The organism is Pandoraea cepalis (assembly GCF_902459625.1).
Classification (GTDB): domain Bacteria; phylum Pseudomonadota; class Gammaproteobacteria; order Burkholderiales; family Burkholderiaceae; genus Pandoraea; species Pandoraea cepalis.
Genome location: NZ_CABPRY010000003.1, coordinates 1 through 230,686 on the forward strand (window position 1 = coordinate 1; position 230,686 = coordinate 230,686).

General features: G+C 63.9%; 198 protein-coding genes, 8 tRNA genes and 4 pseudogenes (1 of these 210 cut by a window edge). 125 read left to right on the plus strand and 85 right to left on the minus strand.

Going from position 1 to position 230,686, the window contains the following annotated elements; translation table 11 throughout:
* Window positions 1–260 (minus strand): hypothetical protein (locus PCE31107_RS23510; protein ID WP_150607687.1); only part of this gene is annotated, 260 nt, incomplete at its 3' end.
* Between the two features lie 499 nt (window positions 261–759).
* Here PCE31107_RS23510 and PCE31107_RS08140 point away from each other — a divergent pair.
* The gene (locus PCE31107_RS08140) at window positions 760–2,826 is read left to right on the plus strand and encodes an ATP-dependent nuclease (protein WP_174966591.1); all 2,067 of its coding nucleotides are present in this window, start codon (window positions 760–762) and stop codon (window positions 2,824–2,826) included.
* Window positions 2,827–3,077: 251 nt separating this feature from the next.
* On the opposite strand, the gene PCE31107_RS08145 is transcribed toward PCE31107_RS08140, so the two are convergent.
* The 3 genes from PCE31107_RS08145 to PCE31107_RS08155 all read right to left on the minus strand — a co-directional run bounded on the left by PCE31107_RS08145 (window position 3,078) and on the right by PCE31107_RS08155 (window position 6,209).
* On the minus strand, window positions 3,078–4,964 hold the full coding sequence (locus tag PCE31107_RS08145; protein WP_150607691.1) for a reverse transcriptase domain-containing protein: 1,887 nt from the start codon (window positions 4,962–4,964) through the stop codon (window positions 3,078–3,080).
* A 293-nt stretch (window positions 4,965–5,257) separates the two neighbouring features.
* The gene (locus PCE31107_RS08150) at window positions 5,258–5,956 is read right to left on the minus strand and encodes a GIY-YIG nuclease family protein (RefSeq protein WP_246181761.1); all 699 of its coding nucleotides are present in this window, start codon (window positions 5,954–5,956) and stop codon (window positions 5,258–5,260) included.
* Between the two features lie 163 nt (window positions 5,957–6,119).
* Window positions 6,120–6,209: transfer RNA gene (locus PCE31107_RS08155), tRNA-Ser, on the minus strand.
* A gap of 314 nt (window positions 6,210–6,523) precedes the next feature.
* Between PCE31107_RS08155 and PCE31107_RS08160 the strand changes: the two genes are divergently transcribed.
* Window positions 6,524–8,248, plus strand: a complete 1,725-nt coding sequence (locus tag PCE31107_RS08160) for an acyl-CoA synthetase (RefSeq protein WP_150607693.1) — start codon at window positions 6,524–6,526, stop codon at window positions 8,246–8,248.
* An 18-nt stretch (window positions 8,249–8,266) separates the two neighbouring features.
* Here PCE31107_RS08160 and hemW read toward each other — a convergent pair whose 3' ends face one another.
* From hemW to rph, 3 genes are read right to left on the minus strand one after another with little or no spacing between them, the layout of a single operon-like run.
* A complete protein-coding gene (gene hemW / locus PCE31107_RS08165) occupies window positions 8,267–9,487 on the minus strand; it encodes a radical SAM family heme chaperone HemW (RefSeq protein ID WP_150607694.1) in 1,221 nt (406 codons plus the stop codon).
* A 5-nt stretch (window positions 9,488–9,492) separates the two neighbouring features.
* Complete coding sequence (gene rdgB, locus PCE31107_RS08170) at window positions 9,493–10,110, minus strand: RdgB/HAM1 family non-canonical purine NTP pyrophosphatase (RefSeq protein ID WP_150607696.1); 618 nt, start codon at window positions 10,108–10,110, stop codon at window positions 9,493–9,495.
* Between the two features lie 2 nt (window positions 10,111–10,112).
* Entirely contained in the window at window positions 10,113–10,841 is a 729-nt protein-coding gene (rph, locus tag PCE31107_RS08175; RefSeq protein ID WP_150607698.1) for a ribonuclease PH, read from the minus strand.
* Between the two features lie 211 nt (window positions 10,842–11,052).
* On the opposite strand from rph, the gene PCE31107_RS08180 reads away from it, so the two are divergent.
* The 4 genes from PCE31107_RS08180 (at window position 11,053) to PCE31107_RS08195 (ending at window position 15,446) form a co-directional block, all read left to right on the plus strand.
* A complete protein-coding gene (locus PCE31107_RS08180; RefSeq protein ID WP_165385319.1) occupies window positions 11,053–11,982 on the plus strand; it encodes a YicC/YloC family endoribonuclease in 930 nt (309 codons plus the stop codon).
* 5 nt (window positions 11,983–11,987) lie between these two features.
* Complete coding sequence (gene gmk, locus PCE31107_RS08185; RefSeq protein WP_150607700.1) at window positions 11,988–12,665, plus strand: guanylate kinase; 678 nt, start codon at window positions 11,988–11,990, stop codon at window positions 12,663–12,665.
* Between the two features lie 90 nt (window positions 12,666–12,755).
* Window positions 12,756–12,962 carry a DNA-directed RNA polymerase subunit omega gene (gene rpoZ / locus PCE31107_RS08190; protein WP_017233499.1) on the plus strand — a complete coding sequence of 69 codons (207 nt, stop codon included), beginning with the start codon at window positions 12,756–12,758 and terminating at the stop codon, window positions 12,960–12,962.
* Between the two features lie 60 nt (window positions 12,963–13,022).
* Complete coding sequence (locus PCE31107_RS08195; protein ID WP_130026318.1) at window positions 13,023–15,446, plus strand: RelA/SpoT family protein; 2,424 nt, start codon at window positions 13,023–13,025, stop codon at window positions 15,444–15,446.
* A gap of 66 nt (window positions 15,447–15,512) precedes the next feature.
* Here the strand turns inward: PCE31107_RS08195 and greB are convergent, their stop codons facing one another.
* Window positions 15,513–16,076, minus strand: coding sequence for a transcription elongation factor GreB (gene greB, locus PCE31107_RS08200; protein ID WP_130026317.1), 564 nt, complete (start codon window positions 16,074–16,076; stop codon window positions 15,513–15,515).
* 199 nt (window positions 16,077–16,275) lie between these two features.
* Between greB and PCE31107_RS08205 the strand changes: the two genes are divergently transcribed.
* The gene (locus PCE31107_RS08205; protein ID WP_130026316.1) at window positions 16,276–17,175 is read left to right on the plus strand and encodes a pirin family protein; all 900 of its coding nucleotides are present in this window, start codon (window positions 16,276–16,278) and stop codon (window positions 17,173–17,175) included.
* Between the two features lie 100 nt (window positions 17,176–17,275).
* On the opposite strand, the gene PCE31107_RS08210 is transcribed toward PCE31107_RS08205, so the two are convergent.
* A complete protein-coding gene (locus PCE31107_RS08210) occupies window positions 17,276–19,798 on the minus strand; it encodes a cation:proton antiporter domain-containing protein (protein ID WP_150607702.1) in 2,523 nt (840 codons plus the stop codon).
* Between the two features lie 191 nt (window positions 19,799–19,989).
* On the opposite strand from PCE31107_RS08210, the gene trxA reads away from it, so the two are divergent.
* From trxA to PCE31107_RS08280, 14 genes are all read left to right on the plus strand, one after another.
* Window positions 19,990–20,841 carry a thioredoxin gene (gene trxA, locus PCE31107_RS08215; RefSeq protein WP_150608421.1) on the plus strand — a complete coding sequence of 284 codons (852 nt, stop codon included), beginning with the start codon at window positions 19,990–19,992 and terminating at the stop codon, window positions 20,839–20,841.
* Window positions 20,842–20,873: 32 nt separating this feature from the next.
* Window positions 20,874–21,251: a cupin domain-containing protein gene (locus PCE31107_RS08220; protein WP_130026313.1), complete on the plus strand. Its 378-nt coding sequence runs from the start codon at window positions 20,874–20,876 to the stop codon at window positions 21,249–21,251.
* Window positions 21,248–21,835 carry a P-loop nucleotide/nucleoside kinase family protein gene (locus PCE31107_RS08225; RefSeq protein WP_130026312.1) on the plus strand — a complete coding sequence of 196 codons (588 nt, stop codon included), beginning with the start codon at window positions 21,248–21,250 and terminating at the stop codon, window positions 21,833–21,835. The genes PCE31107_RS08220 and PCE31107_RS08225 overlap by 4 nt, the downstream gene beginning before the upstream one ends.
* 185 nt (window positions 21,836–22,020) lie before the next feature.
* On the plus strand, window positions 22,021–23,076 hold the full coding sequence (locus PCE31107_RS08230; protein WP_174966592.1) for an amino acid ABC transporter substrate-binding protein: 1,056 nt from the start codon (window positions 22,021–22,023) through the stop codon (window positions 23,074–23,076).
* 309 nt (window positions 23,077–23,385) lie between these two features.
* Window positions 23,386–23,478, plus strand: a complete 93-nt coding sequence (gene kdpF / locus PCE31107_RS08235) for a K(+)-transporting ATPase subunit F (protein ID WP_017231679.1) — start codon at window positions 23,386–23,388, stop codon at window positions 23,476–23,478.
* Window positions 23,475–25,280, plus strand: coding sequence for a potassium-transporting ATPase subunit KdpA (gene kdpA / locus PCE31107_RS08240; protein ID WP_150607706.1), 1,806 nt, complete (start codon window positions 23,475–23,477; stop codon window positions 25,278–25,280). The genes kdpF and kdpA overlap by 4 nt, the downstream gene beginning before the upstream one ends.
* A gap of 28 nt (window positions 25,281–25,308) precedes the next feature.
* Complete coding sequence (kdpB, locus tag PCE31107_RS08245; RefSeq protein WP_150607708.1) at window positions 25,309–27,435, plus strand: potassium-transporting ATPase subunit KdpB; 2,127 nt, start codon at window positions 25,309–25,311, stop codon at window positions 27,433–27,435.
* Window positions 27,436–27,512: 77 nt separating this feature from the next.
* Window positions 27,513–28,097 carry a potassium-transporting ATPase subunit KdpC gene (gene kdpC, locus PCE31107_RS08250; protein WP_150607710.1) on the plus strand — a complete coding sequence of 195 codons (585 nt, stop codon included), beginning with the start codon at window positions 27,513–27,515 and terminating at the stop codon, window positions 28,095–28,097.
* 183 nt (window positions 28,098–28,280) lie between these two features.
* Window positions 28,281–31,097, plus strand: coding sequence for a sensor histidine kinase (locus PCE31107_RS08255; RefSeq protein WP_150607712.1), 2,817 nt, complete (start codon window positions 28,281–28,283; stop codon window positions 31,095–31,097).
* Window positions 31,090–31,800, plus strand: a complete 711-nt coding sequence (kdpE, locus tag PCE31107_RS08260; protein WP_150607714.1) for a two-component system response regulator KdpE — start codon at window positions 31,090–31,092, stop codon at window positions 31,798–31,800. Before PCE31107_RS08255 ends, kdpE begins: the two co-directional genes overlap by 8 nt.
* Window positions 31,801–32,086: 286 nt before the next feature.
* The gene (gene sugE / locus PCE31107_RS08265) at window positions 32,087–32,404 is read left to right on the plus strand and encodes a quaternary ammonium compound efflux SMR transporter SugE (protein ID WP_017231395.1); all 318 of its coding nucleotides are present in this window, start codon (window positions 32,087–32,089) and stop codon (window positions 32,402–32,404) included.
* Window positions 32,405–32,683: 279 nt separating this feature from the next.
* Window positions 32,684–33,280, plus strand: a complete 597-nt coding sequence (locus PCE31107_RS08270; RefSeq protein ID WP_150607716.1) for a DUF4126 domain-containing protein — start codon at window positions 32,684–32,686, stop codon at window positions 33,278–33,280.
* The gene (locus PCE31107_RS08275; protein ID WP_246181763.1) at window positions 33,267–35,816 is read left to right on the plus strand and encodes an ABC transporter permease; all 2,550 of its coding nucleotides are present in this window, start codon (window positions 33,267–33,269) and stop codon (window positions 35,814–35,816) included. Before PCE31107_RS08270 ends, PCE31107_RS08275 begins: the two co-directional genes overlap by 14 nt.
* A gap of 79 nt (window positions 35,817–35,895) precedes the next feature.
* Window positions 35,896–36,339: a group II truncated hemoglobin gene (locus tag PCE31107_RS08280; RefSeq protein ID WP_130026305.1), complete on the plus strand. Its 444-nt coding sequence runs from the start codon at window positions 35,896–35,898 to the stop codon at window positions 36,337–36,339.
* A gap of 70 nt (window positions 36,340–36,409) precedes the next feature.
* On the opposite strand, the gene PCE31107_RS08285 is transcribed toward PCE31107_RS08280, so the two are convergent.
* The 4 genes from PCE31107_RS08285 to PCE31107_RS08300 form a co-directional block, all read right to left on the minus strand.
* Window positions 36,410–37,330 carry a hypothetical protein gene (locus tag PCE31107_RS08285; RefSeq protein ID WP_150607718.1) on the minus strand — a complete coding sequence of 307 codons (921 nt, stop codon included), beginning with the start codon at window positions 37,328–37,330 and terminating at the stop codon, window positions 36,410–36,412.
* A gap of 22 nt (window positions 37,331–37,352) precedes the next feature.
* On the minus strand, window positions 37,353–37,898 hold the full coding sequence (locus PCE31107_RS08290; protein WP_150607720.1) for a tol-pal system YbgF family protein: 546 nt from the start codon (window positions 37,896–37,898) through the stop codon (window positions 37,353–37,355).
* Window positions 37,899–38,057: 159 nt separating this feature from the next.
* Window positions 38,058–39,083, minus strand: coding sequence for a hypothetical protein (locus PCE31107_RS08295; RefSeq protein WP_130026302.1), 1,026 nt, complete (start codon window positions 39,081–39,083; stop codon window positions 38,058–38,060).
* Between the two features lie 26 nt (window positions 39,084–39,109).
* Entirely contained in the window at window positions 39,110–39,547 is a 438-nt protein-coding gene (locus PCE31107_RS08300; RefSeq protein WP_150607722.1) for a tetratricopeptide repeat protein, read from the minus strand.
* Between the two features lie 370 nt (window positions 39,548–39,917).
* On the opposite strand from PCE31107_RS08300, the gene PCE31107_RS08305 reads away from it, so the two are divergent.
* Together PCE31107_RS08305 and PCE31107_RS08310 are read left to right on the plus strand one after the other, a co-directional pair.
* Window positions 39,918–40,649: an alanyl-tRNA editing protein gene (locus PCE31107_RS08305; protein ID WP_150607724.1), complete on the plus strand. Its 732-nt coding sequence runs from the start codon at window positions 39,918–39,920 to the stop codon at window positions 40,647–40,649.
* A 151-nt stretch (window positions 40,650–40,800) separates the two neighbouring features.
* Entirely contained in the window at window positions 40,801–41,316 is a 516-nt protein-coding gene (locus PCE31107_RS08310) for a DUF924 family protein (protein ID WP_425494720.1), read from the plus strand.
* A gap of 20 nt (window positions 41,317–41,336) precedes the next feature.
* On the opposite strand, the gene PCE31107_RS08315 is transcribed toward PCE31107_RS08310, so the two are convergent.
* The 11 genes and pseudogenes from PCE31107_RS08315 to PCE31107_RS08365 all read right to left on the minus strand — a co-directional run bounded on the left by PCE31107_RS08315 (window position 41,337) and on the right by PCE31107_RS08365 (window position 49,954).
* A complete protein-coding gene (locus PCE31107_RS08315) occupies window positions 41,337–41,870 on the minus strand; it encodes a DUF2062 domain-containing protein (RefSeq protein WP_174966593.1) in 534 nt (177 codons plus the stop codon).
* A 267-nt stretch (window positions 41,871–42,137) separates the two neighbouring features.
* Window positions 42,138–42,734 (minus strand): LOG family protein, encoded by a 597-nt coding sequence (locus tag PCE31107_RS08320; protein WP_150607731.1) that lies wholly within the window; start codon window positions 42,732–42,734, stop codon window positions 42,138–42,140.
* Window positions 42,735–42,737: 3 nt separating this feature from the next.
* On the minus strand, window positions 42,738–43,406 hold the full coding sequence (locus PCE31107_RS08325) for a TetR/AcrR family transcriptional regulator (protein ID WP_130026298.1): 669 nt from the start codon (window positions 43,404–43,406) through the stop codon (window positions 42,738–42,740).
* Window positions 43,407–43,548: 142 nt separating this feature from the next.
* Window positions 43,549–43,944 (minus strand): annotated as a pseudogene (locus PCE31107_RS08330) (diacylglycerol kinase); the annotation flags it as partial.
* Between the two features lie 77 nt (window positions 43,945–44,021).
* Window positions 44,022–45,056: a glycosyltransferase family 4 protein gene (locus PCE31107_RS08335; protein ID WP_150607733.1), complete on the minus strand. Its 1,035-nt coding sequence runs from the start codon at window positions 45,054–45,056 to the stop codon at window positions 44,022–44,024.
* 205 nt (window positions 45,057–45,261) lie between these two features.
* A pseudogene (locus tag PCE31107_RS08340) lies at window positions 45,262–46,035 on the minus strand (UDP-2,3-diacylglucosamine diphosphatase); the annotation flags it as partial.
* 317 nt (window positions 46,036–46,352) lie between these two features.
* The gene (locus tag PCE31107_RS08345) at window positions 46,353–47,309 is read right to left on the minus strand and encodes an esterase/lipase family protein (RefSeq protein WP_150607735.1); all 957 of its coding nucleotides are present in this window, start codon (window positions 47,307–47,309) and stop codon (window positions 46,353–46,355) included.
* Entirely contained in the window at window positions 47,306–47,878 is a 573-nt protein-coding gene (locus PCE31107_RS08350; RefSeq protein WP_150607738.1) for an RDD family protein, read from the minus strand. The genes PCE31107_RS08345 and PCE31107_RS08350 overlap by 4 nt, the downstream gene beginning before the upstream one ends.
* Before the next feature lie 222 nt (window positions 47,879–48,100).
* Window positions 48,101–48,934 carry a DUF3106 domain-containing protein gene (locus tag PCE31107_RS08355; RefSeq protein WP_174966595.1) on the minus strand — a complete coding sequence of 278 codons (834 nt, stop codon included), beginning with the start codon at window positions 48,932–48,934 and terminating at the stop codon, window positions 48,101–48,103.
* 22 nt (window positions 48,935–48,956) lie between these two features.
* Window positions 48,957–49,385 carry a DUF3619 family protein gene (locus tag PCE31107_RS08360; protein WP_017233283.1) on the minus strand — a complete coding sequence of 143 codons (429 nt, stop codon included), beginning with the start codon at window positions 49,383–49,385 and terminating at the stop codon, window positions 48,957–48,959.
* Window positions 49,382–49,954 carry an RNA polymerase sigma factor gene (locus PCE31107_RS08365; protein ID WP_130026291.1) on the minus strand — a complete coding sequence of 191 codons (573 nt, stop codon included), beginning with the start codon at window positions 49,952–49,954 and terminating at the stop codon, window positions 49,382–49,384. Before PCE31107_RS08365 ends, PCE31107_RS08360 begins: the two co-directional genes overlap by 4 nt.
* Before the next feature lie 449 nt (window positions 49,955–50,403).
* On the opposite strand from PCE31107_RS08365, the gene PCE31107_RS08370 reads away from it, so the two are divergent.
* From PCE31107_RS08370 to PCE31107_RS08400, 7 genes are all read left to right on the plus strand, one after another.
* On the plus strand, window positions 50,404–52,173 hold the full coding sequence (locus tag PCE31107_RS08370; RefSeq protein ID WP_150607742.1) for an acetolactate synthase 3 catalytic subunit: 1,770 nt from the start codon (window positions 50,404–50,406) through the stop codon (window positions 52,171–52,173).
* Between the two features lie 82 nt (window positions 52,174–52,255).
* The gene (gene ilvN / locus PCE31107_RS08375) at window positions 52,256–52,747 is read left to right on the plus strand and encodes an acetolactate synthase small subunit (protein WP_130026289.1); all 492 of its coding nucleotides are present in this window, start codon (window positions 52,256–52,258) and stop codon (window positions 52,745–52,747) included.
* 78 nt (window positions 52,748–52,825) lie between these two features.
* Complete coding sequence (gene ilvC, locus PCE31107_RS08380) at window positions 52,826–53,842, plus strand: ketol-acid reductoisomerase (RefSeq protein WP_017233287.1); 1,017 nt, start codon at window positions 52,826–52,828, stop codon at window positions 53,840–53,842.
* 378 nt (window positions 53,843–54,220) lie between these two features.
* Window positions 54,221–54,856: a phosphatidylserine decarboxylase gene (locus PCE31107_RS08385; protein WP_026131823.1), complete on the plus strand. Its 636-nt coding sequence runs from the start codon at window positions 54,221–54,223 to the stop codon at window positions 54,854–54,856.
* Between the two features lie 157 nt (window positions 54,857–55,013).
* Window positions 55,014–55,892, plus strand: a complete 879-nt coding sequence (pssA, locus tag PCE31107_RS08390) for a CDP-diacylglycerol--serine O-phosphatidyltransferase (RefSeq protein WP_130026288.1) — start codon at window positions 55,014–55,016, stop codon at window positions 55,890–55,892.
* A 193-nt stretch (window positions 55,893–56,085) separates the two neighbouring features.
* Window positions 56,086–56,571, plus strand: a complete 486-nt coding sequence (gene lysM, locus PCE31107_RS08395; protein ID WP_150607744.1) for a peptidoglycan-binding protein LysM — start codon at window positions 56,086–56,088, stop codon at window positions 56,569–56,571.
* 424 nt (window positions 56,572–56,995) lie between these two features.
* A complete protein-coding gene (locus PCE31107_RS08400) occupies window positions 56,996–58,540 on the plus strand; it encodes a 2-isopropylmalate synthase (RefSeq protein WP_150607746.1) in 1,545 nt (514 codons plus the stop codon).
* Between the two features lie 109 nt (window positions 58,541–58,649).
* Here PCE31107_RS08400 and PCE31107_RS08405 read toward each other — a convergent pair whose 3' ends face one another.
* A complete protein-coding gene (locus tag PCE31107_RS08405; RefSeq protein ID WP_246181764.1) occupies window positions 58,650–59,231 on the minus strand; it encodes a hypothetical protein in 582 nt (193 codons plus the stop codon).
* 143 nt (window positions 59,232–59,374) lie between these two features.
* Between PCE31107_RS08405 and PCE31107_RS08410 the strand changes: the two genes are divergently transcribed.
* From PCE31107_RS08410 to PCE31107_RS08440, 7 genes are all read left to right on the plus strand, one after another.
* The gene (locus tag PCE31107_RS08410) at window positions 59,375–60,649 is read left to right on the plus strand and encodes a branched-chain amino acid ABC transporter substrate-binding protein (protein WP_150607748.1); all 1,275 of its coding nucleotides are present in this window, start codon (window positions 59,375–59,377) and stop codon (window positions 60,647–60,649) included.
* Between the two features lie 305 nt (window positions 60,650–60,954).
* Window positions 60,955–61,224 (plus strand): 30S ribosomal protein S15, encoded by a 270-nt coding sequence (gene rpsO / locus PCE31107_RS08415; protein ID WP_017233294.1) that lies wholly within the window; start codon window positions 60,955–60,957, stop codon window positions 61,222–61,224.
* A 341-nt stretch (window positions 61,225–61,565) separates the two neighbouring features.
* The gene (pnp, locus tag PCE31107_RS08420; RefSeq protein WP_026131825.1) at window positions 61,566–63,722 is read left to right on the plus strand and encodes a polyribonucleotide nucleotidyltransferase; all 2,157 of its coding nucleotides are present in this window, start codon (window positions 61,566–61,568) and stop codon (window positions 63,720–63,722) included.
* 183 nt (window positions 63,723–63,905) lie between these two features.
* Window positions 63,906–63,981, plus strand: a tRNA-Ala gene (locus PCE31107_RS08425).
* Between the two features lie 163 nt (window positions 63,982–64,144).
* Window positions 64,145–64,220: transfer RNA gene (locus PCE31107_RS08430), tRNA-Glu, on the plus strand.
* Window positions 64,221–64,318: 98 nt separating this feature from the next.
* Window positions 64,319–64,395: transfer RNA gene (locus PCE31107_RS08435), tRNA-Asp, on the plus strand.
* A gap of 99 nt (window positions 64,396–64,494) precedes the next feature.
* Window positions 64,495–64,571: transfer RNA gene (locus PCE31107_RS08440), tRNA-Asp, on the plus strand.
* 253 nt (window positions 64,572–64,824) lie between these two features.
* On the opposite strand, the gene PCE31107_RS08445 is transcribed toward PCE31107_RS08440, so the two are convergent.
* From PCE31107_RS08445 to wrbA, 9 genes are all read right to left on the minus strand, one after another.
* Window positions 64,825–66,174: an MATE family efflux transporter gene (locus PCE31107_RS08445; protein WP_150607750.1), complete on the minus strand. Its 1,350-nt coding sequence runs from the start codon at window positions 66,172–66,174 to the stop codon at window positions 64,825–64,827.
* Between the two features lie 39 nt (window positions 66,175–66,213).
* Entirely contained in the window at window positions 66,214–67,944 is a 1,731-nt protein-coding gene (locus PCE31107_RS08450; RefSeq protein ID WP_130026284.1) for an ArnT family glycosyltransferase, read from the minus strand.
* A gap of 306 nt (window positions 67,945–68,250) precedes the next feature.
* A complete protein-coding gene (locus PCE31107_RS08455; protein WP_017233299.1) occupies window positions 68,251–68,517 on the minus strand; it encodes a type B 50S ribosomal protein L31 in 267 nt (88 codons plus the stop codon).
* Between the two features lie 186 nt (window positions 68,518–68,703).
* Window positions 68,704–69,555 (minus strand): M90 family metallopeptidase, encoded by an 852-nt coding sequence (locus PCE31107_RS08460; protein WP_130026283.1) that lies wholly within the window; start codon window positions 69,553–69,555, stop codon window positions 68,704–68,706.
* 74 nt (window positions 69,556–69,629) lie between these two features.
* Window positions 69,630–71,192 carry an MFS transporter gene (locus PCE31107_RS08465; protein ID WP_150607752.1) on the minus strand — a complete coding sequence of 521 codons (1,563 nt, stop codon included), beginning with the start codon at window positions 71,190–71,192 and terminating at the stop codon, window positions 69,630–69,632.
* Window positions 71,193–71,230: 38 nt separating this feature from the next.
* Window positions 71,231–71,752 (minus strand): MerR family transcriptional regulator, encoded by a 522-nt coding sequence (locus tag PCE31107_RS08470; protein WP_150607754.1) that lies wholly within the window; start codon window positions 71,750–71,752, stop codon window positions 71,231–71,233.
* A 200-nt stretch (window positions 71,753–71,952) separates the two neighbouring features.
* Window positions 71,953–73,374: an FAD-binding oxidoreductase gene (locus tag PCE31107_RS08475; protein ID WP_150607756.1), complete on the minus strand. Its 1,422-nt coding sequence runs from the start codon at window positions 73,372–73,374 to the stop codon at window positions 71,953–71,955.
* A gap of 67 nt (window positions 73,375–73,441) precedes the next feature.
* Complete coding sequence (locus PCE31107_RS08480; protein WP_150608427.1) at window positions 73,442–73,825, minus strand: DUF2069 domain-containing protein; 384 nt, start codon at window positions 73,823–73,825, stop codon at window positions 73,442–73,444.
* A gap of 162 nt (window positions 73,826–73,987) precedes the next feature.
* Complete coding sequence (gene wrbA / locus PCE31107_RS08485; protein ID WP_130026278.1) at window positions 73,988–74,575, minus strand: NAD(P)H:quinone oxidoreductase; 588 nt, start codon at window positions 74,573–74,575, stop codon at window positions 73,988–73,990.
* Between the two features lie 371 nt (window positions 74,576–74,946).
* Here wrbA and PCE31107_RS08490 point away from each other — a divergent pair, with 371 nt between their 5' ends.
* A complete protein-coding gene (locus PCE31107_RS08490) occupies window positions 74,947–76,263 on the plus strand; it encodes a YihY family inner membrane protein (protein WP_130026277.1) in 1,317 nt (438 codons plus the stop codon).
* Here the strand turns inward: PCE31107_RS08490 and PCE31107_RS08495 are convergent.
* The 3 genes from PCE31107_RS08495 to PCE31107_RS08505 are packed head-to-tail and all read right to left on the minus strand — an operon-like array spanning window position 76,253 to window position 78,728.
* Window positions 76,253–76,576 (minus strand): Mpo1-like protein, encoded by a 324-nt coding sequence (locus PCE31107_RS08495; protein WP_130026276.1) that lies wholly within the window; start codon window positions 76,574–76,576, stop codon window positions 76,253–76,255. The genes PCE31107_RS08490 and PCE31107_RS08495 overlap by 11 nt on opposite strands.
* Window positions 76,577–76,614: 38 nt before the next feature.
* Window positions 76,615–77,424, minus strand: a complete 810-nt coding sequence (locus PCE31107_RS08500; protein ID WP_150607758.1) for an alpha/beta fold hydrolase — start codon at window positions 77,422–77,424, stop codon at window positions 76,615–76,617.
* A complete protein-coding gene (locus PCE31107_RS08505) occupies window positions 77,421–78,728 on the minus strand; it encodes an O-acetylhomoserine aminocarboxypropyltransferase (protein ID WP_150607760.1) in 1,308 nt (435 codons plus the stop codon). Before PCE31107_RS08505 ends, PCE31107_RS08500 begins: the two co-directional genes overlap by 4 nt.
* A gap of 411 nt (window positions 78,729–79,139) precedes the next feature.
* Here PCE31107_RS08505 and PCE31107_RS08510 point away from each other — a divergent pair, with 411 nt between their 5' ends.
* From PCE31107_RS08510 to aroC, 3 genes are all read left to right on the plus strand, one after another.
* Window positions 79,140–79,595 carry a CBS domain-containing protein gene (locus tag PCE31107_RS08510; protein WP_130026274.1) on the plus strand — a complete coding sequence of 152 codons (456 nt, stop codon included), beginning with the start codon at window positions 79,140–79,142 and terminating at the stop codon, window positions 79,593–79,595.
* A complete protein-coding gene (locus tag PCE31107_RS08515) occupies window positions 79,592–81,511 on the plus strand; it encodes an MFS transporter (protein WP_150607761.1) in 1,920 nt (639 codons plus the stop codon). Before PCE31107_RS08510 ends, PCE31107_RS08515 begins: the two co-directional genes overlap by 4 nt.
* A gap of 179 nt (window positions 81,512–81,690) precedes the next feature.
* On the plus strand, window positions 81,691–82,794 hold the full coding sequence (gene aroC, locus PCE31107_RS08520; protein ID WP_130026273.1) for a chorismate synthase: 1,104 nt from the start codon (window positions 81,691–81,693) through the stop codon (window positions 82,792–82,794).
* 89 nt (window positions 82,795–82,883) lie between these two features.
* On the opposite strand, the gene PCE31107_RS08525 is transcribed toward aroC, so the two are convergent.
* Window positions 82,884–84,554 carry an electron transfer flavoprotein-ubiquinone oxidoreductase gene (locus PCE31107_RS08525; RefSeq protein WP_017233310.1) on the minus strand — a complete coding sequence of 557 codons (1,671 nt, stop codon included), beginning with the start codon at window positions 84,552–84,554 and terminating at the stop codon, window positions 82,884–82,886.
* A gap of 178 nt (window positions 84,555–84,732) precedes the next feature.
* On the opposite strand from PCE31107_RS08525, the gene PCE31107_RS08530 reads away from it, so the two are divergent.
* The 3 genes from PCE31107_RS08530 to PCE31107_RS08540 all read left to right on the plus strand — a co-directional run bounded on the left by PCE31107_RS08530 (window position 84,733) and on the right by PCE31107_RS08540 (window position 87,349).
* Window positions 84,733–85,509, plus strand: a complete 777-nt coding sequence (locus PCE31107_RS08530; protein WP_130026272.1) for an SDR family oxidoreductase — start codon at window positions 84,733–84,735, stop codon at window positions 85,507–85,509.
* 179 nt (window positions 85,510–85,688) lie between these two features.
* Window positions 85,689–86,753: a TRAP transporter substrate-binding protein DctP gene (dctP, locus tag PCE31107_RS08535; RefSeq protein WP_130026271.1), complete on the plus strand. Its 1,065-nt coding sequence runs from the start codon at window positions 85,689–85,691 to the stop codon at window positions 86,751–86,753.
* 182 nt (window positions 86,754–86,935) lie between these two features.
* Window positions 86,936–87,349, plus strand: coding sequence for an acyl-CoA thioesterase (locus PCE31107_RS08540; RefSeq protein WP_281352562.1), 414 nt, complete (start codon window positions 86,936–86,938; stop codon window positions 87,347–87,349).
* A 52-nt stretch (window positions 87,350–87,401) separates the two neighbouring features.
* On the opposite strand, the gene PCE31107_RS08545 is transcribed toward PCE31107_RS08540, so the two are convergent.
* On the minus strand, window positions 87,402–87,947 hold the full coding sequence (locus tag PCE31107_RS08545) for a PAS and helix-turn-helix domain-containing protein (protein WP_130026269.1): 546 nt from the start codon (window positions 87,945–87,947) through the stop codon (window positions 87,402–87,404).
* 228 nt (window positions 87,948–88,175) lie between these two features.
* Between PCE31107_RS08545 and PCE31107_RS08550 the strand changes: the two genes are divergently transcribed.
* From PCE31107_RS08550 to PCE31107_RS08630, 17 genes are all read left to right on the plus strand, one after another.
* A complete protein-coding gene (locus tag PCE31107_RS08550) occupies window positions 88,176–88,874 on the plus strand; it encodes a CoA transferase subunit A (RefSeq protein ID WP_017233315.1) in 699 nt (232 codons plus the stop codon).
* A gap of 23 nt (window positions 88,875–88,897) precedes the next feature.
* A complete protein-coding gene (locus PCE31107_RS08555; RefSeq protein ID WP_017233316.1) occupies window positions 88,898–89,536 on the plus strand; it encodes a CoA transferase subunit B in 639 nt (212 codons plus the stop codon).
* Window positions 89,537–89,811: 275 nt separating this feature from the next.
* On the plus strand, window positions 89,812–90,690 hold the full coding sequence (locus PCE31107_RS08560; RefSeq protein ID WP_150607763.1) for an alpha/beta fold hydrolase: 879 nt from the start codon (window positions 89,812–89,814) through the stop codon (window positions 90,688–90,690).
* 66 nt (window positions 90,691–90,756) lie between these two features.
* Window positions 90,757–91,113, plus strand: a complete 357-nt coding sequence (locus PCE31107_RS08565; protein WP_017233318.1) for a RidA family protein — start codon at window positions 90,757–90,759, stop codon at window positions 91,111–91,113.
* A 48-nt stretch (window positions 91,114–91,161) separates the two neighbouring features.
* Complete coding sequence (locus PCE31107_RS08570; RefSeq protein WP_281352563.1) at window positions 91,162–93,459, plus strand: RelA/SpoT family protein; 2,298 nt, start codon at window positions 91,162–91,164, stop codon at window positions 93,457–93,459.
* Window positions 93,460–93,533: 74 nt separating this feature from the next.
* Window positions 93,534–93,610 (plus strand) — tRNA-Val (locus tag PCE31107_RS08575).
* A 237-nt stretch (window positions 93,611–93,847) separates the two neighbouring features.
* Window positions 93,848–95,755: a threonine--tRNA ligase gene (gene thrS / locus PCE31107_RS08580; protein ID WP_130026267.1), complete on the plus strand. Its 1,908-nt coding sequence runs from the start codon at window positions 93,848–93,850 to the stop codon at window positions 95,753–95,755.
* A 28-nt stretch (window positions 95,756–95,783) separates the two neighbouring features.
* Complete coding sequence (gene infC / locus PCE31107_RS08585; RefSeq protein WP_017233321.1) at window positions 95,784–96,326, plus strand: translation initiation factor IF-3; 543 nt, start codon at window positions 95,784–95,786, stop codon at window positions 96,324–96,326.
* Between the two features lie 176 nt (window positions 96,327–96,502).
* Window positions 96,503–96,700, plus strand: a complete 198-nt coding sequence (gene rpmI, locus PCE31107_RS08590) for a 50S ribosomal protein L35 (protein ID WP_010806049.1) — start codon at window positions 96,503–96,505, stop codon at window positions 96,698–96,700.
* Window positions 96,701–96,725: 25 nt separating this feature from the next.
* Window positions 96,726–97,085 (plus strand): 50S ribosomal protein L20, encoded by a 360-nt coding sequence (gene rplT / locus PCE31107_RS08595; RefSeq protein WP_010806048.1) that lies wholly within the window; start codon window positions 96,726–96,728, stop codon window positions 97,083–97,085.
* 151 nt (window positions 97,086–97,236) lie between these two features.
* A complete protein-coding gene (pheS, locus tag PCE31107_RS08600; protein WP_017233323.1) occupies window positions 97,237–98,250 on the plus strand; it encodes a phenylalanine--tRNA ligase subunit alpha in 1,014 nt (337 codons plus the stop codon).
* Window positions 98,251–98,336: 86 nt separating this feature from the next.
* Window positions 98,337–100,775: a phenylalanine--tRNA ligase subunit beta gene (pheT, locus tag PCE31107_RS08605; protein WP_150607764.1), complete on the plus strand. Its 2,439-nt coding sequence runs from the start codon at window positions 98,337–98,339 to the stop codon at window positions 100,773–100,775.
* A 62-nt stretch (window positions 100,776–100,837) separates the two neighbouring features.
* Complete coding sequence (locus PCE31107_RS08610; protein WP_017233325.1) at window positions 100,838–101,230, plus strand: integration host factor subunit alpha; 393 nt, start codon at window positions 100,838–100,840, stop codon at window positions 101,228–101,230.
* Between the two features lie 79 nt (window positions 101,231–101,309).
* On the plus strand, window positions 101,310–101,696 hold the full coding sequence (locus tag PCE31107_RS08615; RefSeq protein ID WP_130026266.1) for a MerR family transcriptional regulator: 387 nt from the start codon (window positions 101,310–101,312) through the stop codon (window positions 101,694–101,696).
* Between the two features lie 444 nt (window positions 101,697–102,140).
* Window positions 102,141–104,369 (plus strand): bifunctional diguanylate cyclase/phosphodiesterase, encoded by a 2,229-nt coding sequence (locus PCE31107_RS08620; RefSeq protein WP_150607765.1) that lies wholly within the window; start codon window positions 102,141–102,143, stop codon window positions 104,367–104,369.
* Window positions 104,370–104,838: 469 nt separating this feature from the next.
* Complete coding sequence (locus PCE31107_RS08625; protein WP_165385312.1) at window positions 104,839–106,422, plus strand: sensor domain-containing diguanylate cyclase; 1,584 nt, start codon at window positions 104,839–104,841, stop codon at window positions 106,420–106,422.
* Between the two features lie 224 nt (window positions 106,423–106,646).
* Window positions 106,647–106,889: a hypothetical protein gene (locus PCE31107_RS08630; protein WP_240755986.1), complete on the plus strand. Its 243-nt coding sequence runs from the start codon at window positions 106,647–106,649 to the stop codon at window positions 106,887–106,889.
* A 64-nt stretch (window positions 106,890–106,953) separates the two neighbouring features.
* On the opposite strand, the gene PCE31107_RS08635 is transcribed toward PCE31107_RS08630, so the two are convergent.
* The 4 genes from PCE31107_RS08635 to PCE31107_RS08650 all read right to left on the minus strand — a co-directional run bounded on the left by PCE31107_RS08635 (window position 106,954) and on the right by PCE31107_RS08650 (window position 108,967).
* Entirely contained in the window at window positions 106,954–107,148 is a 195-nt protein-coding gene (locus PCE31107_RS08635) for a rubredoxin (protein WP_130026263.1), read from the minus strand.
* A 190-nt stretch (window positions 107,149–107,338) separates the two neighbouring features.
* A complete protein-coding gene (locus PCE31107_RS08640) occupies window positions 107,339–107,650 on the minus strand; it encodes a hypothetical protein (RefSeq protein ID WP_017233331.1) in 312 nt (103 codons plus the stop codon).
* Between the two features lie 447 nt (window positions 107,651–108,097).
* Window positions 108,098–108,424, minus strand: coding sequence for a hypothetical protein (locus PCE31107_RS08645; RefSeq protein WP_150607768.1), 327 nt, complete (start codon window positions 108,422–108,424; stop codon window positions 108,098–108,100).
* 78 nt (window positions 108,425–108,502) lie between these two features.
* On the minus strand, window positions 108,503–108,967 hold the full coding sequence (locus PCE31107_RS08650) for a hypothetical protein (RefSeq protein ID WP_150607770.1): 465 nt from the start codon (window positions 108,965–108,967) through the stop codon (window positions 108,503–108,505).
* A gap of 327 nt (window positions 108,968–109,294) precedes the next feature.
* On the opposite strand from PCE31107_RS08650, the gene PCE31107_RS08655 reads away from it, so the two are divergent.
* On the plus strand, window positions 109,295–109,528 hold the full coding sequence (locus PCE31107_RS08655; RefSeq protein WP_150607771.1) for a DUF3717 domain-containing protein: 234 nt from the start codon (window positions 109,295–109,297) through the stop codon (window positions 109,526–109,528).
* An 11-nt stretch (window positions 109,529–109,539) separates the two neighbouring features.
* On the opposite strand, the gene PCE31107_RS08660 is transcribed toward PCE31107_RS08655, so the two are convergent.
* The 5 genes from PCE31107_RS08660 to PCE31107_RS08680 form a co-directional block, all read right to left on the minus strand.
* A complete protein-coding gene (locus PCE31107_RS08660; RefSeq protein ID WP_150607773.1) occupies window positions 109,540–112,170 on the minus strand; it encodes a sensor domain-containing protein in 2,631 nt (876 codons plus the stop codon).
* 120 nt (window positions 112,171–112,290) lie between these two features.
* Complete coding sequence (locus tag PCE31107_RS08665; protein ID WP_017233336.1) at window positions 112,291–112,509, minus strand: RNA-binding S4 domain-containing protein; 219 nt, start codon at window positions 112,507–112,509, stop codon at window positions 112,291–112,293.
* Between the two features lie 67 nt (window positions 112,510–112,576).
* On the minus strand, window positions 112,577–113,158 hold the full coding sequence (locus PCE31107_RS08670) for a TMEM175 family protein (RefSeq protein WP_150607775.1): 582 nt from the start codon (window positions 113,156–113,158) through the stop codon (window positions 112,577–112,579).
* A 34-nt stretch (window positions 113,159–113,192) separates the two neighbouring features.
* Entirely contained in the window at window positions 113,193–114,497 is a 1,305-nt protein-coding gene (locus PCE31107_RS08675) for a GGDEF domain-containing protein (RefSeq protein WP_343032339.1), read from the minus strand.
* The gene (locus PCE31107_RS08680) at window positions 114,494–115,060 is read right to left on the minus strand and encodes a flavin reductase family protein (RefSeq protein WP_150607777.1); all 567 of its coding nucleotides are present in this window, start codon (window positions 115,058–115,060) and stop codon (window positions 114,494–114,496) included. Before PCE31107_RS08680 ends, PCE31107_RS08675 begins: the two co-directional genes overlap by 4 nt.
* Window positions 115,061–115,362: 302 nt before the next feature.
* Here PCE31107_RS08680 and PCE31107_RS08685 point away from each other — a divergent pair, with 302 nt between their 5' ends.
* The 3 genes from PCE31107_RS08685 to PCE31107_RS08695 all read left to right on the plus strand — a co-directional run bounded on the left by PCE31107_RS08685 (window position 115,363) and on the right by PCE31107_RS08695 (window position 117,510).
* Window positions 115,363–116,403 carry a DUF72 domain-containing protein gene (locus PCE31107_RS08685; protein WP_150607779.1) on the plus strand — a complete coding sequence of 347 codons (1,041 nt, stop codon included), beginning with the start codon at window positions 115,363–115,365 and terminating at the stop codon, window positions 116,401–116,403.
* A 130-nt stretch (window positions 116,404–116,533) separates the two neighbouring features.
* The gene (locus PCE31107_RS08690; RefSeq protein WP_130026257.1) at window positions 116,534–116,839 is read left to right on the plus strand and encodes a panthothenate synthetase; all 306 of its coding nucleotides are present in this window, start codon (window positions 116,534–116,536) and stop codon (window positions 116,837–116,839) included.
* Between the two features lie 179 nt (window positions 116,840–117,018).
* Window positions 117,019–117,510: a cupin domain-containing protein gene (locus PCE31107_RS08695; RefSeq protein ID WP_150607781.1), complete on the plus strand. Its 492-nt coding sequence runs from the start codon at window positions 117,019–117,021 to the stop codon at window positions 117,508–117,510.
* Window positions 117,511–117,585: 75 nt separating this feature from the next.
* Here the strand turns inward: PCE31107_RS08695 and PCE31107_RS08700 are convergent, their stop codons facing one another.
* Window positions 117,586–118,713 carry an aminotransferase class V-fold PLP-dependent enzyme gene (locus tag PCE31107_RS08700; RefSeq protein WP_150607783.1) on the minus strand — a complete coding sequence of 376 codons (1,128 nt, stop codon included), beginning with the start codon at window positions 118,711–118,713 and terminating at the stop codon, window positions 117,586–117,588.
* Window positions 118,714–118,998: 285 nt separating this feature from the next.
* Here PCE31107_RS08700 and PCE31107_RS08705 point away from each other — a divergent pair, with 285 nt between their 5' ends.
* Window positions 118,999–119,637 carry a glutathione S-transferase family protein gene (locus tag PCE31107_RS08705; protein ID WP_150607785.1) on the plus strand — a complete coding sequence of 213 codons (639 nt, stop codon included), beginning with the start codon at window positions 118,999–119,001 and terminating at the stop codon, window positions 119,635–119,637.
* 64 nt (window positions 119,638–119,701) lie between these two features.
* Here PCE31107_RS08705 and PCE31107_RS08710 read toward each other — a convergent pair whose 3' ends face one another.
* Window positions 119,702–120,178 (minus strand): OsmC family protein, encoded by a 477-nt coding sequence (locus tag PCE31107_RS08710; RefSeq protein ID WP_150607787.1) that lies wholly within the window; start codon window positions 120,176–120,178, stop codon window positions 119,702–119,704.
* A gap of 29 nt (window positions 120,179–120,207) precedes the next feature.
* A complete protein-coding gene (locus tag PCE31107_RS08715) occupies window positions 120,208–121,077 on the minus strand; it encodes an IclR family transcriptional regulator (protein ID WP_150607789.1) in 870 nt (289 codons plus the stop codon).
* A gap of 297 nt (window positions 121,078–121,374) precedes the next feature.
* Here PCE31107_RS08715 and PCE31107_RS08720 point away from each other — a divergent pair, with 297 nt between their 5' ends.
* The 7 genes from PCE31107_RS08720 (at window position 121,375) to PCE31107_RS08750 (ending at window position 128,302) form a co-directional block, all read left to right on the plus strand.
* Window positions 121,375–122,475, plus strand: coding sequence for an ABC transporter ATP-binding protein (locus tag PCE31107_RS08720; RefSeq protein ID WP_130026252.1), 1,101 nt, complete (start codon window positions 121,375–121,377; stop codon window positions 122,473–122,475).
* On the plus strand, window positions 122,468–123,373 hold the full coding sequence (locus PCE31107_RS08725) for an ABC transporter permease (RefSeq protein WP_017233347.1): 906 nt from the start codon (window positions 122,468–122,470) through the stop codon (window positions 123,371–123,373). Before PCE31107_RS08720 ends, PCE31107_RS08725 begins: the two co-directional genes overlap by 8 nt.
* 43 nt (window positions 123,374–123,416) lie before the next feature.
* Window positions 123,417–124,211, plus strand: coding sequence for an ABC transporter permease (locus tag PCE31107_RS08730; protein WP_017233348.1), 795 nt, complete (start codon window positions 123,417–123,419; stop codon window positions 124,209–124,211).
* 23 nt (window positions 124,212–124,234) lie between these two features.
* A complete protein-coding gene (locus tag PCE31107_RS08735; protein WP_150607791.1) occupies window positions 124,235–124,630 on the plus strand; it encodes a (2Fe-2S)-binding protein in 396 nt (131 codons plus the stop codon).
* A complete protein-coding gene (locus PCE31107_RS08740; protein ID WP_150607793.1) occupies window positions 124,623–126,047 on the plus strand; it encodes an FAD/NAD(P)-dependent oxidoreductase in 1,425 nt (474 codons plus the stop codon). The genes PCE31107_RS08735 and PCE31107_RS08740 overlap by 8 nt, the downstream gene beginning before the upstream one ends.
* The gene (locus tag PCE31107_RS08745) at window positions 126,040–127,176 is read left to right on the plus strand and encodes an NAD(P)/FAD-dependent oxidoreductase (RefSeq protein ID WP_130026249.1); all 1,137 of its coding nucleotides are present in this window, start codon (window positions 126,040–126,042) and stop codon (window positions 127,174–127,176) included. The genes PCE31107_RS08740 and PCE31107_RS08745 overlap by 8 nt, the downstream gene beginning before the upstream one ends.
* Window positions 127,177–127,255: 79 nt before the next feature.
* Window positions 127,256–128,302, plus strand: coding sequence for an ABC transporter substrate-binding protein (locus PCE31107_RS08750; protein WP_026131833.1), 1,047 nt, complete (start codon window positions 127,256–127,258; stop codon window positions 128,300–128,302).
* A 157-nt stretch (window positions 128,303–128,459) separates the two neighbouring features.
* On the opposite strand, the gene PCE31107_RS08755 is transcribed toward PCE31107_RS08750, so the two are convergent.
* Complete coding sequence (locus tag PCE31107_RS08755) at window positions 128,460–128,855, minus strand: BLUF domain-containing protein (protein WP_150607795.1); 396 nt, start codon at window positions 128,853–128,855, stop codon at window positions 128,460–128,462.
* A 110-nt stretch (window positions 128,856–128,965) separates the two neighbouring features.
* On the opposite strand from PCE31107_RS08755, the gene PCE31107_RS08760 reads away from it, so the two are divergent.
* Window positions 128,966–129,715 carry a YoaK family protein gene (locus PCE31107_RS08760; RefSeq protein ID WP_130026247.1) on the plus strand — a complete coding sequence of 250 codons (750 nt, stop codon included), beginning with the start codon at window positions 128,966–128,968 and terminating at the stop codon, window positions 129,713–129,715.
* Between the two features lie 35 nt (window positions 129,716–129,750).
* On the opposite strand, the gene PCE31107_RS08765 is transcribed toward PCE31107_RS08760, so the two are convergent.
* Window positions 129,751–129,996 (minus strand): hypothetical protein, encoded by a 246-nt coding sequence (locus tag PCE31107_RS08765; RefSeq protein WP_017233355.1) that lies wholly within the window; start codon window positions 129,994–129,996, stop codon window positions 129,751–129,753.
* A 284-nt stretch (window positions 129,997–130,280) separates the two neighbouring features.
* Here PCE31107_RS08765 and PCE31107_RS08770 point away from each other — a divergent pair, with 284 nt between their 5' ends.
* A complete protein-coding gene (locus PCE31107_RS08770; protein WP_150607797.1) occupies window positions 130,281–132,287 on the plus strand; it encodes a DUF2849 domain-containing protein in 2,007 nt (668 codons plus the stop codon).
* On the plus strand, window positions 132,277–132,753 hold the full coding sequence (locus PCE31107_RS08775) for a DUF934 domain-containing protein (protein WP_130026245.1): 477 nt from the start codon (window positions 132,277–132,279) through the stop codon (window positions 132,751–132,753). The genes PCE31107_RS08770 and PCE31107_RS08775 overlap by 11 nt, the downstream gene beginning before the upstream one ends.
* 38 nt (window positions 132,754–132,791) lie before the next feature.
* On the opposite strand, the gene PCE31107_RS08780 is transcribed toward PCE31107_RS08775, so the two are convergent.
* On the minus strand, window positions 132,792–134,054 hold the full coding sequence (locus PCE31107_RS08780; protein ID WP_246181767.1) for a citrate synthase: 1,263 nt from the start codon (window positions 134,052–134,054) through the stop codon (window positions 132,792–132,794).
* A gap of 339 nt (window positions 134,055–134,393) precedes the next feature.
* Between PCE31107_RS08780 and PCE31107_RS23630 the strand changes: the two are divergent.
* A pseudogene (locus tag PCE31107_RS23630) lies at window positions 134,394–134,630 on the plus strand (cupin domain-containing protein); the annotation flags it as partial.
* Window positions 134,616–135,605 carry a PDR/VanB family oxidoreductase gene (locus PCE31107_RS08785; RefSeq protein ID WP_130027863.1) on the plus strand — a complete coding sequence of 330 codons (990 nt, stop codon included), beginning with the start codon at window positions 134,616–134,618 and terminating at the stop codon, window positions 135,603–135,605. The pseudogene PCE31107_RS23630 and the gene PCE31107_RS08785, both read left to right, overlap by 15 nt.
* A gap of 154 nt (window positions 135,606–135,759) precedes the next feature.
* On the opposite strand, the gene PCE31107_RS08790 is transcribed toward PCE31107_RS08785, so the two are convergent.
* A tRNA-Pro gene (locus PCE31107_RS08790) sits at window positions 135,760–135,836 on the minus strand.
* A 233-nt stretch (window positions 135,837–136,069) separates the two neighbouring features.
* Between PCE31107_RS08790 and PCE31107_RS08795 the strand changes: the two genes are divergently transcribed.
* The gene (locus PCE31107_RS08795) at window positions 136,070–137,758 is read left to right on the plus strand and encodes an AMP-binding protein (RefSeq protein ID WP_130026244.1); all 1,689 of its coding nucleotides are present in this window, start codon (window positions 136,070–136,072) and stop codon (window positions 137,756–137,758) included.
* A gap of 54 nt (window positions 137,759–137,812) precedes the next feature.
* Here the strand turns inward: PCE31107_RS08795 and PCE31107_RS08800 are convergent, their stop codons facing one another.
* Window positions 137,813–138,586 (minus strand): sulfite exporter TauE/SafE family protein, encoded by a 774-nt coding sequence (locus PCE31107_RS08800; RefSeq protein ID WP_150607801.1) that lies wholly within the window; start codon window positions 138,584–138,586, stop codon window positions 137,813–137,815.
* A 260-nt stretch (window positions 138,587–138,846) separates the two neighbouring features.
* Between PCE31107_RS08800 and gshA the strand changes: the two genes are divergently transcribed.
* On the plus strand, window positions 138,847–140,421 hold the full coding sequence (gene gshA, locus PCE31107_RS08805; protein WP_281352574.1) for a glutamate--cysteine ligase: 1,575 nt from the start codon (window positions 138,847–138,849) through the stop codon (window positions 140,419–140,421).
* Between the two features lie 84 nt (window positions 140,422–140,505).
* Here the strand turns inward: gshA and PCE31107_RS08810 are convergent, their stop codons facing one another.
* The 4 genes from PCE31107_RS08810 to PCE31107_RS08825 form a co-directional block, all read right to left on the minus strand.
* Window positions 140,506–140,829, minus strand: a complete 324-nt coding sequence (locus PCE31107_RS08810) for an AzlD domain-containing protein (RefSeq protein WP_150607805.1) — start codon at window positions 140,827–140,829, stop codon at window positions 140,506–140,508.
* Window positions 140,826–141,539: an AzlC family ABC transporter permease gene (locus PCE31107_RS08815; protein ID WP_150607807.1), complete on the minus strand. Its 714-nt coding sequence runs from the start codon at window positions 141,537–141,539 to the stop codon at window positions 140,826–140,828. Before PCE31107_RS08815 ends, PCE31107_RS08810 begins: the two co-directional genes overlap by 4 nt.
* A 211-nt stretch (window positions 141,540–141,750) precedes the next feature.
* Window positions 141,751–144,258: a penicillin-binding protein 1A gene (locus PCE31107_RS08820; protein ID WP_246181768.1), complete on the minus strand. Its 2,508-nt coding sequence runs from the start codon at window positions 144,256–144,258 to the stop codon at window positions 141,751–141,753.
* A 267-nt stretch (window positions 144,259–144,525) separates the two neighbouring features.
* On the minus strand, window positions 144,526–144,828 hold the full coding sequence (locus PCE31107_RS08825; protein WP_130026238.1) for a hypothetical protein: 303 nt from the start codon (window positions 144,826–144,828) through the stop codon (window positions 144,526–144,528).
* Window positions 144,829–145,041: 213 nt separating this feature from the next.
* Here PCE31107_RS08825 and PCE31107_RS23905 point away from each other — a divergent pair.
* From PCE31107_RS23905 to PCE31107_RS08835, 3 genes and pseudogenes are all read left to right on the plus strand, one after another.
* Window positions 145,042–145,575 (plus strand): annotated as a pseudogene (locus PCE31107_RS23905) (Tar ligand binding domain-containing protein); the annotation flags it as partial.
* Window positions 145,576–145,644: 69 nt separating this feature from the next.
* Window positions 145,645–146,664 (plus strand): methyl-accepting chemotaxis protein, encoded by a 1,020-nt coding sequence (locus PCE31107_RS23910; RefSeq protein WP_425494721.1) that lies wholly within the window; start codon window positions 145,645–145,647, stop codon window positions 146,662–146,664.
* 131 nt (window positions 146,665–146,795) lie between these two features.
* Window positions 146,796–147,203, plus strand: coding sequence for a hypothetical protein (locus PCE31107_RS08835; protein ID WP_130026236.1), 408 nt, complete (start codon window positions 146,796–146,798; stop codon window positions 147,201–147,203).
* 127 nt (window positions 147,204–147,330) lie between these two features.
* Here the strand turns inward: PCE31107_RS08835 and PCE31107_RS08840 are convergent, their stop codons facing one another.
* Window positions 147,331–149,055 (minus strand): NADPH-dependent assimilatory sulfite reductase hemoprotein subunit, encoded by a 1,725-nt coding sequence (locus PCE31107_RS08840; protein WP_150607812.1) that lies wholly within the window; start codon window positions 149,053–149,055, stop codon window positions 147,331–147,333.
* 89 nt (window positions 149,056–149,144) lie between these two features.
* On the minus strand, window positions 149,145–150,986 hold the full coding sequence (locus PCE31107_RS08845) for an assimilatory sulfite reductase (NADPH) flavoprotein subunit (protein ID WP_150607814.1): 1,842 nt from the start codon (window positions 150,984–150,986) through the stop codon (window positions 149,145–149,147).
* Window positions 150,987–151,389: 403 nt separating this feature from the next.
* Here PCE31107_RS08845 and PCE31107_RS08850 point away from each other — a divergent pair, with 403 nt between their 5' ends.
* The 6 genes from PCE31107_RS08850 (at window position 151,390) to PCE31107_RS08875 (ending at window position 160,217) form a co-directional block, all read left to right on the plus strand.
* On the plus strand, window positions 151,390–154,251 hold the full coding sequence (locus PCE31107_RS08850; protein ID WP_150607816.1) for a 2-oxoglutarate dehydrogenase E1 component: 2,862 nt from the start codon (window positions 151,390–151,392) through the stop codon (window positions 154,249–154,251).
* 90 nt (window positions 154,252–154,341) lie between these two features.
* Complete coding sequence (gene odhB / locus PCE31107_RS08855; RefSeq protein ID WP_130026232.1) at window positions 154,342–155,604, plus strand: 2-oxoglutarate dehydrogenase complex dihydrolipoyllysine-residue succinyltransferase; 1,263 nt, start codon at window positions 154,342–154,344, stop codon at window positions 155,602–155,604.
* 97 nt (window positions 155,605–155,701) lie between these two features.
* Window positions 155,702–157,129 carry a dihydrolipoyl dehydrogenase gene (gene lpdA, locus PCE31107_RS08860; RefSeq protein WP_150607818.1) on the plus strand — a complete coding sequence of 476 codons (1,428 nt, stop codon included), beginning with the start codon at window positions 155,702–155,704 and terminating at the stop codon, window positions 157,127–157,129.
* 94 nt (window positions 157,130–157,223) lie between these two features.
* Window positions 157,224–158,321 carry a cell division protein ZapE gene (gene zapE, locus PCE31107_RS08865; RefSeq protein WP_130026231.1) on the plus strand — a complete coding sequence of 366 codons (1,098 nt, stop codon included), beginning with the start codon at window positions 157,224–157,226 and terminating at the stop codon, window positions 158,319–158,321.
* Between the two features lie 586 nt (window positions 158,322–158,907).
* The gene (locus PCE31107_RS08870) at window positions 158,908–159,558 is read left to right on the plus strand and encodes a DUF2939 domain-containing protein (protein ID WP_150607820.1); all 651 of its coding nucleotides are present in this window, start codon (window positions 158,908–158,910) and stop codon (window positions 159,556–159,558) included.
* Window positions 159,559–159,734: 176 nt separating this feature from the next.
* Window positions 159,735–160,217, plus strand: a complete 483-nt coding sequence (locus PCE31107_RS08875) for a DUF2147 domain-containing protein (protein WP_130026228.1) — start codon at window positions 159,735–159,737, stop codon at window positions 160,215–160,217.
* 467 nt (window positions 160,218–160,684) lie between these two features.
* On the opposite strand, the gene PCE31107_RS08880 is transcribed toward PCE31107_RS08875, so the two are convergent.
* From PCE31107_RS08880 to PCE31107_RS08900, 5 genes are all read right to left on the minus strand, one after another.
* A complete protein-coding gene (locus PCE31107_RS08880; RefSeq protein ID WP_150607822.1) occupies window positions 160,685–161,917 on the minus strand; it encodes a collagen-like triple helix repeat-containing protein in 1,233 nt (410 codons plus the stop codon).
* Window positions 161,918–161,957: 40 nt separating this feature from the next.
* Window positions 161,958–162,689, minus strand: coding sequence for a MarR family winged helix-turn-helix transcriptional regulator (locus tag PCE31107_RS08885; RefSeq protein ID WP_130026226.1), 732 nt, complete (start codon window positions 162,687–162,689; stop codon window positions 161,958–161,960).
* 67 nt (window positions 162,690–162,756) lie between these two features.
* Window positions 162,757–163,920: a collagen-like triple helix repeat-containing protein gene (locus tag PCE31107_RS08890; protein WP_150607824.1), complete on the minus strand. Its 1,164-nt coding sequence runs from the start codon at window positions 163,918–163,920 to the stop codon at window positions 162,757–162,759.
* Window positions 163,921–163,959: 39 nt separating this feature from the next.
* The gene (locus PCE31107_RS08895; protein ID WP_150607826.1) at window positions 163,960–165,426 is read right to left on the minus strand and encodes a collagen-like triple helix repeat-containing protein; all 1,467 of its coding nucleotides are present in this window, start codon (window positions 165,424–165,426) and stop codon (window positions 163,960–163,962) included.
* Between the two features lie 28 nt (window positions 165,427–165,454).
* Window positions 165,455–165,775 (minus strand): hypothetical protein, encoded by a 321-nt coding sequence (locus tag PCE31107_RS08900; RefSeq protein WP_150607828.1) that lies wholly within the window; start codon window positions 165,773–165,775, stop codon window positions 165,455–165,457.
* Between the two features lie 924 nt (window positions 165,776–166,699).
* Between PCE31107_RS08900 and PCE31107_RS08905 the strand changes: the two genes are divergently transcribed.
* The 16 genes from PCE31107_RS08905 (at window position 166,700) to PCE31107_RS08980 (ending at window position 184,556) form a co-directional block, all read left to right on the plus strand.
* Window positions 166,700–166,885: a Flp family type IVb pilin gene (locus PCE31107_RS08905; RefSeq protein WP_150607829.1), complete on the plus strand. Its 186-nt coding sequence runs from the start codon at window positions 166,700–166,702 to the stop codon at window positions 166,883–166,885.
* A 145-nt stretch (window positions 166,886–167,030) separates the two neighbouring features.
* Window positions 167,031–167,231: a Flp family type IVb pilin gene (locus PCE31107_RS08910; protein WP_150607831.1), complete on the plus strand. Its 201-nt coding sequence runs from the start codon at window positions 167,031–167,033 to the stop codon at window positions 167,229–167,231.
* Between the two features lie 13 nt (window positions 167,232–167,244).
* On the plus strand, window positions 167,245–167,724 hold the full coding sequence (locus PCE31107_RS08915) for a prepilin peptidase (RefSeq protein ID WP_150607833.1): 480 nt from the start codon (window positions 167,245–167,247) through the stop codon (window positions 167,722–167,724).
* Window positions 167,725–167,954: 230 nt separating this feature from the next.
* The gene (locus PCE31107_RS08920; RefSeq protein WP_130026221.1) at window positions 167,955–168,431 is read left to right on the plus strand and encodes a TadE/TadG family type IV pilus assembly protein; all 477 of its coding nucleotides are present in this window, start codon (window positions 167,955–167,957) and stop codon (window positions 168,429–168,431) included.
* A 155-nt stretch (window positions 168,432–168,586) separates the two neighbouring features.
* Complete coding sequence (gene cpaB, locus PCE31107_RS08925) at window positions 168,587–169,609, plus strand: Flp pilus assembly protein CpaB (RefSeq protein WP_150607835.1); 1,023 nt, start codon at window positions 168,587–168,589, stop codon at window positions 169,607–169,609.
* A gap of 128 nt (window positions 169,610–169,737) precedes the next feature.
* Window positions 169,738–171,072 (plus strand): type II and III secretion system protein family protein, encoded by a 1,335-nt coding sequence (locus PCE31107_RS08930; protein ID WP_150608433.1) that lies wholly within the window; start codon window positions 169,738–169,740, stop codon window positions 171,070–171,072.
* A gap of 78 nt (window positions 171,073–171,150) precedes the next feature.
* Window positions 171,151–172,491, plus strand: a complete 1,341-nt coding sequence (locus tag PCE31107_RS08935; RefSeq protein ID WP_017231743.1) for a MinD/ParA family protein — start codon at window positions 171,151–171,153, stop codon at window positions 172,489–172,491.
* A 1-nt stretch (window position 172,492) separates the two neighbouring features.
* Window positions 172,493–173,866, plus strand: a complete 1,374-nt coding sequence (locus PCE31107_RS08940) for a TadA family conjugal transfer-associated ATPase (protein ID WP_130026218.1) — start codon at window positions 172,493–172,495, stop codon at window positions 173,864–173,866.
* Window positions 173,863–174,786 carry a type II secretion system F family protein gene (locus PCE31107_RS08945; protein ID WP_130026217.1) on the plus strand — a complete coding sequence of 308 codons (924 nt, stop codon included), beginning with the start codon at window positions 173,863–173,865 and terminating at the stop codon, window positions 174,784–174,786. The genes PCE31107_RS08940 and PCE31107_RS08945 overlap by 4 nt, the downstream gene beginning before the upstream one ends.
* Before the next feature lie 19 nt (window positions 174,787–174,805).
* Window positions 174,806–175,825: a type II secretion system F family protein gene (locus tag PCE31107_RS08950; RefSeq protein WP_150607837.1), complete on the plus strand. Its 1,020-nt coding sequence runs from the start codon at window positions 174,806–174,808 to the stop codon at window positions 175,823–175,825.
* Window positions 175,822–176,808: a tetratricopeptide repeat protein gene (locus PCE31107_RS08955; RefSeq protein WP_150607839.1), complete on the plus strand. Its 987-nt coding sequence runs from the start codon at window positions 175,822–175,824 to the stop codon at window positions 176,806–176,808. Before PCE31107_RS08950 ends, PCE31107_RS08955 begins: the two co-directional genes overlap by 4 nt.
* 70 nt (window positions 176,809–176,878) lie before the next feature.
* Window positions 176,879–177,430 carry a DUF3613 domain-containing protein gene (locus PCE31107_RS08960; protein ID WP_240755982.1) on the plus strand — a complete coding sequence of 184 codons (552 nt, stop codon included), beginning with the start codon at window positions 176,879–176,881 and terminating at the stop codon, window positions 177,428–177,430.
* A 6-nt stretch (window positions 177,431–177,436) separates the two neighbouring features.
* Window positions 177,437–179,521 carry a pilus assembly protein TadG-related protein gene (locus tag PCE31107_RS08965; RefSeq protein ID WP_150607841.1) on the plus strand — a complete coding sequence of 695 codons (2,085 nt, stop codon included), beginning with the start codon at window positions 177,437–177,439 and terminating at the stop codon, window positions 179,519–179,521.
* 129 nt (window positions 179,522–179,650) lie between these two features.
* Window positions 179,651–181,066 (plus strand): sigma 54-interacting transcriptional regulator, encoded by a 1,416-nt coding sequence (locus PCE31107_RS08970; protein ID WP_130026214.1) that lies wholly within the window; start codon window positions 179,651–179,653, stop codon window positions 181,064–181,066.
* Between the two features lie 440 nt (window positions 181,067–181,506).
* Window positions 181,507–182,238, plus strand: a complete 732-nt coding sequence (locus tag PCE31107_RS08975; RefSeq protein ID WP_150607843.1) for a DUF2968 domain-containing protein — start codon at window positions 181,507–181,509, stop codon at window positions 182,236–182,238.
* A 425-nt stretch (window positions 182,239–182,663) separates the two neighbouring features.
* A complete protein-coding gene (locus PCE31107_RS08980) occupies window positions 182,664–184,556 on the plus strand; it encodes a potassium transporter Kup (RefSeq protein ID WP_150607845.1) in 1,893 nt (630 codons plus the stop codon).
* A 241-nt stretch (window positions 184,557–184,797) separates the two neighbouring features.
* On the opposite strand, the gene PCE31107_RS08985 is transcribed toward PCE31107_RS08980, so the two are convergent.
* Window positions 184,798–187,146 carry a Tex family protein gene (locus PCE31107_RS08985; RefSeq protein ID WP_150607847.1) on the minus strand — a complete coding sequence of 783 codons (2,349 nt, stop codon included), beginning with the start codon at window positions 187,144–187,146 and terminating at the stop codon, window positions 184,798–184,800.
* A gap of 141 nt (window positions 187,147–187,287) precedes the next feature.
* Between PCE31107_RS08985 and PCE31107_RS08990 the strand changes: the two genes are divergently transcribed.
* From PCE31107_RS08990 to PCE31107_RS09000, 3 genes are all read left to right on the plus strand, one after another.
* Window positions 187,288–188,130 (plus strand): hypothetical protein, encoded by an 843-nt coding sequence (locus tag PCE31107_RS08990; RefSeq protein ID WP_130026211.1) that lies wholly within the window; start codon window positions 187,288–187,290, stop codon window positions 188,128–188,130.
* A gap of 131 nt (window positions 188,131–188,261) precedes the next feature.
* Window positions 188,262–188,465: a YdcH family protein gene (locus PCE31107_RS08995; protein WP_130026210.1), complete on the plus strand. Its 204-nt coding sequence runs from the start codon at window positions 188,262–188,264 to the stop codon at window positions 188,463–188,465.
* A gap of 121 nt (window positions 188,466–188,586) precedes the next feature.
* Window positions 188,587–190,809, plus strand: coding sequence for an ATP-dependent DNA helicase (locus PCE31107_RS09000; RefSeq protein ID WP_130026209.1), 2,223 nt, complete (start codon window positions 188,587–188,589; stop codon window positions 190,807–190,809).
* 113 nt (window positions 190,810–190,922) lie between these two features.
* On the opposite strand, the gene PCE31107_RS09005 is transcribed toward PCE31107_RS09000, so the two are convergent.
* Window positions 190,923–191,747, minus strand: coding sequence for an outer membrane protein assembly factor BamD (locus tag PCE31107_RS09005; protein WP_017234057.1), 825 nt, complete (start codon window positions 191,745–191,747; stop codon window positions 190,923–190,925).
* 21 nt (window positions 191,748–191,768) lie between these two features.
* Here PCE31107_RS09005 and PCE31107_RS09010 point away from each other — a divergent pair, with 21 nt between their 5' ends.
* From PCE31107_RS09010 to PCE31107_RS09055, 10 genes are all read left to right on the plus strand, one after another.
* The gene (locus tag PCE31107_RS09010; protein ID WP_425494717.1) at window positions 191,769–192,929 is read left to right on the plus strand and encodes an RluA family pseudouridine synthase; all 1,161 of its coding nucleotides are present in this window, start codon (window positions 191,769–191,771) and stop codon (window positions 192,927–192,929) included.
* Window positions 192,910–193,731 carry a peptidoglycan editing factor PgeF gene (gene pgeF, locus PCE31107_RS09015; RefSeq protein WP_425494718.1) on the plus strand — a complete coding sequence of 274 codons (822 nt, stop codon included), beginning with the start codon at window positions 192,910–192,912 and terminating at the stop codon, window positions 193,729–193,731. Before PCE31107_RS09010 ends, pgeF begins: the two co-directional genes overlap by 20 nt.
* Before the next feature lie 487 nt (window positions 193,732–194,218).
* Window positions 194,219–196,069 carry a class I poly(R)-hydroxyalkanoic acid synthase gene (gene phaC, locus PCE31107_RS09020; RefSeq protein WP_246181770.1) on the plus strand — a complete coding sequence of 617 codons (1,851 nt, stop codon included), beginning with the start codon at window positions 194,219–194,221 and terminating at the stop codon, window positions 196,067–196,069.
* A 61-nt stretch (window positions 196,070–196,130) separates the two neighbouring features.
* Complete coding sequence (locus tag PCE31107_RS09025; protein ID WP_150607851.1) at window positions 196,131–197,312, plus strand: acetyl-CoA C-acetyltransferase; 1,182 nt, start codon at window positions 196,131–196,133, stop codon at window positions 197,310–197,312.
* A gap of 181 nt (window positions 197,313–197,493) precedes the next feature.
* Complete coding sequence (locus PCE31107_RS09030; protein ID WP_026131972.1) at window positions 197,494–198,234, plus strand: 3-ketoacyl-ACP reductase; 741 nt, start codon at window positions 197,494–197,496, stop codon at window positions 198,232–198,234.
* Between the two features lie 164 nt (window positions 198,235–198,398).
* Window positions 198,399–198,974, plus strand: a complete 576-nt coding sequence (phaR, locus tag PCE31107_RS09035; RefSeq protein ID WP_150607853.1) for a polyhydroxyalkanoate synthesis repressor PhaR — start codon at window positions 198,399–198,401, stop codon at window positions 198,972–198,974.
* A gap of 255 nt (window positions 198,975–199,229) precedes the next feature.
* Window positions 199,230–200,597: a 30S ribosomal protein S12 methylthiotransferase RimO gene (rimO, locus tag PCE31107_RS09040; protein WP_150607855.1), complete on the plus strand. Its 1,368-nt coding sequence runs from the start codon at window positions 199,230–199,232 to the stop codon at window positions 200,595–200,597.
* Entirely contained in the window at window positions 200,597–201,532 is a 936-nt protein-coding gene (locus PCE31107_RS09045) for a sugar kinase (protein WP_150607857.1), read from the plus strand. The genes rimO and PCE31107_RS09045 overlap by 1 nt, the downstream gene beginning before the upstream one ends.
* Before the next feature lie 237 nt (window positions 201,533–201,769).
* Window positions 201,770–202,951, plus strand: coding sequence for a beta-ketothiolase BktB (bktB, locus tag PCE31107_RS09050; protein WP_150607859.1), 1,182 nt, complete (start codon window positions 201,770–201,772; stop codon window positions 202,949–202,951).
* Between the two features lie 52 nt (window positions 202,952–203,003).
* Window positions 203,004–204,221 carry a cystathionine beta-lyase gene (locus PCE31107_RS09055; protein ID WP_150607861.1) on the plus strand — a complete coding sequence of 406 codons (1,218 nt, stop codon included), beginning with the start codon at window positions 203,004–203,006 and terminating at the stop codon, window positions 204,219–204,221.
* 58 nt (window positions 204,222–204,279) lie between these two features.
* On the opposite strand, the gene serB is transcribed toward PCE31107_RS09055, so the two are convergent.
* From serB to mfd, 8 genes are all read right to left on the minus strand, one after another.
* Window positions 204,280–205,194: a phosphoserine phosphatase SerB gene (gene serB / locus PCE31107_RS09060; protein ID WP_246181797.1), complete on the minus strand. Its 915-nt coding sequence runs from the start codon at window positions 205,192–205,194 to the stop codon at window positions 204,280–204,282.
* A 187-nt stretch (window positions 205,195–205,381) separates the two neighbouring features.
* Window positions 205,382–206,398 carry a GlxA family transcriptional regulator gene (locus PCE31107_RS09065; RefSeq protein WP_150607862.1) on the minus strand — a complete coding sequence of 339 codons (1,017 nt, stop codon included), beginning with the start codon at window positions 206,396–206,398 and terminating at the stop codon, window positions 205,382–205,384.
* Between the two features lie 58 nt (window positions 206,399–206,456).
* A complete protein-coding gene (locus PCE31107_RS09070; RefSeq protein WP_150607864.1) occupies window positions 206,457–207,023 on the minus strand; it encodes a cysteine hydrolase family protein in 567 nt (188 codons plus the stop codon).
* A gap of 157 nt (window positions 207,024–207,180) precedes the next feature.
* Window positions 207,181–208,206 carry an ornithine cyclodeaminase family protein gene (locus PCE31107_RS09075; protein ID WP_174966596.1) on the minus strand — a complete coding sequence of 342 codons (1,026 nt, stop codon included), beginning with the start codon at window positions 208,204–208,206 and terminating at the stop codon, window positions 207,181–207,183.
* A 141-nt stretch (window positions 208,207–208,347) separates the two neighbouring features.
* A complete protein-coding gene (locus tag PCE31107_RS09080) occupies window positions 208,348–209,376 on the minus strand; it encodes a threonine/serine dehydratase family protein (RefSeq protein WP_150607868.1) in 1,029 nt (342 codons plus the stop codon).
* Window positions 209,377–209,479: 103 nt separating this feature from the next.
* Complete coding sequence (locus PCE31107_RS09085) at window positions 209,480–210,766, minus strand: MFS transporter (protein ID WP_150607870.1); 1,287 nt, start codon at window positions 210,764–210,766, stop codon at window positions 209,480–209,482.
* Window positions 210,767–210,984: 218 nt separating this feature from the next.
* The gene (gene argE, locus PCE31107_RS09090) at window positions 210,985–212,202 is read right to left on the minus strand and encodes an acetylornithine deacetylase (protein ID WP_150607872.1); all 1,218 of its coding nucleotides are present in this window, start codon (window positions 212,200–212,202) and stop codon (window positions 210,985–210,987) included.
* A 156-nt stretch (window positions 212,203–212,358) separates the two neighbouring features.
* Window positions 212,359–215,823, minus strand: a complete 3,465-nt coding sequence (gene mfd, locus PCE31107_RS09095) for a transcription-repair coupling factor (protein WP_150607874.1) — start codon at window positions 215,821–215,823, stop codon at window positions 212,359–212,361.
* A 108-nt stretch (window positions 215,824–215,931) separates the two neighbouring features.
* On the opposite strand from mfd, the gene ispD reads away from it, so the two are divergent.
* The gene (ispD, locus tag PCE31107_RS09100) at window positions 215,932–216,654 is read left to right on the plus strand and encodes a 2-C-methyl-D-erythritol 4-phosphate cytidylyltransferase (RefSeq protein WP_150607876.1); all 723 of its coding nucleotides are present in this window, start codon (window positions 215,932–215,934) and stop codon (window positions 216,652–216,654) included.
* A gap of 64 nt (window positions 216,655–216,718) precedes the next feature.
* Window positions 216,719–217,240 (plus strand): 2-C-methyl-D-erythritol 2,4-cyclodiphosphate synthase, encoded by a 522-nt coding sequence (gene ispF / locus PCE31107_RS09105; RefSeq protein ID WP_150607878.1) that lies wholly within the window; start codon window positions 216,719–216,721, stop codon window positions 217,238–217,240.
* Between the two features lie 149 nt (window positions 217,241–217,389).
* Here the strand turns inward: ispF and PCE31107_RS09110 are convergent, their stop codons facing one another.
* The 4 genes from PCE31107_RS09110 to ompR form a co-directional block, all read right to left on the minus strand.
* On the minus strand, window positions 217,390–217,917 hold the full coding sequence (locus PCE31107_RS09110) for a carboxymuconolactone decarboxylase family protein (protein WP_150607880.1): 528 nt from the start codon (window positions 217,915–217,917) through the stop codon (window positions 217,390–217,392).
* 59 nt (window positions 217,918–217,976) lie between these two features.
* Window positions 217,977–218,525 carry a peroxiredoxin gene (locus PCE31107_RS09115; RefSeq protein WP_150607882.1) on the minus strand — a complete coding sequence of 183 codons (549 nt, stop codon included), beginning with the start codon at window positions 218,523–218,525 and terminating at the stop codon, window positions 217,977–217,979.
* A 230-nt stretch (window positions 218,526–218,755) separates the two neighbouring features.
* A complete protein-coding gene (locus tag PCE31107_RS09120) occupies window positions 218,756–220,096 on the minus strand; it encodes an ATP-binding protein (protein ID WP_150607884.1) in 1,341 nt (446 codons plus the stop codon).
* A gap of 180 nt (window positions 220,097–220,276) precedes the next feature.
* Window positions 220,277–221,002, minus strand: coding sequence for an osmolarity response regulator transcription factor OmpR (ompR, locus tag PCE31107_RS09125; RefSeq protein WP_017234082.1), 726 nt, complete (start codon window positions 221,000–221,002; stop codon window positions 220,277–220,279).
* Window positions 221,003–221,171: 169 nt separating this feature from the next.
* Between ompR and PCE31107_RS09130 the strand changes: the two genes are divergently transcribed.
* From PCE31107_RS09130 to PCE31107_RS09140, 3 genes are all read left to right on the plus strand, one after another.
* Window positions 221,172–221,501, plus strand: a complete 330-nt coding sequence (locus PCE31107_RS09130) for a hypothetical protein (RefSeq protein WP_150607886.1) — start codon at window positions 221,172–221,174, stop codon at window positions 221,499–221,501.
* A gap of 104 nt (window positions 221,502–221,605) precedes the next feature.
* Window positions 221,606–223,348, plus strand: coding sequence for a DUF1800 domain-containing protein (locus PCE31107_RS09135; RefSeq protein WP_150607888.1), 1,743 nt, complete (start codon window positions 221,606–221,608; stop codon window positions 223,346–223,348).
* Between the two features lie 85 nt (window positions 223,349–223,433).
* Window positions 223,434–224,660: a DUF1501 domain-containing protein gene (locus PCE31107_RS09140; protein WP_150607890.1), complete on the plus strand. Its 1,227-nt coding sequence runs from the start codon at window positions 223,434–223,436 to the stop codon at window positions 224,658–224,660.
* A 110-nt stretch (window positions 224,661–224,770) separates the two neighbouring features.
* Here the strand turns inward: PCE31107_RS09140 and PCE31107_RS09145 are convergent, their stop codons facing one another.
* The gene (locus tag PCE31107_RS09145; protein ID WP_150607892.1) at window positions 224,771–225,646 is read right to left on the minus strand and encodes a squalene/phytoene synthase family protein; all 876 of its coding nucleotides are present in this window, start codon (window positions 225,644–225,646) and stop codon (window positions 224,771–224,773) included.
* Window positions 225,647–225,952: 306 nt separating this feature from the next.
* Between PCE31107_RS09145 and PCE31107_RS09150 the strand changes: the two genes are divergently transcribed.
* Window positions 225,953–226,039 (plus strand) — tRNA-Leu (locus tag PCE31107_RS09150).
* 181 nt (window positions 226,040–226,220) lie between these two features.
* Here the strand turns inward: PCE31107_RS09150 and PCE31107_RS09155 are convergent.
* On the minus strand, window positions 226,221–227,087 hold the full coding sequence (locus tag PCE31107_RS09155) for an NmrA family NAD(P)-binding protein (RefSeq protein WP_150607894.1): 867 nt from the start codon (window positions 227,085–227,087) through the stop codon (window positions 226,221–226,223).
* A 63-nt stretch (window positions 227,088–227,150) separates the two neighbouring features.
* Window positions 227,151–228,464: a serine hydrolase domain-containing protein gene (locus PCE31107_RS09160; RefSeq protein ID WP_150608440.1), complete on the minus strand. Its 1,314-nt coding sequence runs from the start codon at window positions 228,462–228,464 to the stop codon at window positions 227,151–227,153.
* A gap of 283 nt (window positions 228,465–228,747) precedes the next feature.
* On the opposite strand from PCE31107_RS09160, the gene PCE31107_RS09165 reads away from it, so the two are divergent.
* The gene (locus PCE31107_RS09165) at window positions 228,748–229,662 is read left to right on the plus strand and encodes a LysR family transcriptional regulator (RefSeq protein WP_130026189.1); all 915 of its coding nucleotides are present in this window, start codon (window positions 228,748–228,750) and stop codon (window positions 229,660–229,662) included.
* Between the two features lie 604 nt (window positions 229,663–230,266).
* Here PCE31107_RS09165 and PCE31107_RS09170 read toward each other — a convergent pair.
* Window positions 230,267–230,686: the end of an ABC-F family ATP-binding cassette domain-containing protein gene (locus PCE31107_RS09170; RefSeq protein ID WP_150607896.1), read on the minus strand. The gene runs 1,260 nt beyond the window's last position; the window shows 420 of its 1,680 coding nt (coding positions 1,261–1,680); its start codon lies beyond the right edge, outside the window; it ends in the stop codon at window positions 230,267–230,269.

Genomic DNA, 230,686 nt, shown 5'->3' on the forward strand with positions numbered 1-230,686 from the left:
CAAATCGGCAGCATGATTGCCTCGGACGTTCCACTTAAAAATCTCAGAAGACTGTCCGAACGAGCGAAGCCACCTCTCTCGAACTGAATAACTACGACTTCCGGCACACCAATGGGGAGTCGAATGGCCTCGATTTCGCGGTGGTGAGCAGCCAGTGATGGAGGTGTCTGCCCAACGAACATCGTCGTGCGTGGGTCTGGTTCTGCCACGGTGTCTGGGCTCCGCAAGCTTTCGGCGGCATTTAAGGTGGTCGATGTCATGACGGTAGATTGTGAGGCTGACACTTCCGCGTTTGGCTAGTGGTGGACCCGCTCCATACGATCTTCGGGTTTCGCGAAATATACCGTAACACGAGGCAGCACGTACGCATGCGGCCATTCGCAATGGGTAGGTTATGGCTAACTGCTGACAGCCGTGAAGGGCAACAATCGGCCATCTCCGGCCGTTCGCCTTCGCGCTTCACTAGACATTCAAACGGCTGTGGCCAGACAGCGGGCGCACGTTGGTCATTTGTCAGCTTTGCAAGTCCGGCCATATCGGTTGTTCACACACCCGTGGAACATGCGTGACGCGAATAGCGGGCTTCGTGGGAGCAAGAAGCGTTCGCTCCGGCGAACTCCTATGCTTAGCATGCTATGCACAAACCGACGACGCTTGTTCATAGCACATTGTTACTAGGCTTTCAGAAAGCGCTGCTGTTGGAGCGAGTATCAAGTAATATGTTTCGCCATATGATTGGTATCTCAACCGGAGCGGGATATGCACATCAAGAAAGTATGGATAAGAAACTTCCGCGCGCTTGAAGACATAAACGCCGATTTGGACAGTAGGGTTAGCGTTATAGTCGGTCCAAACGCGGCGGGTAAAACAACAATCATCGAAGCGATTCGTTTCGCTAAAGCACTGCTCGCGCCTCGTACGCAGCAAGAAGCCAACCAGGTGCTTCATTCCCTTGGAGCATCTTCCCCACATCTGCCGCAGCGCCTACGGATCGACGCGATTGCGCGTGACCCAGCTAAGGCAATCTCGGTAGGATGCGCATTTGAGCTTTCCGCCGATGAAATTGGCAGCTTGATCGACGCGAGCGACGCGTTAGTTATGTCGTTGATACAAGCCCAAGGCGGCCAATCCTTCGCGAACCCGGATACGCTCATAGCATTTCTGGCGTCCCCGCAGGGACAAGCGATGCAAGCGGAAGCCAAAAACCGCGTCGCGACAACTCTCACGAAAGTGCAGACTACTAAGCGCTGCAATCTCGAAATCACCTGGGCACCTGGCGGGGGGCCGCAGTCCGCTGCGGACCCTGTGGAGGTGCAGTTCGTCGCCTATCTCGAAAGGCGACTACCTCCCAATAAAACCGCCTTCACCTACTTTCCGGCGGATCGTGCGCTTCCTTTGGGGGATCAACCGGTGCAGCTTGGCGGTCCAGATGCCGCAGCTCAACTGGAGTCTTACAACTCTCAACCACAAGCCAAATTTAACAGACTAAAGAATCTTATTTTCTCTGGGGTTTTTCTTTCATCACAGAATCAGCCTGCCGAAAATTCGATCGAACGGGAGTTTGAGCGAATATTTAGTGGCATATTGAAGGGAAGAAAACTTGAGCGGCTTGAAATCAATGAAATAGGGCTTTTGAATGTTTTGATTCGTGATACCGAAAGTCAGCGTGTATTTGATATGGATGGAATGAGCAGCGGGGAAAAGGGGCTTATTTTGACCTTTCTCCTGCTCGCACGTTCAGTTGTTGACAACGGGATTGTCCTTCTCGACGAGCCAGAACTGCACTTGAATCCTGCAGTATGCAAAGACATTTTGTCATACTTGGTCAACGAGTACGTTAAGCCCAAAAATCTCCAGGTCATCGTTTGTAGTCACTCGCCGGAAATCCTTGCTGGAGCATTTGACAACGACGAATGCTCCCTATTCCATCTGGTATCTACGAACAACCTCAGCAAGATTCGCCTCCAAGACGAGGTAAACTTGGAAGAGACGCTGCGGCGTCTCGGCGCCACCGAAAGCGAAAACCTTCTTTACAAAGGAATCGTATTTGTAGAGGGGCCGCACGACGTAGCAATTCTCGAATCTGGATTTGGCTTCCTGCTTCGACGCTACAAGCTAAAATTTGCACAAGGACGGCAAGAGATTGAAAAGGCTGTCCGGTCGCTGCAAGAGCACGAACAGAGCGGAGTCACTTCGACTCCAACTTACTTCATTTTCGACAGAGACGATGCCCCTACTCCATTAAAGAGTTCGGCGTCGGTAAAAGTTCTGCAGTGGGACCGTCGATGTCTAGAGAATTATTTCATTGACCTTGATGCTATTTCAAGCGTCTTAATGGACGAGGCAGTGGTGAAGCAACCACTAAAGAATCAAGGTGAGGTGAGCACCCTCCTGAGAAGCCTTGCATTTCAGCAGCTCCCAGAATTGGCGGCGAAACGCGTTTATGAGCGGTATGCATTTGGTGGCCTCGGAATCCGGCGCGAAGACTTGCCCGATAAGACAATGGATCAGATATCACAACTTTTCCTAAATAGAATAATGGCTGTCAAGGACCAACTGAACGGCATAGATATTTCCACATGGAAGACGACGTTCGAAAATGAGGTGGAGACCGAACGAAAGCAGCTTGAGGCTATATGGGAAACAACGTGGATGCAGGATTGCGACGGAAAGCGATTGATTGATGATCTATCAAAGAAGGTTACATTTCGCTCGAAGGTCAAGGCGTTCAAGATACGCCTGATCAAAGAAATGGCACTCAGTCAATCCGCGAACTGGAAGGCAATCGAGGGAAAGCTCAAAGCACTACTCTCAGTTTCAACTTAAACCTTAACGCAGACATGGGGGCTATCGACTCAATCAAAACGCCAGCGTTCGGTAAGGTGGAGGTCAGCCGCCCATGTGGGCGGCGGCTGTGCGCTCAAAAGCGGCTATTGCCCCAATGTTCGTTCAAATGGCAAGAACGGGTCGAAAGCGACTCGACGCAAACGTCAGTAATCGGCCTAGAAACGACATTCAGCAAAAATTCTTTCCTGACGCTCGACCGTCTACTGTAGATCGCCTAACCGATCCTCGCGTCAGGCGGCTGGGCCTCGCTCGACGGCGGCGGGCGCGGGTGGAGCGGGCGGCGGTCGCACTCGCGTGGCCTCATACGCCTCGATCCAGGCGTCCAGCTCGGCCACGCACAGGCACTCGTTATTGCCGGCATCCTGTTGGGCGCCCTGCTGGGCAACACCAGCGACGCGGAACAGCTCGTCGACGAACGGCCCACCCGAGTTGCCCTTTCGGATCAATTGGTTGATCTCAAACCGTTGAAGCCCGGTGCGAGGGAACCGCGCGCTCACGATAGCGTGCTCGATGTTGGCCCGGCGACCGTTGTTCCAGTTCGGGAAGCCGACGAGGTGTCCGGGGGCATGACGGGTGATGGGGGCGTCCATGCCCGAGAAGTGCCGATGGGCGGGCGGCTCCTCGTCGAACTCCAAAATCGCGAGGTCGCGGTGCGCATCGCGATGTACGACGCGAACCGCCCATTCCTGACCAGTCACCGGGTCGGTGACGGAGACCATTGCCCCCCGGACCTGCGGCGAGGTCAGGTCGGTCGTGAAAGGCACTCGTGGCGCCTGGGGATCCTCGCCTCGGCGATATTCACCATCCGCTCGGAACAGATGGTCGCACGTGATTAGCCGGTTGTGTCGCTTGTACGCAAACGCGGTCCCCTGGCCACCGACGGCCTCCTGAGTCCCGGCGTTGGGCGGATGGTAGTCCGCGAGCCACTGGACGACAAAGACTGCGCGCTCGGCGTCCTCTGCGTTGCGGACGATGGCTTCGACCGGCAGGGTGGCGCTAACAAACGGCGCGTCCCCAGCGCGTTCACGCTCGACGAGCCGGTTGTATTTTTCGGCGAGGCGGGTGTAGATCGTATCGTCGGCGCCCCGGACCATCCGGAGAAACAATAACTTTCCCCACAGCACGGTCTTCAACTCGGGCGGTTGTCCGAGCCGGGCCTGCCGTTTCCACGGGCGCTTCTCGTACGCGAGTCGAGCGCCGTTGGACACGCGGGCCTGCCAGTTTTCTTCAGCGGCCTTGTACCCGTGACGATCCCAAGCGTGCAGCGCGCCTCTGATCTTGTCAATGAAGGCGCGTTTCACGTTCGGGAACTGGTTGATTACGATCCCGGTGACCTCCATCCGGCGCCGCCGGGTCGACATGCGAGTCTTGGCCGGATTGATCCGGAAGTTGTGCTGGCCGATGATGCCCACCAGCTCCTGGCCGAGGGTTACCACGCCGCTGTCGAACGTGCAGATGTTCGCCGGCAATGCTATCTGGTTCGGCGTTGAGAAGCTGAACGTAATGTCATCGACGTAGCGGGTGTAAGTGGCCTGGTGGCGTTTCGCCAGCGCCATGAGGTCCCGATCGAGGGAGCGGCAGACCTGATTCGAGAAGAACGGCGAGGTTGGGGCCCCTTGGGGTAGCTCATTGTTCACGGTGCACATGTGTGCGAGCATCGTGGCAACGGGGTGCGCCAGGTTGAATGGCGCCTTCCGCAGAACGCCCCGGATCCGATAAAAGGAGATCGACGGGAAGAACCCTTCGAGATCCAAGTTCAGCACGAAGTGCGGCCGGCGCTCAAGGTGCTTTCGGGCGTTCGTGACGATGCTGCGACCTTCGGTGAACGCGTGAGCGCACGGCTTCGGCGTGCCGGCGCGCTCAATCAGATACTTGAGCAGTTTCACTTGTAGGTCCTTCAGGCGACGGCGCGGTTCGCGAATGACCCGTTGTCCACCGCTGCGTTTCGCCAGCAGGTAGGCCTTGTACGGCGGTGTTGGGTAGATGATGTTCTGGATCTCCTCGTACGCGAGGTCGAACACATCGGCGGCAAAAAGATGGACGTCGGTGCGCGCCCAGATTTCCGCCCATTTGGCGGCTTCGGCGGCGTCTTTCGCGGTGAGGAGAGGTGTCGTCATAGGAGTAGGTGCCGCCCCGGGTATCTTTCTCCTGTACCTGCTGCGCGCAATCCATGAAATGGTCAGGCTCAGCGTAGCGGGGTTCCAATACTGCAACGTCCACGTTAACGCAGACGAGATTAAGTCCTGCCCAGGGGCGGCAATCGATTGTAAGGTCTGAGCTAACCGTCCCGCAACTGTCCCCATAAATGCCGACGCACGCTACATGCGCAACAATTTGGCCGGATTGTCTCGATGCGCAGATATCGACGAGTCGTCGGCGTGTGCGGTGCGGGACCCGATGGGCTCCCCGATCAGTGGGTGCGGAAGGTGTTCCAGGTGTCGGTGTTGAAGTGCATCGACGCCATCACCTCAAACAGGTACAGCTCGAGGTCGTTGTCGATCTGAACGAACGCGACCGACATATCGCGTAGACGGCCCTGAACGGTTAGGAAGACCTCGCGGAACTGGTCGTCCTTCATGGCCTGATCACGCTTCATTTCATGAGGGAAGTCCTCGCTGGCCATTTTGTACACCAGGCTGGCGGTGAAGTGGGATTCGAAGTTGAGGTGCTGCACCAGGCGTTTGACAACTCCGCGGGAGATGCCAATGTACACCGGGCGGTCGCCGTCGATGAACACATAGCAGCCGGGGAAATCGGTGCTGTGCCCGAGCTTGGTCAACAGCTCGCGCCGCGCGCTTTTGAATCCCACGAAGGTGATGGCTGGCATCGGCGATTGCATCGAGGTCTTCAACCTTTCCAGGTGAGCGGGCAAGACCGTGGCGGCAAGTTCGTCGAATGTGTGGGTGCAGTTGTCGATCGACATCGAGGTAATCAGCGAGTGGTGGAGGCGCTGATCATAACCGGGGATCCCGGGTAGATTTTTGGTGCGCACCGAAAGCGGTGCGTATACCACCGAATCGCCACAGCAGCGGACGTGAATACTCGCACCGATGACCGCTTCACTCCGATTCTCGCCTTCGGCGATGTGACTCTTTGAACGTCGCTTCAAGGGCGCGAACCGCCAGTGATCGTGCCAAGGTGCGCTAATCCTCCCCGCGACCGAGCGATACGTTCCAGGGCGCAATTTCCCGCTTTTGCGGAGCAACCCCGAAAAAATTGCGGAGCACCGCCCACAAAAGTCAGTCGCTACTATCGGGAAAACCTAAGAAAACTGGCGGAGGCGGTGAGATTCGAACTCACGGAAGGGTTACCCCTTCGCTGGTTTTCAAGACCAGTCCATTAAACCACTCTGGCACGCCTCCGAGGCGTTGCGCACGACCGGATGTCGTGGCGAGGGAGGTCGTCTTGTGCGACGACTTGGGATGCGTGCGGTCCGGGAGAATCGGCGTCGGAACCCCAACGCAGACCGGTACCGCACGGCAGCCGGCATTATACCTGCTCATCCCGCCGTGTGAAGCCTTCATTCCACCCAAATCGCCTCACACCCCGCCCAAACGCTCACGCTTGCCTCGTCCCCCTCTTGTTTTGTGCCCCTCCGGCATGCATCATGCTTGAAGACGTACGGTGAACGCCCCTCGCGTCACCGTGCGAGGCCTGACATGACCCGGAGACACTCATGGATGCCGACACCTCCCGCGATTCCGCCCACGAGACGTCAAATGACGCCAGCGGCGAGCGCGTGACCGACACCCCGACGGCCAACGCGTTCACCTGGCAGATTCCGATCCTGTTCAACATCGGTGTCGACGTTTGCGACAAGTGGGCCGATGGCACCAACCGGCTCGCCCTCATCCACGAAAGCGCCGACGGCTCGCACGTGCGACTCACGTTCGATGTCCTGAAACAACTCTCGAATCAGCTCGCCAACGAATGGCGCGCCCACGGCGTCAAGGCCGGCGACCGCGTCGGCATCTTCCTGCCGCAATCGCCCGCCACCCTCGTCGCCCACGTCGCCGCCTATAAACTCGGCGCCATCGCCGTCCCGCTCTTCACGCTCTTCGGCCCCGAGGCACTCGCCTATCGTCTGCAAAACTCCGGAGCCGCCGTGCTGGTCACCGACCTCGCGAGCGTCGCGAAGATCGACGACATTCGTGCCGAATTGCCCGACCTGCGCCTCGTATATGTCGTCCACGACGACCTCCCCGAAGCCCATCATCACGTCGCCGACGACCAAGACTGGGGCGTCGCCGAAGACGGCCTGCTCGCGCTCTGGCCCGCCATTGCATCGCGCGACACGCATTTTGAACCCGTCCAGACCCGCGCCGACGCCCCCGCGCTGATCATCTACACCTCCGGCACCACCGGTAAACCCAAGGGCGCACTGCATGCGCACCGTGTGCTGCTCGGCCACCTGCCCGGCGTGGAGACGTCGCACAACGGCTTTCCACAAGACGGCGACCTGATCTGGACACCCGCCGACTGGGCCTGGATCGGCGGGCTGCTGGACGTTCTGCTCCCCGCACTGCATCACGGCGTACCCGTGCTCTCGCGACGCTTCGAGAAGTTCGATCCGGTCGCTGCGTTCGATCTGATGGCCCGCCACGGCGTGCGCAATACCTTCCTTCCGCCCACCGCGCTCAAGATGCTGCGCACCGTCCCGTCGCCGCGCGAACACTGGCCGCTGCAACTTCGTTCCGTCGCCAGCGGTGGCGAGTCGCTCGGCCCCGAACTGCTGGCCTGGGGGCGCGAGCACCTCGGCGTCGATATCAATGAGTTCTACGGGCAGACGGAGTGCAATATGGTCGTCTCGTCATGCGCGGCGGAATTTCCGGCGTTGCCCGGCGCTATCGGACGCGCCGTTCGAGGCCATGACGTGACCATCGTCGACGACGACGGCACGCCGCTGCCGGTGGGCACCGTCGGCAACATCGCGATTGCAAGACCCAACCCGGTCATGTTCCTCGGCTACTGGCATAACCCGGAAGCCACGATGGACAAGTATCGCGGCGACTTCCTGCTCACGGGGGACTCGGGATTCGTCGATGCGCAGGGCTACATTACGTTCACCGGACGCTCGGACGATGTGATCACCAGCGCCGGATACCGTATCGGCCCCGGGCCCATCGAAGACTGCTTGATCCGACATCCGTCGGTGCAGTTCGCCGCTGTCATCGGTGAGCCGGATGAGCTCCGCACGGAGATCGTCAAGGCCTTCGTCGTGCTGCGCGAAGGGTATGAGCCGTCCGCCGCACTGGCCAAGGAAATTCAGGATTTCGTGAAGCAACGTCTGGCAGCCCACGAGTACCCGCGCAAGGTGGTGTTCCTGCCGGAATTGCCAATGACCGTCACCGGCAAGATCATCCGCAAGGCGCTGCGCGAGATGGGCACCGTGCTGGGGTAACGCAGCGGTGCCAGGCCGTCACTTCGCGTCGCGCTCGAGGAACATTCCCTGAAGGTCGTTCAGAAAGCGCTGCCCCAGCTCGGTTGGGGCGATGCGCAGCGGGTCGTCGACGAGCAATCCCTTCTCGACACCGGCCGCCAGCGCCTTGGCAAGCCGTGCCATCGGCAACCCGGTGCGATCGGCGAACAGCTCGCTCTTCACGCCTTCGGTCAGCCGCAAGGCGTTGAGCATGAACTCGAACGGCAAGTCGCGCACGTCGACCTCGTTTTCCTCCTGCACCGCGTTGCCTGCCGCCGCCGCATCCATGAAGCGCTGCGGATGCTTGTGGCGGATCTGTCTCAGCACCCGGTGCGGGAACGATATCTTGCTGTGCGCGCCCGCGCCGATGCCAAGATAGTCGCCAAACTCCCAGTAATTGAGGTTGTGCTTGGCCCGACGGTGCGGCTGCGCATAGGCCGACACCTCGTAATGACCATACCCGGCCAGCGCGGTGCGCTCGGCAATCCAGTCCTGCATGTCGGCGGCCGTGTCGTCGTCGGGCACGGTGGGCGGGTATTTGTGGAACTGTGTGTTCGGCTCCAGCGTGAGGTGATACAGCGACAAGTGCGGTGGCGCGAACGACAACGCCGTCTCCACATCCTGCTGGCACTGCGCCAAGGTCTGGTTCGGCAACGCGAACATCAGATCGAGGTTGAAATTATCGAAATTCGCCTGGGCAATCTCGATGGCATGACGCGCTTCGTCGCCATCGTGAATGCGCCCGAGCGCTTTCAGATGCTCGCTATTGAAGCTCTGAATGCCGATCGACAAACGGTTGATGCCGCTCGCGCGGAAACTGCGGAACTTGTCCGCTTCAAACGTGCCGGGGTTCGCTTCCATGGTGATTTCAGCGTCGGCGTCGAGCGGCAGCAGGGCGCGCAGATCCGAAAGCAGACGGTCCAGACCGGCGGCCGACAACAGGCTCGGCGTGCCGCCCCCAATGAAGACGGTATGCACCGGTCGTCCCCACACCAACGGCAACGCCTGCTCCAGATCCTGACGCAAGGCATCGAGATAAGCTTGCTCGGGGAACGCTTGCGCGCCGCCCGCGCCACGCCACTCATGCGAGTTGAAGTCGCAATACGGACACTTGCGCACGCACCACGGAAAGTGCACGTACAACGACATCGGCGGCAGCGCCGGCAGACTGATCTTGCCGGGGCGCAGGAAGTTCTGCACGGGCAACTCGGATTGACTCATGCCGTTCACGCCTCCCGGCCCAGCTTTTCCAACAACACGCGCAGCGCGCGCGCCCGATGGCTGTGAGCATTCTTCACGGCGGGATCGAGTTCGGCCGCCGTCTGATTCAACGCGCGGATGAGAAAGTGCGGATCGTAGCCGAAGCCATGTGCGCCGCGCGGCGTGTCGACAATCTCGCCATCCCAGCGACCTTCGGCAATGATCGGCTGCGGATCTTCGGCGTGACGCACCAGCACGAGCGCGGCGAAGTAGTACGCGTCGCGATAACCGGGGGTGTCGGCGTGCGGGGCGAGTTGCTCGATCAAGTGGCGGTTGTTCGCGGCATCCGACTTCTCGCGCCCGGCGCGTGCCGCGTAGCGCGCGGAATACACGCCCGGCGCGCCGCCGAGGATCGGCACACACAGACCGGAGTCGTCCGCCAGCGCCGGCAGTCCCGTTGCGGCCGACGCATGACGCGCCTTCGCCAGCGCATTCTCGATGAAGGTCACATGGGGCTCGTCGGCTTCGGACACGCCGAGCATCCCCTGCGGTACCAGCTCGATGCCGAGCGGCGCAAACAATGACGCGAACTCGCGCAACTTGCCCGGGTTGTTCGACGCCAGCACGATCTTCTGCATGCCCATCCTCAGACTCCGAGCGCGCGCTTCTGGGCGTCGATCAACTGACGAATGCCGGCGTCCGCCAGGTCGAGCAGCACGTTGCTTTGCGCCCGCGTGAACGGCGCGCCTTCGGCCGTCCCCTGAATTTCCACGAAGCCGCCCTCGCTCGTCATGATGACGTTCATGTCGGTGTCGCACGCGGAATCTTCGACGTAGTTCAGATCGAGCACCGGAGCGCCCTGATACAGCCCGACCGAGACGGCGGCGACATGCGCGCGAATGGGCGACGTTTCGAGTTTGCCGTCGGCGAGAAGTTTCGAAACCGCGTCGTGGGCGGCGACGAAAGCGCCGGTGATCGAGGCGCAACGCGTGCCGCCGTCGGCCTGGATGACGTCGCAATCGATCTGGATGGTGCGCGGGCCGAACGCATCGAGGTCGAACACGGCGCGCAGCGAGCGGCCGATCAGGCGCTGGATCTCCTGCGTGCGTCCGCTCTGCTTGCCGCGCGCGGCCTCACGATCGCCGCGGGTGTGCGTGGCGCGAGGCAACATGCCGTACTCGGCCGTGAGCCAACCCTGGCCGGAGTCGCGCAGGAAGCCCGGGACTTTTTCTTCCACGCTGGCGGTACAGATGACCTTCGTGTCGCCGCATTCGATCAGCACCGAACCTTCGGCGTAGCGGGTGTACTGGCGGGTGATGCGCACGGGGCGCAATGCGTCGTGCGCACGGCCGTCCGGGCGGGGAATTTGCGTCATGAGTGAGTGTCCTGCAAGGTGAATGGGTGCGGCAATACCCGAATGGTATCGCTAAACGCCGCAGGCTTGGCGGCGCGGCCCGGTAGCGCGGTCCGATTCGGGAGCGCAGTGCCGGAAAGTGCGATAATCGCGTTTCATCCATGCATGCGAATCCGGTTGCTGCATTGCCTCGCGACAATACTGCCGCGCGGCTGTGGTTCCGGTCACCCCGATGAAAGACAATAATATTTTCAGTATGACCGGCTACGCCAGCGTCACGCGCGACATTGCGCATGCCGATGGTGCCGCAGGCGCGAGCGTGTCGGTCGAATTACGCACGGTCAACTCGCGTTTCCTCGATCTGGCATTCCGTATGCCCGAAGAAGCGCGTGCCTGCGAACCGGTACTGCGCGAAGCGCTCACCGGCAAGCTCTCGCGCGGCAAGGTCGACATCCGTATCAACGTGCAGCGCCCCGAAAACGGCACGAACGGTGCCCTCAACCTCGATGCCGTCAAACAGCTCGCCGATCTTGAACGGCAAGTGCTTGCGTGCTTCCCGGATGCCGAGCGCATGCGCACCGGTGAGATCCTGCGCTGGCCGGGCGTGCTCGGCGAAGAGTCGGTCACGGCCGACGCGCTGCGTGACGCCGTGATCGACGCCGGACGTGCCGCCATAGGCGACCTCGTCGACGTGCGCAAGCGCGAAGGCGCTCAGCTCAAGGCAAGCCTCATCGAGCGCATCGAGTTCATGGAGAAGATCCTCGTGGGCCTGCAGCCGATGGTGCCGGAGTTGATCGCACGTCATCAACAGAAGATCGTCGATCGTCTTCTGGAAGCGCTGGGTCTTGTGGTGCCGGAAGGTTCCGCCGCGCCGAGCAAGGACGAAATCGCCGAGCGCATTCGTCAGGAAGTCACGATTTACGGCGTGCGCATCGACGTCGCGGAAGAACTTACCCGACTCGACGCCCACCTGAAGGAAACCCGCCATATCCTCGACAAGGGGGGCTTGGTAGGCAAACGGCTGGACTTCATGATGCAGGAGCTCAATCGCGAAGCGAACACGCTCGGCTCGAAGGCCGCCTCGAAGGAACTCGCCGATGCCTCGATGGCGCTCAAGCTGTACATCGAGCAGATGCGCGAGCAAGTGCAGAATCTGGAGTAAGCCGCATGTCCGCGTCATCGCAAATCCCGCACGCTACCCTGCACGCCGAGTATCCCGGCAATCTGTTCATGGTGGTCGCCCCCTCGGGGGCGGGCAAGTCCACGCTCGTCAACGCGCTGCTCGCGCAGGACGCCGACATCTGCCTGTCGATCTCCAGCACCACGCGCGCGCCGCGTCCGAACGAGGAAGAGGGCGTGCATTACCACTTCATTTCGGTCGAGCAGTTCCTGGCAAGCCGGAAGGCCGGCGAGTTCCTGGAAAGCGCCGAAGTGCACGGCAACTATTACGGCACGTCGCGCGTATGGATCGAGGATCAGATGCGTGAAGGTCGTGACGTGTTGCTGGAAATCGACTGGCAAGGCGCGCAGCAGGTGCGCAAGCGCTTTTCGAACGCGGTCGGAATCTTCATCCTGCCGCCGTCCATCGCGGCGCTCGAGGAGCGTCTGAAGAAGCGTGGGACGGACGAGCCCAACGTCATTGCGCGTCGTCTGTTGGCGGCCGGCGGCGAAATCGCCCACGCGCCCGAAGCGGATTTCATCATCATCAACGACGAATTCCAGCGCGCGCTCGATCAACTGCAATCGGTGTTCACCGCCGTGCGTCTGCGCTTCGCCTCGCAGTATGCGCGGCACCGAACCTTGTTCACCGACCTGGACATTCACGCACCGAACGATCCCTCGTAACACCCTCGCATTCGCCGACCGCGCTGGCGTTTTTCGCGAGCGTGGCGCGGCTGCGATAGAATACGCCTCATATCAAGAAGGAAACTCCTTATGGCCCGAATTACCGTTGAAGATTGCCTGAAACGAATCCCCAATCGCTTTGAGCTGGCGCTCGCCGCGACGTACCGCGCGCGTCAGTTGGCGCAAGGTCACACGCCGAAGCTCGAGAACAACAAAGACAAGCCGACCGTTGTCGCGCTGCGCGAAATCGCGGCGGGTCAGGTGGGCGTCGAGATGCTCAAGAAAGTGCCGCTCTGATCGGGAGACAGCACTGATGCGATGTGACGTTCCGGGCCGCTCGACGATGCAGGTACACGTATGAGTCATGCAAAATCACCGGCCGCGTCCATCGCTGCGGATGAACCCAAAGCGGGGGAGCCGAAGCCCGAGCGTAAAAAGAAAAAGGGCGAAAGCGCCACGCGGCAGTACATCGACGCGCTGCTCGAGCAGTCGTATCGGCACCTCTTCGGTCCGACGGCGACGCCAGAGCAGCCGCGCAAGCATGAGGTCGTCTCGATCGCCCGTCTGAAGGGCATGCTTGGGGAGTACCTCAAGGAGAGCGACCTCGCGCAAATCAAGGAAGCCTTCCAGTTCAGCGACGAAGCCCACCTGGGCCAGTATCGCCAGAGCGGGCAACCGTACATCACCCATCCCGTCGCCGTTGCCGAGATCTGTGCCGAGTGGAAGCTCGACGCGCAGTCGATCATGGCCGCCTTGTTGCACGACGTGATGGAAGACCAGGGCGTGACCAAGGCCGAACTCGCCGAGCGATTCGGCCCGAAAGTCGCGGAACTGGTCGACGGTCTGTCGAAACTCGACAAGATGGAGTTCAGCAGCCGCGAAGAGGCGCAAGCCGAGAGTTTCCGCAAGATGCTGCTGGCGATGGCGCGCGACGTTCGCGTCATTCTCGTCAAGCTCGCGGACCGGCTGCACAACATGCGCACGCTGGGCGTCACGTCGACGGAGAAGCAGCGCCGCGTGGCGCGCGAGACGCTCGATATCTACGCGCCCATCGCGCACCGCCTGGGCCTGAACAATACCTACCGCGAGCTCCAGGATCTGAGCTTCGCGAATTACCATCCGCGTCGCTACGCCGTGCTCGACAAGGCCGTGAAGGCCGCGCGCGGTAACCGGCGCGAAGTGGTCGGCAAGATTCTCGACGCCGTCGAGAAAGCGCTCACGGAAGGTGAGGTGAGTGCCGACGTTTTCGGTCGCGAGAAGACGCTCTTCAGCATCTACAACAAGATGCAGGAGAAGCAATTGTCGTTCTCGCAGGTGCTCGACGTGTACGGCTTCCGCGTCGTCGTCGAGTCCAATGCGCAGTGCTACCTCGCGCTCGGCGTATTGCACGCGCTCTACAAGCCGGTGCCGGGCAAGTTCAAGGACTACATCGCGATCCCGAAGGTCAACGGCTATCAGTCGCTGCATACGACGCTCGTCGGCCCCTTCGGCACCCCGATCGAATTCCAGATCCGCACGCGCCGCATGCATGAAATTGCGGAAGCGGGCGTAGCCGCTCACTGGCTTTACAAGAACGGCGGCGCGGACATGAACGATGTGCAGAAGCACGCGCATCGTTGGCTGCAATCGCTGCTCGACATCCAGAGCGAGACCGGCGATTCGACCGAATTCCTCGAACACGTCAAGATCGACCTGTTCCCCGATGCCGTCTACGTCTTCACGCCGAAGGCGCGCATCATGGCGCTGCCGCGCGGTGCCACGGCGCTCGACTTCGCGTATTCGGTCCACAGCGACCTGGGCAACCAGTGTGTCGCCGTCAAGATCAACAACGAACTGCTGCCGCTGCGCACCGAACTGAAGAACGGCGACATCGTGGAAGTCATCACGGCGCCGTATTCGAAGCCGAACCCCGTCTGGCTCGGGTTCGTGCGCACCGGCAAGGCGCGCTCGGCGATTCGTCATTACCTCAAGACGATGCGCTTCGCCGAGTCGGTGCAACTGGGCGAACGGCTGGTGGAGCAAGCGCTCAAGGGCTACGGCCTGACGATGAGCGAAATCTCGCCGGAGATCTGGGACAAGCTCGCGCAGTGGACGGGCAACAAGGATCAAGAGGACATCTTCGCGGACATTGGTCTGGGCCGTCGCGTCGCGGCGGTCATGGCCAAGCGCCTCGCGGTGCTCTCGTCGGGCAAGGAAAGCGAGAACGATACCGATAGCCCGGACGATCCGGACTCCCCGCGTAACGGCGACGAGACGGTCGGGCCGCCGGTGCTCATTACTGGCACGGAAGGCATGTCGGTGCAGTTCTCGGCATGCTGCCGCCCGATTCCCGGCGACGCGATCATGGGGTATATCGGCATCGGGCTGGGTATGGCGATCCACACGACCGATTGCCCGGTCGCGCGTCGCATTCACCGCAAGGACCGAACCCGCTGGATCGATGTGGCGTGGTCCCCGCAGCCGGGGCGTCTGTTCGATGTGGGCATCAAGGTGCTTGTGCGTCACAATCGCGGCGTGTTTTCGCGAGTGGCGGCCGACATTACCGCCTCGGACGCGAACATCGTGCACATTGGCATGGATGAAGTGGTGCCCGACGAATCGGCAACGCTGCGCTTCCTCATTCAGGTGAGCGACCGCGTGCATCTCGCCAACGTCATGCGCCGCATTCGCGTCAATCCGGATGTGATGCGCGTGGCGCGCGAGCGACCGAGCGAGCGCCACCAGGAAGAGCTGCACGCCAACCAGGCCATGCGGATCACGCGCGAGCGCGGCGACTACTGACGCGCGGGCCGGTGCCCCCGTCGAACGGGCGCGCGCCGTCACACGCCGCCCGGATTGCCTGATTCGCTAGCCTTCCGACGGCGGGTAGTGCACGTCCAGTATCTCGATCTGTTCGAGCCCGGCCGGCGTGCGCAGCGGCACGGTGTCGCCGACTTTCGCTTTGGTGATCGCGCGGGCCATCGGCGAAATCCAGCTCACATACCCCCGGTCGAGATCGACCTCGTCGATGCCGACGATCGTGATCGTGTGCTCGTCGCCCTTGCCGTCGGCATAGGTCACTTGGGCCCCGAAAAACACCTGATCGAGGTTCTCCTGACGGCGCGTGTCGACCACCTCGGCGTTATCGAGGCGTCGCGTGAGAAAGCGGATACGCCGATCGATCTCGCGCAAGCGCCGCTTGCCGTAGATGTAATCGCCGTTCTCCGAGCGGTCGCCGTTGGACGCCGCCCATGACACGATCTTCACCACCTCGGGGCGTTGATTGTCGATGAGGTCGAGCAATTCGTTCTTCAGACGTCGATAGCCCGTCGGCGTGATGTAGTTCTTGGTGCCCGCGGGAATGTCCGGGGTGCCGGCGTCGAGATCGTCATCGTCGTCGCCACTGTCTTCCTTGACAAAGGCTTTGTTCATAAGTCGATGCACGCGCTGCGCGCGTGTGGGGAGCGTTTCGGGATCCCTGCATTATAGGAGCGATGTGCATCGTCCATGGGCGCAGGCGCGAAAGGCCGCTCGGCAATCATGCGCAGGTGTCATGGAGCGAGCCGGCAATGTCCTCTACAATCGGTTCACATTCGCCCCATTGCCCATCCGAACGCAGGAGAGCCGCACCATGACCGATTCCACCAGCCCGTTCCTCGCCGTGCTCAAGCCGCACCTGAGCGACATCGGCGCCTTTACCGTGCAGCGCAGTCTGCCCAGTCTGCCGTTCAAGACGGTCGGGCCGTTCATTTTCTTCGACCACATGGGCCCGGCCACGCTGTCGCCGGGCCAGGGCATGGACGTTCGTCCGCACCCGCACATTGGGCTGGCGACGGTCACGTATCTGTTCGACGGCGAGATCTGGCATCGCGACAGTCTTGGCAGCGATCAGCGCATCACCCCGGGCGCGGTGAACTGGATGACGGCGGGGCGCGGCATCGTCCATTCCGAACGCACGCCGCACGATGTGCGCGAGCGCGGCGGCGACGTTCACGGGATTCAGACGTGGGTGGCCCTGCCGCAGGCCGACGAGGAAACCGAACCGTCGTTTGCGCATCACGAGGCGTCGTCGCTGCCCGACATCTTCCTGCCCGGCGTGCATATGCGCCTGATTCTCGGCCAGGCGTTTGGCCAGACGGCGCCGGTGAAGGTGTTTTCGCCGATCTTCTATCTGGCCGTCGATATGGCCCCGTGCTCGGCGTTCGTGCTGCCGCCCGAGTACGCGGAGCGCGCCGTATACACCGTGCAGGGCGAGGTGACAGTAAACGACGAGGTGCTGCCCGAACATCGTATGGGCGTGCTCGCCCAGGGCGCGGATATGCGCATTGTGGCAGGCGACCAACCGGCGCGGTTGATGCTGCTCGGCGGCGCGCCGCTCGACGGTGATCGATTCATCTTCTGGAACTTCGTATCATCGAGTCGCGAGCGCATCGAACGGGCCAAGGCCGCCTGGACGGCGCAGCAGATGGGCACCGTGCCCGGCGAGACGGACTGGATTGCGCTGCCGGAGCGAAAGCCGTCGGCGAATTAAGGTCCGCCGGCGCGCGTCGACGTCGGTTGCCGAAACGCTCGGCCGCCGGCATTTCTATTCGGAGACGTGGGCACTGGTGGGCAATGCCCCACGGCGCACCTCACGCGCTCAGCACGACGACCGAGCACCGGCGGTCTTCCAGCAGACGGTGCGAGACGGCGCCGAAGTTGAGGCGGTCGCCAAAGCGAGGTTGCACGCCGAGCACGAGCAGATTGTGTTTGCCGTGATGGATCTGGTGCAGCACGGCTTCGTCGACCTTGCCGCCGGCGAGCAGACGGGTGCGAAGCTTCACACCGTTGCGCTTGGCCAGCGCGTGCAGGTTCTCCATCATGGCGGCTTCGGCGGCGTCAGGCTTCAGTACGCGCGGGCGCCAGCGCCGATGCAGCATGCCGGGCGCAACCCGCGCGGACACGTGGAGCGCCGTGACGGGCGCGTTCGCCGCGCGCGCCAGCGTGATCGCGAGTTCGGCCGCGTGCCGGGAGTAGTCGGTGCCCGATACGGGCACGAGGATGTTGAGCGGCGCATCGGGCTTGCGCGCATGCTCGCCGTGGGCCAGCACAATGCCGATCGCGCCATCGAACGCCTTGGTGAGCGGCAGCACGCCCGTGGGTAGGGGCAGCGGCGGGACGTCGGAATCCGTCTCCTCGCCCGGGGCGTCGAATCCGGCGATCACGAAGCCGTAGCCCTTGGCGATTTCGTCGGAAATGCGGTTGGCTTCGTGGCTGCGGTCGGGTTGCAACGCTTCGTGCTCGCGCGCCGCGTCCGACGGATCGCTCGCCACGAACGCGCCTGTCTCGGTCGCGTTGCTCACGCGCTTGTCGTCGTGCGCTTCACCCACCGGTTCATGCTTCGGGGCGCCATGATCGTTCGACGCGTCTGCCGATGGCACCTTGCCGGCACTCTCCTTGACAGGCCCATGCGGCAATTCCGGCGTCTTCTGCGGCGCCTTGCCCGTGCGCTCGCGCAGCACCAGACGCGCCGCCTCGCGCGCCTTGTCCGCGCCTGAATCGTCTTCGACACCCGGCGTGCCGGGGGCGCGTGGCGCCGCCAGTGTGGCGGCAGCGAGCGCGATATCGTAGGCGTCGCGCCCGTCGCTTTCGCCGTCGGCCGCGCGGGCGCGTGTGTCCTGGCCGGCTTGCTTGTCCGAGGCTTCAGAGAGCGCGCTGGTGTCACGCGCCGCCGCGCCGTCGTTCGTCTTGGTGGGCGACGGGGCGAGTACGGTCGTCAGTGTGCCGCGCACGCCGGCCGTCAGCCCGGCGATCCATGCGGCGAAGCGCCCGTTGGCGCTGCCGTCCACGGCGGCCAGAATTCGTTCGACGTTCGGCAGGAAGTCCTTCTCCTCGGCCGCCTCTTTCTCGAGCCGCGCTTTCTCCTGCGCCGAGAGCGGAATGCGCACGAGTGCCCGTCGCAGCACAGGCGGCATGATGAGTGTGGTGATCAGCGCCATGACGACGACCATGGTGAACAGGTCCTGGCTGAGCACGCCCAGCGAAAGCCCAATGCTCGCCACGATGATCTCGGTGGAGCCGCGCGCGTTCATACCGGTCGCAAGTGCCAGCGCTTCGGCCGACGACATGCCGCCCAGGCGCGCGCCAGCGAAGCCGCCGGTGAATTTGCCCACGCTCGCGATCAGGATCAATCCGGCGACCAGACCGAGCATGCGCCAGTCGAGCAGGATCGTCAGATCCACCGACAGGCCCGCAACCCCGAAGAACACCGGAGCGAAGAGCGCAACGATCAACCCGCGTAGCTGTGCCTCGATCTGTTCGGTGAGAATCGGCGACTGCCCGATCATGACGCCCGCCATGAACGCGCCCAGGGCGGTATGCACGCCGAGCTTGTCGGTGGCGAGCGCCAGCACGAAGGTGATGACGAGAATCGCGCTGAGCGCGGGCATTTCGGCGGTGAAGCGATCGTTGGTCCAGCGAATGGCGACGGCTACGGCACGTTTGCCCACGGTAAAGCACAGCACGATGAACAGCAACGTGCCCCCCAGGCTGATCGACAGATGGCCGAGATCGATCGAGCCGCTCGCCCCCAGGCCGGCGATGGCAGCGATGATGATCCAGCCGGTGGTGTCGTCGAGAATGGCGGCCGCCAGGATGATCTGGCCGATGTTGCGGCGTAGATAGTCGACTTCGCGGATGACCGTCGCCACGACTTTGACGGACGAGATCGACAGCGCGGTGCCGAGGAAGAGGGAGGTGACCAGCCGGGCCTCGGGATGCGGCAGGAGATTGTCGGGTAGATGCCAGCCAAGCGCAAAGCCGCAGGCGAAGGGGACCACCATGCCGCCGGCCGACGCGAAGATCGCCATTCGCTTCATGCGGCGAACGAGGCCCAGATCGGTTTCCAGCCCGGTGGACAGCAGCAGTAGCAGCACGCCCAGTTCGGCGACCGCGTCGAGCATCCTTTTCTGCGCTTCGGTATCGGGAAAGACGGCGTGCTGCCAGGCGGGCATCAGGGCGCCGAAGACGGACGGGCCGAGCAGCACGCCGGCCAGCAACTGCCCCATGACCGCCGGCTGGCGCAGGCGCTGCATAACCTCGCCCAGCAATCTGCCGACAAGGACCAAGAGGAGCAGTTGGGTGAAAAAAATTGCCGTGCCATGGCCTGCGTGCATGTGCCTCCCTGCAAGTCGTGCGACAGGTGGGACGACGCACCGCCGGGTCGGGAACCCGGCGCGCGCGTGCGCGTCCGTACCGATTTGCCCAGTTTTGCGATTACCATGCTTACCATGCGTCAAGCGGGCGGCTGCATTCGATGAGTGACGGCCACCGTCCACGCAATTTACCACGCTCGATAGGACCTATGATCGATACCCATCTCGCCAGTTTCGATGCCGACGTGCTGGCCGTCTCGCATCAAGTGCCGGTGCTCGCCGATTTCTGGGCGCCGTGGTGCGGCCCGTGCAACGTGCTCGGGCCGTTGCTGGAAAAGCTGGAAGCCGAAGCGCAGGGCCGCATTCGTCTCGTGAAGATCAACGCCGATGAGAACGCGCAGCTTTGCGCGGAGTATGGCGTGCGCAGCCTGCCGACGGTGGTCGCCTTCGTCGACGGCGAGCCGGTCGACCAGTTCGTGGGCGCCTTGCCCGAGGGACAGTTGCGCGCGTTCATCGATCGGATCGTACCGAATCCGGCGGACGTGGCGCGCCGCGTGGCGCGCGAGGCGTTGACGGCGGGCAAGCCCGAGGTCGCGCGCGACGCGTTGCAAGCCGCGCTGGCGCTGGATCCCGCGCATGACGATGTGCGTCTCGATCTGGTCGACGTGCTGCTCGGCATGGGCGAGGTCGACGGCGCGCGCACGGAGCTGACGCTGCTCTCGCCGCGCACGGCGGCCAGTGGCGACGCTCGCATCGCCGCGCTGAACACGCGCATTGCCGCTGCCGAGCAGGCGAGTCATCTGCCGTCGGCGCAGGCGCTGCTTGCGCGCGTGCAAGCGGATCCTGACAATCTGCAGGCGCGGCTCGATCTTGCCAACCGCTATCTGGCGGATCGCACCTACGAACCGGCATTGCAGGCGTTGCTGGACATCGTGCAGCGCGACCGCGCGTTTGGCGACGACGCCGCACGCAAGTCGATGCTGGCCATCTTCGATGCGCTCTCGGAGACGGACCCGGCCACGGTGGCCGCGTGGCGCCGCAAGCTGAGCGCGGCGCTCAATTGAGCCCACTTTGTTGACATTTTTCCCTCACGCTGATGACTGCTCCCGCTCTGATCACTTTCGCACCCGCCCAGGCGGGTGAAGCCATCTTCGACCATCCCGCGCAAGCGCGTCGCCTCGAAGGCAATCCGCAACGGGTGACGCGGCCGTTCTACACGGACGCGCTGGGCGAGTTCGATTGCGGCGAATGGACGTGCGAACCCGGCGCGTGGCGCATTGCCTTTGGTCCGCATCGTCAGGAATTTTTTTCGGTGATCGAAGGACGTATTCGCATCAGCGACCTCGACGGCAACGCGTCGGAGTTCGGGCCGGGGGACGCCTGTGTGATTCCGGCGGGCTTCGAGGGCGTGTTCGAGGTTGTCGAACCGGTGCGCAAACACTTCGTGATGTTCGAGCGCAAGGCGCAATCATGACGCGCCTCATTTTTTTCTGCGGCCACGCCGGGGCGGGCAAGACGACGCTGGCGAAGCGCCTGATCGGCCCGCTGATTGCGCGCAGTGGGGAAGCGTTCTGTCTGCTCGATAAAGACACGCTTTATGGTGCTTACAGTGCTTCGGTGATGGGCGCGTTGACGGGCAATCCGAACGACCGCGACAGCCCACTGTATTTGCAGACGTTGCGCGATCCGGAGTACGCGGGACTGCTGGACACAGCGCGCGAGAATTTGCGTCTCGGGGTGAACGTGCTGGTGGTCGGGCCGTTCTCGCGCGAGTTGCGCGAAGGGCGGTTGTTCGACCGCGCGTGGCTGGGTGTCGATGACGACGTGGGCGTGCATGTGGTCTGGGTCGAACTCGACGAGGCACAGGCGAAGGCGCGCATCGTGGCTCGCGGCAATCCGAACGACGCATACAAGCTCGCGCACTGGGACGAGTACCGGCTGCGTCGGTTCTCGCCGTCCGCCGCGGCGTTCCCGGCACTCGCGCGCTACGACAATACCGCGCCGACGGCGGAAGACGACGAGCGTCTGCTGCAAACGTTGCTGGCGCAGACTCGCTGATATTCGAAATACGTTCATAGGGAATTGTCCGAAAAGGGATTCCCGCGAGGAAGATCGGGGCAGGGCGTTGCTAAGGTACGGACACTTTTCTCTCTGTCCCCGCCTCGATCATGTTCCTGCCGCCTTGCTGGTTGTCATCGTCTGCGGCCCGTGTCGCAGGTCGCCTCCGCGCATGCTTGCTTCGTGTGTTGACGGCTTCGGCCGGGTTGGCGGTCGTTATCCCGATCGTGGCGCATGCAGGCGCGCCGCCCGTGCCCGGACTGCCACGGGTGAATATGGCGGCGATCCCGTGGTCGTTGGCGGAGTCCGCCTATGGCGACGACGCTTCGGCGCTGGCCTCGATGTCAGATGTCGTCTCCCCGACGATGGCACGCATTCGCGAACGCGGACGCATCGTGCTGGGCTATCGGCAAACGGCGGTTCCATTTTCGTACGTGGATGCCAAGGATCAGCCAATGGGGCTGGCGTGGGCGCTGTGCCAACGCGTTGTGCAAGCGTTGCAACGCGAGATGGCGATGCCCGACCTGCGCATTACCCCCGTGCGCGTGATCGAGCAGATGCGCGGGCCGCTGATCAAGGGGGATGCCATCGACATCGATTGCGCGCCGTCGACCGTCACGGCCGCGCGCGAGCGGCAGGTGGCCTTCAGTCTGCCGTATTACGCCGCGAATGTCCGCCTCATGGTTCGGCAGGGCGCCGGGATTCATTCGATCGACGATATGCGAGGATTGCGACTGGCCGTGGTGCAAGGCACGACCGCCGAGCGGCTGGTGCGCGCCCGGCACGCGCGGGCAGGCTTTCAGCTCTTGATGGCACGCGACTACGACGACGCGTTTCGTATGCTGCGCGAACATCGCGCCCAAGCGCTCGTGCTCGACGACGTGCTGCTCGAAGGCCTGCGGGCCACCAGCAAGTCGCCTGACGCCTTCCATATCGTCGGACCGCCGTTGGCGACTCAGCCCGAGTACTACGCCCTCGCCCTGCCCAAGGACGATCCGGCGTTCAAGACGCGTGTCGACGCCGCGCTCGCCGAGATCTTCCGCACCGGAGTTATGCGCCAGCTCCAACGCGAGTCGTTCCAGAGCGCCGTGCCGCCTTTCGGGCATGTCCTTCAGGTCGTGCCGTCGCCCGACGTGCTCGCGATTTGGGAAGCCGGGGCGCGTTACGGGGCAACCTCTGACGGCAACGCTAACGCCCCGGAGCACGACACCTCGGCTGCGTCTTCCTCCCCACGTAGCTGACTCGCCTCGCGCCCCCCCCAACCGGAAGCCCGCCGATAGCGATGTCGGTGGGTTTTTTGCATTGTCGGGGCGCTGTTTTTACGCGTTGTTTACACCCCGTTTATCCCTTTTATCTCCGTCTTTACGCGTCGATCCGTATCGTTCATTGCACGGCTGGTATGCGCATGCAAGGGCGCGTCGCGTCCGTGGCGTGCCAGCCGCCACACGATAGGGAGTTGTCATGGACTGGCTATATCTCGGCGTCATCGCGGTGTTTGCTGCCTCGACCGTCGGTTTTGTCGCGTTTTGCGCGTCGGTGGGAGGGCAGCAATGACCGCCATGTATTGGCTGAGCGGCGGACTCACGATCGCGCTGCTCGCTTATCTCGTCTACGCGCTCTTTAAGCCGGAGGATCTGGCATGACGCTCAACGCCTGGATTCAGCTCGGCGTTTTCCTCGTCGTGCTGCTGGTGCTGGCACGCCCGCTCGGCCGCTTCATGGCCGACGTGCTCGCCGGCGAATCTCGTGTGAACCGCTGGTTCGCGCCCCTGGAACGCGCGCTCTACCGCCTGTGCGGCATCGATCCGGAAAAGGAAATGCACTGGCGCGCCTACGCGATCGCGCTCGTTGGTTTCAACGCGCTCGGCGCCTTGGCGGTCTACGCCCTGCAACGCTGGCAAGTCTGGCTGCCGTTCAATCCGCAAGGGTTGGGGGCCGTTACCCCGGACTCGTCGATGAATACGGCCGTGAGCTTTGTGTCCAATACCAACTGGCAAGGCTACAGCGGTGAGTCGACCATGAGCTATCTCACGCAGATGCTCGGTCTGGCGGTGCAAAACTTCATGTCGGCCGCCACCGGGATTGCCGTGGTGGTCGCGCTCATTCGCGGCTTTGCCCGTCACACGGCACAAACGATCGGCAACTTCTGGGTCGATATGACCCGCATTACGCTTTACATTCTGGTGCCGCTTTCGGTCTTGCTGGCAGCGGCTTTCATGAGTCAGGGCGTGATTCAGAACTTCAGCGCTTATCAGGATGTCACCACGCTGCAAGCCACGCATTACGACAATCCGGTGCTTGGCCCGGACGGTCAGCCGAAGCTCGACGCCGCCGGCAAGCCGGTGACAACGCCGGCCGTGACGCAGACGCAAACCCTGCCGATGGGCCCGGTCGCCTCGCAGGAAGCGATCAAGATGCTCGGTACGAACGGTGGCGGCTTCTTCAATGCGAATTCGGCGCACCCGTTCGAAAACCCGACGCCGCTGTCGAGCTTCCTTCAGATTCTGGCGATCTTCCTGATCCCGGCAGCGCTGTGTCATATGTTCGGACGCATGGTCGGCGATCGTCGCCAGGGCCTGGCGCTGCTCGCCGCGATGACGATTGCGTTCTCGATTGCCGCCGTGGCCACGGTGTCGGCCGAGCAGGCGGGCAATCCGGTGCTGACCACGCTCGGTGTCGATCAGCAAGCGAGCGCCACGCAGGCGGGCGGCAACATGGAAGGCAAGGAAACGCGCTTCGGTATCGCGGCCTCGGGCATTTTCGCCACGGTGACGACGGCGGCGTCGTGCGGCGCGGTCAACGCGATGCACGATTCGCTCACGCCGCTGGGCGGACTGGTGCCGATGCTGCTGATGCAGTTGGGCGAGGTGATCTTCGGTGGGGTGGGCTCGGGCCTGTACGGCATGCTCGTCTTCGCGATGCTCGCGGTGTTCGTGGCCGGGCTGATGATCGGCCGCACGCCGGAGTACCTCGGCAAGAAGATCGAGGCGTTCGAGATGAAGATGGTCGCCGTGACCGTGCTCATGACGCCGCTGCTGGTGTTGCTCGGCACCGCGCTTGCGGTACTCGTGCCGGCAGGGCAGGCGGGCGTGGCGAATCCGGCGACGCACGGCTTCTCGGAAATTCTCTACGCGTATAGTTCGGCCGCAAACAATAACGGCAGCGCGTTTGCCGGGCTGTCGGCCAACACGCCGTTTTACAACAGCACGCTGGCGATCGCGATGTGGTTCGGCCGATTCTGGGTGATTGTGCCGGTGTTGGCGATTGCCGGTGCCCTCGCACGCAAGAAGCGCATTGCCGCGACCTCGGGCACGTTGCCCACGCATGGTCCGCTGTTCGTCGTGCTGCTGCTCGGTACGGTGCTGCTGGTGGGCGCGCTGACGTATATGCCCGCGCTCGCACTCGGTCCGGTCGCCGAACATCTGACGATGATCGGCGCGCATTGATTATTGAAATGAGGCATTCGAGGCACTCATGAATCAACCCTCAGGAAACACCGTCACCCGGCCGGCGGGCAAAGGGCACACGTCGACGTCACTGTCGATGTTCGACCCCGCGATCGTCAAGCCGGCCATTGTCGACTCGTTCCGCAAGCTGCACCCGCTCACGCAAGCCCGAAACCCGGTGATGTTCGTGGTGTACGTGGGCAGCCTGCTCACGACGGTGCTGTTCGGCATGGCCGTGGCGGGCCACGCCGAGGCGAGCGCGCCGTTCATCCTCGCCATCACGCTGTGGCTGTGGTTCACGGTCTTGTTCGCGAATTTTGCCGAAGCCCTGGCCGAAGGCCGCAGCAAGGCGCAGGCCGCCTCGTTGCGCCAGGCCAAGAAGAACGTGCCGGCCAAGCAATTGCGCTCGGCCCGGCGCGACGCGGAGTGTCTGGTCATCGATAGTGCCAGTCTGCGTCGCGGGGATTTCGTGCTGGTCGAGGCGGGCGATGTGGTCCCTGCCGACGGCGAAGTGGTGGAAGGCGTGGCGTCGGTCGACGAATCGGCTATCACAGGCGAATCCGCGCCCGTGATTCGTGAGTCGGGCGGCGATTTTTCGGCCGTCACCGGTGGCACGCGCGTGCTCTCGGACTGGCTGGTCATGCGCGTGACGGTCAACCCGGGCGAGGCATTCCTCGACCGCATGATCGCCATGGTGGAAGGCGCGAAGCGGCAGAAGACGCCGAATGAAATCGCGCTCACGATCCTGCTCGTCGCGCTTACGCTGGTGCTGCTGCTCGCCACGGCGACGCTGCTGCCGTATTCGATCTACAGCGTGTTCGTCACGCAAGCGGGGCATCCGGTCACGATTACCGTACTCGTCGCGCTGCTGGTGTGTCTGATTCCGACGACGATCGGCGGGCTGCTCTCGGCCATCGGCGTGGCCGGCATGAGCCGCATGATGCAAGCGAATGTGATCGCCACGTCGGGGCGGGCCGTGGAAGCCGCGGGCGACGTGGATGTGCTGCTGCTCGACAAGACCGGCACGATTACGCTGGGCAACCGTCAGGCATCTCAATTCGTGCCGGCCCCGGGCGTGGACGAGCGCACGCTGGCCGACGCCGCGCAACTCGCCTCGCTGGCCGACGAGACGCCGGAAGGGCGCAGCATCGCCGTGCTCGCCAAGCAGCGCTTCAATCTCCGTGAGCGCGAAATGGGCGGTCTGCACGCGCTGTTCATCCCGTTCTCGGCGCAAACGCGCATGAGCGGCGTGGACCTTGCGGACAAGCAGATCCGCAAGGGGGCAGCGGACGCGCTCAAGCGCTACGTGGAATCGGCCGGCGGCGTATGGCCGGTGGCACTGGCCAGCGCGGTCGACGAGATTGCGCGTCGCGGCAGCACGCCCCTGGTGGTGGCCGAGCAAGACGCACTCGGGACCCGCGCGCTGGGCGTGATCGAGCTCAAGGACGTGGTCAAGGGCGGCATCAAGGAGCGCTTCGCCGAACTTCGCCAGATGGGCATCACGACGCTGATGGTGACGGGCGACAACCGTTTGACGGCGGCAGCCATTGCGGCCGAAGCCGGGGTCGACGATTTCCTCGCCGAAGCCACGCCGGAAGCGAAGCTCGCGACGATTCGCAAGTACCAGGCCGAAGGCAAGCTGGTGGCGATGACGGGCGACGGCACGAACGACGCCCCGGCGCTCGCCCAGGCGGATGTGGCGGTGGCGATGAACTCGGGAACGCAAGCCGCGAAAGAAGCGGGCAACATGGTCGACCTGGATTCGAATCCGACCAAGCTGATCGAGATCGTCGAGATCGGCAAGCAGATGCTCATGACGCGCGGCAGCCTCACCACGTTCTCGATTGCGAACGACGTGGCGAAGTACTTCGCGATTATTCCGGCGGCGTTTGCCACGACGTATCCGCAACTCGATGCGCTCAACGTGATGCGCCTGGCGAGCCCGTCGTCGGCGATTCTGTCGGCCGTGATATTCAACGCGCTGATCATCGTGGTGCTGATTCCGCTGGCGCTCAAGGGGGTGAAGTATCGCCCGGTCGGGGCCGCGACGCTGCTGCGCCGCAATCTTCTGATTTACGGTCTGGGCGGGATTCTGGTGCCGTTCGTCGGCATCAAGGTCATCGACATGTTCATTGCCGCGATGGGCTGGGCCTGATCGCGCGGCGCCCGAACGCAATGGCCGATGGGTCGTGCGTTCGGGCCACATTGCTGAAACTTCAAGGAATCGATGTCATGAAATCCCTTTTGCGTCCGATGCTCAGTTTGTTCGTCGTGCTGTCGGTCATTACGGGGCTGGTGTATCCGCTGGTCGTGACCGGCATCGGCCGCGCGGCATTTTCTCGCGAAGCCGCCGGCAGCCTCATCTACAAAGACGGTAGGGCGGTCGGCTCCTCGCTGATCGGTCAGCATTTCGACGAACCGAAGTACTTCTGGGGACGTCTGTCCGCCACCGCGCCGATGCCCAATAACGGCGTGTCCTCGGGGGGCTCGAACTTCGGCCCGCTCAACCCCGCCCTCGCCGACGTCGTCAAGGCACGCATCGCCGCGTTGCGCGCGGCGGATCCGAGCGCAACCCTGCCGGTGCCGGTCGATCTGGTCACGGCCTCGGCCAGCGGTCTCGATCCGGCCATCAGCCCGGCGGCCGCCGAGTATCAGGTCACGCGCGTGGCGAAGGCGCGTGGCCTTGCCCCCGACGCCGTGCGCGCGCTGGTTGCGCGATACACGCAAGGCCGTCAGTGGGGCATATTCGGAGAGCCCCGGGTGAATGTTCTGGCGCTGAACCTCGCGTTGGACGCCTTGACGCACGGCAGCGTCTGAAATGGGTATCCACCGTGCGAGGCAGACCGGAGAATGGCTGGTCTTGCCTCGCCGCCTGCGGTAGATTGGCGGCACGCCCGGCGCGCATTGCCTTTTGACGTCAGCGGGCAACCGATGCATCGACACGAGCCTCGCCTGATGGCGAGGCGCTCGCTTTTCTGATGGATGAATTCGATGGCTGGCATGGAACGCCCTGATCCCGATGAACTGCTCGGCAAGCTGCAACGCGAGGAGGCCCGCGAGCAGCGTGGCCGGCTGAAGATTTTCTTCGGCGCGTCCGCCGGGGTGGGCAAGACGTTCGCGATGTTGCAGGCGGCACGCAAGCTCAGCGAGGAGGGTACCGACGTGGTGGTCGGTGTGCTGGAGACGCATGGCCGCGACGAAACGGCGCGCCTGTTGGCGGGACTGGAAGTCCTGCCGCAGAAGTCGGTCGACTACCGCGGCCGCGTGCTGCGCGAATTCGATCTCGATGGCATGCTGGCGCGCAAACCGGCGGTGGCGCTGATCGACGAACTCGCCCATGCAAACGTGCCGGGCATGCGTCACCTGAAGCGCTGGCAGGACGTGCAGGAATTGCTCGCCGCCGGCATCGACGTATACACCACGCTCAATGTGCAGCATCTGGAGCGACTCAATGACGTGGTTGGACAAATCACCGGTATTCGTGTGTGGGAGACGGTGCCCGATCGCATCTTCGACCTGGCCGACGAAGTGAAGTTGGTCGACCTGCCGCCGGACGAACTACTCGAGCGCATGCGCGAGGGCAAGGTGTACATGGCCGCGCAGGCCGAGCGCGCGGTGCGCAACTTCTTCCGCAAGGGCAATCTCATCGCGTTGCGCGAACTCGCGCTGCGTCGCACGGCCGATCGCGTCGATGCGCAAATGCGCGAGTACCGCGCCGATCAATCGATCAGCCAGGTGTGGCAAGCCCGTGAGCGGCTGCTCGTCGCTATTGGCCCGGGCCCGGAGGGCGTGGCGCTCGCCCGCGCGGCCGCGCGGCTCGCCGCGAGCCTGCGTGCCGACTGGCTGGCCGTACATGTCGAGACGCCCGCGATCCTGCGGCAATCGCCGGTGCGTCGAGAAAGCACCTACGCAACGCTCAAACTGGCGCAGGAACTGGGGGCTGAAACGCTTACGCTCGATGGCGCGGACGCGGCGACCACGCTGCTCGCCTACGCCCAGATGCGCAACGTCTCGAGATTGGTGGTGGGCGCGAGCGGCGCACGGCGCGGGTGGACTGCACGCACGCCGCTGCACGAGCAGCTTTTGCGGCGCGCGCGCGGCGTGGACGTCGTGTTGATCGGGCCGGCGGCAGGCGATGCCGCGGCCGACAGGCGCGTGGTGCGCGGCGACTGGCGCGACTGGTTCGAAACGGCACCGGAGTTGGGGCTCGTGGGCGGACCCTGGCGTGCCTATGCATGGGCCGTCGGTATCTGCGGCGCCGTGTCACTTGTTGCCGCGGAACTCACGTCATTCCTGGATCTGGCCAATATCTCCATGTTGTACCTGCTCGGCGTGATCCTGGTGGCCATGCGGCTGGGGCGGGGGCCGGGGGTGCTCGCGTCGTTTCTGTCGGTGCTGGCGTTCGACTTCCTTTTCGTGCCGCCAAAGTTTTCGCTGTCGGTGTCGGACACCCAGTACCTGCTGACGTTTGCCGTCATGCTCACCGTCGCCCTGGTCATCAGCCATCTGACAACCAGCCTGCGGTTTCAGGCGCGGCTGGCCACGTGGCGTGAGCGTCGCACGGGCGCGGTGTACGCCATGGCCCGCGAACTGGCGGCGGCGCTCACTACGCCACAGATCGTGGAAATCGGGTCGCGCCACGTGCGCGAAGTGTTCCAGGCGCGCGTGGCGCTGCTGCTGCCCGACAGCCAGGGCAGTGTGCGCCAGCCGGTCGAGAACGCGCAGTCGGAAACCATGCCGGCGCATATCGATACCGATGTCGCCCAGTGGGTGTATGACCGTCAGCAAGCGGCGGGGCGGGGCACCAACACGTTGCCCGCGTCGCACGCTTACTATCTCCCGCTTCGCGCGCCGATGCGCACGCGAGGTGTGCTGGTGGTCGCCCCGGCGCCGGAGGGCGGCGGCGCCATCGGCACGCCGGATCAGCAGCGTTTGCTCGATACGTTTGCGGCGCAGATCGCGCTCGCGCTCGAGCGTGTGCATTACGTCGAAATCGCGCAGGATGCACTGGTGACGATGGAGTCCGAGCGGCTACGCAATTCCCTGCTCTCGGCGATTTCGCACGATCTGCGAACACCATTGACATCCATCGTCGGTTTCGCCAGCATGCTGAGCCGCAATGCCCAGACGCCCGGGCCGTTGCGCACCGAACTCGTCGAGGCCATTCACGAGGAGGCGCAGCGCATGACGGGGCTCGTGACCAATCTGCTCGACATGGCGAAGTTGCAAGCGGGCGGCGTGCAGCTCAATCGTCAGTGGCAGATGCTCGAGGAAGTGGTGGGTACGTCGTTGCGCGCCTGCCGCCGGTCGCTCGCCGGGCATGAGGTGAGCACGCGGCTGCCGGCCGACTTGCCGTTGCTGCGCTTCGATGCCGTGCTGATGGAGCGGTTGTTCACCAACCTGCTGGAGAATGCCGCGAAATATTCGCCAGCGGGCTCGCATATCGAAATCGCCGCATGTGTGCAGGGCGACGAGGTCGAAGTGAGCGTAAGCGATGACGGGCCAGGTCTGCCCCCGGGCATGGAAGGGCGTATCTTCGAGAAGTTCATGCGCGGGGAGAAGGAGTCCGCCAAGCCCGGCATCGGACTCGGACTAGCGATCTGTCGCGCCATCGTGGAAGCGCACGGCGGTAGAATTCACGCCACCAACGGACCTGACGGTCGCGGCGCGCGCTTCATCTTCACGTTGCCGATCGAAACGCCGCCGATGGCGCCGGAGAGTCTGGAGGGCCCGGAAGACGTGCATGCGGATTTGCCCGCCGACTCGCCGCAGACATCCCGTACCCCCGACGCCAACGCGACCCAACAACATGAGTGAACCGACCATCACCGTCGTGGTGATTGAAGACGAACGACAGATCCGCCGGTTTCTGCGCACCTCGCTTGAGGCCGAAGGCATGGTCGTGCACGAGGCGGAAACGGGGCGGCAGGGCATGGTCGAGGCGGCGACGCGCAAGCCGGATCTGCTCATCGTCGATCTGGGACTGCCGGATTTCGACGGCGTGGAGGTCATTCGCGAAGTGCGGAGCTGGACCGATATGCCGATCATCGTGCTGTCCGCTCGCAACGAGGAGGCAGAGAAGGTCGTGGCGCTCGATGTCGGTGCGGACGACTACCTCACCAAACCGTTCGGGGTGTCGGAACTGCTCGCGCGGATACGGGCGCAACTGCGACGTCATCATCGTGGCGGCAATTCGGAAACGCTCGACGAAGCGTTCTCGTTCGGCGACATCCACATCGATCTGGCGAGACGCAAGGTCACGCGCGCGGGAGACCCGGTGCATCTGACACCGATTGAGTACCGGCTGCTGATCACGCTGGTGCGCCATGCGGGGCGCGTGTTGACACACCGGCAATTGCTTAAGGAGGTGTGGGGGCCGTCGCACGTCGAGAGCCATCACTACCTGCGCATCTATATGGGACACCTGCGGCAGAAACTGGAGGTCGATCCGGCACAGCCGCAACACATTCTCACGGAAACGGGGGTCGGCTACCGGCTCGAAATCGACGCCATCGGCTGAGTGCTTGCGGAGAATGCCGCAAGGGCGAGTTCGCGTAGCGGTGCGATGCCGGAGGCCTGGGCACCGGTGCAAGGGGTGACCGCGGCGCGCGAGCTTTGCTAAAATCGTGCGGTTCCCTGAGCGATGTCCGGCGATCACCCTGGCGGTGAGATGCCAAGTTGCAGCTTCGCGACGTTGGCGTTCTGCCATGTCATTCGACATCCAAAGGAACCCCGTGACGGGACGACCCGTTACGAGGATCGCTTGTCTTCCGGGGACGACCCCGATTTTTCTATCGGAGTCAGTCATGGCGTGGATGCTATTGGTTATTGCCGGTTTGCTGGAAGTGGCGTGGGCCGTCGGCCTCAAGTACACGCAGGGTTTTTCGCGTCTCTGGCCGTCGGTGTTCACGATTGGCGCAATGATCGGCAGTGTCTGGCTGCTCGCATTGGCCGTGCGTTCGCTGCCATTGGGCACGGCATACGCGATCTGGACCGGTATTGGCGCCGTCGGTGCGTTCGTGCTGGGCATTATGCTGTTCGGCGAGTCGGCCTCCGCCGCCCGGATTGCCAGCGTGACGCTGATTCTGGCGGGCCTGGTCGGGTTGAAGTTGACCGCAGCCTGACGGGCGCCTGCCGTTTGCGCCGGCCACGCCAAATCCTCAATGTCCGGCACCGGTGGTGCGTTGCCCCAGCGCGCGGCATAATGACGCGGTAGCGGTCGAGTTTGCGTCCGGTGGCCGTTCGACGACGGTCGTTCGCCGCCTGTAGGCCACCGATGCATCCCTGTGAGGTCAGTCCGGCGGGTAGGGGCGGTTCGCATCCTGCCCGGTGGCCGTTGCCGCGTCGGCAGTACACGACGCGTGATCGTGCGACGCCGTCATGTCGGCGGCAGTGAGGTCGCCATGCTTGAATCGATTGCACTGGGTGCGGGGCTGTCTTGGGGCAGTGGCCTGCGGTTGTACCTGACGGTGTTTTGCGCGGGAATGGCTGCGCGTCTGGGCTGGTTGCATCTGCCGCCCTCGCTGGTGGTGCTGACGTCGACGTGGGTGATTGCCACGGCCGGCGTGCTGGCGGCCATCGAGTTCTTCGCCGATAAAATTCCCTTTGTCGACAGTGCCTGGGACGCCGTCCACACGTTCATCCGCATTCCGGCCGGAATCCTGCTGGGCGCTGCAGCGCTGGGACAAATGGATCCGACCGTCACGGTGTTGGCCGGGCTGGCGGGCGGTGCGCTGGCAGGCACGGCCCATTTGGCAAAGGCGGGTAGCCGGGCGCTGATCAACACGTCGCCGGAACCTTTCTCCAATGTCGCGGCCTCAGCCGGCGAAGATGTGTCGACGGTGGGCGGACTGGCGCTGGCGTTTTTCCTTCCCGCCGTTTTTCTCGTGATGTTATTGATCTTCGTCGTGCTGGCGTGGTGGTGGCTGCCCCGCGTGTGGCGAGGTTGGCGCTCATTGCTGGCGCGGGTCAAAGGATTGAAAAACGATGGGGTTCACTGACGTTGCCCGCCAGGCATGGCGGATGTTCCTGCGCGATTGGCGCGCAGGCGAGTTGCATCTGCTTCTCGTGGCGTTGTTGCTGGCGGTCGGTGCACTCTCCAGCGTGGGGTTTCTCTCGGATCGGATGCAGGGCGGGCTTGAACGCGACGCCCGCCAGATGCTCGCCGCCGACCTCGTCGTGCGCAGCGATGCTCCCCTGTCGCCGGCATTTGCGCGTCAGGCGCAGGCCGATGGGCTGGTCACCGCCGTCGTCGCCAACTTTCCCAGCATGGCCAGCGTCCCGGGCGAACACGGGCAAGTCGGCGCGAGCCGTCTATCGTCGCTCAAGGCCGTGAGCGACGGCTATCCATTGCGCGGGCGAGTGCGCACCGCCGCCGATGCCGGCGCCGATACGCCGGATGCGCCCGCCGCGGCCATCCCGGCGCCAGGCACCGTATGGGTCGACGCCGCGTTGCTCGATGCCCTGCACGTCAAGCCCGGCGAGTCCATTCGCGTGGGCAACCGCACGTTGCGCATCGCCGCCGTCATCACGCGAGAAATGGATCGCGGTTTCGGCTTCGGATCGCTGGCCCCACGCGTCATGATGCGCTTCGACGAACTGCCGTCGACGGGGCTGGTGCAGTTCGGCAGCCGCATCACCTACCGGCTGCTGGTGGCGGGCACGGACGCACAGGTCGCCAGATTCGCCGCGTGGGCGCGGCCGACCGCCGAACAGGCGCGCGGCGTGCATCTCGAATCGCTGGAGGAAGGACAGCCGCAGGTGCGCCAGACGCTCGATCGCGCCGACCGCTTCCTCTCGCTGGTGGCCTTGCTCGCCGCCGTGCTGGCGGCGGTGGCGGTGGGCATCGCGTCGCGTCGGTACAGCGAGCGCCATCTCGATGCCTGCGCCGTCATGCGTTGCCTGGGCTTGTCGCGCCGCGCGTTGCGCGGGATGGTGACGCTTGAATTCATCGGACTTGGCCTAATCGGTGGCATGTTGGGCATCGCGCTCGGCTACGCGGCGCATTGGGTGCTGCTCGCCCAGTTGGGGGACGTGATCCCGGCGGGGTTGCCGGCGCCGACGTGGCGACCGGCGGTCGTCGGTCTGGCGAGTGCGCTGGTCATGCTGCTCGGTTTCGCGTTGCCGCCGTTGCTGCCGCTCTCCGAAGTCGCGCCCCTGCATGTGTTGCGTCGCGATGTCGTGGGTGGGGCGCGCAGGCAAGGGTGGCTGGCGTATGGTGCGAGTGCGCTGGCCTTCGGCGCGCTGTTGCTGTTCGCGGCGCGAGACCTGCGTCTCGGGGCGATGGTGGCGGGCGGCTTCGTGGCGGGCGCGGTGGTGTTCGGCGTGCTCGCCTGGCTCGCCATTCGCCTGCTGGCCGCCTGGGCCAGGCGTCGCGGTGCGGCGGGCGGGGCAATGGGCGGCATCGGATGGCGCTACGCCGTGGCGGGATTGCGTCGCCGCGGGCTCGGCAGTGCGCTGCAAGTGGTGGCGCTCGGGCTCGGGTTGATGGCGCTGTTGCTGCTTGCCGTCACGCGTAACGACCTGGTCGCGGGCTGGCGTCAGTCGAGCCCGCCCGACGCGCCGAACCGCTTCGTCATCGATATTCAGCCGGGGCAGGACGCGCCGGTGTTGGCTCAGTTGCGCGCGGCGGGACTGCCGAACGTGCAGCTCTCGCCGATGATTCGTGCGCGTCTGACGGCCATCAACGGCAAGCCGGTGACGGGAGATAGCTACACGGACGCGCGGGCGCGGCGTCTTGCGGAGCGTGAGTTCAACCTGTCGTACACGGCGGTGCTGCCCGAAGGCAATCGCGTGACGGCCGGACAGTGGTACGGCGATGCCTCGACGCCCCAGGTCTCCATGGAAGAGGGCATCGCAAAGACGCTCGGGCTGGCCCTTGGCGACACGCTGCGCTTCGAAGTCGCGGGCCAGCACATCGACGCCCCGATCACGAGTCTTCGCAAGCTGGACTGGGGATCGATGCGCGTGAATTTCTTCGTGGTGATGCCGCCCGCCGCGCTGCGTGATTTTCCGATGACGTGGATCACGTCGTTCCATCTCGCGCCAAAGCAACAGGGCGTGGCCGATGCCTTGGTGCGCCAGTTCCCCAATGTGACGGTGATCGACACGGGCGCCTTGCTCGCGCAGATCCAGCAAATCCTGTCGCAGGTCATCGACGCCGTGCAAGCGCTCTTTGTCTTTACGCTCGCGGCGGGCGTGCTGGTGCTGTATGCGGCGCTTGCGGGCACGCGAGACGAGCGCATGCGAGAGAGCGGCATCTTGCGCGCGTTGGGGGCGTCCTCGCGGCAGCTTCGCGATGTGCATCTGGCGGAACTGGTGACCGTGGGCGCGTTGGCCGGGCTGCTGGCCGCGTTGGGCGCCGGCGCGCTCGGATGGGCGCTGGCACGCTACGTCTTCGAGTTCGCGCTGCACTTCAATCCGTGGCTGCCGGCGCTGGGCGTCGGGGCGGGCGTGCTGTGCGCGCTGATCGGCGGATGGAGCGGTCTGCGCGCGGTGCTGCGTCAATCCGCGCTGCGCACGTTGCGCGAGGCCTGACGCCCGTCAGCGGAGGTGCGGCATCGTGCCGCTCGTGCAGGCGTGGCAGACGCGATGGGCCTGGGGCACAATAGCGGGCATGACGACTGAAAACACTCCGCAAACCCCGCAGACGGACGACGACGCGCAGGACGCTCCCGCGCAACCGACGGCCTTTACCCTGCTCGGCGGCGAGGATCGCGTGCGCGAACTCGTCGACCGCTTCTACGACCTGATGGACCTCGAGTCCGAGTTCGCGGGCATTCGTAGCCTGCACCCAGAGTCGCTTGGCGATTCGCGCGACAAGCTCTTCTGGTTCCTGTGCGGATGGCTGGGCGGGCCGAATCACTACATCGAACGGTTCGGCCATCCGATGTTGCGAGCCCGCCATCTGCCGTTCCCGATTGCCTCGAGCGAGCGCGACCAATGGTTGCGCTGCATGGCATGGGCCATGCAGGACATCGGTGTGGAAGCGTCGCTGCAGGAACGGCTGATGCAGGCGTTCCATGGCACGGCGGACTGGATGCGCAATCGGGCGGGTTGAGGCCACAACCGGTCGCGCCTGGGCAGTCACCGCTTGCCCCTGTCGCGGCGACAAGGGCGATTGGGATGTGTCAGACGTTCGTGACGCGATCGGGCACGGCGGCACGGGCGTGTGACGACGGCCGGTCCGGATCGGTCGCGCCAGCATGTTGCGTTGACTGTCCGAATTCGGACGTGTCCGATCGGTATCGGCCTTCCTGTCCGAACGGGCTCTCATAATTCAACTGATGCTCGACGAGATCCAGCGATCGACGCGCCTCCATCGCCGTCATCCACTCGATCAGCCCTTCGGTGGCGATGCCCCCGAATGCGCGATAAGCGGCCGCCGAAAACCCCATGCAGGATTGCAGCGAGTCGATGTCGAGCGTGTCGCCGGGCGGCGCTTCGGACGGGGCGGCAGACGGCGTTGGCCCGACACGCTGCGATAGCTCGGCCATGGCGTGATGCTCACCGGCGATTCTGCCGGCCTGATTGAAGAACACCATCATCGAGGCGCCCAGCAAGGTCGTCTGGTATTTGGCCCCATACCGCTCGAGGTGTTTCGACCCCAGAAGGGCACCCGCCGAGGTCAGCCAGGCGGTGTTCTTGATGTCAGCCGTCGTCGTCGAGGGCGTGCAGTACTTGCCAATGGCGACCGTCAAATCCATCAGGCTGGACAACGTCGCCAGGGATGCCGTTGCGAGCGTCACGTTGTGGGCGGTCGCCAACGCACTGTCGTCGTAGATCTCCTTGATGTTGTTCAGGCTGGCCACACTTAACGATGCCAGGCTGAGTCCGAAATTTCCCACGTGTTGCATCAAGGCGGTAAAGCGGCCAACGGTGGACGGCGACGGCCGCAGTCGATGCGACGAGTGCGTGTCGTCTTGCATCGCGCCGAGGGCGATTCGCACTTCGCCCGCAAGCGATGCTTCGTTCGTCGCAGTGGCCGACGTGTTGGCGGGGGCAGGGTGGGAGACGTAGTGGGGCGTGGGCAGGGCGTCAAGTCTGGGCATGAATGGGCTCCGAGGGATAGGGTCAGAGGGCGTCGATCAGACGCGTCAGCTTGTCGTGCAGATCAGCGGGGCGGCCGGTCCGACGCACCATGTCCAGCGCATCGCCGGCCATGTCGCGGGCGGTGTCGACATCGCCATTGCGCTGCATGCACACGGCGGCGAAATACAAGGGCTCGGGATCGCCATAGTCCCGCGCAACCGCGATCATCAAGGGGGCGACGGCGTGTCGATAATCGCCGAGCTGACAAAGCACGTAGCCGAACGCCTTGTAGGCATCCGTGCGTTCCGGGTAGGCGAGGCAGAGGTCGGCAAAGGCGCGTGCGGCACCGACGAAGTCGTTGGCCGCGCACAGGGCATACGCATGAGAGAAGGCTTGCGACGCGATCGGCGAATCGATCGACGACGTGGCCGGTGAAGTGGTCGGCGACACGTTGGGTGAAGCCGCGTCGGTGGCGCAACGCTGGGCGCCGTCGGTTCGTGGGGGGGGATGCGCTTGGCCGTTAGGCACGATGCGGCCGGCGCGGACGTCGGTTTCACCGGTGGCGTGGGGGGCTGAATATCGCTGCATGGAACGTCGTTCCTCCAAAGGGTTACGGCATGGATCCGGCTGCGGCACGCGCGCGCCCGCGGCGCGACGGGGGGCGTGTGCGCCCCGTTTAGCCCTGTCGGCGCGCGCGTGTCCGCGTTTCATCCTGGACCGCACAGGCGCAGTCCGTTGCGATGACGCTTAAGGGCGCGAACCGACGTCAGGTGTGACGGTGTCCAGCGCATCGTGAAAGGCGTCGTTCGACAGATCGGAGACGACCGAATGCAAATCCGACTCGGCATCGAAGAACTCGTCGTCGATGCCGGTCGCGAGTGACTGGATGTCCGCGTTGTCGCCCGGGATGGCCGGTGGCGCCGGGATGGACGAGATGGACGCGAGCGCCGAGTCGTCCCGCGACAGTCTCGGGACGACGGTCACCCCCTCGAGTTCGTAGTCGAGCCGCGGGCGGGGGGCCATGTGCACGTAGTCGCGTTCGCCGTCCAGCACGACGTAGTTCACGGTGGTCTCCGCCGCCGTGACTCTGTCCACGGACGCGCGCCGCTCTCGGCCATCGATGATCGTGCCAAGCACGCGGTTTTGCAGAAAATCGGTCGCGGTCGCCACCCCGTCGGCGATGGCCGAACTCGCATCGTCAATGGCGGCGTCTTTCAGCCAGGCCGGCACGGGGATGCCCAGCGTCTCGAGCAACGGTGCGGCGCCATTGTGGACGGCGCCAAACACCAGCGGACCGTTGGTGATCGCCAAATTGACCACCCCGCCGTACTCCCGCAGGAGGTCGATGCCGGTCCACTGGCCGATGGTCTGGAAGAAGTTGGTGTCGCGAATCTCGGCGCCCGGGATGTCGTCAGGGCCGTGCCAGAACTTGCTGGCTGCGAGCACCAGGCTCGCGATTTCCGTGGATGCCGCCAGCACATGGAGGGGGATGTCGATGTATCCCTTCCAGTCGTCGTCCATCGTGGCGATCGCGAAGCCCAGTGCGGTGCTCTTGGCGATGGCGTTGACGACGTGTCCGATGAGGGCCGCGTTGCGCGCGCCGCGATGCGTTTGAATGGCGCTTTGAAACTGCTCCCAGCACCCTGCCATCAGATCCTTCGGCGGCTCCGGCATCGCAATGTGTACTTGCGGATTCGCGCCGACATTGCTGGCGTTCGAGAGGGACTGGAGGGGCGTCGGCAGAGGGGGAGACGAGGGCATACCTATCGTCATGGGGGGCTCCCGGGAATGAATGGGCGTTAAATCGTGGCGAGAAAACGTTCGGCGCGCGCACCGATGTCGGCATGCGCCGCGTTCTGCCGAGAGGTCTCGAGCGCCTGCATGGCGAGATCGCGAGCGAGCGCGCCGTCGCCCAACTTCGCCAGGCAATGCGCGCAAATCAGCATCGGTTCGGGGTCTTCGGGCGTGAACAGCGTCGCCGAGCTGAGCGGCACCAGCGCGAGCGCATAGTCTTCGCGCCCGAAATGCGCGTAGCCGATCAGCTTGTTCACGCTGACGTCCAGCGGAAGTTCCTTGAGCAGGGGGTAGAGCACATGCAGTGCCCTTTCGTAATCGGCGGCGAGGTACGCGTCGCGCGCTTGCTGGTAACGCCGGGGCGCGGTGTCGCCGGCGTCGGGCAGCAGGCGCCCGGTGACATCGTGGCGGGGCAGTGAGGGGGGAGGGTGCGTGACATGCATGAGAGGATGGGGGTCCGGTTGACAACGTTTCGGATTATTCCGAGCGCCATAGATGGGGCGCTTGGGCGGATCCTACGGTTGACGCGGTATCCGTCTCTTTCGATTCGAGGACAAAGCTGTCGTCCGGTCGCTCAGTGGGCGCGCATTGGGAAAAGCATGGCGTCCCGTACGCCGCGTATGCCCAATTGCGTGGTGTTGGGTCGATGCCGCGAAACCTTCACCCGGGGGCAATGTCGGCAGTGCGCCGCTCCGACGGTGACGTCTGCGCAAAGGCGCTCATCGACCGTACTGGCGCTACGGCGCCGGATTGTCCCTTGTCACTCAGGCCCGGTTCGCGCGACCATGGCGGATCACCTACGGAGACGCCCCAATGACCACTGAAGCCCTTTTTCGGCAGGACGCCTATCTGCGCCAGTGCGAGGCGCGCATCACGCATATTGACGAGACCGGCATCAGGCTCGATCGCACCGTCTTCTATCCGCTGGGCGGCGGACAAGCGGGCGATGCCGGTGCGTTGGTGCTGGTGGACGGCACTCGCCTCGCCATTGCCGACACGCGCAAGTCGAAACATGAGGGCGCGACACCCGACGATGCGGTCCATGTGCCCGGGGAGGGCCAGTACGATGTGCTGGCGCGACTCTCGGTCGGGGATATCGTGCAGGCGGAGATCGACTGGGCGCGACGCTTTCGTCACATGCGCTTTCACACGGCGTCGCATCTGATGTGTGCCGTGTTGCCGCATCCGGTGGATGGGTGCAGCATCACCACGGAGTACGCTCGGCTCGATTTCGTGACGAACGAGCCGATCGAGCGGGAGACCGTCGAAGCCGGGTTGGCGGCGCTCGTGGCGGCTGCACGGCCGGTGGCCATAGACAGCATCAGCGACGACGAGATGGCGGCGCGGCCCGAGCTGGTGCGCACCATGAGCGTGAAGCCGCCCGTGGGGCTAGGGCGCGTGCGTCTGGTGCGCATCGAGGGCATCGATTTGCAGCCGTGCGGCGGCACGCACGTGGCTAATACCGCTGAAATCGGCGCGCTGCGCGTGGCCAAGATCGAGAAGAAGACGTCGCGCACACGCCGCGTGGTGTTGGCCTTTGCGTGAGTCTGGCATCATGCGAGTCACCCCTCCCACGCACGCTCACCTTTCAGGATGATGGATGACGACACCCGCAGGAGCACCTTCTTCGCAAGTCCCCCCGTGGCAAACGGTGCTCGATTTCTGGTTCGGCCGTCCGGACGCTCCCGAATATGGGATGGAGCGGCCCGAGTGGTTCCGTAAATCGGACGCGTACGACGCGTCGATCCGTACCCACTTCGGCGCGCTGCACGCGCAGGCGCTGGACGGGGAACTCGACGACTGGGCGCAGACGCCGCTCGGGGCGTGCGCGCTGATCGTGGTGCTCGACCAGTTCTCTCGCAATCTCTTTCGGGGGCACGCGAAGGCCTTTGCGGGCGATGCGCGGGCGTTGGCCGTGGCGCGGCGTCTGGTCGAGGCGGGCGACGATCAGCGTCTACCCACACCGCAGCATCGCGTTTTCGTCTATCTGCCGTTCGAACACGACGAATCGCTGGAGAGCCAGCACCTTTCGCTGGCCCTGTACGAACCCTTGGCGAAGGCGTTCGGGCTGGTCGATAACCTCGATTACGCGCGCAAGCATGCGGTCATCATTGAGCGTTTTGGGCGATACCCCCACCGCAATCAGGCCTTGGGACGAACATCGACGCCAGAGGAAATCGCGTTTCTGAAGACGCCCGGATCATCGTTCTGACGACGGCGATGTCGTGGCGCTCAGTCCCGGAGGGCGTCAGACGCACTCACCGTTGTCCCGACGCGGCGCCGTTGGTGCCAACGGATCGCGCAGAAGCCGATCACGTAGGCGAGCGCTCCGCCGGCCGCCGCACAGGCAGCGAGGCCAGTCGCGAGATGCAGCGTCGCCGTACCGAAATCGAGGTTCGTCAACTGAGTCCACAAGCTCTCTCTCGCCTGTGTCGCGGCGGCCACCGTCGCTTCGATCTCGGTCTGCGGTGGCCACTCGAACATCCAGCGGCCCAGACGGTGTGCGCCCCAATAAACGAAGGGCGCCGTCAGCGGATTGGTCACCAGCGTGCCGACCGCCGCGAGGAATAGATTGCCGCGTAACAGCGCTGCGGCGAGTATCGCCACGAGCATCTGGCCGACGGGAATCAGAATCCCGAAAAAAACACCACATGCCAGCCCGATGGCCACGCCTCGCGGCGTGGCTCGCCACAAGGCGCGCCGCAGCAGCAAGCCGGCGTGTGGCCGCAGCCAGCGTGAACGCAGCAGTCGCATCGGGCGAAGCATCTTTAACATCATAGGCAGGTTGCGCGTCGAGGAAAGCGTTGACCCAGGCGGGCATGGGGCGGGCGCGCACGCGGTGATCCGCATGCAACGGATGTCTGAGTCCCGGGGGCGGCAGGAGTTCAATGACGCCGTGGGCGACGGCGTGCCGAGCGGGTGCGGTCCCGTGTCTGGCACGAAGAGCGGGCAACGGGTGAGGGGGAGGGCTAAAGCGCGAGGGGAACCGACACTGCGCAGCCATTGGACTGCGCAGCGATGACGCGGCTGCGCTCAGATCTGTGAACGCTGGTGGGACCAGCGATCGATTTGCGACGGCGTGAAGTGCCGCAGGGTATCGAGCAACGCTTCGGGCGACGCACTGATCTGCAACTGGTCCAACTGCGGCTCCTTGAGGAACTGCTCCGTCACCATCGATTTGAGGAACACGATCAGCGGATCGTAATACTGCTCGACATTGAGCAGACCGATCGGTTTCGCGTGATAGCCGATCTGCAGCCACGTAAAGACTTCGAACAGTTCTTCGCACGTGCCGATGCCGCCGGGCATGGCAATGAAAGCATCCGACAGATCGGCCATCATCTGCTTGCGCTGGTGCATGTTCTCGACAACATGCAATTGCGTCAGCCCCGTGTGACCGACTTCCCGTTCCATCAGGGCCTTCGGGATGATGCCGATCACTTCGCCGCCGTGGGCCAGCACGGCGTCGGCAATGATGCCCATCAGTCCGACCTTGCCGCCGCCATACACGAGACGAATGTCCGCTTGCGCCATGCGACGGCCCAGGTCACGCGCCGCCTCGGCGTAGGCAGGACGTACCCCCGCGGCGGCACCGCAGTAAATACAGATCGATTTGACGTCCGACGCCATGTCTTATTGCGCTCCCTTAGCCGACGATTCTCGCGCCATCCTGTCGTACATCTCGCGCGAGCTGCCTTTCAGATACGGCGCCATTTGCGAGAGGATGTGATAGCTCGATTGGTGCAACCCGGCACCGATCTCTGCCGGGTCGTTGTACTTGCGCGGATTCATCACGAACTGGTAGGACAACCAATAGGTGGAGATCACCACCATGTTGGTCGTGACCACCTCGATCTGCTCGGGCGTGATTTCCATTTCGCCCTCGGCCACGAGCAGGTCGCACATTTCGCGCGCGAACCGCTTCTTGTGGCCGACGATCACCTTGAAGTGCGTCTCCAGCGTGCGGTTGCGCGCAAGCAGGTCGTTGAGGTCGCGGTAAAGAAAACGGAAGCGCCACAGAAATTCGGACATGTATTGCAGGTACGTCCAGACTTCGTCGAGCTTGGGCTTGTGATCGTCAGGCAGCCGCAGTCGCCGTTCGATTTCCTGCTCGAACTGGGCGAAGATGCTGTTGATGATGTCGTCTTTATTGCGGAAGTGATAGTACAGATTGCCGGGGCTGATTTTCATCTCCTCGGCAATCGTGGTGGTCGTGACGTTAGGTTCGCCGATGTCGTTGAAGAGCCGGAGTGACACCTCAAGAATTCGTTCGCGGGTACGGCGCGGCGGCTTTGCTTCCATGTCTGTCGGCCCCGGTAAGCGGCAAGCGTGGCGAACGATGTTCTCCGCTTGCGTCTATGAGTTGAATATCAGGTATACGGCGATCGATTATACCCGGCAGCCGCGTACTGCCAAGCATGGGGGAGGGAGGCGGCGAACGTTATCAGAAAAACGCTGTACGTACCCGTTCGACAATGACGGGCCCGGCGAGCAAGGCCCAGGTGAGCAGGCAAAGGCCGAGCGCGATGAGGACGGCCGCGCTGCCGAAATCCTTGGCACGTTTGGACAGTTCGTGCCGCTCCAGCGAAATGCGGTCGATGGCCGCCTCGATGCTGGAGTTGACCAGCTCGATGATGAGCACGAGCAGCACCGAGCCGATGAGCAGCACGCGCTCGACAGAGGTCACGGGCAGGAAGACCGCCGCCGGCAAGAGGATGGCGGCGAGCGCCAGTTCCTGCCGGAAGGCGCTCTCTTCGAACACGGCGAACTTGAAGCCGGACAAGGAGTATTTCAGGGCGCGCCAGGCACGCATGATGCCCCGATTGCCCTTGTACGGATTCGGTTGTTTGTCGCGTGGCGGCGGGTGATCGATGAACAAGCGTCGGGTTCCTCGCCGCAACGGGCTCTGGAGGTGGATCAGACCGCGCTCGCGAGCGACAGCTCGGGCTTGCGCGGATGCAGATGCGAGGCGAACTCTTCGGAGGCCGCCTGCCATGAGAACCGCTCGGCCCAGGCACGTGCACTCGGGCGCGAGACCTTGAGCGCATCGAGACAAGCCTCGCGCAAGTCCTCTCGCAGTGCGCCGCCTTCGCCTTCCGGGCAGCCGTCGAGGACATCGACCGGGCCGGTCACCGGGAAGGCCGCGACCGGCAGGCCGCAAGCCATCGCTTCGAGCAGCACCAGGCCGAAGGTGTCGGTACGGCTGGGAAAGACGAACACGTCGGCCGACGCGTAGACCTTCGCCAGTTCGGGCTGCGAAAGCATACCGAGATAATTCACATCGGGGTAGCGCGAGCGCAGTTCGGCCAGTTGCGGCCCTTCGCCCGCGACCCATTTCGAGCCCGGCAAATCCAGTTTCAGGAAAGCCTCGATGTTCTTCTCCACGGCAACACGCCCCACGTAGAGGAAAATCGGATGTGCCGAATTTAGCACATGTGCGTCTTGCACACGGAAGATGTCAAGGTCGACGCCACGTGTCCAAAGCACCACATTCTGGAAGCCGTTCGCTTCGAGATCGCGCTTGACCACCGGCGTGGGTGCCATCACGGCGTGCGACGCCTTGTGGAACCAGCGCAGAAAGCGGTAGGTTGTCGAGAGCGCAAAGCCGAAGCGCGCCTGCACATACTCCGGGAAGCGCGTGTGATAGGCCGTGGTGAACGGGAAGTCGTTGCGCAGGGCCCATTTGCGCGCGGCCATGCCCAGCGGGCCTTCGGTGGCGATGTGCAGGGCGTCCGGTGCGAAATCTTCGATGCGCCGTGTCACGCGTGCGCCGGCGAAGAACGCGAGACGGATTTCCGGGTAGGTCGGGCACGGCATCGTGCGGAATTCCTGCGGCGTGAGCAGCTCGACACGATGGCCGGCCGCCTCCAGCTGAGCGCGCGTGTTCTTCAACGTGCGGACCACGCCGTTGATCTGCGGATCCCAGGCGTCGGTGACGATCATGATTTTCATCGGGCGCTCCTTCGCGCACATGGCGCGCTTCGGTGACACGCGCGAACTCGCGCGTGAGTGCGCACGTACGACAGCACAGTGCCGTGCGTGCGCGGGGTTAACGGGGTGAAATCGGGCAAGTGTCCTGGGCCAGCGTCTCGGACTGGCGTCTCCCGAGGTGTGGCGATCGTGGCGGCGCGAGGCCGGCCAGGGTCACGGTGCGGGCTCAAGTGCTGACCGTCGCGGTTTTCGCGCGGGCGCGCACGTTGCGCTTTTGCGTCCAGTGGATGATGCGCAGCTCGCCCTCGGTCGTCTCGACCAGCGCCGAGAGGCTCTCCACCCAGTCGCCGTCGTTGCAGTAGAGCAAGCCGTCGATCTCGCGAATCTCGGGCTTGTGGATGTGTCCGCACACCACGCCGTCGCAGCCACGGCGGCGCGCTTCGTCGGCCATCACGTGCTCGAAGGCCGAAATGAAGTTCACGGCGTTTTTCACCTGGTGTTTCAGATACTGCGACAGCGACCAGTACGGGAAGCCGAAGCGCGTGCGCACGCGATTGAACCAGCGGTTGAGCAGCAGGGTGAGGGTGTAGAGCGAGTCGCCCAGATACGCGAGCCACTTGGCGTGCTGAATCACGCCGTCGAACAGATCGCCGTGGGTGACCCACAGACGTTTGCCCGACAGTGTGGTGTGGAACGCCTCGTCGCGCACCGCAATGTCGCCGAACGCCAACCCGCAGAACTGGCGTGCCGCTTCGTCGTGATTGCCGGGTACGTAGATCACCTGCGTCCCCTTGCGTGCGCGGCGCAGCATTTTCTGCACAACATCGTTGTGCGCCTGCGGCCAGTGCCAGCCGCGTCGCAGATGCCAGCCGTCGATGATGTCGCCGACCAGGTACAGGTAGTCGGACTCGTGATGACGCAGGAAGTCGAGCAGGTAGTCTGCCTGACACCCTTGGGTGCCGAGGTGGATGTCCGAGAGCCAGATCGTACGGTAGCGGGTGATGCCGTCGGGGGGCGGGTCGAAGGGATCGGGCGTGTCGGGCGGCAGTTCGATCGTGTCGGGCGGGCTGATGGGCGGGGCGGCGGGGCGGCCTGGCGGGGTGTCTGCGAAGTGACCGGCGCGAGCCGCAGACGTTGGGATCGGCAACTCAAAGGTGGGGGTCGTCGTCATACCGGCTCGCACGTCGCGTTGAACATGCGTGCATTGCGCCACGATTTCGTGAAGCGACGATGACAGTCACGATCATGTCGCGAAAGTGGCGTCCAACGTCGCGACGACGCGACAGCGGGACCCGCACCAGTCCGGGACGCCTCGGATCAGACGCCGCGCGGCAATCCCTGGGCCACGCGCTCGAGCGTCTCGAGCACGTGGGCGCGCGCACGTGGATGCGTGCCCAGCGACACATGTCCGAGCCGGTCGAGCGCGATGTTGTGGGCACCGGGCAGCACGCAAGTGCGCACCGGATAGACGACGTTGTCGTGAAACGTGTAAATCGACGTGATGCGAGCGCGTTGCGTTTGCGTTTCGCGACTCGCGAGCGCCGCGAGCCATTCGCTGCCGACACTCATCTGGCGAGCGTTGGTGCCGAGGCCATGGCGCGCATGCAGGGTGCCGAAGTGCGGCGAGCCGAGCGTGATGGTGTGAGCGACCGGCAGGGTGGGCGCGTGGCGCAGGCAGGCACGCGCCGCGAGTCCGCCCATGCTGTGGCCGATGATGACGACGGGCAGCCGGGTGCGTTCGGCAAGGGCGCGCGTGGCATTGGCAACCGTGGGGGCGTAATCGTCGATGTCGCCGAACATCGGGCCAAGATTGACGGCGTCGCAGTCGTAGCCCGCGTCGGCGAGATGGCGCGAGAAACGCAGCCAGAACGCGCGATTACAGCCGTAACCATGCAACAGCAATACCGAGACGGGGCGCGCCGGGCCACGCGGTGGCGGCAGTCGGGCGGTGCTGAGCCACGGTTGGCAGAGATCGAGCAGGAAGATCGACGCCGCGCATTCGTAGGCCCATACGGCCGCATGGGTGCCGGCGGTGGCGCGCCGCTCCGGCGACGGGTCGCCCTGGGCGGCCATGACGAAGCCGGCCGCAAGGCCGATGGCATGGGAGACGGGCAACCATAGCACCGTCCATAGCAAAGTCGTCCAGGGGCTATGCCAAACGGTCCACGTGGCGACGGCGACGATGAGCGATAGCCCGATTTCGATGCCACCGTAGATCAGGTGGGCGCGCGAGGCGCGCGGGGCAGGGCGGGCAGCGGGGGGCGCTGTGGTCATTTGCCCAGCACGCTCACGAGACGCGTGCCGGCGAGCCGGTCATGAATGAACTGGTGATCCGGCATCACGCGCATGGCCAAGGCCCAGAGCACGACCCAGCCGGTGAGCAACGCCACGCTGCCCCAGCCTGTGATTCCGAGTCCCGAGTCGAGCGCCATGGCCGGCAGCACCCACAACCATGCGAGCGCATAACGCGCGACAGCGCGGGCGGTGTGCACCGGTTGTCCATGCGCGTCGACCAGACGGATCTTCCACGTCTTCATCGCCAGCGTCTGGCCACCGTGGGTCCAGAACCAGACGAAGTACGCGCCAAGTACAAGAAACAGCCAGGCTTGCATGGCATGCCGGTGCATCAGGCCGCTGCGCTGCTGGGTGAGGGCGCTGAACAGGTAGCCGGCAAGGAACAGCACGCCGAAGAGCAGCAGCGATTCGTAGAGCATCGAGAGCAGGCGGCGGCGTAGCGTCGGCACAGCGTAGCCATCCGGTTCGATACCGGATGGCACGTCTGGCGAGGGTGCGGTGTCGGGCGAGCGGTGCGGCGTGGCGGGCTGGGTGGCGGAGTCGGTCATCGCGGCGTGGTCTGGGATTTTTGTCGGGTGCCTGGCGCCCGTGCCGGCATGGGGCAGTGGCGGCGGGCATGTCGCGTCCTGTGCCGCACATTATGCGCAAGAATGTGCCAGCGAGCCAGCCGGTCGGCGGGGGCGTTTCGAACGCATAAAGACAAACGGCCGCCCCGGGGGGGGGGCGGCCGTTGCGGCATGACGATGACCAGGAGTGGCTGGCGTCAGGCGTCAGTTGTGATGATAAATCTCGGCGTTGAAGACGGCGTCGCCATTCTTGTCGCCGTTTGCCGTGCCGGCGCTCGCCGGCGTGGCTCCTGGCGACGGTACGGCAGAAGTCGGCATCGATTGCCCGGTCGTCGGTGCTGCCGCGCCCGATGCCACCGGCGCCGGCAGCGCGCCATTCTTGCCCGGGGTGCCGGCCTCCTTGCGATGCACAGCAGCATACGGATTCTTCACGCCCGGGCGGCCCGATGGCGGCGCGCTGACCACGTTCGGACGGTTGGCCTGCTTTCGGTCGTCCGCGGCAAGGCGCTTCTTCTGTTCTTCGGTGAGTTGCTGATACTGCTGCCACATCTGCGCTTTTCGCTCGGGCGGCAGCGTCTTGGCGTTCTGATAGCTCTCGCGCGCCAGCTTGCGCTGCTCGGGCGTCAGGCGCACCCAGTCCGCCATGCGGTCATGCAGGCGCTTACGGCTTTCCGGTGACAGCGTATGAAAGCGCTTGGCAATCTCGATCCACTTCTCGCGCTGACGCTCGCTCATGCGATTCCAGTCCTGGGCGAGCGGCGCGAGCGCCTCTCGCTGGCCTGCCGTGAGCTTGGCCCAGTAACCGCCGGGCGATGCAACAGACGTCGCCGCAGCGCCGCTCGCGGTCGCACCGCTGGCCGTCAGATTGCCGACCGGCCCATTGGTGGGGTTGGCGCCGCCGGGGGCAGATGCGCCGGCAATGACCGGAGGCACGTCGGACACCGCTTCAGGCGCGTGCGTGCGGCGCAGCGCGGCCGTGCCGGCGAGCGCGGCCGCGATCAGCGCGGCCAGCAGAAGAAATACATTGCGTCGCGTCACGGGGGGGACTTGGGTAGGGGGGCTACTGGGCACGCTTCACATAGGCGTTGAAGCCATGGTCGGCATAGGCCGACAACGGGAGTTCGTCGCTCAATACGGCGGCATCGATGTCTGCCAGGTCCTGAATGTGTTGCTGATGCTCCCAGTACGCGAGCCCCGCCAGGCCGATCACCAATGCGGCGAGCGGCCAGAGCAGCCCGAGACGGCGCAGCTTGTCGAATGTGCGGCGCGGGCCGCCGGCTTCCGACGATGGCATGGCGCCGACACCGGCGAGCACCAGCGCCGGTTGCACAATGGCCACCGGTTCGGGCTTCTTGCGCGCGAGCGCCTCCTGGCGAGCGGCGGCCAGCCGGGCCGCGATATTCGGCGACGGCGCGTCGGACGCTTCGTCCAGCGCACGTCGCACGCGATGTGCGAAGCGGAGTTCCCTCGTTTCCAGATCGTGACTCATAACCTGATCCCTTTTGCCTTCAACGCCTGCGCCAACGCATGGGTGGCGCGCGAGCAGTGCGTCTTGACGCTGCCCTCCGAGCACCCCATCGTGGCGGCCGTCTCGGCAACGTCCATATCTTCCCAGTAACGCATGAGGAAGGCTTCTCGTTGACGTGTCGGCAGTTTCTGTATTTCCGCGTCGATGAGCGAGAGGATTTCGGCGCGCGAAACGGCCTCTTCGCTGCTCTCGGTCTGCACAGACCCATCCTCGGCCAATAAGGTTTCCAGCGGATCGAAGTCGTCGCGTTCGTCGTCGCCCGGGCCCGCGAGATTCGAGAATAGCGTGACCCAGGTGTTACGCACCTTTTGCCGACGGAAATAGTCGTGAATGGCGTTCTGGAGAATGCGCGTGAACAGCAGCGGCAGGTCGGCCGGCGGCTTGTCGCCGTATTTCTCGGCCAGGCGGATCATCGCATCCTGAACGATATCGAGGGCGGCCTCGTCGTCGCGTACGGCATAGACGGCCTGCTTGAAGGCGCGCCGTTCGATGCCCGCGAGAAAATCCGCCAGTTCCTTGTCAGATGCCATCCGGTGGGGTGCACGCAGCGTTGCGCGCTGCGCCTTTGAAATGCCATGTAAGCGTAAAGGCCACGTAAAGATTCATGTAGCCGGTGCGGATGCTACCAAAAACGCGCTGTGCTGTAACCGCTTTTGCTTGCGGTGGTGCCGGTTTGCGACGGCGCCGGGCTCGCCAGCTTCCTATCGTGTGAAGATTGTGCACCGGCTTGGGGCGACGTGGGGCATGGCGTGGGGATTCTGCGAGGCCCACTTTGCAGTCATGCTGCAAATGCATAAACCTGCTTGACCATTTTGCTGCAAACCGGTAATGTTGCCAGTTCGCAATATCTGTGATTGTCTCAATATCGGCACGCCTATCCGGGGTGTCCATCATTCAGACGCGCAGCTTGAGCCCGAACCACAAGTTCGCGGGGAGAGCACCCGATCAAAATTTTTGCCGAAACTTTGAAAGGTCGACGATGAATATGCCAAGCGCGGAATTCTCCGAGGCGGAAGCTACACGCCACCAAAATACTTCCGAAGACATGATTGGCGCCGAGATTCTCGTGCGCTCGCTTCAGGAAGAAGGGGTCGAACATCTGTGGGGTTATCCCGGCGGTTCGGTTCTCTACATCTACGACGAACTCTACAAGCAGGACAAGATCCAGCACATCCTGGTGCGCCATGAGCAAGCCGCCGTGCATGCGGCCGACGCTTATTCGCGTTCCACCGACAAGGTTGGTGTATGTCTCGTGACGTCCGGCCCCGGCGTGACCAATGCGGTTACCGGGATCGCCACGGCGTACATGGATTCGATCCCGCTCGTCATCATCACCGGGCAGGTGCCCACGGCCGCCATCGGCCAGGACGCCTTCCAGGAATGCGACACGGTCGGTATTACCCGTCCGTGCGTCAAGCACAACTTCCTCGTGAAGGATGTGCGCGATCTCGCCGCGACCATCAAGAAAGCCTTCTATATCGCCAAGACGGGCCGTCCGGGCCCGGTGCTGGTCGATATTCCGAAGGACGTGTCCAAGACGCGCTGCCGCTTCGAATATCCGAAGTCGGTGTCGCTGCGCTCGTACAACCCGGTCACGAAGGGTCACTCGGGTCAGATTCGCAAGGCGATGAGCCTGCTGCTCTCGGCCAAGCGCCCCTATATCTATACGGGCGGCGGCATCATTCTGGCCGACGCGTCGAAGGAACTGAACCAGTTCTGCGACCTGCTCGGCTATCCGGTGACCAACACGCTCATGGGCCTGGGCGGGTATCGTGCGAGCGATCCCAAGTTCCTCGGCATGCTGGGCATGCACGGCACGTACGAAGCCAACATGGCCATGCAGCACTGCGACGTGCTCATCGCCATCGGTGCACGCTTCGACGACCGTGTGATCGGCAATCCGGAGCACTTCTCCTCGACCGCACGCAAGATCATTCACGTCGATATCGACCCGTCGTCGATTTCCAAACGTGTCAAGGTCGATATCCCGATCGTCGGCGACGTGAAGGAAGTGCTGCGCGAGATGATCGAGAACCTACAGACGGCGGAACACGGTCCGGACACCGAGGCGCTGGCCGACTGGTGGAAGCAGATCGAGGAATGGCGCTCGCGCGATTGCCTCGCGTTCGATCGAGCGAGCGAGATCATCAAGCCGCAACATGTGGTCGAGACGTACTGGAAGCTCACCGATGGTGAAGCCTTCGTGTGCTCGGACGTCGGCCAGCACCAGATGTGGGCGGCGCAGTACTACCGCTTCAACAAGCCGCGCCGCTGGATCAACTCGGGCGGCCTGGGCACGATGGGCTTCGGCCTGCCGGCGGCCATGGGCGTGAAGATGGCGCACCCGGATGCCGAAGTCGCCTGTATTACCGGCGAAGGCTCGATCCAGATGTGCATCCAGGAACTCTCGACGTGCCTGCAATACCGCACGCCGATCAAGATTCTGTCGCTCAACAACCGCTATCTGGGCATGGTTCGCCAGTGGCAGCAGATCGAATACAGCAAGCGCTACTCCAGTTCGTACATGGACGCGCTGCCCGACTTCGTGAAGCTTGCCGAGGCGTACGGTCATGTGGGCATTCGCATCGAGAAGTCGTCGGACGTCGAGCCCGCACTGCGCGAGGCGTTGCGCCTGAAGGATCGTACGGTATTCATGGATTTCCAAACGGATCCCACCGAAAACGTCTGGCCGATGGTCCAGGCGGGCAAGGGCATCAGCGAGATGCTGCTCGGTTCGGAAGATCTGTAAGCCGAGGCGCGCGCCGACCGTCGCCGCCGTCAAGGCCGGCGCGGGCGCGACGTCCCCACACTAGGACAATCCGGGATACACCATGAGGCATATTATTTCTGTTTTGCTCGAGAACGAGCCGGGCGCGCTGTCGCGCGTGGTGGGCCTGTTTTCGGCGCGTGGCTACAATATCGAGACCCTCACCGTCGCGCCGACCGAAGATCGGTCGCTCTCGCGCATGACGGTGGTCACGACGGGCTCCGACGACGTCATCGAACAGATCACCAAGCACCTGAACCGGCTCATCGAGGTGGTGAAGGTGGTGGATCTGACCGAAGGGGCGCATATCGAACGTGAGCTGATGCTCATCAAGGTGCGCGCTGTGGGCAAGGAGCGAGAAGAGATGAAGCGGATGTCGGATATTTTCCGCGGCCGCATCATTGACGTTACTGAAAAGACCTATACGATCGAACTGACCGGGAATTCGGCGAAACTCGACGCCTTCATCGACGGGCTCGATCGTACGGCGATTCTCGAGACGGTTCGTACCGGTGGCTCGGGCATCGGGCGCGGTGAGCGCATCCTGAAAGTCTGATCGGTAGCGGCAACGCGGTAAGCGGATTTCGATCCATTCTGATTTGAGTAATTTTTTGGCATTACGGGACAATTCCAAATGAAAGTTTTCTACGACAAAGACGCCGACCTCTCCCTCATCAAGGGCAAGCAAGTGACGATCATCGGCTATGGCTCGCAAGGCCATGCCCACGCCCAGAACCTGAAGGACAGCGGTGTGAACGTGACGGTCGGTCTGCGCAAGAATGGCGCTTCGTGGAACAAGGCGGTCGGCGCCGGCCTGAACACCAAGGAAGTGGCGGAAGCCGTGAAGTCGGCCGACATCGTCATGATGCTGCTGCCGGACGAGCAGATCGGCGACGTGTACAAGAACGAAGTGCACGGCAACATCAAGGAAGGCGCCGCCCTGGCCTTCGCGCACGGCTTCAACGTGCATTACGGCTGCGTGATTCCGCGCGCTGACCTCGACGTCATCATGATCGCCCCGAAGGCCCCGGGCCACACGGTGCGCTCGACGTACTCGCAAGGCGGCGGCGTGCCCCACCTGATCGCCGTGGCACAGGACAAGTCGGGCGCCGCGCGCGACATCGCCCTGTCGTACGCTGCCGCGAACGGCGGCGGCCGTGCCGGCATCATCGAGACGAACTTCCGCGAAGAGACGGAAACCGACCTGTTCGGTGAACAAGCCGTGCTGTGCGGCGGTACCGTCGAGCTGATCAAGGCCGGTTTCGAAACGCTGGTCGAAGCCGGTTATGCGCCGGAAATGGCCTACTTCGAGTGCCTGCACGAACTCAAGCTGATCGTCGACCTGATCTATGAAGGCGGCATCGCCAACATGAACTATTCGATCTCGAACAACGCCGAGTACGGTGAGTACGTCACCGGCCCGCGTGTCGTGACCGAAGAGACGAAGAAGGCGATGAAGCAGTGCCTGACCGATATCCAGACCGGCGAGTACGCCAAGTCGTTCATCCTGGAAAACAAGGCGGGTGCCCCGACCCTGATCTCGCGTCGTCGCATCACGGCCGAGCACCAAATCGAGCAAGTGGGCGGCAAGCTGCGCGCAATGATGCCGTGGATCGCCAAGAACAAGCTCGTCGACCAGTCGAAGAACTAAGTACGACGCGCCGCAAGATGCGTACGCCCGGCAGCGTGTGGGCGTCGCACTGGCGGCGCACGGCAGGCGGCTTGGGCGCGTCAAGCGCATCGTGCGTTTGAGCGCCGGAACCGCCGCGCCTGGCCGTCCGTTTTGCTGTAGCTGTCGCTATGGCAAGGCGGACGGCTTTTTTCGTTTCCTCTCCCCCCGCATCGACCGTGAACCGGCGCCGTGGCGCCTCGATGTGGCCGGCTTTGCGGTGGCGACGCCGATCGGTCGATTGGGGAAAAAGTGTCGCCGCGCCGCGCGCATTGCTACAATGCCGCCACGTCACGGTTTGGCCCAACGCAGGCCGACCCGCTCACTCAACCGTTTTACCAAGGACGCGAGTTCAATCGCATGAATTATCCTCACCCGATCATTGCCCGCGAGGGCTGGCCCTTCCTGGGTATCGCCGTCGCCGTGGCGCTCGTCGTGCACTTCATGGCCGGCGTGCTGTGGGCCGCGCCGTTCTGGGTGATCGCCCTGTTTGTCCTGCAGTTCTTCCGTGATCCGCCGCGGCAGGTGCCGCAGCAGGCCGGCGCCGTACTTTCGCCCGCCGACGGCCGCATCGTGGCCATCGAAACCACGCAAGATCCGTACGCTGGCCGTGAAGCGCTGAAGATCAGCGTGTTCATGAACGTTTTCAACGTGCACTCGAATCGTGCCCCGGTTGACGGCACGGTGACCAAGGTGGAATATTTCCCGGGACGTTTCTTCAACGCCGATCTCGACAAGGCATCGCTCGAAAACGAGCGCAATGCGCTGGTGATCGACGTGGGGGGGCAGATCGTCACGAGCGTGCAGGTCGCGGGACTCATCGCGCGCCGGATTTTGTGCTACGTGAAGGTGGGCGATACGCTTTCGCGCGGTCAGCGTTACGGGTTCATTCGTTTCGGTTCGCGGGTCGACGTGTACCTGCCGCTGGGCTCGCGTCCGCGCGTGACCATCGGCGAGAAGGTGTCGGCGACCTCGACGATCCTCGCCGAGCTGTAAGCCACGCGAGCCCACGGACCACGGCCGTGTGCGGCCGCGCGACTTCCTGTCGTGCGTCACCGTGTCGCGGCCTGCAACTGCTTTCGCTTCTTGCGTTCCAATCGCGGTGATCCGTTGCGGGATCGCCCGCTGTCATAGCATCGTCAAGGAGGTCCGCATGCCGGAAAACCATCGCGGCCGCTTGCGCAATAATGTCAGGCATCTCTCGGCGTTCAGCCGTCACAACCCTTCATCCGCAGAGCCATTGATGAACGAAGACCACGACCACGGTGTGGAGGACGATCTGCCGGTGCGCCCGCGCAATCGCGGCATCTATCTGTTGCCGAACGCCTTTACGACCGCCGCGCTGTTCTGCGGCTTCTTCGCGATCGTGCAGGCCATGAACGATCGTTTCGAGCAGGCCGCCATCGCGATCTTCTTCGCCATGGTGCTCGATGGCATGGACGGGCGCGTGGCACGTATGACCAACACGCAGAGCGCGTTCGGCGAGCAATACGATTCGCTCTCGGACATGACCTCGTTCGGCGTAGCGCCGGCGTTGGTGATGTACGAATGGATTCTCCATGAGATCGGCAAGTGGGGCTGGCTCGCCGCGTTCGTCTACGTGGCCTGCGCGGCGTTGCGGCTGGCGCGCTTCAATACGAACATCGGCGTGGTCGACAAGCGCTTCTTCCAGGGCTTGGCGAGTCCGGCGGCCGCGGCGCTTATTGCCGGTTTCGTGTGGATTACGATCGACAACAAATTACCGGTCAACGTTTTCTGGATGCCCTGGGTGGCATTCGGGCTGACGATTTACGCGGGGATGTCGATGGTATCGAATGCGCCGTTCTATAGCGGCAAGGCGCTCGATGTGCGTCAGCGGGTGTCGTTCGGCGTGGTGCTGCTCTTCATGGTCGGCTTCATTCTCGTGTCGTCCGACCCGCCGCTGGTGCTCTTCGGCATGTTCTGTCTGTACAGCGTTTCCGGCTATGTGCTCTGGGCCTTCCGCTTTCTGAAGGGGCGCCGGCAGCGCATTTTCGGCGACGTCGACGAATAACGTGGCAAAACAAGGGGCGTCTCGGTGCGCCCCTTGTCACATTCGCCTGTCAGGCTTGTCGGGCGATCGTTTGCGGTGCGATGTTGTAGTCTTGCGAATGCAGGCCGGAAGTTTTCCCTGGCCCGGGCAGGTCGTGGCAACGCTGAGCCGACCCGGTGCCGTTTCGATGGTTCGACGTGACGAAGGAGCAAGCATGGGCATTCTGGACTTTGTGAAAGAAGCCGGCGAGGCACTGTTGGGCGGCCAGGCGCAAGCCGCGGAGGCGCCCCCGCCGGGGCCTGACGCGGACGAAGCCAACCGCAACGCGGCTGACGCCATCGAGGCGTACATCAAGACGCAGAACCTCGACGCGACCGGCCTGACCGTCACGTTCGACGGCGCGTCGCGCACGGTGACGGTGTTCGGCGTGGCCCCGGATCAAGCGACCAAGGAAAAGATCCTGCTGTGCTGCGGCAATGTGAAGGGCGTCGAGAAGGTGGACGACCGGATGTCGGTGTCGACGGCGTCGGCCGAGGCGACGTTTCACACCGTGGAGAAGGGCGATACGTTGTCGGCGATCTCGAAGAAGGTCTACGGTGACGCCAACCGATACAACGCCATCTTCGAGGCCAACAAGCCGATGCTTTCCAGCCCGGACCGAATCTATCCGGGACAGGTGCTGCGCATTCCGGTGGCCTGATCGTCGTTTGTCTCGTGATATCCAGCCCGGCGCCGTGCCGGGCTGTTCATTGGTGGCGCAGGCAGGATCGTGGGCTCGCGAGCGCCTGTCTGCATGCGGCTTGCAGCCCGCGCCGCGCGTTGCGAAATCACCCGATTGCGACTATATTGGCGCTCATGATTTCAGGCGCCGCCCCGGCTTCGGACCTTCCTCTCGCACCGCCAACGCTATGCCATGCCCCCGTCCGCGGGCCGGCCATGCCTGCGCGCGTCGCGCGCTGATTTCCTCCCGGTAGTTGCCCGCCCGTTCGACGATCCGTCCGCCCGTGTTGCCTGCTGCGTGAGCACAGTGTCGTGGGCGGCCAGGCGTCCGTCGACTTGCGAATGCGCCGCCCCCGAACATCAAGAACAAACTGAACCCTACAAGATCCCCACTGGAGAAAGTCATGGCCGACAAGCTGATCATTTTCGATACGACCTTGCGCGACGGTGAGCAGTCGCCCGGCGCGTCGATGACGCGCGATGAGAAGATTCGCATCGCCCGCCAGCTGGAGCGTCTGCGCGTGGACGTGATCGAAGCCGGCTTCGCCGCCAGCTCGAACGGCGACTTCGAGGCCATCCGGGCCATCGCCGGCATCATCAAGGACAGTACCGTCTGCTCGCTTGCGCGTGCCAACGACCGCGATATCGCCCGTGCCGCCGAGGCCCTCAAGGGCGCGAACTCGTCGCGTATCCATACGTTCATCGCTACGTCGCCGCTGCACATGGAGAAGAAGCTGCGCATGAGCCCGGATCAGGTGCTCGAGCAGGCGAAACTCGCCGTGCGGTATGCGCGTCAGTTCACCGACAATATCGAATTCTCACCGGAAGACGGCAGCCGCTCGGAGCTGGATTTCCTTTGCCGCGTGCTGGAAGCCGTCATCAACGAAGGCGCGACGACCATCAACGTGGCCGATACCGTGGGTTACGGCGTGCCGGAACTTTACGGCCAGCTCGTACGCACGCTGCGCGAGCGTGTGCCGAATTCGGACAAGGCGGTCTGGTCGGTGCACTGCCACAACGATCTGGGCATGGCCGTCGCGAACTCGTTGGCCGGGGTGCAGTTGGGGGGCGCGCGTCAGATCGAATGCACGATCAATGGTCTGGGCGAGCGCGCGGGTAATACGGCACTCGAAGAAGTCGTGATGGCGATCAAGACCCGCAAGGATTACTTCGGTCTGGAACTCGGCATCGATACAACGCAAATCGTGCCGGCCTCGAAGCTCGTCTCGCAGATCACCGGCTTCAGCGTTCAGCCGAACAAGGCGGTGGTGGGCGCCAACGCGTTCGCGCACGCCTCGGGCATCCACCAGGACGGCGTGCTCAAGGCGCGCGACACCTACGAGATCATGCGGGCGGAAGATGTGGGCTGGACCGCCAACAAGATCGTGCTCGGCAAGCTCTCGGGCCGCAACGCCTTCAAGCAGCGCCTTCAGGAGCTGGGCATCGAGATGGCGTCGGAGCAGGACGTGAATGCCGCGTTCGCCCGCTTCAAGGAGCTGGCTGACCAGAAGGCTGAAATCTTCGACGAGGATATTCTGGCGATCGTCTCGAATGAAGCGCAGGCCGACAGCAGCGAGCATTTCCATCTCGTGTCGATGGCGCAGCACTCCGAGACGGGTGAGCGCCCGAGCGCGCACGTGGTCTTCACCGCGCAGGGCAAGGAACTCGTGGGAGATGCCGAGGGTAACGGCCCGGTCGACGCCGTGCTCAATGCCATTGAATCGCAGGTGCAAAGCGGCGCGGAGCAACTGCTGTATTCGGTGAATGCGATCACGACGGGCACGCAATCGCAGGGCGAGGTGACCGTGCGGCTGTCGAAGGGCGGGCGCATCGTGAACGGCGTGGGCACGGATCCGGATATCGTCGCGGCGTCTGCCAAGGCCTATCTGTCCGCGCTCAACAAGCTGTATTCGAAGGCCGAGAAGCTCAACCCGCAGTTGACGCCGTAATTGGGGGGGCGCCCCGGCGTCCTTGAAGGCCGCGGTATCGACGTGACAACGCCCGCATCCGGCAATCCGGCATGCGGGCGTTTTGCTTTCGGTGGTGCCCGAAAGGCGATCAGAACAGGTCGTGATTGAACTTCTCGTGCAGCGGATCGGGGCTGATCTGCGTGGTTTTGACGATGCCATCCGCATCGAAGTAGAAGTTCATCATCGAGTACCAGACGTCGTCCTGCTTGAAGCGATAGGTCCAGACTTCGCGCTTCATGAGCGGAAAGTACGACGTTTCGACGGGCTCGCCGAAGTGATGCAGCACGTCGGTTTTCGTCCACTTGTCGATCTCGACCTTGTTGAATTCCGGCGTCGAGAGCACTTGCGCGGTGCCCAGCAGGCGGCCTTGGGCATCGAAGTCGGCGGCGATCGTCTCTTCGCCAAACGGCTTGCTCGGATAGAGCCAGCGGGTCACGCCGGGGCTGAGCGGATAGACTTCCCTCGGTTTGCCCAGCCGTGCCTGCACCTCGGCCTGCGAGGCGTTGGGTGAAAAGGTTTGCCACGGGGGCGTGTAGCAGGCGCTCAGCGAGAGCGCAAGCGCGCCGCCCAACAGCCAGCGCAGCAACACGGCGGTGCGTGATGCGCCGGGGGAGGGGGAAGCGGTGTTCGGGGGGGCGATGCCCGCGCGTGCCCGAGTCGAATCAGTCATGAATGGCCTCGCGTCAGAGGAAGACGGCCGCAGGGCGGCATGCCGATAGCATACCGCCGTGCGGCGCGTCCCGGGGCGCGGCGGCTTGCCGGGGGCGGGTAGGGGGCGTTATGATTCGCGCCGACACAGTCTCAGAGGCTTCGATGAAAGTTCACGTCTTGCTGGCGCGCTTGAGCGCGGTTTTGTGCGCCGCCGGCCTGCTGGCCGCGACCAGCCTTGCCCACGCGGCACCGCCGATCCGGCTCGCGCTCATCGAGGGGATGAGCGGCCCCTTCGGCAATGCCGGCGCCATGGTCGAGCGCAATTTGCGCTTCGCGATCGAGCGCGTGAACGCGCGCGGCGGGGTGAAGTTGCGCGACGGCGCGCATCCGTTCGAGCTGACGGTATTCGACAGCAAGGGCGGCGTCGAGGATAGCCTGGTGCAACTCAAGGCGGCCGGCGATCTGGGCATTCCGTTCGTCTTGCAGGGCAACAGTTCGGCCGTTGCGTCGGCGTTGATCGATGCGATCAACAAACGCAATGCGCGCGAGCCGGGGCAGCGCATGCTGTTCTTCAATTACTCGGCCGTCGACACGGCGCTCACCAACGAACAGTGCAGTTTCTGGCATTTCGCCTTCGACGCCAATGCCGCCATGCGCATGCAGGCGTTGACCGAGGCCATCAAACAAGATCCGAGCATCCAGAAGGTCTACCTGCTCAACCAGGACTACAGCTTCGGCCGGCAGGTCGCCGGGCTCGCCCGACAGATGATTGGCGCCAAGCGCCCGGACGTGCAGATCGTGGGTGAGCAGTTCAGCCCGGTGGGGCGCGTGAAGGACTTCACGCCCTATCTTGCGCGCATTCGCGCGGCAGGTGCCGATACGGTGGTGACGGGGAGTTGGGGCAACGACCTGACATTGCTCGTCAAGGCCGCACGCGAACAGGGGATGGAGCTCAAGTTCTACACGTTCTATGGCAACGCCCTCGGTGCGCCGGCAGCACTGGGCGAGGCGGGGGTTGGTCGCGTGTACGCCGTGGCCGAATGGCACCCGAACGTCGGCGGCGAGGCGTCGGATGCGTTCTACAAGGCGTTCCGTGCGCGTTATCCGGAGGCGCGCGACGACTATGCGCTGCTGCGCATGAGCGTGATGATCGACATGATTGCCGCGGCGCTCGAGCAGGCCGGCACCACCGATGTGACGACCGTGGCGCGGGCGCTGCAGAACCGCCGGATTCGCGAGGCGCCGGTCGACGCATGGATGCGTCCGAACGACCACCAGCTGATCGAGCCCTTGTACGTGTCGGTCATGCGCCGCGCGGGCGAGCCCGGGGTGAAGTTCGACAACGAAGGCTCGGGCTTTGGGTTCAAGACAGTGCTCGAGCTGCCCGCCAACAAGGTGGCGTTGCCGAGTACTTGCCGGATGGCCCGCCAGCGGTGAACCGCCGGGAAGGGCGCAAGCGTTGGGGCGGGCTGGCGTGATGAAAAAAATAATTGGTCGAAATTTTCCGGATAATCCATCGAAATGGTCCGGATTATTTGGTGGAATGCCCGATTTTCAGCGCTCAAACCGTTCGCTCGGCCCCGTCTGAGGTGGCGTGGCGAGGAAAAGTATGGCGTCCGGGGGGCAACTCCCGTATAATCGCGCACTTGCAGTTTTGTTTATGTGCGGCAATGCCGCGCATGTTTTTGTAAGTTCACGGCACGGCCATTCTTCCGTGACCGCGTGTATCCAAAGGAAAGCAAATGACTACCGCAATGACCAAGAAGTCGGACGTCGTGGCGCAATTCGCCCGTGCCGCTAACGATACCGGCTCCCCCGAAGTGCAAGTTGCGCTGCTCACCACGCGCATCAACGAACTGACGCCGCACTTCAAGGCGCACATGAAGGATCACCACAGCCGCCGCGGTCTGCTGCGCATGGTGAGCCGTCGCCGCAAGCTGCTCGATTACCTCAAGGGCAAGGACGCAGATCGTTACCGCGCCCTGATCGAGAAGCTGGGCCTGCGTAAGTAAGCGATTGCGATTACGACGAGATGCCTGTATCAGCGTGCTGATGCAGGCATTTTGTTTTTGGGCGCGCCCTGACGGATGTCCTGAGGATGTCCGGCCGGTCGCGAACCTCACCGTTGGGCTGGGTTCTCCCCGGTTCCAGCAGTTCCTGTAGTTCCCACTTTATGGGGCCTCGTCGATAAGCAGGGCTTGTGTCATTCCAGCGTCGCCCGAGCGATGCCAATGTCTGCGCACCAAGGTGCCGGGCAACGCTGGAATGGCATAACACTCCCCCCTGCGAAGCGTCGGGATCACCCCGGCAGCGATATCGCGCCGCTGCTGCATTCGCGCGATTCGATATAGGAGTGCAAATGTTCAATAAAGTCGTCAAGTCTTTCCAATGGGGACAAAACACGGTTCGCATGGAGACGGGTGAGATTGCTCGCCAGGCATCCGGTGCCGTGCTCGTCGACATGGACGATACGGTCGTGCTGGCCACGGTCGTGGGTGCGAAGAGCGCCAAGTCGGGCCAGGATTTCTTCCCGCTGACCGTTGACTATCTGGAAAAGACTTACGCCGCCGGCAAGATCCCGGGGGGCTTCTTCAAGCGTGAAGGCCGTCCGTCGGAAAACGAAACGCTGACGTCGCGCCTGATCGACCGCCCGATCCGCCCGCTCTTCCCGGAAGGCTTCTACAACGAAGTCCAGGTTGTGGTGCAGGTCGTTTCGCTGAACCCGGAAGTGCCGGCGGATATCCCGGCCCTGATCGGCGCATCGGCAGCACTGTCGATCTCCGGTCTGCCGTTCAACGGCCCGGTAGGCGCCGCGCGCGTGGCCTACGTTGACGGTCAGTACGTGCTGAACCCGTCGCGTGAGCAGATCGCCCAGTCGAAGCTCGACCTCGTCGTTGCCGGTACGGAGCAAGCCGTGCTGATGGTCGAATCGGAAGCGAAAGAACTGCCGGAAGACGTGATGCTGGGCGCCGTGGTGTTCGGTCACGATCAAATGCAAACGGCGATCAACGCCATTCACGATCTGGTGCGCGACGCAGGCAAGGCCGAGTGGGATTGGGCCCCGGCCGCGAAGAATGAGGCGCTGATCGCACAAGTGTCGGCACTGGCGGACGCCTCGCTGCGCGCCGCTTACCAGACGCGCGAAAAGCAAGCGCGTACGCAACAACTGCGTGCCGTGACCAGCGACGTCATCGCCAAGCTGGGCGAAGCGGCGAGCGCCAAGGGCGAAGCCGCGCCGGACAGCATCGAAGTGGGCAACATCCTGTTCGATCTGGAAGCCAAGATCGTGCGTAGCCAGATTCTGGCTGGCGAGCCGCGTATCGACGGCCGCGACACGCGCACCGTGCGCCCGATCTCGATCCGCACCGGCGTGCTGCCGCGTGCCCACGGCTCGGCGCTGTTCACGCGTGGCGAAACGCAGGCCCTCGTGGTGGCCACGCTTGGCACCAAGAGCGACGAGCAGATCATCGACGCGCTGCAAGGCGAGTACCGCGATCGCTTCATGCTGCACTACAACTTCCCGCCGTTCTCGACGGGTGAAACGGGTCGCGTGGGTTCGCCCAAGCGCCGCGAAATCGGTCACGGCCGTCTGGCCAAGCGCGCTTTGGTGGCGTGTCTGCCGGGCGCCGACGATTTCGGTTACACCGTGCGTGTGGTGTCGGAAATCACCGAATCGAACGGTTCGTCGTCGATGGCCTCGGTGTGCGGGGGCAGCCTCGCCATGCTGGACGCCGGTGTGCCGCTGACGGCACCGGTCGCCGGTATCGCGATGGGCCTGATCCTCGAAGGCAACAAGTTTGCCGTGCTGACCGATATTCTCGGCGACGAAGATCACCTGGGCGACATGGACTTCAAGGTGGCGGGTACGTCGAACGGCGTCACCGCGCTGCAGATGGACATCAAGATCCAGGGCATCACGAAGGAAATCATGCAGGTCGCCCTGGCGCAAGCCAAGGAAGGCCGTCTGCATATTCTTGACAAGATGGCGCAAGCGCAGTCGGGCGTGCGTACGGAGCTGTCGGAATTCGCGCCGCGCATGGTCACCATCAAGATCAACCCGGAAAAGATCCGCGACGTGATCGGCAAGGGCGGTTCGGTGATCCGTGCACTGACGGAAGAGACCGGCACGAGCATCGATATTTCGGACGACGGCGTGGTGACGATTGCCAGCCCGAGCGCCGAAGGCATTGCGGAAGCGAAGCGTCGTATCGAGCTGATCACCGTGGAAGTCGAAGTGGGCCAGGTGTACGACGGTACCGTGCTGAAGCTGCTCGAGTTTGGCGCGATCGTGTCGGTGCTGCCGGGCAAGGATGGTCTGCTGCACATCTCCGAAATCGCCAACGAGCGCATCAAGGACATCAACGAGTACCTCAAGGAAGGCCAGGCGGTGCGCGTGAAGGTGATCCAGCAGGACGACAAGGGTCGTCTGCGTCTGTCGCACAAGGCGCTGACGGACGAAGAAAAGCAGGGTAGCCCGGCGCTGGTCAAGCGCGAAGGCGACGCCCAGTAATTCCGATGTCGGTATGAGGCTTGGCGGCGCGCGTTGGCGCGTCGCTGTGCCAATGAAAACGGCGACGCTTGCGCGTCGCCGTTTTCTTATCCGTCGCACGGATCGGCAAAATAATGCGGAAAAAATGCGAGAAGGGTATTTACAGAAAATGGGTTTGTCTTTAGAATCTCATTTCTCTGTTCGGGGGGTATAGCTCAGCTGGGAGAGCGCTTGCATGGCATGCAAGAGGTCAGCGGTTCGATCCCGCTTACCTCCACCACGGATTCCGAAGCTTGATTTTCAGGTGCATCGAACGAGCAAGATTCTTGCGAAAACGATGCAAATCACTTGAAAATAAAGCTTCACAAGCGAAGAAATGTTGTTTAGAATGGCGTTCTTCGCGAAATGCAGTAAAGCGAAACAGACAAGATTGTGACGATTTTGTCCCCTTCGTCTAGAGGCCTAGGACATCACCCTTTCACGGTGAGTACAGGGGTTCGAATCCCCTAGGGGACGCCAGAATTGGTGCCGGTAGCGAGTCGGTATCAGTTTAAAAATGCCACGCAGTGGGTGGCGTAAAGCCCGCTGGAAGTTTGGCGGGTTTTTTTGTCGGTTTTGGAGCGGTAGTTCAGTTGGTTAGAATACCGGCCTGTCACGCCGGGGGTCGCGGGTTCGAGCCCCGTCCGCTCCGCCAAAACCTACGTAGTTCGGCAATCTGCGCGTAACAACGCTGCAGTGTCGAATCGCTAGCAGGAAAGCAAAGTGAATCACATCACAATGCTGGAGCAAGTTTGGAGCGGTAGTTCAGTTGGTTAGAATACCGGCCTGTCACGCCGGGGGTCGCGGGTTCGAGCCCCGTCCGCTCCGCCAAACGAAGAAAGCCCAGGCTGATGCCTGGGCTTTTTTTATCGCTCGACGTTCATGATTTCGAGTCCTGCAACGGGGCTTTCAGGGCGTTTCGATACTATTTTCTTCCTATGCCTGTCGCCCTGAAATTGCGTGCGGATTTTTCGCGTAATTTCGCGAAAATGTGCAAATCATGCGCATTGATGATGGGCGTTGATCGCGCGCGGTAAGCCGTCGGGCCGTGGTGATGTTCCGAGTCGGCCCGAGGCGCGTGCGATCAGCCTTTGACGCGTACGATCCAGCGCAGATAAAGCAGCAAGCCGAAGGCGGCGACCGCCAGGCTCGTGCTGTTGGCGAACCAGAATCCTGCGGCGCCATGCAGCCACACCGGGGACAGCCCGCCGACGTCGAAGCCCAACACATAGCCACCCCCCAGTCCGACGCCCCAGAGTGATACGGCATAGATGACGGTCGGGATCACCGCAACCTTCCACGCACGCAACACGAAGACGGCACTTACCTGCAAGGCATCGAATACGTGATAGCCGGCGACGATGGCGAGTAATGGCATCGCGACCGCCGCGACCAGCGGATCCGACGTATAAGCCGCCAAAACCCACGGCCGGCAGAGTCCCATGACGCTCGCCAGCAACACGCCCAGCAGGCCAGCAAACTCGACGCCGCGGCGCCCGACCCGGCGCGCCAAGCGAAAGTCGCGCTTGCCGATGGCCTGCGCGGTGAGCGTCGCCGTCGCAATCGCAATCGACATCGGCAGCATATACATGAGCGCGCCGAGGTTCGCGGCAATCTGGTGACCGGCGAGCGTCACGTCGCCCAGGCGAGCAATGAAGATGGCCATGAACGAGAACGCCGTCACTTCGATCAGGTAGCTCAGTCCCATGGGTATGCCAAGCTTGAGCAGGGCACGAATCGCCGGCCAGTGCGGCCAGCAGAATCGGGAGAAGGTGGCGAAGTCACGCAACTTCGCGTGACGTGCCATCAGGGTGAGGCCGAGCGCACATGAGACCCAGTTGATGGCGGTCGTGGCAATGGCGCAGCCGGTGCTGCCGAGCGCTGGAATACCCAGCCGTTCTATGCCGTAAATCAGTGCCAGATTCAGTGGGACTTTCAAGGTCAGTCCCGTGACCTGAATGGCCATGACGATGCGAGGCTGCGCCACGGCGGTGGATAGCGAGGAGTACACACGAAAGAGCAGCGCGGCGGGCAGGCCGAACGCGAGCATCTGGAGATAGGCGCTCGCGCGCGCTTCGAGTTCGGGGGACGCTTCGGAGAGTCGCAGAATGAACTGCGGATGCGATAGCAACAGGACACCCGGCACGGCGAGGAACCCGGCGAGCCAGAACGCCTGACGCACTTCCTCGCCGATGCTTTCGCGCTCTCCCGCCCCGAAGCGTTGCGCGGCGATCGGGGAGAGCGCCACGAGCACGCCCATCAGGCCGACATACACCGTGATGTAGATCGACCCACCGAGGGCGAGCGATGCGAGATCGAACGCCGAGGCGCGACCGACCATCGCCGTGTCCATCACCCCGAAGGCGATGACGGCCAACTGGCCGATGAGCACCGGCCAGGCCAGTTCGGCAATGCGTTTGATGTCGTGCCACATGGCGTTGCGTGAGCGTCGCTAGCGATGGAGGGGGGGAGGTTAGCGCGGACGCGCCCCGCGCCGCCCCGGACGCTCCTGCAATACATAGAGGCGGAAGCGCTCGTCGCGGTCGGCCGCGCGGCGGCCTTCCCAGAGCTGACGCCATTCGTAGGGCGCCAGCGACAATGGTTCGCTGTAGTCCTGCGAGTCTTGGCGCAGCAGCACGTCGCAATCGTCGTTGGCCGTGCCGAAGCGCATCTTGCCGAAGTAGGCGAACGACGCGAGCTGCGCGTCGCCGACGCGGGCCGTGCGAATGCACGTGTAATCGGCGGGTAGATGGGCGGCGATCTGTGCGGCCACGTCGCGATAGGTTCTGCCGTAGTTCACGACGGGGAGCCACAGCGTCATGAGCAATACCCACATGAGGGTTGTGCCGCCGGACGACAGCACCACGCTGCGCCACAGGACTTTCGGGCTGCGCGACACGCGCCACGCCACCAGCGCGACCCAGGCGCCGGTCACGATCAGGGCGCTGATCAGCGTGACCCAGCTGAACTCGGGGACGAAGCCCGGGACCAGGCGCCGCAGATTGCGCGCCGTGGAGACCGGGAAGCCGGTGATGCCGGCGAGCCAGACGATCCAGACGAAGCCTGCCAGCACGGTAAACGACAGCACGGCGAACCAGTCGATGGCGTTGACCGTGCCGCGCTTGAGCGTGGGCAGGCCGAAGGCGGCGATGATCGACAGCGCGGGCAGCGCCAGCATGAAGAGCTGATTGCCCTGATGCGCCTGCAGCACGATCAGCACAAGAATCACGACGGCAAAGGCAAGCGCAATCGCGATGTGGGGCGCGCGCCGCATGCCGCGCCACGAGTAAAGCGACCACGCGGCGAGCGGCCATGCGGGCCAGGCAAACAGCGCCAGATTCTTGGCGATGTAGCTCAGCGAGGCGAGCGTCGGGCCGCTGAAGGTGTCCATGCCGATATCCGTCCACTCGCCGAGCCATTGGCGTGCGCCGCTGGCAAACTTGAGCGCCGCGAGCGGCCACGTGCAGGCAATGAGCAGCGTCACCGGCGTGGAGATCAGCAGCAGCATGCGCAAGGGCAGGGCGCGGCAGACAATGGCTGCGGCAATGCCTGCGAACCAAAGCGAGAGCGTCATCAGTGGTGAGGACGCGAGCGCCATGCCGCCCAGGGCGAGGCCGAACCAGACGGCGCCCTGACGCGGCTTGTCGAGGCTGCGCACGAGGCCGTAAATCGCCATCGAGATGAGTGTGAGCTGTCCGACGGCGGCCGTTGTCTCGTGTCCACGCTCGGCCAGACCGAAGCAGGCCAGAAGAATCAACAGGGCGCCGTCCGCGAGCGTGCGTCCATAGTCGCGCGGTTCTGGCTCGCCACCAAAGGCGTATTTGAACGGTTGCACTTCGGGGCGGCGACCGAGCAGATAGGTGCCATACCAGATGAACGTGCAGGTGGCGTAGAAGCACAGTCCGGTGACAATGCGCGCGGCGTCGGGGGCGTCGAGCCATGAGAAGGCGCGTATGGCGAGCGCACCGAGCCACGAGACGAGCGGGCCGGTGTCGTAAATGGGTTTGCCCGCGATGTTCGGTAGCAACCAGTCGGACAAGTGACCGTGCGCCATCGTCCACATGACGCCGAAACCTGCGGCGTCTTCGTTTTTCCACGGATCGCGACCGAACAACCCCGCCAGCACATAGATGACACAAATGGCGATCAGCAGCGAACGCGGTAGCGCGCTGGTGGCGGAGGCGGTGATGCGAACTCGTTTCATAGGCCGGACGACTGGATCGGCACGGCGGCCGGATCGGGGAGACTCAGAGGGCGAGCCGGAACGGGCTCGAAGGTGAAACTCGGGGTGCTGCTCAGGGCAAAACCAAGGGAAAACTCGGACAAATCGGAAAAGCCGACAGTATGACAGTAAGCCGTGCGGCGGCGCAGACCAGACCCAAGAAAAAAGGGCAGCCTGAGCTGCCCCTTTCCAATGCTTTCCACAACGCCGGGGTATTGCCCCAAGGTGCTGGCCCGCCAGTCTCTGCCGGGCCCCGCAGCGCGTTGTGTGGCGCGTCGCCGATAAAACTCAGGCGATCTTGCCGCCGGCGCGGTTGCCGAACTTCTGGCGGAACTTGTCGACGCGGCCAGCCGTGTCCATGATGCGTTGTTCGCCGGTGTAGAAGTTGTGCGAAGCCGACGACGTTTCGATCTTCACGAGCGGGTAGCTCTTGCCATCCTTCTCGGCCGTTTCCTTGGTGTGGATCGTCGAGCGGGTGATGAATTCGAAGTCGACGCCGGGCGTCATGTCGCGGAACAGGACTTCGCGGTATTCGGGGTGAATGCCTTCTTTCATGATGTACCTTGGGTTAAGTCGGTAGCCAGTCTGCGCGGGAGGAGGTTCGCCCGAGGTCGTTACCCCGGGAGGCACCCCGTTGGCCCGCTAACGCCATCGTCGTCATGCGACGAGAGGGACGTCAACCACTTTCCGGGTGAGTAAAACGCGCATTATGCCATGAAAACAATGACTTTCGCAAAGTTTTCACGGGTCGCTGGCGGGCGTGGATGCCGCTGTGTCGGGCGTGGCGTCGCCGGTGCCGGCGCTCACCGCCGGATCTTGCAGGAAATAGCGCGAGAACAGGGCGTACAAGGCGGGATAGGCGTCGCGGAAGGCCTCCGGGGCCACGAAGAACGCCTCGGCGCAGACGGCGAAGAACTCCGATTCGTGTTCGGTGGCGTAGGGGTCGAGCAGCGACGACGAGGCAAACGCGTCCCAGTGGGCATCCGGAACGTTGGACACATCGTGGCAGAACGCCTCGTATGCGGGATCGAAGACATCGCACCAGGCTTCGGGCGTGAGGTCGCCATGCACGCGCCGCAGCATCGGCGGCACGCCGTCGGCCTCGCCGCCTTCCATGTCGATCTTGTGGACGAACTCGTGAATCACCACGTTGTATGCCAGCACGTCGCGCGCCTGCACGTCTTGCCATGACAGGACGACGGGGCCACCCTCCCAGGCTTCACCGCTAGCCTCCTGCGTGACGTCATGCACCACGCCCGCTTCGTCCTGCACGGTTTTGCGAATCAGGAACTCGCCGGGATACAGCACGATGCCCGTCCAACCGCGATACAGCGCGCTCGGCAGATGGAGAATCGGCAAGCAGGCCTGCGCGGCCACCGAGACGCACATCGCTTCGGTCAATGGCAGGTCGTGCGCTGTCGAAAACTGTTTGGTGCCCAGGAAATCGGTGGCGAGCCCCCGGAGCTTGTCCAGGTCGGCTGGGCTGCGGCGTGCGAGGAACGGCAGGGCGCCCACGACTTCGTGCCAGACAGCATCGTCGATCATGGGGCGTGGATGGGAGTGCCGTAGGCGGGCGAGCAGAGACTTGAGCATGGAGAGCGAGGCCGGAAGTTGGGCACAACCACGGTGGGCGTACGGTACCGTCGCACACCGACGACGCATCGATTCTAATTTAGCTGCTTTTGGGCGGCCGCAAAGATGGCGCCGCACAGCGCGACGATGGCGATGAAGTGGAAGCCGTCGATGAACGTCAGGAATGACGCTTGGCGCTGAATCATCCGGGCAATTTGCGCTAGCGCGGCGCCGTGGGCCTGCGAGGCGGCTACCCCAGCACGCGTGAAGCCATCGGCGAGCGCATCGAGAGTCTGCGTGAATCGCGGGTTGAACGGATTGGCGACTTCGGTCAGGCGAGTGCGGTGCAGCGCTTCACGGTGCTGTTCGAACGCGACAATCGTGGAGACGGCGAACGAGCCGGAGAGCTGGCGCAGGATGTTCTTGAGCCGGTAGCCATGCACGAAGCTCTCATGATCGAAAGTACGGAAGGTCAGATTGGCCACGGGCAGCACGGTAAAGATGCCGAACACGGCCTTGAGGGCTAGCACGCCATACAGTTGCGACTGGCCCGCATCGGGTGGCATGGCGGCGAGCCACAGGCTGGTGGCGATCGTCATCACGAACCCGCTCACGATCAGTAATTTCTTGTGTGTAATGAATTTCGCGACGCGAAAGTACGCCAATAGCAAGCCTACGGTGAGCAGCGCCGAATAGCCGAGCAATTGCCCAGTTCGCTCGACCGTGAAGCCCAGCCCTTGCTCGAGCATGCGCGGCATGAGGTAGCTCTGCGTGTTCGCCAGGTAGTAGTACGCCGCGTACAGCAACAGTCCGACCTGAAACTCCCGTCGACGAAGCGATTGCAGGCGAATGAAGGGCGCCGGATGTTGCCACTGGTGATAGCCGAACCACACGAGCGAGCCCACGCCGGCGACGGTCAGCAACGGCAACCATGGGGTTTGCAGCCACAGCGTGTAGCGCATTTCCTGCAGCACGACTTGAAGCGCGCCCATCGCCAATGCGAAGGCCATGAAGGGCACGAACGGATAGCGGCTATCGGTGGCGCGTTCGCGCAGGCGGCCGACGTCGGGTACCGAGAACCAGGCGAGTCCCGCGAGCAGCACGGCGGGCGGCGCAGTGCACAGGAACAGCGTACGCCACGTGTATTCGGAAACGAGCAGCCCGCCGATCAGTGGCGCAGCGGCCGAGCCGGTGAAGAGCAGCAGCGCGAACGTCTGCACCGTTTTGCCGCGGCGCTGTGCCGGCACGCTCACTTGCGCCAGGATGCGGCACGAACTCATCCAACTGCCCGCGCAAAAACCCTGACAGGCCCGCGCGATCACGAGCTGGGTCACGCTTTCGCTGGTGCCCGCGAACAGCGCGCCGCACGCGTAGAGCAGCAGGGACGCTGTCAAATAGCGACGATAGCCGATGCGCTCGACGAACCATTGCTGCTTGAGGATCGCCAGGACCGAGGCAATGCCGTACGCCGTCGTCATCCATACGAACTCTTTGGGGGAGGCGTCGACACCGCCGGAGATGTACACGGCGAAGTAGACGAGCAGTGCGTTCTCGAAGAATTCGAGCCCCGGGATAAGGCCAAGCGCGTAGCGGTAGGCTTCGCCGCGCATCGGTCGCCGCGGGGCGTCGGGGCCGGTCGGCGGGGCGGCGGATGTCATGGCAGGCGACGGGGAGCGAAGTCCAATGTCGGGCGCGGTCAGTGCGAACGAGGCTTGCGGTGTTTTGCCGCACGTTCTGCCAGCAGTTCGTCGGCGGGCACACCACGAAGGCGCTGTTCGATGTACTGGAGGTCATGGGCGATCTGCGTTTCGAGCGTCTCCGCCTCACGCAATTCGCGGCGCACTTGTGCCGTGCGCTCGCGCAATGTGTCCAACTGGGCGTGCAGGGCGTCGCGCACGACTTGCAGGTCCTCCTCGTTCATGCGGGATTTGCCGGATTCGACCAGGCGCATCGGGCGTTTGAGCATCTCCGTGATCGCGGCCACCGAAAAGCCGAGCGAGCGCATACGCAGAATGCGGCCAAATGTCGCGAGATCCGACGCGGTGTACATGCGATAACGTCCACCGCTACGGGCAGGCACGACGAGGTTCAGTTCCTCGTAATACTTCAACGTCCGGGCTGTCACGCCAAGCGCGGCGGCGGCTTGGCCGACGCTCAGCAGGTGAGCATCGTCAGACGGCGTGTCCGTGGTTGGCGAGGGCGTGAGATCTGTGGGCATCCGATTGCCTCCGATCAGAAGATGAGCAACATGCTAGCACAACATGTACGTGAACGTATAGGTTTTGGTGGTGGGCAAGAAGGTGCGAGCGCCCGGGCGAGGAGGTAACGCAGACGCAAACATGGATCGCCCCGGCTGGCATCGACGCGTGGGCGCCCGTGCTGGCCGGGGCGGGCCGAAGGGGGGCGCGGCGGCGGCGCTCAGTCGGGCAGCACTTTGCCCGGATTCATCAGCCCAAGTGGGTCGAAGGCCGTCTTCAGTGTGCGCATCAGCGCGAGTTCCACCGGCGACTTGTAATGCGCCGAAGCCTCTCGTTTGAGTTGCCCAAGGCCATGCTCTGCACTGATGCTGCCGTGATGGGCATGCACGCTGTCATGCACGGCGGCGGTGACCGCCGTCTGATGCCGATGAAGGAATTGGGCGGGATCGACGCCTTCGGGTGCCATCACGTTGTAGTGCAGATTCCCGTCGCCCAGATGGCCGAAGGTGACCATGCGGGCGCCAGGCGCCACACGCTGCACGATCGGATCGGTGGCTTTGAGAAACGCGGGCACCCGGGACACCGGCACGGCGATGTCGTGCTTGATATTGAGCCCGGTAGCCGACTGGGCCAACGGAATGCTTTCGCGCAAGTGCCAGAGCGCACTCGATTGCGCCAGGCTGTTCGCGACAATGGCGTCGTGCACGATACCCTGATCGACGGCCGCGTTCAGCAAGCGCTCCAGCAGATCGCGCGCGTGCGCTTCACTCTCGTTGTCCGAGAGTTCAAGCAGCACGGTCTGGGCATGAGGTTGCGTGAACGGATAACGCTGCTGCGGGAAAACTTGCGCCACGAGTTGGAGGCAGAAGTGGGACATCAACTCGAAGCCCGTGAGCAGTGGACCTGCCATGCGTTGCGCCAGATTCAGCAGGGCCAGGGCCTGTGTCGGGCTGTCGAGCGCGGCGAGCGCCGTCATGCGCGCGACGGGTTGTGCAAAGAGCTTGAGCGTTGCTGCGGTAATCAGTCCGAGCGTGCCTTCCGCGCCGATAAATAAATCGCGCAGGTCGTAGCCGGTGTTGTCCTTGCGTAGCCCACGCAACCCCTCCCACAACTCACCCTGAGGGGTGACCACCTCGAGGCCGAGGCACAGTTCGCGTGTGTTGCCATAACGCAAGACGGCGGTGCCGCCGGCATTCGTCGCGAGATTGCCGCCGATCGTGCAACTGCCCTCGGCGGCCAGGCTCAGCGGGAAGAGGCGCCCCGCGCTGGCGGCCGCTGCCTGCACGTTCGCCAGCAGACAGCCGGCCTCGGCGGTCAGGGTCATGTTCTCGACATCCACCTGTCGGATGCGATCCAGACGGCGCAAGCTGATGAGCACCTGACGCCCGCTCGTGTCGGGTGTCGCGCCGCCGGCGAGGCCCGTGTTGCCGCCTTGCGGCACCATCGGCACGCCGTGTCGGACACACAGGCGCACGAGGGCGGCGACCTGTGCGGCGTCGGCGGGGCGAAGCACGGCGAGGGCGCGTCCGGTATAGCGTTTGCGTTGATCCGTGAGGTAGGCGCCCGTGTCGGCGGCCTCGAGCAGAACGTGGTCACGGCCCAGCAGGTCACGGCATGCGGTGAGGAAGGAGGAGTCGTTCATGTCAGGGGGAGCGTCTCACGATTCGCGCGATCCAAGGGGGGGTAACGCTGAGTCTCGAGGGCAGGCGCTAACGCGCGGCTGCGGCGCGGGCTTTCGCGGCGCGCTTGTAGGGCCGCAGATAAAAGATCGTCGAGAAGAAGAAGACGACGGACAGTGCCGTCTCGATCCACGCGAGCGAGGCCGATGCCCCCGTGTCCGTCATGCCGCGCACGACGCCTTCGGCAAGAAACAGCAGGATGAACATGCTGGACCACTGCAGCGTATACAGGTTGCCGCGCAGCACGCCGCGCAGCGGCAGCAGCAACAGCAACGCCTTGAGAACCAGCCACGATCCACCGGGGCGCAGCGGCGCGAGCCATAACTCCCAGGCGAGCGACAGTGCAATCAACGCCAGCAGGCTCATCACACTGATCAGGCGCAGCCCACGAGCCCCGCCGGAGGCGGCGGGCATCGGCGGTGGCGTGCGTGGGGGCTGCGCGTGCGCACGCCGGGTATCGGTGTTTTGGGGCATGTCGGGCGGTGTAGCGGTCATGGGCTTGTCGTGAGGGCCGGCGTTACTGCGGGAGAGCCAATCGCCGCGCGCCGCGGACGGCGTGTTGCGCGGCGCAAACCCTCATTCTGCCAGCTTGTGCGCGGCGCGGGCGAGTCGCGCGCCGAGCGCCGACGCCAACTGACGCTCGTCGGCCGAGAGCGGATTACCGTCATGCGCGAAATGGGTGGCGCCGTAGGGCGAGCCGCCGGTGCGTGTGCTGGAGAGCGCGGGTTCGGAATAGGGCAGCCCCATCAGCAACATGCCGTGGTGCAGCAACGGGATCATCATCGACAGCAGCGTGCTTTCCTGGCCGCCGTGCAGGCTGGCGCTCGACGTGAACACGCAGCCCGGTTTCCCGGCAAGGGCGCCCGAGAGCCACTGCGGCGTGGTGCCGTCGAGAAAGTATTTCAGCGCGGACGCCATGTTGCCGAAGCGGGTCGGCGACCCGAGCGCGAGTCCCGCGCATTCTTCCAGATCGCGCAATTCGACGTAAGGTGGGCCGCTGTCGGGAATGTCCGGTGCGCTCGCTTCACATACCGTGGAAACGGCGGGGACGGTGCGCACGCGCGCCTGCGCGCCGGGCACGCTGTCGATACCGGCTGCGATGCATTGGGCGAGTTGTGCCGTGGTGCCGTGGCGGCTGTAGTACAGGACGAGGATTTCAGTCATGAAGTCGAATCGGCGGGTCGGTGGTGGCGGGCAGATCGATGTCGGGGCGTCGACACGAGGTAGCGAGATCAAGCGGTCTGGCTGCGCGTCGTGTGGTTGCAGGTCGACCCGTATGACGGGAACACCGGCGTGAGACGTAAGGCGGAAAACCTGCCCGAGCCTTGGGCCTTGGGTGAAAGCCGGGTGAAAAAGGAACGAAAAAGGAACGAAAAAGGAACGAAAAAGGAACAAAAAAGGAACGGAAAAGTGCGGGTATTATAGGGCGTTCCTATTGGCGTAACGGCTTAACCGCTTAACCGCGAGGCCCCGTAACGGCTCGCGTGGGATGAACGGTTGCCAGCCGCGCCAGCCCTTCCCCTTAGGAGCCCGATTTGCTCAGACTGTCCCGCATCAACTGGAACAACGTTCGCCAACTGCTGAGATACGCGCTTGCGCGGGCGCAGGACGACCGGATTCCGCAGGTGGCGGCGAGCCTGACGTTTACCTCGATCCTGTCGATCGTGCCGCTGTTCGCGGTGACATTCGCGTTGTTCACCGCCTTTCCGATTTTCAATACGTTTCGCGACGCCTTGCAGGGCTTCCTGATCGAGCACCTGATGCCCGAGAGCGTCAATGCCCAGATTTTCAATTACCTGAACCAATTCGCATCGAAGGCGAAAGGCCTGACGGCGTTCGGTTTGATCGGCTTGCTGGTGACGGCCGTGCTCACGTTAATGACGATCGAGTCGGCGTTCAACGTGATCTGGCGTGTGCGACGTCCGCGACCGATCGCACAGCGTCTGCTGATTTACTGGAGTCTGCTCACGCTTGGGCCGCTGTTGATCGGTGTGAGTCTGTCAATCAGTTCGTACGTCTTCACGCAATCGATGTCGCTGGTAAGCACGCTGCCGCCCGTGGTCACCTCGTTGCTCAGCCTGATTCCGCCGGCGCTGACCAGCGTGGTGTTCATGCTGATGTATCTCTACATGCCGAATTGCAAGGTGGACTGGCGCGACGCGCTGGTTGGCGGTGTCGTGGCGGCGCTGGCGTTCGACCTGACCAAGCGAGGCTTCGGCATGTACATCCGGCAGTTTCCGACCTATACGGCCGTATATGGCGCATTCGCGGCGGTGCCGATCTTCTTGCTCTGGATCTACCTGTCGTGGCTGGTGGCGCTGATCGGCGCGACGATCACGTCGGTCTTGCCCGCGCTGCGTCTCGGGCATTTCCAATACCCCCGCTTTCCGGGGAGTGATCTGCTCGACGGCCTGACGCTGATCCACTTGCTCAATCTGGACCGGGAAGCCGGCGGTAGCGGTCGCACGATGGCGCAACTGGCGAGTACGATGCGCACGAGCCTCGATCATGCCGGTGACCTGCTCGCTCGGCTTGAGCGCATGGGTTGGGTCGGACGGCTGACAATGCAGCCACCGGTGGAGCGTTGGCTGCTGCTCGCTAACCCGCGTACGACGACCCTGGCGCCACTGGTCGCGCAACTGGCCCTCAACGTTGACGAGCTGGCGCGGCAAATGGAGCGTCACGCGCTCGATGGCGCGCATGTTGCCGACATTCTGCGCGAAGGGAAATGGGACGTGCCCCTGGCCGACGCGCTACCGCGCGATGTCGCGCCGGACGACGGCGGTGGCGACGCGTCGTGTCTTGACGTGGATCACAAGGGTCACGAGCCCAAAGCAGGCGCTAGAGCTTGATGCGGCCGAGACAGATATCCCGAAACATGACCCAGTCGCCCATCAGGCTGTAGATCGGATGGCGGAAGGTGGCGGGCCGGTTCTTCTCGAAAAAGAAATGGCCGACCCACGCGAACGCATAACCACAGACGATTGCTGCGAGCAGCCACCATGGGTTGCCTGTCAGGGCAAGCGCCGCCAGAAAGGCGATCACGCCCCACGAGCCGACGAAATGCAGACGGCGGCAGACGGCGTTGCGGTGCTCGCCGAGATAGAAGGGGTAAAAGTCCGCAAACCGGTGAAACGCCGGCGACTCATCGTGCCCAGGGGTCATGGCAAACCTCCTGCATTGGGAAGTTGATGCGTTCAGTCTCACATGAATTGCACAAGCGCATCGAGCAGCGCGTCGGGCTGCTCCGTCATGATCGCGTGGCCGGCATTGACGACCTTGACCGAAACGGGGGCACCGGCGTCGCGCAACGCATCGAGCAGGGCTTGCGCTGCGCGGGGCGGCGTCATCTGATCGCGTTGCCCCAACACGGCGAGTACCGGACATCGAACCTGCGAAGCCGCCGCCATCCCCCGATCGTAGCGATTGCACGCCTCGAAGTCGGTAAGAAACACCTTGGCGGGATTGCGTTGCGACACGCGCTCCATCAAGCGTTGATTGATGCCCCATGTCCAGAAACCCGGGCCGGGCGCCGAGGGCTTGGCGGCCAGCGTGCTGTGCGACCAGGCGTTGACGAGGGCGATCGCCTCCGGCTCACGTTCGGCGGCAGCTTCGAGGAGCACGTCGGAGACTTTCATTGGGTAAGCGGTGCCCACCAGGGCGATACGGGACACCCGCTCGGGATAGCGGGCGGCGGCGTCCAGCGCAATCAGCGACCCCATGCTGTGCCCGACCCAGGTCGCGTTTCCGATGCCGGCGGCATCGAGCACGGCGACCACGCGATCAGCCATCGCTTCAATGGTCGTCAACGGGGCGCCCGTGCTGCGGTGATGTCCGGGCAGATCGAGCGCGAGTACGTTCGTGCCGTGATGGGCGAGGTACCGGCTCTGTAACCCCCACACGCTGTGATCGTGCTGTGCGCCATGCAGGAAGACGACTGTCGGCAGCGCGGGATCCATCGATTTGCCGGCGGTGTAGGCATAGACGTTGTTGCCGTTGATGTCGAACTTCATCGTGCTTGTCCCTTGGCTGTGGATTTGACTGCCGCCTTCAGGCCGCGTTTGAGATCCTGGATCAGGTCGTCCGGGTCTTCCAGGCCGATCGACAGGCGTACGGTGCCCTCTCCGATACCGGCTGCCGCGAGCGCCGCGGCGTCCATGCGGAAATGCGTGGTGGAGGCAGGGTGAATGACCAGGGAGCGTGCGTCGCCGACATTGGCCAGATGCGAGAAGAGCTGCAGCGATTCGATGAAACGACGCCCGGCCTCCCGGTCGCCCTTCAGATTGAAGCTGAAGACGGCACCCGCGCCGCGCGGGAGCAGTCGCTTGGCCAGTGCGTAGTCGGGATGCGACGCCAGTTCCGGATAGGCGACGCTTGCCACCGCCTCGTGCTCCGCCAGGAACGCCACCACCCGACGTGCGTTGTCGACGTGCCGCGCCATGCGAAGTGGCAGCGTTTCGAGGCCTTGCAGCAGTTGCCATGCCGCCTGCGGATGCAGGCATGCGCCAAAGTCGCGCAAGCCCTCGCGTCGCGCGCGCAACAGGAATGGCGCGACCGAGCTTTCCTCGGCGAAGACCATGCCGTGGAAGCCGTCGTACGGCTCAGTCAGTTCGGGAAATTTGCCGCTTCGCTCGTAGTCGAACGTGCCCCCGTCGATCAGAATGCCGCCGATGGTCGTGCCATGTCCTCCGAGGAACTTGGTGGCCGAGTGATAGACGATATCGGCGCCATGATCGAACGGCTGGATGAGCCACGGTGTGGTGAACGTGCTGTCCACCATCAGGGGCACGCCCGCGTCATGAGCGATCTCGGCGACCTGGGCGATGTCGAGGACGTCGAGTCCCGGATTGCCGAGCGTTTCGCCAAAGAACAGCCGGGTTTCGGGGCGCACGGCGGCGCGCCAGCCGTTCAGGTCGCCAGGACGCACGAAGGTGGTCTCGATGCCGAAGCGGCGCAGCGTGTAATGCAGCAGATTGTGCGAACCGCCGTACAGCGCGCTGGACGCCACGATGTGCGAACCCGCGCCCATCAGGGTAGCGATGGCCAGGTGCAGCGCGGCCTGGCCGCTTGCCGTGGAAATGGCGCCGACGCCGTTTTCCAGTGCGGCCATGCGCTCTTCGAAGACGGCATTGGTCGGGTTGGAGATGCGCGAATAGACATGGCCGGCGCGTTCCATGTTGAAAAGCGCGGCTGCCTGATCGGCATCGGAGAAGACAAACGACGTGGTCTGGTAGATCGGCGTGGCGCGCGCCCCGGTGGCGGGGTCGGGGGCGGCCCCGGCGTGCAGGGCAAGCGTGTCGAAGTGCGGGACTGACATGTCGGAGAGGGCCTCTCGGTTGGCTTGACGTTGAGTGGGCGGCGATTTGGCGCTGGCGTGTGATGCGGACATCACGTATGCGGCAATCCTAGCACCACCGCCATGCATCTCGACAGGCGCTGCCGCCCCCATTGGCAAAATGCCGGTGCTGTCCGATGTCTGAGGTGCGGCGATGCCCGATCGATCCCCGGAATCGGCCGAAAACCCTCGTCGCACGGACATTGGCGCGTCTTGTTCCTTTCCTTTTCAGACGCTTTCCGATAGCATCTTTCGAACATGATCCAATCACAATAACGAGGGGACAGCGGCGCGCGCGCCGGCGATCCGTCTCGAACGCCGAAGTCTGGCAAATGCGTCCGGTGGCATCGTCCTGCCGCGGTTGCCCGAGCATCTCAACGAGGAGTGTGTGCCATGCGTGTGTCTGACATCCTGAAAGTAAAGGGCAACACCCTTTTCACCGTGACCCCGGAGACGTTGCTGGCCCAAGCCGTCGACACGATGGCGGAGCACGACATTGGTTCGCTCGTCGTGATGGAGTTCGGCGATCTCGTGGGGATGCTCACGTTCCGCGAAATCATCAATACGATCAGCGAGAACGGCGGTACGGTCGGCAGTTCCACAATTCGCAAAGTCATGGACGACCATCCGCTCACCTGCACGCCGGAGACGGATGTCGACGAAGTCCGGCGCATGATGCTTGAGCGTCACGCCCGATATTTGCCGGTCATGGACAATCGCACGCTCATGGGCGTGATTTCCTTCTACGATGTGGCGCGTGCCGTCGTCGAGGAGCAATCCTTTGAAAATCGCATGCTCAAGGCCTACATTCGCGACTGGCCGGCCGAGGAAGCGGAAAACACCAAGTGAGTGAGGCCAGCCAGCGCGGGGCACGCGGCGAGGGCCACCAATCACGACTGTTGAAAGAGCGGCGCTTTGCGCCGTTCTTCTGGACCCAGTTTCTGGGTGCGATGAACGACAACGTGTTCAAAATCGCATTCACGTCGCTCGTCACCTATCACGCATCGCTTTTTCAGAACGTCGACGGCAAGACGGCAGCATTCCTAATCTCGGCCATCTTCATCGCGCCGTTCCTGTTGTTTTCCGCGACCAGCGGGCAAATTGCCGATAAGTGGGACAAGGCGCGCCTGATCCGTTTCGTCAAAATGCTGGAGATCGCGATCATGGCGCTCGGCGCGGCCGGCTTTCTCTGGGCGAGCGCGCCGCTGCTGTTCGTGTGCACCTTCCTGATGGGGCTTCACTCCACGCTCTTTGGGCCGGTCAAGTACGCTTATCTGCCTCAGCACCTGGCCACGCGCGAACTGGTGGGGGGAAACGGTCTGGTCGAAATGGGCACGTTCGTGGCCATCCTGATCGGCACGATTGTCGGCGGCGAACTGGCTGGCGCCGGGGCGGGCTCGCTGCCGTGGATCGGCGGCGTTTGCCTGGGACTGGCCTTGTTGGGCCGGCTGGTGTCGACGTGGGTGCCGCAAACGCCCGCGGCGCAGCCGGATCTGCGCATCAATTGGAATCCGTTGACCGAGACGTGGAGAAATCTGTGCATCGCGCGTAAGGACCGCGCGGTCTTCCAGAGTCTGCTCGGTATCTCGTGGCTTTGGTTTCTTGGGGCTACCTTTCTCGCGTCGTTTTTCAATTTCGCGCATGACGTGCTCGGCGCCGGTCCGGGTGTCGTCACGCTGCTGCTGGCCATGTTCTCCCTGGGCATCGGGATTGGGTCGCTGTTGTGCGAGCGGCTTTCGGGCGGCAAGGTGGAAATCGGACTCGTGCCGTTCGGCTCGATCGGCATGACGGTGTTCGCGGTCGATCTTTATTTTGCGAGTCGGGGCGGCGCTCACGGCGCGGCCTTGCAGACGGTGGCGCAGTTCGCTTCACAACCGGCCCATTGGCGCGTGCTGGCGGACCTGTTCCTGCTGGCGATGTTCGGCGGCTTCTACAGCGTGCCGTTGTACGCGTTGATCCAGAGCCGTAGCGCACCGTCGCATCGCGCACGCATCATCGCCGCGAACAACATCCTCAACGCGTTGTTCATGGTCGTGTCGGCCCTCATGGCGATGGCGCTCACGAAAGTCGGGTTCACCATCGACCAGTTGTATCTCGTTACCGGCATTCTCAACGCGCTGGTGGCCGTCTATCTATACCTGCGACTCCCGGAATTCCTGATTCGCTTCGCGATGTGGCTGCTGTTGCACACCCTCTATCGGATCGACGTCAAAGGGGCGGATCAGATTCCGGACGACGGGCCATGCCTGCTGGTCTGCAACCACGTCAGCTTTGCCGATGCCGTGGTGATTGGGGCGTCGATCCGGCGTCCGGTTCGCTTTGTGATGGACCACCACATTTTCCGCATCCCGGTGCTGTCGTGGTTCTTCCGTACGGTCGGCGCCATTCCCATTGCCCCGGCACGCGAAGATGCAGCCGCGCTCGACCGTGCCTACCAGTTGATCGCAGACGCGCTGGCGGCGGGCGACGTCGTTTGCCTCTTTCCTGAGGGTAAGCTCACGGCATCCGGCGAGCTGCAGGTCTTCCGTCAGGGGGTGCAGCACATCGTCGAGCGCACGCCCGTGCCGGTAGTGCCGATGGCGCTTCGCGGGCTGTGGGGAAGTTTCTTTTCGCGACATGGTGGCGCGGCAATGTCACGGCCGTTCAAGCGTGGCATTCTGAACCGGCTCGAGCTTGTCATCGGGGCGCCGGTGTCGCCTGCGCAGGCAACGCCGGAAACCCTGCGCGACAAGGTGCTCAAGCTGCGCGGCCCCTGGCCGGTGTGAAGGGCGTCTCAACGTGAATCGCGGCCGTGGCTCGGAAGTCTCCGACGCCACGCCCAAAAAGCGCCCAAAATGCCGCCGGCCGGTCGTTTAGCGTCATCGACCGTCGCACAGGGCGGCGCGGTGTGGCGGGATCGCTGGCATAATAGGGCCTTCCCGTCCTCCCCGAACCCGATCCCCGTATGTCTGGCAATACGCTTGGAACTCTGTTTACCGTCACCACTTTCGGCGAATCGCATGGCCCGGCCATTGGCTGCGTGATCGATGGCTGTCCGCCGGGAATGGCGCTCACGGAAGCCGACATCCAGGGGGAGCTGGATCGCCGCCGTCCTGGCACGTCGCGCCACGTTACGCAGCGCAACGAACCGGACGCCGTCGAGATCCTCTCCGGCGTGTTCGAGGGCGTAACGACGGGGACGCCCATCGCACTGCTGATCCGCAATACCGATCAACGCAGCAAAGATTACGGCAACATCGTCCAGACGTTCCGCCCCGGACATGCCGATTACACGTATCTACAAAAGTACGGCGTGCGCGATTACCGTGGTGGCGGACGCTCGTCCGCACGTCTCACGGCGCCCGTCGTTGCCGCCGGCGCCGTCGCCAAGAAGTGGCTTGCCGAGAAATTTGGCGTGCAGGTGTACGGATGCATGACGCAACTCGGCGACATCGAGATTGCACAGACGGATTGGTCGCAGGTGTCGAAGAATCCGTTCTTCGCCGCCAACGCGGAAGTCGTCCCGCAACTGGAAGCGTATATGGATGACCTTCGCAAGGCGGGCGATTCGGTCGGGGCGAAGCTGCGCGTTGTGGCGACCGGCGTTCCGGTGGGCCTTGGAGAGCCGCTGTTCGATCGCCTGGATGCCGATATCGCCCACGCGATGATGGGCCTGAATGCCGTCAAGGGCGTGGAGATCGGTGCGGGTTTCCGCAGCGTCACGCAAAAGGGGTCGGAGCACGGCGACGAACTGACGCCGGAGGGCTTCGTCGGGAACAACGCCGGTGGCATTCTGGGCGGCATTTCGACCGGTCAGGATATCGACGTGTCGATCGCGATCAAGCCCACGTCGAGCATTCGTACACCGCGTCGCTCGATCGATGTTGCCGGTCACGCGTCGACGGTGGAAACGTTCGGGCGGCATGACCCGTGCGTGGGAATTCGCGCGACGCCGATTGCCGAAGCGCTGCTCGCGCTCGTGTTGATCGATCACGCGTTGCGTCACCGCGCGCAGTGTGGCGATGTGCAAGTCAACACGCCAGTCATTGCGGCGCGCGTGCCGGAATGACGCCGCTGGACTGACGGGGCGCAAAAGGCGCACGCCGGGCGTCGTCAGCCGCAGTGAAGGCCGCCGGGCGAACCGGCGGCGATACCGCATTACATATTCGGGTAGTTCGGCCCGCCTCCCCCTTCCGGCGTAACCCACACGATATTCTGCGTCGGGTCCTTGATGTCGCAAGTCTTGCAATGCACGCAGTTCTGCGCGTTGATTTGCAACCGCTCGGACTCGTCCTCGTTCTTCACGAACTCGTACACGCCTGCCGGGCAATAGCGCTGCTCAGGCCCCGCGTATTCGGACAGATTGATGCCAACCGGCACGCTGGGATCCTTGAGCGTGAGGTGCGCCGGTTGGTTCTCCTCGTGGTTGGTGTTCGAGATGAAGACCGACGACAGACGATCGAACGTGAGCTTCCCATCCGGCTTGGGGTAGGCGATCGGTTGGCATTGCGCGGCCGGCAGCAGGCACTCATGATCGGCCTTCTTGCGGTGAATCGTCCATGGCATCTTGCCGCCGAGCAGCTTTTGCTCGATGCCGGTCATGATCGTGGCCACGGTCAGGCCCTTCTTGAACCACTGCTTGAAGTTGCGCGCCTTGTTCAGCTCTTCGTGCAGCCACGATTGCTCGAACGCGGCCGGGTAGGCGCTGAGTTCGTCACGCTGGCGCTCGGCAACCAGCGCGTCGAAGGCGGCATCGGCTGCCATCATGCCGCTCTTGATAGCGGCGTGGCTGCCCTTGATCCGGCTGACATTGAGGAAGCCCGCTTCGCACCCGACCAGGGCACCGCCCTTGAAAACGAGCTTCGGCAGGGCCAGCAGACCGCCCGCTGTAATGGCGCGTGCGCCGTATGAAATGCGCTTGCCCCCTTCGAGGAAGTGCCGGATCGACGGATGCGTCTTGTAGCGCTGGAACTCCTCGAACGGCGACAGGTAAGGATTGCCGTAGTCGAGCCCGACGATGAAACCGACCGCCACCTGATGATTTGGCAGGTGGTAGAGGAACGAGCCACCGTAGGTTTGCGCGTTGAGCGGCCAGCCGGCCGTGTGGATGACGAGACCTTCCTTATGCTTGGCCGGGTCGATTTCCCACAGTTCCTTGATGCCCAGGCCGTAGGCCTGCGGATCGCGGCCTTCGTCGAGATTGAACTTGCGCATCAATTGGCGACCCAGGCTGCCCCGCGCGCCTTCCGAGAAGATCGTGTACTTGGCGTGCAGTTCCATGCCCAGTTGGAAGTTCTCGGTCGGTTCGCCGTCCTTGCCGACGCCCATGTTGCCGGTCGCCACGCCCATGACCGCGCCGTTCTCGTCGTACAGGATCTCGGCGGCCGGGAAACCCGGGAAGATTTCGACGCCCAGCGCTTCGGCTTGTTGTCCGAGCCAGCGCACGACATTGCCCAGGCTGATGACATAGTTGCCGTGATTCTGGAAGCAGGCGGGCAGCAGCCACGACGGCGTGGGGGTCGCGCCGGTCTCGTTCAGGAACAGGAAGCGATCTTCAACGACCGGGGTGTCGAGCGGTGCGCCAAGGGCTTTCCAGTCGGGGATGAGTTCGGTCAGCGCTTGCGGATCCATGACCGCGCCGGACAGGATGTGCGCCCCGATCTCCGAGCCTTTTTCCAGGACACATACGGAAATCTCCTTCCCAGCCTCCTGCGCGCGCTGCTTCAAACGGATTGCCGTGGACAGGCCGGCCGGACCGCCGCCAACCACGACGACGTCATACTCCATCGACTCCCTCGGGCCGTACTGCTCAAGCAGCTTGGGATCCATTGATGCTCCTGTTATAAACGTTAGAATTCGTGGGTGCGGCCATTTTCCGGGAATGGGGGGCACCTCGCAACCGCATATTAATAGCACGATCGTTCGGTATGGTAGGTAAGCAACTCTAGCGGCAGGCCAAGCGGCGCCGCCGTTGTTCAATGGGTGTCCAGGCTCGAGGGAGAAGACGATGGGGCGTTCGCTGAATCTCGAAGGGAAAGTGGCGATGGTGACGGGGGCCTCGAGCGGACTTGGCATGCAGTTTGCCAAGGTGCTGGCCCAGGCCGGGGCAAAGGTCGTGCTGGCCAGCCGGCGTGTCGAGCGGCTCAAGGAATTGAGGGCGGAGATCGAGGCGCAAGGCGGTGCGGCGCACGTCGTTCCCCTCGATGTGACCGACTACGACAGCATTCGCGCCGGGGTGGCCCATGCCGAGACCGAGGCGGGGGCCATTGATATTCTGATCAACAACTCCGGTGTGTCGACCCAGCAGCGTCTGGTCGACGTTACGCCCCAGGACTACGACTACGTCCTGAACACCAACACGCGCGGCACCTTTTTCGTGGCGCAGGAAGTCGCCAAGCGCATGATTCGGCGGGCAAAGGGCGACCCGCAGCGCCAGCACCGGATCATCAATGTGGCGTCGGTGGCCGGGCAGCGCGCGATTTCCATGCTCGGCGTGTACTGCGTGAGCAAGGCGGCGGTCATCCACATGACCCGCGCGATGGCACTCGAATGGGGGCGTTACAACATCAATGTCAATGCGTTGTGTCCGGGCTATATCGACACCGAGATCAACCACGAACATTGGCAGACCGACGCCGGTCGCAAGCTCGTTCAGATGCTGCCCCGCCAACGCGTCGGCGAACCGAGCGATCTGGACGGGCTGATTCTGCTTCTCGCCTCAGACGATTCCAGGTTTATCAACGGGTCGATCATGACGATCGACGATGGGCTGGCAGTCGGCTGAGCCTCGTCAGGCCTTGTGCCACGGCGATTTGGGGAATTGGGCAGGCGCGCTGCAATGCGGCAATCCGGGATTGTCCGAGGCAGTCAGCGTAGCGGAGACAAGCGCATAATTCTCGGGTGCTAATGGGGTCTTGAAGGACGTCGCGTTGACGTCGGATCCCGAAACATCTTGAGGACATCATGTTGAATCAAGGCTGGCGGGCGCTCGTCGGCGTCGCGCTCGCCCTCGCCGCAATCGCGCTGCCGGTGGCCGCGCAGCCCTACAAGGCTGAATACTCGCTGTCGATCATGCCCGATGCCGGCACGCCCTGGGGCAAAGGCACGCAACTTTGGGCGGACATGGTGCGCGAGCGTACGCGTGGGCGCATCAACATTCGACTGCACACAGGCGCCTCGCTCGTGGGCGGCGACCAGACGCGCGAATTCTCCGCATTGCGTCAGGGCGTGATCGACATGGCGGTCGGCTCGACGATCAACTGGTCGTCCGCGATACCCGAATTCAATGTTTTCTCCCTGCCATTCCTGCTGCGTGGCTGTCGTTCTCTTGATGCCCTGACGCAGGGCGACGTCGGGCGCGAGCTGTTTCGCCGCGTGGAAGAGCAGGGCGTCGTACCGCTGGCGTGGGGCGAGAATGGCTTTCGGCAACTGAGCAACTCTCGCCGGTCGATCCGTGCGCCGGAGGACATGCGCGGCCTGCGTTTCCGTGTTGTCGGGTCATTGCTGTTCAACGACATCTTCACGGCATTGGGCGCCGTGCCGACTCAGATGACGTGGAACGATGCGGTGCGCGCGCTGCGCGCACGCAAGATCGACGGCCAGGAAAATCCGATCACGGTCTTCAACAATGTGCGGCTCGATACGTTGGGACAGCGCTTCATCACGGTGTGGGATTACGTCGCCGATCCCATCGTGTTCTCCGTCAACCGACAGGTCTGGGATAGCTGGTCGCCGCAGGATCGCGACATCGTTCGCGACGCAGCGATCGAGGCAGCGCGATTCGAAGTGACGCTCGCAAGAGAAGACGCGATGCGCGGCGAGAATGCCGCGTGGGACGATCTGGCAGCGCGCGGCGTGAAGGTCACGCGACTCACGCCGGAACAACGCCAGCGCTTTGTCGACGCGACGCGCCCCGTCTATGCGAAATGGAAAGTGCTGGTCGGGCGCGATCTGGTCGACAAGGCCGAAGCCGCCGTGAAAGACGAGGCAACGATCGCCAAGACGCACGACGCCGGCGCGCGCAAGTAGTTGTCCCGGCTCGCGTCGGAAATGTCTGTGGCGGTGGTCTCACGCGATTCTGAAATGGCAGCCGCTCGTCGCTATTCGCCGAGGGTTGACGCACACCGAACGCTCCGACGCGCTACACTTTCTCCCCATGACGTCCTGTCACTACGCGGCAGGGCGTCGATTTTCAATATGGGGAATTTGCAGTGTCGTCAGAATACAAAGAAGTCTTTCGGATGAGCATGCCCATTCGCTGGGGCGATATGGATGCCTTCGGGCATGTGAATAACACCGTCTACTTCCGCTACATGGAGCAGGTCCGTATCTCGTGGCTGGAGTCGCTCGATATCGCGTCGGAAGAAAGCTCGACGGGCGAGGGGCCGGTGATCATCAACGCGAACATGACGTTCTTGCGTCAGTTGCGCTATCCCGGCGATATCGATTGCCGCATGTCGGTGGGCGCGCTGGGCCGAAGCAGCGTCGACACACGTTTTGAGCTGCGCCGCGTCGATACGCCGGATGTCCTTGTCGCCGAGGGCGGTGCGAAGATCGTTTGGGTCAACTACAAAGCGGAAAAGTCGGTGCCGCTGCCGGAAGCGGTGCGCGCGCTGATGGCTTGAGGCTTGTTTCGATGAAGCGGGAAGGGGGGCGCGGCCTGCCCCCTGGCGTTGCTCAGTTGCCGAGGAGTCGCTGAACGAGTTCGGTCGCCGTGCCGGCGCCGTACTTCTGCATCAGGCGGGCGCGGTAGATGTCGACGGTACGCGGGCTGATGTCGAGAATCTTGCCGATCTGCTTGCTCGTCTTGCCCTGCACGAGTTGTGCCGCGATTTCGCGCTCGCGAGCGGTCAGTGCCACGGCGACGCGACGTGTGGCCGACATGTCCTCAAAGGTCCAGAGGCCGGCGGCGTGCGGGTCTTTCACATCGAGCGAGCGACCCGTCACGTGGCACCAGAAAAGCTCGCCGCTGGCCCGGCGCATGATGCGCTCGTCAGCATAGACGCCCTGCGCGCTCATGATCGGCGGAATGCGCTCGCCAATGCGCTCGAACTCCTTGGGGGACGGATACAGCACCTGGAACGACTGACCGATCAAGGCCTCGGGCTCGTAGCCGAAGATCTTGCCAAGCTGTCGATTGCAGTCCTCGATGATGCGCTGGCGCGAAATGACCAGGCCGACGGGCGCGATGTGAAAAGCGGTCTGGTAGTCGAACGTCGGCATGGGGGAGCGGCGCAGATCCTGTCTGGGCGCGTGCCGGTGGATCGCGTGTTATGGCCCGGCGCGCAAGGAGATATGTAATTTCACGTATTGTGCCCGATTTGCCCGGCACCGTAAGCTCTATGATTGCATGAGGTGCGTGGCCACGGTGATTCAAGGGGCGACGCAAGCCTCGCGACGCGCAAGCGCGCGACATAATTTCAATTCTCAACCGAGGGAAAGGGACACACGATGAACAAGGTATACGCCAGCGCCAAGGAGGCGCTCGCCGATGTTGTCGCAGACGGGCAAACGCTCGCTGTCGGCGGCTTCGGCCTGTGTGGCATTCCCGAGGCCCTGATCGCCGCGTTGCGCGACTCGGGCGTCAAGGGGCTCACCTGTATCAGCAACAACGCCGGCGTGGACGGCTTCGGTCTGGGTTTGCTGCTCGAGACGCGTCAGATCAAGCGGATGATTTCGTCGTACGTTGGCGAGAACAAGGAGTTCGAGCGCCAATATCTGGCGGGCGAACTCGAGCTCGAATTCACCCCGCAGGGCACGCTGGCCGAAAAACTGCGCGCCGGTGGCGCAGGCATTCCGGCGTTCTTCACGAAGACGGGCGTGGGTACGGTAGTCGCCGAAGGCAAGGAAATCCGTGAATTCGACGGCGAGACGTACGTCATGGAGCGCTCGCTGCGCGCCGATATCGCGCTCGTGAAGGCCGCCAAAGCGGATCGCGCGGGCAACCTCGTGTTCAATCGCACCGCCCGCAACTTCAACCCGGTGGCGGCCATGGCCGGCAAGATCACCATCGTCGAAGTCGAGGAACTGGTCGACACCGGTTCGATCGACCCGGACGACGTGCACCTGCCCGGCATCTTCGTTCAGCGCATCGTGCTGAACGCGCATCCGGAAAAACGCATTGAACAACGCACGGTTCGTGCCAAGTAAGCGCCGAGATCAAGGAGATAACCATGGCATGGAATCGTGACGAAATGGCTGCGCGCGCGGCGCGAGAGCTGGAAGACGGCTTTTACGTGAACCTCGGCATCGGTTTGCCCACGCTGGTGGCGAACCATGTGCCCGACGGCATGGAAGTCTGGCTGCAATCGGAGAACGGCCTGCTCGGTATCGGCCCGTTCCCGACCGAGGACGAAGTCGATGCAGACATGATCAACGCGGGCAAGCAAACGGTGACGACGCTACCGGGTTCGTCGATCTTCTCGTCGGCGGACTCGTTCGCGATGATCCGTGGCGGCCACATCAATCTGGCAATCCTCGGGGCGATGCAGGTCAGCGAAAAAGGCGACCTCGCGAACTGGATGATCCCGGGCAAGATGATCAAGGGCATGGGCGGCGCAATGGATCTTGTCGCCGGTGTCGGTCGCGTGGTCGTGCTCATGGAGCACGTTGCCAAGGGCGACGCCCACAAGATCCTGAAAGCCTGCGATCTGCCGCTGACCGGCCTTGGCGTGGTCAACCGCATCATCACCGACCTCGGTGTGATCGATGTGACGCCGGACGGTCTGAAGGTGGTCGAGCTCGCGCCGGGCGTGACGAAGGAAGAAATTTCGCAGAAGACCGGGGCACCGCTCGACACGAGCGCTGTCTGACGCGTGGGTGACGTGGCCGTCGTCTCTTGTGGCCTGAATGCCAGGGGCGTGTGACACGCGGTATTGCTGAGGGTTGCCGTGGCCGTTGAACCCGGTGACCGATGGAAGGCGAAGCGGGCGGGGATTTCCCCGCCCGTTTTGTTTTGGCGGTGCCGGTGAGTCGGCCGCTATCCGGGTTCTGCGCGACGCCGCGCGCCGTGTTGCGGGCATCGCTGCAAAGGTAGACGGCAAGCGCGGTAGAATTCGGTTCTGGAAACCGATCCGATGAGTCTGTCATGTCGAGCTACGCGCCGCGCCTGTCGAACGTTCAGTGCCTGAGCCCTTCCGGGTTGCATCGTATGGCGTACACGGAATGGGGCGATCCGGAGAATCCGCGCGTTCTGTTGTGCGTGCATGGGCTGACGCGATGCGGTCGCGATTTTGACGTGCTGGCGAAGACGTTCGCAAACGACTACCGTGTCGTGTGTCCCGACGTGGTTGGGCGCGGACAGTCGTCGTGGCTGCGCAATCCCGCAGGCTATGTCGTGCCGCAATACGTCTCCGACATGGTGACGTTGATTGCGCGCCTGGGCGTGACGTCCGTGGACTGGTTCGGCACCTCGATGGGCGGGTTGATCGGCATGGGCCTCGCGGGCTTGCCCGATACGCCGATTCGCAATTTGTTGCTCAACGATGTCGGACCGCACATCGATGTCGCCGCGCTCGCACGCATCGGTCAATATGTCGGTACGCCGAAGCGTTTTGCATCGATCGACGAGGGGGCCGACTACCTCTGGTCGATCTCGTCGTCATTCGGTCCGCATACCCGGGAGGAATGGCGCGCATTGTGCGAGCCGCTGCTCAAGGCCGACGGCGATGGGTATGTGTTGCGTTACGATCCGTCGCTCGGAGCGGCATTTGCCGCGATTTCGCCCGAGGCCGTAGCGGCGGGAGAGGGCATGCTCTGGGCGTCGCTTGCGGCATTTTCCGGGCGCCTGTTGATTGTGCGCGGCGAGCAGTCGGATCTGCTCTCTCGCGCGACGCTCGAACAAATGCTGGCGCTCGCGCAACACGCACGCGCCGTGGAAATACCCGGCGTGGGACACGCGCCGACGTTTGTGCATGCGGATCAGATCGAGATCGCACGCCGTTTTTTTGAGGGATTTGCCGACTGACACTCGCTCCGGTGGCGGGGTGTGGCGACAAGTCCGACGTTCGAAGAACACGAGGAGTCTTACATCATGGCAGTACAACGTTTCTACGTCGAAAAGCGCTGGTCGGACATGGCGGTGCACAACGGCACCGTTTATCTGGCAGGGCAGACGCCGGATGACCGCACGCAGGACATGGTCGGTCAGACGCGTCAGGTACTCGCGCATATCGACCGCCTGCTCGCCGAGGCGAATAGCGACAAGTCGCTGATTCTTTCCTGTCAGATCTATATTTCGGACATGAAGTATTTCGGCGAAATGAACCAGGTGTGGGACGAATGGGTGCCGGCGGGTAATGCACCTCCGCGTGCCACTGTGCAGGCGTTGCTCGCCGACCCTGCCATGCTTGTAGAAATCGTGGTGGTGGCGGCTCAGCGCGAAGGCTGAGTCTCACGACCCGTATCATCAGGGGCGCGCGTCGCCCCATGTTCCGACATGAACCAACATCAAGCACCGACCTCCGCTGGCACGAATTCGACAACGGCGCCCGACGCCCGGAATTCGACCCCGGGCGTGGGTGATGTGCCCCTGCCCGCCACGCTCGAGAACGCGCTCGCGTTCGCCACGACCCTGTGCGGCGAGCATGTGCTCTCGTCCGGCGAGCCGATCATGGCGCACGCACGCGGCATGCTCGCGATTCTCGATACGCTGCGCGTGGACGAGGCAACGCATCAGGCCGCGGCGCTCTTCTCCGCCGTCGAGTTCCTGCCGGATCCCCAAACCACGTTGACCCAAACCTTCGGCGCCGAAGTGGCTGCGCTCGTGATCGACGTGCGCAAGTTGCAGCGGCTCTCGGGCGCGGGCTCGCGTGCCGCGCAGGCCATGCCGACCGACGGGCGCGATCGCGACGCCGCGGCAGAGCGCAAGTCGCAGGTCGAAGGGCTGCGCAAGATGCTGCTCGCGTTTGCGCAAGACATCCGTGTGGTGATGATCCGGCTGGCGTCGCGTCTGCAATCGCTGCGCTGGTATGCGGCGCAGAAGAAGGCGCCCCCTGAGGAGATGCCGCACGAGGTGCTCGAGATCTACGCGCCGCTTGCGAACCGCCTCGGCATCTGGCAACTGAAGTGGGAGCTCGAAGACCTCGCGTTCCGCTTCCTGGAGCCAGTCACTTACAAGCAGATTGCCAAGCTGCTCGAAGAGAAACGCGTCGAGCGTCAGACGTTCATCGAGGGAGCGATCCAGCGACTTCAGGACGAACTGGCGCGCGCGGGTGTCAGGGCCGAAGTGTCCGGGCGGCCGAAGCACATCTACAGTATCTGGAAGAAGATGCGCGGCAAGGCGGTCGATTTCGCCGAACTGTACGATGTGCGCGCGTTTCGCGTGATCGTCGACGATATCAAGGATTGCTACACGGTGCTGGGCATTGTCCACAACCTGTGGCAGCCGATTCCGAAAGAGTTCGACGATTACATCTCGCGTCCGAAGCCCAATGGCTACAAGTCGCTGCACACCGTGGTGATCGGCGATGACGGGCGGGCATTCGAAGTGCAGATACGCACGAATGAGATGCATCACTTTGCCGAGTATGGCATCGCGGCCCACTGGCGCTACAAGGAAGCGGGGCAGCGCGGCTACGGCGGCGCGTTTTCGGCGAACGAGGCCTACGACGAGAAGATCGCCTGGCTGCGCCAGTTGCTCGCGTGGAAAGACGATGTGGCCGATACGGTGGGCACCGAGGGGGCCGCGCAGCCGTGGGCGCAGCTCAAGCGCGCGACGATCGACGATCATATCTACGTGCTCACGCCGCAGGCGCGCGTGATCGCGTTGCCGCAGGGGGCGACGCCGGTCGATTTTGCGTATCACCTGCACTCGGAGCTGGGGCATCGTTGCCGTGGCGCGCGTGTCGACGGCGCGATGGTGCCGCTCAATACGCCGCTGCAGAACGGGCAGACGGTCGAAATCGTGACGGTCAAGCAGGGCGGCCCGTCGCGCGATTGGCTCAACACGCAGTTGGGGTATTTGCAGAGTCATCGGGCGCGCCAGAAGGTGCGTCAGTGGTTCAATACCATCGATCTCGAAGAAACGATCGCCCATGGCCGAACGCTGATCGACAAGACGTTGCAGCGCGAGGGCAAGACGTCGGTCAATCTGGAGGAACTGGCGGCTCGGCTCGGATTCCGGACGCCGGATGACCTTTACGCGTCGATTGCCAAGGACGAGTTCAGCCTGCGACATGTCGAGCAGGCGCTGTCGGGCAACTTGCCGGGGCCGGAGCCGCGCGACGAGGACACGCTCGTCGCGAAGAAGAGCCTCGACACCAGCGTCACGCAGGGGGCCAAGAGCGGCGTGCTGGTCGTGGGCGTCGGCGCGTTGCTCACGCAACTGGCCAAGTGCTGCCGTCCGGCGCCGCCGGATCCGATCGTGGGGTTTGTCACGCGCGGCAAGGGGGTATCGATCCACCGTCAGGATTGCACGAGCTTTCACGCCATGAAGGCGCGGGCGCCGGAGCGGGTAATTCAGACCGCGTGGTCGGCCGATGTGCTCGAAGGGCGGGGCGTGGCGGCGTATCCGGTGGATATCCAGATCGAAGCGACCGATCGTCAGGGATTGCTGCGCGACATCTCCGAAGTGTTCTCACGGGAAAAGCTCAACGTCACCGGGGTCAGCACGCAGTCGCGGGGGGCACAGGCGTTCATGCAGTTCACCGTGGAAGTGCGCGATGGCGGGCAGTTGCAGCGCGCGCTGGCGCAACTGGGCGGGGTGGCGGGGGTGATGTCGTCGCGGCGGCGGTGATCGGCATTTGCGGCAGGCACAATATTCGCTTGGCGACTCGCTGAAATATTGCTAGAATCTCGTTCTCTTGTAGTAGGCTCGTAGCTCAGCTGGTTAGAGCACCACCTTGACATGGTGGGGGTCGTTGGTTCGAGTCCAATCGAGCCTACCAACGAATTTGATGCATGACAGTCCGCGAGACCCCGCAGACACAGACGCTGGAAAACACTCATGTTGAAGACGGCCCGAACTTTCACAGTGGTGAAGGTGCGACGTTAAGTCGAGGGTGTTTTTCGTCTGGATGCAAGGAATGAAGAGACGGCCTCGACGACAGTCGAGGCCGTTTTTTTTCGTGGTTTTGCCGCGTGGCGTTGGCCGCGCGTGATGCTTTTGCGCATGGGAGTGCGACATGATTTCGGTACGTTTGCCTGACGGCTCGCAACGCCAGTACGAAGCCCCGCTCACGGTGGCGCAAGTCGCCGGCTCGATCGGCACGGGCCTGGCCAAGGCTGCCCTGGCCGGCCGCGTCGACGGCAAGCTGGTCGATACGTCCTATCTGATCGAGCGCGATGTGAGTCTCGCTATCGTCACGGACAAGGACGCCGATGGCCTCGACGTCATTCGTCACTCGACGGCTCACTTGCTGGCCTACGCCGTCAAGGAGTTGTTCCCTGAAGCGCAGGTCACGATCGGCCCGGTCATCGAAAACGGCTTCTACTACGACTTCGCGTTCCACCGCGCCTTCACGCCGGAAGATCTCGATGCCATCGAGAAGAAGATGCACGAGCTGGCCAGGAAAGACGAGCCGGTCACGCGCGAAGTGCTCTCGCGCGACGACGCCGTGCGTCTGTTCCTGTCGATGGGTGAGAAGTACAAGGCCGAGATCATCGAATCGATTCCGGCGACGGACGAGATCGGCCTGTATCGCGAAGGCAAGTTCGTCGATCTTTGCCGGGGGCCGCATGTGCCGTCGACGGGCAAGCTCAAAGTGTTCAAGCTGATGAAGGTGGCGGGCGCCTACTGGCGCGGCGACGCCACGAAAGAGCAGCTTCAGCGCATTTATGGCACGGCCTGGACAAAAAAGGAAGACCAGGACGCTTATCTGCACATGCTCGAAGAGGCGGAAAAGCGCGATCACCGCAAGCTCGGCCGCGCGCTGGACTTCTTCCACATGCAGGAAGAGGCGCCCGGCCTCGTTTTCTGGCACCCGAAGGGCTGGACGCTCTGGCAGCAGGTCGAGCAGTACATGCGCCGCGTCTACCGCAACAACGGTTATCAGGAAGTGAAGGGTCCGCAGATTCTCGACCGTGCGCTTTGGGAGAAGTCGGGCCACTGGGAGAACTACAAGGACAACATGTTCACGACGGAATCGGAGAATCGCGCGTATGCGCTCAAACCGATGAACTGTCCGGGCCATGTGCTGATTTACAACTCGGCGCTGCACAGCTATCGCGATTTGCCGCTGCGCTACGGCGAGTTCGGCCAATGTCACCGCAATGAGCCGTCGGGCGGTTTGCACGGGCTGATGCGCGTGCGCGGCTTCACGCAGGACGACGGTCACATTTTCTGTACGGAAGACCAGATTCTCGACGAGTGCGTGAATTACACGGCGCTGCTGCATGCCGTCTACAAGGATTTCGGCTTCACCGACATGATCTACAAGGTCGCGACGCGCCCTGAGCATCGTGTGGGTTCGAACGAGAACTGGGACAAGGCTGAATTTGCGCTGATGGAGTCGCTGCGTCGTTCAAACTGCGAATTCGTGATCGCGGAGGGCGACGGGGCGTTCTATGGCCCGAAGATCGAATACACGCTCAAGGACGCGCTTGGCCGGCAATGGCAGTGCGGCACGATGCAGGTCGATTTCTCGATGCCGGAGCGCCTGGGCGCCGAATACGTGGCGGAGGACAACGGCCGCCGTCGTCCGGTCATGCTTCACCGGGCCATCCTGGGGTCGCTCGAGCGTTTCATCGGCATTTTGATCGAGCACCATGCTGGTGCAATGCCCGTCTGGCTCGCTCCGGAACAGGTCATTGTGCTGAATGTGTCCGAAAAAACGGCCGATTATGCCCACGCAGTAACGAAAAAGTTGAAAGAACAAGGGCTTAGGGCTCGGAGCGATTTGCGCAACGAGAAAATTAGCTATAAAATACGCGAGCATTCCTTGCAGAAGGTTCCCTACCTTGTTGTCGTAGGGGACAAAGAGCAGGAAGCGAATACGGTAGCCGTGCGTGCCCGTGGCGGCGTGGATCTGGGTGTGATGCCCGTTGACGCGCTCATCGAACGTCTGGCGCAGGAATGCGCAACGTTCCAATAACGCCTGTCGGACCGCGCGGCTAAATTTTTTGTTTTTTTCGAGGATAAGCAACATCGCTACCGATAAAGCGCATCGCATCAATGGCGAAATCACTGCGCCTGAAGTGCGTCTAACCGGGGTCGACGGTGAACAGCTCGGCATCTTGAAACTTGCCGAGGCTTTCCGTCTGTCCGAAGAGGCCGACGTAGATCTGGTGGAAATCGCGCCGCAGGCGCAGCCGCCGGTGTGCCGCCTGATGGACTATGGCAAGTTCAAGTATCAGGAACAGAAGAAAGCGCACGAGAACAAGCTGAAACAGAAGGTTGTTCAGATCAAGGAAGTCAAATTCCGGCCTGGCACCGACGACGGCGACTACAACGTCAAGTTGCGCAATCTGAAGCGGTTCCTCGAAGAAGGCGACAAGACCAAGATCACGCTGCGTTTCCGCGGCCGTGAGATGGCTCACCAGGAAATCGGCGCTCGCATGCTGGAACGTCTGAAGTCCGATCTCGAAGAGGTCGGCCAGCCGGAACAGATGCCGAAGATGGAAGGCCGTCAGATGATCATGGTCATCGCGCCGAAGAAGAAGTAACGCCGTGGCGGTATCGATCGATACCGCCGGGCTGCAAGGAATTGCCGCCGTGGCCCGCAAGGCCGCGGCAGTGATGCAGGGTGCTGTCTGACCCTGAATACAAGTGGTCTCGGGTTCTACAAGGGGCGCGATTTTGGCGTCACACCTGTGATCATGTTAAAAACTCGGAGTTTTTCATGCCTAAGATGAAAACCAAGAGCGGTGCCAAGAAGCGCTTTCGCGTGCGTCCTGGCGGTACCGTTAAGCGTGGTCAGGCTTTCAAGCGTCACATTTTGACGAAGAAGACCACCAAGAATAAGCGTCACCTGCGCGGTGCCGTCGGCGTTCATGAGTCTGATCTGAACTCCGTACGCGCAATGCTGCCCTTCGCTTAAACCCCGACTTAGATAGGAGAGAAACATGCCTCGAGTCAAACGTGGGGTCACCGCACGGGCCCGCCATAAGAAAGTCATCGCTGCTGCCAAGGGTTTCCGCGGCCGTCGCAATAACGTCTTCCGCATCGCCAAGCAAGCGGTCATGCGCGCTGGGCAGTACGCCTATCGCGATCGCCGTAACAAGAAGCGCGTGTTCCGCGCCTTGTGGATTGCGCGTATCAATGCAGGTGTGCGTCAGCACGGTATGACCTACAGCGTGTTCATCGCTGGTCTGAAAAAGGCCTCGATCGAACTCGACCGCAAGGTGCTGTCCGACATGGCCATCAACGACAAGCCGGCGTTTGCCGCGATTGTCGCCCAGGTGAAAGCCGCCGTCGCAGCCTAAGCTGTAGTTAGCGTATCGCGCGCTTTACCGCGTGCCATTCGCCAGGAGGGGGCTCTCATCGGAGCCCCCTTTTGTTTTTCGCATGCCTTTTCGCTGGTTTTTTCGCTGGCATCTGCGGCCATTCCGACCGCCTAACTTGAGTCTGTAGCATATGGATCTGGAACTTATCGTCAGCGAAGCGCAGCGTGCGTTCGCCGCCGCTCCCGACGCCGCCGCGCTGGAAAACGAGAAAGCCCGCTTTCTCGGCAAGACCGGCCAACTGACCGAGTTGCTCAAGGGCCTCGGCAAGCTTGATCCCGACGCGCGCAAGCATGAAGGCGCACGGATCAACGCGGCCAAGCAACAGATCGAAGGCGCCCTGCAGGCGCGCCGCCAGGCCATGGCCGACGCGCTGCTCGACGCGCGCTTGTCGGCCGAGGCCGTCGACGTCACGCTGCCCGGCCGAGGCCTGGGCGCTGGCAGCCTGCACCCCGTGCTTACCACCTGGGAGCGCGTTGAACAGATTTTCCGTTCCATTGGGTTCGACGTGGCCGACGGCCCCGAAATCGAAACCGACTGGTTCAACTTCACGGCGCTGAACAGCCCGGAAAACCACCCCGCCCGCTCGATGCAAGACACGTTCTACATCGAAGGGAACGACGACGCCGGCAAGCCGTTGCTGCTGCGCACGCACACGAGCCCGATGCAGGTGCGTTACGCGCGCATGAACAAGCCGCCGATCAAGGTGATCGCGCCGGGCCGTACGTATCGCGTGGATTCGGATGCCACGCACTCGCCGATGTTTCATCAGGTCGAGGGCCTGTGGATTGCCGAAGACATCAGCTTCGCCGACCTGAAGGGGGTGTACACCGATTTCCTGCGCAAGTTCTTCGAACGCGACGACATTCAGGTGCGTTTCCGCCCGTCGTATTTCCCGTTCACTGAGCCGTCCGCTGAAATCGACATGCAGTTCGAAACGGGCAAGAACGCCGGCAAGTGGCTGGAGATCTCGGGCTCGGGGCAGGTGCATCCGACGGTCGTGCGCAACATGGGACTCGACCCGGAGCGTTATATCGGCTTCGCGTTCGGTTCGGGTCTGGAGCGTCTGACGATGCTGCGCTACGGCGTGCAGGATCTGCGACTGTTCTACGAAAACGACCTGCGCTTCCTGCGCCAATTCATGTAATCGATGCCGACGGCCCCGGACTGGCGCGCGAAGCCGCTGCCGCCGGGCTCTCGGAAGTGAAGACTTAACTGCGAGCGAACTGATCCATGCAATTCTCTGAATCGTGGCTGCGTACCTTGGTCGACCCGGATTTGTCGACGGACGCGTTGGCGCATGCCCTGACGATGTCCGGGCTCGAAGTCGAGGAAACCGACCCGGTCGCCCCGCCGTTTACCGGTGTGGTCGTGGCCAAGGTGCTCGACGTCGCCCGGCATCCGGACGCCGACCGTCTGAACGTGTGCCAGGTCGACGCCGGTACCGGCGAGACGCTCACCATCGTGTGCGGCGCCCCCAACGTGGCGCCGGGCATCAAGGTGCCGTGCGCGACCGTGGGTGCGGCATTGCCCCCGGCCGAGGCCGGCGGCGCCCCATTCCAGATCAAGATCGGCAAGCTGCGCGGCGTGCAGAGTTTCGGCATGCTGTGCTCGGCGCGCGAACTGAAGCTCTCGGAAGACCATGGCGGTCTGATGATCCTGCCGGACGACGCACCGGTCGGCATGAGCATCCGCGAGTATCTCGATCTCGACGACACGGTGTTCGTCGTCAAGCTCACGCCGAACAAAGCGGATTGCCTGTCGCTGCTGGGCATCGCCCGCGAAGTGGCCGCCATTACCGGCGCGCCGCTCAAGGACTTGCCGGGGCAGGGCGCTCAGCCCGCGACGATCGCCGACACGCTGCCGGTGCGGATCAGCTCGCCGGAAGGTTGCGGTCGCTTCGGCGGCCGAATCATCCGCAATGTGAATGCTGCCGCAGCGTCGCCGCGCTGGATGGTCGAGCGCCTTGAGCGCGCCGGTCAGCGCAGTATCTCTGCGCTGGTCGACATCACCAACTACGTGATGCTCGAATTGGGCCAGCCGCTGCACGTCTACGACCTGAACCGCCTGCAAGGGGGGATCGACGTGCGCTTCGGGCGGGCGGGCGAAACGCTCAAGCTGCTCAACGAACAGACCGTCACGCTCGACGAGAACGTGCTCGCCATCACCGATGCCAGCGGTCCGATCGGGCTCGCCGGCATCATGGGCGGCGACTCGACCAAGGCGGGTCTTGAGACGCAAAACATCTTCCTCGAAGGCGCGTTTTTCTTTCCGCAGGCGATTCAGGGCCGGGCACGCAAGTACAACTTCACAAGCGATGCCTCGCACCGCTTCGAGCGCGGCGTAGACTTCGCCGGTAATGGGCGCGCGCTTGAGCGCGCCACGCAACTGGTGCTGGACATCTGCGGCGGCCAGGCCGGTCCGCTTGAAGACCAGATCGCACAGTTGCCCGAGCGTCAGCCCGTGACCCTGCGCGTCGCCCGTGCCATCAAGATTCTGGGTGTGCCGGTTTCCGAGGCGGAGATGAGCGCGATCTTCACGCGCCTGGGTCTGCCGTTCACCTTGCAGAATGGCGTGTTCAGCGTCACGCCGCCGTCGTATCGATTCGACATCGAGATCGAAGAAGATCTGATCGAAGAGATTGCACGCATCTACGGTTTCGATCGCATTCCGGCCAATCCGCCGGTCGCTGCAAGTGAAATGCGCCCGACGCAGGAAGGCCGCCGCTCGCAACACGCGTTGCGTCACGCCGTGGCGGCGCGCGATTATCACGAGACGGTTGGCTTCAGCTTCGTCGACGTTGAGTGGGAAGCCGATTTTGCCGGCAACGATCACCCCATCAAGCTGCTCAATCCGATCGCCAGCCACCTGGCAGTGATGCGCTCGACGCTTATCGGCAGCCTGATCGCGAGCACGCGCTACAACCTGAACCGCAAGGCGTCGCGTGTACGCGTATTCGAAATCGGCCGCACTTACCATCGAGACAATACGGTCGCCTCGGGCGAACTGAGCGTTGGTGGTTACCGTCAGCCGCTCACGGTCGCGGCGCTGGCCTATGGCCCGGTGCTCGACGAGCAATGGGGCGCGGCAACGCGTCAGGTCGATTTCTTCGACGTGAAGGGCGATCTCGAAGCGCTGTTGTCCCCGCGCACGGCACGCTTCGTGAAGGCCGAGCACCCGGCCTTGCACCCGGGGCGCAGCGCGGCGATCGAGGTCGATGGCAAGCGTGTCGGGATCATCGGCGAGCTGCATCCGCGCTGGCAACAGAAGTACGACCTGCCGCATGCGCCGGTGTTGTTCGAGATCGAGGCGGAAGCGCTGCTGGTGCGCGACGTCGCGAGCTACGAGGACATCTCGAAGTTCCCGCCGGTCACGCGCGACATCGCGCTGGTGGTGGATCAGGCGCAGCCGGTGCAAGGGCTGATCGACGCCATGCTGGCGGCGCGTCACGACGATCCGGCATGCAGCGTCGTGCAATCGGTTCGCCTGTTCGACGAGTTCCGTCCGAAGGCCGGTGCAGCCTCGGGCTCGCTGGGGCCTCAGGACAAAAGCGTGGCGTTTCGTGTTACTCTGCAGGACCCCTCGGGTACGTTGCAAGACGAGACGGTCCAGGGCGCCATCAACGCACTGGTACAACGGGTAGAAGGGTTCGGCGCACGTTTGCGCGCCTGAAACTCAGTCAACATCCGCTTGCGAGTTGGTTATCGCACTGTCATCGCCATCGCGTGGGACGTATGAACGAAATGAATCCTGGTGAATTTGAAGCCATGCTCGCGGCGCAGCGCATCGCGCTGGGTCGCAGCGACACGAACGAGGTCTCGACCGAAGCGCCGACGCTGACCAAGGCCGAACTGGCCGAGTTGCTGTTCGAGCAAGTCGGTCTGAACAAGCGCGAAGCGAAGGATATGGTCGAGGCCTTCTTTGAATCGATCCGCGATGCGCTTGAGTCTGGCGACAGCGTCAAGCTCTCCGGCTTCGGTAATTTCCAGTTGCGCGACAAACCGCAACGACCCGGCCGCAATCCGAAAACCGGCCAGGCGATTCCGATTGCCGCGCGTCGGGTGGTGACCTTCCACGCCAGCCAGAAACTCAAGTCGATGGTGGAATCAGGCGTGCTGGGCAAGTGATTCCCGGCCGCCGCTTTCTGTGGCGGCCGCTGGTCTTTCCTCCGCTGTTTAACCGTCGTCCCATTCCGCCAACGCCGCGATGGATCACGTTGCCTTGCCGCCGATTCCCGCAAAGCGTTACTTCACCATCGGTGAGGTGAGTGAGCTGTGTGGCGTCAAGCCGCATGTACTGCGCTATTGGGAGCAGGAGTTCACGCAACTGCGCCCCGTCAAGCGGCGCGGTAATCGACGGTACTACCAACACCATGAAGTCCTGTTGATCCGGCGTATCCGGGAGTTGCTCTATGAGCAGGGCTTCACCATCAATGGTGCGCGTAATCGCCTCGATGCCGACACGCCGCGTGGCGCCCGCGCAGCTGCGGGGCACGCAGGCGAGTCGGCCGCATTGGCCGAACCCGAGACGACCCTCGACGTGGTTGACTTGCGCCACCGCCTGGAGGCGGTCATCGATCTGCTCAAGTCCTGAGCAAGGCGTACGCATCGGTGGTGGCGGTCCTGGCGCGCTTGCACTGTCTTCTCTTTTGCTGTCAATGCCCATAGCCACGCGATAGCGAGTGCATGTGACGCATCCCGTGGCATTCGGCTGCTGGGGCGCGCCTCGAACCGTGCCTCGGACTTCGGGATTCTCCTAGTGCGGCGGTCGCCGAAATGTCCGTAATCCGACATATGGCACGCCGTGGGGTGGGGCCGTGTTCGCGCCCCCCTGCCGGAACACGAAAACGCCAAACGACTTCCGGGGGCGCCGCGATTGCCTTACACTTGCCGGAAACCATGGCGTCCGTTGGCGACGACCGCTGGATCCTATTGACGACCGGGCCAACACCGATCTTTGCGCGTTTTGGCACAAAGGCTGAAAGGATCTCCACCTATGGCGGAACCGAGCACAACGGGAGCGCGACACGGGCGTTGGATGACGCCCCATCGCTCGATCGCCGCGATTCTGATTTTCGGTCTCCTGATTCTGATTCTCGTCTGGACGGCGGTGCTATGGCGCATCGCCATCGAACGTCAGGCAATTCTGCGCGACGCGGCCGCCTCGGCGTCGACCGTGACGACCGCACTCGAGCAGCATACGTTGCGGGCCATCCGTCAGGTCGATCAACTGACCCGTTTCGTGAAATACGAGTACGAGCGACGTCACGGACACTTCGATCTGGCGCAGGCGCTCGCCGAAGGGACGGTCAAAGATCCCTTCATGGTGCAGGTGAGTCTGGCCGATGCGAACGGCAAGATCGTGGCCACGACGATCGCCGGCGGCGTTGGGGTCAGCATCGCCGACCGGGAGCACTTCCGGGTGCATCAGGAACTGGCGAACGACAATCTGTTCATCAGTCATCCGGTGCTTGGGCGCGTGTCGCGCAAGTGGGTGCTTCAGTTCAGCCGGCGACTCAATCATCCCGACGGTAGCTTCGCCGGTGTGGTTGTCGTGTCTCAGGCGCCCGACTACTTCACCACGGACTTCTACACAAACGCCGTGCTCGGCCAATACGGCGAGGTCGCCGTCATTGCCGACGACGATGCCATGCTCGCGCGCAGCACCGGCGCCGGCGTTGCCATCGCCGGCACGGGGGAATTGCCGCCGTTCTCGGCCGCGCAACGCCGTTCCGGTATCCAGCGTGATCCCGTCGATGGCATCGAGCGTATCGTGGCATACCGCCATCTGCGGGACTATCCGCTAGCCGTTCAGGTCGGCCTGTCGCTGGATGAAGCACTGACCGAGCATCGGCATGTCGCGCGGGTCTATTTGACGATGGCCACCTTCGTGTCGGTCGCGCTCATCGTGTTCTTCGTGCTCATCGCCTACCTGATGCAGCGGCTGATCGGACGGGATCAGCAGCTCACGCGACTGATTTCGTTCGACGCGCTCACCGGACTTCCCAATCGCTACGCGCTCATGGAGGCGTTGCGGCGCGCGCTGTCCGTGCCCGATCAGGTCGGCAAGGTGGCGCTGCTGCACATCGACCTCGATAATTTCAAGAGCGTGAACGACACGGTGGGTCATGCGCAGGGTGACGAGATCATCCGTCAGGTGGCCGAGCGCTTTGCCCCGCGCATGCCGCCAGAGGCCATGTTGGCGCGCTTTGCCGGCGATGAATTCATGGTGCTGCTCACAGGCAACGGCGCAACCGACGCCGCCGAGCCGCTGGGCGAGACGCTGCTCGCCACCCTCAAGGCGCCGATGGTGGCGGACGGCACGTCGTTCGCGCTGCACGCGAGTATCGGGGTGACCTTCTGGTCCAAGCCGGAGGAAACCGAAGCCGACCTTATCAAGAAGGCCGATCTCGCCATGTACTCCGCGAAGGAGGCCGGCAAGAGCGTGGTGCGCGTCTATACGCAGCAGATGACGTATCAGGCGCATCAGCTCGTCGTGTGGGAGCGCCAAATGGAGCAGGCGTTGGTCAACGGCGAGTTTTTCCTCGCCTATCAACCCATCGTCGCGCTCGAGTCCGATTGCGTGCGCGGCATGGAGGCGTTGATTCGCTGGCGTCACCCGGAACGGGGCGTGCTGAGCGCGGGCGAGTTCATTCCCCTGGCGGAGACGACCGGACAGATCGTGGCCATCGGCGAGTTCGTGCTGACGCAGGCGTGCCGCCAACTGGCGGCGTGGCGAGGTACGCCGATGGCGTCGCTGCGACTGGCCGTCAATGTCTCGTCGGTGCAGTTCTGGCGCGGCGACATTGGCGAGCTGGTCGAGCGTCTCATGAGGGCGTACGCCGTCGAGCCGAATCGACTTGAGCTGGAAGTCACCGAGTCGGTCATGGTCAAGAATCCGGCGCTCGTGGAGATGAAGATCAAGCAGTTCAAGCGCGCCGGGGTGCGCATTGCGCTTGACGATTTCGGTACCGGATACTCGTCGTTGTCCTACCTGACACGTTTTCCTGTCGACACGCTCAAGGTCGATCGCTCGTTCGTGGAGTCGATTCCCGATTCGTCACGTTCGTGCCTGATGATTTCGAACATCGTCAACATTGCGCGTTCGCTGGGTATCGAGCTGATTGTCGAGGGCGTCGAGAATGCGCGGCAACTGGATTGGCTGCGTCATTTCGTGCCACTGTGCGCACAGGGCTATCTATTCTCCCGTCCGGTGGAAATCGAACAGATTGATTCGGTCATCGCGCGTTTGGGGATTTGCGAATAAAGCTGACTAATTGACCAACGCGAACAAGCGATGTATTCAGCTAATTAATAGATTAAATAGGTGATCGTAGTAAATTCGTGATTTGATGTTTGGCGGTACGAGTTCATCGTTGGCGTGCGATAAAATCAGTCGTAGTCATGAGGAAGTCGGACGGCATCAGCGCGTGGCTGTGCGCCGCGCACCGCGCTGCAAAGCGGGGGCGGCTGCCGTTGTCGGGGTGGACAATGTGGAGCCGTCAGGGTCCGGAGGCGCGTGGCGCGACACGCCGTGGATCGCAAAAGGGGGAAAGGGGAAAAGGGGGAACGAGTTCGACGCGCAGACCAGAATTGGCGGCAATTCGCTGGCACTAAGGATGTCAGTCGCGACCAGAGCTTCTGTCCGGGGAAATGACAGAAGCGCGACACGAACGAAGTGGATACGTCGCCAACGTAAGAAGCGAATAATATTAGAACGAGCGTTTGATTTTCGGATGAGGATTAGGCATTGGCTTTATGCCGCCAGCGTCTCGGTTGCCGTGCTGGTCGCCTGCTGGATGGCGGCGGACAGGACTGCCACGTCGCTGGTCGGCGACAAGCTCGCTCAGAGCGTCGACGCGGGGCAGAGGGTGGCCGACCGCGTCGCCGACGGCATGATTCACGCCATCAACACGGATCTGGCGATGGTGCGCGCCATCCCCGCCACGTTGGCGGAAGTCGGCTTGCTGCGTGACGTGCTGCGAGCGACAGGGGGCGACGCCCCGGCGCCCGAGACCGTGGATCGTGCCAACGAATTTCTGCAAGGCGCTCAGGGATACTTCGGCGTTGACCGGGTGTGGCTGATCGACGCTCATGGCGTGTGCGTGGCCGCAAGCAATTTCCGCGATGAGCCGTCGCCGATCGGGCAGTCCGTGGCCAACATGCCCTATGTCACGAATGCCCTGTTGGGCGGACGTTTCGAGAGTTATGCCGCAGGCTGGGAGCATCAGGCACCCGGCCTTTATTTCAGCGCGCCGGTGTATCGCGAGGGCGCGCTGATCGGTGTCGTGATGACCAAGATCGGACTCACGCGATTGCGTCACTGGGTGGGCAGCGGAGAGTCGTTCATCGTTGACGGCAATGGCGTGGTCATCATGGCCAACGACCCGCGTTTCGAGGATCATTTCATGCTCGATGGCAAGCTGGGGACGCTATCCGAGGCCGAGCGCATGGCGCTTTACCAGCACGACGATTTCGCGCGCATGCCCATCTCCCCGTTCAAGCGCGCCCCCGGTCGCTCGAACGCCTGGGTGCCTCAGGAATTGCTCGAGCGGATGTCGGCATTCGACGAGTCCCGGAAGCCGTTCGTGATCACGTCGCGTCCGAGTTCGAGCAATGACCTGACCGTCTACGCGGTGGAGGGTGTCGACGCCTGGCAGGCGCTCACGCGCGAGCATGCCAAGGACCTGGTGTTATGTTTTTTGCTGTATCTGGGCGGCGTCATCATCGTGACGCTCGCCGGCTGGACTTACTGGCGTGAGCGTGTGAAGCATCGCGAAGCCCGTCAGTCGAACGAGGTGCTGCGCGCGGCCAATCATCAACTGGCGTTCGAAGCCAGTTATGACGAATTGACGGGCAGTCTGACGCGACGCTACTTCTTCCATCGCTTCGAGCGGTTGCTGGAGAGCACGCAGCGCAAGAACGAGCCGATGAGTCTGATCGTGGCCGATCTCGATCTATTCAAGTCCATCAACGACACCTACGGGCATGCCATCGGCGATCAGGTGCTGTGCCGATTCGTGCTGGTGTGCTCGTCGACGTTGCGCGGCGACGACCTGATCGGCCGCATTGGTGGCGAGGAGTTCGCGATTCTGCTGCCGGGGGCGAGCGAGCGCGATGCGCTGCGCGTGGCGGACCGCATTCGCGAGCGCTGCAAGCGCGAATCTGTAGAGGGCAGTGAGCCGCCGTTGCGTTTCTCGGCGAGTTTCGGCATCACGGAGTGGCAGGACGACGACTCGCCGACAACCATGGTCGAGCGTGCCGACATGGCGTTGTACCGCGCCAAACGCGCCGGTCGCGACCGCTGCTGGGTTTTCTGATGGGACGGGCCCGGCGCCCGTCGAGCGCTCTGCCCGGGGCGCATGCCCGCAGGGTTACCGATGTCACATTTGGTAACCAAAGATGATGTGCCTCAGGTGCATTTCGCGGGAAAACGCATGTCTAATGAGTCAAATCAGGTGCTGCGAAGCTCGACGAGCCGTTGAAGGGCTGGCGTCGATCCGTTTCGCGCACGACTCGAACAGCTCATGCGGGAGACTTCATCGTGAAACGCTTACTTTGGCTGGCGGGCGGCGCTGCCGTCGCCGTGATGATGGCCGGTTGCGTGGCCGTGCCTTATGGCGCGCCGGCGTACGGCAACGCCTATTACGACGGTTATGGCTATGCGCCGGGCTACGCGGTCGCCCCCGCACCGGTCGTGACGTTCGGGATTTCGGGCGGCTATTACGGCGGTGGATATGATCGCGGATGGCACGGCCGGGGCCGCGGATGGGGCTGGCATCACTGAGCTTGCACCGATCGGGCGAACGTCGCGCCCAGCCTCGGCGCGCCGTGGGCGGGCGCTACCGCACTCAGAACTCGGACAGCGCGAAATCCGCCTTCGCCACATCGCATTCCGGGCAACGCCAGTCGGCGGGCACGTCGGCCCAGCGCGTACCGGCCGCGAGGCCGTCGTTCGGTGCGCCTTCGGCTTCGTTGTAAATCCATCCGCAGATCAGGCAGATCCAGTTCTTGAAGTCGGTCGGGGTGTTCAGCGTGGTCGTCATGGTGTCGGGTCAACAGGAAGCGCTTAAGCGACCCGCATTGTAAGGCACACACGGCGCAAGGTGCCGCTCACCCACTAGGGTGTCCGCAAGCAACGTTAATCCAGATCAATGGATCGGCGCGGCAAGCGTGCAAATCAGGATTGAAGCGAAAGAAGGTGCATCGCGCCGGCGACGGCCGGCGCGACAGGCATCACCAGTGAATCTGGTTCAGAAAGATCGGCGCCATCTGCGCGAGCGAATTGATCAGCGAAATGGCGGTGTCGCGGTGCGACACTTCCCGCCACAAGCGGCTTTCCTTGACGACCCGATCACGGTCTTCCGCCGTTTTCACTTCAGGCGAGCGCAACTCGTTGATCAAGTCGATGACGGACGCGCGATCGACCGTTTCCGTGACCGAGTGACGCGCGAGCAGATCGTCCAGATGGACGCGCTCCGCTTCGGTCGTGGACGCGTCGACAGGCGATGAGGCGGAGGTAACGGACGGCTTGTCGGATTGGGTCATACGAGACGTTCTCCCGGGGTTACTGGAACGCGAAGCGGCCACTGACGTGCGGATCCGGCGAGGATCCCAAGTCATGCATGGCGAGGTATCGCGCAATTCCATCATAGGCCGATTCGCTTGTGCTGCGAACCCTTCCATGCGTGCGGGGACCCCGCTTTTCACACGAATCGCGGCGGGATTTTCCGCAGGCTTGCGTCACGTCAAAGGGTTTTGCCTGCGCACAGATGCGCGGTGAAACGTCAAGCTTAAAAAATTTATCCAATGCTGACGCTGAAACGGGCAATCCTCTTGACAGCGTGTAACGGCGGGCGTTTCGGCGGGCGAGTGCTCGGTTATCCAGTGGGTTATCCACAGAAGCTGTGGGTAACTCATCGGTCGTTGAGCACGTAACGAGAAGGGCACGCCGGTCATGGCTTGCCAGCCACACGAACACTCGACGAGGCGTTGTCAACGAAGCAGCGGGCGCAACATCAGCAACGCGAAGAACAGCGCGACGCCGACGGGGAGCAGACCGGTGAAGAAGGCGGGCCATGCCCTGCGTGCGCGGCGACGTGCGCCGAACGATGAGATCAGGCCTGCACAAAGACACATCACACCGACCGCCCACGTGGGATGAGGGCTTTTGAGTACCCAGGCGGCAGCGGCCAGCAAGCCGATCCAGGCGAGCGGCAGCGCGCCCGGTGGAGGCATGCCGTCGGCGGGCGAGCGGGGGGTGTCGCGCGACTTGTCGGAAGTGTTGGGCCTGTTGGGCCTGTTGGGCGTGTTGGCGGGCATTGAGGTTCCGGAAACTCTGGGGGCGCAACGACGTGGGCGTGCGAAAGACGCAGGATAGCAAACGTCGTGCGCCGCCGCTCAGGACGCGAGACCGCGCAAAGTGTGTGTCCCGGAAGGCTTGGCGGCCGCGTGCATGTCGCTTGCAGGGGCGTCCACATGCCAGGTGGCGGTTGCGTCGACATCGCGCGTCGGCGCGAACGCAGGCGGTGTTGCGCAGCGGTTGTCGAGGTCGACGTATTGCTTGCGTACCACGCGTCCTGCAACCGGTATCGTCGCGACGGTCCGAAGGGCGGCGACGCCATGGCGCATACCGCGTCCTCCCGGGGTGGACGCTTCCGGCGAGGCGCGCACGGCGACACACGGTTGATGAAAGGGATCGGTGGGTGCCGCGCCGGCGGGCGGCACCGATTGGGCATGGACCCGTGGTGCGCCGGATGCGATCAGCACGCAGAGTGCGACGATGCCAAACCGAAGCAGCATCACGCGGCGCACGGCGGATGGGAAAACCGGTAGAACCTGTGGCGTAGCGTGTCTCGGCGGCATGGGTCGGCTCCGTCGGGGCGATCGTTGGGAACGTGAGCAGGGCGAGCATGGCAAGCGGCTGCACGGCGTTTTCACGAAGCTGAAGCCAATATCGTGCCGGAACTGGTAAGTGATTGATTTTGTTATGAATGTCGAGGTATGCGGGAGCGTTTGTGGCGATGCCCTCGCATCAAGTGTTGCAGTTCCGAAACGCGCGCCTGAGAATCGACGCATGCGCGGACCCGAGTCGATCTGGATCGATGCCGGTCATGACATGGGCAACGTACCGATTTCTTGTCTACTGTATATAATCACAGTATTCCACTTCGCGGCGAGACAGAACCTCTCATGAAAGCCAACTATTCCATCGCCGAAATCGAGCAGGCGATCAACTACTGGACGGGCCGTCAGGCCGCCGACAGCCACTGGTCGTTGTGCCAGTCGGCGCGCGCGCTGGCCAACATTTATGGCGAGATGATCTACCGTCGTGAGACGAGCATTGGCGCCGACGCGCTCGACGCCGAGCAAAGCCAGGCCATCGAGACGGCCCTGCATCAGATGGAACTCGGACTCGCGCCGTGATGCCCGATGTTTCAGGTGGGGACGGGCTTCGGTGAGGGTGGGCGTGCCGACCATTGTTCGAGCCAGCGTTCGACGTCGACGGCCGACAGGGCGGGGGAGAACAGATACCCTTGCGCGACACGATACCCTTGCGCGAAGAGCAGCGCTCGCTGGGCTTCATCCTCGACTCCTTCCGCCACGACCGTCAGGCGCAGATTGCGACCAATGCTGATGATGGCATTGGTCAGCGCCTGCACCGTTTCGTCGCGGGTAATGTCATGGACGAAGCTGCGGTCGAGCTTCAACTCCGAGACCGGCAGGCGGCGCAGATAACCCAGACTCGAGTAGCCCGTGCCAAAGTCGTCCATCGACAGGCGCACGCCCATGCCGTGGACTTCGTCGATGATGCGCAGCGTGGTCGGATTGTGGTCCATCAACACGCTTTCCGTGATTTCGATGGCGAGGCACGACGGTGGCAGATCGTGATCGGCCAGCGCGTCGGCAATCGTACGCGGCAGGTTGTGATCGTGGAAGTTGGTTGGCGACAGGTTGACCGACACATTGCCGATGCCCACGCCTCGCCGGCGCCAATCCGCCAACTGGCGACACGACTCGCGCAGCGTCCAGGTGCCGAGTTCCCCGATCAGGCCGCACTCCTCGGCCAGTGAAATGAAGCGCGACGGCGACACGTCGCCGTACTGCGGATGCGTCCAGCGCGTCAGGGCCTCGGCGCCGTAGACCGAGTCGTCGGACAGATCGATCTGCGGCTGATAGAAAAGCGCGAGCTTGCCGTGCCGCAGGGCGTCGCGCAGGGCGGTCTCCAGCTCGAGCCGCTCCTGCGCGTGGATGTTCATGTCTTCGTGATAGACGCGTACGCTGCCCGGGCTGGTCATCTTCGCCTGATACATCGCCATGTCTGCACGCTGCAAAAGAATGTCGAATTCCTTGCCGTGATTCGGATACAGGCTGATGCCGAAGCTGCCCGACGGTGCGAGCGTCACGCCATCGATCTGGCATGGCGCGCGCAACGCGCTGCGCATGCGCTCGAGCGCAATATCGAGTCGCTCGGGATCGCACTCGGTGAGCATGGCCACGAACTCGTCGCCTGACAGACGCGCGACGATATCGGCGCCGCGCAGCGAGCGTCTCAAGCGCTGGGCGATCGTGCGCAGCAGGGCGTCGCCGGCCTGATGGCCGAGCGAGTCGTTGACCTGCTTGAAGCGATCCAGGTCGATGAAGATGACGGCCATGCGCGCGTTCAACTCCGCCGCGCTGGCAATGGCCTGTGCCGCGAGCACGCCGAGCATGCTTCGATTGGGCAGACCGGTGAGGTTGTCCGAGAACGCCAGTTGGCGGATGCGCGTGCGCGACTCGTCGCGCTCGAAGGCCAGCTTGCACAGATGCACGCAGACGTCGACGAGTCGTTCATGCAAGGCGTCAGGGCTGCGCGGCGTGCGGTAATAGAAACCGAGCACCCCGAGCACCCTCCCGTCGTTCGCGATGATGGGCATGGCCCACGACGCGGCCAATCCGAATTCGGCCGCCATGTCGCGGAAATCGGCCCAGCGCGGGTCGTTCGCAATGTCGGTCACGATCACCGGGCGCGCATGAAACGCCGCCGAGCCGCAGGTGCCTACGTTCGGTCCAATGGCCAGGCCTTCGATGTTCTTGTGATACTGAGCGGGCAGGCTTGGCCCCGCCTGCGGGCGCAACCGGCCTTCCGAATCGACCCGCACCACCGAGGCCACGACCTCGGGCGCGATCTGCTCCAGTTCGCGGCAGATGAGCGTAAGCACTTCGACGAGGGGCGCATCGCGCACCATCGCGGCGAGTGCCTTGTGCTGCAGCACTTCCTGAATCTTCGATTGCGTGATGTCGGTGAACAGCACAACGGCGTTGAGGAGTTTGCCGTTCGCGTCGAGCATCGGGTTCGTCACGACGGAGACCCACAGCGGCTGGCGCTGCAGCGTACGCACGAGCACTTCGCTATGGCAACTGCGGCCGTCGCGGGCGGCCACGAGGCAATGCGCGAGGGCTTCCTTGATATCGACGGCCGATGCACTGTCGGCGACGTCGCCCGTCGCGGTTTCCCCCAACGGCAGCCGGGTGGACTGGCCGACGACCTCACTCGCGGCGTAGCCGAACATGCGCGTGAACCCGGCGTTGACGTAGCACACGCAACCCTGTGCGTCGGTGATGAGCACGGCATTGTCGGTCTCGTCGACGCCGAGCGAGAGCAGGTGCAGGCGAGCGTCGTCGGCCGCCTGGCGCTCCACGCGCGCGGTCACGTCGACCGCGAGCTTGATCACGAAGGCGAGATTGCCGTCGTCGTCGATGACGGGGTTGTAAGTGGCTTCGAGCCAGATCGGGCGACCGTCGCGGCGGCGACGGCGAACTTGTCCGGTGTGCGAGCGCCGGGTGCTGGCGACGTGGGCCAGGGCGTTGCCGCATGTGGGATCGCCGGGTTCGCACAGGAGTGCGTGCGGCTGGCCAAGCAGGTCGGCGCGCGCGTAACCGAACATGCCGAGCAGCTTGTCGTTGACCTCGACGACGATGCCATCCGGCGTGAGCGTGAGCATGCCCAACGAGTGGTCGAGCGCCGCGAGCAGCGCCTCGCGCCCCGGCGCGGTGCCGGCGACGGACGGTGAACGGGGCACGACCATCGCAACGGCCTCCTCGGACGTCCTGTGGACATTGTCGGGTGTGACTTGGGCTGACACGCCAAAACCGCTTTCAAGTATAGCGGCCTGCGGGGGCAGGCTCACATGGGGGGAAACCGGGTATCAAGCCGCCTTGACGCGAATGCGAACACCGTCGACCGAAACGGTCTGACCTGCGCGGATCTTGCAGGTCTTGCGGGTCTCCTGCCGGCCGTCGACGCTGACCGCGCCGCTGGCTACCATCACTTTGCCCGCGCCGCCCGAATCCACGAGGCCGGCGAGCTTGAGCAAGTCGTTCAGGGCGACGAATTCGCCCGTCAGTTCAAAGGTTACGTTTTGCATGATGGACCGGATACTACGTAAAAACGCGATGCGCGTCGACTGCCACCGTGCTTGCGAGTCCGCGGCGCTACGACTTGATCACCTGTTCGATCCGGCGATCCGGGATCAGCCAGACGGCGGCGACCAGGCCATAGAGCACGAGCGAGAGTGCCGGCATCACGAATGCCAGCCCGATGGCCAGCGCGTAGGCCACGACCGACAGCTTGCCCTTGACGTCGCGCCCCACGGCGGCGGCGAGCTTTGCGTTTCCTCCTGCGCCATGCACGGCGAGCAGTGTTCGCGTGAGGAGGTAGTACGCCACGGCCGCCATGAACAGCACCACGCCGTAGAGCGCCGTCGGCCAGGCGGTGAAATGGTTATCCCCGAGCCAGTGCGTGACGAACGGCACCAGCGACAGCCAGAACAGCAGATGCAGGTTGGCCCACAGTACGCTGCCCGAGACGCGCTGAACCACATGGAAAAGGTGGTGATGGTTGTTCCAGTACAGGCCGACGTAGATGTAGCTCAGGATGTAGGTGAGGAACGTTGGGGCGACCGGCAGGAGATCGGACAGCTCGCTGCCGTGCGGTGCTCTCATCTCCAGCACCATGATCGTGATGATGATGGCGATCACGCCATCGCTGAAGGCTTCCAGTCGGCTCTTGCCCATTGTGTTCGTTGTTGTTGTCAGTCGCGGGTGGGGGTCACATCACGGCCAGGCGGTTGCGCCCGGACTGTTTGGCCGCATACAGCGCGCGGTCGGCGCGTTGCAGCAGGGTGCCGAATTCGGCATCGTCCGGGGTGAGGCTGCCGATGCCGATGCTGGCGGAAAAGCGGATGGGTCCGCTGGATCCGCCACTGGGTCCGGGTACGCTGGCGTTGCCGATCGCGACGAGCAGGCGTTCGGCGGCCTGCATGGCGCGTTGGGCGTCGGCCTCGGGCAGCAGCACCGCGAACTCCTCGCCGCCCAGACGGCCGATCGGCGTGCCCTTGCGCAGCGTGGCGCGCAATACCTGCGTCAACTCCACGATGACGCGATCGCCGATGGCATGGCCCCACGCGTCGTTGATCCGCTTGAAATGGTCGAGGTCGAGCATCAGCACGGATAAGCGGCGTTGCTGAGCGCGTGCGGCGGAAAACAGGCGTTCGGCCTGCATCAGGAAGGCGCGGCGGTTGAGTGCGCCGGTCAGCGCGTCGCGCATGGCCATCTCGCCAAGCACTCGATTGACGCGGCGCAGCTCGAGCGCGTCGACGACGAGCGCCGACAGATCCGCGAGCAGCGCGCGTTTCTCGTCGTCGAGCGCGCGGGGGCGGCGGTCCATCACGCACAGGGTGCCCAAGCGATGCCCTTCGGGCGTGCGCAGCGGCGCGCCCGCGTAGAACCGGATGTTGGGTTCTCCCGTGACCAGCGGGTTGTCGGCGAAGCGCCGATCGGCACGGGCGTCGGTCACGACGAGCACATCGTCGCCGAGAATCGCGTGCGCGCAGAAGGCCATCGAGCGCGGGGTCTGCGGCGTGTCGATGCCCTGGCGCGCCTTGAACCACTGGCGCGACTCGTCGATCAGCGAGACGAGCGACATCGGTGCGCCGAACAAATAAGACGCAAGACGCACGATGCGATCGAACGCGGGCTCGGGCGGCGTGTCGAGAATTTCGTAACGACGCAGCGCTGCGAGGCGTTCGGCCTCGTCAACGGGCGCGCCGGGTATCGGCCCATGCCGCGGCGTGGAAGCGGGGGCATGCGATGCGTGGAGGTCAGCTTCGGATGCGGTCATGTCGCGATGGGTGGACGCCAAAGGCGACTCTCGATCGATGATGTCTGTGACGGCGTCAATTCTGCCCCGCCTGTCGTCACTTGGCAAATGCGGCGACGTGGACCCCGTCGTGCCGTGTGTACGCCAGAGCGCGTGGGCGGTCTGCGCGATCGCTTGGGTGACCTCATCGGCGCCGCGATGGGCGCTGTCGTGCGGCGAGTCGGCGTCACGCGAGGTTGGCAAGGCGTGGCTCATGGCTTGACTTCGAACGCGTCGCCGGTTTCGAAGAAGTTGCCGCCGGCAATATAGTGAAGACTGCGCACTGCCCCAGGCTCGACCTGCCAGTGTCCGTTGCGGAATGCGCGCGGATCGGCCCAGGCGGCCACGACCTCGCCGAGGAACAGATCGTAGCGATCCTGGTTGTGGGGTTCCGGAATGACGCGGCACTCCAGCCACGCGAGGCATCCGTCGATGAGCGGTGCGACGATGTGCGAGCCTTTGAAGGCCTTCATGCCTGTGCCGTCGGCGAACTTGTCGATATCGCGGCCCGACACCGAGCCGACGGCGAGCGTTTCGCGGGCGATGAGGCGTGTGGGCACGTTCAACGAAAACTCGCCCGAGGCCTCGACCAGTTCGCGCGTGAGCGTATTGCGGTCGATGACGACGGCGACCTTGGGGGGCGAGAAATCCAATGGCATGGACCAGGCGGCGGCCATGACGTTGCGGCGCGCGTCGTGCGCACTCCCCACGAGAACGGTCGGGCCGTGATTGAGCAGACGATAGGCTTTTGAGAGTTCGACGGGCAGGCGTTCAGTCATGGCGGGCACTCGGCGGGCGTAACGGGATGACAGGCGTGATGGCAATTGGCCCATGATAGCGTGGCTCAGAACCTGCCGATGGCATCGGTGACGAAAACGGGGATCCGAAAAAGGCGGCCCGCAGGGTGAGCTGCGGGCCGCATAAACGGCACGGTGCGGGTAACGCGTGCCGGATCAGATCAGCGCGCAGTATGGCAGTCGTTCGTCCCAGTCCAGTCCCCATCCACGGCATGCGCGCTCGCCCTATACTGGCGCGACGCAACCCAATGAACGCGACGCTTGCCGCCACGGGAGGATTTGGCATGAGCCGAGTGAAATCGCACACTGCGGGGCAGGCTGATCGGCTGACGCCCGATGCCGCCGACGCCGACGCCTCCGATGCCTCCGATGCCTCCGATGCCGTCGATGCCCCGACAAGCGCCGCGACGGCCCGCCAGAATGTGTACATCGGCACGGCGTCGTGGACGGACAAGTCGCTGATTGCGTGCAAGCGGTTCTATCCGCCGGGGCATGCGTCGGCCGAGGCGCGGCTTCGCTATTACGCGAGCCAGTTTCCAATGGTCGAGGTCGATAGCAGCTACTACGCCATGCCGTCGGCATCGAACGCGCAGCTCTGGGCCGAGCGCACGCCGCGCGCGTTCGTCTTCAACATCAAGGCATTCCGTCTGCTCACGGGGCACCAGACGCCCCGCATTGCGCTGCCCAGGGATTTGCAGGCCGAGCTGCCGCCGGGCCCGCGCGCGAACGTGTATTACAAGGACATTCCCGACGCGCTCAGAGACGAGATCTGGCGGCGCTATCTCGAAGCACTCGCGCCGTTGCGGCAGGCGGGCAAGCTGGGGCTGGTGCATTTTCAGTTTCCGCCCTGGCTGACGGGGAATCGCGAGAGCCGCGCGCACGTTGAAGCGTGCGCGCAACGGATGCAGGGTTACGGCGTGGCGGCAGAGTTTCGTCACCGCGGCTGGTTCGACGGGGCGCACGGCGAGGCCACACTGGCGTGGCTGCGCGAGTTGGGCTGGGTCAACACCGTGGTCGACGAGCCGCAGGGTTTCGCGAACAGCATCCCGATGGTCTGGGCGACGACCACGCCGCTCGCCGCTGTCGTCCGCCTGCACGGGCGCAATCAGGCGACATGGAACGCGCGGGATAGCACTGCGGCGTCGGACCGCTTCAACTATGACTATCGCGATGCGGAACTGGCGGCGCTGGTCGATCCGATTCGCGTCATCGCCAAGGAAGTCGCTCGCGTGTATGTGGTGTTCAACAACAATTACGAGGATCAGGGGCAGCGCAATGCAAGGTCGTTGATGAGCATTCTCGGCTCTGCTGCCGTCGCGCCGTGAGGGTGTCACTCAGCGATGGGACATGAACGCCCCCGATGGCGCTTTGCTTGCTTGTTGAATAACGCAGCCAATAACGCGACGAACTCCTATCCTTGAAGCGTCCTTTCGGACTCAATCAAGGAGAACGACGATGCGAATGCTTCTCAACATACGAATACCTCACGAGCCATTCAACGGTTTTGTGCGAGATGGCTCCATCGGAGCATTAATAGAGAGGATTCTCGCAGAGATGAAACCGGAAGCAGCCTACTTCACCGAGCAGAACGGTACACGCGGAGCCATCCTCGTCGTGAACCTTGAGGAGCCGTCGCAGATTCCAAAATTCGTGGAGCCATGGTTTCTTGCGTTCAATGCCGACTGTGAGTTTCGCGTGGTGATGGGGGCGGATGACCTCAAGAAAGCTGGGCTCGAAACGCTTGGCTCGAAGTGGAAATAGGGCGCGCGGCACGGTGTGTGTGTGACCTGCCAGGGACAGGCACATCACGCTGCCGCACGGCTGGAGCGCCGTGAGTACGCCGTTCAAAAGAAGGCGCGGATAGTCGACGCTGTCATGCCGGCGGCGGCACGACTTCCCATAGAATGGAACGTCACCGTCCACAACGAGGCGTTACTGCAATGAGCACGTACTTGATCAAAAGCGAAGACATCGCCCGGATGGGGGGTGTCACGAAAACGCATTTCCGGAACCCGAATGCAATACGTACCAACAAATCGCTGGGCGACGCGACCGGGCTTAGCGGGTTCGGATTTCACCTTGTTGAAGTCGAGCCGGGCCGTGAAACGACGGAATACCACCTCCATCATCACGAAGACGAGTGCGTTTATGTGTTGAGTGGAACGGCAACCGCCGTGATCGGGGATGAGGCATTCGCCATTGGCCCGGGGGATTTCATCGGTTACCGGAAGGGCGGTCTGGCGCATTCGATCCGAAATACCGGTTCAGAGACCTTGCGTTGCATCGTCGTCGGCGATCGACTTCCCCACGATGTTTGCGACTACCCCCGCCAGAACAAGCGGATGTTCCGCAATCCCGGTATCGGGATGCCCTCGAATCTCGTGGATCTTTCAGCGATTGAGGTGGTGGGCGGTAGCGTTGGCAAGAAATGACGCCGTCGGCCGGTCACCCTGGGTTGGAGACCGGCCGATGGGGGGCTAGCGCCTCGCATGCGCCGCAGACGCAAGCTACACAACACTCTGCAACGCGTTGGCGAACCGGGCCACCGCGCCGTCGACGTCGTGCAGTTTGTCCAGGCCGAACAATCCGATACGGAAGGTCTTGAAGTCGTCGGGCTCGTCGCATCTCAGCGGCACGCCGGGGGCGATCTGCAAACCGGCATCGGCAAATTTCTTGCCGGATCGAATGCCGTCGTCGTCGGTGTAGCTGACCACGACCCCCGGTGCCTGAAAACCTTCGGCCGCCACGCTCTTGAATCCGTGCTCCGTCAGGAGTGCGCGAATGCGCGCACCGAGTTCAAGCTGTTCCGCTTTCACTTTGTCGAAGCCGTACGCCTCGGTCTCTTTCATGACGTCACGCAATGTCGCAAGACTGTCCGTGGGCATCGTGGCGTGATACGCGAATCCACCGCTCTCGTAAGCTTCCATGATCTGCAGCCATTGCCGAAGATCGCAGGCGAAACTGGTGCTCGTGGTGGCGTCGATCCGTTCGCGGGCAAGCGCACTGAGCATGACCATGGCGCAGCAGGGCGGCGCACTCCACCCCTTTTGCGGCGCGCTGATCAGCACGTCGACGCCGCACGCCTGCATGTCGACCCAGACCGTGCCGGACGCGATGCAATCCAGGATCAACATACCGCCGACGGCATGAATCGCGTCGGACACCGCGCGCAAATAGGCATCGGGCAACATCATGCCGGAGGCGGTTTCGACATGCGGGGCAAAGACCAGATCCGGCTTGTGTTCCCGGATTGCCGCGACCACCTCGTCGAGCGGGGCCGGTGCGTAGGCCGCTTGCCTTCCCTGTTCGACGGGACGCGCCTTCAAGACCCTCGATTCGGACGGTATGCCGCCCATGTCGAAAATCTGCGACCAGCGGAAGCTGAACCATCCGTTACGAATGACGAGGCACTTCTTGTTCGTTGCGAACTGCCGGGCCACGGCCTCCATGCCGAACGTCCCGCTTCCCGGGACGATGACCGCCGACTTCGCGTGATAGACGTTTTTCAGCGTATCGGAAATATCGCGCATCACCCCTTGAAAGCGCCGCGACATGTGGTTGATGGAACGGTCGGTATACACGACCGAATATTCGAGGAGTCCCTCGCGGTCGACATCGGGAAGTAGTCCTGGCACGTCCGCCTCCGACAATAGACGAGTATGAAAATCAAGCACAGGGGCTCACGAAAGCCGCCTGCAGGTGAGCGGGAAGCCGATTTGCGTCGCTTCAGCGGTATCAAATCATAAATGCGGCTCGCCCGGGGAACAGTTTCGTTCGCTATCTTCGCACGCGCGCGCCGGACCTGTCGGCCAGCGCCCGACGCGATGCAGTAAGATTTCCCGAAATCCGACGGCGGTCGCCTGGGCTCCTTGCCGCCCCGGACATGCCGCTCCCCCTGGCGCTGGACTGGAGACAAGCCCATGACGACTGACCGACGCATCACGTTCTATCACGCCCCCAACACGCGCTCGTCAGGCGTTTTGGTGCTGCTCGACGAACTGCAGGCCGAGCATGATCTTCATCTGCTGCGTTTTGCCACCGGCGAGCAACGCGGCTCGGAGTATCTGGACGTCAATCCGATGGGCAAGGTGCCGGCCATCCGTCATGGCGATGCAATCGTCACCGAGCAGGCGGCGGTCTACATGTATCTTGCCGAGCTGTATCCGGAGAAAGGGCTGGCGCCGATGCCGGGCGATCCGCGTCGCGGTGCGTATCTGCGCTGGATGGTGTTCTACGGCTCGTGTGTCGAGCCGGCCGTGGTCGACAAGTCGCTGGGGCGCGACGGCGCCGAGCGCTCGCGCTCGCCGTATGGCGACTACGATGCCGTCATGTGGACGCTGGAGCGGCATCTGGCGCAGAACGACGGTCCGTGGTGGCTGGGCGAGTCGTTCACGGCGGCCGATGCGTTGTGGGGCAACGCCATGCACTTCCTCACGCAATTCAAGCTCGTGCCGCCGACCCCGGCCGTGATGGCCTACGTGGAACGCTTTCGCGCCCGCGACTCGTTCGTGCGGGCACAGCAGCGCGATGCCGAGCTGGCGAGACAACTCGCGGCGTAATGACCGGCCAAGCCGGGGGCGGGCAACCCATCACCCCGGTCACCCGCATAACCCCATCACGCCATCACTGAGCCAACACGTCGATGCGCGGCTCGCACTCGATGGGGAAGTTGACCGAGTTGGCGATGTAGCACTTCGCGTGGGCCTGATGATGCAGTTCGGCCGCCAGCTCGGCGTTACTGCCCGCGCGGATCGTGACGTGCGGGTGCAGCACGATCCGCGCGAAACGGCCTTCCTGTGCGGTGTCGATCATCGTGCCCAGGGCGTGGTCGGTGTATCGCTCGACGATCACACCGGCTTCGGCACACAGGTGCAGATACCAGAGCTTGTGGCAGGCACTCGCGGACGCGACCAGCAGGTCCTCGGGATTCCAGCGCGCGGCGTCGCCACGAAAGGCGGGGTCGGCGGAGCCGGGGATCGTCGGTTTGCCATCGGCGCGAATGTCGTGATTGCGCCCGTACGCGCGGTAGCCCGACGTACCGCTGCCCTGATTGTCGGTCCACTCGACGTCGACCTGATATTGATGTTCGCCTGATGCCACGAGGTATCTCCCTGGTAGGCCAGCGTGAGTTACGCCAGCGGTTCTGTCGTCAGCGCCCGTGTAAGACCATGCGTCGGGCGGCGCATCGCAACGTCGAACGGGTTCGTTTGCGGGCCGATCAACTCGGCCTGACGCCGCAGCAATTCCACCACCATCGGCAGACGATCCTGCGACAGCCGAGCGGCGAGCGTGCCCACGCTCAACGCGGCCACCGCGTGCCCGGTGCGGTCGAACACAGGAACCGCCACCCCGGCCATGCCGTCGAGCACGCCGCTGTTGCTGCCCGCATAGCCCAATTGACGCACACGCTCGATTTCGGTGCGCAAATAGACCTCGTCGAGCACCCCATACCCGCGCAAACGCGGCACGTTAAAACGAATGATCTCTTCGCGCTCGGCCTCCGGCAGGAAGGCGAGAATCGCCAGACTCCCTTGGCCGACGCCCAGCGCCACGCGACCGCCGATGTCGCCGGTGAACGAGCGGATCGGGAAGGGCCCTTCGCACATATCGAGGCACACGGCATCGAAGCTGCTGCGCACCAGCAGGAAGATGGTGTCGCCGAGGCTCGCGCAAAGCCGTAGCAGCGACGGACGGCACAGCGTGCGCATGCCGCTTGGGTTGCCAGCCTGCGCCGCCATCGCGAAGAAGTCGATGCTGAGCCGGTAGAGCTTGGAGGTCTCGTCCTGTTCCACAACCTGCTCGGCGATGAGCGCATGCAGAATTCGGTGCACCGTCGCCTGACTGAGGCCCACGGCCTTGGCGAGGTGGGTCACGCGCTCGCCCTCGGGCTTGGCGTCGCCCAATGCGCGGATGACGGCAAAGGTGCGTTGCAGAATGCCCGCGCCAGCCGCGTCCGACGACGGCGACGTCGGCGTGCGGGGTGAATCGATGGTGTTCATTACTGTCTCGAATATTCCGTCAAACGGAATACTAGCGTAAGCCAATACCTCTTGAAAACAGGTGCGATCCGCCGAAACCGTAAAAAACATCCAATATTCACGTTAGCTTAGGGATTGTACCGAGGCGGTGACGCGAAATGAATTCATGTGTTCATTCGTCAAATATTCCATCAAACAAAATAATCTGAATATTTATCTCATTTCACGGAATCGTTATCTTGCGGCGGGCAATTTGGCTCGCTACTGTTCGATGCAATTGCATTTCTTGCGGCGTGTACGCGCCCGAAGGTCGTAACCATGTCTTTTCTGACTTTGACGGATGTTTCCAAGACGTTTGGCGAGCTGAACGCCGTCTCGAACGTCAATCTCTCGGTGGAGAAGGGCGAGTTCGTCTCGCTGCTGGGGCCCTCGGGCTGCGGCAAGACCACCACCTTGCAGATGATCGCGGGCTTTGTGGAAACCACCACCGGGCGCATTACCCTCGATGGGCGCGACATCACGCACATGCGTCCGAACAAGCGGGGCCTGGGTATTGTGTTCCAGAGCTACGCGCTGTTCCCGCATATGACCGTGGCGGATAACGTCGGCTTCGGCCTGGAGATGCGCGGTATCGACAAGGCCGAGCGTCAGGCGCGCATTCGCGAGGCGCTGGCCCTTGTGCGCCTCGATGCGCTCGGCCATCGCTTCCCGCGCGAACTCTCCGGCGGTCAGCGCCAGCGCGTGGCAATCGCGCGCGCGGTCGTGATCGCGCCGCCCGTGCTGCTGCTCGACGAGCCCATGTCGAACCTCGACGCCAAGCTGCGCGAAGACATGCAGTTCGAGCTGCGCGCGATCCAGCGCAAGATCGGCACGACCACGATCATGGTCACGCACGATCAATCGGAAGCGCTGTCGATCAGCGACCGGGTCGTGGTGATGGAGGCCGGGCGCATCACTCAGGTCGACACGCCGTATCGTGCCTACGAGCGTCCGCAAACGCCGTTCGTCTCGAAGTTCATCGGCAAGGCCAACATGCTGGCTGGCCGTGTGGCGGCGCGCGACGATGAGCACCTGCATGTCGAGATAGGCGCGCAACTGACCCAGCGCGCGCGGCTGTCGGACCTCTCGCCACGTGAGCGCGCGATGGCCGTGGGCGATGCAATCACGCTGTGTCTGCGTCCCGAAAAAGTTCGTCTGTGCGCACCCGCCGACGGCCGGATGGCGGCCACGGTAACGAGCCGCTTCTTCCTCGGCAGCCAATGGCTGTACCGCGTGGACAGTCCGCTGGGCGAAGTGCTCGTGTGCTGCCAGAACGAAGGCGGCGAGCCGCTCTCCGAAGGCGCGCCGGTCGGCCTCGACTGGCAGGCCGAGGCCGTGCGCTTCATTACGCCGAACGCCGGAGAACACGCTCATGGCTGAGACATTGCAAGTGGCCAGCCCCGAGACGGCGCCGGCGACGCGTGCGCCCTGGCATGCGTATCTGCCGATGTGGTTGATGAGCGCCCCGGCCATGCTGCTGTTCGTGGCGCTGGTGCTCATTCCGCTGCTCATGACGCTCGCGCTCACGTTCTATCAGTTCGATCCGTCGAGCGGCCCGATCGCGGCGTTCCAGTTCGGTAACTACGCCGAGGTCTTGTCCGACGCGTACTTCCACACGATCTTCCTGCGCACGTTCGGCATCTCGCTCACCGTCACGGCGGTGTGCGCCGTGGTGGGCACGTTCGAAGCCTATGTGCTTTCGCGCATGGGCGACCCGTGGCGGTCGCTCTTCTTGCTGGTGATTCTCTCGCCGCTGCTCGTGTCGATCGTGGTGCGGGCGTTCGGCTGGAGCATGCTGCTTGGCTCGGGCGGCCTGATCAATCAGACGTTCGGCCTCCTGGGCATGGGCCCATACAAGCTGGAGTACACCCACTTCGCGATCATCGTCGCGCTGGTGCACGTGATGCTGCCGTTCATGGTGATTCCCGTTTGGACATCGCTGCAACGCCTCGACCCTCAGACCGAGAACGCCGCGCTGTCGCTGATGGCGTCGCCGGCCACGACGTTGCGCCGCATTGTGCTGCCGCAACTGGTGCCGGGCATTCTGTCGGGCAGTCTGATGGTGTTCGGCCTGTCGGCGAGTGCATTCGCGATTCCGAGCTTGCTGGGCGGACGCCGTCTCAAGGTCGCCGCGACCGCCGTGTACGACCAGTTCCTGAGTTCGCTCAACTGGCCGCTGGGCGCGACCATCGCCGTGCTGCTGCTCGTGGCGAACCTGATCGTGATGCTGACGTACTACCGCCTGCTCGATCGCCGCTATTCGCGCAGCATGGGCTAAGGCCAGGACACGGTCTCCCGCAGAACAGAACCCAATCGCCATCATGCGTAAAAACAGCCCCCTGGCGCTCGCGTTCCATACGCTCGTCATCCTCTTCGTCCTCGCGCCGATGATCATCGTCGTGCTGGTCGCGTTCACGCCCGAGCAAACGCTCTCGCTGCCCACGCGCGGCGTGTCGCTGCGCTGGTTCCGCGCGATTCTCGACTACCCCGACTTTATCGCGTCGTTCTTCACGAGCCTGAAGCTGGCGTTCCTGTCGGCAACGCTCTCGCTGGCGATTGCGTTGCCCGCTGCCCTGGCCATCGGCCGCGCGCGCTTTCCGGGACGCAACTTCCTCAACGGTTTGCTGCTGTCGCCGCTGGTGATCCCGGGCCTCGTGCTCGGTATTGCGCTGCTGCGCTTCTTCGCCATGCTGGGCGTGAGCGGCTCGTTCGCGGCGCTGACCTTCGCGCACATGATCGTCGTGACGCCATTCATCATGCGCCTCGTGCTGGCGTCGATCAGCGGACTCGACCGCAGTGTCGAGCATGCGGCAGCGTCGCTCGGCGCGGGCGCATGGACGACCTTCCGCCGTGTGACCATGCCGATGATCCTGCCGGGCATTACCGGCGGCTGGCTGCTCGCCTTCATCAACAGCTTCGACGAACTGACGATGTCGGTCTTCATCACCTCGCCGCAGACGGTCACGCTGCCCGTGCGCATGTACATGTACGCGACCGAGTCGATCGATCCGATGATGGCGTCCGTCTCGGCGCTCGTCATTGCGGTGACGCTGGGCGCGATGTTGTTGCTCGACCGTGTCTACGGCCTGAACCGCATCTTGATCGGTCAGCATTGAACGTGCGCTCCAAGACGAATCTCATGTCTCACTCTTCCCATGCGTCCCGCGCGTCGCAAGACACCTGCGCGCCGGGGCATCCGCAATTGGCGCGCCTGGTCGAGACGGCGCGCGCGCCCGTCACGTTCTATCTCGACGGCGCCCCGGCGCAGGCGCTCGCGGGCGACACGCTGCTCACGGCCATTCTCATGCACCAGCGCCATGTCCGGATCAGTGAATTCGGCGGCGCACCGCGCGCGGGTTTTTGCCTGATCGGTGCATGCCAGGATTGCTGGGTGCGCTGCGAGACGGCGTCTGGCACCGGTGGCGATGCCCAACTGACGCGTCTGCGCGCCTGCTCGACACCGGTGCAAGCCGGCATGCGGATTCTCACGCGGGCGGCCGATGCCGACGAAGCGCACGGAGGCTCGCATGGTTGAGCATGCTGAGATCGTGATCGTCGGCGCGGGTCCAGCGGGCATTCGCGCTGCGCAGACGCTGGTGGCAGCGGGACAGCGTCCGGTGGTGCTCGACGAAAACATGCGCTGGGGCGGGCAGATCTACCGACAGCCGCCGGTCGGCGCGGGCTTCACACGGACCAAGCAAGCGCTGTATGGCTTCGAAGCGGCCAAGGCCGATGCCATCCACGGCACCATGGCCGCGCTGTTGCCTCAGGTCGACTATCGACCCGAGACCCTCGTGTGGGCTTGTGATCCGGCGCGGCTCCACACGATCCACGACGGTCGGGAAAAGCCGGTGCCGTTCACGCATTTGATCATTGCCAGCGGTGCGACCGATCGCGTCTTGCCGCTGCCGGGCTGGACGCTGCCGGGCGTGTACACGTTGGGCGGCGCGCAAGTCGCGCTCAAGGCGCAGGGGTGTGCGATTGGCGAGCAGGTGGTGTTCGCGGGCACGGGGCCGTTGCTGTATCTCGTGGCCTACCAGTACGCGAAAGCGGGCGCGAACGTGGCCGCGGTGCTCGACACGAGCGCGTTTGCCGGCCAGGTCAAGGCCACGCCGCGGCTGCTGAATCAGCCGGCCACGCTCGCCAAGGGGCTCTATTACGTGGGATGGCTGCGCGCGCATGGGGTGCGCATCGAGCATGGCGTCACGCTCGACGGCATTGACGGCACCGCCGGGGTGCGCGCGATTCGCTGGCGGCGCGACGGCCGCGAACACACGCTTGCGTGCAGCGCCGTGGGGCTGGGCTTCGGCCTGCGTCCCGAGACACAACTGGCCGATTTGGCCGGGTGCCGTTTTGTCTTCGACGACCTCAATCGTTGCTGGCTACCCGAGCGCGACGCCGCCGGTCGCAGTTCGCAATCCGGCATCTATGTGGCGGGAGACGGCGCGGGTATCGCCGGCGCCGACGCGGCGGAACTCGCCGGCCTTCGTGCAGCGCTTGCTTTGCTCGAGGATCTCGGCATCGCCGCCCCGGCAATGCCCAACGCGCCCGACGCCGACGCCATCGAACGCAAGCTCGCGAGCATTGGGCGCTTTCGTGTGGGGATCGAGCAGGCGTTTGCGTTGCCCGACGATCCGTCGGCGCGCTGGCCGGACGACATGATCGTGTGTCGATGCGAGGAAGTCGATGTGGGCACGCTGCGCGACTGCGTGCGGGAGGACGGTGTGACCGACATCAATCGGCTCAAGGCGCTCACGCGTGTTGGCATGGGGCGCTGCCAGGGCCGCATGTGCGGCGAGGCGGCCTGCCATCTGCTCGCGCGCGAGAGCGGCCAGACGCTGGCACAAGCGGGGCGTCTGCGGGCACAGGCCCCGATCAAACCGATTCCGATCGCGCCGATGTTGTTCGATGAAAACGTTGCGGCCATTCCTGAGGAGGCGCGCGATGAGTGAGACCCTGCATTACGACGTTGTCGTCGCCGGTGGTGGGCTGGTGGGCGCCTCGGCGGCGCGTGCGCTGGCCGAGCGTGGTCTGCGTGTGGCGTTGTTCGAGCGGCGTTATTGTGGGGCGCAGGCCAGCGGCGTGAACTACGGCGGCGTGCGCTGCCAGGGCCGCCCGGAAGAACAACTGCCGCTCGCCATGCGCGCGCGCAAGCTATGGGATCGCCTGCCCGAATTGATCGGGATCGACGGCGAATTCGTGCGCTCGGGACACTTGCGTCTCGCTCGTCGCGAGAGCGATCTCGAACCGCTCGACGCCTGGTCGGCAATGGCCAGCCGCTACGGTCTCGCCTCGACCGTGCTGCGTGGGGCGGCGTTTCGCGAGCGTTTTCCGTGGCTGGGCGACGGCGCCGTCGGCGGCTCGCTGTGTCTGAGCGACGGCCATGCGAACCCGCGTCTCGTATCGCCCGCGTTTGCGCGCGCCGCCCGCGCGCTCGGCGCGGACGTGCACGAACGTACGCCGATCACCTCGGTGGCGCACGATGGCGTGCGCTTCCAGCTCACGGCAAAGCCAGTCGAAGGCGAGCCATTGCACGTGAGCGCCGACTGGCTGCTCAATACGTCCGGCGCGTGGGCGAATCACATCGCGGGCACGTTCGGCGAGCGGGTGCCGATGCATGCCATCTATCCGAACATGTGGGTCACCGAACCGCTGCCGAAGTTCATTGGCCATAACCTCGGCGTGTACGGCGGCGGCGTGTATGCGCGGCAAGTCGAGCGCGGCAACTGTGTGATCGGCGGCGGACGCGGCACCGGCGACGGCGAGTACGCCCAGCCGTCGGCCGATACCACGCGCGCGGTGATGCGCGAGGCATGTGCATTGCTGCCGGCACTGCGCCATGCGTTGCTCATTCGCACCTGGAGCGGCGTGGAGGGCGAGACGCCCGACAACAATCCGATCATCGGCATGAGTCGCACCACGCCGCGTCTGGTGCATGCCTTCGGCTTCTCGGGGGGCGGCTTTCTGCTGGCCCCCGGCGTAGGCGAAGTGCTGGCGGATCTGGTCACGCACGGCGAGACGGCGACACCGATCGAGGCGTTTGCCGTCGACCGGTTCGCGCCAGTCACGGCCGACGCGTGATCGGCAAATGAATCCCGTACGTCCCGAGTTCGTCACAACACTACCTTCCTCACACCCAGGAAACACAAGGAGAACCACGATGAAGCTATCCCGAAAGGTCGTCATGTGCGCTGCGGCGCTGGCATTGGGCGCGAGCAGCGCGGCCTGGTCGCAGTCCAAAACACTGTACGTCGGCATGAATGGCGGCTCGATGGAAAAGGCCTACACGACGCAGGTCTTCCCCGAGTTCGAAAAGGCCAACAATGTGAAGGTCGTGGTGGTGCCGGGGACGTCGTCCGACGTGCTGGCCAAGCTGCTCGCGAATCGGAACAGCCCGCAGATGCACGTGGTGTTCCTGGACGATGGGGTGATGGCGCGCGCGATCAGCATGGGGGTGTGCCAAAAGCTTGACGATTCGCCCACGCTCAAGGAACTGTATCCGTTCGCGCGCGTGAAGGACGACATGGCTGCCGGTGTGCAACTCGGCATGACCGGTATCGGCTACAACACCAAGATCTTCAAGGAAAAGGGCTGGGCCGCGCCGACGTCGTGGAGCGATTTCGCCGATCCCAAGTACAAGGGCAAGGTTGTCTTCCAGTCAGCGTCGAGCAGCACGTTCGGCTTGCATGGTTTCCTGGCGCTGAACCGCATCTGGGGCGGGAGCGAGACCAACGTCGAGCCGGGCTTCAGCAAGTGGGCGACCACCGTGGGCCCGAATGTCGTCGAGTACATTCCGAACTCGGCCAAGCTCTCGGAAATGATCCAGACCGGCGAAGCCGCGATCTTCCCGCTGACGCCGACGGCCGTGAGCGAGCTGCAGGACAAGGGGATTCCGGTGGCGTACGTGGCCCCCAAGGAAGGTGCCGTGCAGTTGCTGGTCGACCTGTGTGTCGTGAAGAACAGCCCGGATAACGCCATGGCGCAGAAGCTCGCGCAGTTCCTGCTCTCGGCCAAGGGGCAGACACTTGCCGCCGCGGCGGGTGCGTATATCCCGACCAATCCGCACGCCACCGTGCCGCCGGCGATGCAGAAGCGTCTGGGCAAGATCGACGAACTTGTCAAGAACATCACCACCGTGGATTGGGACGCCATCAACCAGCGTCGCGCCCAGTGGGATCAGCGCTGGAACCGTCAGATCGAGCAGTAATCTCGATGCCGTGACCCTGGCGCATGTCCAGCATGCGCAGGGGAGACGGAAAACGCCGGGCCGCGCCTGAAGATCGCCCCGGAGGTTGGAGGGATGTCCAACTTTGGGGGGAATTGATCAGGGCGCCCGGCGTTATCTTGCTCAGGTGCCCGGTGGGTCACATCGCGTCCGATTCGGCAGCGAGTGCGGCAAAGGCGCCGACAAGGTCGGTATGGTCGGCGGGGATTATCAGGGTCTGCAGCGCGTGGGCGGGCTGGTCGAGCATCAGGTAGCCCAGGCTCCACGTCGGAAACGCGCCTGGCGTGTGCGGCGTACCATCGAGCAACACCTGGATGTCGCGATGGTGACGCGATGCCTCGATACGCCGGCGTGCATCGGCAAGGGGTTCGCTCGGCCCCTCGATGTATTGATAGAACATCATGCCATCGTAGAGCAGCACGCCGGTGATGCCATAGCTGGCATTGAACCCGCGTGAGTTGACGATGATCTGGGTGAGCTCCCGCAAATCGAGATCGGGCAAGGCTCGGCTCAGGTACGCGTAACACTCGATCATGCGGCGTTGTCTCCGTCATACAGGCTGCGCGTTGGCGCGCGATATTGGCGTGGACGCTGCGTCAGCGCGCATTAGAATACCGCATGTGCGAAGCCTGAGACTCACGCGTCATGCCGATCAAATTTCTACGTGGATTCACCCAGCCGGTGCGCACCGATGCCGCGAACCGGCGTCTGGGCTGCTCGCTTGCCTTCGTGGCGGGAGGAGCCAATGCGGGTGGTTTTCTTGCCGTCGGTCAGTACACGTCGCACATGTCGGGCATTGTCGCCTCGCTCTCCGACAATCTGGCGCTCGGGCAGCTCGTGCTCGTGTTGGCCGGATTCAGCGCCTTGTTGGCGTTCCTGTTTGGTGCCGCGACCTCATCCGTTCTCATTCACTGGGGGCGGCGCCATCAGACGCACAGCGAATATGCGGCACCGCTGATGTTCGAAGCGGTGCTCCTGCTGGCGTTCGGCGTGATGGGCGCCAATCTTGAAAACCATCGGCTGTTATACGTGCCGGGCACTGTCGCGTTGCTGTGTTACGTGATGGGCCTGCAGAATGCCATTATCACCAAGATCTCCCGGGCGGAGATTCGCACGACGCACGTGACCGGTCTGGTCACGGACATCGGCATCGAACTGGGCAAAATGAGCTACTGGAATCGGCCCGGGGTGGCGCGCCATCTGCCGCGCGTGGCGGGGGATCGTCAGAAGCTGCGTTTGTTGTGCGCGTTGCTGGGCATGTTCTTCCTGGGTGGGTTGGCGGGGGCGCTGGGTTTCAAGCACCTGGGCTTCGTCGCGACGGTTCCGCTCGCAGGGATATTGGTCGTGCTCGCCATCGTGCCGCTGCTCGACGACCTCGCACGAAGCCCCCACTGATCCCTGCGCCGACGAACCCTGACGCCGGTCAGCGCTCAGTCGGCCATGGCGGGAATGGCCCCGTCCTGGAAAAGCACGCGCGGTGCGTCCATCGTGCCGTCTTCCTCGTCGACCAGCACTTCGTAGGCGGCGATGCCCGCGAAGCCGGAGGCCATCGATTGCGCGATGCGCACGGCGCCGAATTCGGTGCTCGCCTGGCGCAACTCGCCGGGCTGCAAGACGCCGTCTTTGTTCTTGCGATAGGGCACGACGATGAACTTGATGGATTTGGCGTCGCTCATGGGGTCACTCACGATGAAATGGCATGATCGGAAATGTAGCATGAGTACTGTATAAAAATACAGTGTATTTTTGAAGTCATTCGATCGCCCCCGGCCCTTGGGGGCCGTGCATGCCTCGACGGGCTGTCGTCGGCCCGGTCCGGTCCGGCGGGGCGGCCGGGTCCAAACAACATCCCGTAATGTCTACATAACTAGTAAATGGTCGTATCTTCGCGCGCGTCTTGATAGCCTGCGGGTCGAATCGCGAGTTGCGACCAAATGATGACAAGCATTGAGAGCGTTGAATGAATGCAGGCAATCTGATTTCGGCAAACCGGCTGCAAGACGGCCTGGTCGTTTGGCTGGACAAGCAACACAACTGGGTGGATGACCTGACGCAGGCGCATGTGTTCGACGCGCAGGAACTCGAGCCGGCGCAAGCGGCTGCGAAAAGCGCGCTGGCCGCCAATCTGATCGTCGATCCCATGCCGCGCCCGGCGCAACTGAGCGACGCCGGCCCGGTGCCGGAAGATTTCCGGGAGCAACTGCGCTCGCGCGGGCCATCGGTGCGCGAAGATTTGGGCAAGCAGGCCGAGCAAGGCGCCGAGCCTGCGGCACTGGCGCACGCGCCGGCATTGACCGTTGCCCCGGAGCACGCCGGCATCTATCGCTACGACCCGTCGGAGCGCGAGTTCCTCAAGGACCGCGCCAAGGAGTTCGGTCAGAAGGTGGCGCGCCGCCTGTCCGGCGAGCTCAGCGAAGACGATTTCAAGGTCTATCGCCTGATGAACGGTCTGTACCTGCAACTGCACGGCTACATGTTGCGCGTTGCCATTCCGTACGGAACGCTGAGCGGCATTCAGATGCGCCAGCTCGCCTATGTGGCGACCCGCTACGACAAGGGCTACGGCCACTTCACCACGCGCCAGAACCTTCAGTTCAACTGGCCGACGCTCTCGGACTCGCCCGAGATCCTGTCGGCGCTTGCCGACGTGGACTTGCACGCCATTCAGACGAGCGGCAACTGCATCCGTAACGTGACCACCGACCAGTTCGCTGGTGCCGCGAAGGACGAAGTTCTCGATCCGCGTGTGTATGCCGAGATCTTGCGTCAATGGTCGACCGACCATCCCGAATTCACCTATCTGCCGCGCAAGTTCAAGATTGCGATCACGGGCGGCCAGGCCGACCGTGCCGCGGTGCGCTTTCACGACATCGGCATTCTGGCGCGCACCAACGAGCGTGGCGAAGTGGGGTTCCAGATTTATGCGGGTGGTGGCCTGGGACGCACGCCGATTGTCGGCACGCTCGTGCGCGAGTGGCTGCCCGAAGCGGATCTGCTGCGCTTCGTCGAAGCGATTCTGCGGGTGTACAACGCGCTGGGTCGACGTGACAACATCTACAAGGCGCGCATCAAGATCCTCATCAAGGAGATGCAGCCCGCGAAGTTCATCGAGATGATCGAGGAAGAGTTCGCGCGCATTGCGCTCACGCATCGGCCGTTAGGCGATGCCGTGATCGAGGGGATTCGCGAGCGTTTCATCGTGCCCGAGTTCGAGACGCTGCCGAGCGAGTCGACGGCGTTCGCGCAATCGTACGAGCGCGATATCGAGTTCCGTCACTGGGTCGATACCTGCACGCACGAGCACAAGGTGCCCGGCTATATCAGCGCGGTTGTCTCGCTCAAGCCGGCCGGTGGCATTCCGGGCGACGCCAGCGCGCAGGAGATGCTGGTGCTGGCCGATCTGGCTGAGCAGTATTCGTTCAACGAGCTGCGCGTGACGCACGAGCAGAACCTGGTGCTGCCGCACGTCAAGCGCGACGAACTGTATGTGCTGTGGTCGCGCCTGAAGGCGGCCGGTCTGGCGACGGCCAACATCGGCCTGATTTCGGATGCGATCGCTTGCCCGGGCCTGGATTATTGCGCGCTCGCCAATGCGCGTTCGGTGCCGGTGGCGCAACGCATTGCGCTGCGGTTCTCCGAGGCGCAGCAACGCGATATCGGGCCGGTGACGCTTAATGTGTCCGGCTGCATCAACGCTTGCGCGCATCACCACGTCGCGCACATCGGCATTCTCGGTGTCGACAAGGCGGGCAAGGAAAACTATCAGATCACGCTGGGCGGCTCGGCCGACGAGAATGCAGCCGTCGGCAAGATTCTTGGCCCGGGCGTCAGCTATGAGGACGTGCCGCAGGTGATCGAGAACATTCTCGGACGATATCTCTCGCTGCGAAACGAGGGCGAGCGCTTCATCGATACGCTCGGACGCGTCGGAGCGGAAGCATTCAAGGGAGCTTTGCATGTTGATTGATCGAAACGGGTTGCCGGCGGCAGACGTCTGGACTTATCACGGCGCCGATGCGTCGGCCACGGCAGCGCAGCCGGGCAACAAGGACGTGTTGCCGCTCGACGCCTGGCTTGCCGCGAACGAGAAGGGCGTGGCGCCGGCCGGCATCCGGGTGCAGGGGCACGACGATGCGGCAAGTATTGCGCCGCTGTTGCCGCAGCTGGACCTCATCGTGATCGAGTTCCCTAAGACCCGCGACGGGCGCGGTTTTACGCTCGCGAAACTGCTGCGTGACAAGTGGCATTTCGAAGGCGCGATTCGCGCGGCGGGTCCGTTGTTGCCCGATCAACTGGCGATGTTGTGGGCGTGCGGCTTCGATAGCCTGCTCTCGCCGTCGGACGTGCCCACGGCACGCTGGCATGAGGCCGCCCAGGCGGCAGTGGGTCGCGCCTCGCGTCCCCGCACGCTACTCGAGCGTCTGTCGGCCTGAGGGTCGCAGGTCTGGCCGGAGCGCACTCGGCTCAGTGCTCAGCCGCCGTTGGGGGCTGCAGCAATGTACTTCGCGCGTGGGCGCAGCATGAAGGACTGCATGCGTTGTTCGACGACATGCGCGCACCAGCCAGCCGTGCGGCCGAGAATCCACAATGCCGTGGCACTTCCGGGCGGCATTTGGAGCGCGCGTGTCAGCGGCACCAACGCCAGAGCAAGTCCTGGTGTCATACCGTCCTCGTCGCGTAGCCGTTCGAGGCACCTAAGCGTCTTGCGCAAGGCCGGTTCGTTATCCCCGCACTGACTCGCCAATGAGAGGATCCATTCGGCGCGCGGGTCGCCCTTCGGATAGAGCGGGTGATTGAAGCCGAACAGGCTCGCGCCGCGAGTGCGCGCGAGTTCCAGGCGGGCGTTCGACACGCCGCCGTGTGGCTCGTCGAATAGTTGGGTTTCTACGCGATCAGTAACGGCCCCCGTCGAATAGCCTACATGTGCGCTGATGGCTGCGGCGATGCAGTTGCAAAGACCTGCGTCTATCGAGGCCGCGACACGCGCCGCGAACGTGGCGGGCGCGAGTTCGTGGTCGGCGACGACAACGAGTGCAGCATTGAACGCTTGCACGGCGTTTGGCGTCGTCGGCGCGCCGCTCGCACGCAGTGCCCATGCGGCAAGCGACTCGCCCGGCTTGCGCGCGCAGTATCGTCCGCGCGTCGAAAGAAAGCCCAGGCAACCGGTGAAGGCGTGAAGCATGGTGCGCGCCATCTGTACCGTGGTGCCATCGGCCATCTCGGCCCGATCCCTTGCGCGCATGCCGAGCGACAGGGCGACCATGGCCATCAAATTGCCGATGTCGTCGGGAGTCACCGACTTTGCGTGCGACGCAAGCAATGCGGCCGTGTCGGGAGGTATCTCGGCGAGCGGCCAGTCGGCCTGCGTATCCTGCCACACCCCCGTGATCAGAAAATGCGTAACGACCTCGAACGGCGCGCCCGCCTGTGCCAAATCGAGCGCGCGGCGGTTGCGATAGACGGGGCCGCGCTCGTCGATAAAGGTAATCGATGAGGCAACGACAGGTTCTCCCCAGCGCATCGACGTTCCGGCCGTGACGGAGCGCGGCAGCCTGCCGCGTCCGCGTGCCGCGAAACGTTGCACATCGTCGCTCGCGTAAAGGTGGCGCTTTGTGCCGGCGACCGGGACACTGCGAATCAACCCACGGCTTACATACGAATAAAGTGTGGCCACCTTGACGCCAAGCACCGCAAGGGCCTCTTCTCGGGTCAGAAAGTCGTTTTGCTTCTTCATGTCGATTCTGAAAATCAATCTTGATCAATGATCGTTGCGATATCTAGTATCCGTATAGGGATGCTGGAACGAATCGAGTATAGCCACGTTCCTACACCCCGCATGTGCTTCGCTCGATACGCGCGCGGAGTTCAGTCGTTCTGAATCAAGGCTCAGGTGCATTGAACAGCACGAGCCCATTCTGGAGGAGAAAAAATGAGTGTCGCCATGCGCGAAAGCCCGCCGTCCGGCGCGACGACCATGCAAGCGCCGGTCACGTGGCATGTGGATGATGTACCGTGGGTTCCGCTGACCGGATTGTTTATCAACCGGTCCGGGTATAAGGCCATAACCGACACGATGTATGCCGGCGACGCATACAGCATCGAGCTGACGTCGATTGGCCCCGGCGGATTCTCACCGACGCACGTCGAGCCGCACGCGCATCTGTTCTACGTGTTGTCCGGGCACGGCGAAGTCACCGTCGGTGAAGAGGTAAAGGCGGTGACGGCGGGCTCGGTGAGTCCGATTTCTGCGGGCGTGCCGCATTCGTTTCGCAATCTCGGCAATTCGACGTTGGAGATGCTCGTGGTCTACCATCCGCCGCGCGTGCGCAAAAAGCCCGAAACGGCGAAATTGCGAGCGACGGTCCAAGCAATTCGCCATGAGGCGCAGCGCGTTATCAGCATTGAGTTACGACCGCCGCGAGGCTCGATGTTCCCGGCCTTCGACGCCGGTTCGCACATTGATCTTTATCTGCCCAATGGGATGATGCGCAGCTATTCGCTGTGCAACGCCGCAGAAGACAACGACAGATATGTGATCGGTGTGCTCAAGGTCGAAGACAGCCGCGGTGGATCTCGTTATGTGCACGAACAGTTGCGGGTTGGCGCGGAGATCGAAATATCGAGGCCCCGCAACAATTTTCGATTGCACGAAGACGCGCTCCATACCGTGCTGATTGCGGGGGGAATCGGTATCACGCCGATTCTGTCGATGGCTCGGCGACTGTGCGGTCTCGGACATTCGATCGAGTTACTTTACTGTGCGCGTTCGCGTCGCGAGGCGGCATTCGTCGAAGAGATCGACTCGCTCGGAATCCAGGTCAAGTGGCATTTCGATGACGAGCAGGATGAGCGTGTGGATCTCGCACAATTTCTTGCGTCCCGGCGCGGCGACGCGCATTTCTATGCCTGCGGGCCGACCGCGATGCTCGACGATTTCGAGCGCCTCAGCAACGCGCTCGGGCTTACGCAGGTGCACCTTGAGCGATTCGTCGCGCGGGGTGCGCTTGCGCAGTCGACGTCGCCTTACAGGGTCGAGCTGAAGCGCTCGGGACGCAGTCTCGAGGTCGCCCCCGGCAACACGCTGCTGCAAACGCTTCTCGATGCTGGCATCGAAGTCCAGCACGGTTGCAAGCAAGGCGTGTGCGGCGCGTGCAAGACGCGTGTGCTCTCTGGCGAGCCGGACCATCGGGACACGGTGTTGAGTGCGAGTGAGCGTGCGAGCAAGGCGGTGATGACCGTATGCGTGTCGGGCTGCAATGGCGAGTCGCTGACGCTTGATCTTTAGGAGAGAAGAATGCCGCGCTGAGCGTCGTCGAGCGGTGGGCAGACATCAGGGGGCGATGAAAACGCTGTCGGATAGATGACGCATTTTCGCTCGGCATGGACAATACGAGCCCAACAAAAAACCCGCACAGCCAAAGACTGTGCGGGTTCTATTCTGGTCGGGGCGAGAGGATTTGAACCTCCGACCACCTGCACCCCATGCAGGTACGCTACCAGGCTGCGCTACGCCCCGTGAGAAATGCGTCGTCTAGATGCATTGCTCGAAAGAATGCGAGTATAGCAGAGCTTTCCGCGAGAATGAAAGAGGACGTGCGTATCGGACGCATATTTTTTGCGTCCGTCACTCACGGCGCGATATCAAGGATTGGCGAAACCCCATGATGGTTATCCCGAATGTTGCATTCGGAGGGCCTCACGATAATGGAATTCTGCCTAATCCTGCCCGACAGGTCTCGGAGACAAGCGATGCCGCAAAACCTGGGATTCGAGGCCGCGCGCGATCTGCTGCTCGCCCAGCGTGCCCACTACGACGTGGCGTACCGTGATTTCCGTTGGCCCGTCCTCTCGCATTTCAACTGGGCGCTGGATTTCTTCGACCCGCAAGCCCAGGGCAACGACCGTGCGGCCCTCTGGGTCGTCGAGGAAGACGGACGCGAGGCGCGGCTGTCATTCGCCGAGATGTCCCTACGCTCGAATCGCGTCGCCAACTTCCTGCGCGAGCAAGGCGTGTCGCGCGGTGACCGCGTATTGCTCATGCTGCCTAATCAGGTCGAACTCTGGGACCTCATGCTCGCCTGCATGAAGCTCGGCGCCGTCATGATTCCCGCGACCACCTTGCTCGCCGCCGGCGACCTCGCCGACCGGCTCGAACGCGGCCGCGTGCGCCACGTCGTCACCACCGCGCGCGATGCCGTCAAGTTCGCCGCCTTGCCCGGCGACTATCGGCGCATCGCCGTCGGCGACAACCCGCCCGAAGGGTGGACGCCCCTCGCGCCCGCCTATCAAGCCTCAGACCGATTCACCCCCGACGGTGCCACGCTCGCGATCGATCCATTGCTGCTCTACTTCACGTCCGGGACCACGTCGCGCCCGAAGCTCGTGCTGCACACGCACCAGAGCTATCCGGTCGGTCATCTCGCCACGATGTACTGGCTTGGTCTACAACCCGGCGATATCCACTGGAACATCAGCTCGCCAGGCTGGGCGAAACACGCGTGGAGCTGCTTTTTCGCGCCGTGGAACGCGGGGGCCACCATCTTCGTCTACAACTTCTCGCGCTTCGATGCGCGTGCCGCGCTGGAGACGGCCACGCGTTGCGGCGTCACGACGTTGTGCGCGCCGCCCACCGTCTGGCGCATGATGATTCAGGAAGATCTCAAGCGCCACGCGGTGAAATTCCGTGAACTGATCGGCGCGGGCGAGCCGCTCAATCCCGAAGTGATCGACCAGGTCAAACGCGCCTGGCACATCACGATTCGCGACGGCTATGGTCAGACCGAAACCTGTTGCCAGATCGGCAACTCGCCGGGGCAGCCCGTCAAGGCGGGGTCGATGGGGCGCCCCATGCCAGGCTATCGCGTCGTACTGCTCGATCACGACGGCGCCGAAGCCGACGAAGGCGAAATCGCGCTCGTGTTGTCGTCACGCCCGACGGGTTTGATGCAAGGCTACGAGGACGACAGCGAGAAGACCGCCGACGCCATGCGCGACGGCTACTACCACACGGGCGACGTGGCGATGCGCGACGAGCACGGCTACTTCACGTACATCGGTCGCGCGGACGATGTCTTCAAGGCGTCCGACTATCGCATCAGCCCGTTCGAGCTGGAAAGCGAACTTATCAAGCACCCGGCCGTCGCCGAAGCCGGCGTGGTGCCGAGTCCCGATCCGGTGCGGCTCGCCGTGCCGAAGGCCTTCATCACCCTGCGCGCCGGTTTTCACGCCGACGACAAACTCGCCCTCGACATCCTGCGCTTCTGCCGCGATCACCTCGCGCCTTATAAACGTATCCGACGCATCGAATTCTGCGATCTGCCGAAAACCATCTCCGGCAAGATTCGCCGCGTCGAACTGCGGCGCACGGAAGCGGAGCGCGATCTGGATAGCCGCCGCGCGATGGAGTTCTGGGACGTCGATTTCAGCGATCTCAGATGATGCCGTGTGGCCCCGACCAGCGCGCCCCCGCGAGGGCCGCGCCGACCGTTGCGCTTAGCGCAGGTGCTGAATCACCAGTTCGGCACCGAGCATGGCTAGACCCACGAAAAAGCACCGGCGGAAGACGGGCGCACTGACGCGCCCTCGCACCCACTGCCCGAAGTACATCCCGCCCAGCGCGGGCGCCACCGCCAGCAGCGACACGCCCATCGCATGGCCGTGGAAGATGCCGTCGCGCGCCAGCCCGGCGGCAAGCGCCACCGTCGACACGGTGAACGACAGGCCGAGCGCCTGCACGAGGTCGTCGCGCTCTAGATCAAGCGCCTGGAGGAACGGCACCGCGGGAATGACGAACACCCCGGTCGCCGCCGTGACCAGGCCGGTCACCACACCCATGCCCGCGCCGAGAGCGCTCACGCGCGCGGCGGACCAACGCTTGGGCACGAGCAGCCGCACCGCCGCCAGCCCCAATGCCGCATAAGCGAGAAGCGCGATGCCCAACGCCATGCCCGCAACGTTGCCGCCGTTGGCCAGCCATCCGCCACCCGCCCATGTGCCGACGCAGATGCCGACCAGCATCGGCCACAGACGCCCGGCTAGCGCGGCAAAGCGCGGCCCCGCCAGCAATTGCCACACATTCGTCACGAGCGACGGCACGATGAGGAGCGCTGCGGCCTGCGCCGTCGGCATCGCCAATCCGAGCAGCCCCACGGCCACCGTGGGCAGGCCCAGCCCGATCACGCCTTTGACGAAGCCAGCGAGCACAAAGGTGGCAAGCCCCAGGAAGAGTAGGGGGATGAGGTCGGTGAGGTGTTGAGTATTCATCATGGCGTCAGTATCGATGTGCCATGCTGGAACGCCAATGCGGCATTCGCGCAGGCGGGCTCAGGCAGGCGCTGAGGCTGCGATGTCGGGCCGAGGTGGCGTCCGGCGCGCTTTGGCGTTTTCAGTTATGCTCAGGCCAAATTCACGCCGTGCCAAAGCATCGCGCCAGTCCAGAGGGATGGAAGTTGGAAAAACAGAATCGTCAACACGAACACACTGCACACACCGGGCCGCATGCCGCCCACGCGCCGCTTGACCGGCGTCTGGCGCTCATCATGCAGCCCGATCACCTCGCGCTGCTCGGCGAAGGTCTGTCGGGCATCGAACGGGAAACCCTGCGCGTCGAAGACAACGGCGCGCTCGCGCTGACGCCCCATCCACGCGCGCTCGGCTCGGCACTGACCAACGAAGAGATCACCACCGATTATTCGGAATCGCTGCTCGAGTTCATCACGCCGCCGCAGCGCGATGCGGCCGACGTCATCGCCCGCCTGGACGAAATTCATCAGTTCGCCTACCGCAAGCTCGGCACGGAATTGCTATGGAGCGATTCGATGCCGCCCGCGCTGCCGCCGGAAGCGGTGATCCCGATCGCCGACTACGGCACGTCGCACATCGGCAAGCTCAAGCATGTCTATCGCCGCGGCCTCGCGCTGCGCTATGGCAAGCCGATGCAGTGCATCGCAGGCATTCACTACAATTTTTCGCTGGCCGAACCGTTGTGGACATTGTTGCGCGAGCACGAAGGCGCAACGCAGTCCGCACGCGATTATCAGTCGGCGCGCTATGTCGCGCTCATTCGCAATTTCCGTCGCTATAGCTGGCTGCTGATGTACCTGTTCGGTGCGTCGCCGGTGCTGCACGCCGAATTCCTGCGCGGACGCGAGCACGGCCTCGACGCTTTCGACGAAGGCACGCTCGGTCTGCCCTATGCAACCAGCTTGCGCATGAGCGATCTGGGCTACCAGAACAGCGCGCAGTCCGAAGTCTCGCCCTGTTACGACTGCCTGCCCAGCTATATCGACGCGCTCACGCAAGCCGTCAGCCAGCCGCATCCCGCCTACGAGGCACTCGGCACCCAACGCGATGGCGAATGGATTCAGCTCTCGACGAATCTCCTGCAAATCGAGAACGAGTTCTACGCCACGATCCGACCCAAGCGGGTGACGTATAGCGGCGAGCGCCCGGTGCAGGCCCTCGCGCGTCGCGGCGTGCAATACGTGGAAGTGCGTTGTATCGACATCGATCCCTTCCAGCCGGTCGGTATCGACGTCGACACGGCCCGCTTCATCGACGCCTTCCTGCTGTTCTGCGCGCTCGACGACAGCCCATCGTGTTCGGACGCCGAGAACCGCGAGAATCGCGACAACTTCGCTCACGTGGTCAAGGAGGGCCGCAAGCCGGGCCTCGTGCTGCATCGCGGTGGCGAAGCGATCACGCTGTTCGATTGGGCCGAGACATTGCTCGATCGCATCGACCGGACGGCGGCCGCCTTCGACCTGCAGCGTGGCGGAGCGCATTACGCCCATACGATGGCGCTGCAACGTGCCAAGGTGCAGGATGTGTCGCTCACGCCGTCCGCGCGTGTGATGGCCGCGCTCGAACCACTGCGCGGTACGTCGGGCGGCGCGTTCCAGGCGTTCGCGCTCGCGCAGAGCCAGCGTCATGCGCAGACGCTGCGCGACATGCCGCTCGATGCGCGCGTTGTCGAGCACTTCGAAACACTGGCCCGGAAGTCGCTCGATGCCCAAGCCGAACTGGAACGCACGCAGGTCGGCGACTTCGATGCATTCGTCGCCGATTACCTGGCAGGCACGCTAGGGGCTGCCACCGCCTGACGGACAGTGCGCGGGTACACAAAAAAGCGCCTCATGCGAGGCGCTTTTTTCATGGACGATGCGAATGACACGAGCGGTGCCTGGTCAGCCCAATACCCCTAGCTGCCACGTAAAAAAGATGGCCAGCCCGGCGCCGATGGTGAGCAACTGGTGACGCGTCGCGGCACAGACGGCGATGGCCACGAGGGCTGCGACGAGTTGCGGATTACGCCACGTCAGCTCGAGACCGCTACCATGCGGCGCGAGCGTCATCGGCACAATGATTGCCGTGAGTACCGTCACAGGGACGAACGACAACGCCTCGCGCAGCCACGCGGGAAACCGCACGCGGTCGCCCAGCAGGAAGATCCCCGCCTTGACGGCAAACGTGACGGCGGCCATGCCGCCAATCGCCACGACATAATTCATTGCGCACCCCCGCGACGCTTTGCATGCAGCGCGATCATGCCGGACGCAATGCCGAGCGCCACGGCCACGAGCAAGCCGAGCTTGTACGGCAAACCGTGACACAGGTACGCGGCCACCCCGGCGACGATCGTCGCGACGGCCCACGGCATGCGGGCCATCTGCGGCACGATGATCGCGATGAACGTGGCGACCATCGCGAAGTCGAGGCCCAGCGTTTGCAGTCGCGGAAACGCGGCGCCGAACAGCAATCCGGCAAGCGTCCACACTTGCCAATTCATGTACATCGACAGACCTGAGCCCAGGAAGTACCAGTGGCCCATCGGATCGTCGGGGTGGCGATGGAAATGACTACTGGTCACCGCGAACGTCTCGTCCGTCAGCAGGAATCCCAGCAGGGCGCGCCACCGCAAATTCAAATGCCCCACATGCGGCAACAGGTTGGCCGCGTACAGCATGTGTCGCAGATTCACGATCAACGTCGTTGCCCACAGCACGAGATAGCCCACGCCCGTCGCGAAAAGGCCGGCGGCGATGAACTGACTGGATCCGGCGAAAACGGTGAGCGACATGAGCTGTCCGTGCCATGTCGCCAGCGGCGTGGTGGCCACCAGCGCACCGAAGATCAAGCCGAACGGGGCCGCGCCGACGATCATCGGCAGGGTGTCACGGGCACCTGCGGCAAAACTAGCCGCACGGGTCGGAGCCAGCATGGAGGCGCTTTCCTGAAGGTAAAAGGTTGAAGAAGAATACGGGAAAGGCGTGAGCATAGCCGCTATGCCGGGCCGCCCGCTTGTACGTTCTTGCGCTTGAGGCCGGAAAGTGGCTCGACAGTGAAAAACGGCCACCCGTTGGGTGGCCGCGTATTGTGTGGCGGTGCGGGCTCACGTCAGCCGCTTGCGCGGGCTGACATCGGGCCAAGCGTCATGGGTGCTTGAACATGTCGAGGATGCGCGCTTTCTCGCGGGCGTCGACACCGCCCGGCGACGGGGGCTGACCCTCGGCGGGCGGCGGGGCGGCAGGCGAGGGCGAATTGCTCCCGAAGAACGGCAACGAGAATCCGCTGCTGCTGTCGTCGATCCCGATGCTCGCGACAAACCCGTTACCCGGCAATTTGCTGGACTCATACAGCTCGCCGTTCACGACGCTGACTCCTTCGGGCATCGCCATTTGTTGCTCAGGCACGCCGTTGAGCGCCACGCCCATGTACTTGGTCCACACCGGCAACGCCAGTTGCGCGCCGAATTCGCGGCTACCGAGCGTCTTGGGTTGGTCAAAGCCGAGCCATGCCACGGCAACGAGCGAATGCTGGTAACCGGCGAACCAGCCGTCGAGGGCATCGTTGGTCGTGCCGGTCTTGCCGGCCAGGTCGGTGCGCTTGAGCACGTTCGTGCCCGCGCCGGTGCCGCGTTGCGCCACCGATTGCAGCAGGCTGTTCATGATGTAAGCGTTCGGCGCCGAAATCGCGCGGGCGGCGTTCACCCCGGCGACCACCGGCGTGGCCTTGTTGAGCAAGTTGCCGCGGGCGTCGCGAATCTCGCTGATCAGGTACGGGGCGACGCGATAGCCGCCGTTCGCGAACACCGCGTAGGCGCCAGCCAGTTGCAGCGGCGTGGTCTGCCCGGCGCCCAGCGCCATCGGCAGATACGGCGGCACCTTGTCGGCGTCGAAACCGAAGCGCGTGGCGTAATCCTGCGTGTATTGCGTGCCGGCAAACTGCAGCAGACGAATCGCCACGAGGTTCTTCGAGCGCTGCAGCCCTTCGCGCACCGTCATCGGGCCGCTGAAAGCGTCGTCGTCATGCGGATCCCACGCCTGGCCGCCGGTCTGCGCGGGGGGCAGGTTGAGCGGGCCGTCCATCACCATCGTCGCCGGGCTCACGCCTTTCTCGATGGCTGCCGAGTACACCACCGGCTTGAACGTCGAGCCCGGCTGACGCCATGCCTGCGTTGCCCGGTTGAACTTGCTCTGATTGAAGTCGAAGCCGCCCACCAGCGCGCGGATGGCGCCGTCGTCCGGCGAGAGCGAGACGAGCGAGCCTTGCACTTCCGGCAACTGTGCGATGCGCCACTTGCCGCGTGCATCTTTCATCACACGGATGATCGCGCCCGGACGGATGCGGATCTTTTCGCTGGCCTTCGCCGAGAGCGCCGACGCGGCAAAGCCGATGCCGTCGCCGTTGACGACCACGGGGTCGCCCGAGAGCGGCACGGCCGTGACCTGAGACGTGCTGGCGGCCACCACCACGGCTGCGACCAGATCGCCGTTGTCGGGATGTTCGAGCAGTGTGTCTTCGATCGCCTGCTGACGATCGGGCATCGCGGCGGGCAACTCAACGAAGCCCTCGGGGCCCCGATACGCATGACGGCGCTCGTAGTCGAGCACGCCCATGCGCACGGCTTCGTACGCGGCCTGCTGTTTCTTCGAGTCGAGTGTCGTGATGACGGTCAGGCCGCGGGTGTAGGTGTCTTCCTTGTATTCGTCGTACACGGCCTGCCGCACCATTTCGGCGACGTACTCGGCATGCACGTTGTACTCGTTGCCGGACGTGCGCGTGCGGATCGGCTCATGCAGGGCGTCTTCGTACTGACTGCGCGAAATGTAGCCCAGATCGAGCATGCGCTTGAGAATGTATTCCTGACGAATCTTCGCGCGTTTCGGATTGACGATCGGGTTGTAGGCCGAAGGCGCCTTGGGCAGGCCGGCCAGCATGGCGGCCTCGCCGAGCGTGATGTCCTTCAGATCCTTGCCGAAGTAGATGCGTGCAGCGCTCGCGAAGCCATAGGCGCGTTGACCCAGATAGATCTGGTTCATGTACAACTCGAGAATCTTGTCCTTGGACAACGCCGACTCGATCTTGTACGCCAGCAGCATTTCATAGATCTTGCGCGTGGCCGTCTTCTCGCGCGAGAGGAAGAAGTTGCGTGCGACCTGCATCGTGATCGTACTGGCGCCCTGCGCGGCTCCGCCGTGCAGCACGTCTGAAACACCGGCACGCAGAATGCCGATGAAGTCGACGCCGCCGTGATCGTAGAACCGATAGTCCTCGATCGCGAGCACGGCCTTCTTCATGACGTCCGGAATCTGATCGATAGTGACCAGACTGCGGCGCTCTTCGCCAAACTCACCGATCAGCACGTTATCGGCCGTATAGACCCGCAGCGGTACCTTGGGCCGGTAATCGGTGATGACGTCCAGCGGCGGCAGGTTCGGGCGCATGACGATCAGCGCATAGCCGACGAGCAGCGCGCCCACGACCGCCAAGCCTACCAACGTGGCAAAGATGGCGGCGAGGGTACCGAAACCGCGTTGACGACCTGGGGCGAGCTGCGAGGCGCAGAGTGCGGACGACGCCTGGGACGTTACGACGGGGGACTTGGGAGGCGCCGAATGAGACGGCGCACGAGGCGGCAAACAATGCTTCAAGGACATACCCAACGAAAATTGCAGGATGGGAACAGGCCAGCCGGCCTAGCGCTGCGTGGATCCCCGCCGCGCGGCGAAATCGGAGCAGTATGCCACGCCCGGCGCGAACACGCGCGTTTCGGGCGCTCACCCACTCGCCAACGACACCACGGTGCGCTTCGGCGATCCTGTGCGGGGCCGGCGCATCCAGCGCACCGCTCACCCGCCAGGCCGCACCATACCACGCTAACCGGGGACTCGCCCGATGTGTGACATCGGGCGGGCGATACAACGTCAACCCAACCGTTTGAGAAAGACCGTCATTTCCTTTTCCGCCTGACGGTCCCCGTGCGCCTGCGCGGCGGCGATGCCACGCGTCCACGCGTCGCGCGCACCCTCGCGATCGCCCGCGCCGTGTCGCGCTTTCCCCAACAGCTTCCACGCGGCCGTATAGGCCGGATCGAACGCCACGCAGTGGGTCAGGTGATCGGCAGCGACCGGGAAGTTCTGCGCATCGAGATAGGCCTTGCCGAGCCCGAAACGCAACAGCGCATTGTCTTTGCCGGCCGCCAAAAGCTTTTCGAGTCCTTCGATCATGATTCGAATATATCGAATGAATATATAAAAAATGTAATAGGATCATGCCCGGTTCCCACGTCATCGGCTTGGCGCGCGAAAGGCTCGGAAAGAGGCTCGTATACCCGCAGGACGCTCAAGTCGGGTGCTTGCCACGCCGATGACATAAATAATACCGGCCCGACAGAGGCCGTACAGGGACCCGAACCCACGACACAAGACGGAGACGACAGTATGTTGCGTAGCTTTTCCATTAAGGCGCGCCTCGGCATCACGATGGCGCTGTTGGCGGCGTTACTGATTCTGTTGGGCGCGCTCGGCATTGCGGGCATGACGCGCACGGGCAACGCGCTTCGCGAGACGTACGCCAACCACCTCGCCGCCACGGTGGCGCTCGGCAAAGACAACGCCACGCTTGCGCGCACCCGCGCCATTCTCGATCGCGTAGTGCTGCATCCGGAATCGCCGGATGGCGACAAGATTGCCAAACGCGCACGCGGCATGATCAAGGACGCGAATACGGCATGGGCCGCCTACCAGGCGCTGCCGCGCGGCCCCGAGGAACAGCGGATGGCCGACGAGGTCGCCGCCCGGCGCGCCACCTTCTTCGAGCAGGGCATGAATCCGATGCTCACCGCCATCGACGCGCGCGATCGCACGGCCATGGACGAGATCACGATGAACGTGCTGCCCAAGCGTTACGCCGAGCTTACGAAGGCCAGCGACGCGCTGGCCGCGTACAAGCTGAAGCTCGGGCACGACACGTACGAATCGTCGATGGCGGAGCTGGAGGCATTCCGCTGGCTGAGCATCGGCGCAACGGCGCTGGGCGTGCTCATGGCCATCGCCTGCTACTTCTCGCTGCGCGGCGCGATCATGCGCCCGCTTGGCGAAGCGCTGGCGCATTTCGAGCACATTTCGGCAGGACAACTCGACAATCCGGTGCACGCGCGCGGCAAGGACGAAATGTCGACGCTCATGCGCGGTCTCGAGGCGATGCAGTCGCGTCTCGCGGACACGATTCGCGGCGTGCGCCGCAGTTGCGATGCGATGGCAACCGCCACGGCCGAAATCTCGGCGGGCAATACCGACCTGTCGGCGCGCACCGAAGAGCAGGCCGCCTCGCTGGAGGAGACGGCCTCGTCGATGGAGCAACTGACGGCCACGGTCAAGCAGAACGCCGACAACGCACGTCAGGCGAGCCAACTGGCGGTCAATGCGTCGGATATCGCATCGCGCGGCGGCCAGGTGGTGGCGCGGGTGGTCGACACGATGCAGGGCATCTCGACGAGTTCGTCGCAAGTGGTGGACATCATCGGCGTGATCGACGGGATTGCGTTCCAGACCAACATTCTCGCGCTCAACGCTGCCGTGGAAGCGGCCCGTGCCGGCGAGCAGGGCCGCGGTTTCGCCGTGGTGGCGGGCGAGGTGCGCACGCTGGCACAGCGCAGTGCCACGGCCGCACGGGAGATCAAGGCACTCATCGAGACGTCGGCGCAGAAGGTGGCCGATGGTTCGACGCTGGTGGCCGAAGCCGGGCGCACGATGAACGACATCCTGCAAGCCGTGCAGCGCGTGACGGACATCATGGGGGAGATCTCGGCGGCGTCCGACGAGCAGAGCAGCGGCATCGAGCAGGTGAACCGGGCGGTCACGCAAATGGATGCCGTCACGCAGCAGAATGCCGCGCTGGTGGAGCAAGCGGCGGCGGCGGCGGCGTCGCTGGAAGATCAGACGCATACGCTTCGCGAGGAAATGGCGCGATTCCGACTGGGCGACGAAAGTCAGGCGAGCGGCGCGGCAAGACGTCCAGCCTTGCATGCCGTGGAATCATCGCCCCTTTCCCTGGCGGCCTGAGCGGTGTGGCCGGTCACCGCCAATCAGGGCGATAGCGGCGCGGCGTGGGCATGGAAGGGGTGTGTTCGTGGCGGCCGTGGGCCGAACCGGGTAACATTGCCCATCTTTTGCTCAGTTGAGGGTGGCGAAGTATGAAGCGAGTGGCGCTGATGGCAGCGGTGGCCGTGCTGGCCGGGGGAGTGGCAGGGTGTGGCCCGGTCAACCAGATGAGCGTGCCTGATCCGGCCGCAGGACGACTGCTCGATCAGGGGACGGGGGCTGATCGCTTCATGGTGCTCAACTGTATCTATCACGGCTGGAGCGAGCTGTCGCCGAACGTCGAATCGACGTCGTACGCCCGTCAGGGGGCCGACCGCGTGCGTGTCTATCGCGGGCAGGGCGCCGACGGCAAAGCGGTCTACAACCCGTACGTCGACGTCATGCAAGGCGGCTTCGGTGCACGTTTGCAATACTTCGAAATTCCAGGCAGCCACCTGCCGCGCGACTACGAAAAGACGGTCAGGCGCTGCATGGTGCCGTATTCGGGCAGCAACGACTGACGTTGGGTCGTCTGACGAGGATCGCTCAAGCGCGATCATGAAAAAACGCCACGGGAGACCGTGGCGTTTTCGTTGGTGCCGGCGACAAGGCCGGCGAGTGCCTGCAACGGGGCTGCGATGACGGCGCTCAGCCGTGGAAGTCCTCGCGCGCTTCGACGACGGCCTTGACCACACCCCGACGCACGAGGAAATCACCGAATTTCTCACCGGCATCGCGCGTCTTCGCGTATTGCGCGAAGAGCGGCGTGAGTTCGGCCACGATCTGATCTTCGTTGAGCGATTCCTTGTAAAGCTTGTTCAAACGCTGCCCGTGGAAACCCGCGCCGAGGTACAGGTTGTACTTGCCGGCCGATTTGCCGACCAGGCCGATCTCGGCGATGTACGGACGGGCGCAGCCGTTCGGGCAGCCGGTCGTGCGAATGGTGATCGGTTCGCCCGCAAGCCCCGCATCGTCGAGCACTTTCTCGAGTCGCGTGACCAGGCCGGGCAGGGCGCGTTCGCTCTCGGCCAGCGCCAGACCACACGTCGGGAAGCCGACGCAGGCCATCGAGTTGATGCGCAGCGCACTCTGGTGCTTGCCGTCAAGCAGGCCGTATTCCTTTACGAGGGCGTCGATCTGCGGTTTATCGGCTTCGCTCACGCGGCCAATGATCAGATTCTGGTTGCCCGTGATGCGGTAATCGCCCTGATGCACCTTCGCGATTTCGCGCAGCCCGGTCATCAGGCGGTAGTCGTCCCAATCCTTCACGCGACCGTTCTGGATGAAGAGTGTGAGATGCCAAAGATCGTCCGCGCCCTTGAGCCAGCCATACTGATCGCCGTTGGTCGTGAACGCGAACGCGCGCTCGGGCGCCAGATTCCAACCGAGATATCGGTTGAGGGTTTCCTTGAACCACGCCACGCCACGGTCGTCGAGGGTGTATTTCAGACGCGCATGCTTGCGATTGCCGCGGTCGCCGAAGTCGCGTTGCACGAGCAGCACCTTCTCGGCGACGTCGACGATGCGATCGGCCGGCGTATAGCCGATGACGGTCGCCGTGCGCGGGTAGGTTGCGGCGTCGCCGTGAGTCATGCCCATGCCGCCACCGACCGTCACGTTGAAGCCTTCGAGCTTGCCGTCGTCGCCCACGATGGCGATAAAGCCCAGGTCGTTGGCGTAGAGATCGACGTCGTTGTTCGGCGGAATCGCGATGGCGATCTTGAACTTGCGCGGCAAATAGTGCTTGCCGTAGATCGGCTCATGATCCTCCTTGCCCGCGCCCAGACGCTTGTCGCCCAGCCAGATCTCGCGATACGCCGTGGTCTGCGGCAACAAGTGCCGATCGATCTTCAGGCACCAGTCGAGCGCCTCGGCATGGGCGGGCGAATGGTGCGGATTGTTCGAAACGAGCGTGTTGCGATTGACGTCGCCGCATGCGGCAATGCTCGTCATCGCGACTTCATCGATGCCCTTGATGAGGGGGCGCAACTGGTGCTTGAGCACGTTGTGATACTGCACCGTCTGCCGCGTGGTCAGGCGAATGGTGTTGCCGCCGTACTTCTGGGCGAGATCGTCGAGCTTGAGCCATTGCTCGGGCGTGCACACGCCGCCCGGCATGCGCAGCCGGATCATGAACTGGTAGGCCGGTTCGAGTTTCTGCTTTTGCCGTTCGCTGCGCAGGTCACGGTCATCCTGCATGTAGGAGCCGTGAAACTTCAGCAATTGGGCGTCCTTCTCGAAGATCGCGCCGGTGAGCGGGTCGGCCAGACCTTCGGCGATGGTGCCGCGCAGGTAGTGGCTGGCGTCCTTGATCTTCTCGACTTCGGAGCGCGGCGCCGTCGAGGCGTCGCCGGCTTGCGTGGGTTGCGTCATGTGCTCGGCTCTATCGGTCAGCGCGGGGTGCCGCGCGGGTTTTGTCGGGGTAGACGGCGAAACGCGGTCAGAATCCGCGGCATCCGCGATCAGTACACATCGCGCTGATAACGCTTTTCGCGCTGCAACGTCTTCACGTACTCGGCGGCGGCGTCCGGCGTCAGTCCCCCATGTTGCGCCACGATGTCGATGAGCGCGGTGTTCACGTCGCGCGCCATTGCGTCGGCATCGCCGCATACGTACAGGTGTGCACCTTCCTGCAACCAGGCATACAGTTCCTTGCCTTGTTCGCGCATGCGGTGCTGTACGTAGACCTTGTCTTGCGTGTCGCGCGAAAACGCGACGTCGATTTTCGTGAGCGCACCGTCCTTCACATAGCGTTGCCATTCTCGCTGATAAAGGAAGTCGGTGCGGAAGTTCCGGTCGCCGAAGAAGAGCCAGTTCTTGCCGGGGGCGTCGAGCGCCTGACGTTCCTCGACGAATGCGCGGAATGGGGCAATGCCGGTCCCGGGGCCGATCATGATGACCGGTGCATGGCTATCCTGCGGCAGCTTGAAGTTACGGTTCGCTTCGATATAGACCGGCACCGTCTGTCCTTCGCGGGCGATGTCGGCGAGGTAAGTCGATGCCACGCCGCGTCGCGCGCGGCCGTGGCTGTCGTAGCGAACCGCGCCCACGGTGATGTGCACCGCGCCCGGATTGGCGGCCAGACTCGACGCAATCGAGTACAGACGCGGCTGAAGCGTGCGCAGCGTGCCGACGAACTCGGCCGCCTTCACCTTGCGGGCCGGGAACTGGCGCACGACGTCGATCACGTCGCGGCCACGGAGATAGTCGCGCAGTGCCGTTTCGTTGCCCGCGCCGAGCAGCGCCTTCAGTTCGCCGGATTCCGCCAGCGCCGCGTATTTTTCGAGGAACGCGCGCGAGAGCGTTGTGATGTCGTAGGCGCGCAGGAAGGCGTCGCGCAGCGACAGCGAGCTGTCCTGCGTCGTCGTGGTGGCCTGCGGGTCGAGGGCCAGCGTGTCGATCAGCGTGTCGACGAGCGCCGCGTCGTTCTGCGCGACCACGCCCAGCGCGTCGCCCGGCTCGTACGTGAGTCCCGAGCCTTCCAGCGAGAGTTCGACGTGATGGACTTCCTTGGACGAACCGCGCCCGGAAAGCGTGACGTTCTCGATCACGGCGGCGTCGAACGGGTGCTTGCGGCTGTATTGGCTCGATGCGGTGGCCGGTGCGATACCGCTCGCGAGCGCGGCGAGGCTGAAACCTTCCGTCACGCCGGCGCTCTTGCCCGCGGCAACTGGGGCGGCCACCCGCGACAGCGCTTCGACGGCCTCTTCGATCCAGCGCTCGGCCGGCGCGTCGTAGTCGACGTCGCTGTCGACGCGGGGCACGAGTCGTTGCGCACCCAGCGCTGACAGCCGTGCGTCGAAGTCCTTGCCGGCCTGGCAGAACTTCTCATAGCTCGAATCGCCCAGGCCGAGGACCGCGAAGCGGGTGCCTTCGAGTTGGGGCGCCTTCGCGCCGTGCAGGAAATCGTAGAAGTCGCGCGCGTCGTCGGGCGGCTCGCCTTCGCCTTGTGTCGACACGGCAACGAGCAGCAACTTGTCGTTCTTCAGGCGCGAGGCCTTGTAATCCCCCATCGCGAACAGATCGACCTTGAAGCCTGCGGCGACGGCGCGCGCCTTGGCAAGCTCGGCGACTTCCTGGGCGTGCCCGGTCTGCGAGCCATACAGAATCGTCACCGACGGGGCGGCAGGCCCGGCCGTTGCCGCGACCGTCGCCGGCGTACCGGCGTGTCGCACAGAGTGATTGATGCCCGCGAGAAACCCTCGCACCCAGGCGAGCTGCTCGCCGGAAAGGCCGTCGACCAGTTGGCTGAGCATCTGGGCTTGCTGAGCGGAAAGCGGTGTCGTCTCTTGCATGTCGTTCATGACTCCAGGGGCCGGACCTGGACGGACGCCTTGGCGGGGCATACCCGTCGAGCGCCCCCAGACAGACCGGCAAGGGGATACTCAACACGATATCGGCTGGCTCTTAGAAATTAAAATAATAAAATTTAATTTTTATATATCTAATTCACATATGGACATAAGGCGCAAGCGGGCTGGCGCAGCGCGAACCAGCGACGCATGCTGCGGTTACGCCGCAAGTGCCCGTGCGACGGGTTTCCGGGTCGGTGGGCGCTGGGAAAACGTGCTATGCTCCTCGCCGTGATTTATCAGGTCCTTCCAAGCACCACTTGATTCTCGCAATCCGCTAATCGGTCAGGCCGTGTCGCGGAAGGTTTCGTAACCCGCTATTTCTCGAGACACTCGTAGAAAAGGTGAGCGCAAAATGAGTTTGATGGAACAATTCCAAACGAACTCGTACCTCTTCGGCGGCAATGCCCCCTACGTTGAAGAACTGTACGAATCGTATCTAGACAATCCGGCTTCCGTGCCGGACAACTGGCGCCAGTATTTCGACGCGCTGCAAAACGTTCCCGCTGTTGATGGTTCCAACGCCAACGACGTGGCTCATGCCCCGATCGTGGAGTCGTTCGCCCAGCGCGCCAAGGCCAATGCCTTCGTGCCGCACGCCGGCGCCTCCGACCTGGCCGTGGCCCGCAAGCAGGTGCACGTGCAGTCGCTCGTCGCCGCCTACCGCTTCCTGGGTGCCCGCTGGGCCAACCTGGACCCGCTCAAGCGTCAGGAGCGCCCGGCCATTCCGGAACTGGAACCCGCGTTCTACGACCTGACCGAATCGGACATGGACAGCGTGTACTCGGCCGAGAACACGTACTTCGGTTTCGAACAGGCCAGCCTGCGCGACCTGCTCAAGTCGCTGCGCGACACGTACTGCGGCTCGATCGGCGCCGAGTACATGTACATCAGCGACCCGGTGCAAAAGCGCTGGTGGCAAGAGCGTCTGGAGAAGGTGCGTGCCACGCCCAACTTCACCGCTGAAAAGAAGAAGCACATTCTCGAACGCCTGACCGCCGCTGAAGGCCTCGAGCGTTACCTGCATACCAAGTTCGTCGGCCAGAAGCGCTTCTCGCTCGAAGGCGGCGAATCGTTCATCGTGGCGATGGACGAACTCGTCCACCACGCCGGTGCCAAGGGCGTGCAGGAAATCGTGATCGGCATGGCCCACCGCGGTCGTCTGAACGTGCTGGTCAACACCTTGGGCAAAATGCCGGCGGACCTGTTCGCCGAATTCGAAGGCAAGCACGTCGACGATCTGCCGGCCGGTGACGTGAAATACCACAAGGGCTTCTCGAGCGACGTTTCGACGGGCGGTGGCCCGGTCCACTTGTCGCTGGCGTTCAACCCGTCGCACCTGGAAATCGTGAACCCGGTGGTCGAAGGCTCGGCCAAGGCGCGTATGGACCGTCGTGGCGAAGCCGACGCGGCCAGCGTGCTGCCGGTGCAAGTTCACGGTGACGCCGCATTCGCGGGGCAGGGCGTTGTGATGGAAACGCTGAACCTCGCGCAGACGCGCGGTTACGGCACGCACGGCACGGTGCACATCGTCATCAACAACCAGATCGGTTTCACCACGTCGGATCCGCGTGATGCCCGTTCGACGACGTACTGCTCGGACGTGGTCAAGATGATCGAAGCGCCGGTGCTGCACGTGAATGGCGACGATCCGGAAGCGGTCGTGCTGGCCATGCAACTGGCCCTGGATTTCCGCCAGGAGTTCAAGAAAGACGCCGTCGTGGACATCGTTTGCTACCGCAAGCTGGGCCACAACGAGCAGGACACGCCGGCGGTCACGCAGCCGCTGATGTACAAGAAGATTGCCCAACACCCGGGTACGCGCGCGCTGTACGTCGAGAAGCTCGTCACGCAAGGCGTGATTACGGCCGAAGAAGGCAATGCCTTCGTCGCGGCCTACCGCAAGGCCATGGACGACGGCCACCACACCGTCGATCCGGTGCTCTCGAACTACAAGAGCAAGTACGCGGTCGACTGGGTGCCGTTCCTGAACAAGAAGTGGACCGATGCCGGCGATACGGCCGTGCCGCTGAACGAACTCAAGCGTCTGGCCGAGCGCATCACCACGATCCCGGCGAACTTCAAGGTTCACCCGCTCGTCGAGAAGGTCATCAACGACCGTCGCAAGATGGGCGCGGGCGAGCAGCCGCTCGACTGGGGCATGGGCGAGCATCTGGCCTTCGCCTCGCTGGTCTCGTCGGGCTTCGCTGTGCGCCTGACCGGTCAGGATTCGGGCCGCGGCACGTTCACGCACCGCCACTCGGTGCTGCATGACCAGAACCGCGAGCGTTGGAACGACGGCACCTACGTGCCGCTGCAACACGTGGCCGACGGTCAGGCCACCTTCACGGTGATCGACTCGGTGCTCTCCGAAGAAGCCGTGCTGGGCTTTGAGTACGGTTACTCGACGGCCGAGCCGAACACGATGGTGCTGTGGGAAGGCCAGTTCGGCGACTTCGCCAACGGTGCGCAGGTCGTGATCGACCAGTTCATCTCGAGCGGCGAAGTGAAGTGGGGCCGCGTGTCGGGCCTGACGATGCTGCTGCCGCATGGCTACGAAGGCCAGGGTCCGGAGCACTCGTCGGCGCGTATCGAACGCTACCTGCAACTGTGCGCCGACACGAACATGCAAGTGGTCCAGCCGACCACGCCGGCACAGATCTTCCACCTGCTGCGTCGTCAGATGATCCGCCAGCTGCGCAAGCCGCTGATCGTGTTCACGCCGAAGTCGCTGCTGCGCCACAAGGAAGCCGTGAGCGACCTGTCGGAACTCGCCAAGGGCGGATTCCAGACGGTGATCGGCGAAACCGATGCCTCGATCGACGCCAAGAAGGTCAAGCGCGTCGTGGCCTGCTCGGGCCGCCTGTACTACGACCTGATCGCTCGCCGTCGTGAAGACAAGTCGACCGACGTCGCGATCGTGCGTGTGGAACAGCTCTATCCGTTCCCGCACAAGGCGTTCGAGAACGAACTGAAGAAATACGAAAACCTTACCGAAGTGGTGTGGGCCCAGGACGAGCCGCAAAATCAAGGTCCGTGGTTCTACATCGAACACCACCTGATCGAAAGCATGAGCGCCGGTCAGAAGCTGGCTTACGCGGGTCGCGCGGCTTCGGCCTCGCCTGCCGCGGGCTACTACGCCAAGCACTACGAACAGCTCAAGCAGCTGCTCGACACGGCTTTCGGTCGCCTCAAGGGCGCGACCGTGGTGCAGTAACCGGTTAGGTTTTACAGCGGTCGTCCTCCCCCTGGGGACGGCCGCTGCCGTATTTCCGAATTGAACGTTTATCGAATCCAGGATCCAGAAATGGCCATTGTTGAAATCAAAGTCCCCCAATTCTCCGAGTCGGTTTCCGAAGGCACGCTGCTCGACTGGAAGAAGAAAGTCGGCGAAGCCATCGCCCAAGATGAAACCGTGATCGAAGTCGAAACCGACAAGGTCGTGCTGGAAGTGCCGGCGCCCGCCGCCGGCGTGCTCGTTGAAGTGAGCGCCGCCGCCGGCGACACCGTGACGTCCGAGCAAATCATCGCGAAGATCGACACGGACGCCAAGGCAGGCGCCGCCGCACCGGTCGCTGCCAAGCCGGCAGAAGCCGCCGCGCCGGCCGCTGTTGCTTCGGCCGCAGCGCCCGCCGCCGGTGGCGCATCGGGTGGCATCGCCAGCCCGGCCGCTGCCAAGGTGCTGGCTGAAAAGAACCTGTCGACCACGGACGTGGCCGGCTCGGGCCGCGACGGACGCGTGACCAAGGGCGACGCCCTGGCCGCTGGCGCCAAGCCGGCTGCCGCCGCACCGTCGATCCCGGCACCGGCCCAACGCGCCGCGCTGCCGTCGGTAGCCGCTTCGGTGGGCCGCGACACGTCGCTCGAAGGCCGTCCGGAACAGCGCGTGCCGATGTCGCGCCTGCGCGCCCGTATCGCCGAGCGCCTGCTGCAATCGCAACAGACCAACGCCATTCTGACCACGTTCAACGAGGTCAACATGAAGCCGGTGATGGATCTGCGCAACAAGTACAAGGACAAGTTCGAGAAGGAGCACGGCGTGAAGCTGGGCTTCATGTCGTTCTTCGTCAAGGCCGCGGTCCACGCGCTCAAGAAGTACCCGGCCGTGAACGCCTCGATCGACGGTAACGACATCGTCTACCACGGCTACTTCGACATCGGTATCGCGGTCGGTTCGCCGCGTGGCCTGGTGGTGCCGATTCTGCGCAATGCCGACCAGCTCAGCCTGGCCGACATCGAGAAGAAGATCGCCGAATACGGCAAGAAGGCGGCCGACGGCAAGCTGTCGATCGAAGAAATGACGGGCGGTACGTTCTCGATCTCGAACGGCGGCGTGTTCGGCTCGATGCTGTCGACCCCGATCATCAACCCGCCGCAGTCGGCCATTCTGGGCGTGCACGCCACGAAGGACCGCGCGGTCGTGGAGAACGGCGAGATCGTCATCCGCCCGATGAACTACCTGGCCATGAGCTACGACCACCGTATCATCGACGGTCGCGAAGCCGTGCTGAGCCTCGTCGCCATGAAGGAAGCGCTGGAAGATCCGGCGCGCCTGCTGCTCGACCTGTAAGCGATAGCGCGCATTGCGCGGCGCTGCCGGGCCATCTTCGCATGGCCGGCGCGCCGCGCCTCCCCCTGCCGTCTACCTTCAGTGAGTCACAATCAAAATGGCAAAAGAATTTGATGTAGTCGTAATCGGCGCCGGCCCCGGTGGTTATATTGCCGCCATCCGCGCCGCCCAACTCGGTTTCTCGGTCGCTTGCGTCGAGAAATGGACCAACCTGGCCGGCAAGATGGTGCTCGGCGGGACCTGCCTGAACGTCGGATGCATTCCGTCGAAGGCGCTGCTCGCCTCGTCGGAAGAGTTCGAGAAGATCGGTCATCACCTGGCCGATCACGGTATCACCACGTCGGACGTCAAGATCGACATCGAGAAGATGCTCTCGCGCAAGCAGGGTATCGTCGACAAGATGACGGGCGGTATCGAATATCTGTTCAAGAAGAACAAGATCACGTGGCTCAAGGGTCACGGCACGATCATTGCCAAGAACGACGGCGGCTATCAGATCGATGTGAAGGGTGCCGAGGCCGAGTCCGTCACGGCCAAGAACATCATCATCGCTACCGGTTCGAAGGCGCGTCATCTGCCGGGCATGCCGGTCGACAACAAGCTCATCTCGGATAACGAAGGTGCGCTCTCGTTCGACACCGTGCCGAAGAAGCTGGGCGTGATCGGCGCCGGCGTGATTGGTCTGGAACTGGGTTCGGTATGGCGCCGTCTGGGTGCCGAAGTCACCGTGCTCGAAGCCATGCCGGAATTCCTGGCGGCGGCCGATGCCGGCGTTGCTAAGGAAGCGGCCAAGCAGTTCAAGAAGCAGGGGCTGGACATCAACGTTGGCGTGAAGGTCGGCGAGGTCAAGACCGGCAAGAACAACGTCACGATCAGCTACACGGACAAGGACGGCAACGCCAAGACGCTCGACGTCGATCGTCTGATCGTGTCGGTCGGCCGCGTGCCGAACACCGATGACCTGGGCCTGGGCAACATCGGTCTGGCGACCGACGAGCGCGGCTTCATTCCGGTGGACGACCACTGCCGTACCAAGCTGCCGAACGTGTACGCGATCGGCGACGTGGTGCGTGGCCCGATGCTCGCGCACAAGGCCGAAGACGAAGGCGTGCTGGTGGCGGAAGTCATCGCGGGCCAGAAGCCGCACATCGATTACAACTGCATTCCGTGGGTGATCTACACCTCCCCGGAAATCGCCTGGGTCGGCAAGACCGAGCAGCAATTGAAGGCCGAAGGCCGTGAGTTCAAACCGGGTCAGTTCCCGTTCGCGGCCAACGGCCGTGCGCTGGGCATGGGCTCGTCGGACGGTTTCGTGAAGGTGCTGGCCGATGCCAAGACCGACGAGATCCTCGGCGTGCACGTGATCGGCCTGAACGCTTCGGACCTGATCGCCGAAGCCGTGGTGGCGATGGAATTCAAGGCGGCGTCGGAAGACATCGGCCGTATCTGCCATCCGCACCCGTCGCTGTCGGAAGTGATGCGTGAAGCCGCCCTCGATGTCGAGAAGCGCGCGCTGAACAAGTAAGTCGCTTTACGCTGACAGGTACGACCAAAGGCGAGGCAACTCGCCTTTGTTTTTTCCCCAATTTCCTCTGCCCCCCGGCCGGTCGCCGCACCGCATGAACGTTCGCGAATACTATCAACAGGAACTGGCCGCGCGCGGCTACGAGCCCGATGAGGCGCAGGAGCGCGCCGTCGAGCGTCTGCAACAGTGCTACGACGAATGGGCGGCATACAAGGCCAGGCGTTCGAGCACCCTCAAGAAGTGGCTCGTGCATCCCGATCTGCCCAAGGGCGTGTACCTGTGGGGTGGGGTGGGCCGTGGCAAGAGCTTCCTGATGGACAGCTTCTACTCGGTGGTGCCGCTGCAGCGCAAGACGCGTCTGCATTTCCACGAGTTCATGCGTGAGGTGCATCATCAGTTGCAGGCGCTCAAGGGGCAGCCCGATCCGCTCGACGAATTGGCCAAACGCATCGCGAAACGGTATCGCCTGATCTGCTTCGACGAATTCCACGTCTCCGATGTGGCCGACGCCATGATCCTTCACCGCTTGCTTGCCGAGCTGTTCAAGAACGGGGTGCAGTTCGTGATGACGTCGAACTATCGTCCCGACACGCTGTACCCGGACGGTTTGCATCGTGACCGCGTGCTGCCCGCGATCCGGCTGCTCGAAGAGAAGCTCGACGTGCTCAATGTCGACGCCGGCATCGACTATCGGCGCCGCACGCTGGCGCAGGTGCAGGTCTATCACTATCCGCTTGGCAACGAGGCGAATCGCGCGCTGCGTGCGGCGTTTGCCGAGATCGCCGGCGTTCCCGACGAGAGCCCGCTGCTGCACATCGAGCAGCGCGAGCTGAAGGCCCTGCGTCGCGCGGGCGGCGTGGTGTGGTTCGACTTCCATATGTTGTGCGGGGGCCCACGTTCGCAGAACGACTATCTCGAACTGGCCAATCGCTTCCACACCGTCGTGCTGTCGGACGTGCCGAAGATGACGCCGCGCATGGCCTCGGAGGCGCGCCGCTTCACATGGCTCGTCGACGTCTTCTACGACCACAAGGTCAAGCTGCTGATATCGGCGGAAGTGGCGCCCGAGGAGTTGTACGTGGAGGGCACGCTCGCTAACGAGTTTGCTCGGACGGTATCGCGTCTGGTGGAGATGCAGTCACTGGAATATCTTGAAGCCCCGCGTCGCGTGGTGGATACGTCGCTCACCTGAGCGTTGCGCGCCGCGTGTAGACCGCTCGCGGGTTTGGGCTCAGCGTGAACGCGCGCCGCGATCGCCATGATCGCGCCCACGCGGGGCGGCGGCGGGCGGTGGCGGGGGCGCTTGCCGCTGTTCGCGCAGATGGTTGTAGATGTCGCCGCGCAAGTCGCCCTGCGGCCGTACGGCCTGAGGAGGCGGACGTGATGGTCCAGGCCGTGCGCCGCCGCGCGGGTTGCCGCGTCCGTCGGGACGCTCGGCGCCCTGTGCGAACCAACTTTCGAAAAACCGGCTGTTCGACCTCGGCTGTGCCGTTGCGCTCAGGGCGGTGACGGCCAGCATGACGCAACACGTCATCCGGACAAGTCGGGCGAGCCGCATGGTGCCACCTCCTTGTCGGTTGAACTGCCGCGTACCTTGCGCGCACCGTGCCCCCGCCGGGTGGGCGAGCGCCGGAGCGTGACATATGTTTGCGGCCACGTTTCCAGAGTAAAAGGGCGCGGCGTCGCTTGCTGTAAAGATTTGTAAAGCAATGTAAGCCGACAGGCGAGCGTTGCGATACGTCGACTACCATGCGCAGTTTGATCGACGGAGTTTTTCCATGCGTAAGCTGTCAACGATCGCGATGTCCTTCGGGGCACTGGTTGTCGTGCTGGGTCTGCTCTTCGGCACGCCGTACTACACCTTGTGGCGGGCGCGCGACGCGGCCGATGCGCGCGATGCGACGGCGCTGTCGTCGTACGTCGACTATCCGGCCGTGCGCGAAAGCCTGAAAACGAGTCTTCACGACGAACTCTCGCGTCAGATGGACAAGCAGCGCGGCAACGCCTTCGGGGCCCTTGCCCTCGCGCTGGGTGGGTGGGTGTCGGATCGCGTTGTCGAGGCGTTGCTCACGCCGGAAGCGGTGGCGGCCATGCTGCGGGGGGACAGTACCGGATTGCCGCCGGCGCCTGGAGCACCCGCGCCGCGCGATGCGGTGCCGCAGGCGCAGGGCAGTGCCCCGCCGGCGGCTCCGCCGGCCGCAGCCGACCCCTACGCCGCCAACCCGCCCGAGGCGCGCTCAGGTGACGCGTCGCCGTCGTCGGGCAGCACACCGCCGCGCACCACCACGCGGACCGAGTTTCAGGACTTCAATCATTTCCTTGTCCATGTGTCGCGCAGTGACCGTCCGACGCGCATCGTGACGTTCACGCTGACGCGACGCAATCTCGTGCAGTGGCGTCTGACCGCGATTGCCTTGCCGCCGTTGTAATCGTCGACGGCGGGAGGGTGCTCGGAGCGCGCGGCGATTTCGGCTAGAGGACTTCCTCAGCACGGCGTTACGCCTTTGGCGTAATCTGCAAAGCGACTCGCGCGAGTAGCGGTGCGGTGATGACGGCTATCGTGAGTCCTACGACAATCAATTCCGTATCCGGGAGGATGACAATCATGAAGCAAATTTCGAACGCGACGTCGTGGCGACGTCTGGGTGCGCATGCGCTCGTTGCAGTGGCATTGTTGGGTGGCGTTGCCAAGGCGGCAATCGCGGCCAACGACATGTCGCCGGTCGGCGTATGGAAGACCATCGACGACAATACCGGCAAGCCGAAGGCGCTTGTCACGATCTCGGAAAAGGACGGTGAATACGTGGGCGTCGTCACCAAGGGCCTTGGCGAAAACGACGATCCGGAGCGTGTCTGCACGGCCTGCACTGACGCGCGCAAGGGACAGAAGATGCTGGGCATGCAGATCATTCGCGGCATCCGCAAGGATGGCGAAGTGTATGACGGCGGCAAGATCCTCGATCCGGAAAACGGCATGGAGTACAGCTGCAAGATCACCGTGATCGACGGCGGCAAGAAACTCGACGTGCGTGGCTACCTCGGGATTTCGCTGCTTGGTCGCACGCAGACCTGGATCCGAGACCAGTAATCGGCGTCGGCTTCGGCTTCGGCGTCGCGTCGGGGGGCGTTGCTACGATCCTTCTGCACCGCCACCGCGCGATAGGCAGGTTCGGCTGGATGCCCGCGGCAAAAAGACCCGGACGAGTACTCGTCCGGGTCTTTTTTCTTGGCGTGCGAGCGCGACGTCAACGCAACACGCAACAACGTCGCAGCGCGGTGGCCGCAACGTGTCATGAGATCGCGCCGACTTCGACGGCCGCGATCACGTTGACAGCCGTCTGTCGGAATGAGCGACCGCTCGACGCCAGACACGGCAAAGCCCGGCCAGTGTCGCTTCACTGGCCGGGTTTGCCGTCGTCATTGGGCCTGCACCCCGCCGACGTTCCCCCCCTCTCGCGATCTTGCGACGCTTCGGTACGTCGCGCTACTCTCCCATCCCCTGTCTCGTCACTGTCCCGCTTCCGTCTGGCTTGCGTCTGGCTTGCGTCCCGCAATTTATTTGGCCACGCCGCCCAGCAGTCCCGTCACCGGCGCGAGCAGGCCGCTTGCGCCGCCCGTGCCGCTGGTGCTACCCGAACCGACGCTGGCCAGCGTCGCAAGTGGCGCAGTGACGGTGTTCAGCAGCGTCGTCACGGGGGCCAGCGCGGTGCCCGCACCGCCGCTGGCGCCCGAGGGACTCGTCACACCGCCCAACAGGCCCGTTACGGCCCCCAATGGATTGCTGCCGGATGCGCCTGTCGCACTCGACAGCCCGCCGAGCAAACCGGTGAGCGCGCCCAGCGGATTGTTGCCGCTCGCCGTGGTCGGCGTCACCGTGGTGTTCCCCACGTTGGCGAGCACGTTGCCGAGCGCATTCGGTTGCGTCGTGCTGGTGGTCCCCGAGAGCAGGCCGCCCGCACTCGCGACGGTGTTGCCCAGCGCCATGAGCGGATTGCCAAGGCTTGCGACAACGGCGTTTGGTGCGGCCGCCTTGACCTGCGCGCCGGTCGAATTCAATGCGCCGCCCAGTGTGCCGAGCAGACCGGCCGCCGGAGTGCCCAGGCCGGTGGTGTTGCCGAGCGTCTGCGTTGTCGTCGTGAGCGTATTGGTGATCGGCGTGATGGCCGACGAGAGGGCCGTCGTCGCTTGAACGACAGGGGCGCTCGTCAATGCCTGAGTGAGTGCCGAACCGCCTTGCACGCCTCCCTGGCCGACGGTCGCGACGGTGGTGCCCAGCACGCCCGTGAGCGTGTCGATCGGTGTGTTCGCCAGCGGGCCGCTCTTGCCGATGCCGGCAATGCCGCTGCCGAGCGATACGCCGGCATTGCCGAGATCGGACACGACACTGCCCGTGCTCGCGAGCGTGGTGCCGACCGGGTTCGTGCCGGACGTGCCGAGCTGGCCCAGTCCGCTGCCCACGCCTTTGCCCAGGTCCGTGACGGCGTTACCCGTTTGCGTGAGCGCGCCGCCGAAACCCTGCGTGGCTTGCGTGGATACACCCGGCACCGTCGTGCCGGCGACCTGATTGCCGAGCGCGCTCACCACCGAGCCGACCGAACTGACGACACCGGCGCTGCTCGTGGTCGGATTCGTGGGGTTGGTCGGCGTGACGGGATTCGTCGGGTCCGACGGGTTGGTCGGCGTGTTCGCTGTGGCGCCGCTGCCGCCGCCTGAACTGGAGCAACCGGTAACACTGACGATGCTCGCCACCAGCACGGCAAGCATCGTGGGACGCAAAAGCTTCGACATGACGTTTCTCCTCGTTGGGGTCGTGGTCGTCGAGGCGCGCTCAGACCTTGGTCGACGCGCTCCGACCATTGGAGACCAGACCGGCGATGTCCTGATCGGCCTCGAAGCGAAGACGGAAGGTTTCGCTCTTCAGGGTGCGGATGCTCTGCACCAGGAAATCGTGAATCGCGGCGAGTTCGCTCTGGTCGTATGCCGCGCTGACCGCCGTGAGTTCGCGCGAGACTGAGGACAGGAACTGTTCGATCTGAGCGCAACGCGCTTCGATGGGGTGGATCATCACCATGCGCCGGTCGTGCGGGTTCTTCTCCCGCTCGACGAAGCCCGCGCGCTCGAGCCGGTCGATGACCGTGGTGATGCCGCCCGAGCTCACGCCCATGAGTTCGGCAAGCTGGCCCGCGGTAATCGATTCGATCTCAAGGATGAGATCGAGCGCGTTCAGGTCGGTGACATTCAGGCCGAGCTGCTCGGCTAGCGCTGCGTGATACAGCGCCGTGTACACGGCGAGCCGGCGTCCGAGCGAGCGGACGATGCCGGCGACGAGATCGTTACGGTTCGTGTGTCGGTCGCTCATGGTGCCGTGCGATGTGTTGAGCGGGGAGGCCGTCGACGTCGCCCCGGAGGCAGCGCCCGAATCGACGCCGTATGTGTTGTGGCGGTGGCCGGCGGCGAACCCGTTGCCGGTGTCGCGCATGGCGACGGGCTCGGAAAGTTGCGGGGCGCAATCGCCATGACCGCGCATCAGAACGCTGGTGTCGGGAATGAAGCGGGCCATGGCATCTCCTTATCGATGAATCACGTGGTGCGCGCGCGATTCGCGCGACGCACCATTGGACGGGCGATTACTTGCCGACACTGGCCACACTGCCGAGCAGGCTGGTGACCGGTGCGAGCAGTCCCGTCAGACCGCCCGTTGCGCCGCCCGAGCTACCGCCGGCCGTGCTCGTCACACCGGAGAGCAGGCTCGTGACCGGGGCCAGCGGGCTGCTGCTGCCACCCGACGTGGCGCCACTCACCCCGCCGAGCAGGCCGGTGACCGGCGCGAGCGGGCTGCTGCCCGAACCGCCGAGACCGCCGAGCAATCCCGTGACCGAACTGAGCGGGTTCGACGAACCGCCTGCGGTCGTCGTGCCCAGGTTGCCCAACAGCGACCCGAACGGATTCGCCGAGCCGGTGGAAGTGCTGCCGTTCAGGAACGTGCCGACGCCGCCCACGGTGTTACCGGTGGCAATCACCGTGTTGCCGAGTGCGGTGACGACCGGGTTCGACGATGTTCCCTGCATGGTCGTGCCGACCGAGGCGACGCCGCCGCCGACCGTCTGCAGCAAACCCTGTACCGGACTGCCCAGGCCCGTGGTCATTCCCACGGTGCGGGTCGTGTCGGACACGACATTGGTGATCGGCGTGATGGCCGACGAGAGCGCCGTGGTGGCCTGAACCACCGGGCCGCCCGTGAAGGCCTGTTTCAGGATCGCACCGCCCGCGATGCCACCTTGGCCGACGGTCGCGACCACGTTGCCAAGTGCCCCGGTCAGCGTATCGACGGGAGTGCCTGCCAGGGGACCGCTCTTGCCGACACCGGCCACGCCGCTGCCCAGCGATACGCCTGCCTGACCGAGGTCGGTCACGACATTGCCGGTGCTCGCAAGCGTGGTGCCGACCGGATCCGACGAGGCGCCGACTTGGCCGAGACCGCTGCTCACGCCGTTGCCGAGATCGGTGACGGCGTTGCCGGTCTGCTTGAGCGCACCGCCGAAGCCCTGCGACGCTTGCGTGGACACGAGCGGGAGCTGGGTGCTGGCCACCTGGTCGCCCAAGGCGCTGACGACGTTGCCGGCGGAACTCACGACGCCGCCGGCGCCGGTGGCGGTCGTGCCGACGGCATTCGGGGTACCCGAGGTGCCGCCCGAAGCGCCGCTCCCGCCGCCGCCGCTGGAGCAGCCGGTCAGGGCGATGAGGCCGATGGCGGCCGAAGCCAGGAGGGTGCGTTGAAGTACGTTGGTCATGATGTCTATCTCCCTAGATCGTTCTGGATGGATGCCTGATTACTTCTTGGCGCCGAGCAAGCCGCCGAGCAGACTGGTCACCGGCGCGAGCGGGCCGCTGCTGCTGCTACCCGAGCCCGTGGCTCCGCCGACCGTGCCTGTTACGGAACTGAGCAGCGCCGTCACCGGGGCCAGGGCACCGCCTGCTGCCGTGCCACCCGTCCCCGTCGAAGCGCCGCCGGTGGCGCTGCCGAGCGCGCCGGTCAGGCCGGAGACGAGGCTGGTGACCGGGGCCAGCGGGTTGCTACCCGAGGCGCCGCCCGTGGCACCGCCGAGCGTGCCAGTCAGGCCAGAGACGAGGCTTGTGACCGGGGCCAGCGGGTTGCTGCCCGAGGCGCCGCCCGTGGCACCGCCAAGCGTGCCGGTCAGGCCAGAGACGAGGCTCGTGACCGGGGCCAGCGGGCCGGCGCCTGCGCCACCACCGAAGCCACCCGTCAGCCCGCCAAGGACCGAGGTGAGCGGGGCGAGCGGGTTGGTGCTCGTCGGGGTACCGTGGACCGTGCCGCCCAGGCTGGCCACTGTGTTACCCACGCCCGCCACGATGCCGCCGACGTCGGTGGCCACCGGATTGTTGAGCTGACCGGCGATCTGCGTGCCGACACCGGCGAGACCGCCGCCGATTTGCGCCAGCAGTCCGGAAACCGGTGTGCCGAGACCTGTCGTGTTACCGACCGTTTGCGTGGCATTGGTCACGACGTTCGTGATCGGCGTGATAGCCGACGAGAGCGATGTGGTCAGTTGCTGCACCGGGCCGCTCGTGATCGTCTGCGTCAAACCGCTGCCGAGGCTTTGGCCTGCCATGCCTACCGACGTTACGACACCGCCAAGCAGCGTAGTCACGCCATTGACCGGCGTATTGGCAAGCGGGCCGGTTTGCCCGAGGCCGGCGACGGCGCTACCCAGTTGCGTGCCGGCCGTGCCGAGGTCGGTGACCGCGCCGCCCACGCTGGCGAGCGTCGGATTGAGCGGATCGCTCACCGAACCCAGTTTGCCGAGACCGTTCGTGAGGCCATTGCCAAGGGTCTGCACGGCGTTGCCGGTCGAGACGGCGGCGCCGGCGAGACCACTTTGCGTTTGCGTGCTGACCAGCGGCAGTTGCGTGCCGGCAAGCGTGGTGCCCAGATCGCTGACGGTCTTGCCGACTTGCGTCACGACTCCCGTGCTCGCGGTGGCGGCCACGGTGCCGATCGGGTTGGTTGCGGCGCTGCTGCCGGTGCCACCGGTCCCGCTGCCGTCTCCACTGCCGCCGCTCCCGCCGCCACTGCCATTGCCGCCGAGGCCCGAACCGTCAGCCACCGTGCCGGCGCCCGTGCCGCCCCCGCCGCCAGTGCCGGCGCTGGTGCCGCTGGTGCCGCTGTCGCCGAGCGACCCGCTGGTGCCGCCTGAGCCGGAACTCGCGCAGCCGGTCATCGTGACGATCGCGAGCAGGCAGGCGGAAGCGAGAAGATGGCGTTGAATGTTTTTCATGATGATGTCCTCTGGTCTGTATCGGTGGTCAGGCGAGCGCGTCTTGCGCCGCCAATCGGCTGTTCATGCGTTGTGCGATGAGTGCGAACAGGAGCGCGTTGACGACCGCGCTATCGGGGCCCGTCATCGCTTGGGCCGAATGCGTGTGGTCGGCGCGAGCGGCGATGGGCGAATCGGTCGGTGTGGCGGTGGCGCGTACGCCACCGCCTTGTGCACCGCCCCTCCCTGGGCTTGCGCCTCTACGATCGTTCTCGGCAGCAGCGCTGCGCTGCGTTGCCGCGATGCGTTGCTGGCCGCCAGACAGGGCGGCGGGGCGCGGCATCGTTTGATTGGTATTGCCAATGATCATGGTGTCCCCCGGTGATCTTCAGCGTTGCGATGCAGGGATATGCGCAAGAGCTGTGCCAATCGCCAAGGCCGGGTTTGAACAAAACTTCTAATTTTTCCGGGGGCGGGCTGAAAAGCCTGTATTTACTTGCGTTTCGGAAAACAAGAATCTTTCGGATCGAGAGATCGACCGTCTTCGGAAGGGGGATAGGGCAGGGTTAACGCCATCGAAAAATGAGCGGTTTTCGTCGAAATGCCGTTCCCGTTACGGGGGTGTTACGGGGGACGTTACGTAACGTCCCCGGCGAGACCGATGTCGGTGTCGTGTAGAAATACGAAGTAAATTGCCAAGCCATGCGATGCTTGAGCGCGCGAGGCGCGCAAAGGCTGGATGCTGGCGTGTCGCGGCGCGGGCGAGCCGAATCTCGTCTCTTGGCGAGGCGTGAGCCGGGGGATGTCGGGAGGCAGGGGTGTTGAACGAAGTGCAACGATAATCAACAGCGACAACACGGGGTGAATCCGTTGAATCAGATGAATCGCTATTTAACGGCGTGCTACAGGTATTGCGCGTGAACGTGTGGCGTGACACCAATCATGGTTTTCCCTCGCGGGCGTTGTATTACCTGGATTTGGAGTATTGTTTGATCCAACGATGTAACGCTTTCTTACATTCTCCAGGGTGATTGGAAGCAAGGCTCTAGTTTTTGTTTGCAGGTTTAAATTAGCATCGAAAAAAAGCGTACGCCGCGACAATAGCGGTATCGACAAGCGTAGAAATATTGGCGTACAACGCAAAAGAGGTTCGCAAGCCTGATGGCGCAACGAATCCGAGGCCGAACTCAAGCATTGATAAGCGATATGGCGCACGTGCGTCGGCGACCGAGAGGCCGTTGATGTCCCGTTGTGTCCGAACGGGCGCTTGGCGCCTTTTTTGTGGGAGCGTGATATGAAACTTGGCAATCGCATTCGACTGTTTGCTCGCGACGAACGTGGGGTCACGGCACTGGAGTACGGCATTCTCGCCGCGATCGTGGCCGTGCTGATCGGTGGCGCGGTTTATACGAACCTGTCAGGGGTATTCACGTCGGTATTTACGAAGATCACGTCGGTCGTGACGAACGTCGGTTCGTGACGTTCCGGCATCGCGACTTGTTTGGCGCCGGCGTGAGTGCGGTGGCACGGGTGTCGAGATTGTGGTTGGCAATATTGGGAAGGACACCATAATTTTCTGGTGTCCTTCAGAGTGGTAGGCGGCAGTATTCGCGAGGACGCGAATCATGCGGGCAAAGCGAGCAGGGGTGGCCGGACGGCAGCGCAGCCTGTCCCGGCAGACAGGAGTCACGGCGCTTGAGTACGGCATTCTGGCCGCCATCGTCGCCCTCTTGGTCGGCGCGACGGTGTTCACCAATTTGACGACCGTGCTCACGAATGTGTTCAGCAACCTCACGTCGGTCGCAACGTCCGCCGTGAACCACTGACGCGAGACGCAACGTGCTCACCTTGCTGTGGCTGTTGTGCCTGCCGATCGTGATCACCGATCTGGTCGCGCGCCGTATCCCGAATGTCTGGCTGTTGGGCGTAGGCGGGCTGGCACTGATCTGGATTGCATGGCGAGCGTGGCATGGCGAGCCTCGGGTCATGTGGGTTCACGGGCTCGGCGCGCTGTTAGGATTGATCGCACTGCTACCTTTCTGGTGGCGCAACGTGATGGCGGCGGGCGATGTCAAGCTTTTCGCGCTGATTGGGCTGGTGGCAGGATATTCAGCGCTGCTGCCGGTTTGGTGCCTGGCCAGCGTGGCGGCTGGGGGGCATGCGCTGGTGTTGTTGACCTTGCGGTTGAAGTGGCTATCGCGATGGTGCGATGGCCTGAGCGCTTCCACCGCCTGGCAACGCGTTCTGCACTGGCGAGCCGGACGCATCGGATTGCCCTATGGGGCCTATCTGGCAGCGGCGGCGCTTGTAGTGCGGTAAGTCGTGTAAGTGCGGTCGTAACAAAGGTTGCATTGAGTCAGGCAGCGGCAGGTCGTGCGCCTTTCCACGACACATGCCACAGGCGACGACACGCGACGACAGGCGATGACGAGTGCGGCGGCAAGCGGCACCGAAATAACGAGAGGCGCGGGCGACGCCGCGCAAATTAGTATGACCAATGCGTCGCCAAACACGGCCACACAGTGCCGTGAGCGACGGGGAGCATCGTCATGAAGCGGTTTGGGGCACGGGCAGGGTCAGGGTTGCGATGCACGCGCTCGCGTGGCGTCGCCGCGCTGGAATTCATGCTCATCCTGATGATCCTGCTGCCCGCGTTCTATGTTGCCGTCGCGTTCTCCATCACCATTCTTGCCCGGCAGATGCTGACGCAGGCCGCCTCCGAGGCTGGCCGCGCCATGCTGCGCGCCGGCACCATGGCGCAGCGCCAGGGATACGCCACGCAGGCGATCAACACCACGTTGACCTGGCCGTCGGCATCGGCGGTGAGCACCGGCTTTACGCCCGACGCGACCTACCCGTGTCCGGCGTCGGGCACCAGCGCCAGTTCGCAATGCATTGTTCACGTCACGTTGACGCTGACCCAGCCGATGACCGTCAACTGGCCGGGGCTGGGGGCGCTCGTGCCGCAAAACATTGTCGGGACGGCCGCGATCACGCTCGACACATCGACGTTGGGCGGCAGCTAAATGAGGAACGCGAGCGTCAAAGGAGCGCGGTGCGCAGGTGCCGCGAACATTCACCCCGAGGGCCCAAATGAGATGTGCGGTTATGCCAGGTTGTCATGCCGCCGGTTCGCCGGCGTCCCGCAAGTTGTGACTGAACGGCCCTCAGGCCCCAAGCCATGAACAAAGCCACCAAGATTCTCGCTGCTGTGTTGGTTGTCGCCGGTGTGTTGCTCGCGCTGTTCGCGCTGCGACTCGGCACGTCCAACGCGCCGGCGCCGGCCGCGACGCCTTCACCGGTAACCCAGACGCTCACGCAGCGCTATCCGGCCGTGGTGGCGGCCAAGGCGCTTGCGCCGGGCCAACCCATTGCAGCGGACGGCGTGAAGCTCGTATCGTTCGATAGCCAGACCGCGGGCGGCTTCGCCAACCCGGCCGACGTCGTGGGGCGCGTGCCCCTTGTCGCCCTCGCGGCCGGCGTGCCCGTGACGCAAAACGCGCTCGCACGCGGCCTCGCCCTGCAGCTCGCGCCGGGCGAGCGGGCCTTGGCCATTCCGGTTTCCGAGACCGTCGGCGTGAGCAACCGCATCCGTCCGGGGGATTACGTCGACGTCTTCTTCACGATGAAAACCAATCGACCGGCAGGACCGTCCGTGGGCTTGGTGGATGACACGCAAGCGCGTCTGCTGGCCTCCCGCGTGCGGGTGCTGAGCTATGGCAACGCATCGCTCGACGATGTGTCACCGCCGCCGGCCACGCCGAGCGTGGCGTCCAGCGTGCAAGCCGCCACGGCGACCGCCCCGGCGCCTGCGCAACCGGCCATCAATGCGCAGGCGCCCATGCCGGCGACGGCCGCGGTCGTGGCCGTGCCGGTGGCCGACGTCAACCGGGTGGTGCTCGGCACGCAGCAGGGCAAGATCACGCTGGCGCTTCGCAACCCGGGGGACGACGCCAAACCCGATCCGTCGCTGTTCCCGGCGCCACCGCCCGTGCTCGCGGGCAAGGCGGGACTCAAGCCGGACGACAAGGCGGCGCTCGAGACGCCCGAGAATCAGGCCTATGCCGGCATTGCCGCGACGGGGCTGGCGGGTGCACCGACGCGCGCGCCGGCGGGGACCCCCCATTTAGCGGGCGCATACGGGAGCGGCGGCGCCACGATCGAAGTCGTTCGCGGCGCGCAGCGAAGCACCGCTGCCTATTGACGCCGCCGACGCTTCGAGGTTCGACCTGAAACGCTACGCCAATTAATCTACACAGTGACCGATACAGCCACGCCATGATGAGAAGCCAGGTTCGCACCGCCAGACGACAGACCCGACGCGTGACGGCCATGCTGTTGTGCTTTGCCGCGCTGCTCGCGTGCGCTGCCACGGTATCGGTGCCTCTGGCCGACGCGGCCGACACCCCCTCGGGCGCCGGATCGCGTTCCCTGACGCTGGGCGTTCACGAGCAACGCGAGCTGCAAGTGCCGGGCGCGCTCGAGCGTGTTGCCGTGGCCGATCCGGCGGTGGCGGACGTCGTCGTGCTCAAGGGGTCGGGCGGACGACGCGGCTCGGTGCTGGTCGTCGGCAAGCAGGCGGGCACCACGCAGATCGCCGCATGGCCGCGTGGCGGCGAACCGGTGCGTTGGGAAGTGCATGTGAAGGGCAGTCTGCAGGGCGCCCTGGGCGATACCGGCACGGCCAGCGTGGATGCGCGTGGCAGCGCGGCGCTCATCAAGGGGCATGCGAATACCGTCATCGAACACAGCGCACTGCAATCGGCGGCGCTCGATGCGGCGGGAAAGGGCGGCGTCATCGTCGATCGCTCAACGGTCGGGGACACCGGGGTCGTGCAGGTCGACGTGAAGATCGTCGAGATCAATCGCAATATTCTCAACCAGCTGGGGGCGCGCTTCGGCGCGTCGAAAAAGACCGGCTCGGGCACCTTCGGCGTGAGTTCAGCGCTTAACTCCGCCTTCGGCGGCGCGGGCGGGACGAGCGCCGTGCCGAACTTCGGTTCGTTCTTCGGCTCGGTGACCCGCGGCGCGTTCAGCATGGCGGCGGAGATCGATCTGCTGCAATCGAACGGTCTCGGCCGGGTGCTTGCGGCGCCGACCCTGGTGGCCTTGTCCGGGCAGAGCGCGAGCTTCCTTGCGGGCGGCGAGATTCCGGTGCCGCAGTCGGGCGGCCTTGGCACCACCACCATCGTCTACAAGCCGTTCGGCGTCGGACTCACGGTCACGCCGACGATTCTTGCACCGAACCGCATTGCGCTGAAGGTGGCGCCCGAGGCGTCGGACATCGACTATACGAATGCCATCGTGACCGACTCGACGCAGATTCCCGCCATCACGACACGTCGTGCGGACACGACCGTCGAGCTGGGTGACGGCGAGAGCTTCGTCATCGGCGGCCTGATTTCGCGCACCACCACCGCCGCCGTCGACAAGGTGCCGCTGCTCGGCGACTTGCCGCTCATCGGCGCATTTTTCCGCAATCTGAAGTACAACAGCGCCGAGAAGGAGCTGGTGATCGTCGTCACGCCCCATCTGGTCAAGCCGGTGGCGAAAGGGGTGGCGATGCCGTTGCCGGGCGATACGCGCGAGCGTCGCCCGGGCCCCGTGTGGGGCGCCTATTTGATGGGTGTAGCAAGCGACAGCGAACTGCCGGGTTTTTCGAAATAACGCCGCTACAGGTACCAAGATGGTACGGAGCGGCGCGCAGGCGAGAGCCCGGGGCACAGGGAAGTCAGGAGTGCATAAATGAACGCACCGACGCGAATACTGGACACCATGACAGAGTTGCATCGCTTCCTCTTTTGCAGCGCGCATGCGGGCCACGGTCAGTGGCTCTCGGCGGCGTTGCGCGACGAGGGCGTGGTGTTGCAGGAGGCGGGCCGTCCGGCGCAATTGCAGCAGCGCATTGGCGATCTCGATCCGCAGGTCGTGCTGCTCGATTTTTCCGGAGAACCGACCGGCCATGCCGACGACGCCGCCGACGGCGGCTTCGCCGGTGCCATCGAACTCGCGCACATGCTCAAGCGCGTGGCGCCCAAATTGCCTCTGGTGGCAGTGGGCTCGATGGTGCGGGCCGATGGCATGAAGGCGGCCATTCGCGCCGGGGTCCACGATTTCATCGATATGCACTCGACGCACGAGGAGGCGCTCGACGTCATTCGCCGGGTGGTCGATCAAACGCCACCGCCCAGTGTCGTCGCGCCTCAACGTCACGGGCGCTTCGTGGTGCTGCTCGGCGCGCGCATCGGTGTGGGGTGCAGCACGCTCGCCGCGCATCTGTCGCAACTCGGGCAGGAGATGGTCGTGGGCGCGCATCCCGACAAGGCGGTCCGCGCGGCGAAGGTGCCGGCGAACAAGGACGATAAGTTCGATGCCTCGCTACTCGGTCATGTGGCGCTGCTCGATCTCGGTTTGCCGTCCGGTGACGGCCTGTTGTATCTCAATACGCAAAGTCAGTTCAGCTTCGCCGAAGCGGTGCAGAATCTGCGTCGCTTCGACGAAACGCTCGTGCATACGGCGGTCTCGCATACGCCAAGCGGCCTCGCGGTGTTGCCGCTGCCACTCGATCTCGGCGACATGCGTAGCGTGGCCGCGGCCGATGCGCTGGCGCTGACCGACCGTCTGCGGGCGTTCTTCGATCTGATCGTGGCCGACCTTGGCGGCTTCTCGAATCCCGCGTTCGTCGCGAGCCTCGTGCGCGCAGCCGACGAGGTCTGGCTGGTCGTCGACCAGAGCGTGGGTGCGATCGTCTCGCTCGCGTCGATGTTGCGCGATCTCGAAGAGAAGAGCGTGGAGCGCCATCACCTGCAGCTCGTGCTCAATCGCTACGACCCGCGTTACGGTATGGCGGCCGATCAGATCGCCAAGCGCTTCGAGATTCCGCTGCTCGCTACACTGCCCGATCGTCCCTTGGCCATGCTCTCGGCCACCAATCAGGGCAAGCTGATTCTCGATACCGCGCGCGGCGATCCGTACGTGCGCGCGTTGCAACCGCTCGTCGAACGACTGATCAGCGCGCAACATGCGGGAGCGGCAGCACAACGTCATTCGTCGGGCTGGCTGGGCCGATTCATGGGAAAGCACTGATATGACCGACTCCATCGAATTTGCCGACGACAAGCGCGCGTTTGCCAATTCACAGCAGTTTCAGGACATCAAGACGGCAGCGCACGAACACCTGCTTGCGCGGATCGAGGAACTCGGTGCGGAATTCGGGCGCTGGAGCCGCAGCGCGATTCAGCAGTTCGTCGATCTGGAGATGGACGGCTTCGTGCGTCTGCGCCGCATCCCGATCAACGAATCGGAGTTGCGCCAGATCTCCGATGCGCTTACGAAAGAGCTGGCCGGCTTCGGACCCATCGAGGATCTGCTCGCGGATCCGGCGGTGGAAGACATTCTGATCAACGGGTACAACGACGTGTATGTCTCGCGCGAGGGCGTGCTCGCGCGTGAAGCGTTGCGCTTTTCGGACAATCAGCATCTGCTGCGCATCGTGCGACGCATTCTTGCCCCCATCGGCCGCCGTCTCGACGAGTCGAACCCGATGGTCGACGCGCGCCTGCCCGACGGCGGGCGCCTGAACGTCGTGATCGAGCCGTTGGCGGTCGACGGGCCGGTGGTCTCGATTCGCAAGTTTCGCAAGGACCCGCTCAAGCCGTCCGACCTGCTCGCGCTCGGTAGCTTCAACGAAGAGATTTACGCGCTGCTCGAGGCGGCAGTGCGCTCACGCTGCAACATTCTTGTCTCCGGCGGGACCAGCTCGGGCAAGACGTCGCTACTCAACGCGCTGGCCAGTTTCATTCCGGCGAACGAGCGCGTGGTGACGGTCGAGGATACGGCCGAACTCTCGCTTAACCACCCGCATGTGGTGCGGCTCGAATCGCGTCAGGGCGGCTTCGACGGCGCGGGCGAAGTATCGATTCGCGATCTGATTCGCAACAGTTTGCGCATGCGTCCCGACCGCATCATCGTGGGCGAAGTGCGCGGGTCCGAAGTGCTGGAAATGATGCAGGCGATGAACACCGGTCACGAAGGCTCGATGGCGACGATCCACGCGAACTCGCCGCGCGAATGCCTCTATCGCCTGGAGATGCTGGCGGGCTTCGCCGGGTTTCAGGGCAGCGAGAGCAGCCTGCGCCGGCAGATCACGAGCGCGCTCGATTTCATCGTGCAGATCGGCCGTCTGTCGAGCGGGCGCCGACGCATTCTGTCGATTACCGAGGTGACCGGGGTGTCGGATACGGTGATTTCGACGCAGGAGCTGTACCGTCACGAATCGGTCGTGGGGCCCGACGGCGAAGAGAAGGATCGTTGGGTCTCGCTCGGCCTTCAGCCGCACTCGCCGAAATTGCAGCGGTTCAGGGAGCAGACGCGCCATGCGGCCGCGGCCGCAGCGCAATCGCAAAGCAACACGCCCCCGGATTCGGGTGGCGGTGGCGGCTTCTTCGGACGCCGTCGATGAATGCCATCGTGCTGTGGGTCATTGGCATCGCCCTGCTGCTGATTGCCGCAGGGTTGGAGCTATGGCGCCGCACGCACCAGCGCGTGAGAGCGCAGGCGACAAGCGCGTTTCTTGAACGGCAGCTCGCCCAGAGCGCGCCGCGGTTCGCGGCGAGCGAGGGCGACGCCGCGCGCGCGCCGCGCCGCAAGTCGTTGCCGTGGGAGTTCTTCTTCGAGCGCGCGGGCGTGCAGACCGATCCCACGTTCTACGCGATGCTGGTCGCGCCCGGCCTGCTGATGGTGATGCTGTTCTGGATGTGGCACGGGCCGCTCTCGGCCATCGTCGTACTGTTGATGTACGCCGTCGGCACGGTGCTGCGCTACTGGTTCAAGGCGGCGCGCCGGCATCGCAACATCGTGCGGCAGTTGCCGATCTTTCTTGACGGCATGGTGCGGATGCTGACCGTCGGCAATAGTCTGCCGGCCGCGTTCCAGACCGCCGCGGGCAATGCCGACATGCCGCTGCGCGAACTGCTCGATCGTGCCGTGCGACAGGTGCAGGCCGGTGTGGATCTCGACGTTGCGCTCAAGCAGATCGCGCGTGTCTATCACGTCGAAGAGATTTATCTGTTCGCGTCGGTGGTCGACCTCTCCACCCGCTTCGGAGGACGCGCCGACCAGATCCTGTCGCGCATGGCGGGCTTCATGCGCGATCGAGAACAGGCGCAAGCGGAACTGTACGCGCTGTCGTCCGAGACACGGCTATCGGCATGGGTGCTGGCCGCGCTCCCGATCATCGTCAGTGCCGTGCTGATGTTGCTCAATCCGAGATTCTTCGAGCCGATGTTCCAGGAGGCGTCCGGTCAGCGGCTGCTCGCGATCGGCCTGGGACTGGAAGTCTTCGGCGGCTTCCTGTTGTACCGGCTCGCCAAGTCGCTGTGAGCGAGAGGGACTGACCGATATGCACCTCGCCAACTCGCACCTGTGGATGATGCTGGGCCTGTTGATGGTCGCGGCAGGGCTGTTGCTGGCGGCGTCGGCGTTGCTGTTGCGTGCGATGCGTCAGGGACGCAGTGAGCGGATGATCGAGCAGGTGCTGGCCAGCCGCCAGCAACAGGCGCTGGCGGCACTGCGTGCGGCGAGTGCACCGGGCGGGCGGCATGCGACGCCTGACGAGGACACGCTGGCGACCCATGAGGGCCGACAGCGCGGCTGGCGCGCGTTGTTCGACCGTGCCGCGGCGCTGGGCAAGCAGTGGTCGGAAACGCGCCTGGGTCAGCATCTGATTGCAGCCGAGGATCGCCTGCTGCTCGCGCAATGCGGCTACGACAGCGTGCGGGCCAAGTCGCTGTTCCTGTTCACGCGGGTGGCGCTCGCGGCGGTGTTGCCGTTGCTCATCTGGTTGTGGTTCCCGGGGAGCGGGGGGGTTGGTACGATGCTGCGCCTGATCGGTGCGGCCGGGGCCGGACTGCTCATGCCGAAGTTCTACGTGCAACGCAAGGCGACACAGCGCCGTCGCGAACTGATCGAGGAGCTGCCATTGCTCATCGACTTGCTGCGGTTGCTGCAGGGGGTGGGCCTGTCGATGGATCAGAGCCTGTATGTGCTGGTGTCGGATTTTCGCGAAGTGCTGCCGATCCTGTCCAAGGAATTCGACAACGCCAATCGTCAGCACGCGTCCGGGCGCGGTCGCGAGGCGTCGCTGGGCCGCTTGCGCGAGGTCTACGACAACGACGATTTGCGCGCGCTGGTGCGGCTCATCGTGCAGGTCGAGCAACATGGCGGGGCGGTGCAGGAACCGCTGCAACAGTTCAGCGATCGCTTGCGCGAACAGCGTCGGCAGACGATGAAGGAGCGCATCGGCAAACTCACGGTGAAGATGACGCTGGCGATGATGCTGACCCTGTTGCCCGCGCTGATGCTGGTGGTTGCGGGGCCGGCGATCCTGTCGCTGACGAAATCGATGGAGGCAATGCGGTGACCCGACGAATTCAGACACGACGCCTCGCTCGGGCCGCTGCCGCGACCCGCGTCCCACAGCCACCGCGCGCCCGCCGCGCGATGGCCGGCTCGCTGATGGCCGTGCTGTGCGCGGCGGCGCTTGCCGGGTGCAGCGGGCCGCGTATCGGTGGCTACGGTGCGCCGTCGGCGGCGGCGCTCATGCAGGCAGAGCAGAACGACGAAGCGTTGGCCAAGGCGGCCAAGCCCGACACGCGCGGGTTGTATCTGTCGATGATTCGCCAGATGCAGGAGCAGGGCGCGTATTTTGCGTCGCTGGCGCATATCGACGAGTTTCGGATGCAGTACGGCGCGGCGCCGGATATTGACATTCTCCGGGCCGATGCCTTGCGTGAGACGGGACAGCCCGACGCCGCAGAGCAAGCCTACCGCCCGTTGCTGATCGGGAGCGAAGCGGCGGCGGCGTGGCACGGCATGGGGCTGGTGGCGGCGCAGCGCAAGGATTACGTGGCGGCGGCGCGGGCGCTGCGCGAGGCCGTGACGCGCGCGCCCACGCAGGCGTTCTATCTGAGCGATCTCGGTTTCGCGCTGTTGCGCAGCGGCGATACGGGAGGGGCCCGGGTGCCGCTCGCTCAGGCGGCCGAGCTGCGGCCCGACAGCCGCAAGGTGTTGAGCAATCTGGCGGTGTATCTCGTGGTGACGGGCGAGCGCTCGCGGGCCGAAGAGGTGATGACGCGCGCCGACATGCCCCAGGCGACGCGCGACGCCATCGACAAACTGGCCGCCGACATCCGCGCCGAGGGACAAGCGCGCCGGGCGGCGGCCGATGCAGCGGCGGCACGCGCCGCCGCGCAGGCCGCGGCATCGATTCCGGCACCGCTGGCGCAGGCCCGGCTTGCACGTGCCGCGGTGGCGGCCGATGCCACCTTTGGCACCGATACCACCGATGGGACCCGCAGCGACATGCCGATGTCGCTGATGGACCGTTTCAGCCGCTCGCAGTGATGCGGTGCCTTCCGCCTTCATGCATGGCGCAGGGTGCACGACGAGAATCACGCAATATCAGGGAGACGTGATGATGGCAGGTCAGAAACCACACGGAACATTGGACGCTGGGCCGCGGCGGGCGACGCGGCTCGTTGCCGCTGCGCTCGCGCTTTGGGCGGGCGCGGTCGCGGCGCAACTCAATGCGCCGATCACGGGATCGATGGGCGGCGCTGACGCACGTAATGTCGCCGCACCGGCGCCGGCACCGGCACCGGTTGTCTCGGCAACGCCCGCAGCGCAAACGGCGGCAGCGCCCGTAGAACAAACGAGGCGTGTGCCGCACAACGTCGTTCGGCGCGATACGGCGCTGCGTGTCGGTGAGCATGCCCGCGACGGCATGCTCGGCGACGAAACCGAGGCGTTGCTCGCGCTGCAGGCGGGCAATCTGGCCGCCGGCCCGGGGCTGCCAATGCTCGGCTCGACGGCGTCGCGTGCCTACAAGCGCTATCTGGATAGCTTCACGTATCCGATTCCTCAGTTCTATCCGGCGATCGTCCAGGGCGATACGGGGACCGGCAACAATGGCGGGGGCAGCGCGGGCGCTGCACCTGCCGCAGCGGGGGCTGGCGCGAGCCAGTAACGTGTCATGACTGTGCGTGCGCGTTTGCGCCGAACGAATCGTATTGCCTCGTCACGTGGGGCGCAGCGGGGATCGGTTCCGATCCTCGCGTTCGTCTTCGTGATCGTGGCGCTGATTCTGGCGTTCGCCATCGATGTGGGCTATGCGTTCATGCAACGACGCGATCTGCAGCGCGCGGCCGACATGGCCGCGCTCGCCGGTGCGCAGACGCTGCCGGGATGCGCCAACGCCACGTCGTATGCAAGCGTCGCACAGGCCAACGTGACGTCGAACATGGGCAGCAACGTCACCGGCTTGCAGGTGACGACGTCGTGCGGTATCTGGACATCGCCGTCGGCGTCGGCGACCGGGCCCGGCACGTTCGTCGCGACCAATGCCGGCAATGCGGCAAGTGGTAACGCGGTGTCGGTGAAGTTGTCGTTGGGCGTACCGTCCTTCTTCCAGCTCGCCGGTACCCGCACGATCACGGCCACCGCGATTGCACGCAAGGCGCCAGCGGTGGTGACGTTCACGGTCGACTCGGGACTGCTGGCGCTTAATACGAGCAATTCGGTGCTCGCGCCGCTGCTTCAGTCGGTCGGTATCTCGCCAACGCTCTACGTCGCCGCGGCGCAGCAACTTGTCGGCGTCAATATCACACCGCAGGGATTGTTGCAGGCGCTTGGGGTTCCGGTGACCGGCGATGTCAGCGTGGCGTCGCTGTCGGGCGTGGCCGCGGTGAAGAACCTGACCGTCGGGCAATTGCTGAGTGCAACGAATATCGCGCTGGCAACGCAGAACGGTGCGCTCTCGGCGTCGGTCACGGCGATGAACAACCTCATCAATGTGTTCGCGGGTAGCCCGGTGCTGAATCTGCCGATCAACTTGCTGGGCACGGCGACGACACCCGGCCTCATCGCCAACATCGACGCGGCGGGGGTGAGCGCAGCGAACGCGCTCACGGCCAATATTGGTGTCGCTGATCTGATTTCCGCAGCCGTCGTCGGTGCTAACGGCAGCAACGCCGTGGCGATTCCGTCGCTACCGATTCTGGGCGGTACGGTGTCGGTCGTGGCTCGGGTCATTTCGCCGCCACAGGTTGGCGTGGGCGGTGTCGGTGCGACAGCGACGACCGCGCAATTGCGGCTGTTCGTGACCGTCAACTCGTCTGCCGGTACGCTGGGCGGGCTGCTCAATGGACTGGGGACGCAGTTGAATCTACCGCTCGTGCTGGAGGCGGCACAGTCGACGGCGACAGTGACGGCCTTGCAGTGCGGCGCGACCCCTTCCGCGACCCTCCAAATCAATTCCGGTCTCGTAAATGCCTGTGTGGGCGGCACGGCCAGCGGCGTGAACATCGCAAACGACGCTGCGAGCTGCACCACCCTCATGACGCAGCGCACGAACATTGCGACGTTGCTGGGATTGATTAACGTGGGTGGAAACGTCAACCTCTCGCTCGTGACCAATTCGCCCGCGCCGCTGACGTTTGCCGGCCCGTTTCCACAAACCGTCGGGCCGGTCGGCTCGAGCGTGAATCTGAGCCAGATCGTCAGCGCGTTGGTCACGGGCCTGTCGCTCGACGTGAGTGCGTCTGGGGCGGCGTCATCCAATACGATCGGTACGGGTCTCGTTGGCAGCGTGCCAACCGCGGCCGTGGGCGCCACCGTCTCGACGGTCAACCTGTTTCTCAGTACTGCCGCCGCAGGGCTCACCACCACGACCAATGCGCTCGGCACCACCTTGGGCGGCGTCGCCACCCTCAACCTGCCCCAAGTGGTCGGTGGCGTGGACGGCCTCATCACCGGGCTGGTCAATACGCTCGGCTCGATCGTGAACGGTTTGCTGGGCGGCGTTTCGGATCTGGTTTGCAATCTGTCGGGCAGCGGGGCAAATCAGTGCCGCGTCAATGCCGTGTCGGGGTCGATCGGTAGCGCCGACGTCTCGCCCGTGCTCGGCAGTGTGGTCTATACCTTGCTCAATCCGCTGCTCGCGCCACTGAGCACGCTACTCAACACGTTACTCACGTCGCTCGGCATCACGCTCGGCACCACCACCGTGACCGTCGACAGCATCAACTGCCAGAACGGACTCGTCCAACTCGTCTATTAGCGAAGCGGCACGATCGCGCAAGCGAACCGGAACAGGAGCGGAACAGCGAGGCCAACAGCGGGCGACGGATATCAGGACTGAAATTCACCATGACGGGCGCCTGGCGCGACCGGCAACCAGCGGACAAGCATGAAAAGCAAGCCAGTACGTGAAGATCTCGATGTGTACGTGTGGGAGGGCAAGTCGGATATTGCCGACCGCGTCGCGCATTGCCTCGCGAGCTTCGACATGGAAGTCATTCGTGCCGACGGTATCGATCTCTCGCGCGAGCGCACCAAGGCGCGTCCGTCCATCGCCGTGGTCAGTGTGTCGGTGATCGAAGGCGCATCGACCAATGCCCAGGAGTGGCAGTTGGGCCACGGCATGCCTGTCATCTGGGTCGCGACCACGCCGCGCGAGAACGATCCGCGCGTCTATCCGCCCGAGTACAGCAATATCCTCACGCTCGACTTCTCCGGCGCGGAATTGCGCACGCTCATCTTCAAACTCTCGGGCGCCATCGCGGAAGCCGACCGCGCCCCGGCGCCGGTGGACCCGCTCGTTGCGCAGTCGAGTGCCATGCTCGCCTTGCTCGCGGAGGTCGATGCCTTCGCCGATTGCGACTCGAACGTGCTCATTCACGGCGAGACAGGGGTGGGCAAGGAGCGCATCGCGCGCTTGCTGCACGACAAGCAAAGCCATTACGGGCAAGGCCCCTTCGTCGCCGTGAACTGCGGCGCGATTCCCGACGGCCTGTTCGAGTCGCATTTCTTCGGCCACGCCAAAGGGGCGTTTACCGGCGCGCTGTATTCGCACAAGGGCTATTTCGAGCAGGCCAACGACGGCACGCTCTTCCTCGACGAAATCGGCGATCTGCCGTTGTATCAGCAGGTCAAACTGTTGCGGGTGCTGGAGGACAGCGCAGTGACGCGTCTGGGGTCGGCGCAACCCGTGAAGCTCGACTTTCGGCTCGTGGCGGCGACCAACAAGCACCTCAAGACGATGGTGCGCGACGAATTGTTTCGTGCCGACCTGTTCTACCGTCTCGCTGTGATCGAGTTGCATATCCCAAGTCTCGAGGAGCGCGGCCCCGTCGACAAGCTCGCCGTCTTCACGGCCTATCTCGGCAAGGTCGTCGGCGACAGCGAGGTTGGCGCGCAAGTGCCGCCGTGGCTGCGCGAACAGGTCGAGGGCGGGGTGTTTCCCGGCAACGTGCGTGAAATGCGCAACATCGCCGAGCGTGTCGGCATCATCTATCGGCAATTGGGGGGCTGGGACGAGCGGCGCATCCGCCCGATCTTCGACGCGCTTTCCATGGGCACCCCCTCACGCGGTGACGATGGCGCACGAGGCGCGGTGCTCACCGATCGCGCCCGTTGGGATGCCACCGAGCGCGCGCGCATCGTCGCGTCGCTCGACGCCAACGGCTGGCGACGCCAGGACACCGCCAACGCCCTGGGCATCAGCCGCAAGGTGCTGTGGGAAAAAATGCGCAAGTATCAGATCGTCGGCAACGATTCGGAACTGGCCAGCGAGTTCGATGCGGGCACCGGTAGCGATCGCTAGTGCGCCGCTACCGGACGGCATTCGGCGCACCTGGTTGGCAAACCGAAGGAAACGACTGAAAAGCCCGCGGCGGTCCGAGAGATGCCATCCGCCCCTCGCCATGGGATCGTGCCCCGATATCGCCGCGTGTTGCGTGGGCAATACCTCGATTCGCGCCTAAATGACGGGATTTGTCTGACATCGAAGTTCCGTCCGGGAGAACTCGCACGGTGCGTGGAGTTGCGCGGTATCAACAGATGAATTCAGGCGGGCACAATAACGCATTCGGCGCTTGGAAGCGGGCGCGTCAATGGATAGAATTGGCGGCTATTGCGGGCGTGCGGTTATCATTCCACAAATACGCAGGTCTCAGATCCTCGGGGCGGAGTCCGGAGGGGGCGAACGAATGCGGCGAACAAGGATCGTGAAACGGTCCGGTCGATAAGAGGAAAACAGATCAGATGAAAATCAGTGATTGCCGGGGGCGGTATTGGTTGGGCGTGGGGGTGGCATGCCTGGCAGCCTGGGGAACGCCAGCGGGGGCGGCGGACGCGGTGAAGGACGTGACGGGCGCATCGCCCGCCCAACTCGCGGCGCCGACAGTGCCTGCGCAGTCGGCCAACGCGCCGGCGGCGGCCTCGGGGACGATTCAGGAACTGCGCGATCGCATTCAGAACAAGGAAGTCTCCGAACTTCGCACAACTTACAACGGCCGCTATGGCGCGAGCCTGTTGTTCTATCCGCAGACGTTGGGCTATTACGTGGCACTGTTCCATGAGGGCCAGTTCTGGCGCGTCGTGAAGCTCGGCAACGAGAAAAAGGCGGAAGCCCTGTACGGCGATTTCGTGCGCCAGACGCAGGTGCTTGCCGACGTCGAAATCCGTCGCATCAAGCTCGAAGCGCAAAAGGCGCTGATGGAGCGCCAGCTCGCCGAGAGTGAAGCGCGCCTGAACGCGGTGCAGAACGACCTGACGATTCAACGCCAGCAGGAGCAGGCGCTGGCCGAGAACCAGCAGGCAGTGCGCGAACAGGCCTCGGCACTGGAAACCGAACGTACCGCAGCGCGTCTGCGCCTGAACGACCTGCAAGGCCAGATCCGCTCGCTTGAAGCCGAGCAGAACACTGCCGATTCGAGCCTCGTGCGCTCGGTCAAGAGCCCTGTCCATCGCGGCAAGGCAACGCGTCATCGTTAAGGCGATGACCTGCCGGGCATCGTTCGGTCGACGGCTCAGATGATGGGAAAACCGCCTTCGGGCGGTTTTTTTATGGGCCGTCGTTTATGGGCCGTCGTACCCGCGTTTCACCGGCGGCGGCGGCGTACACGGTGCACCGGTACACGCAATTGGCGGGGCTGTCGACTCGTGAATGCGCATGCCGGGCATATGTCGCGCATTTGCAACTCGAAACGCGGCGCCGCTCGCCCAATCCCGTGGTGCGCCGGGGTGGCAAAACCCTTGTCGCGCCGCACTGGTCACGGCGCACGGCTCGAATTATCCTAGCGTAGCCTGCCATGTCAGACGTCCGGCACTCAGCACCTGTCCGGACTGGCGAGGGAACCGGCGCCCAGTTAGAATAGCGCCCATTTTGTGCAGCGCAATAAAGCGATTACCCAAACCTTATGACGCAAAACATACGACACGGGCAGCGCCCTCAGGCTTTGCCCGCGCTCATGGTGGCGGCCATCGGCGTGGTCTTCGGCGATATCGGCACCAGTCCGCTCTATGCGCTCAAGGAATGTTTCGATCCGCAACACGGCATTCCGTTTACCCAGCAAGCCGTGTTCGGCATCATCTCGCTGCTGTTCTGGGCCCTGGTGATTGTCGTTTCCCTGAAGTATGTGCTGTTCGTGATGCGCGCGGACAACCGCGGCGAGGGCGGCGTGCTCGCGCTCATGGCGCTAAGCCTTCGCAGCGTGCGGGGCGGCACCCGATGGGCGTCGGTGCTGATGATGCTGGGCATGTTCGGCGCCTGTATGTTCTATGGCGATGCGGTCATCACGCCGGCCATTTCCGTGCTGTCGGCGGTCGAGGGGCTGGAGATTGCCGCCCCGTCGCTCGCGCGCTTCGTGCTGCCGATCACCATCGTCATCCTGATCGTTCTGTTCTGGATGCAGAAGTCCGGCACGGCCAAGGTCGGACGCCTTTTCGGCCCGGTCATGGTCATCTGGTTCGTGATTCTCGGCGTGCTCGGCGTGTACAACATCGCCGCCGCGCCCGAGATCGTTCAGGCGATCAACCCGTATTACGGCATCCGCTTCATCCATACGCACGCCCTGCAAGCCTATATCGTGCTCGGCTCGGTGTTCCTGGTGTTGACCGGGGCCGAGGCGCTCTATGCGGACATGGGGCATTTCGGCATTCGGCCCATCCGATTTGCGTGGTCGCTCCTCGTGTTCCCGGCGCTGACACTGAATTACTTCGGCCAGGGTGCATTGCTGCTGACGACGCCAAAGGCCATCGAAAATCCGTTCTTCCTGATGGCCCCGGACTGGGCGCTGGTGCCGTTGGTGATGGTGGCAACGGCGGCGACCGTGATCGCCTCGCAGGCGGTGATCTCCGGCGCATTCTCGCTGACCAGTCAGGCCATTCAGCTCGGCTATGTCCCGCGTATGAAGATCCTGCATACGTCGGATCGCGAAATCGGCCAGATCTACATGCCGGTGATCAACTGGGCCCTGCTGCTGGTGATCATCTGGATCGTGCTGGCCTTCAAATCGTCGAGCAATCTCGCGGCCGCGTACGGTATTGCCGTGACCACGACGATGGTCATCACGACCATTCTGGCGTGCGTCGTCATGGTCAAGGTCTGGAACTGGAACAAGTTCCTGGTGGCGTTGATCATCACCGGCTTCCTCGTGGTCGACTTCGCCTTCTTCGGCGCGAACCTGATCAAGGTGGAAGAGGGCGGATGGCTGCCGCTCGCGCTGGGGGCGTTCCTGTTCTTCATGCTGATGACCTGGCACAAGGGGCGCCAATTGCTGCGTGAGCGCACGGCCGCCGACGGGATTCCGCTCGCGCCGTTCTTGCAGGGGCTGCTCGCGCATCCGCCGCATCGCGTGGCGGGCACCGCCATCTACCTGACGGGCGGCAACACGCAAGTGCCGGTGAGCTTGCTGCACAACCTCAAGCACAACCGCATCCTGCACGAGCGCACGATCTTCCTTACCTTCCGCACGGTCGATGTGCCGTATGTCGAAGATCTCAATCGCATCGAGGTCCAGGATCACTCCGGCGGCTTGTTCAGCGTAGTCGCAACGTTCGGTTTCAACGAGACGCCCGACGTCAAGGAAGTTCTGAATTTGCTCGAGGGCAAGACGGACATGCACTTCGAGCTGATGGACACGTCGTTCTTCCTCGCGCGCGAGACGGTGGTTCCGACCAAGTTGCCCGGCATGTCGATCTGGCGCGAACGTCTGTTCGCATGGATGCACCAGAACGCGGCCAAGCCGACCGACTTCTTCAGCATTCCCGCGAACCGCGTGGTCGAACTGGGGACCAAGATCGAGATCTGACGGCGAGTCCCGTGCCCTGAGGGGGCGGGCACGCCGCGCCGTCGGACATGGCCGGTGCATGAACGCGATGCACCGAACCCCCAAGGATTGGCGAGATCGCCAGCCCTTGGGGGTTCGGTATTTTGGCGGACCGAAAAAAACCCGCCTTCCGGAGAGGGCGGGCCGGTCGCAACGAGACGGGACGCGGCGCGAGGTAACGCTTGCGCGCCGCGCGTCGGACTCGTGAGCGCTGGGGCTCGACTTAGCGCTTGAGCTTGGCGAACGCGGCTGCCATGGCGTTCACCGTCTCCGGTTCACGCTGACGTTGACCGCCGCCACCACGTTGGCCGCCGCCATTGCCACCGTTGCCGCTGCGCGCGCCGCTGCTACTGCCCGGACGATCGGTCGCCCCCGCCACCGGCAGGTCGTCGTTCAGGCGCATCGTGAGCGAGATACGCTGGCGGCGCGGATCGACTTCGAGCACTTTTACCTTCACGATGTCGCCGGCCTTCACGACCTCGTGCGGATCCTTGATGAACTTCGTCGACATGGCCGAGACGTGCACCAGGCCGTCCTGATGCACGCCAATGTCGATGAACGCACCGAAGGCCGCCACGTTCGTCACCACGCCTTCGAGCTGCATGCCCGGCTTGAGGTCGGTGAGCTTTTCGACCCCTTCCTGGAACGTCGCCGTCTTGAACTCCGGTCGCGGATCGCGGCCCGGCTTCTCGAGTTCGGTCAGGATGTCCTTGACGGTTGGCAGACCGAAACGCTCGTCGACGAATTCGGTCGCCGAGACACTGCGCACGATCGAGCCGTTGCCCATCACGTCGCCAATGGTCTTCTTGATCTTCGCCAGAATGCGTTCGACGACCGGATACGCTTCCGGGTGGACCGACGACCGATCCAGCGGATTGTCGCCGCCGGTCACGCGCAGGAAGCCGGCGGCCTGCTCGAAGGTCTTGTCGCCCAGGCGCGGCACTTTCTTGAGCGCTTCGCGATTCGGGAACGGGCCGTTGCTGTCGCGAAAGTCCACGATGTTCTTTGCAAGCGTGCCGTTCAGGCCCGATACGCGTGCGAGCAGCGGTGCCGAAGCGGTATTGACGTCCACGCCCACGGCGTTCACACAGTCTTCGACCACGGCGTCGAGCATGCGCGCCAGCTCGCGCTGGTTCACGTCATGCTGATACTGGCCCACGCCGATGGCCTTCGGCTCGATCTTGACGAGTTCGGCCAGCGGATCCTGCAAACGGCGGGCGATCGACACCGCACCGCGCAGCGACACGTCGAGTTCGGGGAATTCCTTCGCGGCGAATTCCGATGCCGAGTACACCGAGGCCCCGGCTTCCGAGACCACGATTTTCTGCAGCTTGAGCTCGGGATGGCGCTTGATCAACTCCAGCGCGAGCTTGTCCGTCTCGCGCGAGGCCGTACCGTTGCCGATACTCAGGAGTTCTGCGCCGGTGGCAGCGGCGATCTTGGCGAGTCGCGAGAGCGAGCCGTCCCAGTCGCGGCGCGGTTCGTGCGGATAGATGGTGTCGGTGCCCAGCACCTTGCCGGTGCGATCGACCACGGCCACCTTCACGCCGGTTCGCAGGCCCGGGTCCAGACCGATCACGCCCTTCTGACCGGCCGGCGCGGCGAGCAGCAGCGCCTTGAGGTTGCGTGCGAACACGCGAATGGCTTCGCTCTCGGCGCTCTCGCGAATTTGCGTGAGCAGTTCCGATTCGAGGTGCGGCTGCACCTTCACGCGCCAGCACCAACGGCAGACATCCCCTAGCCACTTGTCGGCGGCGCGGTTCTGCTGGCGAATGCCGAAGTGCCCGGCGATCACGCCTTCGCACGGATGCGGGATTTGCGTGTCGAGTTCCTCGCCAAGGCCCAGCTTGACCATCAGAATGCCGAGGTTACGGCCGCGGAAGAGGGCCAGTGCGCGATGTGACGGCACGGCGGCGATCGGCTCGGCGTAGTCGTAATAGTCGCGGAATTTCTCGCCTTCCTCGCTTTCCTTGCCCTCGACGACTTTCGACGACACGACGCCCTGATGCCACAGATAGTCGCGCAGCTTGCCGAGCAACTCGGCCGTTTCGCCGAATTGTTCCGACAGGATGTCGCGGGCGCCGTCGAGCGCAGCCTTGACGTCCGCCACGCCTTTTTCGGCATCGACGAACTTGGCCGCTTCGGCCTGCGGGTCGAGTGTCGGGTCGGCAAGCAAGGCCTGCGCGAGCGGCTCGAGACCGGCTTCGCGGGCGATTTGCGCGCGCGTGCGCCGCTTTTGCTTGTACGGGAGATAGAGGTCTTCGAGCGTCTGCTTCGTGTCGGCCGCCTCGATGGCGGTGCGCAGCTCGTCGGTCAGCTTGCCTTGCTCGTCGATGTTCGCGAGGATCGCCGCGCGGCGCTCTTCCAGCTCGCGAAGATAAAGCAGGCGTTCTTCGAGCGTACGCAACTGCGTGTCATCGAGGTTATCGGTGACTTCCTTGCGGTAGCGAGCGATGAAGGGCACGGTGGCGCCTTCGTCGAGCAGTTGCACGGCGGCGGCCACCTGACGCGGCTGCACGTTGAGTTCGTCGGCGATGCGTTGAACGATCTGAAGGGCTACGTTTTGCGTCATGAGTGTTGCGAGTTACCCAAGTGCCAGGAGCGGGGCATTTTGCCATAAACCGCGGGCGCGTCCGGGCAGGCAATGTTAAAATTTGGCATCACTCTGCTCAACCTCATGATTTCCTTCGCAAAATTGTTTTCGCGCCAGTCTTTGTGTCGTCATGCCGCGGTGGGCGCGTTCGGCATCGTGACGGCGGCCGCCGTCGTGCCCGGCACGTCGTTCGCGCAGGGGCTCTCGGCGACCGAGGCCGCGGGACGCACGACCGAACAGCTTCGCGTGCCGAAGGTGCCGTTCGATGCCACGGCCGATCGCACACCGTCGCCGGCCAGTGCGGCGAGTGCCGCCATCGCCGACGATGACAAGCCGGTCGCGTACGACGACGCGCTCGATCTGCACCCCGCTGACGACGACTTCGCCGGCCGCCGTGCGGTGCTCGATCGGCAGCGCGCCTGGATCGACTATCGCTTCGAACAGGCGAAGTACGAGTGTGCGTCGAAGTTCTTCGTGAATTACTGCATCGACAACGCGCGTGACGATCAACGCGCGGCGCTCAAGGCCGTTCGCAGCCAACGACTGGTGCTGGAAGACCAGGAGCGCAAGGCGCGGGCGCAGGAGCGCGACGATCGTCTGGCGGAGAAGCGGGCGCAAACGGCGGCCGAAGCGCCGCAGCGCGCGGCGGAGCGTGCGCAGAACGTATCCAATTACCAGACCAAGCAGGCTGAGTATCAGCAGCGTGTGACCGAGCGTACGGGCCAGGCGCCGCAGCGGGCGGCCAACGCCGAGCAGTACAATGCCAAGCAGGCCGGACAGCAGCAGAAGCTCGACGACGCGAAGGCGACAGCGGCTCGCAAGGCGGCAGAGCGCGAAGACAATGTGCGCAAGTTCGACCAGAAGCAGAAGGACGCTATCGAGCGCCAGAAGAAGTCGGATGCGCGCCGCAAGGAATCGGAATCGGGCAACGCGCCGGCGCAGAAGCCGTTGCCGGGACAGTGAGCGATGTCCCGATCCGTGCTGCCGCGTTGCGTGGCGATCCCTCCTGGCGCGTCGTTGGCCGGTACGCCGTCGGGGAAGGGGTGTAAAGGCCGGCCCCGGCATCTTTCGAGAGTCGCAGGAGCGTGACCACGATGCAGCATGATCTTCACTCCGTCGGGCGCCGCATCATCGAGTTGCAGATCGAACACCGCGATCTCGACTTCCTGATCGACAAGCTGCTGACGGAACCGTCCTACGACGAACTCCGGGTTACGCGGCTCAAGAAGCGCCGTCTGAAAATCAAGGACACGATCACCCTGCTGCAAGTGCAGCAAATGCCGGACCAGCCTGCCTGAGCGGGTGTCCCACGCAACGTTTGCGACACGCGTCGGAGAGTCGACGCGATTGCTTTTTTCATTGCCGGTGTCGCGAATCTCGTAGGTGTGATTCGCGGCACCTTTGAGTTCTCTTGCCGTTTTGACCGATTCCGCCGCCTCCAGCGATTTCCCCGATACCTCCCCGAGCCCCGCCGAGTCGCCCACTTTCTATGGACTCAAGCCGCTTGCCGCCAAGCGCGAGCGCGAGTTGCAAGAGATCTTCGGCGACGGCGGGATGCTTGCGCGCACGATCGACGGCTATCGCTCTCGCGAGCCGCAGACCGAAATGGCACGCGCCGTGGCCGCCGCGATGGACACGCACGACACGCTGATCGCCGAGGCCGGTACCGGTACCGGCAAGACCTACGCGTATCTCGTGCCCGCCATGCTGTGGGGCGGCAAGACGATCATCTCGACCGGCACCAAGCACTTGCAGGATCAGATTTTCGCGCGTGACATCCCCACGGTGCGCAAGGCGCTCGCGGTGCCCGTGACGGTGGCCATGCTCAAAGGGCGCGCGAACTACCTCTGCCACTACTATCTGGAACGCGCCCAGCAGGAAGGACGCTTCGCGTCACGTCATGAAGCGGCGCAGTTGCGCGAGATCACGACGTTCGCGCAAATCACGCACAGTGGCGACAAGGCGGAACTGGCCTCGGTGCCGGAGAATGCGCCCATCTGGGCGCAAGTCACGTCCACCCGCGACAACTGTCTTGGTCAGGAATGCCCGCGCTACAAGGATTGCTTCGTGATGCAGGCACGCAAGGAAGCGCAGCAGGCGGATCTCGTGGTCGTCAATCATCACCTCTTTTTTGCAGACGTGATGCTGCGCGACACGGGAATGGCCGAGCTGCTGCCCAGCGCGAACACGGTCATCTTCGACGAAGCGCATCAGTTGCCCGAGACCGCCACGCTGTTCTTCGGTGAGACGGTTTCGACCGGGCAGATGCTCGAACTGGCGCGCGACTGCGTGGCCGAGGGGCTGATTCATGCCCGCGATGCGGCAGACTGGGTCAAACTCGGTGCGAACCTGGAGCGGGCCGCGCGCGATGTGCGTTTGACCTTCGGGCAGGACAACACGCGGATGTCGGTCGCACAATTGGCCGACGATCACGCGTTGTTCGGCGCGCTCGATAGCGTGGACGTTGCGTTGCAGGACATGATCGAGACGCTCCAGCACCAGTCCGAGCGAGCCGAAGCCTTGGGCACTTGCTTGCGTCGCGCGCTGGAGTTGCATCAGCAGTTGGAACGTTGGCAGACCGGGGCAACGCCGCCCGTGCCGGGCGAGTCGCCGCTGCCGCTGCTGGATCCGGATGCACCGCGTGTCACCGACGGCAAACGTGAAAAGGCGGCCAAGGCGCGCGAAGCCGAAGCTGCACGGCTGGCGGCCGACGCGAAGGCATCGGGCACTTCGATGGACGAGGGGGCGGCGGAAAAAAACTACACGCCGCCGGAGACGGTCCGCTGGATCGAGGTGTTTTCACAGGCGGTCCAGTTGCATCAGACGCCACTCTCGATTGCGCCGATCTTCTCAAAGCAGCGCGCCGGCGCGCCGAGGGCCTGGATCTTCACGTCAGCTACGTTGTCGGTGAAGGGCAATTTTATGCACTATGCGGCGCAGTTGGGGCTCGATGCGGGCAAGTCGCTCACGCTCGCTAGCCCCTTCGATTATCCGAATCAGAGTCTGCTGTACGTGCCACGCGGATTGCCACAGCCGTCGGCGCCGGGCTTCACCGACGCCGTGCTCGACGCCGCCTTGCCGGTGCTCGAAGTGAGCGGTGGCCGGGCGTTTGTCCTGTGTACGACGTTGCGCGCTGTCAACCGCGCCGCGGAGCGTCTGCGTGAGGAGTTCGACCGCCGTGGCTGGCCGTATCCGCTGCTCGTGCAGGGCGAGGCGAGCCGCACCGAACTGCTCGATCGGTTTCGCGCGCTCGGCAATGCCGTGCTCATCGGCAGTCAGAGTTTCTGGGAAGGGGTCGACGTGCGCGGCGAGGCGCTCTCGCTTGTCATCATCGACAAATTGCCGTTCGCGCCGCCGGATGACCCAGTGCTGGCCGCGCGGCTCGACGCGCTCACGAAGAAGGGACTCAGCCCGTTCGCCGTGCATCAGTTGCCGCAGGCGGTCATCACGCTCAAACAGGGAGCGGGGCGATTGATTCGTTCTGAACTCGATCGTGGTGTGTTGATGATTTGCGATCCGCGTCTGGTCGACAAGCCCTACGGCCGCCGGATCTGGCAGAGCCTGCCGCCGTTCAAGCGCACGCGCGAGCTACCCATCGTGCGCGGCTTCTTCGATGAGATCGCCGCCGACGCGGGCGACTGACTCGCCGACGCATTGCCGCGGCATTCGCCGGAATCGACCCGGCGCATCACGCACCAAAACAAAAAGCCCTCGCGCGAGCGAGGGCTTTTCGATGGGGCAGACCGAAGCGACGTTTACCGCCAGAGCTGCCACCAGGACTTCTTGTCGCCGCTGGTGTCGGTGCGATGGCCGACCGTCAGATAACCGCTCTTCGGATAGGTCTTTTCCATCACGCGACGCGCGTCGTCACGCAGTTCGGTCATGCCGAGTTTATCGTACGACTTGATCATGATGCCCAGTGCGTCTTCCAGCGCCGGTGCCTGATCGTAGTCCTTCAGCGCGCTTTGTGCCCGATTCACGGCAGCGAGGTACGCGCCGCGACGATAGTAGTACTCGGCGGCATGGACTTCATGGGCCGCCATCGCGTTGACGGCGTAGCGCATGCGCAGCGCGGCGTCGTTGGCATACTTGCTGCTCGGATAATGCTCGACCAGATATTTGAAGCTGTCGTAAGCCGCGCGCAGTGCCTTCGGATCGCGCTCGCTGAGATCCTGTCCCGAGAAGCGGCCGAACAGGCCCAGGTCGTCATTGAAGTTGATCAGACCCTTGAGGTAATAGGCGTAATCGATCGACGGGCTGTCCGGATGCAGGCGGATAAAGCGGTCGATGGCGGTGAGGGCCTGCGCCGGCTCGTTGTCCTTGTAATAGGAGTAGGCCGTGTTGATCTGCGCTTGCTGCGCGTGCGGACCGAACGGATCGCGCCCTTCGAGCAACTCGTAGTACTTGGCGGCCTTCGTGTAGTCGCCGCTATCGAAGCTGTCCTTGGCTTCCGAGTATAATTTGTTCGTCGACCAGCCGGCCGTTTCGTCGACCTTCTCCGGCAGAATGCCGCAGGCGGCAAGGCTGCCGACCACGATTGCGGCCAGCGTCAGGTGTTTGACAAGTTTCAGGGCTTGCATGCTCGTTAGCTTCACTTCTCGATGACCCATTCAATTCTGCCGGATTATAGCGTAACCGCCTCATTTGCCACGGAAAATGCGGAGGATTCGTCTGACGACGACCTCGATTCGCTTCCTGAGGCTTTCCCAACGGCAGCCGACGGCCCCCATCCCGGTGCTCCGTTGTCCGGTTCCGCCTTGCCGGGCGGGGCTGGCCTCAGCGCGCCGCTTAGCGCCACCCTGCCCGAGTCGCTGGCCGGGGAGCGACTCGACAAGGCGCTCGCGCAATGTTTTCCCGAATACTCCCGTAGCCGGTTGCAGGCGTGGGTCGAAGACGGCCGCGTCACGCTCGACGGCGAGGCCGCCAAGGTGCGCCAGAAAGTGGCGGGCGGCGAGGCCGTCGTCATCACGCCGGCACCACTGCCCGATCAACTCGCGTTTGCCCCCGAGCCGGTGCCGCTCGACGCCGTCTACGAGGACGCAACACTGGCCGTCTTCAACAAGCCGGCGGGTCTGGTCGTGCATCCGGCGGCGGGTAACTGGTCCGGGACCTTGCTCAACGGCCTGTTGTATCGCTATGGCCAGGCGGCCGCCGATCTGCCACGCGCCGGTATCGTCCACCGGCTCGACAAGGAGACGTCGGGCCTGATGGTCGTGGCGCGCACACTGGTGGCGCAAACCGATCTGGTGCGCCAGTTGCAGGCCCGCACCGTTAAACGCCATTACGCCGCGCTGGTGTGGGGACGCCCGCCGCAGCGCACGGTGGTGGACGCTCCCATCGGTCGCGACCCGCGTGAGCGCACTCGCATGGCGGTCGTGCCGGGGCAGGGCGGCAAGCCGGCGCGCACGCGCGTCGTGACGGTCGCCAGCGCAGAATGGGAAGGTTCCCCGGTGTCGCTCGTGCTTTGTTCGCTCGATACCGGGCGCACACACCAGATCCGCGTTCATCTCTCGCACCTCGGCCATGCGCTGTTGGGTGATCCCCTCTACAAACCCCGTCACAAACGACCGGTGTTGCCGGGCGATTTTGCGCGTCAGGCGCTGCATGCCTGGCGACTGGGGTTGATCCATCCCGAGGATGGCCGTCTCGTGCACTGGCAGGCACCTTTGCCGGATGACCTGCGTGTGCTCGTGGCCGCGCTTGGGCTCGAATTCGATTTTTCAACGCTCCCCGATTCGCTCGATGACTTCTTCCCTGCCTGAGTCAAACCTGATGCCCGCGGACTGGATCGTCCCCGACTGGCCCGCCCCGGCCAACGTGCGTGCCGTCTTCACGACGCGCGCGGGCGGCGTGAGTCAAGGACCGCAAGCCACGTTCAACTTGGGGACCAAGGCGGACGACGAGCCGGCCGCCGTGCGGATCAATCGTGCGTTGCTCGCGGCGCGCACAGGCGTACCGTCGGCATGGGTGGCGCAGATCCACGGCCCGCGCGTGGTCGATGCACGCGCGGCGCTCGAGGCGGCCGATGCCGGCGACCCGTTGCAGGCCGATGCCAGCGCGACGAGCGAGATTGGCCTTGCGAGCACCATCATGGTGGCGGATTGCCTGCCGGTGCTGCTGTGCGACGCGCAAGGGCGCGCGGTGGCCGCCGCGCATGCCGGCTGGCGCGGACTTTGCGCTGGGGTGATCGAGCAGACAGTGCGGGCATTGCGAGCGCGCTTGCCGAAGGGCGACGCCGACGCACCGGTCTTGGCGTGGCTCGGCCCTTGCATTGGGCCCCAAGCGTTCGAAGTCGGTCGGGAGGTGAGTGAAGCGTTTCTTGCGGCCGCAACGCCGGACGAGCGTGAAGCGACGCAATCTGCGTTCGTCCCGTACGGCGATCCCGATGCGGGGAAGTCGTTGGCGGATTTGTGTGCGCTTGCACGGTTGCGACTGGCCCGCGAGGGCGTGACGCAGGTCTCGGGCGGGCAATGGTGTACGGTCGGTGATCCGGCGCGATTCTATTCCTACCGGCGCGACCGGACGACGGGTCGCATGGCGGCACTCGTGTGGCGCGCGGCCTGACGCCGATTACCGCGCAAGCGAATCCGTCCGGGGTTCTGTCACGGCAAAGGCGTGGGCGGCGAGCGCGGTGAGGCGTCGCGATCCGACGATGAAGGGACTGAAGGGACTTGCGCGACGGCGTCATCGGGTCGCGGCGGGCGGGCACGCCGAAGGCGGGCGCCTGCGATATACAGTAAGAGCATCGTCGGGGCGAGGCCACCGCAGACAAAGATGACGACACCCAGTGCGACGGACGGCGCGGTGATGGCGACCATCGCAATGACATAAAGCCAGCCAAGAATGACGATCAGCATTGGGGCAAACGCGCAGGCAAAAATAGGTGGGGCGACGGAAATATGCAAGCAAGACGGACGCTGCAAGCATTGACACACTTGCGCGCGCACGCAAGAATGCTTCGCAGGTGGGGCGTATCGCTAAGCAAGCGCTGCGTGCCGCCGCGTTTCGGGCGCTGGCCCGTGAACGCAACGAACGTGACACTCAGGCTATCATGAATCGCGCCAGTGCCAACTTCGATCCGGCCTCGTTGGCCGCCTCGTTCGCCAAGCAGTTTCCCTCCGCTTCGCTCTCCGCTCAGGACATGTCGCAGTGGTTCACGGCTGCCCAACAACTGTTCGGGGCGCTGCCGGGGGCTGCCGGCTCGTCATTCTCCGGTGCCCCTGGGGCACCGTCCGCCGCAAACCCGTTCGCCGGGCTTTTCGATCTCATCGGCAAGGCCGGCAGCCTGCCGCCGCCGACGTCACCGCACGTCGATCCGGCGCGTCTGAATGCGCTTCAGACGGAATATGCGCGCGAATTTTCCGAACTTGTCGCCAGCTTTACGCAGCCCGGACTGGACACGGCGCCTGCCTTGGGCGACCGGCGCTTCGCGGGCGACGGTTGGCGTAATCCGTTCTACGCGATGCCCGCCGCGCTGTATTTGCTCAATGGGCGCTTCCTGCTGCGCATGGCCGATCTGGTCGACGCCGACGCCAAAACGCGCGAGCGGATTCGGTTTGCGGTAGAGCAATGGGTGGCGGCCAGTTCGCCGGCGAACTTCATCGCGACCAATCCGGACGCGCAGCAGCGCCTCGTGCAAACGAAAGGCGACAGCCTGCTCACCGGCATGCAGCACCTGCTGGCCGACATGGGCAAGGGCAAGGTGTCGCAAACCGATGAGGCCGCGTTCGAAGTCGGTCGCAACGTGGCGACGACCGAAGGCGCCGTGGTCTTCGAGAACGACCTGATCCAGCTCATCCAGTACAAGCCGCTCACGCCGACCGTGTATCAGCGGCCGCTACTCGTCGTACCGCCGTGCATCAACAAGTACTACATCCTCGATCTGCAGCCGGAGAACTCGTTGATCCGCTACGCGGTCGAGCAGGGCAATACGGTCTTTGTCGTGTCGTGGCGCAACCCCGACGCGTCGCTCGCTCACAAGACCTGGGACGACTATGTGGGAGAGGGGCCAATTGCCGCGATCGACGTCGTGCGTGAGATCAGCGGGCAGCCGCAGATCAACGCGCTCGGCTTCTGCGTGGGCGGTACGTTGCTCTCTGCCGCGCTCGCCGTGCTGGCCGCGAAGGGCCAGAAGGGTGCCAAGTCACCGGTCGCCAGCGTGACCTTGCTGACGACGCTGCTGGACTTTTCCGATACTGGCGTGCTCGACGTCTTCATCGACGAGCCGCATGTGCAGTTCCGAGAGCAGACGATCGGCGGCGGCGCCGGGCATGCGCCGGGCCTCATGCGCGGGGTGGAGCTGGCGAATACGTTCTCGTTCCTGCGCCCGAACGATCTGGTCTGGAATTATGTGGTCGACAGCTATCTGAAGGGCAATGCACCCCAGCCGTTCGACCTGCTTTACTGGAACGGTGACGGCACCAATCTGCCGGGGCCGATGTTCTGTTGGTATCTGCGCCATCTCTATTTGCAGAACGAATTGAAGCGCCCGGGTGCGGTGCAAACGTGCGGCGTGCCCGTGGATCTGGGCGGCATCGACGCCCCCGCGTATGTGTTCGGCTCACGCGAGGATCACATCGTGCCGTGGACGTCGGCGTTCCGTTCGCTGCCGTTGTTGGGTGGCGAGCGACGCTTCGTGCTGGGCGCTTCCGGTCACATCGCGGGCGTGGTCAATCCGCCGGCCAAGAAAAAGCGCAGCTACTGGCGCAACGACGACGTGGGTACGGATGCCAACGACTGGCTGGCCGGCGCGACGGAGCACCCCGGCAGTTGGTGGAGCGACTGGAGCGAGTGGCTTGCAGGCTACGCAGGAAAACGCGTCAAGGCGCCAAAAGCGTATGGTAATGTTGTTTATGCCCCTATCGAACCGGCGCCCGGTCGCTACGTGAAGGCCAAGGCCTGAACGGGCGGCACCCACGGGCATCCCCCGCGGGTTCGACTCATTTGGAAACGAGGAAAGAGACATGATGGATATCGTGATTGTGTCGGCTGCGCGTACCGCAGTCGGTAAATTTAGCGGCTCGCTCGCCAAGGTGGCGGCGCCGGATCTGGGCGCCATCGTGATCGACGAGGTGCTCAAGCGCGCCAAGCTCAAGGGCGACGACGTGAGCGAAGTCATCATGGGGCAGGTACTCACGGCTGGCTCGGGTCAAAACGTGGCGCGACAGGCTTCCATCAAGGCGGGACTGCCTGCGATGGTGCCGGCCATGACCATCAACAAGGTGTGCGGCTCGGGCCTGAAGGCCGTGATGCTCGCCGCGAACGCGATCACCGCGGGCGACGCCGACATCGTCGTCGCGGGCGGGCAGGAGAACATGAGCGCCGCGCCGCATGTGCTGCCGGGTTCGCGTGACGGCTTCCGCATGGGCGACGCCAAGCTGATCGACACGATGATCGTCGACGGCCTGTGGGACGTGTACAACCAGTTCCACATGGGCATCACAGCGGAGAATGTCGCGAAGGAATACGGCATCACCCGCGAAATGCAGGACGCATTCGCCGCCGCTTCGCAGAACAAGGCCGAGGCCGCGCAAAAGGCGGGCCGTTTCGATGCCGAGATCGTGCCGGTCCTGATTCCCCAGCGCAAGGGCGATCCGCTGGTGTTCAACACCGACGAATTCGTTCGCCACGGCGTGACGGCCGAGTCGCTCGCGAGTCTGAAGCCCGCGTTCGCGAAAGACGGCACGGTGACCGCGGCGAACGCGTCGGGGATCAACGACGGCGCGGCCGCTGTCGTCGTGATGTCGGCCAAGCGCGCCGAGCAACTGGGTCTTACGCCGCTCGCGCGCATTGTCGCGTACGCGAACGCGGGCGTGGATCCGAAGGTGATGGGCATCGGCCCGGTTCCGGCATCGCAGCGTTGCCTCGCACGTGCGGGGTGGAAGGCCAGCGATCTGGACCTGATGGAAATCAACGAAGCCTTCGCGGCGCAGGCGCTGGCCGTGAACCAGCAGATGGGTTGGGACACTTCCAAGATCAACGTGAACGGTGGTGCGATCGCCATCGGACACCCGATCGGGGCGTCGGGCTGCCGTATTCTCGTGACGTTGCTGCACGAGATGGCGCGTCGCGATGCGCGTCGCGGCCTGGCATCGCTGTGCATCGGCGGTGGCATGGGCGTCGCGTTGGCGGTCGAGCGCGTCTGACGCGTCTCGGCGAGCGTTCGAAAAAAATCGAATCGGTATCGCCCGTGCGTGCAGTGCGCACGGGCGCACGCTGAAGTCGGCAGGAGACGAAAGGCGCGCGCGGGAACGCGCGGCTTGTGCGTCAGTCAATTGGCAGTCGCAACAGGCGGCAGAGATGCCGCTATTTTGGGGGAAGCTTTCCATGACTCAACGCATTGCATATGTGACAGGTGGGATGGGCGGTATTGGTACGTCCATTTGCCAGCGGCTGCACAAGGATGGCTTCAAGGTGGTGGCGGGTTGCGGGCCGAATTCGCCGCGCCGCGTGAAGTGGCTGGAAGATCAGAAGGCGATGGGGTTCGACTTTATCGCGTCCGAAGGTAATGTTGGCGACTGGGAATCCACGACGGCCGCGTTCAACAAGGTCAAGGCCGAGGTCGGCGAGGTCGACGTGCTGGTGAACAATGCGGGCATCACGCGCGATGTCGTCTTCCGCAAGATGACCCGCGAGGACTGGGATGCCGTCATCGACACCAACCTCACGAGCCTGTTCAACGTGACCAAGCAGGTCATCGAGGGCATGTGCGAGCGTGGTTGGGGCCGCATCATCAACATTTCGTCGGTCAACGGGCAAAAGGGGCAGTTCGGTCAGACCAACTACTCGACGGCCAAGGCCGGTATCCACGGCTTCACGATGTCGCTGGCACAGGAAGTGGCGACCAAGGGCGTGACGGTCAACACGGTGTCCCCGGGGTATATCGGGACGGACATGGTGCGCTCGATTCGTCAGGACGTGCTGGACAAGATCGTGGCCACGATTCCGGTCAAGCGTCTGGGCGAACCGGGTGAGATCGGGTCCATCGTGGCATGGCTGGCATCGGAAGACTCCGGCTTCTCGACGGGGGCGGATTTCTCGCTCAACGGCGGCCTGCACATGGGCTAAGCGGGATCGGGGCGTAGGGGGCGCGACGGGCGACACCCGCGCTGCGCGCCCCGTTGCGGGTTAGGGCTTTGCCGCATAGCAGCAAACGTCCTAGAATCGATAATATGTGACTAACCCCGACCGCCGGTCGGGGAAGTCCTTCATAAAAGCAGGAAACCCACCGCATGGCCGCGAGCAAGAAGACTGACGAACGCCTGATCAAAAAGTATCCGAACCGGCGTCTGTACGATACCCAGACCAGCACGTACATCACCCTTGCCGATGTGAAGCAATTGGTACTCGAGACCGAGGAGTTCAAGGTCGTCGACGCCAAGTCGGGTGAGGATCTGACGCGCAGCATTCTGCTGCAGATCATTCTGGAAGAAGAAACCGGCGGCGTGCCGATGTTCTCGAGCGCCATGCTCTCGCAGATCATTCGTTTCTATGGGCATGCGCTGCAGGGCATGATGGGCACGTATCTCGAGAAGAATATCCAGACGTTCATCGAAATTCAGAACAAGCTGGCCGATCAGTCGAAGGGCATCTACGAAGGCGCGTCGTTCAACCCGGACGTCTGGGCGCAATTCATGAACATGCAGGCGCCGATGATGCAGGGCATGATGACCAACTACATCGAGCAGTCGAAGAACCTGTTCGTGCAGATGCAAGAGCAGATGCAGACCCAGGCGAAGTCGATGTTCAATACGTTCCCGTTCCCGGGAACGCCGGGCGCGCCGGGCGACCCGAACAAGAAGCCCTGACGGTTGGCCGACGTTGCGATGTGGCACGGGGCGCGCAACGTAACGATCGGCAACATAGTTGGAACGCCCCACGGGCGAACAGGGTAAAATACGCGGTTGTTCGCCGCGAGGTACTTCTTGCGGCGGTTTCGGCGGCAGGCAGGATCTGCGTCTCGCACGGTGTTTCGGCATTGCGGGGGATGCGCCAGGAGTGGCTGAGGTCGCTGCTTCGCCGGCCGATCGTTCCCCGTATTTTCTAGATCAGGATTTCGCCCCATGTCCCGCCCATCGCCCGCCGGCACCCCCAAGGTCGGCTTCGTTTCGCTCGGATGCCCCAAGGCGCTGGTCGACTCCGAGCAAATCCTGACGCAACTGCGTGCCGAAGGTTACGACATCGCCGGTACCTATGACGGTGCCGATCTCGTGGTGGTCAATACTTGCGGCTTCATCGACGACGCCGTTCAGGAAAGCCTCGACGCCATCGGCGAGGCGCTGGCCGAAAACGGCAAGGTGATCGTCACCGGTTGCCTGGGCGCCAAAAAGGACGCCGCCGGTCAGGACATCGTAACGGCCGTGCACCCGAAGGTGCTGGCCGTCACCGGCCCCCACGCCCTGGGCGAAGTGATGAGCGCGGTGCATACGCATCTGCCAAAGCCGCACGATCCCTTCGCCGATCTTGTGCCGCCCGCCGGCATCAAGCTCACGCCGCGTCATTACGCGTATCTGAAGATCTCCGAAGGCTGCAACCATCGCTGCACGTTCTGCATCATCCCGTCGATGCGCGGCGATCTCGATTCGCGCCCGGTGGCCGAAGTGATGCTCGAGGCCGAGAACCTGTTCAAGGCCGGCGTGAAGGAGCTGCTGGTGATCTCGCAGGACACCAGCGCCTATGGTGTCGACGTGAAGTACCGCACCGGTTTTTGGGCGGGGCGTCCGCTCAAGACGCGCATGACCGAACTGGTCACGGCGCTGGGCGAACTGGCCAAGCAGTATGGCGCTTGGGTGCGATTGCACTACGTCTACCCGTACCCGCACGTCGACGAGATCATTCCGCTGATGGCCGAAGGCCACATCCTCCCGTATCTCGACGTGCCGCTGCAACACGCCCATCCGGACGTACTCAAGCGTATGAAGCGCCCGGCCTCGGGTGAGAAGAATCTCGAACGCATTCAGGCGTGGCGCAAGCTGTGCCCGGATCTGACGATCCGTAGCACCTTCATCGCGGGCTTCCCGGGGGAGACCGAGGCCGAGTTCGCGTATTTGCTGGACTTCCTGCGCGAGGCCGAACTGGACCGCGTGGGTTGTTTCGCCTATTCGCCGGTCGAGGGGGCCAAGGCCAACGAGTTGCCGGGTGCCTTGCCCGACGAAGTGCGCGAGGAGCGCCGCGCGCGCTTCATGGAAGTGGCCGAAGAGATCTCGGCGCAGCGCCAGCAGTGCAAGGTCGGCACGACGATTCAGGTCATCGTCGACGAGATCAATCAGGACGGTGGTGTGGCGCGCTCGGCGGCCGACGCCCCCGAAATCGACGGCCTCGTGTACATCGAGCCCACGTCCAAGGCGGCCAAGCGCCTGAAGGTCGGCGAGTTCGTGAACGTGACGGTGACCGGCGCCGACGGCCACGATCTGTGGGGCGAGGTGGTCTGATGGCGCTCACGCATACGTCAGGTCCGCACGTGCTGGCCATGGGCGAAGCCATGGTCGAGTTCAACCAGTCGCCCGACGACGCCCGCCAGTATTTGCAGGGCTTCGGCGGCGACACGTCCAACTTCGCCATCGCCGCGCGTCGCCAGGGCGTCAGCACGGGCTTCGTGAGCGCGCTCGGCGATGACCGCTTCGGTCGCATGCTGCTCGATTTGTGGCGTGAGGAAGCCGTCGATACGGACGCCGTTCGCATCGATGCGCAGGCCCCGACCGGCGTCTATTTCGTGTCGCACGACGAGCACGGGCACCATTTCGACTATCTGCGCGCGGGCTCCGCCGCGAGCCGTTATTGTCCCCAGGATCTGCCGCGCGAAGTGTTGGCGAGCGCATCGTTCCTGCACCTGTCCGGGATCAGCCTGGCGATCAGCGCGAGCGCTTGCGACGCTGCTTTCGAGGCGATGTCGACGATTCGCGCCGCCGGCGGCAAGGTGTCGTTCGATACGAATCTGCGCCTCAAGCTCTGGCCGTTGGCCCGCGCCCGCGCCACCATGCGCGAAGCCTTCAGCCTGACCGACGTCTGCCTGCCGAGTTGGGACGACGTGACGGCGGTCACTGGGCTGGACGATCGCGATGCGATCCTTGACGCACTGCTCTCGTATGGCGTGAAGGTCGTGGCGCTCAAGCTGGGTCGCGAAGGCTGCTATGTCGCCACGCCGGATGAGCGCCGTATCGTCGCGCCATACCCGGTAAAGGCCGTTGACGCCACCGGGGCCGGCGATTGCTTTGGCGGCGCTTTCGTGGCCCGTCTGGCGCTGGGCGACGATCCGTTCGCGGCGGCGCGCTACGCCAACGTCTGCGCAGCGTTGTCGACAACGGGTTACGGCGCTGTCGCGCCCGTGCCGCGTGCCGAGCAGGTGCTCCAGACACTGGCGGGCTGATCCGCATCAATGCTTGACCTACCGGGGCACGTCGATGCTCCGGTTTCCCCTCGCTTCGCGTCCCCCCCGACTTCCGTCGCTTGCGCCGCGTCCCGCCGCCGCGCGATGCGCGGCGCCCGACACGGCAGCCGTCCCCGCAAGCTCGCTCATCGAAGTTTCCCTCCACTGCGTCTGCCATCGCGGTAACCCTCGCGGCGCTATACTCATTGCCAACTGAAATTCACCCGGAGAAGAGACATGCAACGAGAAGTCGTGATCGTCAGCGGTGTGCGCACCGCGATTGGAGATTTTGGCGGCAGCCTGAAGGATTTCGCACCGACGCAGCTCGGCGCCATCGTCGCCCGCGAGGCCATGCTGCGCGCCCAGGTGGGCGGTGACGACGTCGGCCACGTGGTGTTCGGCAACGTCATTCATACCGAACCCAAGGACATGTATCTGGCTCGCGTGGCGTCCATCGAGGCGGGCGTTAGCCAGCATGCGCCCGCGATGACCGTCAATCGCCTGTGCGGCTCCGGTCTGCAGGCGGTCGTTTCTGCCGCGCAGTCGATTCTGCTGGGCGACACCGACGTGGCGATGGCGGGCGGCGCGGAGAGCATGAGCCGCGCGCCATACGTGATGCCGGGTGCCCGCTGGGGCACGCGCATGGGCGAATCGCGTCTGGTCGACATGATGCTCGGCGCGTTGCACGATCCCTTCGCCAACATTCATATGGGCGTGACGGCAGAGAACATCGCGAAGAAATGGGGTATCACGCGCGACGATCAGGATCGCCTCGCGGTCGAGTCGCATCAACGCGCCGCGCGCGCCATGGCGGCTGGCTATTTCAACGACCAGATCGTCCCTATCGCGATCAAGTCGAGGAAGGGCGAGGTGTCGTTCACCACCGATGAACATGTGCGTGCGGAAGTGACGCTGGCCGACATGGCGAAGCTGCGCCCCGTGTTCGAGAAGGACGGCACCGTCACGGCCGGGAACGCCTCGGGGCTTAACGATGCGGCCGCCGCGCTGATTCTGATGGAGCGCGCCGAAGCCGAGCGTCGCGGCGCCAAGCCGCTCGCGCGCCTGGTCAGCTACGCCCACGCCGGGGTCGATCCAAACTATATGGGCATCGGTCCGGTGCCGGCGTCGCGCAAGGCGCTTGAGCGCGCCGGGCTCAAGGTCGGCGATATCGATGTGGTGGAAGCCAACGAAGCATTCGCAGCGCAGGCGTGCGCGGTCACGCGCGACCTCGGATTCGATCCGGCCAAGGTGAATCCGAACGGTTCCGGCATTTCGCTGGGCCACCCGATCGGCGCGACCGGTGCCCTGATCACGGTCAAGGCTTTGCACGAGCTGCAGCGTATCGGCGGGCGCTATGCACTGGTGACGATGTGTATCGGCGGCGGCCAGGGCATTGCCGCCGTGTTCGAGCGCGTGTAAGTTACTCCCGGGGGCCGGTGTCGTTGCCGGCCCAAGTCTTTCCGGAGCCGTAATGACGCAAGACAACCGTAAGCCCCTCGACACGCCGGAAGCCAACGGCTGGCACTGGCAAACCAATATTCTGCATACCGACACCCACGTGCCGGCTGGTTTCACTGCGATGCCGGTGCCGGTGGCCCGCGCATCGACGGTGATCTTCCCCGATCTGGCCGCCATGCGCTCGCTCGACTGGAAGAACGACAGTCAGTGGCGCTATGGTCTGCATGCCACGCCCACATCGATGGAGTTGATGCGGCGACTGGCGGCGCTCGAAGGCGGCAGGCACTGCCTGCTGTTCCCGTCGGGACTTGCCGCGATCTCGAACGTGTACTTCGGCCTCGTCAAGAGCGGTGATGATGTCCTGATTCCAGACAACGCCTACGGTCCGAACCGAGAGCACGGCGACTGGCTCGCCGAATCGTTCGGCATCACCGTGCGCTATTACGATCCCATGATCGGTGACGGTATCGGCGCGCTGATTCAGCCCAACACGAAAGTGATCTGGCTCGAGGCCCCGGGCTCGGTGACGATGGAAGTCCCCGACGTGCCGGCCATCGCGCGCGTGGCGCGCGAGCGGGGCGTGCTCACGGCCATCGACAACACGTATTCCGCCGGCCTGGCGTTCCGTCCTTTCGATCACGGGGTGGACATCTCGGTGCAGGCCCTCACCAAGTACCAGTCGGGCGGTAGCGACGTGCTGATGGGCTCGGTCGTGACCGTCGACGATAACGTGCACCACCGTCTGAAGCAGGCGCGCATGCGCATGGGCGTGGGGGTGTCGGCCGACGATTGCAGCCTCGTGTTGCGCAGCCTGCCGAACATGCAGCTCCGCTTCGAGGCGCACGATCGTGCCGCGATGACGCTGGCGACGTGGCTGGCCACGCGTCACGAAATCGCAGCCGTGCTGCATCCGGCATTTGAGGATTGCCCCGGCCATGCGAATTTCCGTCGTGACTTCACGGGCGCGGGCGGCCTGTTCTCCGTGGTGTTCGACGAGCGCTACACGCCGGCGCAAATCGACGCATTCATCGAAGCGCTGCGCTTGTTCAAGATCGGTTTCAGTTGGGGCGGCGCGCACAGCCTGGTGGTGCCGTATCGCGTGCCGTCCATGCGCTCGGCAACGCCGTGGCCGCATAAGGGTGCGCTGGTGCGCTTCTATGTCGGTCTCGAAGACGTGCGCGATTTGCAGGCCGATATCGAAGCCAGTCTGACGGCGCACCTCGGCGCCTGAGGCAGGGAACGCGCGCCCACGAAGGGCGCCGCATCGTCGGCGCATCGCGCCGGCGATGTCAGTCCTTGCGGAACAGCGAGAGCAGGGCGTCCAGACCCGCGTAATTCAACGCGACGGACGCCTTCTCCCGCACCACGGGTTTTGCGCGAAACGCCACCGACAGCCCGGCGATGGCCATCATCTGCAGGTCGTTCGAGCCATCGCCCATGACGATCGCCTGAGCGGCGCTGGCGCCGAGCTGCGTCGCCACTTCGATCACGGTGCGCGCCTTGACCTCGGCGTTGACGATCTCGCCGAGCACACGGCCCGTGAGCTTGCCGTCGACGATCTCCAGCGTATTGGCGCGGGCGACATCCAGGTTCAAACGCGCCTTCAGCCGCTCCGTGAAGAACGTGAAGCCGCCGGATACCAGCAGCGTGCGGATGCCGAGTGCCTGAACGCCGCGCAGCATGGTTTCGGCGCCGGGCGAGAGTTGGAGGCGTTCGTCGAAGACCTTTTCCAGCGCGCTCGCGTCAAGTCCCTTGAGCAGCGCCACGCGCCGCGTGAGGCTCTCGTTGAAGTCCTTGATTTCGCCGCGCATGGCGGCTTCCGTGATGGCCGAGACTTCCGCCTTCAGTCCACAGTAGTCGGCAATCTCGTCGATGCACTCGATGGTGATGAGCGTCGAGTCCATGTCCATGGCCACGAGCTTGAAGTCTGTGAGGCGTCGGTGGCTGTCGACAAGGACCGCGTCGACCTGGTGCTGCTGGGCAAACGTGCCCATCGCCTCGCGCAGGGCGGGTGTATCGACGACGTCGGCAATGCGCGCCGCACCCGGGGTGAACGTGACGTTCGCGCCGGGCGCAAAGGCGCCGACCGCCGCTTGCAGGTGAGGCGGGAATGCCGTAGCGGGCAGGGTGGACGGGATGGACGAGGTTGACGGGGTGGGCGTAGCGGACGGGGTGCCGCCCAGAATGACGAGGTCGTGGGCCATCTTGAAGTCGAGAGTCACGCGTTTTGCGTGCGATCCCCATTCTACCGGGTTGCGGCGAGTCGGCGCTGGTTTCGCGAGGATTCACCCGCGTTGGGCCGTCTCGGCCGTCAAACGTTCCCCGCACACTTCGTCTGGCCTCTGCCGGCCTCTCCCGGCCTCTCCCGGCCTCTCCCGGCCTCTCCCGGCCTCAGCGCTCTCGGGCGATGCGTCGTGCGCGGCTCGGCGGGAGCGCGTCGAACTTGTGCCAGACGCGTCGCAGATGCCGGCTCGATCCGAAGCCGGTGCGCTCGGCGATGCGCTCCAGATCGAGCTGGCTGTTGCCGAGCATCTCGCGCGCCAGCGCGATGCGCAGCCGATGCAGGTAATCGATGGGCGCGACGCCGGCGTGCTCGCGAAAGAGTCGGGTCACGTGCCGTTCGCTCGCGCAGGCGATGTCTGCCATGGAGGCGAGCGTCCAGTCTTGCGAGGGATCGGCGGCGATGGCGTCTTGCACACGATGCAGTGCCGGGTGCAAATGGTTGCGGCCTTCGAGCCATGGGGACAACTGCGGGTCGGCGCCCGCACGCCGGGCGTAGACGACCATCTGCCGCGCAACGGCCGCCGCGCACATCGGGCCCGTGGCATCGGCGATGAGCGTGAGCATCAGATCGAGGCCGGTGGTCACGCCCGCACTCGTCCAGACATTCCCGTCATGCACGTAAAGCCGATTGTCGGCCACGCGGGCGCTCGGCGCCAACGTGCGCAGGGCGTCGCAACTGCCGTGATGCGTGGTGCAGGCGCGGGCATCGAGCAGTCCCGCGCGCGCGGCGAGCAGGGCGCCGGTGCAGATGCAGGCCAGTTGATGCGTGGGGCGCACGACGCGCCGAAGCCAAGCGATGGCAAGGGCTTCGGCATCGTCGGTGGGCGCCGCCGCAAGATCCGGTGCCGTGCCGCTGTCTGCTGCCTGAACCGGCAGCGGCTTCTCGACCGTTCCCGTGACGACCAGCCAGGCGTCGTCGGGGATCTCGCCGGGCAATACCGCGAGCGGTGCGACGCACAGGCCGATCGAGGTCGCCACCGAGGGCTGCGTGCCGACGTATTGCAACACGAAGCGCACGTCGTCCTGCTGGTGATTGGCGATGCGCAAGGCTTCGGCGGGGGCCGCCACGTCGAGCAGCAGCGCGTCGGGCATGACCAGCAGGTAGACGGGTTGCAGACGCGACATGGCGGCAGGCGTTCAGGTCAGATTCGGACAGCAGGGGCAAGGCGGTTTGATCACGACATTACACCGCGGCGAGCGCTTCCTCAACCGTCACGATGCGCGCGAAGCGATCGACGAGCACCGTTTCCGTGCGCTCCTTCAGCTCCGCCACCGACAGCTCGCGCCCGGTGCGTGGGTGCTGCATCGGGAACGTGAGGGTGGCTTCGGTGACGAAGTCCACAGCGTAACCAGCGTCGGACGCGGCGCGCGTGGTCGTCTCGCAGCACTGCTCGGTACGGATGCCAGAGACGATCAGGCGTGTGATGCCATGTTCAACGAGCCACGCGCCGAGCGTAGAGCCGGCCAGGGCACTGTGCTTGACCTTGTCCACCGTGAATACCGGGGCAACGCGCAATTCTTCGAGCGTGCGAACGAAGCCGGATTCGCGCGAGAAGGCGCCCGACCCAATGTGGAAGACCTGCACGACGGGCACGCCGCGTGCCACCGCGCCGTCGATGAGCGCCTGCTGGCGGTCGAAATACGCTGCGAGATCGTCTTCACGCCAATACGGGCGTTGGCGAAACGATTCCTGGGCGTCGATGACGAGCAGGGCGGTGCGGGAGATTTGGGCGGCTTGGCTTTGCGACATGAGCGACTCCGTGAGGTCGGGTGACGATGACGCCATCTTATGGCGTGTCCCGACGGCACGACAGGCCGCCCACGGACCGGAATCGGACGGATCCGGACATCACGCTGGATGACCCGTCGACCCCGTGGACCGCCCTCGCGACGGGCGCGTTCGGCGTTCAGATCGCGACGCGTGTGCCAATGCCCGCGGCTTGCGCGCGCTCGTAAAGCGCGGCGGCAAGGGCAACGTCCTGCGCGCCCATGCCAAGCGACTTGAACAGCGTGACGGCTTCGGGGTCGGAGCGCCCGGGGTGTTGGCCAATGACCAGCTCGCCAAGTTCCGCGAGCAGATCGGCCGGCCCGATGCGCCCTTCGGCAGCGGCGGCGAGATAGTCGCCGGATTCGTTGATCGTCGACTCGCGCCGGTCGACGAACAGTTGCGCGCGCGCCATGAGCGCCGTGTCGGCCTCGCGTTGACGCGGCGTGCTGCTGCCCACCAGGTTGACGTGCGTGCCCGGCGCGATCCAGTCCGCTTGCAGCACCGGTTCCGTGGCGTTGGTCACCGTGACTACGATGTCGGCGTCGCGCACGGCCGCCTCGACGCTCTGCGCGGCTTCGAGGCGAAAGCCGTAGTTCGGCTGCTCCTTGTCGACAAACGCCTGTGCGGTGGCGAGCGAGCGGCTCGCCACGCGCACGTGCTGCAGCTCGCGCGCCGCGGCGAGTGCCGCGAGATGCCAGTGCGCCTGATGACCGGCGCCGATCAGCGCGAGACGGCTGGCGTTGTGTCGGGCGAGCTGACGTGTCGCGAGCCCCGTCACGGCGGCCGTGCGAATGCCCGTGATCTCCGCCGCGTTCATGACCGCGAGGAGTTCCCCCGTCAGCCCGCTCATCAACAGGACGCAACCTTGATGCGGATCTTTTCCTTGAGCACTATTGCCGGGAAAGAAGGTGCCGACCTTCGCCCCATAGACCGGCAGGCCGGACGCCGTGCCGCCCAGGAATGCGGGCATCATCCCGAGCATGCCCTTGGCCCCGAGCGCTTCCGGTGGGCGAATGATCTGACGCAACGGCAGGTGAATCTGCTCACGCGCCAGCGCGCCGAACATCTCGGACATGACGGGAATCGCGTCGGCCACGGGCATGAGCGCGGCGATTTGCGTGGCGTCGAGCAGCAAGACCGGTGGCGTGGGAGAGGTGGCGGACATGGGCAATCCTGGTGACGGTGCTGGAAAACGCCTGAAGCGGCTGGAGGCCGAGCAACGACGCGACCGTCGGGTCGCGTCGGGAAACGGCATGGCTGTGGCGTAGCTGCGGCGCGATGCTGTATGAAGGCAGCGCGAGGCCGCTCAGTCGTTCGCTTGCGCCGCGAGGGCGGCTTCGATGTGCCGGTTGAACGTTGCCGTGTCGGTATTGGTGCCGCACAGCAGGACGCCCACGCGTTTGCCCATGAGCTTTTCGCGCAGCGGCCCCATCAGCGCAGCGGTGGCTGCGGCACATGCCGGCTCCACGGCGAGCTTGAGTTGGCGGAACAGCGTGAGCATGCCCGCGCGCATCTCGTCGTCGGTGACAGTGACCAGTTCGTCGATATGGCGTCGGCACAGCGTGTAGCTGTACTGCTCGGTGTGCGGCGCCATGAGGCTGTCGGCAATGCCGCTCATCGGCCCCATCTTGATCGGACCGCCCGCGGCGAAGCTCTGTGCCATCGCATCGGCACCCGCCGGCTCCACGCCATACACCTTCACGTGCGGGGCGAACAGCTTGAACGCTGTCGCCACCCCGGCAATCAGCCCGCCGCCACCGATGGGCACGATCACGGCGTCGAGGTCAGGGGCTTGCTGCGCCCACTCGTAGCCGAGCGTGGCCGTGCCCAGCACGGTACGGTAACCGTTGAAAGGATGCACGAAGTAACGGCCTTCCTCCTGCTCCACGCGCTTGACCACCTCGAACGCCTCATGCACGTTCTCCGCCAATATCAGATCTGCGCCGTACTGGCGGCACAGGGAGGAGCGTGCCGGGCTGGCCGTCTTGAGCATGACCGTCTTGGCCCCGACGCCCATCGCGCGCGCGGCGTACGCGACCGCCACGGCATGATTGCCGGCGGATACGCACGTCACGCCCGCCTTGCGCTGCGCGTCGTCGAGCGAGAGCAGATTCGAGAACGCGCCGCGCGCCTTGAACGTACCCGACGCCTGCAGCAGCTCGTACTTGAACGTCACCTGCGTGTCGCCCAGCGTCGGAAAGTCGCTGCGTGTGAAAACCGGCGTCGTACGCACGTAGGGGCGCAGCTTTTCGTGGAGTGCGGCAATGGCGTCCCGGGTCGGAACGGGTTGCGTGTCGATGGTGTCGGCGTGCGGGGCAGGGGTCGATTGCGTCACTTGGACATTGTCTCCGTAGTCGTGGAATCCCCGCAGGCCGCGACGCACACCGGTGAACGCGTGTGCGCCTCGGCGCCCGGGGGGCGCTGGGTCTTCGCTGAAATCAGCGCAGGCCGAGCTTACGGGTGCGCAGCAGCGCGGTAATGCTGATGAGGGCAGCGAAAATCAGATAAAAGCTCGGCGCGAGCTTGTTGCCGGTGGCGCCGATGAGCCACGTGATGATGAACGGGGCGAAGCCGCCGAACACCGTTGCTGCGATGTTATACCCGAGCGAGAGGCCGGTGGTGCGCACCTGCACCGGAAACAATTCCGTGAGCAGGGCGGGCAAGGCGCCGAAGTATGTCGTCATCAGCAGGCCGAGCACGATCTGGAACACCATCAGCGCGCCGAACGTCGGGTGCGCATCGAGGAGGCTGAACATCGGGTAGACCAGTACCAGCAATGCCACGGCGGCCGTGAGCATCGGTTTGATCCGGCCATGCGTATCCGACCAGTGGCCGACGATGGGCGCTACGATCAGTTGCACCACGCCGGTAAGCAGGACTGCCGAGAACGCGGCCGACGACGGCAGTCCCAGTTGCTTGACCGCATACGTCGGCATGTAGAGCACCAGGTAGGTCGCCACGGTGGCCATCACGACCACGCCGATGGCGAGCAGCAGCCGCTCCTTCTGACTCGCGAACGTGTCGCGCAGCGGGCTTTGCGTGGGCTCGATGTCGAGGAACTCGGGCGTCTCGTCCAGACGGCGGCGAATGTAATACGCGACCGGGCCGATCAGCAGGCCGAAGAAGAACGGCACGCGCCAGCCCCACGACATCATGGCCTCCTGTGACAGATTGCCGGTCAGCAGCGCCCCGAAGCCTGCGGCGAGCAACGTGGTCAGGCCCTGCGAGGCGACCTGCCAGCTCGAGAAGAATCCGCGGCGTTTCGGTGCGTGCTCGGCGAGAAACGCCGTGGCGCTGCCGAATTCGCCGCCCGCCGAGAAGCCCTGCACCATGCGGGCGATGACGATGCCGACCGGTGCCAGCACGCCGACGGTGGCGTACGTCGGCATGAGCGCGATGAGCAGGGTGCCGACCATCATCATCAGAATCGACAGGGTGAGGGCCGCCTTGCGACCGGCGCGGTCGGCATAGGCGCCGATCACGATGGCGCCCAACGGCCGCATGAAGAACGACACACCGAACGTGCCGAGGGTGAGCAGCAGCGATACCGTGTCGTTGCCGGTCGGGAAGAACAGTTTGGCGATGGTCACGGCGAAAAAACCGTACACCACGAGATCGAACCACTCGAGGGCGTTACCGATCGAGGCCGATACGATCACACGCCACGCGTGCGGGGAAGTGCGGGCGGCCGGGGCCGTCGCGTTGGGGGCTGCGCTTGCGCTCATGGGCGAGATCTCCAATACCTGTCTGGCGTACGTGATTGTTATCGTGCGGAGGAATGTCCTGTGCGCCCTTGCGATAGGCGTCTGCTACTGCGAACTACTCACTGCGTGCATATTGCGAAAGGCATGTTGCAAGGCAACGGGCCGCATCCGGCAATTGGCGGCATACGGCCCGGTCAAACGTTCGTCGATACGCCGGCCTGAGCGAGTCAGGCGTTGATTCAGGCGCCGACGGTGTTGCTGCGGATCAGCTTGCGCAGGAACGACTCGCACTGCGCGATCTGTTCGAGCGACACGAACTCATTGGGCTTGTGGGCTTGTTCGATATTGCCAGGCCCGCATACGATCGACGGCACGCCTGCGCGTTGGAACTGGCCGGCTTCGGTGCCATAAGCAACCTTGCGCTTGTCGGTGTCCTTGGTCAGCGCGCGCACGAGTTGCGTGATGGCGTCCTGCTCCGAAGCGTCCAGCGCCGGCGCCGCGGCAATCCGCTTGAACTCGATACCCGCGTTCGGGTGCTCTTTCTGCATCTTCGGGATCAACTCGTCCGTGGCGTATTGCTGAATGCGCTGGAAGATGCCTTCGGCATCCACGCCCGGCAGGTTGCGGTATTCGAACACGAACTCGCACAGCGCCGGAATCGTGTTGAGGGCGATACCGCCCGAGATCGTGCCCGTCTGCGCCGTGGTGAACGGTACGTCGAACAACTCGTCGAACGGACCGTTCTGCTTGAAGTGATCTGCCAGATCGCGGATGTAGCAGATCAGGCGCGCGGCGTATTCGATCGCGTTCGAGCCCTTCGGCGTGAGCGACGAGTGCGCCGCATGACCGCGCACACAGCACTGGTAGGCGTTGATGCCCTTGTGAGCGACGATCACGCGCATGCTCGTCGGCTCGCCGACGATGCAGCCGTCCGGGCGAATGCCGCGCTCACGCAATGCGGCGAGCATGACCGGTGCGCCCACGCAACCGATTTCCTCGTCGTAGGAGAACGCAAAATGGAACGGCGTCTTGAGTTTGGCGTCGCGCATTTCCGGCAGCAACGTCATGACCGAGCCGATGAAGCCCTTCATGTCGCACGTGCCGCGGCCGTACAGATTGCCGTCGCGCACCACCGGCTTGAACGGATCGGTGTCCCATGGCTGACCGTCGACCGGCACCACGTCGGTGTGGCCCGAGAGCACGATGCCGCCCTGCGTGTTGCCATCCGCGGCCGGCAGCGTCACGAACAGATTGGCCTTGCGCTGGGTGGCGTCGTAAGACAGCCACGGCTCGACGCCAGCGTGCTTGAGGCTGTCGCGCACCGTCTCGATCAGGCCGAGGTTCGATTCGCGGCTGGTGGTGTCGATGCTGACCAGCTTCGTGATCCAGTCGAGCGATGCCGGCTGGGCCTCGTTGGCACCCTGCGGGGCGATGGCTTGGGGGGAAGCGCTTGTCATTCGAATCTCCGGGAATCTCCAGTCATACGTTGCTACGTACCGGTACTGGGGAAATATTACTCAAAAACAATTTAGACGTAAAAGGTTGAGCGAACAACCATTCTCGTCAGGTGGGAAACTCTGCGTCGGGCGCGGGTTGGCCCGCGCATGCGAGTGTCAGGCCGCTTTCGCGTTCGGCGTGCCGAGCGCGCGCAGTGTCTCCTTGATCGCGCGTACGCGATCGGTCAGTTGCACGTGCTTTGCTTCGATGCGCAGCTTGTCCTGTCCCGCGAGCTTGATATGGCGATGCGTCTGCACCAGCGCGATGATGCGCATCGGATCGACGGGCGGGGTCGGCTCGAATTGCAGGGCGATGGCGTCTTCGCTCGCGTCGATCTTGACGATACCCAGTGGCTTGGCGAGCAGTCGCAGGCGGTGCGTCTCGATCAGCGCCTGCGCCTGTTGCGGCAGCTTGCCGAAGCGATCGACGAGTTCTTCCTGGATCGTGTCGATGGCGTCGGCGTGCGTGCCGTTGGCCAGGCGCTTGTAGAGCGAGAGGCGCTCCTGCACGTCGCCGCAAAAATCGCTCGGCAGAATGGCTGGGACATGTAGATTGATTTCGGTGGTCGCGGAGAGCGGCGCGGTGAGATCCGGTTCGCGCCCGGCTTTCAATGCGCTCACGGCGTCGGCCAGCATGTCGGAGTAGAGCTGGAACCCGATGTCGTGAATTTCGCCCGATTGCTTGTCGCCCAGCACTTCACCCGCGCCGCGAATCTCCAGATCGTGCATTGCGAGATAGAAGCCCGCGCCGAGTTCTTCCATCTGCTGAATGGCTTCGAGACGCCGCTGCGCCTGCTTGGTCAACGCCTTCGGATCGTGGACGAGCAGATAGGCGTAGGCCTGGTGATGCGAGCGCCCGACGCGCCCGCGCAACTGGTGCAATTGCGCCAGACCGAACTTGTCGGCACGATGCATCAGGATCGTGTTGGCGGTCGGCACGTCGATGCCGGTCTCGATGATGGTGGTACACAGCAGCACGTTGGCGCGCTGCGAGACGAAGTCGCGCATCACGCGTTCGAGATCGCGTTCGTGCATTTGTCCGTGCGCCACGACGATGCGGGCCTCGGGCACCAGGGCTTCCAACTGTGCCTTGCGGTTCTCGATGGTTTCGACTTCGTTGTGCAGGAAGTACACCTGTCCGCCGCGCTTGAGTTCGCGCAGCATGGCTTCGCGGATGACGCCATCCTCTTCGCGGCGCACGAAGGTCTTGATCGCCAGACGCTTCTGCGGTGCGGTCGCGATGACCGAGAAGTCGCGCAGGCCTTCGAGCGACATGCCGAGCGTACGGGGAATCGGCGTGGCGGTCAGGGTGAGCACGTCCACCTCGGCACGCAGCGCCTTGAGGGCTTCCTTCTGCCGCACGCCGAAACGATGTTCCTCGTCGATGATGACGAGGCCCAGACGCTGGAACTGGATGTCGTTCGACAGCAGCTTGTGCGTGCCGATCACGATATCGACTTGTCCCTCGTTGATGGCCTTCACGCTCGCGTTCACTTCCTTGGTGGTCTTGAAGCGCGAGAGTTCGGCGATGCGTACCGGCCAGTCGGCAAAACGATCGGAGAAGGTTTGCGCGTGCTGTTCGGCGAGCAGCGTGGTCGGGGCCAGCAGGGCGACCTGCTTGCCGTCGAGCACGGCAATGAAGGCAGCGCGCAAGGCCACTTCGGTCTTGCCGAAGCCGACATCGCCGCACACGAGGCGGTCCATCGGACGGCCGCTCGTCATGTCGCTCATCACGGCCGCAATGGCGGCCGCCTGATCCGGCGTTTCCTCGAAGCCGAAGCTATCGGCGAACTTCTCGTAGTCGCGCGGCGACAGTTCGAAAGCGTAACCGGAACGCGCGGCACGACGGGCGTACAGGTTGAGCAGTTCGGCCGCGGTATCGCGAATCTGCTGCGCCGCCTTGCGCTTCGCCTTTTCCCATTGGCCCGAGCCTAGCGCGTGCAGCGGTGCGGTATCGGGATCGGCGCCGCTGTAGCGCGAGATCAGATGCAACTGCGAAACGGGCACGTACAGCTTGCTGTCGCCCGAATATTCGAGATGCAGGAATTCGGTCTCGCCTTCGCCGAGATCCATGCTGACCAGGCCCTGATAGCGACCGATGCCGTGCTGGCTGTGAACGACCGGGTCGCCCACCTTGAGTTCGGCCAGATCTCGCACCATCGAGTCGACCGACGTCGCCTGCTCCTGGCGGCGCTTGCCGGCGCGGCGTGCGAGGCCCTCGTAAAGCTCGTTCTCGGTGATGAAGGCGAGATCTTCCGTCGGCAGCAGGAAGCCTGCGGCCAGCGGGGCGATGCCGATGGCAAAGCGCGCGTCGGACGTCAGGAAGTCTTCGAACGACTCGACGGACGGCGCATGCAGGTCGTTATCATGCAGCAGTTGCAGCAGCGTCTCGCGGCGGCCGGCCGAGTCGGCGCACAGCAGCACGCGGGCTGGCGTGCGGGCGAGATAGGCGCGCAGGGCGGCCAGCGGGTCGTCGGCGCGGCGGTTGATGGCCAGCGGCGGCAACGGGATTGCCCAACTGCCGTCGCCCGGCGTGGGCAGTGTCAGGCGGGCGAACGGCTTGGCGAGCGTGAAGAAGTCCTGATCGAGCAGGAACAGTTGCTCGGGCGGCAGCAGCGGCCGCTCGCGGTCATGCGACAGGAAGTTGTAGCGTTGACGCGTGTCGTTCCAGAAACGGTGGATGGCCGCATCGAGATCGCCCACGAACACCAGTTGGGCGTCGGCGGGCAGATAGTGGAACAGGGTGGCCGTTTCGTCGAAGAACAGCGGCAGGTAATACTCGATGCCGGCCGACGGCACGCCGCTGCCGATGTCCTTGTAGATCGGGCTGCGGGTCGGGTCGCCTTCGAACACTTCGCGCCAGCGCCCGCGAAAGGCGGTGCGGGCAGCGTCGTCGAACGGGAATTCGCGCCCGGGCAGCAGGCGGACTTCCTTGACCGGATACAGGCTGCGTTGCGTGTCGGGGTCGAACGCGCGAATGCTGTCGACGGTGTCGTCGAACAGATCGAGACGATAGGGCAGGGCCGAACCCATCGGGTACAGGTCGATCAGTCCGCCGCGCACACAATACTCACCGGGCCGCATCACCTGGCTCACGTGCTCGTAGCCTGCCAGCGTCAGTTGCGACTTCAAGCGTGCTTCGTCGAGCCGCTCGCCCTGCGTGAAGAAGAACGTGTAGGCCGCCATGAAGCTCGCGGGGGCCATGCGGTAGAGCGCGGTGGTGGCGGGCACCAGGACGATGTCACAGCGCTTCTCCCCGAGGTCGTGCAGGGTGGCGAGCCGTTCGGAGACGAGATCCTGATGTGGCGAGAACGTGTCGTACGGCAGCGTTTCCCAGTCGGGCAGCAGCCGCACTCGGGCGTCGGGCGCGTACCACGTGAGTTCCTGCTGCAGGCGCAGGGCATCGGTGGCCTGGGCGCACACGACGGCGAGCAACGGCAGGCGCTCGCGGTTGTCGTTGAAATAGCGGGCGATGAGCAGGGCGTCGCTCGAGGCGTGCGAGCCGGCAAAGGCGTAACGCTGTCCCGCTTTCACGAGCGGCACAGGCGCGGTATTACGGGATAGAGCGTTGGCGGCGGACATAGAGGAACGTTGCAGAAATGGCAAAGCACGGGGCTCCTTTCGCATGGGGCCCCGTGACAGTCAGCGTCTATTATAAAATCCCTGCTTTCCTCTTACCTGCGTTTTATTGTGAGCGACCGACTTTTTGCCGTCATCCCGTGTGCCGGGGCGGGTGTCCGCGCCGGGGCCGACGTGCCCAAGCAATACCGAAGCGTGGGCGGACGCGCCATGCTGCACTATGCGCTCGCCGCGTTCGACGCCTGTTCCGAGTTCGCTCAGACCGTGCTGGTGCTGGCGCCCGACGACAATCATTTCGACGGCAGGCGCTTCGGCCCGCTGCGTTTTGCGGTGCGACGTTGCGGCGGGCCGTCGCGGCATGCGTCGGTGCTCGGCGGGCTGCAGGCGCTCACCGAGTTCGGGGCGCAGGACAGCGACTGGGTGCTGGTGCACGATGCGGCGCGTCCCGGCATTACGCCGGCGCTGATTCGCGCGCTGGTCGAGGCGCTGCGCGACGATCCGGTCGGCGGCATCCTGGCCTTGCCCGTGGCCGACACGCTCAAGCGCGAGCAGACGCCGACGGCGCATGGCGGGTTGGCGGCCGTGCAGGCGACCGAGTCGCGCGACGGCCTTTGGCAGGCGCAAACCCCGCAGATGTTTCGCCTCGGCATGCTGCGTCACGCGCTGGAAGACGCGCTCGCCTCGGGGGCCGAAGTGACCGACGAAGCCAGTGCCATTGAACGGATCGGTCACGCGCCGAAGCTCGTTCGTGGCAGCCTGCGCAACTTCAAGGTGACGTATCCCGAAGATTTCGCGCTCGCCGAGGCCTTCCTCGGCGCTGCCAAGTCCGTTTGAGGGCTCGGCACGCGCCGCAGCCCCGAAACGACGCCCCGCATTCTTTCGCATTTGGCGACTCTCCATGACTGAACAAGCTGTTTCTCATTCCCTGCTCGCGACGTTGTCGAAGCTGCGCATCGGCCAAGGCTACGACGTGCACGCCCTCGTGCCGGGACGCCCGCTCGTGATGGGGGGCGTGACGATCCCGTTCGATCGCGGCCTGCTCGGCCATTCGGACGCCGACGTGCTCCTGCACGCCATCACCGATGCCGTGCTCGGCGCGGCGGCGCTGGGCGACATCGGACGTCACTTTCCCGACACCGATCCCACGTTCAAGGGCGCGAACAGCGTGGTTTTGCTCCAGGAAGCCATGCGGCGCGTGCGTGAGCACGGCTATGAGATCGTCAACGTCGACTGCACGGTGATTGCGCAGGCGCCGAAGCTCGCGCCGCATATCGCGGCGATGACGCAGTCGATTGCCGACGCGCTGGGCGTCACCGTCGGTCAGGTGAACGTGAAGGCGAAGACGAACGAAAAGCTGGGCTATCTCGGTCGTCAGGAAGGAATTGAAGCGCAGGCGGCAGCCTTGCTTGTTGCCGGCTGAGGTGATGGCGGCGCCGCACGCAACATCGTGACCGCCGCGCAGCACAATCCATCACGCACAACGGCGCTAACGGTTGAACCCGGTAGCGCCGTTGTCGCATTGGCGGTTTGCGCCGGCCTCGGCGCGTGGGTGCTTCAGCGCTTGCGGACTCAGGCAGCCTCGGCGGCGATGACTTGCGCGGCGGCATTGACAACGGCGGCGATACGGCCGACGTCACGCAGTTGCGCGGTGCTCATCCCGTGCTCGGCGGCGAGCAGGTGGGCGTGCGACTGCACACAAAAGTGGCACTTGCCGACGATGGATGCCGCCAGTGCATACATCTCGAAACGGCGCTGATCGACGCCTCCGCGCGTGGCGTAGCCGTTCATGCGAAGCTGGGCCTTCTCGTTCTTCAGTTCGGCGTTGTCGGCCATCTCGAGATACGGATACCACGTGTTATTCATGCCCATGAGCGCGGCAGCGGTCAACGCGCCTTCCAGCTCTTCGGGAGCGAGTACGCCGGATTCGCGAATCGCCTTGATGATCGGCTGGCTCTTGGCTGCAAAGGCGGCGGCGAAGGCCACACCCACGGCGTCGTTGCCTTCCAGCGAGGAGCGGGCGATGGTGCCGTCGAGGTTCAGGCGGATGTCCTTGGCGTAGTCAGGGATTTGCGCCTTAATCGCGGTGATGAATTCCATAAATTTCTCCTATTGCTTTGGGCTGAAAAAGCCCGCTTTCGCGGGCTTCGAGACGACGCTTACAGCGTTGCACCGCCAACAGCGCGGTTGCACGGGCAGAGTTCGTCCGTTTGCAGACCGTCCAGAATACGCAGTACTTCTTCCGGGTTGCGACCGACGTTCAGGTTGTTCACCGAAACGTGCTGGATGACGTTGTCCGGATCGACGATGAACGTGGCACGCAAGGCCACGCCGGCGGCCTTGTCGCGCACGCCGAGTTGGTCGATCAGGGCACCCGTCGTGTCGCCGAACGAGTAGTGATTCAGCTTGTTCAGGTCCTTGTGTTCACGACGCCATGCCAGCTTCACGAATTCGTTGTCGCCCGAGCCGCCGAGCAGGACAGCGTCACGCTCTGCGAAGTCGTTGGCCAGCTTGGCGAACTCAACGATTTCGGTCGGGCACACGAAGGTGAAGTCCTTCGGGTAGAAGTAAATGATCTTCCACTTGCCCGGGAACGAGGCTTCGGTGATCGTTTCGAAAGCCGAGACGCCGTTTTCTTCGTGGTTGTTGAAGCCAGGCTTGGCAGCTTCTACCGAGAATGCTTCGAGTTTGTCGCCGACAGTCTTCATCGATTGACTCCTAAATTAGTGCGGTTTATGTCGAGATGTCGCTGGGACATCGCAACCAGCAACTGACCGAAATCCGCTGATCCCGGTCAACCTATACATCATACGCTATCGAATAATCGACAGCAATAGTTTATTTTTATTCCGGAGATAGTTAAAACAAATCCCGTCGATAGGATCGTGCTCAACATTGGGCGGGAAAGCCTTGAGCATAGACAAAATTCCGCAAACCGTTATTTAGCAAGCGGAAATGACACGATGATTTCAAGGCCTGGACCCGGCCGTACATTGTGCAACGAGGCGTGACCTTTGTAGCGTGTGGCGATGCGCTGAACGATCGCCATGCCGAGGCCGGTGCCGTCTGCCTTTGTACGGGCGGTGTCCACCCGATAGAACGGGCGGAAGACCAGTGTGAGTTGGTCCTCGGGGATGCCCGGACCCGTGTCACGCACGCGCATTTCCACGCGTTCGCCGAGAACGCGCGTCGTGATGTGGACGTTGGCGACATCGGTTTTGGCGTCGCGGCCATATTTGCGCGCGTTCTCGATCAGGTTCGTGAGCAGACGCTTGATGTCGGTGCGTTCGGCGAGTATAGGGGCGGCGTCGGCGAGTTCGGTGCTCAGGTTCAGGTCTTCGCGGCCCTCGAAGGCGAGTGCCGTGTCGCGGACGATGTCCGACAAATCGAGCGACTGCATCGTTCGCGATGCCGGACGGGCGTAATCAAGGAATCGGCCGATGATGTCGTCCATCTGTTCGATGTCGCTGATCATGTCGCGCTTGACCGTTTCGTCGGACGGACTCATCTCTGTTTCCAGTCGCAGCCGTGCCAGCGGAGTGCGCAGATCGTGCGAGATGCCCGCGAGCATCAGCGCCCGGTCGGCGTCGAGGCGTTCGAGTTCCTCCACCATCTGATTGAAGCTCCGGTTGGCCTCGGCGGCCTCGCCCATGCCGCGCTCGGGCAGTGGGTCGGGGCGTTGTCCTTCGCCGATGGCGCGAGCCGCGTGGGCGAGCCTGGCGAACGGTCGGTTCACGAGTGCGGTGATGAACGCGGCGCCGATGAGCGAGAGGGCCAGCGCGAACGTTCCCCAACTGAAGAGTTGAAGGCCGGTGGCCGTGTCGATCCGGTCCTGTTCGATGGCGACCCAATAGTCGTCTTCATCGATCTTGAAGCTGATCCACATGGCTGGAATCTCGTTGACCGAGGCGGCGATGACGGTGTCTGTCCCCAGACGGCGCTGCACGTCGCGCGCGATCAGGTCCTGCACCACGCCGCCCGGTTGTTTCTCGATCTTGTCAGCCGGCTCGCGTGGGTACACGCGAATCCCCTCGTTGCTCTCGAGATCCTGCAGCAGGGCGCGACGCAGATCGGGCTCCGAATAGAGCAGCGCGGTGCGCGTAAGCTTGACAATCGATACGAGCTGCTGCGCGACACGTTGCGCGCGCGGCTCACGCTCGATGACGCGAAAGCTCTGGTACCAGGCGGCCAGGCTGACGCCGATGAGCAGTGCGATGAGGAAGAAGGTACGCCAGAACAGACCGCCGAACAGCCCGCGTACCATCCGGATCGGATGCATGGGGTTGCTCCGTCTAAAGCGTGACTTGCGCGAGTCGGCAGGCCCGACGTGCTGAATGGCGAGTGTCCGGACGAGACACGCGGTACGCCGTTGGATGTGGCGTGCGACGCAACGCAACGCCGGTCAGCGAGCGTGTCGCGACCGGCGTTGTTTTGCTGCTTGAGACGCAAAGGCGGACGATCACGCGCCGCCGTCCGGAATGAACACGTAGCCGAGGCCCCACACGGTCTGGATAAAGCGGGGGCTGCCCGGATCCGGCTCGATCAGCTTGCGCAGACGCGAGATCTGCACGTCGAGGCTGCGATCGAACACTTCGTATTCGCGCCCGCGTGCCAACTCCATCAGCTTTTCGCGCGACAGCGGCTGACGCGGATGACGCGCGAACACTTTGAGCACCGAGAACTCGCCCGTCGTGAGCGCGATCTCCTGGCCGTTCTTCGTGAGCGTGCGCGTGGCGAGGTTCAGGGAGAAGTCGCCGAACTCGAACGTCTCCATGGTTTCGCTGGGCGCGCCGGGGAGTTCGGGCGGTGCCTGACGGCGCAGCACGGCGTGAATGCGCGCGACGAGTTCGCGCGGATTGAAGGGCTTGGGCAGGTAATCGTCCGCGCCCATTTCGAGGCCGACGATACGGTCGACATCCTCGCCTTTGGCCGTTAACATGATGATCGGCGTGCGGTCGTTGGCGCCACGCAGGCGGCGACAAATCGACAGGCCGTCTTCACCGGGGAGCATCAGATCCAGCACGAGCAGATCGAAACGCTCGCGCACCCAAAGCTTGTTCATGGCTGTTGCATTTTCCGCCACGAAGACATTGAAACCCTGTTCCCCGAGGTAACGACGAAGCAGGTCGCGCAGTCGCGGATCGTCGTCGACAACCAGAATTTTGGGAGAGTTTTTGTTTTCCATGCCACGTATCTTAGCCCGAAATGTTACGAACTGATGGGGCCGCCAAAGCGGGTTACAAAGGGTTACACAATTTACCCTACAGCTTGCGCGCTGACCATAGGCTGTGGGTACACTTGCACCCCTGCCAGGGGGAAAACCTGCGGCATGGCATGAAGGACATACGCAAAAGATGAGATGGGCTGCTGAGTGGACGCTACTGATCGGGGGAATCATGCTCTGGGGACACCTGAGCGTGACGTACGCCCGTCCCGTCGCACATTTCAGTGCGCAGTTGCATCGGGTGAGCGGCCCGCGCTTCCAGCACGCGGGGCCTGCGCCATCGCCCCGCAATCCGACGAAGCGCGAGCCGTCGCAGAACGATTCCGGTGCTGCGCGCCGCAACGACGAGTTTCCCCCCGCGCCGCCGGGCCGTCGTCCCAATGGTCACATGTCGCCGGAAGACCGGCGCCTGCTACGGCAACATATTCAGGACGCCGTGCGCGAGTTGTACACTCACTAATGATAAAGACGCGCGCCCTCATGGATCGTGGATCGAGAGGGCACCGCAGCGTCGCCAAACGCTTCCCAAAAACGCCAGTGATGTCACGATGACGCGAGCGTCCCATGAAGCCCACCCCAAACTTGCCAGCCTGCGTCGACGCCGGCTTTTTTTGCGCCTGCCGAAAGGGCATTGAGGCGACGAACGGTGTCAGGGCGATGATCGCCGTGCTGCGTCGCCTGCCGTCGTCGATGTCGTGGATGCCTGGGCGGCTGACGTCTGGTGTGCTTGCCATCGTGTGGCTGGCGTGGCCGCTCGTCGGTCACGCGTCGCCGACGCGGCCTGCCGGCGCGGCGCATGCTGCGAGTGCGACGGCGCCACGCGCAACCGGGGCCGCCGGTGCTGCCGATGCCGATCGCGCGACGCGCCCGCTCACTGCCGACGACGCGCGCTATTTGCTAGCACGCACCGGCTACTCGCCTGACGCGCGCGAACTCGCCCCGTTCGTTGGACGCACGCGTGCGCAAGCCGTCGATCTTCTGTTGTCGCGAGCGCGCCGCATGGCCGTGACGCCGCCGCCCGCCTGGGTTGAAGATCCGCCGCTGTATGGCGCGCCGGTCAAGTCCATGACAGTCGAGCAGCGTCGCGAGCTGAACCAGCGGCGCAACCGTATGGCGGCGTCGCTGGCGGCATGGTGGGCGCAGGAGATGGCCACGACGCCGTCACCGCTCACGGAGCGCATGACGATGTTCTGGCACAACCACTTCGTGTCGAGCGACGACAAGGTGCGTGAGCCCGTCATGCTTTATCGGCAGAACGTCTTGCTGCGCGCGAACGCGCTTGGCAACTTCGGGACGCTGCTGCATGCCGTGTCGAAGGACCCGGCCATGCTCGTGTATCTCGATGGTGCGGGTAGCCGTAAGGGGCGCCCCAACGAGAACTTCGCGCGTGAAGTCATGGAGTTGTTTACGCTCGGCGAAGGACATTACACAGAGCAGGATGTGCGCGAGGCGGCGCGTGCCTACACCGGCTGGGGCATCGATCGGGCGACGATGACGTATGTCTGGCGCCCCAAACTTCACGATGCGGGCACGAAGACGGTGCTGAACCAGACCGGCGACTTCGATGGCGACCAGATGCTCGACATCTTGCTGGCGCGTTCGGAGACCGCGACGTTCATCACCGGCAAGCTGTGGCGCGAATTCGTGTCTCCTACCCCGGATCCGGTGCAGGTGGAGCGTATCGCGAGCCGCTTTCGCGCGAGCGGCTACGACATTCGCGTGGCATTGCGTGCGTTGTTGCTGACCCCCGCCTTCTGGGACGCCCGAACCCGCGGGACGTTGGTCAAATCGCCGGCTGAATTCGTGACCGATACGGTGCGCGAGTTCGACATCGGCTACGACGATCCGCAGTTGCTGGCGCGGCAGATGCGTGTTCTCGGGCAGGACCTGTTCCGTCCTCCCAATGTGAAGGGATGGCCGGGCGGCGACGCGTGGATCGACAGCACCACGTTGCTTGCGCGCAAGCAGTTTGTCGAGCGCATGTTCCGTGCGACGGAGAACGCGAATGCGGGCGGTGCGTCGACGGTGTCGCCGACCCTGTCGTTGTCGGCGCGAACGGGGATGCAGCGCATGGCGTTGGGAGCGGTGCCATCGTTGGCGAGAACGGTGGCGGGCGTGCGCTTCGATCTGTCGCGCTGGCTGCAACCTTACGCGCTGGGGCCGGTCGACGTTCCAGACGCTGCGTCGCGCGAGGCGTTGCAGCGGGCCGTGTTGCCCCTCAAACCCGCGGCGCCGCAGACCGCTGGCGTGAACAGCGCGGCCTACTTGCAGGGGTTGTTGATGGATCCCGTGTATCAGTTGAAGTGATGACTCGATAGCGAGCGGTAGGACGTGGGTGTGTCATTGGACGACGACTTCGCAGGGTTGCGAAGCGGGCCGAGAGAGGTGTGAGATGCGTCGACGCGATTTTCTGACTTTCGCTAGTGGTCTTGGCGCGGCGTGGCTCACGCCGATGCCGGTGTTCGGGGCGGCACATGATCTGTCCGGGATACGGCAGGGCACGGGTGGCAACTACGGCAATCTGCTGATCCTTATCGAACTCAAAGGCGGGAACGATGGATTGAACACCGTCATTCCCTATGCCGATCCGCTGTATGCGACTCTGCGCCCCAGCATTGGTATCGCGCGGGATCAGGTCGTGCAACTCGATGAGCGTAGCGGCTTACATCCGGCGATGGGCGCGTTGCTGCCGATGTGGCAGGCGAACGAGTTGGCGATCGTGCAGGGGGTGGGGTATCCGCAGCCGAACCTGTCGCATTTCCGGTCTATCGAGATTTGGAATACGGCGTCCCGGTCGGACGAATATTTGCGCGACGGCTGGTTGTCGCGAGCGTTCTCGCAGCGGGCCGTGCCGCCCGGGTTCGATGCCGATGGGGTGATCGTGGGCAGTGCTGAGCTAGGGCCGTTGGGCGGCGGTGCGCGCGCGGTGACGTTGACCAATCCTGCGCAATTCCTGCGCGAGGCCAATCTTGTATCGGCGAATGCGGCGAGGGTGAGCAATCCTGCGTTGGCGCATGTACTGCGTGTGGAGAACGACATCGTGAGGGCAGCGGACGGGTTGCGTCCGCGGCAGGGGCAGTATGTGTTGCGCGCGCCGATGCCGGCGGGGGCGTTCGGCAATGGGGTGAAAACGGCGCTGCAGGTGGTCGCGGCTGCCGATTCGCCGGCGGGCGTGCCGCAGCCCGGGCGTGGGGTTGCGGTGTTGCGTCTGACGCTCAACGGGTTTGATACCCACCAGAACCAGCCGGGGCAGCAGGCGAATTTGTTGCGTCAATTGGCGCAGGGGGTGATGGCGTTGCGGGCAGGGTTGATCGAGTTGAATCGCTGGCAGTCGACGATGATCGTCACCTATGCGGAATTTGGTCGGCGCGCGCGACAGAACCAGAGCCAGGGGACGGATCATGGCACGGTGGCGCCGCATTTCATTGTCGGCGGTCGCGTGCGAGGGGGGCTTTACGGCGACGTGCCGCGTTTGGATCGGCTCGACGGCAACGGCAACTTGCCGTTCGCCGTCGATTTCCGCGAGGTGTACGCGACGGTGCTGCAGCGCTGGTGGGGGCTTGATCCGCAGCCGGTGCTGGGTGGCGTGTTCAAACCGTTGAACGTGTTGCGCGCATGACGCGCTGACATTGACGTTGACGCCGGCGGACGGGCGTGGCCGAGTGTCTGCGTCGTTCGCGGGTGGCGTGACGAAGTCGCGAGCCCGGGCGTGTTGTCCGCCGGTTCGTGTCAGCGTGCGCGCCAGGCGCGCCAGAATTTACGCAGCGGGGTGAGATCGATCCGTTGATGCAGCACTTGGTAATCGCTGGCGGCGACTTCGTCCATCAAGGCCAATTGCAGCGCGGCGAGGGCGAGCAGCGGCTTTTGTTGGCGGCGATCTCGTTTGGGGATGGCGGCTGCCGCCTCGGTGATGGCACGACGTGCGCGCGTGTGCTGGAACTTCATGAGGTCGACGAACGCGGGCGAGTACTTACCGTTTTGCAGATCGGCGGCGGTCACACCGAATTGTTGCAGCTCGTTGATCGGGAAATAGACGTAGCCGGCACGTGCATCGACGCCTGCGTCGGTGATGCGTCGGCCGAGCGTGATGGCGTGGCCGAGGGCGTGGGCACTAGCGGGGGTTTGCGGGTCGTCGAAGCCATAGACGTGGGCCGCGAGCACGGCGGGTGCACCGCCGGCGGCGTCGCAATAGTGGGAGAGGCCGGCGAAGTCGAGGTAGCGCATCTGGGCCAGATCCATCTCTGCGCCATGCAGGACGGCGTCGAACGTGGCGCGGTCGAGCCCGCGTTGCTTGACGACGGGGGCAAGGGCGCGGGAGACGGGGTGAGCCGGGGAGCCGGAGAAGAGTCGCGCGAGTTCCTGGCGCCACCAGTCGAGCTTTGCGTGGGCGACGCCCGGGTCATGGACGGCGGCATGGATATCGGCGATTTCCTGGAAGAACGCGTGGACGGCGTAGGCGGGGTCGCGCTTGGACGGCGGTAACTGGAGTAGTGCGTAGTAGAGAGCGGAGCCGGGAGGGCCGGCCTTCTGGCGGCAATACGCGGTGGCCTGCGCGGGACTGGCGGGGGTGCCGGAGGTGTCGTCGGCGGTCTGGTGGGGTTGCATGCGAATGGGGTATCGGTTGGGTCAGGTGCCCGGATGCCGGTGCGCGGGCGCGCACGTGGGGCAAATGCCGTGAATTGGGGCGAATTCTAGCATTGAGGGCTTGGCGGCGGCGTGGGAAGGGCCGGGCGGGGTTGGGCGCTGCGTGAGATTGCCGGTGATTATCAGTTCGTGTAGAATTCTCGCCTGCTTTGACGCATGCGAGCGGGGCGGCGACGAGTCGCCCTTTTTCATGTCCGACAGGACGCATGCCGTCGACCCGATGCTGGGGTGTCGTACCTGTATCTAGGTGACCGACGCCCACGGGCTGCGAGGATGGCGAAATTGGTAGACGCACCAGGTTTAGGTCCTGACGCCCGCAAGGGTGTAGGGGTTCGAGTCCCCTTCCTCGCACCAACTCCCCGTTTTGGCATCGGTTACGAAGACTTCCAGTGGTTGGCGAGCACAGGTAAAACAGAACGGCGTGCGCGACAGTGGCACGATCTGCTCGTCACTGAACCGCCCTTCTTCATACCAACTCATCGTCGGATCAGGAGTAACAAGACCTTGAGTCCGCGCATCGCGCTATCGGCTCTGGTCAGGTGCGACGCGACACAAGCTCGCCCAGAATGGTCTCCAGTTCGACGTGGCCGCGCAAGATTCCATCAGGGCTGCTTTCGAAATCGATCCAGCCTTCGTTGAAGCCGTCCAGCATGCGCATGCGAGGTAGAGGATGCTTCATGCCCTCCGTGCGGAACAGCGCTTCCCAGGTCTGCCTTTCGACCACTTCCGCACGTACCTCACGACGCAACACGCACGCGAAAGCCGCTGCGAGATCGTTCGGACTCACCCGGCGTGGACCTTCAAGCTCGACGACGCGCACACCGCGCCACGTCTGCTGAAGGAGGTCGGCAGCAACGCGGCCGACGTCTGCGGTGGCGACCATCGGCACCGGCTTGTCGAGCGGCTGCAGGTAACTGGCAATCACTCCATCGTCGCTTGCGGACGCAACATCCCATGCGGCGTTCTCCATGAACCAGCCTGGCCGCAGGAACGTCACGGGCATCGGCATCTCGCGCAGCGCCTGCTCCATCAGCGTGCGTTGAGTGAGCAGGTTGACCTCGTCCGCCTGCGCGCCGATCGTCGACAGGCAAACGACCTTGCCGGGCCGTGCCTCCAGGAGAGCTGCGGACACAGCCTCAATTACCGTGCGCGCTTCGGGAAAGCCAGGTTCCGGATCGAACTCCGAAGGCGGCAGGATGAAAACGCCGGTCGCGCCTTCGAACGCAGCGGCGAGCGACGAAGTGTCTTCCATGCGAGCCCTCGCGATCTCGCAACCTCGCTGTGCCCAAGTCTCTGCCCGCGTCGCATCGCGCACGACTGCGCGCACCGACTGACCCGCAGCCAGTAGTTCGCGGGCCAGTGCGCCGCCCACCTTGCCGGTGATTCCTGTGATTACATACATTGCTCGTTCTCCATGTGTGGATAAATCGGTTGGCGCAGCGTGAATGTGCCGACGCTCAATCGCTCAGGCGCGACGCAATCCGTCGTAAAACGCCTGCTCGAACTGTCCGTAGAGGTTCACGACGCGCGCATCGTAGAAGGGCAGCATCTGCGTAAAAAGCGATCCGGCGACCCGCTTGACCGGATCCACCCAGAAGTAGGTGTTCAACAATCCGGCCCAGCTCACACTGCCTGCGCTTCGTCCGTGGGGTCCTGGCTGCATATTGATGTCGAACGACAGCCCCCACTTATGCGCAGTGCCCGGAAACTGATCGAAACTGTTCGACCAGGACGGCTGCGCCGTCTTCATCTCCGTGACCTGCAGGTCGCCAATGTGATTGCGGAACATTGTTGCGACGGTGTCGGCTCGTAGCACGCGTTCGCCGCGATAGGTACCGCCGTTCAACAACATTTGCAGGAACGCCATGTAGTCGCGTGGCGTGCTGAAGAGTCCGCCTCCGCCCATGAAAAATTCGGGGCGCTGGTTGATCTCGAACGGCTCGGGCGCGAGTGAGCCGTCCGCGTGACGCCTGTGCATGGTCGCGACGCGCCGCTTCTGCTCGCTACCGATGAGAAAGCCCGTGTTGCGCATACCCAACGGAGCGAAGATGTGCTCGCGGAAGTAGACTTCCAGCGACTGATCGGTCACGGCCTCGACCAGTTTGCCGAGCCAGTCCATGCTGATGCCGTACTCCCAGCGCTCGCCCGGCTCGAATTCGAGCGGTGCCGCGAATGCACCGTTCATCGAATAGCCGATGTCCGGCATGCCCGTTACTGTCTCGTACCGGCTTAGCTTGTCGCTCCAGATGCTGTAGGTGAATCCGGAGGTATGCGTGAGGAGATGGCGCACCGTAATCGCATTGCGCGCAGGACGCAGCTTGGGCTGCCCGGAGGCGTCGAATCCTTCAAGGATTTGAGGCGACTTCAACTGCGGCAGCATCTCGCCCGCAGGTTGATCCAGCCGCAGTCTGCCCTGTTCGATGAGCTGCATGCACGCGGTTGCGGTAATCGCCTTTGTCATCGACAGAAGCCAGAAGACTGTGTCGGGATTAATGGCCTCGCCAGTACGGGCGTTCGCCCGGCCGCATGCTCCCTCGTAAACCAGTCCGCGGTCGGTTGCGCCCATGGCGACAACACCGGCAACCGTGCCGTCGTCCACCGCCCTCTGCAGGCATTGATCGATCGAACTGTAGGCCGGATGATCGGCCAGCGCGGCGTCGCCACTCGTGCGCTGCGATACTGCCCGCGCGTCGCGGCTTGCGACGCCACCAAGTGTCGCAAGAGCCAGCAGGCTCGACGCACCCTTCAGAAGACGACGACGATCTGTTTGAACTGCCATTTTCCGTTTCTTCCCGAATGAATGAATCGCGGCACTACAGTGCTTCAGTGATGGCTGAAAGACGTGCGCCGCAAGCGGTTCCCGTTGAAGCGTCCAGCGGATGTCTCGGTGAGACGTATTCTGGCCAGGCACTAAGCAAAACAAAATGACATGGATGTCATAAGATAAGTGACAAAGTGTCATCAATTTGGCATGATCAACGGACATGCCCACTGCTGCGCGGCGCAGCGTTTGCTTTCACGCGGTCGACCGCGCTACGCCACACGTATTAACTCGAGCAACCATGAGATCCAGCAGCGAGAAGCTTTCCGGCAGCATTAGCGTGTTTGCCGCCGTAGTGGACGCGGGAACGTTTGTGGCCGCTTCGGAAGTGATAGGAATGACGCCGCCGGGCGTCAGTCGGGCGATTGCGCGGTTGGAAAAAAGGTTGAACATCCGGCTCTTCAGCCGGACAACGCGCTCCGTATCCTTGACTGAAGAGGGCCGCCGCTTTTACGAGCAGGTCATGCCCCATCTCGCCGGACTTGAGGAAGCTGCGGCCGCTGCGGCAGGCGGCGCGTCCGCTGTGCGTGGAAAGCTGAGAATCAATTTGGATCCTGTCGTCTACCGGACCATTCTCGGGCAACAACTGGATGCGTTCATGGACGCACACCCCGAACTCGAAATCGAGTTCATCGCGCGAGACAGCCTTGGCGACCTCGTCGTGGACGGCTTCGACCTCGCCGTGCGATTCGGCAAACCCAAAGCGTCAACCCTGGTCGCGAGAAAGCTGCTCGACACCCGCATCGTGACGGTCGCAGCGCCCTCGTACATTGCTCGCTGGGGACGACCGGCAAAACCCGAGGACCTGCAAGATCGAAGGCACAGATGCCTTGAATTTCGCAACCCGGAGACAGGCAAGCCGTTCCAGTGGGAATTTCATCGCAAGCAAAAACGCATCGTGGTCGACACTCAGGGACGACTCACGGTCAACGATCCTGGTGCCTTGCTCAACGCATGTCTCGCCGGTTCTGGGATTGCGCAGATGTTGCTGCTTGGCGCGGAGCCCCTGATTGCCGATGGCCGGTTGATCAATCTCTTTCCCGAATGGGTAGACGAACGGTATCCGTTATACGTCTACTACGCATCTCGGCACCACGTGCCGGCAAAGACCCGTGCTTTTCTTGAGTTCGTCGTGGAACTCACAGGCAATCACTAGCGCGCTGGCGCGCGCTAGTGCTGCTTCGGCGAACTGGCGAATTGGCGAGGCGACATCGAATCGCCGGTTACGTATGCGAAACGGACACTGACGCCCCGTGGTCCACCGTCCGCTTCCGGCCGGAAACGGTCATGAACGAGGGCAGTTTCTGACCCTGAGTTGCTATTGGGGCCAGCACGGCCGGGCGGCGGCTCACCCGGTGTAACGGATGTTGTGTGCCTTTGCGCATACCGCCACGTTCGCGATCACGTACGTCAGGCGTATTCATCACTTCCCGGATCGATCACCTCGGCGTGTACAGCCAACGGCCACGACGGCTTTCCGCGTTGAGTTAGAGCAACCTGGAACCGATAGGTCAAGTGATCTCACCCGCTTGCCGGCAGTACACGCGATATCCCGGCCAACGTCGATGTGCATTTCCCAACGCCCAGCCCCAAGCGATTTCGAATCGCCAAAGCGGCCGAACTCTGCGCGCTTAACTCCCGATGCACGACCAGACGCTTAAGAAGTACCAACGCCGCTGAGGTTACACGCGAGCAAAGGGTAGCCGGTCGGCGGTGCACGTCGCCTCCCTTGCCACGTGCACCACCCTCCCGCTGGGAGCTCAGGCGATGGCCTGCGGCTCTGCCGCAGTCTGCTCTCGCATGCGGCGAGCTTCGTCGCGCAGAAACTGCTGGTAATCGTCCAGATCGCCGTCGAACGGCTCGACACCGCCCTTGGTGACCAGCCAGAACTCATCACATACGGCACGCAGGAGCGCCCGGTCGTGACTGACCAGCATCACCGTGCCTTCGAATTCGTTGAGCGCCACGGCGAGCGCTTCGCGTGTGGCCAAGTCGAGGTGGTTGGTCGGCTCGTCCAACAGCAGCAGGTTGGGGCGCTGCCACACGATCATGCAAAGCACAAGCCGCGCCTTTTCACCGCCGCTCATCGTGTTGACCGCCTGATGGACCATGTCACCGCTGAAGTTGAAAGTGCCGAGGAACGTGCGAAGCGATTGCTCGGTGCCACTCTGACCCGGGGC

Coding starts and splice junctions, on each gene's coding strand:
- PCE31107_RS08665 (WP_017233336.1), bottom strand. CDS start 112,509: ATGCAAAACGTAACCTTTGAACTGACGGGCGAATTCGTCGCCCTGAAC.
- PCE31107_RS08285 (WP_150607718.1), bottom strand. CDS start 37,330: ATGCCCAGACTTGACGCCCTGCCCACGCCCCACTACGTCTCCCACCCT.
- PCE31107_RS08765 (WP_017233355.1), bottom strand. CDS start 129,996: ATGAGCGACGCCAAATCCATCAAGTTCATCGTCGTGCCCTATCGCAAG.
- PCE31107_RS08195 (WP_130026318.1), top strand. CDS start 13,023: ATGAGTCATGCAAAATCACCGGCCGCGTCCATCGCTGCGGATGAACCC.
- PCE31107_RS08685 (WP_150607779.1), top strand. CDS start 115,363: ATGAGCCGAGTGAAATCGCACACTGCGGGGCAGGCTGATCGGCTGACG.
- PCE31107_RS08205 (WP_130026316.1), top strand. CDS start 16,276: ATGACCGATTCCACCAGCCCGTTCCTCGCCGTGCTCAAGCCGCACCTG.
- PCE31107_RS08300 (WP_150607722.1), bottom strand. CDS start 39,547: ATGCATGTCACGCACCCTCCCCCCTCACTGCCCCGCCACGATGTCACC.
- serB (WP_246181797.1), bottom strand. CDS start 205,194: ATGGCCCACGACCTCGTCATTCTGGGCGGCACCCCGTCCGCTACGCCC.
- PCE31107_RS08880 (WP_150607822.1), bottom strand. CDS start 161,917: ATGTCGAAGCTTTTGCGTCCCACGATGCTTGCCGTGCTGGTGGCGAGC.
- PCE31107_RS08940 (WP_130026218.1), top strand. CDS start 172,493: ATGACCGACTCCATCGAATTTGCCGACGACAAGCGCGCGTTTGCCAAT.
- PCE31107_RS09085 (WP_150607870.1), bottom strand. CDS start 210,766: ATGAGCGCAAGCGCAGCCCCCAACGCGACGGCCCCGGCCGCCCGCACT.
- PCE31107_RS09145 (WP_150607892.1), bottom strand. CDS start 225,646: ATGCAACCCCACCAGACCGCCGACGACACCTCCGGCACCCCCGCCAGT.
- wrbA (WP_130026278.1), bottom strand. CDS start 74,575: ATGACTGAAATCCTCGTCCTGTACTACAGCCGCCACGGCACCACGGCA.
- PCE31107_RS08140 (WP_174966591.1), top strand. CDS start 760: ATGCACATCAAGAAAGTATGGATAAGAAACTTCCGCGCGCTTGAAGAC.
- kdpF (WP_017231679.1), top strand. CDS start 23,386: ATGACCGCCATGTATTGGCTGAGCGGCGGACTCACGATCGCGCTGCTC.
- kdpA (WP_150607706.1), top strand. CDS start 23,475: ATGACGCTCAACGCCTGGATTCAGCTCGGCGTTTTCCTCGTCGTGCTG.
- pssA (WP_130026288.1), top strand. CDS start 55,014: ATGCCGGAAAACCATCGCGGCCGCTTGCGCAATAATGTCAGGCATCTC.
- PCE31107_RS08480 (WP_150608427.1), bottom strand. CDS start 73,825: ATGCCCGCCGCCTCCGGCGGGGCTCGTGGGCTGCGCCTGATCAGTGTG.
- PCE31107_RS08740 (WP_150607793.1), top strand. CDS start 124,623: ATGGTTGAGCATGCTGAGATCGTGATCGTCGGCGCGGGTCCAGCGGGC.
- PCE31107_RS08555 (WP_017233316.1), top strand. CDS start 88,898: ATGGCATGGAATCGTGACGAAATGGCTGCGCGCGCGGCGCGAGAGCTG.
- PCE31107_RS08735 (WP_150607791.1), top strand. CDS start 124,235: ATGTCTCACTCTTCCCATGCGTCCCGCGCGTCGCAAGACACCTGCGCG.
- PCE31107_RS08695 (WP_150607781.1), top strand. CDS start 117,019: ATGAGCACGTACTTGATCAAAAGCGAAGACATCGCCCGGATGGGGGGT.
- PCE31107_RS08795 (WP_130026244.1), top strand. CDS start 136,070: ATGCCGCAAAACCTGGGATTCGAGGCCGCGCGCGATCTGCTGCTCGCC.
- PCE31107_RS08720 (WP_130026252.1), top strand. CDS start 121,375: ATGTCTTTTCTGACTTTGACGGATGTTTCCAAGACGTTTGGCGAGCTG.
- kdpE (WP_150607714.1), top strand. CDS start 31,090: ATGAGTGAACCGACCATCACCGTCGTGGTGATTGAAGACGAACGACAG.
- PCE31107_RS08210 (WP_150607702.1), bottom strand. CDS start 19,798: ATGCACGCAGGCCATGGCACGGCAATTTTTTTCACCCAACTGCTCCTC.
- PCE31107_RS09005 (WP_017234057.1), bottom strand. CDS start 191,747: ATGCAAGCCCTGAAACTTGTCAAACACCTGACGCTGGCCGCAATCGTG.
- PCE31107_RS08620 (WP_150607765.1), top strand. CDS start 102,141: ATGACGCCCCATCGCTCGATCGCCGCGATTCTGATTTTCGGTCTCCTG.
- PCE31107_RS08370 (WP_150607742.1), top strand. CDS start 50,404: ATGAATATGCCAAGCGCGGAATTCTCCGAGGCGGAAGCTACACGCCAC.
- PCE31107_RS08840 (WP_150607812.1), bottom strand. CDS start 149,055: ATGACGCAACCCACGCAAGCCGGCGACGCCTCGACGGCGCCGCGCTCC.
- PCE31107_RS09065 (WP_150607862.1), bottom strand. CDS start 206,398: ATGTCGCGTCTGCAACCCGTCTACCTGCTGGTCATGCCCGACGCGCTG.
- PCE31107_RS09070 (WP_150607864.1), bottom strand. CDS start 207,023: ATGTCGCAAAGCCAAGCCGCCCAAATCTCCCGCACCGCCCTGCTCGTC.
- PCE31107_RS08500 (WP_150607758.1), bottom strand. CDS start 77,424: ATGAAGTTCGACATCAACGGCAACAACGTCTATGCCTACACCGCCGGC.
- PCE31107_RS08975 (WP_150607843.1), top strand. CDS start 181,507: ATGAAAATCAGTGATTGCCGGGGGCGGTATTGGTTGGGCGTGGGGGTG.
- cpaB (WP_150607835.1), top strand. CDS start 168,587: ATGAACAAAGCCACCAAGATTCTCGCTGCTGTGTTGGTTGTCGCCGGT.
- PCE31107_RS08400 (WP_150607746.1), top strand. CDS start 56,996: ATGGCCGACAAGCTGATCATTTTCGATACGACCTTGCGCGACGGTGAG.
- thrS (WP_130026267.1), top strand. CDS start 93,848: ATGATTTCGGTACGTTTGCCTGACGGCTCGCAACGCCAGTACGAAGCC.
- PCE31107_RS08280 (WP_130026305.1), top strand. CDS start 35,896: ATGACGACTGAAAACACTCCGCAAACCCCGCAGACGGACGACGACGCG.
- PCE31107_RS08730 (WP_017233348.1), top strand. CDS start 123,417: ATGCGTAAAAACAGCCCCCTGGCGCTCGCGTTCCATACGCTCGTCATC.
- ilvN (WP_130026289.1), top strand. CDS start 52,256: ATGAGGCATATTATTTCTGTTTTGCTCGAGAACGAGCCGGGCGCGCTG.
- PCE31107_RS09120 (WP_150607884.1), bottom strand. CDS start 220,096: ATGCATCCGATCCGGATGGTACGCGGGCTGTTCGGCGGTCTGTTCTGG.
- PCE31107_RS08550 (WP_017233315.1), top strand. CDS start 88,176: ATGAACAAGGTATACGCCAGCGCCAAGGAGGCGCTCGCCGATGTTGTC.
- PCE31107_RS09075 (WP_174966596.1), bottom strand. CDS start 208,206: ATGTCCGCCACCTCTCCCACGCCACCGGTCTTGCTGCTCGACGCCACG.
- PCE31107_RS09010 (WP_425494717.1), top strand. CDS start 191,769: ATGACCCATTCAATTCTGCCGGATTATAGCGTAACCGCCTCATTTGCC.
- PCE31107_RS08825 (WP_130026238.1), bottom strand. CDS start 144,828: ATGATCGAAGGACTCGAAAAGCTTTTGGCGGCCGGCAAAGACAATGCG.
- sugE (WP_017231395.1), top strand. CDS start 32,087: ATGGCGTGGATGCTATTGGTTATTGCCGGTTTGCTGGAAGTGGCGTGG.
- PCE31107_RS08715 (WP_150607789.1), bottom strand. CDS start 121,077: ATGAACACCATCGATTCACCCCGCACGCCGACGTCGCCGTCGTCGGAC.
- PCE31107_RS08255 (WP_150607712.1), top strand. CDS start 28,281: ATGGAACGCCCTGATCCCGATGAACTGCTCGGCAAGCTGCAACGCGAG.
- PCE31107_RS08985 (WP_150607847.1), bottom strand. CDS start 187,146: ATGACGCAAAACGTAGCCCTTCAGATCGTTCAACGCATCGCCGACGAA.
- PCE31107_RS08335 (WP_150607733.1), bottom strand. CDS start 45,056: ATGAAAATCATGATCGTCACCGACGCCTGGGATCCGCAGATCAACGGC.
- PCE31107_RS08930 (WP_150608433.1), top strand. CDS start 169,738: ATGCTGTTGTGCTTTGCCGCGCTGCTCGCGTGCGCTGCCACGGTATCG.
- ilvC (WP_017233287.1), top strand. CDS start 52,826: ATGAAAGTTTTCTACGACAAAGACGCCGACCTCTCCCTCATCAAGGGC.
- PCE31107_RS08525 (WP_017233310.1), bottom strand. CDS start 84,554: ATGGATCCCAAGCTGCTTGAGCAGTACGGCCCGAGGGAGTCGATGGAG.
- PCE31107_RS08350 (WP_150607738.1), bottom strand. CDS start 47,878: ATGACCGACTCCGCCACCCAGCCCGCCACGCCGCACCGCTCGCCCGAC.
- PCE31107_RS08680 (WP_150607777.1), bottom strand. CDS start 115,060: ATGACTGAACGCCTGCCCGTCGAACTCTCAAAAGCCTATCGTCTGCTC.
- PCE31107_RS09115 (WP_150607882.1), bottom strand. CDS start 218,525: ATGAAGACTGTCGGCGACAAACTCGAAGCATTCTCGGTAGAAGCTGCC.
- bktB (WP_150607859.1), top strand. CDS start 201,770: ATGCAACGAGAAGTCGTGATCGTCAGCGGTGTGCGCACCGCGATTGGA.
- PCE31107_RS08675 (WP_343032339.1), bottom strand. CDS start 114,497: ATGAGCCACGCCTTGCCAACCTCGCGTGACGCCGACTCGCCGCACGAC.
- PCE31107_RS08645 (WP_150607768.1), bottom strand. CDS start 108,424: ATGCCCGCCAACACGCCCAACAGGCCCAACAGGCCCAACACTTCCGAC.
- PCE31107_RS08850 (WP_150607816.1), top strand. CDS start 151,390: ATGAGTTTGATGGAACAATTCCAAACGAACTCGTACCTCTTCGGCGGC.
- PCE31107_RS08995 (WP_130026210.1), top strand. CDS start 188,262: ATGCAGCATGATCTTCACTCCGTCGGGCGCCGCATCATCGAGTTGCAG.
- PCE31107_RS08560 (WP_150607763.1), top strand. CDS start 89,812: ATGTCGAGCTACGCGCCGCGCCTGTCGAACGTTCAGTGCCTGAGCCCT.
- PCE31107_RS08910 (WP_150607831.1), top strand. CDS start 167,031: ATGCGGGCAAAGCGAGCAGGGGTGGCCGGACGGCAGCGCAGCCTGTCC.
- gmk (WP_150607700.1), top strand. CDS start 11,988: ATGTCCGCGTCATCGCAAATCCCGCACGCTACCCTGCACGCCGAGTAT.
- PCE31107_RS08960 (WP_240755982.1), top strand. CDS start 176,879: ATGATGGCAGGTCAGAAACCACACGGAACATTGGACGCTGGGCCGCGG.
- PCE31107_RS08820 (WP_246181768.1), bottom strand. CDS start 144,258: ATGTCCTTGAAGCATTGTTTGCCGCCTCGTGCGCCGTCTCATTCGGCG.
- PCE31107_RS08785 (WP_130027863.1), top strand. CDS start 134,616: ATGCTCGTGGTCTACCATCCGCCGCGCGTGCGCAAAAAGCCCGAAACG.
- PCE31107_RS08690 (WP_130026257.1), top strand. CDS start 116,534: ATGCGAATGCTTCTCAACATACGAATACCTCACGAGCCATTCAACGGT.
- PCE31107_RS08920 (WP_130026221.1), top strand. CDS start 167,955: ATGAAGCGGTTTGGGGCACGGGCAGGGTCAGGGTTGCGATGCACGCGC.
- rimO (WP_150607855.1), top strand. CDS start 199,230: ATGTCCCGCCCATCGCCCGCCGGCACCCCCAAGGTCGGCTTCGTTTCG.
- PCE31107_RS08305 (WP_150607724.1), top strand. CDS start 39,918: ATGACCACTGAAGCCCTTTTTCGGCAGGACGCCTATCTGCGCCAGTGC.
- pgeF (WP_425494718.1), top strand. CDS start 192,910: ATGACTTCTTCCCTGCCTGAGTCAAACCTGATGCCCGCGGACTGGATC.
- rpmI (WP_010806049.1), top strand. CDS start 96,503: ATGCCTAAGATGAAAACCAAGAGCGGTGCCAAGAAGCGCTTTCGCGTG.
- PCE31107_RS08450 (WP_130026284.1), bottom strand. CDS start 67,944: ATGAAACGAGTTCGCATCACCGCCTCCGCCACCAGCGCGCTACCGCGT.
- PCE31107_RS09030 (WP_026131972.1), top strand. CDS start 197,494: ATGACTCAACGCATTGCATATGTGACAGGTGGGATGGGCGGTATTGGT.
- PCE31107_RS08780 (WP_246181767.1), bottom strand. CDS start 134,054: ATGAAGAAGCAAAACGACTTTCTGACCCGAGAAGAGGCCCTTGCGGTG.
- PCE31107_RS08315 (WP_174966593.1), bottom strand. CDS start 41,870: ATGCTTCGCCCGATGCGACTGCTGCGTTCACGCTGGCTGCGGCCACAC.
- PCE31107_RS08775 (WP_130026245.1), top strand. CDS start 132,277: ATGTTGATTGATCGAAACGGGTTGCCGGCGGCAGACGTCTGGACTTAT.
- PCE31107_RS08640 (WP_017233331.1), bottom strand. CDS start 107,650: ATGACCCAATCCGACAAGCCGTCCGTTACCTCCGCCTCATCGCCTGTC.
- PCE31107_RS08295 (WP_130026302.1), bottom strand. CDS start 39,083: ATGACGATAGGTATGCCCTCGTCTCCCCCTCTGCCGACGCCCCTCCAG.
- mfd (WP_150607874.1), bottom strand. CDS start 215,823: ATGTCCGCCGCCAACGCTCTATCCCGTAATACCGCGCCTGTGCCGCTC.
- PCE31107_RS08935 (WP_017231743.1), top strand. CDS start 171,151: ATGAACGCACCGACGCGAATACTGGACACCATGACAGAGTTGCATCGC.
- PCE31107_RS08365 (WP_130026291.1), bottom strand. CDS start 49,954: ATGGCATCTGACAAGGAACTGGCGGATTTTCTCGCGGGCATCGAACGG.
- rpsO (WP_017233294.1), top strand. CDS start 60,955: ATGACTACCGCAATGACCAAGAAGTCGGACGTCGTGGCGCAATTCGCC.
- PCE31107_RS08475 (WP_150607756.1), bottom strand. CDS start 73,374: ATGAACGACTCCTCCTTCCTCACCGCATGCCGTGACCTGCTGGGCCGT.
- PCE31107_RS08770 (WP_150607797.1), top strand. CDS start 130,281: ATGAATGCAGGCAATCTGATTTCGGCAAACCGGCTGCAAGACGGCCTG.
- PCE31107_RS08750 (WP_026131833.1), top strand. CDS start 127,256: ATGAAGCTATCCCGAAAGGTCGTCATGTGCGCTGCGGCGCTGGCATTG.
- PCE31107_RS08325 (WP_130026298.1), bottom strand. CDS start 43,406: ATGGAAGCAAAGCCGCCGCGCCGTACCCGCGAACGAATTCTTGAGGTG.
- dctP (WP_130026271.1), top strand. CDS start 85,689: ATGTTGAATCAAGGCTGGCGGGCGCTCGTCGGCGTCGCGCTCGCCCTC.
- PCE31107_RS08220 (WP_130026313.1), top strand. CDS start 20,874: ATGACTGCTCCCGCTCTGATCACTTTCGCACCCGCCCAGGCGGGTGAA.
- PCE31107_RS08145 (WP_150607691.1), bottom strand. CDS start 4,964: ATGACGACACCTCTCCTCACCGCGAAAGACGCCGCCGAAGCCGCCAAA.
- greB (WP_130026317.1), bottom strand. CDS start 16,076: ATGAACAAAGCCTTTGTCAAGGAAGACAGTGGCGACGACGATGACGAT.
- PCE31107_RS08660 (WP_150607773.1), bottom strand. CDS start 112,170: ATGGTCGTGCCCCGTTCACCGTCCGTCGCCGGCACCGCGCCGGGGCGC.
- PCE31107_RS08545 (WP_130026269.1), bottom strand. CDS start 87,947: ATGCCGACGTTCGACTACCAGACCGCTTTTCACATCGCGCCCGTCGGC.
- PCE31107_RS08755 (WP_150607795.1), bottom strand. CDS start 128,855: ATGATCGAGTGTTACGCGTACCTGAGCCGAGCCTTGCCCGATCTCGAT.
- PCE31107_RS08835 (WP_130026236.1), top strand. CDS start 146,796: ATGAAGCGAGTGGCGCTGATGGCAGCGGTGGCCGTGCTGGCCGGGGGA.
- phaR (WP_150607853.1), top strand. CDS start 198,399: ATGGCCGCGAGCAAGAAGACTGACGAACGCCTGATCAAAAAGTATCCG.
- PCE31107_RS08650 (WP_150607770.1), bottom strand. CDS start 108,967: ATGCCGCCGAGACACGCTACGCCACAGGTTCTACCGGTTTTCCCATCC.
- PCE31107_RS09045 (WP_150607857.1), top strand. CDS start 200,597: ATGGCGCTCACGCATACGTCAGGTCCGCACGTGCTGGCCATGGGCGAA.
- PCE31107_RS08510 (WP_130026274.1), top strand. CDS start 79,140: ATGCGTGTGTCTGACATCCTGAAAGTAAAGGGCAACACCCTTTTCACC.
- PCE31107_RS08655 (WP_150607771.1), top strand. CDS start 109,295: ATGAAAGCCAACTATTCCATCGCCGAAATCGAGCAGGCGATCAACTAC.
- PCE31107_RS09025 (WP_150607851.1), top strand. CDS start 196,131: ATGATGGATATCGTGATTGTGTCGGCTGCGCGTACCGCAGTCGGTAAA.
- kdpB (WP_150607708.1), top strand. CDS start 25,309: ATGAATCAACCCTCAGGAAACACCGTCACCCGGCCGGCGGGCAAAGGG.
- PCE31107_RS08845 (WP_150607814.1), bottom strand. CDS start 150,986: ATGAACGACATGCAAGAGACGACACCGCTTTCCGCTCAGCAAGCCCAG.
- PCE31107_RS09140 (WP_150607890.1), top strand. CDS start 223,434: ATGCGTCGACGCGATTTTCTGACTTTCGCTAGTGGTCTTGGCGCGGCG.
- PCE31107_RS08360 (WP_017233283.1), bottom strand. CDS start 49,385: ATGAGTCACGATCTGGAAACGAGGGAACTCCGCTTCGCACATCGCGTG.
- PCE31107_RS09130 (WP_150607886.1), top strand. CDS start 221,172: ATGAGATGGGCTGCTGAGTGGACGCTACTGATCGGGGGAATCATGCTC.
- PCE31107_RS08945 (WP_130026217.1), top strand. CDS start 173,863: ATGAATGCCATCGTGCTGTGGGTCATTGGCATCGCCCTGCTGCTGATT.
- PCE31107_RS08180 (WP_165385319.1), top strand. CDS start 11,053: ATGAAAGACAATAATATTTTCAGTATGACCGGCTACGCCAGCGTCACG.
- PCE31107_RS08270 (WP_150607716.1), top strand. CDS start 32,684: ATGCTTGAATCGATTGCACTGGGTGCGGGGCTGTCTTGGGGCAGTGGC.
- rpoZ (WP_017233499.1), top strand. CDS start 12,756: ATGGCCCGAATTACCGTTGAAGATTGCCTGAAACGAATCCCCAATCGC.
- lpdA (WP_150607818.1), top strand. CDS start 155,702: ATGGCAAAAGAATTTGATGTAGTCGTAATCGGCGCCGGCCCCGGTGGT.
- PCE31107_RS08455 (WP_017233299.1), bottom strand. CDS start 68,517: ATGAAAGAAGGCATTCACCCCGAATACCGCGAAGTCCTGTTCCGCGAC.
- PCE31107_RS08290 (WP_150607720.1), bottom strand. CDS start 37,898: ATGCAGCGATATTCAGCCCCCCACGCCACCGGTGAAACCGACGTCCGC.
- PCE31107_RS09155 (WP_150607894.1), bottom strand. CDS start 227,087: ATGTATGTAATCACAGGAATCACCGGCAAGGTGGGCGGCGCACTGGCC.
- PCE31107_RS08610 (WP_017233325.1), top strand. CDS start 100,838: ATGAACGAAATGAATCCTGGTGAATTTGAAGCCATGCTCGCGGCGCAG.
- PCE31107_RS08565 (WP_017233318.1), top strand. CDS start 90,757: ATGGCAGTACAACGTTTCTACGTCGAAAAGCGCTGGTCGGACATGGCG.
- PCE31107_RS08895 (WP_150607826.1), bottom strand. CDS start 165,426: ATGAAAAACATTCAACGCCATCTTCTCGCTTCCGCCTGCCTGCTCGCG.
- argE (WP_150607872.1), bottom strand. CDS start 212,202: ATGACAAGCGCTTCCCCCCAAGCCATCGCCCCGCAGGGTGCCAACGAG.
- PCE31107_RS08970 (WP_130026214.1), top strand. CDS start 179,651: ATGAAAAGCAAGCCAGTACGTGAAGATCTCGATGTGTACGTGTGGGAG.
- PCE31107_RS08815 (WP_150607807.1), bottom strand. CDS start 141,539: ATGCTGGCTCCGACCCGTGCGGCTAGTTTTGCCGCAGGTGCCCGTGAC.
- PCE31107_RS08495 (WP_130026276.1), bottom strand. CDS start 76,576: ATGACCCCTGGGCACGATGAGTCGCCGGCGTTTCACCGGTTTGCGGAC.
- PCE31107_RS08900 (WP_150607828.1), bottom strand. CDS start 165,775: ATGATCATTGGCAATACCAATCAAACGATGCCGCGCCCCGCCGCCCTG.
- aroC (WP_130026273.1), top strand. CDS start 81,691: ATGTCTGGCAATACGCTTGGAACTCTGTTTACCGTCACCACTTTCGGC.
- PCE31107_RS08310 (WP_425494720.1), top strand. CDS start 40,801: ATGGAGCGGCCCGAGTGGTTCCGTAAATCGGACGCGTACGACGCGTCG.
- PCE31107_RS08965 (WP_150607841.1), top strand. CDS start 177,437: ATGACTGTGCGTGCGCGTTTGCGCCGAACGAATCGTATTGCCTCGTCA.
- PCE31107_RS08445 (WP_150607750.1), bottom strand. CDS start 66,174: ATGTGGCACGACATCAAACGCATTGCCGAACTGGCCTGGCCGGTGCTC.
- PCE31107_RS08870 (WP_150607820.1), top strand. CDS start 158,908: ATGCGTAAGCTGTCAACGATCGCGATGTCCTTCGGGGCACTGGTTGTC.
- PCE31107_RS08875 (WP_130026228.1), top strand. CDS start 159,735: ATGAAGCAAATTTCGAACGCGACGTCGTGGCGACGTCTGGGTGCGCAT.
- PCE31107_RS08625 (WP_165385312.1), top strand. CDS start 104,839: ATGAGGATTAGGCATTGGCTTTATGCCGCCAGCGTCTCGGTTGCCGTG.
- odhB (WP_130026232.1), top strand. CDS start 154,342: ATGGCCATTGTTGAAATCAAAGTCCCCCAATTCTCCGAGTCGGTTTCC.
- kdpC (WP_150607710.1), top strand. CDS start 27,513: ATGAAATCCCTTTTGCGTCCGATGCTCAGTTTGTTCGTCGTGCTGTCG.
- zapE (WP_130026231.1), top strand. CDS start 157,224: ATGAACGTTCGCGAATACTATCAACAGGAACTGGCCGCGCGCGGCTAC.
- PCE31107_RS08465 (WP_150607752.1), bottom strand. CDS start 71,192: ATGACATCCGCCGCCCCGCCGACCGGCCCCGACGCCCCGCGGCGACCG.
- PCE31107_RS08160 (WP_150607693.1), top strand. CDS start 6,524: ATGGATGCCGACACCTCCCGCGATTCCGCCCACGAGACGTCAAATGAC.
- PCE31107_RS08530 (WP_130026272.1), top strand. CDS start 84,733: ATGGGGCGTTCGCTGAATCTCGAAGGGAAAGTGGCGATGGTGACGGGG.
- PCE31107_RS09055 (WP_150607861.1), top strand. CDS start 203,004: ATGACGCAAGACAACCGTAAGCCCCTCGACACGCCGGAAGCCAACGGC.
- PCE31107_RS08760 (WP_130026247.1), top strand. CDS start 128,966: ATGCCGATCAAATTTCTACGTGGATTCACCCAGCCGGTGCGCACCGAT.
- PCE31107_RS08670 (WP_150607775.1), bottom strand. CDS start 113,158: ATGGGCAAGAGCCGACTGGAAGCCTTCAGCGATGGCGTGATCGCCATC.
- PCE31107_RS08980 (WP_150607845.1), top strand. CDS start 182,664: ATGACGCAAAACATACGACACGGGCAGCGCCCTCAGGCTTTGCCCGCG.
- PCE31107_RS08460 (WP_130026283.1), bottom strand. CDS start 69,555: ATGCTCAAGTCTCTGCTCGCCCGCCTACGGCACTCCCATCCACGCCCC.
- pheS (WP_017233323.1), top strand. CDS start 97,237: ATGGATCTGGAACTTATCGTCAGCGAAGCGCAGCGTGCGTTCGCCGCC.
- PCE31107_RS09165 (WP_130026189.1), top strand. CDS start 228,748: ATGAGATCCAGCAGCGAGAAGCTTTCCGGCAGCATTAGCGTGTTTGCC.
- PCE31107_RS08890 (WP_150607824.1), bottom strand. CDS start 163,920: ATGACCAACGTACTTCAACGCACCCTCCTGGCTTCGGCCGCCATCGGC.
- PCE31107_RS08950 (WP_150607837.1), top strand. CDS start 174,806: ATGCACCTCGCCAACTCGCACCTGTGGATGATGCTGGGCCTGTTGATG.
- PCE31107_RS08810 (WP_150607805.1), bottom strand. CDS start 140,829: ATGAATTATGTCGTGGCGATTGGCGGCATGGCCGCCGTCACGTTTGCC.
- PCE31107_RS09135 (WP_150607888.1), top strand. CDS start 221,606: ATGAAGCCCACCCCAAACTTGCCAGCCTGCGTCGACGCCGGCTTTTTT.
- PCE31107_RS09160 (WP_150608440.1), bottom strand. CDS start 228,464: ATGGCAGTTCAAACAGATCGTCGTCGTCTTCTGAAGGGTGCGTCGAGC.
- pheT (WP_150607764.1), top strand. CDS start 98,337: ATGCAATTCTCTGAATCGTGGCTGCGTACCTTGGTCGACCCGGATTTG.
- PCE31107_RS08615 (WP_130026266.1), top strand. CDS start 101,310: ATGGATCACGTTGCCTTGCCGCCGATTCCCGCAAAGCGTTACTTCACC.
- phaC (WP_246181770.1), top strand. CDS start 194,219: ATGAATCGCGCCAGTGCCAACTTCGATCCGGCCTCGTTGGCCGCCTCG.
- ompR (WP_017234082.1), bottom strand. CDS start 221,002: ATGGAAAACAAAAACTCTCCCAAAATTCTGGTTGTCGACGACGATCCG.
- PCE31107_RS08705 (WP_150607785.1), top strand. CDS start 118,999: ATGACGACTGACCGACGCATCACGTTCTATCACGCCCCCAACACGCGC.
- PCE31107_RS08800 (WP_150607801.1), bottom strand. CDS start 138,586: ATGATGAATACTCAACACCTCACCGACCTCATCCCCCTACTCTTCCTG.
- PCE31107_RS09110 (WP_150607880.1), bottom strand. CDS start 217,917: ATGGAATTCATCACCGCGATTAAGGCGCAAATCCCTGACTACGCCAAG.
- rplT (WP_010806048.1), top strand. CDS start 96,726: ATGCCTCGAGTCAAACGTGGGGTCACCGCACGGGCCCGCCATAAGAAA.
- PCE31107_RS08635 (WP_130026263.1), bottom strand. CDS start 107,148: ATGACGACCACGCTGAACACCCCGACCGACTTCAAGAACTGGATCTGC.
- PCE31107_RS08745 (WP_130026249.1), top strand. CDS start 126,040: ATGAGTGAGACCCTGCATTACGACGTTGTCGTCGCCGGTGGTGGGCTG.
- PCE31107_RS08345 (WP_150607735.1), bottom strand. CDS start 47,309: ATGACCACAGCGCCCCCCGCTGCCCGCCCTGCCCCGCGCGCCTCGCGC.
- PCE31107_RS08725 (WP_017233347.1), top strand. CDS start 122,468: ATGGCTGAGACATTGCAAGTGGCCAGCCCCGAGACGGCGCCGGCGACG.
- PCE31107_RS08320 (WP_150607731.1), bottom strand. CDS start 42,734: ATGGCGTCGGACGTCAAATCGATCTGTATTTACTGCGGTGCCGCCGCG.
- rph (WP_150607698.1), bottom strand. CDS start 10,841: ATGACGCAAATTCCCCGCCCGGACGGCCGTGCGCACGACGCATTGCGC.
- lysM (WP_150607744.1), top strand. CDS start 56,086: ATGGGCATTCTGGACTTTGTGAAAGAAGCCGGCGAGGCACTGTTGGGC.
- PCE31107_RS23910 (WP_425494721.1), top strand. CDS start 145,645: ATGGCCATCGCCTGCTACTTCTCGCTGCGCGGCGCGATCATGCGCCCG.
- PCE31107_RS08405 (WP_246181764.1), bottom strand. CDS start 59,231: ATGACTGATTCGACTCGGGCACGCGCGGGCATCGCCCCCCCGAACACC.
- PCE31107_RS08225 (WP_130026312.1), top strand. CDS start 21,248: ATGACGCGCCTCATTTTTTTCTGCGGCCACGCCGGGGCGGGCAAGACG.
- PCE31107_RS08905 (WP_150607829.1), top strand. CDS start 166,700: ATGAAACTTGGCAATCGCATTCGACTGTTTGCTCGCGACGAACGTGGG.
- ispF (WP_150607878.1), top strand. CDS start 216,719: ATGACTGAACAAGCTGTTTCTCATTCCCTGCTCGCGACGTTGTCGAAG.
- rdgB (WP_150607696.1), bottom strand. CDS start 10,110: ATGGGCATGCAGAAGATCGTGCTGGCGTCGAACAACCCGGGCAAGTTG.
- PCE31107_RS08885 (WP_130026226.1), bottom strand. CDS start 162,689: ATGGCCCGCTTCATTCCCGACACCAGCGTTCTGATGCGCGGTCATGGC.
- PCE31107_RS08275 (WP_246181763.1), top strand. CDS start 33,267: ATGGGGTTCACTGACGTTGCCCGCCAGGCATGGCGGATGTTCCTGCGC.
- PCE31107_RS08470 (WP_150607754.1), bottom strand. CDS start 71,752: ATGCCCACAGATCTCACGCCCTCGCCAACCACGGACACGCCGTCTGAC.
- PCE31107_RS08410 (WP_150607748.1), top strand. CDS start 59,375: ATGAAAGTTCACGTCTTGCTGGCGCGCTTGAGCGCGGTTTTGTGCGCC.
- PCE31107_RS08505 (WP_150607760.1), bottom strand. CDS start 78,728: ATGTCAGTCCCGCACTTCGACACGCTTGCCCTGCACGCCGGGGCCGCC.
- PCE31107_RS08570 (WP_281352563.1), top strand. CDS start 91,162: ATGAACCAACATCAAGCACCGACCTCCGCTGGCACGAATTCGACAACG.
- hemW (WP_150607694.1), bottom strand. CDS start 9,487: ATGAGTCAATCCGAGTTGCCCGTGCAGAACTTCCTGCGCCCCGGCAAG.
- PCE31107_RS08385 (WP_026131823.1), top strand. CDS start 54,221: ATGAATTATCCTCACCCGATCATTGCCCGCGAGGGCTGGCCCTTCCTG.